Here is a 230,686-nt window from a genome sequence, read left to right as displayed (position 1 = left end):
CCGGATAATTAGGCGGCGTATTAAAGTACTGCGTCATATCTATCGGCATGGACTTATCTTTGGTAGAGGTATAATTACCGGAGAAAGTAATATTGAATCTGCCATCTTTTGAGCTATGGTCCAGGTTAAAGTGTAAAGCCCCTCTACTAAGACCCAGGCTGCCTGGCAATACGGTCGTTTCTTTGTGATAAGAACCGCTTAACAGGAAGCGGGTGGTTTCATTACCACCGGAAACAGATAATTGCGCATCCGTCATCTTAGCGGTATTTCCGATAAACGCTTTCTGCCAGTCGATTGTACGGGTACTATCCCAGAGGAACAGGTCCGGCGCGGTTTCAGGAGTAGGTACCACTTCATCTGCTGCAAAAGCATGTTTACGCATCTGGCGGTATTGTGCTGTATTCATCATATCAATGGTATTGGTCACTTTGCCCGCACCACTGTATACGTTCACGTCAATTTTTGTTTTCCCTCCTTTGCCTTTTTTGGTAGTGATCAGCACTACTCCATTGGCACCACGGGAGCCGTAGATGGCGGTAGCATCCGCATCTTTCAGTACATCTACACTTTCTATATCATTAGGATTGATACTTGCCAGCGGGCTTTGGTTGCCGTTGGCACCCGGAAACTGGTTTAATGGTTCGCTGGCCACGGGTACTCCGTCTACAATGTATAAAGGATCTGTACCAGCACCGATGGAGTTGATTCCTCTTAACTGCACTTTAAAATTGGACCCTGGCAAACCGCTGGAGGAGGCGATAAACAGGCCTGATATCCTGCCTTGCAAAGCACCTACCGGATCAGTCACCGGTTGTTCACTGATGCTTTTGCTGCTCACCCTCGAAACAGAGCCGGTGCTGGTGCGGCGGGTAGTAGTACCATAACCGATCACCACGATCTCGTTCAGCTTGCTGGGAGCTGATTCCTGAAGTATGATGGAAACAGCGGTACGGCCAGACAGCGGCACTTCCTGGGTATCAAAGCCAATGATGCTGAAGACCAGTATAGCATCGGGCGTTACATTGCGCAGTTGATAAATACCATCTCCATCGGTAACGGTACCGTTGGTAGTACCTTTTATCGCTACCGTAACGCCGGGTAGTCCGGCGCCGCTTTCATCCGTAACCTTGCCGGTGATGGTGCCGGCTGCCACCTGCGATGGTGATGCCGGTCTGGTTAGCTGTGTATGATCGGGCGTGTCTGTATGTTCCTTTTTGAACAGGATCACACTGTTGCTTACCTGTTTATAGTCAAGGCCGGTAGCTTCCAGCAGCATGTCGAGTGTAGAACTTACGGAACGGGTACCTTTTTTCAGGGAGATATTCCTGAATTTCACCACCTGTTCGGTAGGGTAGGTCATCCGGAAACCGGAGAGTGTTTCCACGTTTTTCAGGGCTTCCCGGAGGGTAGCATCCTTTAGTTCCAGTGTAATTTTCTTCTCTGCAATTCCCTGTGCATTACCATGTTCGGCCCATAGTAGCTGGGCAGACATTGCAATGATCACCATGAAGCACGCACTCATCTTCATAATAAAAGATACATTAATGTTAATCGGATAGGGGAAAAAAGATCCATTCTCCCGTCGGTAGACAGCAGCATTTTTTTGCATAACTTGCAATAGTTTTAAATAGTTAGCCGATAATTGTTTAAAATTTATACCCCTCTTTACTTGCAGGTTGGAGGGGTATTCCTTTTTACTCCTTTGTTAGTTGCATATTGGTTGACAGTTCATTTTTAATGATCGTTACAGCCTTTTCCATGAATGGTGACTGTTCCGTTGCTGATGGTATAAGTAGCATTACGCGCAGTACACACTACGGTAAGCATTTCGTCCAATGATTCTGTACCGCTGAAAGACGCTGTGATCAGGCAGTTTTTCAATGCTTCGTTATCAAATTTTACCGGTACCTGGTAGCGGAGGCTGATTTTTCCGGCGATAAATTCAAATGTTTTTGCTTCATAGATCACGTCCTGCCTCACCCAATCCAGTGTTTTTCCGGCAGCAACGCCCTCCTGATAAGCCGTAGCCGTTTGTATATCGTACACCATGCGTTTGTCGGGCAGTACTATTCCCAGTACTTTCCGTTCGTCTTCCACCTTTACTTTGCCTTGGGTAACTGTAACCGTTATATGTTTATCGTTTTCAAAAGCTTTGATATTAAAGGCCGTACCCAGTACAGTTGTTTTTAATTTATGACTAAGGATAATAAATGGGCGGCTCAGATCGGGTTTGATATCAAAATAGGCTTCTCCGTCCAGGCTTATTTCCCGGTTATTTCCGGACAGGCCGGGTTGATATTGCAGGGTACTTCCTTTGTGCAGGATGACGGTACTACCATCCGGCAGTACCAGGTGCTGGGTATGATCTGCGTATTCCTTTACCGGCGCTGTTGTTTGCTGCGCTACCGGAGGAGGTGTTTTTTCAGACCTGGTGAGCCAATAGCCGCCTATGGCCAGTATAGCCAGGGCTATACCAGCTGCAACCATCCTCCAGGCCCTGCCACGGGTATCCAGCCGGGTGTGGCTTTGTGGCAGGACCGGTATTTCCTTGCTGGCATTCCGGGTAGCTGCAGGAGCCACGTATTCCTTTGGGCCTGTTTGAGACCGGTGCACAATACTGCTGAACATATCATCCCAGTTGACCGAAGGGAATTCGGTATTCGGCGCCGTTTGTTGCCAGAGGCCGAGCATATACGCCCTTAAAGGCGCATCATCATCGGCCATACGAATCCATCCGAACAGTTCCCTGGTTTCTTCCGGGGAAGCCGAACCGGCAGTATATTGTTGCAGCAGGAACTGGATCCTGCTTTGATCTGGCATCATAGCAATAGTTTGACAGGTGAACGATGGATGATGAAAGGCCGGGTAAGCTATAGGGGGAATAAAAGCCCCCTCTATAACAGTAGAGTATTGTAAAAGGCAAAAGGACTATCCGGCGGGAAAAAATATTTTCAGGGGGATTAATCCATGAGGAACCAGAGCAGGAAAAGCGCTCCTTTTTGCAGGCATACCCGGATATAGCGCAGTGCCTGTACCAGTTGATTTTTGACGGTATTGCGGGAGATATTGAGCTGATGGGCAATTTCTTCATGACTTAGTCCATCCTGCCTGCTGAGGCGGTAGATCGTTTGCCGCTGGGGAGGGAGCTGCTGTACCGCTTTATCAATGATCCAGCGGCTTTCATTCACGGCTACTGTTTCTTCGGTGCTGTTCACCTCCTGATTCATCGTGGCAATGATGGTTTCGAGCAGTACGGCTTCCCGGGAAACTTTTTTAAGGTAATAGAACACTTTATGGTAGGCCATAGAGAAGATATAGGCCGAAGTATCCTTTACATCTTCAAATTTTTCTTTGTTCAGCCAGATGGACAGGAACACTTCCTGTACAATTTCTTCCGCTACCGGGGCTGATTTGGTGAGTTTAAAAGCAATGGCGTAGATCCTGGTGCGGTAGCGGTCAAACAGTACCCTGAAAGCCGCTTCATCACCCAATGCAATATGGGCAAATAATCGTTTTTCATCATATAATTCATACACTGTCATAACTACTTTCTGGTACTAAACACGGTATAAATCTACAAAAAAGCTGGAAAGGAAGAAAGAGAAAGCCGGAAGCCGTATCCATTTGCCTTTTCAGAGCTTAGTAGGTGTACCATTCTGGCAAACAGGAAACAGTGTTTATCATTTCCATATTTTAGCCGGGTAGGTAGCAGATTCGTAATACCGTGGTTGTAGATCAGTTTGCAAAGGTAATACAAGCGGCCCAGTTAGTGCACTATTTTTATAGACTATTAACTGCGGCCCTAAAAGCTATATGGAAATAATAGGATTACAGAGGTTTGGAAAAATTTCTATGTTCATCCGTATATAGTGCCGGATTAAAATAACTCAGGCTCATTCTGATATTTTCCGGCAGGTTGTTTACTCTTGACATCCATTTCTGTGCTACACGTTTCCAGTTGGAGATAGGTTTGGCACCTGCCAGTTTCCAGCCTTCTTTATCATAGTGGTAATGAAATTTTTTTCCTTCGAGTTCCGAAAACAGATGCATTTTAAAGAAAGTGATCACCTCTTCCAATGTGGGGTAATAATGCTCCACAGGGGCCGGTGTGTGTTGCTGTATTTTTTCCTGATTCAAAAAAAATGATTGGTTATCTGTGTGTGAGTGCCCACGTTTAAAAACGTTTACACACTCACTTTTAAAATCTTTAATTTTTTTCTGTTTAATTAAAGAGTGAGGTAAAACTGCCTCACATATAGGGTCATTATTACTATCCCCAGGTAGTATATTGTCCACCTGGAGGGTGGTATATATACTACCTATCGGTGGTATATTGTTCACCTTTGAGTTAGTACAGTCCTGCTCTACACCCGTAGCACTATGTGTATCCATATTACTACACGTGTCAGTTATTGCTGGTGCTTCCTCCTTTAAGCCGGGCAGCTCCTCCAGGTTTTCTTCCCACGCCAGGGAAAGTCCAAGGTCTTCATGCCCATTGTTGCAGAAGATAGCGGGTTGTTTTTCTGTTTCATTTTCCTGTAATACTATCATACTTATTTTTGCCCGTGCATATTTACCTGTGGCCGGATAATATTTGATATACCCACCAGCCTGCAGTTCCTTCAAACATTTATAGTACGTTTTAGCAGAGCCAATTTTACTCAGCAGCAATGTTGTTTCTCTTCTGATGGCAAATACGGGTGCGAACCGCTGGTAGTTCCACTGCTGGAACAATGCATGGTAGAGGGCCAGATGGTTAGGGTTTATCTTTTCGTCACCTGCCATTTTCTTTGTAAAAGCATTTAGTTGTTTGATGTAATTCATGTTCAAAAAAGTTGGTGGTTAAACAAACCATTGAGTAATAAATTATCAGTTTGCAAAAGAAAGTTTAATTGCAAAAAAAATGAGTTAACCAGAGGTTAACAGCAAGTTCTTTTTATTCACATTATTGAAATAGAAAACCGGAGCACTACCTCATCAGTGTCAGTGGCGCCATTATACTGTGTGGTATAATTGCTCCACATCACCTCAGCGGATTTACGATGCTCCGGTTTCCGGTTGATGGCAAAACGTACCGTTATTGTCCTGATACCATTACCAGTTGAAACGCATTATAGGCGCCATTATTCAGCGGGTATGCCGCACCATTGACATCCTGGAAAAAGGCGATGCCCAGTGCCAGGAACAAAGGATGCGTACTTGCCGCTGTTACCTGTGTATGTAGCTGGATGGCCGGCACCAGTGCATCTGTAACAGACAGCATACCACTATCTGCTATGGTGCTGACAAATCTGCCACTTTCAAAGTCAACTTCTGCCCCTGCAATGGAGATCACAAAATGTGTAGCTTCCGTGGGGTATACGATATCCGTACCTGGTACAATAGCAGGTACATCCACCTGTAGTGTGCCGGTAGCACGGTCTATCGTATTGACAGTGTTAAGTTTCAGCGCAGTGCTTAGCGGGCTGTGCTGGTTAAACTCAAAGCCTTGCAGCAATGCCGTTTCACCATCCATTACATTTCTGGCCCCTCTGATGTTGATAGCATCTGCCTTGACCACTTTAACCATTTCGCGGATAAGCCGTCTCATAATCTGCTTATCAGCCACCTGCTTTATCAGGGAAGCGTAAGCATTACGCAACAGCTTACCTGCTTTTCCTGCGCGGCCAAATTCGGCCCAGTTTTCCCGTGTTCTTTCAAAAGCGGGATCTGTCTTCATGCGGGTTTTGCTAATCCCCCCTTTTTGACGGGCCTTAAAGCCGTCATTTGTTTTAAAAAAGGTAATATTTCCTATAGTACCTTCAAACTGAACTAATCCACTTTGCTTAGCCATAGTCATTAATTTATTTTTTTTAGTAATAAGGCGTTTATTTAAAGCCATGCCCGTTTCTGGCTGCCGCACAAAATCTTTTTTCTTCTTCCGCTGCAGTCGGTCAATTCGCTAAAATTCTGTACTTTCAGTACTGATAGAACGAAAGTAGTTCAGCCTGTTTTTCACACAAAACGAAAAGGCCAAATAGGCCAAAAGCGGTCTAAAACGGAAAAAATGGTACAAAATGAACATCAAACGTGCAGTAGTATATAGCAAAGACGTTGAAATATTAACCGGCTACAAAGGCCGTACAGCAAGGAGATTACTCCAAAAGATCCGCGAAAAGCATGGTAAAAAAAGAGGCGGCTTTGTAACCGTAGCAGAATTTTGTGAGTATACAGGTTTTGATGCAAACCTTCTGTATGAAATCATGGTATAGCCTTTTATGCTCTATTCATACTCTATCCATGCTCTATCTATGCTTTAACTATGCTCTAACTATGCTTTAACTATGCTTTAAGCATACTTCAATGCACGCCCCGCCCACTTCACATACGATACCGGGTACCTGTGTGGCATAATTGCCCCACGTTGCCTGATTGCTGACATATGGTACCTCATGAGTATTTTCTGATTTAAAGACAACAAAGTCATTAATGCCAATTTGCAATTTTAATATGCTCGTTTACGTTATAATACGATCATGTTATTAAAAAAATATTTTTCAAAAATTTGTATATATCAAAAAAATAATCACATCTTTGCACCGTTAAAAAAATCACAAAACAGTAAACATGCAACGTATACAATTACATACTATTCTCACCAACCGGATTTGCTTTACAGAAAGCTATCCTGATTGCGGGGGCATGTTATGCTGCAGAATAAGTTGATATAACTAATTCGATATAACACAGGCCCCGCAAGAGATTGCGGGGCTTTTTTGTGCTGTAAAACATTTATACCAGACATCTTTTTAATACTAAAAACAATGTACTAAGTGACATTAAGATATATACGCTTTACAATCAGGCATGATCAACAGGTATCCATAAAATGCTACCAGCATTTTATGCAGTATCGCGATGATGATCAACCGGGGCATGTCCTAACATAAGCACTGCTTATGTTGCAGGAATAAAAAATCCCGGTTGCATCATACAACCGGGATTTTTTGTGCATATCAATTAGCGTTTAGTCAATACTGTTAACACCGTTTGTCCTGTAGCGCAATGGTTAGCGCAACTGCCTTATACGCAGTGGGTTGCTGGTTCAATTCCAGCCAGGACAACTATTTACAACTTGCAGTTTAAAAATCAGAACCAGTGTGATTGAACAGTTGTAAAATCAATGTGAGTGCGGCGAAGCTGGCGTGTCGCAATGGTCTGTAAAACCATCGTCTAAGGACATAGTAAGTTCGAATCTTACCACTCACACCAGGTTAATGCATGCATTAACGCAAGAGCTTCCTTAACGGGAAGATGGGCACATACCTGTTGTTGCAAACCAGGCATGGGTTTCTGTATAGCCCTGCAGTGCAGTAATGATCATTAGCTGTATGCTATTGCAGCAATGGAGGCGTGCCCACCACGATTCTGTGCGTCGAAGGTTCGAATCCTTCCGGGTGAAAGCCTGTAGCTCAGGGGTAGAGCAACGGATAACATATGCAGGTTCGAATCCTGCCTCTTCAAAGCAAGAGATGCATAACGGTTATGCTCCGGAAGTATGCGCTACTTCCTTAAAAATGGCGCTCACTTTAAAAGCCGGCGTTAGCTGCCGAGATGAAACAATGTCCGTATTGTTTATATCAATTTGGCAAGCACTCCGCAAGCAGGTGTAAAAATGATCATGGCAGGTAGTACTGACCAGCTGTTTTAACAGTGGATAGCACTGTAAAAGTAATATCACTGCTACACTTCCCGTCATTGAAATCTGTTTCCGTGTATACTAAATGGCAATGGCACCGGCTTTTATAATTTGAAATTTTAAAAACTAAAACAATGAAAAGAGTTCTGGTCAACGCTTATCAGGTTGGCCTGGTATTTAAGCGGGGTGTTTACCACCATGCAGTCAAAGCAGGCAGGTATTGGTTAATGCCTGGTGAAAAAATGGAAGTGTATGATACTACCAAACCTTTCTATGCCCCCTGCGAACTGAACATCCTCTTAGCAGATGCCGCCTTAACCGGGTTGTTGCATGTAGTAGAGGTAGCAGATACTGAAATTGTACTGCAATATGAAAATGGGTTACTGAAGCAGGTATTAACTGCCGGTCGTTATCCCTATTGGGAAAGCGTGATCAGGTATACATTTGTCCGCGCAGATATCAGCAAAGCTGATATTACCGAAGACATAGACCGGGCTACCCTGTCTCATAAAATGCTGGCACCTTACGTGCGCAGCTATGTTGTGGAAAACCACGAAATGGCATTGCTGTTCGTAGATGGTAAATATGTACAGGTATTGCCCGGAGGGGTATACTACTGGTGGAAAAACAATATCCCTGTTTATGTAGGTAAGGTAGATATCCGCCAGTTGCAGGTAGAAATCAACGGGCAGGAAATACTGACCAGGGATAAAGCAGCATTGCGTATTAATGCCTGGGCACAGTATAAAGTGGCCGATATTGAAAAAGCATTGTTGCAGAACAAGGACTATGAGCGCCAGTTATATATCCTCTTCCAGTTAGCACTGCGGGAATATATTGCAGGACTTGGATTTGATGAATTACTGGAAAAGAAAGACACCTTAAGCCCTTATATCCTGGAAGCGGTGAGTGTTGCTGCCGCACAGCTGGGTGTAACCATTACCGGTTTCGGTATCCGTGATATTATTTTGCCCGGTGAAATGAAAGAAATCATGAACCAGGTATTGATCGCCGAAAAAAAGGCACAGTCCAATATCATCATGCGAAGGGAAGAAACGGCCAGCACCCGTAGTTTGTTAAATACCGCCAAATTGATGGAGGATAATCCTATGCTGTTCAAACTGAAGGAGATGGAATATGTGGAGAAGATCGCAGAAAAGATTACCAACATCAGTGTAAATGGTAATGGTGTATTAATAGACCAGTTACGTCAGATATTTGTTCCCCAGAAATAGCAAATACCAGGAGCTGTCTACTTCGTGTAGCCAGCTCCTTTTTTCTTGCGTTAGCTCCGTTATCAGGGTTACATATTTTTCACCTGTTGCCATATTGTTTCATTCACCGGTATACCTTCCGCCTCGTTTTTAAGACGGGTTTGCAGGGTGCGCTCTCCGGGATAGGTTACTTGCCCGCCCGGCTCAGCAGGTGTACTGCTTTTTGTAAAATTTATAATCTCTTCTATCAACCCTTCGTGCATATCCGGCTGGTGCAGGCAGATAAAACATTGTGATAATCCCACTTCATCTACTCCACTGGTGATCTGTGCTGTAGAGCGGCCTCCGCTGAGTGCTACCACCATCACATCCAGGATCATAGACAGTCCGGAACCTTTCCAGAAACCAACAGGCAGGGTACGTTTTGTATTGCGGATAGCAACCGGGTCTGTGCTCAGGTTTCCCTGTTCATCATATCCTCCCGGAAGCGGTAATGGTGCTTTCTTCAATTCATACTCCTGCAACTTCCCATAAGAAAACTGCGACATCGCCATATCCAGCACTACATGCCCTCCGGCACGCGGTACCGCAATTACCAGCGGATTATTACCCAATACCGGATTCATACCACCCCAGGCGGGCATATTGGCCAATGTATTCGTAAAACAAATACCAATACAACCTGCCTCTGCAGCCTGCCAGCCGTATGTACCACCACGCATCCAGTGATTGGTATTTTTTACCGCCACACAACCAATCCCATGTGTTTTTGCCAATGCTATCGCCCGGTCCATGCACAAGGAGGCGTTATACATCCCAGGGGCATACTGCCCATCCCATCGCTCTATAGCCCCAATCGTTTCTATTAATACCGGCTCCGCATCTCCATGAATCAATCCTTTTTGCACGTACTCCACAAAAACAGGGAAACGGTTCAGCCCGTGAGAGTACACACCGTCCCTGCTATTGGCAGCAAAGATACGGGCACAGGCTTCCGCCTTTTCTTGCGGAAAAGACAACTTTAACAATACTCTCTTAAACTCCTGTTTAAGCTGTTCAAATGGGATACGCATGAGGAGGAAATATTTTGTTCTGCTGTTCAAAGTACAAATTCCTGACGGAAAGATCAGCAGGGAGCTTTTCAAAAAGTGAGACACTATTCCGCAAATTAACCTGATCACCTATAAAATCCAGGGTTCAGTAAAATCTGCTACCGGTAGTATTACTATAAAGTGCTATTCTATAAAAGACATAAACATCCTTTATTATTCATAAATGTAGTAACTTTGTTCCTGTAAAAGCGCGCATCGCCTTTATCTTAAACCTATAAGACTATGGCAACTAAACCACTCAAGCGGCATGAGAGCATCCTTACCTTCTCCAGAGAACATCATTTCAGCCTGCTTTTCTGCTGGAAAATAAGACAGGGAATTAAGAAGAATGTAGCGGGGGAACGTATCCGGCAGTATGTGGAATACTTCTGGACGCATTGTTTGCAATCGCATTTCCGGCAGGAGGAAGCGGTATTATTTGCGCCGCTATCCGACAAGATGGTACAACGGGCTATCCTGGACCATCAATATATCAGCAAGCAGATAGCTGCCTTAGCGGGCAGCAGTGCCAAAGATCTTCCGAAGGACCTGGCGATACTGGCCGATTCGGTGGACAATCATGTGAGATATGAAGAGCGGGAGTTGTTCCCTTACCTGGAAAGGAAGCTCAGCCAGGAACAATTGGAAGCCATAGGAGAACAGCTGACAGATGAACCATTGAAAGACGACTACCGGGATGAGTTCTGGAACTGGCCCGCTACCTTGTAAAAGGAGGTAGCCGGTTATGATTGGCAGGACGAGTGTATCAAGCCCTTACTAATATTATAATATTTACTTAACTTACACTCGTCCAATCTCATTCATATAATGACATTTGAAATTTTTCTAACTATATTCCTTGTTTTTCTGAATGGTTTTTTTGTAGCTGCCGAGTTTGCCATCGTAAAAGTCCGGAGCACCCAACTGAGCAATTTAAGTGGCTTATCCAAGAATGTAACGGCTGCGGCCAAAAAAGTGACCAGCAACCTGGACGGTTATTTGGCTGCTACCCAGCTGGGTATTACCCTGGCATCCCTGGGGCTGGGATGGGTAGGTGAGGAGATGATGACCAAAATCATCCTGACTACCTTCGACGCTTTACATATTTCCATACCTGCCTCTACCGCACATAAAATAGCTATCCCGGTAGCCTTCTTCTGTATTACTGTACTGCATATCGTATTTGGAGAGCTGGCCCCTAAATCCATCGCTATCCGTAAACCGGCTTCGACTACCTTGCTGGTAGCGATCCCTCTGCAGATCTTCTATATCGTTTTCCGTCCGTTCATCTGGCTCCTCAATGGACTAGCCAACTTCCTGCTACGTATGATAGGTATTCCGCCGGCAAAGGAGCAGGATATCCACTCTGAAGAGGAACTGAAGCTGATCATCGCAGAAAGCCAGGAAGGCGGGGCTATTGAAGAAACAGAAAGGGAACTCATCCACAACGTATTTGATTTTGACGACCGCCGCGTAAAAGGCATCCTTACCCACCGTAAGGATATCATTGCACTGGATGCTGCCATGCCTTTTGATGAACTGGTGGATAAAGTGATCATGGAAGGCTACTCCCGCTACCCGGTATATAACAATAGCATCGATGAACTGATTGGGGTGATCTATACCAAAGACCTCGTAAAGGGCATCCATGAAAAGACAGTAAAGGCTGTAAAAGATATCCTGCGCCCGGTATTTTATATTCCGGACAGCATGAAGATCAAGGTACTGTTGCGCAACTTCCAGCTGAACCGGCAACAGCTGGCCATTGTAACGGATGAATTTGGTGACACGGAAGGACTGGTAACCATGGAAGATGTACTGGAGCAACTGGTAGGAGATATACAGGATGAACACGACCAGGAACAACCTATCGTACAACAGGTAAACGATCAGACATTTATTGTAGATGCCCACCAGAATATAGAAGAAATCAACGAATACCTGCCCAAACCATTGCCGGCAAGTGACCATTATGATACTTTATCCGGCCTTATTGCCTACTATCACGGCAGTATCCCTACGGAAGGCGAAGTACTGCAGGTAGAAGGTTATCAGCTCACCATTCTCAAAATGTTCAAACGCTCTGCCGAAAGAGTGCAGGTAGTATTATCCTAATAGCGATGCTTAAAACCTGATCTCAAACCGGGTATTGCCGGGCGCCACTGTTTTCAGGGAGAAGTACAGCTGGTGGTTGAGGAGGATTTCACGCACCAGGGTAAGGCCAATACCTTGTCCGTCTCTTTTGCTGCTGAAAAAAGGAGAGAAGATGTATTCATTATGTTCGTCCGGGATGCCCTTCCCATTATCCGTAATTACCAGCTGACGGGTACGCGGATCAGTGATAAAGGTGACTGTTCCCGTATCTTCAATCGCTTCAATTGCATTTTTCACAATATTGATACAAGCCTGTTCCATTTGCTGTTCGTCTATCAGTACGGGGAATGAAACGTCAGGCATTTCAAATTTAAACTGTACCTGCTTTTCTGTTGCTTTCATCTGCATCAACCGGGTTACATTATGGATCAGCTGATGCAGGTTTACCGGCTTTCTGTCTGGCACAGGCAACTTCACCAGGTCGGCAAAGTTGCGCATAAACATATTGAGGTTCTGATTTCTGGCCACCGCTACTTCCAGGGCTTCCTTTAATACCTGCTGCCGGCCATCCGCCCAAAGCGCTCCGGCACCCAGCGTAGAATGTATAATAGAGTTGACCGGCCCGATCGTATTATTCACCTCGTGTGCCATCATACGGATCACTTTCCCGTATACATTCTTCTCTGCCGCGAGGATGGCAGTGGTCAGTTCTTCTATCATGATAAAATGCCGGGGAAATCCCCGGTCAATAAAATGGGATTTCTGCAGTTTATAAGTAGCCATCCCCGTAAGAGATACTGTACCCGACTTACCGGACTCCAATAATGCTATCTGCTGTAAAACAGGATGCGACAGCTCATGTACCCGCCGCCCCTGCAGCGCATGCGCCGTCATTCCCAGCAATGCCAGCGCAGCAGGGTTTACCTGTTGTATATGATCATTAAAATCGAGGATGATAATACCGGTAGGAGAGGTATGTATCAGTTTTTCCAGGAAAAAATGCTGCTGCTCCTGTTTTACCCGCTCTTCTCTCAGCTGATCTATCATGTTGTTGTACACCTCTATCAGCTGGTCCATTTCGTACTTGCCGGTGGGCAGGAACTTCACATTAAAATCCCGGTCTTTGATCGCTTCCACACCTTGCGTAAGCATTTGCAATGGCTGGATGAGTTGCTGGTACAAGCGCCAGGAAATCCATACTGATATCAGGATAAATACTTCTGCTACGAGGAACAACAGTTTGTTTTCCTTAAAAATAACAAACGTAAGCCCCAGGGTAACCAGGTGCAGGATAATTACAAAGAGGATATATTTAGTCCGAAGTTTCATCGTATGGAATATTGTATTTATCCAGCCGCCGGTATAAGGCACTGCGGGTGATTCCCAGTGAAACTGCTGCTTTTGCAATTTTGTTATGATGAAACATCATGGCCTTTCTGATCATACCCACTTCCAGTTCTTCCAGGGTGATAGTGCCTACACCGGGCAACTGGATATTACCGGTTTTTACCGGCGACAGCTCCAGTTGTGACCGGAAAGCAGCTGTATCCAGCTGGTCAGTTTTACTAACCAGTATAGCCCGTTCCACCAGATTTTTCAACTGGCGGATATTACCAGGCAATGGCAGTTGCTGCAGCCATTTCATGGCATCGGATGTAACGTTGAGGGCCGGACGGCTATACATTTCCCGGAGGTTATGGATAAACCCGTTTACCAGTAGTGGGATATCTTTAGGACGTTCCCGCAATGCCGGCAGCCGGATTGTGATCAGATTAATGCGGTACAACAGGTCTTCGCGGAAAGTACCCAACGCCACCATTTCATGCAGGTTTTTATTAGTAGCACATACTACGCGGGTATCTACCACTTTGGTACGGCTGCTGCCCAGCACTTCGTAGGTCCTGTCCTGCAGCACCCGTAATAGCTTTACCTGGCTGCTGCTGTCCAGGTCGCCTATTTCATCCAGAAAGATGGTACCCTTGTGCGCCATTTCAAAACGGCCGGTACGGTCGTACCGGGCATCAGTAAAAGCACCTCTTACATGACCAAACATTTCACTTTCAAATAAGGAAGTGGAGATCCCGCCGAGGTTTACCTTGATGAAAGGTTTATTGCGGCGGGTACTATTCTGATGGATGGCCTCTGCAATCAGTTCCTTTCCTGTACCACTTTCCCCCATGATAAGAATGGAAGCATCTGTAGCGGCCACACGCCCGATCGTTTCCAGAATGTCCATCATTTTAGGATCTTCTCCTATGATGTGCTGAAAATTATACAAGCCATCCAGTTGCTTACGGGTATGATGTGTGGTTTTATGCTGTAACTGCAGCAGGGTCTTTACTGATTGCAGGATATTATCATTATTCCAGGGTTTGCTGATAAAATCATTAGCCCCGAGCTTCATGCCCTGCACTGCCAGGGCGATACTTCCCCATCCGGTAATCAGGATTACGGGCAGGGCAGCCTGCTGCTGCCTGATCTGTTTTAATAAAGTCATGCCTTCCTTACCGGAAGTATCGATAGAGAAATTAAGGTCCAGCAATACCAGTGCAGGCGGATTGGCCCGGATACTGAGCAGCGCCTCTTCCGGCGTGCTTACACCCGCCGCTTCGTATCCCGCCTGCTGCAACAGCAGCAATAAAGAAGTTCTTACCGCAATGTCATCATCAATAATCAGTATCATACCTGAAGTAAAAGTAAGGTTATTTATTCTTCGTGTAATGCCACTGCCGGATAAATATTAGCCGCCTGCCGGCCCGGATAAAAGGCACAGATGATGACTAACAGGTAGATAAAAATAACGGATAAGGCAATGCCTTTAAAGTACACATTGGCCGGCAGGTCAAAAACATTCAGCAAGGGAAACTGGATTGCAAAAAATACACCAACCAGCACTGCCAGTGTAGATAATACCAGTGCTTCACTTACCATTTGCAGAGATATAGCCGGACCAGTGGCTCCCAGCGCCCTCCGCAGTCCTATTTCACTTTTCCTTTTGCTGATATTATACCATAGCACCCCAAACAGGCCCAATGCCACATTGATGAGCAGAAAACAGGCAATGATGAGCATCACCAGCAGCGGCACCAGTGTCAGATTATTCCTGGCTATCCGCTTATCTGTGAGATGTTCTATTTCCACATTACTATCTTTCAGGCTGCCGGCAAATACTTTGGCAAAACGGCTTTCAAAGGTAGCATTGTTGGCATCCGGGCGAACTTTGACCATCATCCGGTGCAGCCAGTTGTAAGAAGTGCTGTCCGGCCTTCTGTAGATCCCCATTTCAGGGGCGGCATAGTCGCCTTTCTCCTTCAATGTCTTTACCACCCCTATCACCCTTAACTGTTCCTGTTCATTCCCTATTATTTTTCCAATAGCATTCTCCTGTCCAAAATATCTTTCATTCATGGTAGTATTGATGATCACCGGCATTATTTTACTACCGGCATCTGCTTTTGAGAACCAGCGGCCTGCCTGCATAGTTACGCCCATGACTTTATCGAAATCATCATCCGTGAAATATTGGTTTATCAGCAGGTTTATCTTTCCGTACCGGATATTAGCACTGGAGTTACTCATGGAAAAAGGGCTGTTACTCGACATAATACTTACTGCTTCTACTTCCGGCATGGCAGTAAGCGTATTCCGTAATGTTTCATAAATCATCACCAGGGAGTCTTTATTATTTACCCCCTGGGGCTTTTCATATGTCACGGCCCAAACATTCTTATACTCAAAGTTCATAGGTGCTTTATAATGCTGATAATAATTTACCAGTAAAGTAAAAACAGCAAACATGACCAGGAATGATGCCAGCATTTCAATGATCAGCAGGAAATTATGTTTCTTTTTGTTCCAGATAAGTTTGAATAAATGCGTCAACATATCATGCGGTTTTAATTTTATCAATACAATGGATGCTAAGCTTTGAGGGCAGTTACAATCTGCATTCTCGACATCCTCCAGGCAGGATATACCCCCGAAAGCAGCCCAAACAGGATACAGACCAGCAGGCTGATAAACAATACAGATAAATTGATGGTGAGATAGGCATTCGGGATCAATTGATAACTATTAATTACCTGCAGGATAATCCAGGACAATCCCACTCCTATCACTCCTCCCAGGAAAGTAAGGATAAGGTTTTCTACAATGAATTGTATGGTGAGTGTACCGGAAGATGCGCCAAAAGCCTTGCGTACCCCTATTTCCGAAGAACGTTCCATAATCCTGCTGATATTGATATTAACAAGATTAAGTGTGGGCAATAACATAAAGGTGAAAACAAATAAACTCATGATCAGCACAAATTTTCCTACCCCGTTGTTCGATTCATCCCCAAAGATGATACGTGTAAAAACTTCCAGGTAACTATCTGTATTCCCATTTATCTTGTCAAAATTTTCTCCTTTCAAGGGTATTTTTCTGATCAGCTGGTTAAATTCTTCTTTTATCGCAGGCAGGTCTGCCGCTGACCTGGCCAGCAGGATAGCCGTGTATTTACCTCCAAATGACCTGTCCTCCAGATCCCGTTGTGAAAGGGTGTAAGGAACATATATATCACTGTATACAAATGGTAATGTAACAGGCACATTTTTCACTACACCTATTACCCGGTATTGCTCGTTATTGGTTTCCAGGTATTTTCCTACCACATGAGGGACCTCTCCGAAATAATTCCGTTTAGTCTCTTCCGATATTACCGCCACTCTTTCTCCATTGTTGAGTTGCTGTTGGGTATAAGGTTTCCCTTCCAGGAAAGTATAATCCAATACATTCCAGAAATCTGCGTTGGTATATTTCAGATCGATGGTCAGTTTTTTATTATTGATATAGGTATTGGTAGGACCGAACATGGAAGAGAAGGCTATATCAACAGGTGTTTTCATTTTACAGACATAGGTATTCAGAAAATGGAGGCTGACAGGGCCTGAATTCATATATCCATTTTTACTTCCCCGTAATGTCATATTAACAATATACAGTGACCGGTCTCTTTTAGTGTCAGGGTATCTGGCACTGGTAGTATGGTCCCAGAAGGCCGTTATTACGATCAGGATCGTAAGGGTGAAGCTGATACCAAACAAGCTGATGAAAGTAAAGAACTTCCGTCTTTTCAATACTGCAATCGCTATTTTGAAATAGTTCTTAAGCATAGCATTTAAATTAAACAGGGAATATTACTGTACCTGAGCACCATCAAAAAGACGTACCAGGCGGTGGGTTTGTTTAGCCATATGCTCATCATGCGTAACCATGATGATGGTAGTACCTTCTGTGCGGTTGAGCTGCATCAGGATTTCCATGATCTCATTGCCCATGGCGCTGTCCAGGTTGCCCGTAGGTTCATCCGCCAGGATAATTTCCGGCTTGCCCACGATAGCCCTGGCAATGGCGACCCGTTGTTTCTGACCACCGGAGAGCTGGGTAGGAAAATGTTTCATACGGTTGCTCAGTCCTACTTTTTCCAGCGCCTCACCCGCCAGTTTTTTCCGTTCTCCTGCAGATGCTTTCCGGTATAATAAGGGCAGCTCTACATTATCCAACACCTTAAGATCATTGATCAGGTGATAACTTTGAAAGATGAAGCCGATCTTCCTGTTCCTGAAGTGTGCCATTTCCTTGTCGGACAAATGATTGGTAGCACTATCCGCAATACGTATATCTCCTTTGGTAGGTATATCCAGCAGTCCCATAATATTGAGCAGGGTACTCTTCCCACAGCCAGACGGACCCATGATGGAAAGAAATTCCCCTTTGGCAATATCCAGGCTGATACTGTTCAGCGCCAGTGTTTCCACCGTGTCTGTGCGGTATACTTTTTCTATGTTTTGCAAACGTATCATATGGTTGTTTTAAAATGGATTATCGATAAGTGATCTTTTGGTTGTGTTCAAAATCGTATAATGATAAATAGCGTAGCTGATAATATGCCCCCCAGAAATCGCGCAATGCTGCTACATAATCTCTTTTGGCCTGGTCTTTTTCCTGGAAGGCAATACTCAGATCGGTGATACTTAAATTACCCAGTACATACCTGTCCTGCGCAATCTGGTATTTTTCTGAAGCAATACTATCTGCCACTGCACTCAGGCTTACCTGGTCTTTCATCATATCAAACAGGGTTACCTGTGTAATAACTTCCTGCGAGAAGTTTTGTTTATCCTGTTCCACTGCATATTCGGCAAACTGCAGGTTTGCTTCTGCTGTTTTGACTCTCGATTTAGATCGTCCCCAGTCCAATATAGGAATACTGAACTCCAGTTTCAAGAGTTGCTGATTTTGCGGCGATTCATATACTTTAGGGATGCTGGGTGCACTTTTGGAGAAACCCAGGTTGGCCGTTAGTGCAGCATTCAGCCCATTCTTTCCCCTTGCCTGTGCCACATCTCTTTTAGCTTCCAGTACCTTCCGGACAAAAGCAATTGCGTTGGTATTATTCTGATAGGCCTGTTCCAGCACCTTGTCGGCCGTTACCTCCATCTCAATGCTGGCTGGCGGGAGGGTTAATGCTATCTTATCAGCGTGCTGCAGTCCGGTAAAAGCGCGCAGGTTGAGCGTAGCGATTTCCATATCGCGTTTGGCAGTGCCCACCGACTTCTGCGCTTTTAGTTTTTCCAGCTGCAACTGCAGTATTTCATTCCTGGCAATTTTTCCCAGGGCAAACTTCTCTGCTGCGATCTGCTGTATCTGGTTAGTATTGTTAAGATTAGCAGTAGCAATCTGCAGGTTTACCTGTGCCAGGAGCAGGTCAAAGAAATAACCGCTTACCTTGATAGCAATCTGCTCCATAGCAGCAATATATTCCTGTTTGCTTTCATTATACTTCAATGGTTCAATTTTCCTGTCCCATTTCAGGCTGTTGAATTGAAACAAGGGCTGGCTATATCCAATCGTGTAAGGTACCCCGTTATAGATCGTATTCTTTCTGTCAAAGTCATCAAAACGTTGTAGCTGAGTGGCACCATATACATATCCTCCCGTTTGCGCAATGCTTTGGCTGAAAGAAAGGTCGAGAGAAGAATTGTTATTGTGCACCGGTTCAAAGGCAATAGTACCATTGGGTTGCTGTACCTGCTGATAGGTTTTACTATACCCTGGCAGCACCCCATTCAGAGCCAGCTGTGGCTGATAGTTAGAGCGGTAGGTACGCCATTCCCAATACCGGGTGGTTTTAACCGTAGCAGCCTGTTTAGAGGCAATAGACCGCGCTTTGGCCATTTCCACTACCTGTGGCAGGGATAAGGTCATGGTATCACCTGTAGCCTGGCTATGCACCATCCCCGTTGCCAGTACTGATATCAGCAGTAAAAAGATCCTGTTTTTCATACCAGCCGGGTTAGTTGTTAATCGTTATTTCTTTGGCGTGTTTATAGGCGCTCATATCACTTATGATCACCACATCGCCCGGATTAATCTGGTCTTTTAATTCCACATAGTCGAAGTTGCTCATTCCTATCTGTACAGTTCTGCGGATAGCTTTATTATCTTTCACTACAAAAACGTCTTGTACAGGGGTGCCTTTAAATCCATTACCATTTGCCACCCGGACCACATTATTACGGGCAGCAGTAACCAGGAATACTTCCACTTTCATATTTGGCCGCAACAGCTTATGTGATTGTTCATTGAGTTTGATATCAAAGGTGGCGATGCCATTCTGTACGGCAGGATAGATATTGGTAATGGTGCCACGGAGGCTGGTTTCATTGATACGTATAATAGCGGGCATCCCATTGTGCAGCTGGTCCATATAAGTATCCGAAATGCTACCTGTTACTTTATAGCTCCCCAGGTCTGCAATACGTGCCAGCGCATCACCTTCGCGGATGGTAGCGCCAATATTCTTATTTACCCAGGTTACTACTCCTTCCCGGCTGGACACCACGCTGGCCTGCTGCAGTTTCCTTTCCAGGGCATGTAGTTCGTTGGCCTGTATAGCTGCCGTAATCTCGGATTCCCGCATTTCCACCTGCATGGATTGCTGCTTGCTTTTAAGCTGGTTTTCCAATTGTTTCTTTTCCAGCTGTGCCACTTTCAATTCCAGTTCTGCTTTTTCTATATCCTCCCTGGTACCTCCACCAGCTTTGAATAATCGTTTTGCGTTTTCCACATCTGCCAGCAAACTGTTGATACGCAACTGCTTTACCTCATTGCTGGATTGCAGGTCAAAATAACTTTTATCCAGCTCCAGCCTGAGCTTCTTAATATCGTTATGTTTTGATTCCAGCTGAAATTTTCCTCTGTCGTACTCCGTTTGTGTAGCCGCTTTATCCAGTTTCAGGATAGATTGTCCGGCAGTTACTTTACTGCCGGCATCCATCACCACCTGCTGAATAGCAGCGTTAATAGGACTGGTGATCACCTCTTCAAATTCAGGCAATACTTCTCCGGAGGCGTTAATCGTATTTTCCACGTCACCTTTCTCTGCCACTGCAGTGATGATATTAGCCCGTTTTAAGGCAGGGGACAGCACATAACGCATGGTATAGATAGCAGCAACCAGCAAGAGCATCACCAGCACTAAAATGCCCAGTAGCTTTCTTCTTTTCTGTGATACCATTGCCGCTGGTAATTCCTTGTCCATGTTTTCATTTTAGACCAGGAATGTTCCAATAGCAATGCCAAACACAATTACCTGCCTATCAAGAATTTACAGGAAAACAGCTTTCTGTTTTTGTTCGGTTCCGGACAAAATTTCCGGAAATGGGATGAGGTATGAGCTGCTAGCTTAAATGCAGCGAATGATGGATAGCGGAGAAGAATGTTGCTTTTTCGCTGCAATTTGCTCATGGCTCAAAGCTTTTATTTGAAGGCTGGATACTCTCAGGCAAAGCCCTGGCAAAAGGCAGGATAAGGGCACTAACGTTATGTTAAGTAGGATAATTTACCACACAGCGATTAAGGTCTGTATCTTACAAACTGCTGCTACATATGTGAGAAAATTTAACGAAATTAGTTTTTAATAGTGCAAGATACCTGATCTTGATACCAGGCATAATATTTTTTAGCCCACAATATGAATGTTTTTTAACCCTATTTTTCTACATGATGGCAGAGCACCAAAACATTGAGTACAAACAAAGTTGGCATGACGATTACCTGAAATGGATAGTTGGTTTTGCCAATAGTCAAGGTGGTACTATTTATATTGGAAAAGACGACAATGGTAAAGTTGTAGGTATTTCCGATTATAAAAAACTGATGGAAGATTTACCTAATAAAATCCGTGATATTTTAGGCATTATAGTGGAAGTGAATCTTCATGAAAGGAGAGGATTATACTACCTTGAAGTAATTACCCCACCTTATGTTGTTCCTATTTCATTAAGGGGCATTTATTATACCCGTAGTGGCAGCACTAAACAAGAATTAAAAGGTAATGCTTTAGTAGAATTTTTGCTACAAAAAACGGGTAAAAGCTGGGATGATGTGGTTGAGTCTTCTGCGACTATTAATGATATTGATCCTCATGCAGTTGACCTCTACCTTAAAGCGGTCGAAAAAAGCGGACGCTTACGTAATCTGGAAGGGCTTACAATAGCTGAATTATTAGAAAAACTACGGCTTACCAAAGAAGGAAAAATAAAACGTGCCGCTATTATTCTGTTTGGAAAAGATCCTGGACGCTTCTATCCTAATATGGTACTAAAAATGGGGCGCTTTGGTACTTCTCATGATGATCTGAAATTTCAGGAAACAACTGAAGGATGCTTAATACATATTTTACATGAGGTTGAGGATATACTGAATAAGAAATTTTTCATAAAGGCCGTAAATTTCGAAGGTTTATTACGCATTGAGAAAGGGGAGTACCCCGTGGCGGCCTTACGGGAAATGTTGTTAAATGCACTGGTTCACCGAAACTATACAGGTGGTGCCATTCAAATCAGAATGTATGACAACCGTTTTAGTAGCTGGAACGAGGGATTATTACCTCAAGGTTTATCACTCGATGCACTTAAACGGCAGCATCCTTCCCGTCCACGGAATCCTTTAATTGCAGACGCATGTTTTAAAGGCGGCTATATTGATGCGTGGGGGCGTGGCACGCTTAAGATTTTACAATCCTGTAAAGAAGCAGGGTTACCTGAGCCTGAAATTATCGAGCAGGATGGCGGCATTCAAGTAACACTTTTCAAAAATCATTATAATGAACCAGGCCTAAAAAAAATGGGATTGAATGAACGTCAGGTGAAAGCTGTTCTTTATGTAATGCAAAATGAAAAGGTCACCAATAAGAAGTACCAGGAGCTATTTAATGTTTCGAGGAATACGGCAAGTGCTGACCTAAGGGAATTAACCCAATTAAACATCTTAAAGTCAAGTGGTGCTAAAGGCGTAGGAGCTTTCTATATAATTGGGTAAGCATTGCACAATAATTGCACACATTGCACAATAATTGCACATTTATTGCACCCTGATAATGCTATAATCAACTTTCCTCTAAATATCAGATAAGGTTTTAGATCATTACTTCTTACGTATTCTACTCAATACATAACAAAACTCCCAATATTTTCCCTTCAATAGTCAAAGAACAGGAAAACATTGGGAGTACTTGCTGCTATTTTCTAATACCCTTCGTTCTGGATTAATACTCCATTGGCAATATCCACTTCCTGTTGCGGGATGGGTAATCTGCCACGTTTAGATACATCCCAGTCCATGGTGAAGCGGCTTTGATCGCCATCATAGTCCGGACCTCTTTTACTGGAAGCATCTATCTGCTGTTTAGCATATGGTAGTCCATAGCGCAGCAAATCCCAGTAGCGGATACCTTCACCTGCCAGTTCTACACGGCGTTCGTGACGGATGCTTTCGGTAGTAGCAGTAGCCACCGGCATCTTCACACGATCTCTTACTTCTTTCAGGTAACCATTCGCTTTGCCCTGGTCATCGCCCAGCCAGAGTTCAGCCGCCATAAGCAGTACATCTGAATAACGGATGGAGCGGTAGTTATTACCCCAGTTAGCATCACTATTGGCACCAGCTTTATATTCCTGGTGAGTGCTGTACTTTTTATTGAAATAACCGGTATACTGCCAGCTTTTAGCAATAGAAGAGAAGGCGCTGCCATACAGGATCGTTTCATCCCTGCGGGGATCGTCCACTTCAAATTCTTCATACAGCGACTGGGTAATAGTGCCATAGCTCCAGCCAGCTGTAAATACCGGATCATTAATCCCTCTTGGAGCAAACATGTGCACACTGAAGTTACCCTGGCCAGCACGCTGATCATTTACATTGCTCACGGTAATCAACCCACTGAAATCAATTTCAAATACCGACTCGGTATTAAATTCATAGGCTTTTCTCCAGATGTCAGCAAAGTTGTCTACCAGTTTAAAGCCACCGTTATTGATCACATCTTCCAGGTAAGCACGGGCTATTGTTTTATTGATCACCTTTTCACCTGCCTGCAGATCGCGGTTGTATACACCCTTGTTAAACAGGTATACCCTGGCCATCAAAGCTTTGGCACCCCAATGGGTAACATGTCCCCCGGTTTGACGCTGGCTTTTCTTAGGCAAGTCTGCCATTGCATCTTCCAGGTCTTTAGCGATCTGATTGAATACCGCTTCCGGTTTTGCCTGTGGCTGGTTGTACTGGCTAGCATCTACCAATGGTGCTGTAACCAACGGTACGTTTTCATACCAGCGTACCAGCTCAAAGTAAAAATAGGCCCGTAAAAACTTAGCTTCCGCAGTAGTGATCTTTTTGAATTCGTCTGATGCACTTACACTGTTAATTTTATCCAGGTATACATTCGCACGTGCAATACCGGCGTAATAGATAGACCATAACCCACGATAGGTCTGGTCACCAATGGTTACGATACGGAACTGGTCCAATGCTTTGATACCTACCCCATCACTCTGACTACCACCACCGGAATAGGCATCATCAGAAGCAGCTTCACTCCAGCAATGGCTGGGGTGAAAACCCATCCACTGGCCCCATTGCAACACATGATATACACCGGCCAATGCCTGATTAGCTTCCTTTTCATTACGGAAAAAGTTGCTCTCAACAATCTGCGATGGTGGATCCAGCTCAAGGAAAGACTTGCTACACCCGGCCGTAACCAGTAATAGCGATACACATACGTGTTTTATATAGCGATATCTCTTGTTCATACTTTAAACGTTTACTGTGACCAATGATTATAAGTTAACATTTACACCTACCCGGAAAGCTCTTGCCTGCGGATATACCCCGTGGTCTATCCCTAAATTGAGCGCATCACGTGCACCAATTTCAGGATCAAAACCAGTGTATTTGGTAAAGGTGAAAGGATTATCTGCCGCTACATATACGCGCAGGTTATTCAGCTTTGCTTTCTTTACCAGTGCTTCCGGAAACGTATAACCGATCTGGATATTCTTGATACGCACATAGCTGGCATTCTCTATATATACATCAGATACATTGTTGTGGTTGCCATTGTTATCCGCAAACGTAAAGCGGGGGAACTTAGCATCAGAACCTTCTTCTGTCCACCTGTCGAGGAACTGGCGTGGCATATTAGCCATTTTGATATCGTAGCGGTATAGTCCGTTCAGCAACTGATGACCAAACATTCCCACAGCAAACATGCTGAAGTCAAATTGTTTGTACGTCACATTCAGGTTGATACCAGCGGTTACATCCGGGTTAGGATCACCAATGATGGTTTTATCGTTATTATCCAGTTTACCATCCCCATTCAGGTCTACAAATTTCAGGTCACCAGGTACAGCCTTAGGCTGTATCTTTTTACCGTCTTTGGTATACTCATCTATTTCCTGCTGATTCTGGAAGATACCATCTGTTTTGTATCCCCATAAGTAACCGATAGGATTACCGATCTGCATTCTGGTTACCGCACCGGCACCGATATATCCGGCACCAGCTACTGCCTTGGCAGCATTGTTAATATCTATTACGTTGTTCTTATTGTAAGCGCCATTCACCGTTACATTAAAGCTCAGGTCATTATTTACCTGGTTCTTATAGGTAATACCTAATTCTACTCCTTTATTAGAAACAGATCCACCATTTACATAAGGGGAAGGGTTACCTACGATAGCCATAATAGGAGGGTTGAACAACAGGCCGATTGTCTTTTTGTTATAATAATCTGCTGTAAATGCGAGTTTTCCTTTCCACAGTTCCACGTCTACCCCGAAGTTTGTTTGTTCGGAAGTTTCCCATTTCAGGTTAGGGTTAGGTACTGCCCCGGAGGCTACTCCGTTTAAATAGTATTCTTCACCGGTAGGCTGGATAAACGTATATCCGTTGCCCAGCACCATGCCTGCAGCCCAGGGGAAGGAGTTATCACCGATATTTTCGTTACCATTCTGCCCCCAGGAGCCACGCAGCTTCAGGAAAGTCACGGTATTGGACTCAAAGAAACCTTCTCTGGATACTACCCAGCCTGCAGATACAGAAGGGAAAGTAGCGAAGGGGTTATTACGGCCAAAGCGGGAAGATCCATCGCGGCGTAATGTTCCGGACAGCAGGTATTTGCCGTCATAATCATAGGCGATCCTGCCAAAATAAGACAGCAGTGATCTTACATCTGCACCACCATTTACCTTATTCAGGGTTTCGTTGGTAGCCAGGTCAATATAAGCCATATTAGGATCGCTGGTGATCAGGTCAGGACGGGAACCACCCAGGTTCTCGAAAGAAGACTTCAAAGCGGTATGTCCTAATAAGGCCTGTACATTATGTTTGTCGAAAGTGCGGTTGTAAGACAATACATTTTCCACCTGCCAGGTATAGCGGCGGGAAAAACCTTTTCCTACCAGGCTGATATCTGTTTTGGTAGCACTGTTCAGGTAGTGCCCTGGAGTAAAGCTGCTACTGCTGTAATTGTTTACTTCAATACCCAGCGATGAACGGAATTTTAATCCCTTCCAGATATCTACTTCGCCATAGGCATTACCCAATATTTTATCGTTTTTGTTCTTGCTGTTGGCAAGTGCCATTGCTGCCAGCGGGTTGGTAGGACCATCCGTGATGATAGAAGAAATACCATATATCTGGTTACCATTTCTTACCGCATTAGCAGGGTACAGCACCGGGTTATTTAATTTATCAGGATCGGTTTCATATACCGGTGTAAGCGGGTCCAGGTTGATACTGTTATTCAGTACGCCACCATAGTCGGCATTACTGTTGATCCCCCTGCTGGAAGTGTTCATGTAACTTAAACTTACGCCTATACGTAAGAAATCCTTTACTTTCTGGTCCCCGTTCAGGCGGATGGTATAACGTTCAAACTGTGATCTGTCGCCACCCACGATACCCTGTTGTCCAAAATAAGAGAAGGATGTAAAGTAGGTGGAGTTTTCATTACCACCGCTTACTGCAACATTATGACTGGTGATAGGCGCATTTTTCTGAAAAGTAGCATCCTGCCAGTTGGTGCCTTTGCCATACTGTGACGGGTTGGTAAAAGGTTCGGCCTGATTGGCATTTCTCGCACCTTCATTCATCATCTCTGCATATTCCGTACCATTCAATACGGGTACTTTGCGCCAGGCATTCTGTATACCATAATATCCATCGTAGCTGATTCTTGCAGGGCCTTTTTTACCGCTTTTAGTAGTGATCAATACCACACCGTTAGCACCTCTGGCACCATAAATAGCCGCAGAAGCCGCATCTTTCAGTACATCCATCCGTTCAATATCATTCGGATTGAGATATTCAATATCATTCACCGGAAATCCATCTACGATGTATAACGGGTCCGGGTTTTTATTGGTACCAGTACCACGGATACGGATCATCGGCTTTTCACCTGGCTGTCCGGAAGGGCTCAATACGAGTACGCCAGGCGCGCTACCCTGTAAAGCCTGTTCTACCCGCAGGATCGATTGTTTACCAATAAATTCACTTCCTACTGTAGCAATAGAGGTAGACACATTACTTTTCTTTTGTGTACCATAACCAATCACCACCAGCTGGTTCAGTTCTGTAGCAGATTCTTTCAGTCTGATCAGGAGGGATACTTTTTCACCTGCTGCCAGGCGGTAATCTTTCAATTGGTGTTTATTATACCCAATAGAGGTAAAGGAAATAGTGTAAGGACCACCTGCCGGAATATCAGTGATCAGGAAAACGCCCTGACCGTCTGTTACCTGTCCTTTACGAAAAGTAGAATCTGCATTAATAATACCCACCGTTACCCCCGGTAAGGTTTCGCCCTTCTCATTTTTCACTACACCAGTAATCGTTCCTCCGGTGTTTTGTGCATTGGCCGTTAGCGACAGTAGCCATAAGGCGGCAAAAAGCCAGCTACAGCGACTCAGCAGCTGTTTTGAAAATCTAATCATAACGTTTGTTTTGCGACAAAGCATTGCCATGCTATTCACCTTTGCATGAATAACTGTTGTCCGTTGGTGCCTGTAAAAATTGGATTACTTACTTATATGATAGCCGGTTTCATCCTGCATAACCGCTAACTGATTTAATGTTGCAATGGTTTCGATGATATCATTTACTTCGCCCGGGCCGGAAAGTGCTCCACTAAAGAAACAACCTTTCAGGTCCGCAGCGTTGGCTGTAATAGTGATCCCGTATTCTTTCCGCAGCACACTGAATACCTCTTCTACCGGACATTTCACAAATTCTATATGCCCATCTGTAATATGTACTGTAGTGCCGGCCACTGTTGCTTTTACAACAGGCAGCTTTGGTTTTTGTCCATATACATATACGTTCATATCCTGCTGTTCCTCATTCCAGGCCAGCTCCTGACCCGGCCGCAGATAGGTACTCCGCTGCCCGTTTGTTTTTACCACTACCTTTCCGCTCATCAGCCGCACCTTTACCTGATGTGTATGCTTCCAGGCACTCACCATAAACACTGTACCCAAAGCGGTAGTACTTACCTGCCCGCTGTATACCGTAAAGGGCAATGCAGCCCGCTTTACAACATCAAATACTGCTTCCCCCTGTAAATGCAGGGCACGATTACCTCTGTCAAAAGCAGTATCATAGCGGATCACGGTATTCCTGCGTAAAGTAGCCCGGGAGCCATCCGGCAATAATACTACGCTATCCGCCTGCTGGAACACGCCTACCTCATTAAACGCAGGGCGCTGCTGAATTACAGGCACCTGCGCCACTGGTAATGCAGCAGGCGGTACTTCCCTTTCATAAGTATACCAGCCTAATGCAAGAGCCCCAGCTATAGCTGCAGCAGCCACACTTGTCCATATAATGCCCTTTCTTATTTTGCCTGTCTTTCGTTGAATACCTGCCAGCATACGAAGGGATTGCTCCTCCGGTATTGTCATTTCCGCTCCCCATCCCTGCTCATCCAGGAATTGCTCCAGCTCCTCCGGATGTTGCTGCAGGTGGGCAGCTATCCGCTGGTGTTCTTCCTCCTGGCAATTACCTGCCAGATAACGTGCTATCTGTTCTTTTAAAATGGGCATATGTTATAGTTATACGTACAGGAATCAAAACACCCTTGCTCCGGTGAAAATATTTTATAAATAGTTGGAAAAGAAGGGTACGGCAGGAAAAAGAGGGAGTGAACGGCCCTCTCAAAGCGATCAGTACAGCAATAGCAGGAACACCTGCATCAGTCCTCCCAGACGGTGACGCAGGAATTTCAGGGCTTTAGACATATGCCCCTCCACTGTTTTTGGGGAAATAGAAAGCTGTCGCGCTATTTCAGGGTAGGAGAGTCCCTGTATTTTACCCAGGCGGAATACCTCCCGGCATACAGGCGGCAGGCGGTCGATGGCTGAAGAAATATGCTGCATCAGCGCTATATCTCTCACTCCTGGCTGTACTACCGGTTCTTCCGGAATAGTGGCGCTCATATCTACATACCGGATACGCCGGCTGCTACGCCGGTGATAATCGATAAAAACAGTTTTAGCTACCTGGAACAACTGGGTGGTAAAAGGGATATACTCATTTAAGTGCTGGCGGCTGGCCCATAGTTTTACAAATACTTCCTGTACCAGCTCCTCACATTGCGCTGCATCCCGCACATAACGCCACATAAAGGAATATACCCGGGCATGGTACTCCCAGTATACTTCCTCGAATGCGGCCTTATTTCCAGACTGTAATTGTAAAATGTCAGGCATTCCCCCTAGCTTGATCAAATGGCAAATTAATAAAAATGCCCGGTTTAAAAATGTGTATCCAAACTTGGTAACATTTTATTAAAAAGCAGACAGCACCCTTTCTACATTAAAATCCGCTGATACCCTGTGCAGACGTACAGGATATCTTTATAGCTACTTTTTACATGGATGGAACCGCCTTTTAAGATAATTGTATTATTTTATCGCCCTTATGAGATGGATTTATAATATTTTGACGATGTTGGTCTGGTGTGTTTCGGGATCAGCTTTGCAGGCACAAACATTATTCGACGCTTTTAAGCCACATTTTACACTTCCCAGGAATTACATATGTTATCAAACAACAGATAGCTTAACCATAGATGGAAAATTAACGGAAAAAGCCTGGCAACTGGCTCAATGGAGTGAGGACTTTGTGGATATTGAAGGAGATCTGCAGCCCCGGCCCACGCATGCCACCCGCGTAAAAATGCTATGGAATACACAATACCTCTACATTGCCGCTGAACTGGAAGAACCGCATGTATGGGCCACCCTCCATCAGCATGATACCATTATTTTCCAGGATAATGACTTTGAAGTATTTCTTGATCCTGACGGAGATGCCCATGAATATTTTGAAATAGAGATCAATGCACATAATACCGTAATGGACCTGTTTATGCCCAAACCCTACCGGGATGGGGGCAGGGCATTGCTCACCTGGGATACCAAAGGGCTCCGCACGGCAGTGCATGTAACGGGTACACTGAACCAACCTAACGACAAAGATCAGCGATGGACGGTAGAAATGGCGATCCCTATTCATGCCGTTCGCTTTTTTAACGGCCCTGGTATACCACAAAACAACAGCATCTGGCGCATCAATTTTTCACGGGTACAATGGGATACCGATATCAAAAACGGCACGTACGTAAAGCGCCGGCATGCAAACGGGCGGCCATTACCAGAGCACAACTGGGTATGGTCTCCCCAGGGCACTATCAATATGCATGCACCTGAAAGATGGGGCTACCTGCAGTTTTCCACACAGCCTCCGGGGAGCGCACCAGCAGCGTTTCAACTACCGGAATCTGCCACGGCAAAAAACTACTTATGGCTGATCTATTACAAACAACGGGAGTACCGGCAAAAAAACAAACACTATGCTACCACACTTGCCGCACTGGGTATTCCGGAAAAAGTGACCGCTGAAAATGGAAAGGTATATTCCCTTGAGCTGGAAAGTATTTCTACACAATTCAAAGCAGCTGTTAACGGAGGATCCTTAAAAAACATATGGCAAATAAACCAGGAAGGCAAGGTATTTCCCGGCAAACCATCACTATAAAATAACCTTATGAATAAACGCAACTTTCTAAAAACATTGGGAGTAGGCAGTCTGGCGTTACTGAAACCCACCCTGCCTGCTATGGCCATGCCACCACTGCTGCCCCGGCAAACAGGAGGTAAGCACCGTGTGTGGATCAATCCTGATCCGAAAGATACCCCTGCTGCCCTGCAAAAACTTTATGCCAGCTATAAAAAAGCAGGTATTGGCGGAATCTTCTTTGAAGCCGATAGCGAAAAACATTTTCGTGCAGCCAAACAAAACGGGCTGGAAGCCCACCGCTGGATGTGGACGATGAATCGTGGTGAGAAAGAACTATTACAAAGCCACCCGGAATGGTATGCCAAAAACAGGAAAGGTGAATCCTGCGCTGATCATCCGCCCTATGTCAACTATTACCGCTGGCTTTGCCCCAGCAAACCGGAAGTACTGGAATACCTGAAAGCACAGGTGCAGCAGATCCTGGCCAAAGACTATGTAGATGGGATCCACCTTGACTATGTAAGGTATTGTGATGTGATACTGCCCGTGAATTTATGGAGCAACTATGGAATTGATCAGTCCCAGGAATTGCCACAATATGATTTCTGTTATTGTGAAACCTGCCGTAAGGACTATAAAGCGCTTAAAGGTGTAGACCCACTGGAAATAGAACATCCAGACCAAAGCCCTTCCTGGCGTAAATTCCGCTATGACCGTATTACCCATGTAGTAAATACGCTTGCCCAAGTAGCACAGCAACATCAAAAAGCAATTACCGCAGCGGTATTCCCGACCCCTGAAATTGCCAAACGGATTGTACGGCAGGACTGGACCAACTGGAACCTGAGTGCGGTATGTCCGATGATCTACCATGGCTTTTACCGGGAAAATGTAAGCTGGATAGGAGATGCAGTAGCAGAAGGCGTGAAAGGATTGCATGGCAGCTTCCCGCTATATGCAGGGCTTTATCTGCCCGACTTTCATGGCAGCGAAGCTGATCTGAAGGAAGGTATACAACTGGCATTAAAGAATGGTGCCGCAGGTGTATCCCTGTTTGGCAAGGTAACACCTGAAGTATTGAATATCTTAGCCAGCAGCTAACGGCTGTTGGCATTATCTTCTCCAAAGGGCAATTGCGGTAACAGGTGATTGCCCTTTTCTGCTGTTACTGCCGGGGCCGGAACAGGTAACATAAAATAGAACCGGACACCACCCGCCTGCTCATTTTTTATTAATAAATAACTGCCCATCCTCCGCAGGAACTCTTTACATAGCTGTAAACCTAAACCTGTACTATGCTCGCTCTCAGCATCCGTTTCCACCTTATTACTATGTAGTATCTGGTCTATCTTTTCCTGCGATAGCTGCGTGCCTGAATTGCGGAGGTATAACAGGTACATTCCATTCACTACATAGCACCCCATTTCCATTACTCCTCCCTGAGGAGTGAATTTAATCGCATTGTCTATCAGGTTACGGTATACTACAGATAAGTAATTGGGGTCTGAATAAACTACTATTTCTTCATCACATGCCATCCTGATGTCAATCTTTTTCACGGTAGCCAGGTACTTGTACATGTCCATCTGTGCTTCAAAAAACTGGCGCAACGGTACTATTTCCGGTCTGAACACCGCATTGGTAATTTGCCCCGAAGCCCATCTTAGCAAGTTGGTAAGATTATTCAGCAAGCCCGCTGTATCTTCTTTTATTACCGGTAGTAATTCACTGAACTCTTCCTTCGACATCACCTTGCTCTCCACCATACTGATCATATTGTACAGATTACCTACCGGGCTTCTCACATCGTGGGTAACCATACTGAACAGCTTATCTTTGATGGCATTGCTGGCCCTTAATTCAGTCAGGGTATCATTCAATTCTCCGGTACGTAACGCCACTGTTTTTTCAAGCGTTGCTTTTTGCTCACTCACCAGTATCAGGTTTTTCTCTATCGCTTTTTGTTTTTCATCTTTCAGTTGCCGGATCCGGTCGGCCAGTGCAAACGACAGGAAGAACAACTCTACCGTAGAACCATATGGAATCGCCACAAAGGTGGTATCCGTCATCGGGAAAATATCCTGGAAACATAAAATGGTATAAGCCAGGGATATCAGGACTACGCTCCATGCCGGAATATAAAACCTGGCAGGCCAGAAGCCCTTCCGGTAGATAACCACGCTCATATAAAGCAACAACAGCGGAAAAATAATGCCGATCATCTGTACCAGCTGCACGGCGATAGCCCTAAGACCTATCATACTACAAATGGCACCTACCCCACAGAGGGCCAATACCACATAAATCACAGGCATCATCCTGGGCATATATCGGTGAGCCACCAAAAAGGAAAGTGCAAAACAAATAGCAAAAATGTAACCTGTTAAGGCGAAAGCATGTGCAAATCTTACTATAAAATACCTTACTGTATCCCCTAACAGGTGGCTATAGCCCATAAGGTATAGTATTACATATATCCCCAAGAACAATACATACCCTCCGTAAAAAAAGTAGGTGATATCTTTTAAGATAAAATAGATTGTAATGGTAAACAGGAGCAAGGCGATAATAATGCCGATGTAGATCGCCTCCATTGTGTATTTTTTGACCAGCTCTTCACTCAGCTGGCTGGCCTCCATCAGCTTCACCGGTACCACCAGGATATTACCGGAACGTGCGCGGATATATACCGTCTGGATAGTATCTGGTATAACCGGCAATGCAAAAACATAGCTGGTAGTATTAAAAGTTTTGGTAGCATCTGGTCTGGCATTTCCGGAAACAATACGATGAAATTTATCTGCTGCAAGCTGTGCATATATTTCCAGGCTATCTATGTTGGGCTGGTCTATCACCAATTCTACATGCTGCTGCTGCTCTGCCCGGTATTGCAATTTTATCCAATAGGCGCTTTTAGAAATACCCCAATTGTATACCTCCTGTTTGCCCTGAGCAAAATCCTGGTCATACTTTCCCCCCGCGATATCCCTGATCGTAAGTGCGGTAGTTTTATCTTCCAGATAAACGGTAGACTTACCAATATTTACATAGGGGGATTTATTGATATCAATAATTGTCTGTGCAAACAGGGAAGTTGTTGTACTGAGGAGAAATATCAACAATATGGCTCTGAGCATCATTAAAAAAGGGTAAAAGTGCGACAGAAAAAACTTTTTTTACTTATATTGCAATAACCCAAATGGTTAATCGTTACTATCCTGTGACCCAAGGTGTTATTTATTTGTTAATCATTATAATACCTTCCGGGAGCTTATCATTAGTGGAACGTCTGATAACTATAGACTAATACCCAGTTTTACCCGGCACTGCAAGGTACGAAACCATACACATATAGTAAAATAACTCATTTATCGTAATACTTTACGACAATAATTTAAATAATTCTTGCAACTTTTGTTGTGCCAATACAGAGTCATTATGTCAAAATGCTAACAAACAAGAACCAGGTTGTACTAAAAGCACTTGGAGAAAAACTACATCAGCAACGGAAAGCAAAAAAACTATCCTTACGTCAATTGGCCAGCATTGCAGATGTTGACTATAGCCAGATAGATAAGATTGAAAAGGGAAGATTAAACATTACAATTATTACGCTTATATCCATTGCAGATGCTTTAGAGATGTCTCCAGGAGAATTACTGGATTATAATCCGGAAGAAAGGCCATAACCTATTATTAACGAACCGTATCACCGAAATGGAAATGATGGAAACCGAAGCCACACCTATTGCTACAAGTGGGAAACAGCACCGTATCTGTCCTAAATGTAAAAAGGGAAGCTTAACAGAAAGAGTACGCCGGCCAATTTTAGTTAAAATATTATTAGGTTGGTTACCGCTGAAAAGATACCGATGCTATCAATGTTATAAAAAAACATATGTGCTGGGGTAAGAAGAAAACCTGCTATCACAGTTGTTAATTTCCTTTTTGCGTAAATATATTTTCCGAATGGAGTATAGGCCTTCTATGCTTGAGGATACTTTTGTGCCGCAGCAATCCGCTGTTCATTGCAAAACTATCATATATGAAATACAGGCTTACACTCATTATCGCGCTGTTGGTATTTGCTATCTCCAATACCTTTGCGCATGCTTTCTGGATGGAAACCAGCCCTTCCGGAAAAAAAGGACAGGCACAGGAAGTACGCATCTATTTCGGCGAATATGCTGATAAAGACATCACCCCGGTGGCCGACTGGTTTTCTGACACCAAAAACTTTACCCTGGTGCTGGTAACGCCGGACAAAAAGGAAGTAAAACTGACCGTTACGCCTGCCAAAGATCATTACAAAGCCTATTTTACACCTGATCAGGAAGGTGTTTATACAGTGGTCATGCAGCATACCGTGAAGGATGTATACCACGGTAAATTACTGGATTACAACTCCAGCGCTACTGTACAGGTAGGTAATGCCAGCACTGGCAACGATCCTGCACATAACACCAACACTATTGGTATTCATACACCCGCCCAAAGTGCTTATCAAAAGAACAAGGCCATCACGCTCCAGACCTTACTGGACCAGCAACCAGCCGGATCAAAAGAAGTGGAAGTGGTAGCACCCAATGGGTGGGGCAGGAAATTATATACTGATTCTACCGGCAAAGCCAGCTTTACCCCTATCTGGCCAGGCAGATATATGGTGGAAGTGACTAATACCGACAAGAAAGCGGGAGAGCTTCATGGAAAAAAATATGAGGCCATCTGGAAATGCGCCACCTACTGTGTGGAAGTAAAGTAATATCCTCCCTATATAAAAGATAATCCCTGCTGAAGCGTTATTCGGCAGGGATTATCTTTGAATCCTATAGAGACAACAAAATGATATCGCCTGAGATATCCCCCTTTTCATTATCGGGCCAGTACTTACCTGATACGCAATGATTATTACAGAACATTACATAAGGTTACGCGATAGGGAAACCCATTGATCTAAAGCAGCATATCATTGAGAATAAAACCGGCTTTAACGGACAGATCCGGCTACTATTCCTTCCGTCTTCCATGTTTTCAATAACCCCGCAGCTAGTTTATCATAGACTTTTTCTGCTGCCAGATTAATTGAAAGATCCACATTAGCCGTCCAGTAAGGGTTAGCATAATCCGCATCATCAAATAAACTAAAGGTGGAAGTTTGATAGGAGACATCTATAGCCCGGCCAGTTGTTTGTACTGATTGGAGTTCATTAGTCCTGAAATCGGTGCTTGCATGGTTATAAACCGGTATCATCACTGCATTGGCAACACTAAGAGGGGTAATAACAAAAACGGCATCATGCGGATATTTTCCTGCTGCAATCTTTACATTTTCTGGTGTACAGAACTCTGCATTACCCAGGTGCTCATAAGCAGTAGTCACTCCAATTTTTCTGAAGCTTTTATCCAACGCATATTTGAGGTCCTGCGCTACCTTTCTGTTGGCCATAGAACCAGCAGATACAATTAATAATTGTTTGAATTGATGGTTGGCAGTGTTGGCCTTTGTAACATGATACCGGTATGTATCTTTCCTTGGAGCACAGCTGAATAATACAGTGGTCATCAGGACAACAAGAGATAATCTATTCATAGCAAGGTAAAAAGGTGTAAATATATATTATGGAAATGAGGAAAAGAATAGGAGTGTGTACCTGATGAACAGTTTACCTGTACATATTAGTTTCCCGGCAAATAGGCAGCCACCACATCTGTTCCGGTGGCTGATAATACCTGGTATGTAACTACTAGTGCCTGATTACTTTAAACGCTCCGTTTTTTATCCGGATCAATTTTCATTCATCTCATCAGAAAATATATACAAGTAAAAACAATCACTGTTTTTAAGGAGTCTTTTTTTTCATGAAAAATGAAGATATTTATGGATTAGTAATCCAAAGACAACAATCCTTAGGTAGTAAATCTTGAAAAGATGATGTAAATAATTAGCAATCTATGGTTACAAATTTCTAATATTTAAATTAACGGTTTATCATCAGGTGATTGCCCTATTCAATTATGGAAAAAGATCCTCTTTTTAATTTCAGACAACCTCTCGTAACAGCTGGAGGTATTATATTAGGGTTTGTTTTAAACTTCGCAACCTCTTTAGTCAAACGTAATAATAGAAGTGATATTCTTGCTTTACTTATTTTAGTGTTCACACTTATTGGAATTTCTCTTTTAATTATTTCTTTATATCGTATACTCAACCGTGAATACGATAGGGATAATGCAAAAAAATATTACAGAAAAACACTAAACTATTTTTTGACAGGAGTTATTCTTTCTTTTGTTGGAGGTGTTTTAAAAATGTTGCACACTTTTTTGTCTTAAGAGAAGGGGATGCCAGTGAGGTGGAACGATATTTTAGGGGGCAGGTGTAAATTTCGTGCTATTGTTTGAAAGGAGTTTATTATTTTCTGTTGTTCTTTCGGTAGGTTCTTAAAATATTCTTCGGCCTGGGCATAACGCTTTGGGCGGGGTCCAATTAATGAAATTTTTTAGCCATTTCATGGGGTACTTTAATTAGTGCCTGGGCTAAAAATCCGAAAACAATCCGAAAACATTTGGCGAAAATCAATGGTTTTTAACGGATTCTCAAAAATACCTAAAATGACAAAACCCGCTACTAGCGCGTTTTTTTTAGTTCGTTAACGTTTTTGCTCCCCTGCTGGGGATAATAAAATAGTGGTAATCAACTATTTAAAACAAATCAGTAAATATTCCGCATTCCCCCCAGTAGCTGATCACTTCATTACGTAATATCAGTTACATTGATTTATTCTTCAAAATCACTATCTGCTGATACATCATGCCATTTCTCAAATTCTGCGTAGCGGTTTTTATAATACGTATCTACTGCTGGTATGGCGGGCTTACTAATCAGCAGACGTACAGGGGCATCTTCTGAATTTACTACCTTGATAAGACCTTTGGCCAATTTAGTCGGATCTCCGGTTTGCGTTCCGTTCATGGTGCAGAACACATTTTATTGCTGCACCCATGCCTTTATTGGCTCCTGTAATGAACCATACTTTTTTATTTAAATTCATAGCTTGTTGCTTTTAAATGTTCTTTAAAAAACGTTTCCAGCTTGGTAAAAGGGATTACATCTACTTTGTCATATAGATCCACGTGTACGGCATTTGGAATAATAACTAACTCTTTTGGTTCGGCGGCTGCTTTATAGGCATCTTCGCTGAAATAGCGCGAATGGGCTTTTTCTCCGGCAATCAAAAGCATTGGCCTCGGTGAAATCTCTTTGATATAGGTTAAAATCGGCATGTTCATAAACGATAAGGCATTAGTAGCGTTCCAGGCGCCTGTTGAGTTAAGGGAACGTTGATGAAACCCACGCGGTGTGCGGTAATAGTCGTAATATTCTTTAACAAATTGCGGCTCATCACCTTTCAGTTTTTCAGCATTTAATATTGTTCCCGCTGCAAATGTCCCTGTTTCGGCATCTTTCCAGCGCTGCTCACCTAATTGTTCTAATGTTTTGGTACGTTGTTCCCGGGTAACAGCATCATTATAGCCTTTAGACATTACTCTGGTCATATCGTACATGCTTGTGGTAGCAACGGCTTTTACACGCTTATCAATTGCGGTGGCGTTCAAGGCAAAACCCGCCCAGCCACATATGCCTATGATACCGATTTTGTTGCGGTCAATGTTCTTCTGAATGCCAAGAAAGTCAACGGCTGCACTGAAATCCTCTGTATTGATGTCAGGAGAGGCCACTGCACGAGGTTCACCCCCGCTTTCGCCCGTATAAGACGGGTCAAAGGCCAGTGCTGCAAAACCACGTTCTGCCATTTGGGTGGCGTACAATCCCGATGATTGTTCTTTTACAGCCCCGAAAGGTCCACTAATGGCAAGAGCCGCCAAAGGTTCGCTACCCTGATCTTTCGGAAGATATAGATCGCCTGTAAGGGTAATGCCATAACGGTTTTTAAAATATACTTTTTGACGGATCACTTTATCACTTAATGTAAATGTGTAATGTTCTGTGTTATCTGCAGTGTTTATTTGATCTGAATTTTGTTCGTCCGGATTCTGTTTTTGTGTGCAGGCTTGCCCTAAGAGCATAAGTGTTGCCATTACTATTATTGTTAATCTTTTCATGCCATTTATTTTACCAATTCAAATTTTGCGGTAATAGAGCCTTTAACTGCAAAAGCTTCTATTCCGCTTGTTATTTTTCCAATGGAGATCAGTCCGCTTGAGTAACCGAAATCTTTATAGAATAAGGCAATGTTCCCCCAGGGCGCATACAGGGTTATATCGCCAACAGAAGGATCAAAGCCTGCCGGTGCATCTTTGACAGAGACTTTACGGGAAGGATAAAAGATTTTCTCTGTGTTTGAATAGTCATCCATCTTAACCGTAACAGGTAACATGGCCGCAAAATCCCTGCTCGTAGGGTTATCGTATAAAATGGCGGTTGCCGTTTTATCGCCTATGGTTATCTTTAATTTCATGGTATCTTTTTTTGAAGTATCATCTTGCTGTATTGAAGCATCCAGACCTTTGTCTGCACTACAGGCATATACCTGGGTGCAGCCGACCAAGAGCAGGGTTGTAATTATTAACCTGTTCATATCATTCAATGCTTTTAATCATTTTGGCCGGAATGCCGCCTACTATAGTATTATCAGGTACGTCTTTAGTAACTACAGCACCGGAGGCCACCACGGCATTTTCGCCAATGGTTACTCCCGGAAGTATGGTAGCGTTAGCGCCGATCCACGCATTCTTTTTAATATGGATAGGCCCAACCATTAAAGATTGTCTCTCTTCGGGCGATACAGGATGCCCCTCTGATAACAAATTTACTTTTGGTGCTATCTGCACATTATCTTCAATGGTAATACCACCCAAATCCAAAAAAGTACAATCAAAATTGATAAATACGTTTCTGCCTATTTGGGTATGCTTTCCGTAGTTGATGTATAAAGGCGTAAATACGGCAACGCTTTCGTCAATTTCGCTATTTGTAATTTGGCTTAGTATTGTTCTGATTTCTGCGGGGTCTGCTGAATTGTTCATCTGAACAAGCAATTTTTTCGTGGCATAGGAAGCCTCTCTCAATTTGTAACCATGTGGGTCATTTGACGGTATAGTTTCCCCATTTCTTAGCCGTTCAAAAATATCTTTTTCATTTGCCATAATTAATTTATTGATTGCTAGTTTATTTGTAGACAGAGTATTGTAAACTCACTTCTGCAAATTTCGATAGAATTAGTGGTAGGTTATTTATACAGGATACTGTTCTTTTTACCAGTTTTACGGATTTTACTTTAGATGTATTGAAGACGGGTTAAGGTTTTCTAAATTTGTAGGGTAATAGTAGGATTATGGAACAATTTGAGCGAATAGATACTGTAAAGAATTATAATGATTACGCCGGTGTAGATACTTTGCATCCATTGGTAAGTGTTGTCAAATTCAGCGACCTTCCATTTGTCAGGAATTTTAGGCGATACATGAATATTTATGCCGTGTTTTTGAAAGATGCTAAATGCGGAGATATACTATATGGCGGCAAGCCTTATGACTATCAGGATGGAACACTTGTTTTTGTTGCTCCTGGGCAGGTTTATGGTATCGACAATCATAGTGTGAATGAAAACCCGTCTGGATATGGCTTGCTGTTTCACCCGGATTTAATTGCTGGTACTCATTTGGTAAAAACAATCAAAGAGTATTCGTTTTTTTCTTATGAAGTAAACGAGGCATTGCACCTGTCGAAAAAGGAACGAAAGACGATTGTAGAATGCCTCGAAAAAATTGCTTCGGAAATGGCGCAGAATATTGACAAGCATAGTAAAACGCTCATTGTATCAAACATAGAATTACTGTTGAACTATTGTATGCGTTTCTACGACCGCCAGTTTATTACCCGGAGCCATGCCAATAGAGATATTTTGGTACAGTTTGAAAATCTACTTAGCGATTATTTCAAATTGGGAAAGGCACCTCTACTGGGCTTACCCTCTGTAGCCTGGTGTGCAGAACAATTGCATCTTTCCCCCAATTATTTTGGCGACTTGATTAAAAAGGAAACAGGCACAACTGCGTTGGATTACATACAATCGAAGCTGGTTGACGAAGCAAAAACAAAGATGTTTGATACCACTAAAACTATCAATGATATTGCCACAGAATTGGGGTTTAAATACCAGCAGCATTTTACCCGTCTTTTCAAACAAAAAACAGGCAGAACGCCCAACGAGTACAGGAACTTGAATTAAAGAGTGGAGCAGGGTCGCTTTCAACGCCACTGTTGTGCCATATAGGTATAATATCCCTAAATCACAACCAGTAAAATGTTTTGCTTTTACAGTTGAATGTTTCGTTTATAGCCTATCCATTTTTTTAATTTTGGAGTGTAAATCATAAATTGGGGAAATGGCTAATTCATATAACATACCGGCGTTTTTGAAGTACATTAACGTAAATGGCAAAAATGACGACGGGGTTCAGGTAATCCATTACGATGAACACAAAAGTATGTTGCTGAAATCGCCACCTGTACAGCTTGAATTTTACCTGATCGCAATTAAGAAAAATATTGATGTACACCCGCCTATTGAAGAAATGTCAAGCTCCTACCTTTTCCTGGACAAGCCTGGGAATATTATGGAGTGGGATTTGTCAGCCCCTTTTATCGGCTATGGCATCTTCGTTAATGCTAAGCTATTGGATAAGTTCGCAAAGGATTATACGTTCACAGGCTACACCCGCCATGAAGCCCTTTTCCTGACTGACAGGGAAAGCAAACTCTTGTACGATCTTTTTATCAAGGCTTATGAGGAACACCAGCAAGATGACTTTTCGCAGGATGTACTCATCTCTTATGCAACCTTAATCCTTTCCTATACACAGATTTTCTATGAACGTCAGTTTGAAGCCCGAAGCAAAATCTACAATAAGGCTGTGGCTGATTTCTATAAGCAATTAGACCAATACTTTGAAAGTGAAAGAAAAGAGGAATTTCCCACGGTCAATTACTTTGCATCCAAAGCCAACCTTTCCGTAAATTATTTTGGGGATGTCATCAAGCACTTTACAGGGCAATCGCCGATAGAGCACATCCATCAGTACATCATACAGATAGCCAAGAAAAAGCTGCGTGAGACCAAACTTACCGTCAATGAGATTGCGTACAGCCTGGGCTTTGAATATCCTACCTATTTTACACGTTTCTTCCGTCAGAAAACAGGTATTTCACCCAAAGTTTTCAGAAATCAGTAAAACGTTTCGCTTTTAAAGTGTTTTGTTTTCAAACCCAATCTAAAGGTCCGTTTACCTTTGTTCTATCAAAATAATTGAATGTTTAACAGCAATTAAAAAGAGAAGAACAAGCAACAGTCAGTAATATTCAAGAACGGAGCAATCGATATGGCTGGAATCTATTCTTTCCTGACGATTTAAAGTGGAGGGAGCCAACCACTTCGACCTCTATTATATTCCACTGTATATAGATCAAAGTATTGACAAGATCACCCAATTCTTCAGAGACAATCTTAAAAAAGTAGATAAACATTAATTTAAAAAATTAGAAAAATGAAAACGCCAGTAAAATTCAAAGCGCTTTATTGGGACATCGCAGCAGATTTGCTTTTCCCACCAAATTTTGATGAAAACAAAAAGTATCCGGCTATCATCAGTACGCACCCCATCGGGAGCTGTAAAGAGCAGACTTCTGGAAATGTTTACGGACAAGCATTTGCCGATGCCGGATTTGTGGTATTGGTTCCTGATGCTTCTTTCCAGGGCGAAAGTGGCGGTGAACCACGATTTTTGGAAGATCCTTCGTTCCGTGTGGAAGATTACAGCTATGCTTGTGATTACCTGGTAACACTTCCTTTCGTTGACGAAAACCGGATCGGTGCACTAGGGATGTGTGGTGCAGGTGGATATGTTATCAACGCAACGATGAAAGAACGCCGTATCAAAGCCGTTGCAACACTTACCGGTGCAAACTACGGCCGTGTAATGCGTGAGTTTGGCGACCCGATTGCAAATCTTGAAGCTATCGCAGCACAAAGAACTGCCGAGGCAAGAGGTGCAGCGTTAAGAGTTGACCAGGGCCTTTACCCAACCTATGAAATGGCAAAAGAAGCCAATACAGATATTGACCTATTAGAAGCAACAGAATATTACCGTACTTCCCGTGGTGAAAAACCCAATGGTGTAAACAAAACCTTGTTCTCGCACAATGCGGCAGCAATGACTTGGGATGCTTACAACTTAGCAGAGAAATTATTAACGCAGCCATTGTTGGTTATTGTAGGTAGGAAACCGGGAGCCTTTGGAGCGTACAGAGACGGTTACGAAATCATCCGCCGTGCAGCTTCTACAAAGAAAGAACTGGTAGTGGTAGATGGATGGTCGCATTATGACCTGTACGATAAACCGGAACCTGTGAAAATAGCATTGGATAAATTAATCCCATTCTATCAGGAAAACCTGTAAGCGTAAAGTTTAAGGATAAGCCCTGTGGTCTTATCTCTAAAGTAAGATTATTGGGCTTTCCATATTGTATCAATAAAGAATATACTAAATGAGCACGAAAGTTTTAGTCCTGGGAGCTGGTGGTGCGATCGCACAGCACGTGATAGGCTTCCTTCAGGAAAATAAAGACATTGATTTAACACTGTTTGCAAGAGATACACAGCAATTGGCATTTCTCGGTTCTATGTCTAAGATCATCAGCGGTGATGTACTGAACCGTGAGGAACTGACCAATGCTATCAATGGCCAGGACATTGTGTACGCCAATCTTGCAGGAGATGTAGATAAAATGGCGAAAGTCATTTCGGAAACAATGACACAGCAAGGTGTAAAACGTTTGTTATTTGTCACCTGTCTTGGGGTGTATGATGAGGTTGCGGGTAAATTCGGGGAATGGAACAACCGAATGATAGGTTCTGAATTGGAACGTTACGGCAAAGCGACACGCATCATAGAAAAATCAGGTCTGGATTATACGGTGGTACGACCATCGTGGTTAACGGACAAGGATGAAACAGACTACGAGACCACACAGAAAGGCGAACCGTTCATTGGTACGGAAGTAGCCAGAAAAGCAGTGGGTGCCTACATTGCCGATGTTATTCTGCATCCTGAAAAAGACGTAAAAGCAAGTGTGGGTGTCAACAAACCGGGTGTTTACGGGGACAAGCCTGCTTTTTATTAGTAGAAACAGTAAGGAAAAGCCGAAAACAGCTTTATTGATAAATACGCACCTGAATTATCCAACCAGGCCTGACGGAAAGCTGTATGCATCTTTTCAAAGCGTGGCAAAAGACTAGTGGAAATTCCTGGTCATAAAGTTTCTGCATACCATAATCCTTGAGTTTCAAAAGGGTAAGAATTGATCAAAAACAGGCATAAAATCCGTAAACAATCCGAAAATTTTCCGAAAATAAATGGCGAAAATCAGCGGTTTTTAACGGATTTTCAAAAATGCCTAAAATGACAAAACCCGCGACTAGCGCGGGTTTTGTAGTTCGTTAGTGTTCGTTAAGAACGCTTTAGCTCCCCCTGCTGGACTTGAACCAGCGACCCTCTGATTAACAGTCTTTTTTTGCATCTTTCTTAATATTTACCCTTACTTAACAATATCTAACAGAACTCTTTACTGCAAAGGGTTTCATGAAAAAACAAATTCTCTTACATACATTTACAATCACGATTTTGAGTACATTTGTATGCAAATTGTATGCAAATCCCAAAGACGAAAACATGAAAGCATTAACTGCAATAATCCACGATACCCGTCGAGAAAAAAAGGATTTAAAATACCCTGTAAAAATCCGTATTACATATCAGCGCAAACAGGTATACTACCCGACGAGGTTTGATTTATCTATTGAAGAATTTAATAAACTATTTACAGCTAAGCCCCGGGAAGAATATAAAAAGATACTCCTGGAACTAACCGGACTACAGACTAAAGCCCAAGAAATCATAGACGACCTAAAAGGCGGCTTTAACTGGAAAGGTTTTGATGCCAAGTTTTTAAAAAAGAAGTCTGATTGGAATAGTGTACTTTCTATCTATACCGATTATAGCAAAGCATTGAGGGCAGAGGAACGAATTGGTACAGCCCTTAGCTATGAATGTAGTATGAATAGTGTAAAGAAATTTACAGAGAACATGAGAAAAGTGAGTTTTGATGACATAACCCCTGAATTTCTTAATAAGTATGAAAACTGGATGTTAGGTAATGGTCGATCAATTACTACTGTAGGTATTTACTTACGAGCATTACGGACAGTATTTAACATTGCCATAAGTGATAAGATTATTTCCAGAGATTTTTATCCTTTTGGCAAAGGAAAATATGAAATCCCAACTGGCAAAAATGTTAAAAAAGCACTTAAACTGTCAGAAGTAGGAGAAATATATCATTATGACCCTAATCCAGCCATTGCCGGTGAGGAACAATCAAAAGCGTTTTGGTTATTATCCTATTTGAGTAATGGTATTAATCCAAAAGATATAGCACTTTTAAAGTTTAAAGACATTCAAGGTGATTTCATTATTTATGAACGGGCTAAAACCAAACGAAGCCGCCGAGGAAACCCTACAATTATTACCATACCGTTTACAGATGATATAAAAAGCATCATCGAAAGATGGGGAAACAAAGACACCCTTCCGGACAATTACATTTTCCCTATACTGGAAAGGGGAATTACCCCCGAACGGCAACATGCCTTAATACACCAATTTGTAAAGGTTACTAACAAAGGTATGAGGGGAATTGCTAAGAACCTGAAACTTAATAAAGACGTAACTACATACACAGCTAGGCATTCTTATGCTACAGTCTTAAAGCGATCGGGAGCTAGTACAGAATTTATATCTGAAACACTCGGCCATGCTGATGCTAAAACGACAAAAAACTACCTGGATAGTTTTGAAGATGAAAAGAAATTAGAAATGGCTAAAGTTTTAACTGCGTTTAAAAATAGTTAACCTAAAGTAGTTTACATACCACCTCAACTATCTACCGCTAATTTTTCAATTACATGTTTCATCAATATTTTTAACTAAATAATTTAGCATTTTATAATAATAAAAAATAACTTATATTAAATAATAAATCAATTACTTATATCAATACCGTATGCTCTGCATTTTTTTTACTCACATAATGTGTAAAATGCTAATTTTTTTTGCATACCGGAACAAGCAAAACTTAATACATTCGTGATGTTTATTATTTTTTATTGTTTGTTAGATATTAACCAAAAAAAATGGAGATTGGGCTAAGTACAGATTATAAACGGTTTGTTACCTGTGATGCGATATATGAATATTACGAACTACTTACCACCGGCGATTTAAAAGGGTTATTTGATGTAGAGAAAATCTTCCTCAAATACCAGGAGCTATACACTATTATACTTTCTCACAGAGAAAATCCAATAATTGCTTTAGAGGCAGTAAAAGTACGACTTACTGAATTTGATGAGGATGAATGCTTTTTGATTTATCGCATATTGGCAGCAAAACTCAATAGCGATTTACAAGGTATTTTCATTTTTGCCAATGATAAACTTAAACTGTGTTTAAGCCTAGTTAATAAAGAGGTTGAAGTTTATTGCCCCTGCCCTACAGAGGAAGCCGAAGAAGGCCCTGCTTTTGATTGGCGAGCAACTAAAGTACATTTAAATTCTCTTTCTGATGACCATGAAAGGCTTGCCCACTTAATTGATATTATAGCCTTATATCAGCAGGAAGTCATAGCGAATGATTTACCATCATCCGGGTTTGATATTAAGTGTAAATCAGAAATGGAAAGGATTAAGCAACAACAGGAACTAAAGAAAATGCAAAATGCATATGGTGGTAACTTATTATTATCATCTACCAAAGGAGTACGGATTGATTTTATACGGATCATCAATGCAATGTATGAAATGCGCTTTTTCCAGGATACCAACGGACAAATACCAAGTAAAGAAACCGTAATGACCTCCATAGGAGGGACACTTGGTGTTAACCTGGCTAAGTATGATGTGGATTTAAGCCAAGCCCTTAATAATGGTAGCGCTGAAAGTAATGTAGCTATATTTGAAGCAATGAGCAAGACAACTACCAAAGCGGTAACCAATCGAATCTGCAAATAACCCAGAGTTTCTTGGGTCCTTCTTTTACTAATCCCTTTGCGGTTATCAGGAACTGTGAAAAGGGGCTAATCATAGCCATTTTTTAAGTACGCATTCTGGTACGCACCCTTAATAGCCGTAATATTATCCCAATTAAGTACACTGGTGATATAATTACTTACCTGTTTCTGGAATTGAATTGTTAAAAAAGTTTCTCACCAAACAGGCATTTTTGCCCTTAATTGACGTATTATAAAAGGAAAGGCAACATGATTTTTCAGACTTTCATAATGGGTGGTTTACAAACGCTTATCCATATTCCAATATTAACCTGATATCAGGTATATAACTAGTCAGGATTAATCATTACAATTTTGCCAATAACAAAATGATTATAAGATGATTATTCTACAACTAGACAGCGAACAACTACAAGCAATTATGCAAAATGCTATCCGTACTGTTATTACAGAACAAGTAAAACCGTCTGATAGCACCTGCAAAGAAAATAAGGACCTGCTAAACATTAGTGAGGCTGCTAATTACTTAAATCTTGCAAAAGCAAGCATTTATAACCTGGTGTGTCAATCAAAAATACCCTGCATGAAAAAGGGTAAAAAACTTTATTTCTCCCGCCAGGAATTAACAGACTGGTTAAAACAGGGTAAAAAGAAAACTATTGCAGAAATGCAGGAAGAAGCGGATAACTTCTTAACCAGCAAAAAGAAGCGTTAAAGCTCGGCAATAACCCGGCAATCAATGTCATTAGTCATATAGGCGGCATTGCGCAAAATCTATTGTTTTTTCGGCAATAATTGGGCAATTAATGCCTAAAAAAGCACAAGCTATGCAGGAACAAAACAGGAATGAACAGTGTAAAGATAGCAGGCAACATGAATACACCAGCGCTATAAACAATAATACTATAGCCAATGAGATCCTAACACTTTGTGATAGAATAAAAGAGAAAATCACTCCTACCATTGATTTTAATACGGACAATCTTATACATATCCTGGAGCAATGTAAAATTGATGTTGCTACCAATATTCCTCCTCCTCCGGTTTGCCTGGAAATCATACAGGATAAAGAAGAACCGGTAGCCCTGGGAACGTTAGGTAACTTCTCTGCTGTGATTGGGAAGGCCAAAAGCCGTAAAACGTTTTTAATTACCACTGCATTAGCAGCAGCAGTAAAGAACGCATTAGTATTGGATTGTATTAATAGCAAACTGGAATCTGGTACAACCGTATTATATTTTGATACGGAACAAAGTAAATACCATGTTCAAAAGGTAGTTAAAAGGGTCTGCGAGTTATCCGGCATTCAGGAGCCTTTAAACTTTCATGCTTATGGATTAAGGCCCTACCGACCGGCTGAACGCCTGCAACTTATTGAATACGCCATTTACAATACCGAAGGGGTGGGCCTTGTGGTAATTGATGGAATACGTGACCTGGTAACCTCTATTAATGATGAAGAACAGGCAACCAACATAACATCGTTACTGCTCAAATGGACTGAACAATTCAACATCCATATCATTGTCGTTATTCATCAAAACAAGGGTAATACAGACGCTCGGGGGCATTTAGGCACAGAGGTAATAAACAAGGCGGAAAGCGTCTTATCTGTCACTAAAGACACTTCAAACCCTGATATTTCAATAGTTGAAGCAGAGTACTGCCGGGATAAGGGTTTTAAACCCTTTGCTTTCGGGATAGACAAAACCGGGTTACCCTACCTGGTGGAAGATTGGCAGGTATCAGGATCTACAAACAGAAAGCCTGGTATTATTCCCCTGGACATACCGGAGGAAACACACAATAAGGTGCTAAAGGAAATATTTGCATTTAATCCATCCCCCCAGTATGGAGAGTTACAAACGCAATTGATCATATACTTTCAAAAGTATGGTGTAAAGTGTGGGCAAACTAAAGCAAAGGAGTTTATACAATATTATCAAAATAAAAAGCTGGTTGAAAAAGTAAAAGGTAACGGCTTCCCTAAGTACCAATTATTGCTTAAAGTGGGTTAAACCAAGTCGGTTAAAAAAGTGGGTTGGTTAGTGCCTATATATATAGGCACGTAACCCACTTAACCCAGTTAAAATAACCCGGTTAACCCACTTAACCGACTATCTAAATGTAAGTACAATTTACCTGGACAAACTGGGTTACAGTAACCCGGTTAACCCAGTTAACCCACTTTGATATGAATAATCACAGATTCATTTTGCAATCATACTCCGGCCCAGCTTCCCGTTATCGATGTCCGGCCTGTAATAAACAAAGAGAGTTTACCCGCTACATTGATACTGAAACAGGGGAGCTATTACCGGAATATGTAGGGAGATGCAACCGGGAAAGCAATTGCGGGTTTCATTATACCCCCAAACAGTACTTTGATGATAACAAAGAGGTATTACAGCAATTCCAGCAACCGATATCTAAAGTACGACCCGTTAAACAGCATAGGACTATTGACTATTTGCCTGATATGCTATTAAGCCAAACGTTAACCGCTTATGACAGTAATAACTTCCTGCTGTTTTTACGTAGCCTGTTTTGTAATGAGTTATCAAATAAACTGGTAGCACTTTATAAGGTAGGCACCTCCCGACATTGGCCCGGTGCAAATGTGTTCTGGCAAATTGACATTGTAGGCAAACTGAGGCAAGCTAAAGTAATGTGTTATGATGCTGGTACAGGAAGGAGAAACAAGGAAAAGGGAGCATTCTTTGCCGGTAAAAAACTACTGAGCAATTATGATGCAAACCTACAGCAATGCTTTTTTGGTGAGCATCTTTTACCAGGCAATGATTACCCTGTGGCAATTGTGGAGAGCGAAAAAACCGCCATCATCGCTAAAGCATATTTCTCCGGGGTTACCTGGTTAGCTACCGGTGGTATAAATGGCTGTAAATGGACTGATCCAAATGTATATAAGGTTTTGAAAGGTAGAACTGTGATATTATTCCCTGATCTGGGATGTTTTGATAAATGGCAATTTAAGGCAAGGGAAGTAGCGAAGAGTACGGGTTGTAAAGTAGTTGTATCTGATCTGCTGGAAAAAAATGCAACAGATGCACAACATACTAACGGATGGGATTTAGCAGATTACCTGTTATTAAACCGGGATAGTACAGGAGTAGCTTTAACAGTGGAAGGTTACCCCACATTTTGGGATAATCCATTAAAATAACCCTTAAATAAAGGCTTTTTAAGGGTTATTGCTGATCCGCCAAGCGGAACCGAGCCTTAAATAACGGTTATTTAAGGTTAAATGCCGGGTGCAATAAGGCAAGTTAAGTAATACAGGCTTTTCCCACTTTTTATATGACATAATATGACACTAAATAGGGGGATATCTTGTACCAGGTGCTAACAAATGCTAACATCTAACGTTCGTATGATGAAGATAAATAGCACATTCCCTAATAATTTCGGTTTGAAAATAATAACATGGCACGAATAGGTAATTACCCAACGACATTTGAAGAAAGAAAGAATATTTCTATTACTGATCTTCGTAAATGGAAGTACCTGGAGCCTAACACTTGGAAAACTGGTACTTTAACCTGGAGCCGTAATGGTAACCCCAATGGTTGTATAGGTATAATAGTCGTGATTAATGATAAGGAAGCGTATTTGACTCTATCATACACGGTTAACAAAGAGAAAGCTATTAATTACCAGGTTCCTCTTATAAAGGCAGCCAGCAATCTAGGTAAGGGCTATGTATGGTATTTCCATTGTCCATTTACAAATAAACTTTGCCGTAAGCTGTACCAATATAATGATTACTTTCTCCACAGATCAGCGATAAATGGTTACTACGAAAAACAAATACAGTCTAAAAAGTACCGGGATTTAGAAAAGGTATATGGCCCAGCTTTCCGCGTTGATAAATTATATGAGGAATTGTACAGCAGGCACTTTAGAATGTTTTATAAGGGTAAACCAACAAAGCGGTATCTAAAGATTATGGTACAGTTAAAAGCAGCGGAAGGGGTGAGCGAAAAGGATTTCATTAATGCAATGTGCAAAAGGAAATAGAATAGTACTTTTACTTACTTTAATTAAGCCCTGAAGGAATAGAAATACATTTATTACGGGTAGAAATCAGACCATTTCCGAGTTTTAATTGTACCCTAGGGAATAGAAAGTTATCCGGTGAGGAGATTAATGTACTGAATTACAGGCTTTAATTGCACCCAATGGGAACTAAATCTATCACAACATGAGTATTAACCAGTTAAATCGGAAACTGTTACCCCAAGTGCTGCCGCTAAAGATTTCAATATAACCAACCCAGGTTCTGATTTTCCATTTTCCAATTTTGAAATATAATTAGGGTAACTGTCTACTTTCACAGCTAAATCCATCTGCGTGATTTTTTTAGCTTCCCGTAGCTTTAACAACCTTTTGCCAAAATCGGATAATATTTGTTCTTTAGATTTCATTATTAAGAACAAACGTATAAATAATATACACAATAGCATAGTCACGATAGAACATCTACTATAACACATACACTATAGTGTATTTTAATTAATAATTGCTTATATTTACATCATGAATTACTAAAAAATCATAAAGCTCGATTGATTCAAATATTGTAGTTTGCGTGCTTCTTAAATAGAATAGTCGCAAATACGCAAAAGCCTTGGTCCGTTCAAATACCGCAAATATTCAAGACCACAGGGCAACTGCGAAGCTCAACGTTATGGCGTATGGGCTCGCGTTGTTTGGTCTAAGGGTTCTTTGCGGTTCCCGAACGGCGGCAACGATGAGTACCGCGCCTTTTTTTACTTTAAAGTCAGGTACTCGGCTTTTGTAAAAGACTTAAATCTCTTAAATCCTTTACTGCATGAGTACTAATCCCCTTACTGAAGCAAACATCCTCAAAGATTCTCACGAACAGTTTGCCGAACTACCAATTTTATTTCGCGATGCCGTTTGTGAAGAATGTAATTGGAGTATTCCAACATTTTATAGAAAGATGCGGGCTGTTGATAAGCCAAGCGTTACCAGGAAAAACAAGGTTATCAGTGCCATCAGTAATGCAGACAAAGAAAAAATCTCACAATTAAACGACAAACTGCTAAAAGAACTTTGGAACTATTTTGGCCGTTATAGAAAAGGTGGGGATAATAAAGGAATTGATACTAAAAAAGAATAGCCTAACCTTTTGAGTTTATTTGTATGCAAATTGTATGCAAATAAAAAAAGGGTTTCAGTGCTAATCCGCTGAAACCCTTTACTATCTTGCTCCCCCTGCTGGGGAGTTAAATATTGTTGATTATCAAATACTTATGTTTGATTCGTAAATTATCCGAAAACTTTAACGCGTTGATACTAAATGAATTAGTAACGTGCATTAACGAACCAAATATCCAACTTTTCGTCGAATGTCCAAAATTTCATTACATCTTCTAGCACGCAATTAGGAAAATGCACTGTGTCCGTAATATCATGATTGTCGATCAGGGATTAGTTCATTTTCCTAGGTTCAAGTCCAAACACTCCCCAGGTTGTTACTTTAAAGCATCGTTTTCAATAATTAGAGAGATTATCTATTATAATAAACATTTTTGTTTATTAATTTTTGTTTAAATGAATTTTCTTACCTTTACTATATGAACATTCAAGAAATCCAAGCTTTAAAAGGGATCCATCCAGGCATCTTTCTGGAAAGGGAGCTTCAAAAGAGAAAGCTCGCTAAGGGACCTTTTGCGATTTCAATTGGAGAATATCCTCAAACCCTTGGTGCTATTACTAAAGGGAAACGGGATATGAACACTCCACTTGCCTTAAAGATCGAGCATGAACTGGGTATGGAAGAAGGTTTTTTTATGATTCTCCAGACTTATTTTGATATAAAGGAAATAAAGCGAAAAGAATCCCTTAAGCTCCATCCCGGTTTAAAGAAATTCCGGAAAGCAATTTTTTTTGGACACCCGGTTTGAAAGTATTGACTGGATAAAGCAAGAAAAGACCATCATTAAGAGGGTTTTCGAACGGGGTAATGAGCTGGAAAAAAAAGAAATCATTCGATTTTATGGCAAGCAAGTCGTTGACCAGGTATTAGCGGATTCGTCAATTAATTAATCATGCTCTATTGGAATACTGTTGCTGGAAGATGTGCTCAAGGATTTGATGCAACACGAGGAGTTTAAAAACTTTCGGCTAGTAGGCGGCACAGCACTCAGCCTGCATCTAGGTCACCGAATGTCTATTGATATTGATTTGTTTACGGATCAAGAGTATAAAATAGTTGACTTTGCGGTACTGGAAAACTATTTGTCAAAACTTCAATAGATCTACTCGTGGACTAATCAGTATGGGATGTTTATATCTCTTTGGGATGCGTTTTAATTCTCGAACAGTGACAATGGAGACTACTTCCTCCAAATTCATATTACGAATACTGTTATATTGACAAAAAATAAATATATTTATTATGGTTGTGAATGCTAAGTAAGCTTCAAATAAGCTTTTTATTATATTGCTTTCTATTAAAAATGTTTTTATAAATTATTTGATATCCTAATAATCTAATTTAAAATGTCCTCAAGAAAGCCTCCATCTAAGTCAGTTTTAACCAAAGCGACTGTAACAATCTCCAAAGAAGAGTACAAGCTTTCAGAAGAAGAAAAAGATTTTTTGAGCAAAGAACTCAATAAAATTAGAGAAGAGGCTCTTGATAGTCCTTATATAGAAGAAACATTAAGATCGCTATCTGCTGGTGCTTTCAGAGGAGCGATTGGTTCATATTGGAATGCAGTTGTTGACGACCTAAGGAAGAAAATCGAACATCGCAGTCTGGATTTGTTTAATAAAGAGATGAGTTTCAAGAAGACAATAAAGACGTATGAAGATTTTCAGGATCATGTTACTGATCATGATCTCATTGAAGGTGCTTATAAAATAGGAGTTATCGGTTGGGAGGCAAAAAAGCTCTTACACCAAGCAAGAGAAACCAGAAATATATTTGATGGCCACCCTAAGAGCTCAAAGCCGAATATATTTAAAGTACTGAATATGATTTCTGATTGTAATAAATATGTTCTTTCGGAAGAGTATATGCCAGAAATTATTGATATTAATACATATATGCTGACAATGGATACCTCTTCTTTTTCGAAGAATGAAGCAGCTATTGAACAAGCATTTAGCGACTTGCCGGACGTTTACAAGACAGAGTTGATTAATAAATTTTATAGTACCTATATTCATGACAGTACATCGCTAGAGTTACGATCTAATGTTGAGTTTTGCGCTCCAATATTATGGTCATATCTTTCTAAGGAGCAAAAGAGCCAATTAGGTAAGAGATTGGATAAAGAGATTATTTCTGGTGATAAAATTAAAATTGATAAAGGAACCGAATTTCTAATTCTCGTAAGGGGATTGAGATATGTTTCAACAGCGACAAGAAAATCAATTTATACTCCTGCTATAGACAATCTTGAAGGTGCTATTGAAAATTGGGCTGCCGAAACAAACGCAGTTCGTTATTTAAGACGATTAGGAACAACTATACCTGCTGATCTTATAGGAAGATATGTTGCTGGTTTAACTCTTATATATGTCGGAACAAGAGGGTATAGCATGAGATTTAATAGGACTGACTTTTATTCAGATACGGCTGTAGTTATTGTAAAAGAAATGTTTGAAAAATTTGATGTAACAGCCGCTGAAGAATTCATAAAGTTCATAAAGAAAAATCAAAAGCTAAAGGACAGAATTAAATATCCGGAAAAACTTACCAGGCTAAGGGATTTGGGAAACGTTTTGCTAGAGAATGTGGCATTATCAGAAGATCAAGAGGATTTTTTGAATTTATTGGTTGATAAATCAAAATTTTCAGAATTTGCTAGGTATATTAAATGAAGTAAAAGATCCAATATTTAACTTTGTTGATTCTGATTTATTATTATTTACATTAAGCAATTAGGTCAGCACCACCGTTAACAATGAACGCTTACCACTGCCAAATTCAGATTTTACAAGGCGTTGCTAAGATAAATGTATCCCCACCGGGATCACAGACAACTTACAAATCTCGCGCTAGTCACGGGATTTTATTTTTTAGTTGAGCATTTAGTCGAGGTCCTTTGTATAGTCCCGATTTCTTTCCTATAATTTATACAGGTTAATCAGCTTTTACTAAAGGTACAAAATATACAATTTTATTTTGTTAATTTGCTATCCTCTCGATTATGTGAGGACTTTACTATTTCGGACATACATGGTAACAATGAGCTATTTCGCGAAGGAAATCAGCGCTAGTTTATAGTAAGACTGTTTTTTTACATTCCGTAAACTTGTTACCCAGGAATTATCGGACTACTAAATCTTATCCCACTATGCAAATTCACTACATGTGGATTAATAATTTTCCGCCACTCACAAAAACCGGCATCACATTTTCTTCCCGTCTTATCGTTGATTTGAAAGCTTTAGAAGATCAGTCCACAATCCGTTATCAGTTAACAATAAAAGATAACCCAGATTTTATTGAAAATTTTTTTAACGATAAGGGATTAAACGAGAAAAACGAAGAAGATATTCAGTACGGGAAAATCACCAATGTAACGACTATTATAGGTAAGAACGGTGCAGGAAAAACGAGTATATTAAAGTATATGAAAAAATCGCTTCCACAAGGTTTGGAGGCGCGGGTCCAATTTGATTTGTTTATCTATTCCCGTGTTGAGTCTGGGATCGAACAATACTATATCGTACGACCAGAGCATTTAGAAATTGATTTCGACATTCAAACTTCATTGCAATTTAATCGTGTAACATACGGTAATGATGTTGGAAATACGATGAGGCTTACAAAACATCTTGGAGGCGCTGAGTATATCTACTATTCCTATTTGCTGGACTTTAATGAAGATCTGGAACCATGGAAAGGCCTGACAAATATTTCCAGTGCTTGTTTAATGATGGAGGAAAGAAGACGGATCACCGAAGAATATTGAGACCCCAAAAGACAAGAAAGTCTTTTAGCACAATGCAATGATCTGGATAGCTTCTATATTTCCGAGGTGGCACGGGCTATAGAATTGACTACCTCTGATTTCGACTTTGCAGACCTTCCATTTTCTAAACCTGAATTCTTGACCATTGAAATAGATCATAGCGACCAGATCTATTTTGAGGACAATTCAATAGAAAAAAACATTGATATCGCCCCCCTAATTAAGGCTTTATACACTGATGTGTCAAACAAAAAGAATAGGTCGAGTATCGATATTTTATTGGATAATCTGCTATTGGGGATATTTGTAAATTACCAAATTCAGGTGTACAAGTATACTTTTGGCAGCCAATATATTCATGATCGCCCCTTGACGGAAGGCCAATCCGCCCGCCACTATATTCTGGATTTCTTTTCAAGCATGAAGAATATTCAATTTGAGTATGAGGGCCATTCGGTTGAATTACCCAGACAAGAACAATTGGCCAATTTGGTTCCGCAGCTATTTCAATTCGTTGAAAAGCTTTTTCAGGATAAGATATTCGTTCCGGTTAGTGCAACTACCATGAACCTGGTAGTTAATGATGAGACCGAGAGTGTTTTTAAGCAATTCAGCCGATATTATCTTCAGATCAAAGGTATCAGCGCGTTTTTGAAATTCAAGTGGCGTTCGCTGAGTGGTGGTGAGCAATCTTATCTTTCGTTAATGTCCCGATTTTATCACGTGAAGCATCATCGTCATGGTGATTTGCCCAATAACCTGATCATTATGATCGATGAAGGTGATATTGGCTATCATCCGGAATGGCAAAGACGATTTTTAAATACCACGATTGGTTTTTTAAAAAGGCTTTTCGTTGGACATACGGTTCAAGTTATCTTCACCGCCAACTCGCCGTTCATTTCCTCTGATTTGCCTAAATCTAACGTGATATTCATTGAGAAGGTCAATAAGGAACTTTCGATCTTTCATGGAAAGGATAATAATCGTCAAAGTACATTCGCAGCGAATGTACACACACTTTTTGCCGATTCGTTTTATCTGAATGGTGTACTAATGGACGATTTTGCGAAAGAGCGCATAAACGACATTATAAAATTCATCAACGACAAGCGTAAAAAAAAGCCCAACTCAGGATATAAAAAGACGATAGACATGATTGGTGAGCCTGCATTACGTATAAAGCTACAAGACATGTGGTCTGAAAAGTTTGGGCTGGCTGAAGAACGCGAGCAGTTATTGAAACGATTGGAAGAGATAGACCGTCAAACAAATATTAATTCAGATGATCAGAAACCCTCATAGCATCGCGGATCTCGACGCGATGGCTCTCATCTTTTACAGGGAAATTGAACAAGATTTGCAGTTGAATGCCAGGATTGCGGCCAATACCGTGCCTCAATTGACGCCCTTAATGATTCATTTTGCAGGAAACATTCAGCGAATAATTACAGCTCAACCTGACGAGCTAGAAAGGGAACATTTGACTATTGATGCTATCTTTCAGCAAGCAATAACCAATCATTTGGCCACGAATCCTATTTTAAGGAATAGCAACGGTAATGTGATTAGGCATAGGCAACAAAAGATCAATTATTTGCGAAAAATTTGGAAGTTGGAGATCAATCGGATATTCGACTATGACACAACGGATAACAGCTTCGTTAAAATCAGTAATGGTAAATTGGCTTATCGGCATGCAACGCGATTGCAGATTAATACCTGTCCATATTGCAATGCGAACTTTACTTACACTATCCGGACCAAAAGAATGAGCAGCCGACCGCAGTTTGATCACTTTCTCAAAAAAAGCAGCTATCCTTACTTCGCACTGTCATTTTATAATCTAGTACCTTCTTGTTCACTCTGCAACTCGGGCGCGTTAAAGGGACAAAAAACATTCTCGCGGGCCAAATATCTGCATCCGTTTGTCGATGATATCGAGGGTCTGTTTCAATTTCGTACGAAAGTAGATGCAGTCGATTTTCTAGTGAATAGTGAGGACTTTGAATTGAAGTGTCGTCCTTGTAGAGGAACGACGAACGACCAGCGAAAACGTGCCTCAGAAAGCATCGACCTTTTTTGCATTGACGACCGCTATAAATTTCATAAAGACATCGCCGGCGACGTGATCAAGAAGGCATACGTCTATAATAAAACGGCGATTGAGAATATTTTTAAAGCCTTTAATTTTGGTGGCCATTCTATTTTTACATCTACGAGTGAGATCAAAGAACTAGTTATGGGTAATTATTTACATGCAGACCATTTCCATAAACGCATTTTATCAAAAATGACAGCGGACATAGCTGAGGAGTTTGGTTTGATGATCTAAGGATCAGATAATCAGTGAGTCACTATAATATCCTTCTAACTGGCTGTATATTGTTTGCTTAATATTCCTGATTTCTTTCCCGTACTTTGTACAGGTTAATCACCTTTGCCAAATATACTATATAGATAGAGTATAACTGCTGTTCACATCTGATATTTAAACTGAATGACTAAGGCATATTTGCAAGTCTTTAAAAACTAGATGTTATGATAAAACGGTACAATAGTTTTGATGAGGTTGCGGTGGAAATTAGAGATAATACCCCGCCCATTTTGTATAACTTTGGGACATGGGGAAATGGCAAACACCAAAGGATTATTAAAGAAAAGGAGGTTTGGAAATGCGTCTTTAAGACTACTATCTACTGAAAATTAACAGCAGAATCTATATCTTAATAAAAACTAATATTCGGGGAGTTCCAACCAATACATCGAATGGTTTTTACAGTAAAACGGTCTGTTTGGAGCTCTAATAATGTAAGTATTGCAATAGATAATAGTTTCCAGTCTCATCGTGCGATAAATGTGTTAGTCATCGAGGGAAATATTTACAAAAGAAACATCTTGTTAAACCTTTTCGAAACATCAATTTTCATTCCTAATGTAAAGACACTTTTTTCTTTTGCCCCAATAGCGGTTTTTCCAGCTGATAATCGTTGTTCACTATATATCTGAACGAACTTAAGAGGCTGGTATGAAATGCCAACAATAAAATCGTCTCTTCTGAATCCGCTGTGGACCGGAGACTGCCCGAAAATTGATGAAATGTGCCCTATGGCAGGAGCATAGAGATTATATCCGGTAAGGATAGACAGTTTATTGAACTTATATCTTCCGAAGATTTCAATTCCCTTTGCGTCAAAAACAACAGTAGGCCTCTGTGCTCCAGTTTGAGGGTCTATATAAAAGCCTTGTGTGAAATCTCCGTTTTTCTGTAATACACACGTTATGCTTAAATCCAATCTTTTACCCGTATACTTAGTACCCAAAGAGACATAAGTTGGGTGACCCGAAAGCCCTAATATTTTCCCGCTGCCTATAATATTTTCACTAAGAAAAGCTCTGTTGAACGCCATTCCAATGAAAAAATCCTGCATAATTTCCAACTGAGTGGATAAACCAAATCCATCTATAAATTGGCTGTTGTTTCCTCCTCTTGCCTGGACCTGCGCGCCAAAACGAAAAGGGCCTATTTGATTTCGATAAATTATGGATTGATCTGCTCGTCCGGTCCCATTTTCACCACCATCTGTCCCGCCAACGAAAGTTGCGGACGCTCTTGCTCCAAAAACATTAAACCTATCTGTATAAGACGTGATATCACGATAAACGCTCCATTGCTTTCCAATGGTAAGGGTACCATATTTGTCCAAAGATATTCCCAAATACCCTAAACGGTTTCCAAAAACCTGTTGGGTCTGCTCGGCTTGAATGTTCAGAAATCCACCAGACAAATTACCATCAGCATTAAAGGAGGAACTTCCTCTAAACATGTTCACCTGTATTTCTACTCCTGCAATAAATCCCGTTTTCCCTTTTTTAATACCTAGTTCTGCCCCAATTCTGGATGCATTTTCCTGAAGTTCCATTTGGTTATCAAAAACAGCTGTATGTCCTCGAAGACCTGCATACGGTCTAATCAATATTTCAACGGAGTCAGTACTATCCTGACCGTATACAGCGTGGAAGCAAAGACATGTAGTTAAACACATCATTAGATGGAATGTACCTCGCATATCTGGCTACTTGTTATTCTTGTTATTAATAAAAACCAGCTCTTAAGAGCCGGCTTTTATTAATAACATTTTTAATTGTTTTGACTTTTTATTACTTAGATACCCTGAAATATAAATGGTTTTGTTTCTACAAATTGCTTTGAAGTTTCCCCTGCGTAAATCTGGTTTTTATCTAATGCAAGTTTTTTCACTTTTCCATCTTTACTAAAGTCCAATTTTTTTAAATCAACCCAGATTGCATTGGGGCTTAGGGCATCCTCAAAATAATACACCAGATTTTTTTGGTCCGAAACAGTTCTCCATCTTGTAGTGGATAGATTAGGAAAGCCTTCCGTAGAGATCCCATATGGAACCGAACACTGCCTGATAACACTGAATGCACCGGCTACCGCAATTCTGGTATTGTCTGTTTGCGGAATGGCTTTAATATAGTAGGAAGCCCGAACATATCTATCTGCTGCCCTGTTGGTACCAGGAAGAAATATATTACCCGGAATACCTTTCCAATATTCGTTTATCGCTAATTGTTCTTCAAATATCGGGTCATTCGTCATTACAGTATAGGAAGGGTTATGATGGATAACTAACTTTCCATTAATGTATTCAAGGATAGCATTGTCGCCGGTGGCATCTGACATAGAAAGATGTACTGTCGTAAATTTATCTGTTCCTGGAATAAAATCTGTAACGACAACAAATTCTTCTTTCTTAAACTCCTCCACAGCTTCGGCTACTGTAGCAAAGTTATCCAATGCATATTGCGCCCACAGAGAAACTGCTAAGCCCTTTTTACCCTTTCCTTCTTTCGAAAATTCTGGATACTTTGAACTTACCAACCAAAGCATATTGGCAACAAGTCCTTTTTCGTTCATACCGTCCGAGATCGCAATGTCCCATGAACTAGTAGTCATACTACCATATTTAGAAGTCCATTTTACAGTATTTTGCCCAGTGCTTCCATCACGTTCCATTCCTCTGGGGAATAGCCATAAGTTTGAGGGGATAGGGATGGAGAAGTCCATGCTCCTGGCAGTAATGATTGTGTTGTTTGGCCCTTTATAAACTACTCTGGTACAAGCATCTGTTTTTTTAGTTATGCCAAATAAAACGGCCGCAGTAAAAGCAATCGCTGTTTTCAGGAATCTGTTTTTTTTCATAAAAATAAAGATATTTATAGGTTAGTAATCCAAAGACAACAATCCTTACAGTAGTAAATCTAGAGAAAATGATATAAATAATTAGAAATATTAACTATAGTTACAAATTTCTAATATTTTATTTAATGGTTTATTGTTTTATTATCGCGTGATTGCCTAATTTAATTATGGGCTAAAAACAACCTGGCAAGATTGTTAGGGTCGTCGGTGATCTTTTATCCGCAACATCTTTGATGTGGAGTAGAAGTAGGTTGTCCGTCAGAAGACGCGACAACGGAAGGATGGTTAGTTTTCTGCATGGTGAGATATTACAGGAAGATAGTCGGGAAATGAATTTGCGAATACCTCCAACGGTAAAGCCAGGGAAATGAATACCTACTATGACTAAATGCCCATCAATGCTCTAAATTGGTCAAGGCTTAATATCTTATTTTGAAAACCGCAGCTGTCAAAGGATGAATGAATATTATTCTCCTCTGTTACTAATCGTCTATCTACATTTTTAGGATTATATAACGCTCCGAATATTAATGATATATCTATAATTGTATTCCATCGTCCATCTGCAACATCTTTGATTGCCTCAACTCCGTGTCCGACATTTTCGAGTAAGAGTTCATTCATAACTAATGCAGGGCAAAAGTCTTGCATGAATTTTATTACTTTGTCATAGTACTCCTGGTCTTTTACAATTGGATGTCCAATTATATTATGTGCTCTATCAACGAAGCTTTGCGCTACTAAAAAAGAAAGCCTACCAATCTTTAGTTTATGAAAATAGTCCCTACGAAGCTGTTTTTTGTTTTTAAAATATTCCCAATCCGCTTCCCCATTATTCATTGACTTTAAATAATCTTCATAGTTATCCCTGATTTCTCTTTTTTCAAATTCAATCTGACCTCTGACGGTCTGGATATATTTATCCATGTCAGCTTGTTCTTCAGCTTCAATATTACCAACTAGCATTTGAGCTAATGTTATTACTTTGGCATATATTTTTGCATGTTTATCCTCGGTTCCGAAGAAATGTCGCTCCAAAATAGCGTTAAGAGGCGGTATAAAATCCACATGAATATGTGCTGACGAATGCTTTGTTGATAAATCAACAAGTAGTTTTAAGGCTCTTCTACATTCTAGTTTTTCTATTTCTGATTCGTCATTGAAATGACTAATTAACTCCATTGCTGAATTAATCGGAAATAACAACGTAATATTATCTTGTCTACATTTTTGTTTTATCTTGTTAGAAATGTCAAACACTTGGTTATCGGTAAGGTTTCTGACTAAGTTCCTGTAAATATTAGTGTCAAGTATAAGATCCACTTTTCAAAATTTAAGGGTTTAAAATATTGCAACCATTTAAAACTTATGCCACTCAGGGTGCTTCTGGAACTTTTCGAAATATTTCTTGCTCAATTTTGCTTCGACATCCGTGGGAAAATCCGAATTAATATCGTCGTATGTCACCCACCAATAAAATTTAAGTTCTGTAATGTTTGCAGCTTGCATTTGTTGGGGAAATGCTTCATGTCTTTTTATTCTTTTGATTTCTCCAAACCTATGAGGGTGATAACCATTGACTAAACGATCTTTCATTCCGCCTTTCCTAATTTTAAGGGTTCCATCTTTATTTCTTTGGCCACTTGAACCTATGTAAATCAGTACCTCTTTATCCCCTACTATTTTATAAATTAAATAAACGCCACCTTTATCAATCGGTGCATTACATTTTTCTTTCAATGATTCTGAAGTTTTGAAATTGAATGCTCCGGTGTTCTTATATTTTTTAAGTTCGTCGAACATAATATGAGTTTATTAAAACTATCGAACGAAGACAATCGGTAGTTTAATACCTTTTTCGGTTTAAAGAAATTCTCTTATTGCCTCAATGCCTGCTTTCCCTGTTTCTTGAAATACTAATGTCGCAATCTGAAATCCATTGATTGAGACAAAATGATTCTTAATAATTTCAGCCTTCGCAGAAGGAATGAAATCAGAAGTCGTACAAAAGACAAATAGCTGTGCTGGATATGTGTTATCCCTTTTTTGTCTATTAGCAAATGCTGTAAAAGCATCCACATCCCCCCTTCCTACATTTCCCAGATATTTTTTTGCCTGTCCATATAACTCTATATACGTAAAAGGAGAAGTTGAAAGGCGGCCTTTAAAGGGGATAAACCCTTTAAAATCTAAACCCATGTCGGCTGTTCTTTGGGTTATATCAACAGAAGAAGCCCCGAAGCACTTTTTCATGAGTGCAGCACAAAAGTCTTCAAAAACTTGCCATGATAATTTTTTTAATTCTGAATGAATTTCCTTAACTATGAAGTAATTAAGGTTAATGTTAGCAACAGAATTGCTTATTGAATTATACAAGCATGCGACGTTTTCTTTTGTAGAATAATTTATCAAATTCTGAACGTCTTCACAAAAGAAGCGGAGATTAGATTCTGCCTTCGCAGATGCCTGCATAATATTATGACCTTGTTTTGTGTAATATTGAACCAATAAGGCCATTGTCTCATAACGAGACTTAGGTGTTATGAAGATTATCTCCTCAATAATTTCATGCATCACCTTCTTTTAATTTTTTTATTCTTTTAATCTGCTTTTTCATCTCATCAATATTATTTTCAACTTCTTCAACATCTTCCTTTGTCATTTCATTTTCAAGTCCTTCTCCAATTATATTTTTAAAGGCATCTATTGCAGATAAAATACGACTCATACATTCGGGTAGTGTTGTTTTTTGTGCATTAAGATTCTTTTGTTCAAAAAAATTAATGGCCTTTTGGAAGTTTTTATCATCCAGATAATTCAGTGCTTTGGGCTCATCAATAAAATTTACCAAAGTTCTTATCTGGTGAACATCTGTAATTGCGGATGCACCACTTTCATCTGGAATTATCCAATCATAAAATCTTCTATATTCAGCCATGTTGTTAAACCTATAGTGTTCATCATCCCAACCAAAATATTCTCTTAGCACCGGGCGCCTCAATACTTCATCAAAATGACTGAAATAAGAATGTTTCCATTTTGAGCCATATTCTTCATCAGCTCTAAATTGAGCCATTGCACTATAGGTTTTGTAATATCGGTTAATATCTCTCACAGACATTCCAATCATTTTTGATATTGTGCCTGGATCTTTCCCCTTATCTATCATTTCGCTAATGAATTGTGCTTTCTGGTAGGCGTCCCATTCTTTAATTCCGGCTACATTCCTTATTCCTTGAATAATTTTACCTATACTTTCTTGATCATCCTCTACATTATCAACTATCAAAATATCTATAACAGAAATTGCATCTATTTGAGCTTGTTCTAGTAAATTTTGGCCTAAGGCAAATTGCTTAACAATATACTTCAGAGCTGTAGTTCTTCTGTTTCCTTCAATTACAACATACTTACTATTATCAAGCTCTTTAGCTACTATATTATCCACAGGAAGAAACCCTACAGTTTCAATTGAGTTTGCTAAGGATAAAACGTCGAATTTAGAGTTCATCATTTTTTCATAAGCATGTTTCTGTACCTCATCTTCTGTGAATCGAGAATTAGGTATATTTAGACTTTCATCTGATATATCTGCAAATCGTGGATTGTTGGGGTCTAACAATAAGTCTACCAGACTAACAGTTGCTTTTTTTAATTTCATTTTTTAAATTTTCGCCAGTTTAATATCATATAAAAGCCATCTCAATTTTAGTACGGCTCATTAACATTTTTTATTTGTCTGTCTTATGTTCCATGTTATGCAGTTCAGTATTCCTCCGTCATTGGCAATTTCGTTACTGTTAATAGTAACGATGGTCTGTCCTGCAAATATTGATTCAAATTGCTTTACCACTATTTCATCTTCCTTGACACCAAAAGTCGGGACGATTACAGAATTTTCCATTTGCAAATAATTGATATAATCTCCATTTGCTTGGTCGTTACTCTTGTTGTCATATACGTGGTAAGGAATTTTGATATAATCAAGTCCTGTATTGTGAATGGCAATTTCAAAAGCCCGGCAAAACCATTCTTTCTCTTGGTGGTAGTCGTTAATAACAACTGTATTCTCGCCTATAAACCGAACCATTCCATCTGCATGGCCTGTAAAGTCGCCTGGCTGTTCGGGAACGAAATAAATTTCATTAACCTGTAAAAGCTCGTAAAGCTGCTTAATTAATTGTTTGCGTTCGTAGTTCGGATTGTCAATAAAAACACGGTCGGTCATAATAACCTTGTTGGTTGTTCTTGTTACGTTCCCTCCGTCAAGAATAATATCTGTTTTAATTGTGTCAATTCCGATATTGCGGCAAATTGCATCAACGTCCGAAATAGTTTTTGAATATTTCTTTGCCTGCAAGTATGAAGGGTTATAAACAAACTGAACAAATTTATCGAGTTCAGTTTGTATTGGCATATAGTCAACTGCCCAAACGTCTTTGGTGTTGGGAAGTAAGGCAAATTCAACATTATATTCAGCTAATACAATTTCAAACCGTTTGTAAAAGTCTGGGTATTTTTGAGGTAACGTATCCGCTAAGTATAGAAAATTCGTTTGGCAATCAGTTATCATTTCGGAAAAAATTTGTCCATTCTGTTTGTTTTGCTTGTCCGTAAAACCTTGCTGGCGTTGTTAAAAATTGAAAAGAAATTTTTCTTTCGTTACAATAGTTTTTGATTTCATCAATTCTCGATTTCATATTTGGAATATCGCCAAACGATTTTCTTGTTAGGCAAACTCGTTTTAAATTGGGAAGTTTGTTGATTTTGGAGATGACATTTATCCATTCAGTTACTTTATTGTCAAGATAACCGTCATCATAATTAGCGACTTCGTCAACTTCAACTTCTGAAATTAGGTCTATAAAATCAATCCTATATTTTTCAATGAATTTCAGTTTTTCGTCTTTCGGTTTGGTTTTAAGAGAACTTTCATTAAATGCAGTGGGAATAAGTGTCCAAAGAAAATTTCTCTGTCTGCCATAAAAGAAGTCTGCCTTGTTTTCTTCTGTGTCTGGATTAAATGTCCCAATAACCAAAGTTTCTGTCTTTGGGTTAATAGTATGATTTAAGAACCGATGTCTAATTTTTGTCATAATAGTAATACTTAGGCTATATTTCTCTGTTTTCCATACAGTTAGAACTAAAATAAGAATAAAATCAATACCCAGCTTAAACTTGTTTAAGCCACAAATAAAGTCGCGCCAACAAAAAAGCATCCGCTGGAGCGGATACCAATAGGCGCACTTTATTTTCCGCGTTAGGGATTGCTGCAAAGTACCTTGCTACTGCGAAAAGCCCTACCCGAAGGGGAACGCCCAAATATTCCTCATCATAACATTCAGATAAAGGTTAAATAAAAATACAAAATAAATAAACCAGTCAGAGGACTCGTAATTATGTGAAGAGAAGCATCCCGTATTAGAGAATGCAAGGTTGGAAACTAATGACGATACGCTGAAAAATTCGGCTATGATCTGATAACGATCTGCTATTATATCATGAACTAGCCGAGGTTGCTAAATGATCGGGTTGTTCTCTTTCTTCTTTCATATAACGTTAATTTCGGTTCACTACAAAGTAAACACCTTTAAGCCGTAACCTACCGCCAAACAGACGTAGATTACAATATACAACTACTATCGACAAAGAACTTCTTCTTCTGTGGCACTGCTATTATCAGCAATTTGGACCATCGCTATAATACAGACCGCATAATATAAAAGTTTATAATAAGAGTACAAAATAAATGAACCGATCAGAGGACTCGTAATTATGGGGTATGACTCAGGGTGACGTAGCTGCTGATATGGAGGTCGTATTACATAGACCTGTTAGCCAGCAATTCATTTCGGATTTAGAGAATAAGGAGAATATTGAGGACGACGAACTACTCCGGCAAATTGCAGAAATATTAAAGGTTGACGAAGAAGTATTAAAAAGTTTAGATTGGGATGTGGCTATTACTGTAATGGGGAATACCTATACCAACAATAACCATGAACACTCTGGCGCTATTAACCAGCCCATTAATCTCACAATCAACCAGACATTTAACCAGTTTGATAAACCGATAGAATTATTTGCAAGCGAAAAGGCGGAATTAAAGAAAGAAAATCAAGAGCTAAAAAAAAGAGGTTGAAGCGCTAAAAAATGAGAAAAAATAACGCCCGGAGCTGTGCCCTATTTGAACGCCCGCATGGAAAATCGGACCAATATTGAATGGAACAAAGACGACATAGATGTATTAGGTTTTTTAAAAATTGATGTATTGGCGCTTGGTATGCTTACCTACATACGTAAAGCATTCGACCTGGCAAAGAAGCACTATAACCTTGATCTAACGCTCGCTAACATTCCCCAGGATGATCCTGCTGTTTATGAAATGATCTGTCGAGCTGATACCATTGGTGTATTTCAAATTGAAAGTAGAGCGCAACAGTCAATGTTACCGAGGTTAAAGCCCAAAGTATTTTATGACCTGGTAATTGAAGTTGCCATCGTTCGCCCTGGTCCAATAGTAGGGAACATGGTTCACCCTTACTTGCGCCGACGCAATGGAGAGGAACCCGTAACCTACCCGTCAAAAGAACTGGAGGAAATTCTTGGGCGCACGATGGGTGTTCCGCTATTCCAGGAGCAGGTAATGAAAATTGCGATTGTCGCTGCGGGATTTTCACCCGCCGAGGCGGATCAGTTACGGCGGAGCATGGCAACTTTTAAAGTCAGCGGTAAAGTGAGTCAATTTGAAAAAAAGCTGACTGAAGGCATGATGAGCAGAGGCTACACTGAGGAATTTGCAAAGCAAATATTCGAGCAACTCAAAGGTTTTGGTAGTTATGGGTTTCCAGAAAGTCATGCCGCTAGTTTTGCCCAACTGGTATATGTTTCAAGCTGGATAAAATGTTATTATCCGGAAATATTTGCCTGTGCGCTGCTTAACAGTATGCCGATGGGGTTCTACCAACCCGCCCAAATTGTAATCGATGCCCGCAGGCATGCAGTTGAGGTACGACCAGTTGAAGTGAATCTCTCAGACTGGGATAATAAGTTAGAAGAGCCAGTTGGCAAATATCGTGCACTACGGTTAGGCCTTCGCCAAGTGTCCGGGCTCCGAGAAGATGAGATGAAACTGCTGGTAACGTTACGACAGCAACCTTATACCAGTGTTCAGGAAATTCGGGATTTAGGTATTTCTATCACTTCACTTGACAAATTGGCCAACGCAGATGCCTTTCGCTCTATGGAGTTGGATCGGCGGAACGCTTTATGGGAAATTTCTGCGTTGAAGGACTTGCCAGAGGGTGTATTCAAAGGCCAGAAAACACCAGAAGAATCAGTAACGCTGCCCACTATGGGCGAAGGTGAGCAGGTCATTCAGGGCTATGTGGCTACATCTTTATCTCTGAAAGCACATCCAGTGAGCTTTGCTCGGGAAAAGCTGCAGATGTTATATGTCTCTACGGCAAAGGATTTGGATACCATTGGGAATGGCAGCCAAGTAAGGGTAGCTGGCCTACCTATTGTGCGGCAACGTCCCAGTACAGCAAAGGGAGTATGTTTTATTACATTAGAAGATGAAACTAATACCATTAACCTGATTGCATTTGAAACCATTTTTGAGAAGTATCGCAAGCAAATATTACAATCAAAATTGCTCATGGTCGCAGGTCGCCTTCAGCATGAAAGTGGAGTGACGCACGTAATTGTTGAGGAGTGTTTTGATTTCACTAAACTTTTAATACAAACTCTCGCGAAAGGTCAAACAAATAAAGGGAAATCAACAAATGCGAATGAAATATTTCCTGAAGCCCGTAATTTTCGGTAGCCCCGAGCTAATTCCGCAAAAAAGCCTTCCCCAATTAGCAGCCATTTATCATCCCTACAGTTTTGGCCTTCTATTTTTTTCAATTTGTTTTATCTCTTTAAAAGCCATTTCACTATCTATCCATTCAAATTCTCTGACATGCACTAAATGGCAAGCCTCAATCAGCTTATTAAGGTGCATGCTTACATTTAATAAATCAACTTCCCCTCCGTCCATCTTACACTTTGATAAAGCAAGATGCAAAAGTGAATGTATATCTCGTTTCCATTCGGCTAGACCCTGATACCGAAAGAATTTTGATAGCGCGATGTACGGATTAATGTATTCCTTCCACTTTAGTGTTCTAGGAAAGTCGTCCCAGTGATTTTTCCTGAAGCGATGGCTACAATAAAAATCGCTCTGGCACAGTTCTGCTACTCCCAAATTTAGCGGTGAAAGGTCTGCCAGCCTTTCGGCGCTGTCTATTTGCTGAATGATCCAGGATGCCTCAATAATCCCGCATATCTGCTCATAGTAGGAGAGAAGAAAAGAGGGTGATGTCTCGCGCCATTGCTGCTTTCTATTTGAGAATTTAATCCATTTATTAATGAGATCCTTTGCCTCGTCCATATAATGATCTGAAAAAAAATCGTTAATCACCTTGAACGGGTTGGAAAGTTCTTCCTTTCTCAGATGCTGAGGGTAAGGTTGAAATAGTAACGGTAAGGCCATGCATTCAAGTTTTAATTTCCAATATTGGCGGAGCAAATCGTCTCGCCACAAAATCAAAACATTTGCAGCGTGCTTCGCAATCAGGGGAGCAAGATAATGGAGAACATTTTATGAACTAGAAAAGCATACAACGAGTATGTAAATACTGATGATCTGTATGCAAATACTTACAGAATGTATCTTTTAGAGGACGTTACAAGCAAATTTTAAAAATCTCCGGCACTGAATCGACGGCAAAAATAAAAGCCCTTCTTACCAGGAAGGGCTAAGTAACCGAACCACCAGTTCGTTCTAATTTTATTAGAACTCGGAAGATACAACCTTGTTGAATTTCAAAATAAAAAATCCAGAGAAAATTGGCTATTCAAGTGATTTTGGTGATAGCCGCAGCGGCACCTGTTTGCAAAAGGTGATTTAGCGGTTATTCAATACCGTGAAAACCCCCAATAAAATCGGGTGAAAAAACGCTTGTCTTGTATAGGCCATAATCTACACATTTGCTGGCCGGATTCGAGCACTTCTGCTTGTCGAAAAGTCACATGCCATAGTTGCTATTCATTGTTTGTGAAAAACTGGAAGTCTCCGCATCCCAATACCATCTGAAACCGCCAAACATGCTGAACCACCGCAGTGTACTCCTTCTTATTGGGATACTCCTATCCCTGCATATGCAGGCGCAGGGGTACGATACAGCTTCAGTATCTTCTCCCATCAGTAGTAACTACCTGGAGACGGTAAATAAAAGAGCCGGTCAGTTAGAGCAAAAGCTGGATAAGCAATCGGAAAAAATCATCACTCAACTTTTAAAGCAGGAAAATAAACTAAAGCGGAAACTGGCACGAAAGGACTCTACAGCAGCTACAGCGGTGTTTGGTGATGCAAAGCAACGCTATGATCAATTGCAGCAAAAACTGGCAGGAACTCCAAAACTCAAACAATACATTCCTTCTTTAGATACCTTAAGCACTTCCCTCAAATTCCTGGAACAAAACCCGCAATGGATCGCCTTTGCCAAAGATGGCCCCGCTAAACTGAAAGAAGCCATGAGCAAGGTGAATGGCCTGCAAACCCGCTTCCAGCAAGCCGAAGAGATAAAGAAATTCATCCGGGAAAGAAAGCAATACCTCAAAGAGCAGTTAGGCAAACTAGGACTGGCCAAAGAGCTGAAGCAACTGAACAAACAGGCTTATTACTACAGTGCACAGGTCAATGAATACAAACAAGTATTGAAAGACCATAAGAAAGCAGAACAGAAAGCCATCGAGCTATTAAGCAAGACCAAACTGTTCAAAGACTTTTTACGGAAGAACAGCCAGCTGGCTTCGTTGTTCCGATTGCCGGGCGATCCGAATGATCCAACTGCTGTTGCCAGCCTGGCAGGGCTGCAAACAAGGGCACAGGTGAATGGGCTGATCCAGCAGCAGATCACTGCCGGAGGACCGAATGCGCAGGCACAGTTCAGCCAGAACATGCAGCAGGCACAAAGCCAGTTGAACGAACTTAAAAACAAGCTCAGCAAACTGGGTGGTGGCAGTGGCGAAGAACTGGACATGCCGGATGGTTTTAAACCCAATGGACAAAGAACGAAGAGTTTTTTTCAGCGTATTGAACTGGGAGCAAACATTCAATCACAAAGGTCCAGTGGTTATTTCCCGGTAACGAGTGATATCGCTTTAACGGCAGCTTACAAGCTGAATGAAAACAGTATGATCGGTGTGGGAGCCAGTTATAAAATGGGTTGGGGGCAAAACATTCAAAATATTAAGATCACGCATCAGGGGATCGGTTTGCGGTCGTTCATCGAATGGAAGCTGAAAGGCTCCTTTTGGATGGCTGGCGGTTATGAGATGAACTACCGGAGCGGGTTTCAACGGATCGCAGAGTTAAGGGACAGGAGTGGATGGCAGGAGAGTGGTCTGATCGGGTTGAGTAAGGTGGTGGACCTGAGATCGAAGATCCTAAAGAAGACGAAGGTGCAGTTGTTATGGGATTTTCTAAGTTATAGAGAACGCCCTCGACCATCCTCAATTTTGTTCAGAGTAGGATATACTTTTTAAAAAAGCAAATTTTCAGTTATGGCGTTTAACAGGAAAATGTATGCCGTCCTAACCTTTTTGGGTTTGATGGGCATTTTAAATGCTCAGCAGGTTTTTCCGCACAGTACATTATTGGACTACACCGTACCAAGCCCCAATGCTGCTTCTTTGGGCAAATTTGGCGATATTCCAGTGAACTATAATGTAGGATTACCTTCTATTACAGTCCCCATTTACTCTTACAGTACGCCAAATGACGCACTGGCACTAAATGTATCGCTTGATTATTTCGGAGGCGGGATCAGGGTGCAAGAAAAATCATCGAATGTTGGCATCGGTTGGTCATTGAATGCGGGAGGAGTAATTACCAGGCAAATGCGTGGTGGCCCAGATGAAGGAGGTATGGGATATACGGGATACTGGGCGGGGCCAGCGTTGCCCAATGTTGCGGATTACCAGTTGGATGAAAATATGTATGGCACTACTGTTACTCCAACTAACCCATATTTTCGTTACAATGCCGGTATAGAAGACTCAGAACCAGATATATTCTCCTTTACCTTCGGTGGCAAGTCTGGAAAGTTCATTATTGGAAAGAATGGGGATGTCTTAATTTACCCCAGTCAGCGATTGAAAATTACAAAACTTCCTGGAAGTCCAACTTTCGGGTTTACAATAGTCACTGAAGAGGGTGTCAAGTACATATTTGATCAGCAGGAAAATTCAGGTACCTATGTAGGGAATGTCAAGTATTATAATGCAAGCGCCTGGTATGTAAGCAAGATCGTCGCACCTTTTAGCACTGAAGAGATTAATTTTTCTTACGAATCTTATATTTCCTATTATCAAAGGCTGTTTTCGCAAACGGCTTATAAAAACATGATGGGTGGGTCGTCGGGGACACTGAGTGGGCTTCAATCCTACGGAAACTTTATGAGTTTTGAGGCCAAGCGGCTGACCAGTATTAGTTTTCCCAGAGGAATTACCTTAAACTTTTCGTATTCTACTGTTGATCGTTGCGATGTAATTGGGGACAAGACGCTCAATGAGATTCTCATTACAGATGGACAAAATACTCGGGGATTCCGATTGAACTCCAACTATTCCTTTTCCTCTTCGGCACCGCCTCCTTCAAATTGCACCGGCTACAATGAAGAAACAACCAGGTTGGTCTTGCATGATGTGACCGAATTTTCAGGAAATGTAGAGAAGGCTCCTTATGTTTTTGAGTATAATTCGAGTGTTGCATTACCGGGCACCAATTCATATGCTGTGGACCATTGGGGATTCTATAACGGAGCCACCAGTAATTCAACGCTGCTGCCATATAACGGTACCGGGATGGGAATACCGCCATCGGGGGCGTTAGATAATGCCAATAGAGATGCTAATCCTGCGTATGCTCAGGCTGGCATTATCAAGGCAATTCATTACCCAACAGGCGGCCACTCGGAATTTGAATTTGAATCGAACACGGTGCCAGCTACAGGAGGTAGTCAAACTGTCAATCAGAACATGACTGCATCCATCAACGGTATGTTGCCAGATAGAAGTACTACGTTTACTCTGGAGAAACCCGGCACGTCTGCTTCCCCTACTGATTTTCACTTTGAATTCGGTGGATTTTCTCCTGCTAATGCCAATTGCCGCATTATTGCAAGTATTGTTAGTCTTGATGGGGCCACTACTTACACAGATGTTACGTTGGGGCCAGGTGTTGGATACAGCAAGACAGTCTCAGTAAGCATTCCTCCTGGTACTTATAAATACAAATATGCCTTTGAGTTGCCAACCTCGCCGTGTGTAACAGAGTTGTTTGTGGTCGCACTCGATTGGATCAATATCATCACTGTTCCTGCAAACACTGGCTGGCCAGTCGGCGGCCTTCGAATTAAAACAATTAAAGAATTCGATGGGGTAAGCTCCAATGCCCTAAAGTCTCGGAGTTACAGCTATACGATTGAAAATAGCGAAGTATCTTCCGGTGTCTTGGCTGTTAAGCCGTATTACACGTATAACTACAATGATGAGTGTCTTGGCGGAATAGATTGTAGCAATGAAGAAACACTCCAATGTATGGCACAAACGGGCGCATACTTTGTTATATTCAGTTCACCTTTATTCACCTTATCATCAGCTTTGGGGAACACGGTGCTATATAGCAGAGTGGTCGAAACATTTACCGGTGATGGCACGCAAACCAATGGTAGCATAGTAAGGACGTATACAACAACATCCACAATGCCAGAGCATGGATTTCCATATGATGCATTCAATCCATCTTTTATGACTGCTCCGTTTGTCACGCCACAGTCGCTGGACTGGATTTATGGGGCATTGTTAAGCGAAAAAGTATACGACAACAACACCGCGCTTAAAAAAAGTGTTGAGAATACTTATGCGCTAAAAGCCGATGCCTTACCATCCAACATTAAGAACAATTTTAAAGGGATCAAAGTATTTAGGCGACGCTCAGTATGGGTTGGATGTACTGGTGGCGCCTTACAAACTTTAAACTTCCAATTGAACGAATATTTCCCCGTAGTTGGAGTATCGCAACTGGTAAGTTCAGTAGAAAACGATTATAAAGACAACGCCATAGTCAATACCATAGTCAAAGCCTATGAATACGATCCTGATTATTTTACAGTTTCAAAAATAGCTACGACCGATAGCAAAGGTAAAATCATTGATCAACGCTTCTATTACCCTTTCAGCTATACAGGTAACGCAGCCTTGACTGCGCTTACCAATACGCACCATATCCTCTCCCCACTCGTGAGCACAGAAATCTGGCAGGAACAACCTGGCGACCCATCATCCAGAAAATTAATTGGAGGGCAGATATCGGAATATGCCACATTTAACGGGTCGATCATAAAGCCTGCAACGATGTACGACTTTCAGGCTTTTGGTCCAGTGCCTGAATCAACGATTGGTGTCTTTAATCCTTCACAGGTGGTGAGAAACTCCACTTACTATCGCACCGCAGTCCAATTCACAGCTTATAATAACAATGCATATGTTATAGGACAAAAGAAATACCAGGACGTCCCGGTGTCTTACATGTGGGGCTCAAAGGGAAGTGGGCCAATTGCCGAAGCGACCAATGCATTATCGAGTGAGATCTATTTTGAGAGTTTTGAGGAGCAACCTGGCTGGACAACTGGTTGGCTTAGCTATGACCAATCGAAAGCACATGCAGGACGCTGGTCTGCGAAACTGACGGCCTCGGTGGGCTCTCCAGCGGTTAATCTTTCGCCAAAGTGGTTGACTGTATCGCACGCGGCCCCTAGAAAATATCATTATTCGGGTTGGATTTATAGTGATGGTCCAACCAGTGGCATATATCTATTTATGAAGACTGCTACAGAAACCGGTTATTATACTTACGTGGATAATATCGGGACAACCGAGACAAACAAATGGGTTTACCTCGAAAAAGATTTTTCAGTGCCTGCCAATATCACTTTGCTCAACCTTCGCATTGACAATAATGGAGGTGGGAATGTCTGGTTTGACGACTTAAGGCTGCACCCATCCGATGCGAGAATGACTTCGTATACATACAGCCCACTTGCGGGTATGACCAGCCGGGCAAATGCAAATAACCGATTCACATTCTTTGAACATGATAATCTGGGAAGGCTGGTTTTAACAAGGGATCATGACAACAATATCTTACAGAAATTCTGTTATACTTATACTGGTCAGACTGAGGAATGTTCCTTTGGTACAGCTCCTGACTGGCGTAATACTTCTACCGCATTGCGCTGTAAAACCTTTGACGGGATTAGGACCGGTGAGCAAGAGCAGGAACAACAGGATATGAACCCCTATAGCCAATCAACCGGTACTACAAGATGGGTAGTTGTTGGCCAGAATTGCAGTGTATGTGCCAGACCTGCAACATGGGAGGCCACTGGCCTTACTAGATGCCAACTAGATGGTAATGGAAACAATACAGGCTACCGTGAGATGAAATTTATAAACAGGGAATCCTGCAGCGCGAATTACTTAGCAGAGAAATGGGAGGTGTATACTCAAGACCTTACCAATTGCCCACCACCACCGCCCCAATGCAATGAAAATAACTGTACAGGTAATGATAAAAAGTGTATTGGCGGAGTTTGTGAGACAGGGGTTTGGACTTGCGTAAGTGCAACCCGGCTTGGGCCAACCGTTTGGCGGGTGACCTATCGGTATAAATTCAGTGACGGATCTTATAGTACCTATTACGAAGAAATTGACCAAAGCAGTATGTGCGTCGCCGGAGATCCTATTGAACCTTAAACATATTTTTATGACAAGAATAATCTTATTTCTTTTTGCATTCCCTGCCTTTGTAAATATTTATGGTTTTAGTTTCAATGACGCAAAAGGGAACCTTGTACCACTAAGAAAATACGAAGGGCGAAAAATACTAATGGTAAATATTTCCACCGGTAACCCTAAAAGCTATCAATTAAGAGGTCTGCAGGAGTTGTATAGGCTATACAAAGATAGTTTGGTGATTATTGGGGTGCCATCGAATTCCTTTGGGAATGAGCCGCATACTCCGACAGAGATCGACAAGATCTGCAAGGAAGACTATGGCGTGCAATTCCTGATTACGCAGCCGGAAAATGTTATAGGAACGACGCGCCATCCTATCTATCAATGGTTGTTGGATTCAGCAGCTAATGGTGTCGGTCCTATCCACATCCGGGAAGATTTTCAGAAGATATTGTTCGATAAAACAGGGAACGTAATGGGTGTTTATTCGGCACAGGTTGACCCACTTGATTCAAGTGTCCAAAAAGCGATACTTGGCATTTATTGAGCACTTTATTATTTATTCTTTTGACTATTTAACAATCCGATATGAACAATATTTTCAAGCGCACCTCGAGATTTGTTTTGGGAAGTATATTCTGCTTAAGCATACTGCACTGCAACTCACAGTACCTTCCTTCCCGTTACTCATCAGGAATACCAATAAATTATATTCGCGCTTGGGAAGCCTTGAAGCCAGAGAGTAATTCGAATAACATTACCATCACTGCTGCGGCAAAAGATTTTCGAATGACAACGCAATATATGGATGGTTTAGGCAGGCCTATTGAGGCTGTCATTAAACAAGGCTCTTTGACAATGGGTAATCCGCTCAGAGATAAGATCAGGATGAATACCTATGATGAGTTTGGCCGGATGGTGTATCAATTTTTGGAATCTCCCGCCAACAGTGCAGGTGGAAACACCTCCGTCGATGACGGGATGTTCAAGTATAATCCTTTTGAACAACAGGCCAACGCATATAATTCCGGAAACGCGCTATCCCCAATTGCTGGTCAAGGAGAGAACTATTTTTATGGTCAGACTAAATTTGAGGCATCACCACTAAACCGGGTTACAGAAACTTTTGCACCAGGCGACAACTGGGTTGGAACAATGAGCCAGGCATTGGAGGCCAACCGTAGGTCGATAAAAATCAAATATTTTGCAAATACAGCTATTGATGCAGTAAGGATCTGGACAGTGACAGGACCAACATCGCTGGGAAATTGGGGAACTTATGCTACCAGTTCAACATATCCGGCTGGGGAGCTACATAAAACGATCACCATCGATGAGCAAAATAAACAAGTGATCGAGTTCAAGGATAAACAAGGCCTGATGATATTAAAAAAAGTGCAAGTAGGTGGTACAGGAGATGACGGTAGTGGTGCTGATCATGGTAATAACTGGCTCTGCACCTATTATGTCTATGATGATCTGAGGCGTCTTCGTTGTGTAATCCAACCACAAGGCGTGCGACAGATCAATAGTAGTTGGCTTCCCAACGCCGCCACACTGAATGAGCATTGCTTCCGGTATGAATACGATGAGCGAGGCCGGATGATCATGAAGCGCCTGCCGGGCGTTGCGCTGGGAGAAATTTACATGGTTTATGATGCGCGAGACAGGCTGGTGATGATGCAGGATGGCAATATGCGGGTAGACAATAAATGGATGGTCACCAAGTACGACTGGTTGAACCGACCAATTGAAACTGGTCTTTGGACCAGCTACACTGTTTTTTCCATTCATCGCACCAACGCTGGTCCATCTACCAATTATCCGACTCCCTCAGCAGGTTATGACCAATTATCTATCATCCACTATGATGATTATGCGAACCTTCCAGGCGGAATGACCGCCTCCTTTGACAATGCAGGTTCATCTGAGTTCTTTACCACCTATAACAGTACACCCGTTTATGCGCAACCGCTAACAGTAAGCCAACAGACGATGGGGATGGTTACCTGGATGGGCACCAAAATACTCGGCACAACCAGCGATTTTATTTATTCTGTCAACCTTTATGATGCGAAAGGGCAACTAATCCAGACTAAAACCAAAAACAGTACTGGCGGAACGGATATTTCTACCACCCAATATGACTGGTCAGGTAAACCCATTATTACTGTCAGCAAAACCGAGAAGGCCGGTACCAACCCCCAAACCATTACTGTGGTCAATCGACTTATCTATGATGACCTAGAAAGGCTGACCAAGGTGGAAAAAAAGATAGGACACAGCGCGATCAGCAGTGGTGCGCTGTCTGCCAATTGGGTCACTATACTGGAGCAGGGGTATGATGCCGTTGGTCAGCTCAATAAGAAGACGATCGGAAATAAAAAAGATGCAAATGGGGCATACTACACTCCCCGTCAGCCTTTGCAGGACCTTCTTTATGACTACAATATCCGTGGTTGGGTGCTAGGAATGAACCGTGATTACCTGATGGAGGAGGATCAAACTGATGACGGCAAGTTGTTTGGTTTTGAGCTGGGGTATGAAAAACAGATCAGTAAGACCGGTAATGATTTTACAGCAAAGCAGTACAATGGTAATATTACTGGCTTGACGTGGAAAAGCGATGGTGATGATCGGCGCAGAAGATATGATTTTAGCTATGACGCGGCCAACCGGCTACTAAAAGCCGAGTTTAAACAAAATAATAGCGGCACAACCTGGGACAAAACCCTGGCGGACTTTACTGTACAGATGGGCAACAGTGGGGCCGATGACGGCAGTGCGTATGATGCGAACGGTAATATCCAAAAAATGAAGCAATGGGGCTTAAAATTAACAGGTCCTGCACAGATAGACAACCTTACGTATACTTACCATGCGGGTGGCAACCGACTGAAAGCAGTAACAGAAGCCGGCACAGGCACAACTGATCATGGGCTGGGCGATTTTACAGATAAAAATACATCGAGCGTCGACTATGGTTACGACCGCAATGGCAACATGATCATTGACCTGAATAAGCGATTGACGGGGACCATCGCTCCAAATACGGATATGCTCAGTGGTGGGGCCATCCTTTATAATCACCTGAACCTGCCCAGGCAGATCACGGTACGGAATGACGCGAACACTGCCGACAAGGGAACAATTACATATGTTTACGATGCAGTTGGAACCAAGCTGCAAAAAATCACAGTTGAAAATGGTGTGAGTGTGACTTATGGCGGGTCGCCGGTTACTACCACTATTACCACTACGACTACTTACCTCAATGGTGCTGTGTTCGAGAGCAAACAATACTCGGATGCGATGGTGAATTCCGGCATGGGCTATACCGACCGACTCCAGTTTCTTGGTCAGGAGGAAGGAAGAATTCGTGCCGTCAATGATCCGGCCAATCCCAATAGCTTGACAGGGCTGGAGTATGATTATATGATCAAGGATCACCTGGGCAATGTACGCATGGTATTGACTGAGCAAATAAGAATCGACGCGTATCCAGAAGCAAGTATGGAGACAGCTCAAGCCGCAACCGAAAGTACATTTTATAGTAATCTGGATGCAACCAGGGTCGATAAGCAATCTAACTATCCTACCAATTTTTACACTGAGCCTGATCCTGACAACAATCATAAATTGGCATTAGTAAGAGGAGATGGCAATAAAATCGGCCCTGCTATCTTATTAAAGGTAATGGCAGGAGACAAGTTTAATCTAAGAGTTAGAAGTTGGTATATAAATAAGACTAAGCTCCTATGGCCAATTGTTACCCCTGGAACTCCTGTTAGCCCGCTTACAGACCTGATTGCTCTATTGAATGCAGGTATACCTGGGGTGGCAGGAGGTAAAATAACCTCTTCAGACATAACTCAAAGCGGAGGGATTACCACGGGTGATATTCAACAGTTTTTATCAAGTCAAGACGGTTACGAAGTTGATCGTCCAAAAGCATTTGTTAACTGGATATTATTTGACGAACAGCTTAAATTTGTCGCGAACAGTAGCAGTTTTGAGCAAGTGCCACATGATGACGTGTATATGAATTGGACATTGGAAGCCCAAACATATAATCATATAAAAACGGATCTACCCATTACAAAAAATGGATATTTGTATATTTATGTGAGCAATGAAACACCCAATATTGATGTGTATTTCGACAATCTGCAGGTAACACATATAAGGGGGAGCCTTTTGGAAGAAACGCATTATTATCCGTTCGGGTTGACAATGGCGGGAATATCTGCAAAGGCTTTTACTTTCGGTGAACCCCAAAATAGGTTTCGATTTAATGGGAAAGAAGAACAAAAAGAAGAATTCAGTGATGGATCTGGATTGGAATGGTATGATTATGGCGCACGAATGTATGACGCGCAAATTGGGCGTTGGCTGGCAGTAGATCCATTGGCAGATAAATACAGTGGCGTATCTCCATATGTTTTCTCATTAAATAACCCGCTGATTTTTTATGATGCTGACGGGCGAGACATAAAGCCTAAGAATCTCAATACCAGTCAAACAAAATCATTAAATGGCTTGATGACAAAATTGGACGGTTTCACCAATACTAGTCCGATGATCAAAAAAATACTCGGAAGCGTAAACGGAAGCAGCATAACTATCAATCTCTATGTCATGTCAAAAAACGTATCAGAGAATAAGACATCGACAAAAAGTGAATTCAAACCAGAGGGCCTCACCATTGAAGAAAAATGGGCTAACGCCCTTAAAAAATGGCCTGGTGCCGAAGCCATCACAACGACATTTGACAAAACTGATGCTCCTAAAAAGCGAGTAGAAATTGTTGTAGGCACAGAAATGGTTGATGATGAAGCGGGCTTTGCTAGGGATTATGCTATGTTGGCCTTGTTAGACGAATTGTGGCATGCATCAAATGGAATTGATCCTTCAAAATCAATGGACACAGAACATTTTGAACTGTACAAAGCCCTATATGAAGAGAATCAAGCCATAGAAAAGCAGGCTGTGGAGCTAGAAACAAAAGCTGATAACATGGGAAATTCTGCAAAGGATAAGGAAGAGAAAGAAAAACTCTACGACCAGGCACAACAAATTCGCAGCACTCAATTTCTAAGCGCTTTAGTTGAGGCGAAGTATAAACTTTTTACCAATGCAACGCAAAATAAATAGTAGAATGAAAATCAATTCGTCAGTAAGGTTTTTTGCCGTTTTATTCCTAGTATGCTTTATGCATACGTCATATGGTCAAAAGAAGATCTATAATAATCCAGTTTCAGGATCACTGGAATCGGGAGAAATGCCATCATACAGTGATTCCATTCTTTCATATTTTCAGGAGAAAAATGAGAGTGCGGCCATTTTATATCACCTCATGATTGATACATCAGGATACGTGAGGGAATGCAAAAGGTTTCCGTTATATGGCTTAGGAAATGACCTCGATTCGTCATCTGAAGTCTGGGCCAATATTGAGAAAGAAATCAATCAAAAGGTGTGCAAATGGAAATTTAAGCCAAACTTGTGGGCCCTAAGTGATAAGAAGCTTCAAAACGATTTGAACAGTACAGCTAAAACTCGTCCCAATGGAGGATACCAGACATATCTAGTTATATTTCATATTAATAGTGATTTAGAACATAGGCCATTGTATACTGACATTTTTAATTCTCTTCGATAAATTTCAAAATGTTCTGTGTCTTTTTGACTTTGAAAAGTCTGTGCCTACATCTGATTCCTTTGGGGCAATTTTTATTCAAATATTAAAATTTATAAAATAAATAAGAGAGGCCGGGGTAAAAACCCCGGCCTTTATAATGTGTCAAAAATCAACCCTCGGGCGTTACTGGCCCCTATGATTGTTTAAACCCTGATAGGTGGCACTGTCTACAAAGACCTAACCACATATTTACACAGTTACAAAATGAATACTTTTAAAATGGAATAGTAGGCACATTTAAGTTGTAGCTGTCATCCTCTCCATAAAATAAATGGTTTAAGGGCGAAAGGATAAGAGCAGTAATGTTTTGGTGCCAACTAAGCCTATATTCTTTACGCCCTCGCAATTGCCCTATGATTTTCAAGCGATCCATTTTAGTTGGTTTAAGTAATAGTTTTAAAAACCACCCAGGTGGATACCTGGCTGGATATAGGATTCATAGAATACACCTAAGTAAAGGTTGGTTTTCCCACGTTAGAATAATTGAAATCTAGTTATAATAAGGAAACGCGTTGCTATTCAAACCAAATCTCGTGCGGTTTTCCTCGCGTTGCTTTTCGATCAAGCCTTTTGTCATATTTTGAACTTCAATCGTTCGCTGTATGTCCTCTATCTCCCTGCGCAGCCTGGATGATTCCAACGATGACCGGTAGATTAAAATACTTGTTGCAAAGAGACAACCAACAAGAAAGCTCCCAATGCTGATAAATGCATGTACTTCATACTTTCTAAAACGTGTCCAACAGATCAGTAATATTTTCATAACTCAATAGTTAATTCGAATATCTGATGGAGTGAAGCGACGGCTAAGTACATTATAGGGGAGGGTAAAATGCATTTAGCGTAGACTCCACAATGCGGCCGGGAGCCTCTAGGAAGGCGGTGCACGCAAAGAGAGCCTACGCTACATGCGTAGGCCACTCCTCATTCTTTGCTCCAAATGCCTGTAAAATTTCCTAGATTTTCCCGGCAAGCAAGAAGAAAGCTACAAATATCTTTGTAGCAATATTATATTGTTATTACGAAAATAAGAAATTATCTAATAGAATCCTCTTATAAGTGGGATTTTATAAAAGGGAGCATTTAAGTTGTAGTATTTTAACGGGGATTGTATTAATGGGATTGTATAGTGGGGAATATAATAGAAGGACATCACCTATTTTTACAAGCGTTTCATAATGACAATTTTCTACTAAATGGCAAAAGCGATAAAAAGGGCATCAGAATCATCTCAGTCACCACCTTCGAGTTTAAAGAATTTGGTTGCTAAGAGGATTAAAGATTTGAGGAAAAAGCAAGGTTTTGAAAACCAAGAGCACTTTGCTTGGGAAAAAAACTTATCGAGGAGCCTATACGGAAAGTATGAAAAGGGAGCCAATATGACCTTAGATAGTTTAGAAAAGCTAATTAACGCTTTCAATATATCAGTGAAGGATTTCTTTTCTAAAGGCTTTGACACCATACCAGATGACAATAAGAAGCCGAAATAGGATATTTGGCACCATGCGTCTGGAGTAGGGGATGGATACCCCCCCCGATCCAGAAGACACGAGTTTAATGTCATTTTTTTGTTCGCGCAAGGAAAGAATACAGATTTCCATCAGTTTTTATCATGTTTATGCGTGTGCATAAATAATCATTAGAATAATTTGCCCTGATACTCATTTTTTGATAAGGGGTAGTTTGCTGTAAGGACCTCAATCTTCTTTTTCTCCTTCCCGCTTTTCACATTGACTGTTACCATCTGCTCGAACTGTATGCTGACCCAATTAAATTGTTCCGTATAGTGAGCGAGCAATTTAGATGGGTAGGAGGATAGCAGAAACTTTCCTTTTATTTTAGCCAACGCATTTAGTAAATCTTCAAAATCTCTTTTTGTATATCCTTTGTAGTGCCCCATATCGCTGTTAAAGTAGGGCGGATCACAATAGAAGAAAGTCTCAGCACTATCTCTGCTGTTGATAATGTAAAGAGCATCCCGGCATTCGAGTTGCACTTTCTCCAAGCGTTGTGAATACGCTGATGTGAAATCTTGTTTATTGAAATATATCTTTCGGGATGTACTATCTGCGGTGATATCATACCCCCAGGTACCCGCAAGTTGCCCGGCAAAGCCTTGCGATGAAAGTACCCATACAGCCCAGGCACGTTTAATAGGGGAGAATAATTCTGGATAATTGTAGACGATCCAGGCGTGCTGATGTAGCATCCTGCTATGAAGGGACGTGGTAATCTCCTGTTGTAGCAGATAAAAGTCGTCTTTAATGACCTTGTAGAAATTTACCAACTCGCCATTCATATCATTTAGCACCTCAACGGATGAAGGCCTCTTGGCAAAAAATACTGCTGCCCCGCCTGCAAAAACTTCTGCATATAGCGTGTGGGGCGGTATCAGCTCAAGGATTATCGGAGCGAGTTTCTGTTTTCCCCCGTAATATGTCAAAGGAGTTTTCATTCTCACAAATTCTTTTCACATTCGTCGTCCTTTCAATGTCCTGGCAATCTTCGGGGCTGGTGGCTCTGTTTAATTGGTTGGGGCTGCCCAAAGCCTTGTCGCGCCAGTTGCCGTACTGCTTCTTTGAAGTCTCCACCGCATTCCAGCATGGCATAAACTGCGTATGGTCGATATCCCCGGCCTGGCTCAAATTCGGTACTGGTGGTGAACACACTGAACAGCCCCAATTCGTGATTATAATCTCCCGACCTATACTTATCCGTTTCCCCGGGACGTTTCAACAGTGTCCGGTTGTTCTTATGATCAACTACGGACCAACCGTGTTTAACCAGCAGGCCAATAATATCACCGCGTTGATTATAGTCATCCAAAGGAGATAGGCCTGGTGGCCGGGGACGTGGCTGTGAACCTGGGGTAAGTATTACAGGCTGATATTGGTTAAATGCACGGGCGGTGTCTAATATAATTGACCGCTGGCTGGTAGTAATAGTCGGAATAGTAAGAAGATCTTTCTGAAGGAACCAGTAGCCCTGCGTAGGAGCGATAACAGCATAACCTCCGTTGCCCCTGGTTTCAACAAGGACTTTGGCCTTTTCTTTTGGATTAACCACTCTTTCCGCATCAGTCGTCGGACGTCGTGCAAGTATTTCATTCCTGCCAATTGAAGCACATCGATACAGCAAATGAAATCCTCCGGATCGAGTTTGGGCAATAACAAAGTTGTCGGACAGCTTGGGATCTCTTTTTTGAATGGCTGCGACAAAGTCCTGAAATAGCCTGCCTGTCGTATCATTCTTTACATCGACATCGATTACCTCCAGGTTGCCGCTTACAGCACCGCATATAACCGCTATGCCATTGACCCTGGGATTATTAAATAACGATTCAAGCACCGATTTGGTAGCTATTTCAGTAGTGAATTGCCGCCACTCACCGATACTACGCTTGTGGTCATCCACAGCAATAATTGAATACCCATGCGCTTTTAGCTCTAACGCTGACTTCAATAAATTGGTCTCCATCCCTTCATGATTCAAATTCACAATCCAAGTTTTCCTTCAGAGCTCCTATTCTCAATCTTTCGAGCGGCGATGTTGGTAGGACCGGTGGCGCTGTCTGCAACATCCTTCAGGCTAAACTCCATTTGAGAAGTGCTGACTTGTTCAGATTTTGCCATATATGGATATAATTCCCTGATCAAATCAACTGTTACTGTATGTAAGTCAATTTTATACCTTAAATCTGGAGGCAATGAAAGGTCCTCTTGTGCATTGAATTTTGTAAGTATTGGTGTTGCATTCTGATAGATGGTAGCCTCTTTTAAATACCCAGATTCTTGCATTTTGATTGCGTGACGCACGTCAAACAACCGGGAGTTAATAGCCTGTAATTCTTCAAAAGCACCGGCAACGGTTTCATGTTTTGTGAGGGCCACTTGTCGGTAAAAGTTCGGTTGAATAGGAACATCTGTAAGGCTATCCCATTCGTATTTAATTTCATAGTGTCCCTTTTCAAGTGACGGCTGTATCTTTTCTACCGGTTGAAGTGTTTCCTTCAATTTATTAAATCCTTCTGTAGGGACTATTTCAGAGAAGGTATCGTCGTAATGATGCAGCAATTGATATCGGCTACCTTTTGCGTAATCCCGCAATCCGCTTACGTCAATATCAAATTCAGATTCAAAATGCCCTAGACCTTCAGGAAAATTTAAGTAGATACCGGGCTCAGCAGCATTTTTATCAATTGGGAGGTTTTTCACGTTTTTCAGTTCAACCAGGGGGTGTCCCTTTACACTATATATTCCGATCTCTTTTATATATGTATCGAAATTCCGATCATCGCTGATCCTGGAATCTAACTGCTGCATGTTTGTGGATAAAAGGGCGGCAAATGCGGCTTTGGGGCTATCAAAATGATATTGAGTATTTTTTTCCCCTTGTAACACGTCAAGATAGCATTCCTTGACGTTGAGAATGAATAGAGACTTTTCTCTGGAAAGAAATATATCCTTTGAAAAGAGCTGCAAATCTTTCAGTCCCTTCTGAGGAATCAACCCAAGACCTTTCTCATCATACTTATACCTTGCAAGAAGAAAAAATGGAACATCCGGATCATAGTCTCCGAACCTGGACAGATCAATATTTGCGATACTTTGGAAACCTTCAAATCCCAATTCATCAGCAATTCCGAGATATATGCCTGCAGGAGGTGAGGCATCTGGCACATCGTCTATAGATATAATGTTGACTTCCGTCAATTTAGCACCTGTCCGCGTGTCATTGATGACGGCTGTGTCATAACATACAGGATGCGCAACCGGACTTTCTAACCGCTTATCGAATTGATGAAATTCTTCTCTTACCAATGATTGAAAGGCTTCTTCTGCAGAACCAAAATACCGAAGTTCGATAATTGGTTTACTTAGATACTTTCCCTCATAAAGCTTCCCTTGCGCGTAATGCCCTTCAATAATCAGGGCATAAGGCCACATACCATTTTCCATCTTCACAGTTTTAAACAGATTCAGCTAAATCTTGTTTCCCTTTCCTTTCCCAATTGGTTTGATTCTCCTGATATTGTTGGTAAGAATGCGACGGGCCTCTTCCCCTTTTCCTGCAATCAAAAAATATGTGTCGGCTTGAGGCCACCCCTTACTTATGTGGGGCACAAGTACCTTCAGCATGTCTAAGGAGAGATGTTCCGGGTTAACCTCAATAAAAACGCCGTTGGATAGGGGAGTTTTTTCACCCTCTGGTTTGAGCAATCGCATGATCTCTTTGCCATCCTTATATAAAACTGCATTCTCAATATTTATTTGAAAATCAGTAGTGGATATCTGCTCAACTAAATATGACAATGCTTCTACTGGCGTAGAAAAAGCCATATTAGAAATGAGGTCGGGCGGGGCTGTTATCTCATTAGCGACTTGAGAAGTGTTAACCTTCCATTCTATTTGCAGCGTGACAGGCGATTCGGCGTCAAGATTTGCCTGTGATTCTGCTCCTGCCAGCGTACGTTGTAGCTGTTTAAACGCAACAGTTGGAATAAGGCTATCGTAACTGCCTGTATAGTTGGCCAGCAAAAGAAAATTGTCATTCTGTCCATAGTTACCTAATGCGGAGAGGTCTACATTGTATTTTTTCTCGAATTCTTCAACTGTCTGATAACACTGTAAATGTATGCCAGGCTCTGACACATTAGACGGATTACTTTCATAATTTGCAGTGATTAAACCTACAAGAGTCGCTCCTTCTCGCTCAGTAATGACCGCTTCATTGATCCATATCTCTGTATTTTCCGTTTCAACAATGTTGTCATCCAGCAGATGTAAATTCACCTGTAGCAAATCATTTAGCGCAGGCTTTAGCTCTGGGTAATGGTAGGATGTTTTATATATGTGATCTAAATGTTCACCAACCTGCTGAGTCAACTTGATCTGATATTTCCATTCTTCCTCCGAAAAGATCCGTTGGCTTTCGTGCGTTCTCGCTTTTTCAACCATCTTGTCGTATGCATGGTCTATATTAATAACCAATCCGTCTGCAAATGAATAGTTGTAAGAAGCAATCAGCAGACAATTGGAGTCTCCTTCATAGAACCGAAACTCACTTAGATCAAGGTTGGCACTTTCTTCGAAGCTACTAATTTGATCAGACACACTGAAGTATATACCAGCGGGTATATCCATAGCCAGCACATCCTGAATAGGGACAATGTTCACTTCCAAGATCAATGCCTCATTATCTGCCGAGATTATTCTGGCAGATTCATAGTGTCTCCCAGTTGAAAATACGGTGTCTGAATATTTCTCGAAAGCTTTAATGTCAACCAGTAGCAGGGAACTGAAGGCGTCACTTAAGGTATGATGATGCTCTCGCGTATAAACCGGCAATCCTCGGTATGGATCATCAGGTCTGATAAAGCTTTGCTTGTTCCACATCTTCAATTCCAGGATATATTTATGATCTGTGTCTAACCGTTCCATTTCCATCAGGTATTAAGTTTCAATTACAACACGATTTTGTCTTAATCAACATTGCAATAACAAGGAAAATCATCATCTTGATAGTCAAACAGGGTAGGCGATTTCTGAATTAGGTTAAGTAACTGCTGATACGAATAACTCTTATGAAAGGTTCCCCCTGCTTTTCTTTCCTGATTAATCCACCAGCTTGCTTTCTCGGGATTCTCAGTTAAAATGCGCTTAAGTTTATGCTTGCCTTTCAGGAAGCATAGATCGCAGTTCCCCTGGTAGTCCTTTAGCTGTAGATCAAAAGGCATGCGACGCCAGTACTCAAGGACCATTTCCTTAGTAATTTTCCAGTCCACCAGTGGTAACCAGACATCCCAGCACTCCTTTTCTGCGATACCTCTGACCTTAGCCCACCGCCTCGGTTCATCATACCGTATTCCGATTACACTTGTCCAGTGGCGATAACCAAGAGACTGCATATACCGTTTAATGACTCGGACTTTGAGCTCCTGCGTACAAAAACGTGCAACCACGTTCGGAACGTAATTCCTTTTCGCAATAATTGCGGAAAACGGTTCTCCATTGCGGCTTGCAGTCTCATAACTGACAATTTTGAACCTATCAACGGGGCAATACTCCAGCCATACAACATTTTCTCTCCATAGCTGATCACATTGATTCACGAAATCTAAAGTTGCGTGTTCTTCCTTTCCCGTATTGGCGAACACAATGATTACTTTTTCTTTCGGAAATTCCTTTAACAACCTATCAGTCATATAAGCTGAAGTCCTCCCCCCACTAAAACTCAGCACAAACACATCTCCTTCCAACATCACTGGCCTCCATTCAAATTCAAAAAACCCTCTTTCCTGCAGATCTAAGTGAGCTACCCCATCACATTACAGATGTCTGCCCTTTTTCTCTGCCGCAGGTTTCACTGTCCTGCTATTTTTTTTTACTTCGTTCGTTGGCGACGTGCCAATTTCCGGCTGCTGTACTTGACCCGCATCCTTCGATTCGGAAGGGCCATTTTGGGCGACAAAGCGAACATTGGACTGACGGATCCCGCGAGGTTCCTTCTGTTCTTGCTCTACACGGCGCTGTTCGCGAGCCGCTAATGTGCGGAATTGATCATGTTCGAGGATATCACCACTCTTGTCCATAATGGTGAGTGTGGAATGTGTAGGATTGAGAATGATAAAAACAGTCTCATATTTTTCCCGGTTAACTGGAACCAATTCAATCCCTCCGCCACTGCTGAGTACGCGACTGGCGCTCTTATACTGTCCCTTCATTCCTTCAAAGTCATACTCCCGAAGTTTGCTCATTAAATCAAAGTCCGGGTAATGCCTGAGAAAATAGTTATCATTCTTCGTTTTCTGACTGAAGTCAAGCTGCACATAGGCTTTATATGGGCGGTTATCCTCTCCAAGATATTCCTTCAGGATAGCTCTGGGATGTTTTGTATCTGACATCAAACGATAAGCCTCATCGACGTTAATCCGGTCTGTGGACTTAAACCACTGTCTGATGGGGGTCTCTCCCTCTCTCTCAAGGACCGCTAGGTAGCCATTGTAATACATCTTGTTCTCATCACTAATCGTGATATCAGGAGTGGCCTTTAAAATCCCCGCCTGAATCTTGTTTGGGTCAAACAGGGAAGCGTCCTGGATTGCAAATTCTGTGGATGGATTAATTCTCGGCGTTCCAGCCGCGGCTGCCTGATCAATCTCATTATGAAACATAGTCCCAAACCCTGCGTAGTAGACGCGTTTCTTTACTTTCTCGACGTTTTCAATTTCCTGGTTCATGATTATTTGTTTTAAAATGAATGATGATTGATTATCTCCTTACTCCCTTAGATTTTGCCGGTCGCGGCACTATCCTCGGTTTGTGTGGCAGCTTCCTGACAACTGCAGAATTATCCTGAGTCAGCGGCTTGCCAACTTGCGGACCGCGAGTCTGCCTGTTCGAAGCGGGAGGTGTTTGCCTTGCGGCTGTGTACTGTTTGGAAGGTGCAGGCTTTCGTTGTTGTCCCGTCAGTACCGCAACGGCACCTCTGACTGCCCCGATAGTCATTCGCCCTGCGAGGCGGACTAAATTCACATTCAATGCAAGTATATTTCTAAGCAAACGAACCAACGGGTTCGGATACATTTGACGGAGGAGCTTGCGCTGTTGACTCCGAAGTACTCTCATTTCTGCTTTCTCATAGGCATTGGGGCGCTTTCCAATGTATTTTTGCATGATGTGTTTATACATCTCCCGTTTTGCAGCCAGGAAACCTCGGTCTTTCAAAACGTCCTTCCCATAACGCTCGACCTGGCGGGCCTGTATGCGATCCCAGACTGCCAGGTCGCGTTCCAGGCGATTCTCAATTGTCGATTGATTATTATTCATACTTGTACATTTAAAAATTGAATGATTGGTTGGAATACTCGTCTGACAGGTAAGGAAGCAGCGGGCGAACGCGAAGGATTTGCTTTCCTTTTATTTTGATTCGCATATTGCGGTCACCACCTCTTTCAAAAAATTCTACTGAGAAGTGTTTGTTATTAGCGATGGTAAACTTGTCAAATGCGAAGACTATCTGTGCCTGACTCTGTGGTGATATGGTGTTGCCCTCGACCTGGTGAACATAGAGTGGTTTAATTTCCTTCTCCAAGTCTGAGCTGCGCAGTGAGCTTCGGTTGTCCCTGATGTAGCACCGCGCAAAATCTAGCTCATACGGTAGTTGAGATTGATTTTCCACTGTAAACTGGAAGAAGAGTATACCCTGCTGATAGTATTTTCCGCTTACCTGCGCACGCATGCTACCAATCCTGTTGGAGTGCGGTGTTCGCTGAAATGGAGGTAGGCCGGCAACAATATCACTGAATTGCTGAACTTCCACTTCATTCATTCCATACTTTGAAACGTTCACCGGATGCCAATCATCGGATTGTTTCGGGTCAGTAAAATCCAAAGTGAGTAGGTCAGGGATTTGCTGATACCGCACAGAAAAGGGGAATAGTGTACCATCGGCGACGAACACATTAAGATTAGTAGCTACAAGGGAGTCGTTCGCCGCTTTAATCTTTAATACATTCGGAGCTTCCTTGACAGTTTTGCACAACAAGGCTGCGCTGCCCCTATCCACACTTTTAATGTTTGATGGAAAAATCAGCACGGAGGTTTGTTCGGTTGTAATCGAAAGTGGGAATGACGCTATTCGCTTAGCGACGGGCGCTTCAATTGTTTGAATAATCGGAACGACTGGCTGGGCGGATACATAGTGATGTCCCACGAGCAGTAATAGACTGGTAATGCTTACCATCGTCACACTTTTTCTAACACACATAGCATTATTTTTTTATTATTTAAAGAATGTTCATCGCTGGTCGCTGGCAAGCAGGACTGGATAATCTGCCTTCAGATGCACCTTGACTAATTTTATTTTACGCTTCAACAAATTTTTGGCCGCGTCAATACCCGCGGCAGTCGCCTGAGCGCCAAGCGAGGGGTCCAGACTCCCAAGACTCAGCGCCTGCATTGCTTGTTCGGAGCTCTCCTTACCGGCTTCTTGTTTGATGCTACCAGGTATCCTAATTCCTGGAAGTCCGTCCAGATCATACACGGTCAGGGAAACAGAAAAGAGGGCGTTATTCGATAGGCGGACGGAGGGTATTTCAATTTGTAATCGTTCCCCACTTAAATTGCAAGGACCGTAAACGAAGCTGCCTTTCGGAAACAGTTGGCCTTGTATATATGCGTCCTGTAACAATCGCAGCTTGACTGTGGCACCGGAAGTGATGGTCTGGTCCTGATGGATCACTGCGGCAAGTGTATTGCCTTGCGAAAGTCCTTCGTGTTCGTCAAGTTCATAGAATCCATCGATAGACGTGGCTACTGGTGATTTGATACCGTGTTTGGCGAGCAGCATTTCCATTCTCCCTGTATCTTTTATTGTAGGGGAAGGTGACATCAGATCCAACGTGGCGGACTCAGGAGCTGTCGTTAAAGGAAATACTTTGCCTTTATTATCGGCCGACTGCTGTTTGATCCGCTCTGTTACACGAGAGGGGTGCTGGATGTCCAGGATTGTCTCCAGCATGTTACTCATCTGCTTCATTTCCCCGTCCTCTTGGTAAGCGGCAGCGCCATCTTGATTCATTTGACCCATCAATTCCTCTAGCTGCCGGATCGCCGCAGCCGCGGATGTGTCGGGTAGCTGAGACTGGGCAACTACTGGACTGTCCCCCCCTGTGGTTGACAAAAGTTTTTCGATTTCTGCGAGCTTAGTCTCTACTTTGGCTTCCGGGGCAGGGGAGGAGACGATGGGGCGAATCCCCCCACCTGATGTTGCTGCCTGCTGCGAAGACCTTTCACTGCCTGCCGACATCTTCATCTTCTGACTATCGACGGTCCGATGTCCTGTGCCGAACCATTGGGCAAGCGGGTCGTACCGATCAGCATTTTCTCTTTTTGCTGAATCCAGATCTGCTTCTTGGTAAAGGCTCAGCTTATCCATTCGCTTGTCATTGAGCAGAGGAGAAGGCAGGTTAGGGTTTAAACCCGTGGGTTTATTGCTTTCTTGCTTCTTGCCACCCAATGCCAGATAAAATAGCACACCAAGCAATGGAATTATAACCAATGGGGCCAAAATCAAAATTTTGGTTTTACGCTGACTCACTTTTTCTTTCTCACTATCCATTTTGAAAATTTTAGAATGGTTGACGAATATGTTGCTCTATATAGGCGAGGCTATCGAGAAATCCTGGTCTTTCTCTTGCAAAATCCTCGTATACTTTTCTTCCCTCCGGTGTAGCTCGAAGACTGTCAATTGCTTTGCGGAACTCATAAATTGCCAGCGTGTCAATGACCTCCTGCCGAGGGAATTCGCGATGGTGTTGCATAAAAAGCACCGGCATGGGGCTACTTCGAATTTCTTCTCCCGTATTGGTCCGATTGCTGAATACATCGAGCAGAATACAAACATTTATGATAGAAAATACTCCGGTGATAATGACGAGGAATATAATTTTCTCCTTTCTGGACCACTGCATCGTTTTGCTGTGCATGAAATCGGCCCATCCATATTGGATTCGCAAAATCGTCCGGGCAATGCGCGTCACAAATGGGATTCTTTCCCTGCGGCCTTTGTTTATTCTGATCATCGCTTTATAGTTTCTAAGTCATAGTTCGATAGTGTCGCCCACCGCTCTATCAAAAAGCCGTGAGGATTGTTATCACTTCGTTCTTTGAGGTCACGCAAAAAGCCCTCGGTGACCAGGTTTCTGACAAGAATGGCAGTCGGGCGTATGATCTGCTGTTTTCCATAATACCGGAAATAGATAGGTTGCTTTTCCACATCCAGCACTATACTGTCACAGTGAACCTGTTGACTGACGTTTCCACTTATTACGCTTCTGTAGTAACCCTTTTCTTTCAGGTCATTGTATTGTGTTTTTGCGCTGGCGTCGGCTAAATACAAGGCCTGGAGCATATTGCTCTCTATTGTTTTTTCATCAGGAGACAACGTAAAAAACCGCTCATGAAAGACTTTTACATGGTCGCGTGCCTCGACCTGAATATTATCTTTTCTATTGGCCGCAAATGCTTCAATTGCCTTCCCATTAGTAATCAGGTAGATTTTCTGTTGGGTTTTATTTACAACTTCAAGGCAGGTGTAGATTGAATAGATACATGTTACACAACATGCAACGATTACAACTGCACTGAAAAGTCGAATATGTTTAAATGCTGTATCAATATTTTTAAGTTGCTCCATCATCTTCCAATCCCCTCGTGTTTACCAATCAACTTTTCCCTGAAAGTTTGTCATTAAAATAGCCACCAGCCGCGCCTGTGCCGCTCATGCCCTTATTCATGGTCAAATTCATGTTACCGAGTGCATCTGCCCCCATGCCAACCGCGCCGCTACTTACCGCGAGCGCGCTACTCTTTCCAAAGCTGACGAGCGCGTTCACTCTGTTCGTAATCATGTTCACGCCTCCGGCGTTGACGATCATGTTAGCAATGCTCGGGACAGTGAAGTAGCACACAATTCCGATAATCATAAATATTATATACCCAACGTCACTGGTCGAAAAAAAACTGTCTCCGAACTCCTGCATTTGCGCTATATCTAATTTGATCATGTCTTCCTGAATCTTCCCCAGCAGTAGGCCTAAAATGTTGGCAATGGGCAGCCACAAGTAAACGTTGACGTAGCGGGCAAGGTAGACCGTCAGGGTATGCTGAAATCCATCGTAGATTGCTAATCCAAATACAATGGGTCCAAGAAGCGCAAATATGAGTAGCTTAAATATTCTGATAGTATTAATACAGAGTGCAGCCGCCTCATACAACAGTTGCAACAAAAAAGAGATGAGCTCTCGAAACCAGTTTTTCAGATTATAGTATGCCTTGCTCATGGCAAACTCGATGTTGTATCCAAGCCGTCCAAAGAGGCCTTCTCTTTTGATATCACTGTGGGTGTACTGCATCCACAACGCGCGATTTCCAGCGCCATCGTTGACCCCAAACATTTTGTAAGATTTCGTTTCCTTTCGCTCCTCTTCTCGCTTATCGAGTAGGCGCTTGATGGCCTCGTTGGTGTTGTCTACCAATTTGGCTGTCTCTGTTTCTGTGGGCCTTAGGATTCCGTTCATCAGACCGATTACTTGTGGAAATATGGTAATGCAGAAGGCAAGGACAAACGGCCTGAACAAAGGAAAGAAGTCGATGGACTCTGCATTGGCAATGTGGCGCCACACTCGGTATGCTATATAAGCTAGCGCACCCGTTCCCGCAATGGCGCGACCGACATTAATAAGATCAGCGCATTTTGGCAGTACCTCATCATAGATCCTGTTCAAAACGCTGTGAAGGCCACGAATATCTTCGGGAAGCCCTTGCCCAAATACCACACTCGGGAATATTGCCGCGATTGCGGTCACAAACCATACTTTCTGCCTCATATTCACTCACACATTTAAAATCTTCAGAACTACTTCAATTCATATATCTTCTTAATCGTCTCTTGCTCCGCTTTTTCTCTCAGAGACTGAATGGCGATCAGAGCGTGTTCATCGTTAAACTCGCGTAGGAACGCTAGTTTGCTTTTCAGGGAATTGTGGATTCTGTCAATTGCAGTCAAACGTTCGGCATCATTCATACGTAGTTGCCCTGCTGTTATTATCATTACCAGTTCCTCTAGATTGCGGAGACTGTCATCGAATATTCGTTTGTATACTTCATCGAGGTAATCAAGCTGGCCCTGATCAAAGACATTGCTGAGCTGAAACGTCCTAAACGCGTCCTTATACTCCTTAATAATTGCGATTTGATTATTTACAATGTCTTTAATGCGTGGATAGTCCCGCACTCCAGGACTAACCTGGAAAAGCGCATCCAGAAAAACCTGATGGAGTTTAAAGTTGCCTGAGGTGATATCCTTGACTTTATCATATCCCGCACTGATAATTTTATAGGCATCGTACATCTTTTGGAGAATCTGCCGGAATTGATTGAGTTTTTCAATGTTTAGTGCCAACTGGGCGAGCTCAGCCGCCTGCGTATATCCTCGAATCGGCGTACTAAGTCCCATCCACATTATCAAGATCACAATTACCTTCTTCATAACCGTCACTGTCATTTTAGTCCATAAAAATTCCTAATTGTTTGCGCCTCTCTGTTATCCATTTCGGTTGCCCAGGTGAGTGCATATACATTGCTGCAGAGGTCTTTAACAAGGACGGTCTGCTGTAAACTATACTCATAAATTTGCTGCACCCTGGCGATGCGTTCGTCATCGGTTAGTTGTAGCGATCTGTCGGTAAGAACCGCTAACAATGCGTCAGCTACCTGCGCCGCATCTTTTCTTATGGCGGGACATGCTATATTGATCAGCGTCGATTGAGACTCGTTGAGCAGCGCAGTTGTTTCAACTACTTTGATCAGATCGTCCGTTGCCCGAAAGATGTATTGAGTATTTTCCACAACGGACGCCGCTTGTGGCAGTTTTCGTATTTCGGGGTTAACACGCTTCAACGAGGCGTAATAGAGATCGTGCAGGGAAAATTCACCATTTTTTATGTCCCGTACGGTGTTAATCCCTGATTCAACAATCTGATACCCTTTCTGTAAATAAGAAAGGTAAATCCTCAACTCAGCAATCTGTTTAAGGAGGTATTCCTTCTGCGTTTTCTTTTGCCGAAACCACTCCTTAAAAAGCTGTGCTTGGGCGGTACGTTGAAGTGCCAACGTAAAGACCACAACTATCAACATCTTCATTTTCATACTTCACCATTATGATCCTACCAAATAAATTTCTTTCGAACTATGGAATTACGGATGTTTAAAACGTCTTTTGCTGTTTTTAAACATTTTAGATACACGCTTAGCATCTGGTACTTCCACGTTACGATCAAACTGCTGTGTCATTCTGTTGTAAGGCGGCCAAGAGGGGCTGAATAACGCTGTGTGAACCCGAAAGCCTTTCTCAGCGCTGAACTGTAAGGAGAAAGTGCATTGGACTGTTCCGCCGCCTGGGCACGGCACGGTCGTTTTCAGACCTATGGGTGGTTGCCTGCCAGTTTCTTTATAGTAGCTAGCTACCAATTTCAAACATTCCTCCAATGTCACTACCAATGCAGCAGTTTTGCTTCCCAGTCGCAACGAGAAATTCTCCAGGTACCCTTTCTCTTGCAATTCGTCCAATAATTGACGAATATGCTCATCTATATTTTTAGTTTGATATGCCATAGTATGCCTTTAATGAAAGTATCTCTTGTTGGTCGCGTGCTTTGTCAATGCGCATCATGATATTCTCATCAGTAAACCGTCGCAGATGCGAGAGGTTCTCTTCAATTCGATCTGAGGCGCCATTGATGATCTCGAGCCTACTGGCGTCGCTCATTTGTGTTTTAAATGAATTGATAACAAGTACTATTTCATCGAGATTCTTCACGCTCTCTTCCAAAATGCCGGAATAGACATCATAGATATAAAGGAGTTGCTCAGGTGTAAAGAATTTATCTTGCTGAAACAATTTAAATGCGTCTTTATATTCCTGGACGAGCTGAAACTGCTTATTGGTTATTTCCCTTATGCGGCGGTAATAGGTAATGGCGGCGCGAACACGCCATAGTTCATCATAATAGGTTTGGAAGATTTTGCGCTGCTTCTCGCTCCATTCTGAGATTTCTTTTAGTTTCAACTTGGCCATTGCATTTTCAATGGCTTTCTGAGCATTTTGTAATTTGATTGTTTGATTTTGGAGACGTTGTATCGCTAGGTCCATTGCCTTTATAACCTTTTTGACAGCGGCTTGGATTGCTACCCATACAACAGCATGGCTCCTTTGAGTTGGGATCGTAGTAAATAGTACCACCCACAAAATTAGTATCCAGCTCTTCCTTTTCATATAACACATTTTTCAAATCTCACGGGAAGCTAAGGCCATACGCTGCCCTGGCAGTCTCTGACCATCTTTAAATCTTATCCAATTCTTACTAATTTATCTTTTCATACACACTCTTGTCAAGCACAAGGGTGTTGCCGTCGACGCTATACACAATACCTGGATCTTCTGTTCGCAGTATATTATTTGTAGCATCAAATGTTGCGTTTATCCTCTCTCTATTTGCCTTACTAAATTGCTCATCCTCCGCTTTCTTGAATACAACACGCGATCTTTTAACAATCTCATATGCGTCGGTGGCTTGTGGATGAATTTTTCGGACGTCAAGTGTGTCGTATACAGTTCTTAGACTGTCTGTTTCGATATTTACATAGGTACCGGTAATATCTTCTCTTCCCGACTTGGTACCGCTGCAAGCGGATAATACGGCAAACACAATAAATAGAATAGTGTATTTCATAAGCGTTGTTTTATATATAATGTAACTCTTTTAATTTGGAATACATATAAACTACTGCTTACTCTCAGTGACTAACGCAGTTATACCGCGGGCAATATTGCCGTTGAATTTGGCTGCGTATTGCTGCACTTTAATTTTTTCTTTTTCTTCCGTCGTATACGCATAGTATTCCTCCAGGCATGGCTCAAATGCAAATACTTGCTGTACAACGCCCCCCAAATCAAAATAGATTTCCCGGTATCGGCGTTTCGGGTCATTCCCCCTGTTTACGGAAAATAGGATGTCTCGTCCTTTATCCGTAAGTCCAAGGACAGTTTGAATCTGCGCGAATTTGTGCTGAAACTTACGCATATCCATTAAGATCTTGCAGTCGGCATTGTTAATGATGGCCTCTTTGATGATGGGCGAGCTGATAACATCATCCAGCTCTTGCGTTACAACAATTGCCTCACCAAAGTGCTTCCTCACAGTTTTATACAAGTACTTGATAAAGTCTGCCATCCCAGCTTTCGCGATGGCTTTCCATGCCTCTTCAATTACTATCACCTTCCGTGTCCCCTTGAGCTTTCTCATCTTCGAGACGAAGAGCTCCATGATGATTAAAGTCACGACAGGAAAGAGTATCGGGTGATCTTTTATATTATCCAGCTCGAACACTATGAACGGCTGCTGGAGCAGTGAAAGGTTCTCTGTAGCATTTAGCAAGAAATCGAACTCACCATTCTTGTAATACGGCCTTAAGACGTAAAGAAAGTTGTTTATGTCAAAATCCTTTAATTGTACGTTTTCCTTACTAAGTATCTCAGCGTAGTCGTCGCGCAGAAACTCATAAAAGCTGTTAAATCCCGGGAAGATGTCTTTGTTTGCTTCGAGTTTATCGAAGTATAAGGAAAGGGCGTTAGATAAGGCCACGTATTCCGCACGGGTGAATACTTCAGTATCCTTCTTCCAGAGTGCTAACAGCAAACTTTTAATCGATTCCTTCTTCTCCGTATCAAGGGTATCTCCCTCACCAATAAAAAATGGATTAAAACGGAATGGGTTGTTCTGTTCATAGGTAAAGTAATAACCATTTACAAGTTTGCAGAGACCGATATAACTGTGCCCCACGTCGACGATCACACAATGTGCACCCTGGACGAAGTAGCTATGCATAAAATGCGCCATGCATAGGCTTTTCCCGGTACCTGATCCACCGATCAATAGTTTATTTCTGTTGCTGATGACTCCAGTGGACATGAAGTAGTCGGACGGATCGAAATGGATTGGTTGTCCGGTAAGGCGGTCACCTAATCGGATTCCGAAGGTGCTTGGGCTATGGCGGTAGTTTGTTTCTTGTGTAAAAAAACATGATCCCTGTTCTGCAAAGGTGTCAAAACATTCATTCAGCGGTAGGTCGGCGCCGTTGCCTGGAAGCCCCGCCCAATACAATTGGGGAGCGCCACTTTGTTCCTGACGTGGGTTGGCATCTATTGCAGCCAAAGCCGCCGACGTTTTGTTTCGAAGTTCCTTAAGTTGTTCAGGATGGCTTGTCCAGGTCAATACGTGAAAGTGCGCTTTGACGGGAAGACGATGCTGGCTAATGGCTTCGTTCAAAAATGCGTTTGTCGCGTCTTTTGAGATGGCGTTTTCACGAGAGTATGCCGAAAGCGATTGCAGCCGCCGCCGTTTTGCCTCCAGTTTCTTAAACGTTTTTTGGGAATCCTCCACCACCAAAAACTGGTTATATATGTGGTTACAATTAAGTAATTGACCAAGGGGGGCAGCAAAACCAATTGAGAACTTTGAAATATCCGTGCTGTACTTGTCATATGTAATACGGCTACCGCATAAGCCGGGTAGGTCCTCAACATCCGATAAGGAATACATTTGACAGTAGTTTTCGCCAACCTTCCATTCCGGCTTAAACTCAATATCCCTTACGACCGGCTGCTGATCAGGGGCAGCCAAGAAGCAATAGCGTTCAATAAGCCCCTGCTTTTCGTTAGTCCCAACAAGGTCCTCGCTAGTCAATCTGTGCGCACGAATGAATCCACCCTCTTGTAAAAGCCTTTGTACTTGGCTTACCTTGTCCATGAAGTCCTGAAACGGTTGTTCCTGTATTGTGTTTTGAGGAACTAGCGAACTCCTTAACAAATTTGAAAAAACAGAGCTCGCGGGTTTGCGATTATCTGCCTTTCGGGTAATCATCAGGTAGCACTGGTGATTCAGATATGGGCGTGAATGGAAAAAGCGCTCGCTGCTGCGTTGCAAAAAACTTTGATCCGGTGAAAAATTGGACTGATATGCGGCATCGGTATACCAGTCTTGCTTATGGATCACCGTCCCTGGCGGCAATAATCTAATAGCTCTAACCCAAATATGATGTATTGTCTCATAATCAGCGGCTGAGAGTGTAAAAATTTCAGGCAAATCCAGCGTGAACGCGACTGTTACGTCTCCTTGCTTGGAGATGATACAATCCCGTTCTACTTTGTAGATCGGAAGAATTTTTTCCAGCGCCCGGCTATTTTTCCGATTGCTTTTTAGCTGCAATTGAATTGCCGCTACCACTAACATCAGGACGATTATGCTCACTATTTCCATACACCTCTTTTACTAAACCCTCCAAAAAAACCTTTCTCGACCTACAAATAATGGCGGAAGGCACCTGCCGATACGCCGCCTTTTTCATTAGGCCATGCGTACCATATTTATGGCTTAACTTGTACATCCAACTCACTAGCCCGAATCCACTCAATCCGATTACAAGCAATACCACAATGACAGGCACCCCCGCCATGTAGCCCACCGCAAACAACACCAACAAAAACACCAAACCAACAGCTAGGTATGTTATATACTGTGCCTTTAACCCCTTAAACTCTATGGGCTTGTTTATTCCTTTGTTGATTTCGTAGACGCTACTCATGTGGGCCTTTATATCTTTCTTCCATGTCCGTTAACTGCTGAATGCACGATCCGACTACTCTTCTCTGGCATTTCTGAACGTTTCAGAATACCCGCTGGCACGCCCGTAGCTCTCTGAAAACCGATAGGGTCTAATTTGTCAAGCATTGGTGTAATGATCAATAGATTATCTTCCACTGCTTCCTTGATAGGTTTGTCTACGAGTCTTACGTTTCCATCTATTGTAAAACACATTACATCCAAGGATTTGATACTGGCGACATTGCCGAAATCTATTTTGTTAGTAAAGTCTGAAACATGATAGATTTCTTGTCTTGCGGTATCAACAAGAAAATCATTTTCATATATGTTTATGTGTGGTATCTCATGCGCAAGATGGAACCAGCTTTTTAGGTGCTTCTGCGGCAAGTCTGAAATATCCGCTCCACCCATCAATAGCTGGCCAACGGGATCTAAAAATACCTCTGTAAACACCTCCATGTAGCTTACCCCTGTTGGGAGCTTTTCACAACCAATAGGGGGTGGAGCTATTTCCTTTTTGGTCGAATCATAGAAGAAACGTTTGAGGGGTATTTCCCCGATTTCTTCGAATTTGACGATAGCTCCTTGTTGGTCGATCATATCAGCAAAGCGGAGAGTATTAAATGGATACTCCGTATTCCGTAGTCCACCAGCCTCCAAATCAACAATGAAGATGTCTCCTTTAACATCAATTCGCGGTAGGTCTCTATTGTTCATAGTTCATAGTTTAGTAGCCTCTGAATAGGAAGCTGAGATGCTTTCAAATAGTGGCGGAAGGTACCTGTCTGAACGCCGCTGTTTATCGGAACGTACCATAATTGCAATTCACTTAGCTGTCCAACTCATGCGCCCTAAGCCTATCAATCTCACTAGCAAGCACTTTCGCAACGACAGATACCCCCGCCATAAAATAGTTTGTCATACTCTGTCCACATCACCATGCCGGCTATCAACAACCAATAATTTATTTACTGAGTTTCTATCCGAATAGACCAGCATGTCACAAGCATTTATATTTTCATTCCATTCGTTTTATCCTGGTCAGAGACAATGCGCTGTCGCTGTGGAATTCGATCGATATGTTTAAAAAAAAGTACTGGCTCTCCCATGTTCCGCCGATATCCAATGGGATCGAGAAGCTGCATCTGTTTGAGTACTACTAACCTGTCCTCATTATCGCAATCCATGCCAGGAACATTTCTGACTCTTCCGTTTTTGTCTACGTGTATTGCCAGCATCTCATCAATTGGCAATACTTCAACAAAATCGAATGATACCTTATTTGAAAAATCCGTTACTTGATACAGAGACATTTTTGCGCAATCAACAAAGAATTGTTGCCCCAATACTTCCACCGTTGGAATCTCTCTACTGAAGTGTAGCTTGTCTCCCAATAATGTCTGGGGAATCTGTTCGATCGCGTGCCCCTTCATTAGTTCAACTCCTACTGGGTCAAGGAAATGTTCATTCAATATTTCCAGGTAGACCACATTCGGAGGTAACCCATTTCCTTCTACCGGTGCAGAGACAATTTCTTTTTTGACACTATTATAGAAGAAACGCATTGCGTGATAGCCATGTCGGGGAAAATCCTCCGGTTGAGGCTCTAGGATAACATCATAGTGACGCTCCATATCCTTAAATTCAAGTACATTGAAAGGACCCTCGCTGTTGCGAAGCCCGCCCATTCGTACATCAACAAAAAAAATCGAGCCTTCTATTTCTATAGTCGGTAAACGCCTTTCCATTGTTGCCAACATTTTTTAAACTCCAAAAAAGCCTTCTAGAATTGTTGCCACCACTACCAGGAAAATGCAACTCCCAAACCACGCACTCGCGACTTTCCCGGTGTCCTGATCTCCCGAATTCCACTTATTATACACCTTTACGGCGCCCACGATCCCAACCAGCGCACCAATCGCGTACATTAAGGTGGTAGCAACTCCAAAATATTGCTTGACCTGATCCGTGGCGTTTCTGATACCGGTTTCTCCACTCTGTGCTAATGCTGTTACGGCGACAAGCATACACACACTAATTAATAATAGTCCCTTTAAAGGGCAGGACATGAACCCCTTCCGCACTGTATCCATACTTCACACATTTAATCATCTCACAATTCCTCACTTATTAGGTAATCGGAAAGAGATTACCCATTAATAACCATTGTGCTATTGCATTTCTTTAAAAATGCGACCACAATGCATCAGCTTCGGTCTGGCTGACCACTAGGCTGCAATCCTCTTTGGCTGCCCGGATGATAAGGTTAGAAATCGCTGCCCGAAAAGCTGGTTTGTTAAGGACCGGATAACGGGATATCTCTTGTTGTAGTCTGTACATCAGACCTTCCTTATCTCCGGACTGATGTTCGCTAATGATTGTTTGAAGATCATCCGCAAGTTGTTCCAGCGCATTCAATTGATTGACCTCTTCCGCATCAGGAGTATCGGGCACATCATTAGACTCGTTATCTCCATGATCAGGTGGTTCATCCTCCATTTCCTGGGACTCAGCGACACTCCAGGTGCGCTTTGTCCGGCTGTCACGGGTACCGGCAATACCAGCCTGACGGCGTTGATGTCCGAACCTACCTGTAAATAACAGGTACCCGTAATAAACTCCGCATCCAATACCTGCCACAATGAGAAACCCCTTCCAGGCTCCGGCGTCCAACATAAAAAAGTGATTTAGATGAAAAATCCGTTTCTCAACGGCTGACAATGCAAAAATGCGCTTAGCGGAAAGCGATTTTTGTCCGTTTTTGTCAGGTGGATAGAAATTTTTTAAAGTGCGTATTCATCGTCATGATCCATTCTGCGAAGCAGACCGTTGATCAGGGCTTGCAAGAAAGGGGTTCGGCTCTTTTTCCGCAGACGAATATTTTCCCAGATTTTATAGATATTCACCAGAGGTATATTGAACACTTTGGAAAACAGCGTCGCGATTCTTTTGATGCCGACCTTTGTGTTGTTAAAAACACCGTGTTCATCCAATGCATAGATTAACTCCACAAGAGCTGTAACGTTGGCAGTCCAGGTCAAATCATCATCTTTTGTCGAGACGGTGGCTGATGGTTGTTTGAAGGCACGTAGTAACTTGAGCCTGGATTTTAATTCGGATATAAGGAGATTGTTGCCTACAAACTCAGCAATTGCCCAGCTCATTGGTGCATGAAACTGTTGATCATAGAAAAATTGGATGCCTTCATACCGCAGTGGAGATGCTTTACCATTTCGCAAAAAATACGCATCATCCAGATTAGTTAGCTCCAAATTCATATAAAAGACGAATTCCGAGTGGTGGATGGAAAAAGATTCAAGCTCCTGGATTCTTCTACGATAATATTGTTTTTGTGACCGACGGCATACCTGGGGAAGTTCTTGTTCTATTGTCAAAAGTTTGGTATAGTAGATTAGTTTGCCATCAAATTGAGGTTTGATTTCTTTAAAAAACTGTATCTCTTCATTTTTCCCTTCAAACGAGGCTGTAGTGATATAGCTCTTTAGTTGCTGGATGGACTGTTGAACGAGTTGGATACACTGCGTTAAATAATGCAAGTGATTGTCTTGCTCAGCGGGTAACGCGGCGAGCCGATCGGAGAGATCAGCCAGCCATTGTTTGGGTTGCTGGTTCATAGTTTCTCAGATTTGGGTTATACATTGGGCCTTTTCGGCCGCTATCAATCTGAAGATAACTCCAACCAACTGCCTTTACTATAGGACCTGGGTGGTACCACCCAGTAAAATATTTATGATTACAGCCACTTTCGAATGTTCTTGATGCATTCATCGAGAAAATACTTTACGGATAGAGCTGTGGACGATCGGGGATTAAACCATTTATTGTAGATACTTTCATAGCTCGGTTCTTCCGCTCCTTCGGTCGTATAATGTTGCGCAATAAAACGCATAATATCGGTATTGTGATCCTTTAATTTGCTGCTGTCCTTAAACAGTCGGGCAAGTAGTGCGAGCTCTCTGACATCAAAAGAAGTATTTAATTTATTAACGATCTTCTTCTTCGCGGTGGTTACATTATTTCCATTATAAAATTCATTAGTAGCCGACGTAGCAGTGCCGTTATTGTTTTCCATCTGAACAAACTCTAGCTCTCCTTCGATGAAATCCAAAACCTGCCGGTTGACCCGATGTTCCTCCGGCTCTAATCTGCTATGAGGCTTTACCCTTAGCAGCCTCATCAACTTGGAATAAATCCTTAGTAGTAAAATTTTGGAGTTGATATCTGGCATTGCGTCTACCTTTTGCTGTAGCGCGGTGATACAGAAATTGACATATTCCCGGCTATTGTGATTTATGTAGATCAAAAGCATGTGAAGATGGACATTTATCGCGGGTTCAATTAGTCCAACCTTTGAGAGATCCCGCATAACGGAGAGATATTCAAAATTGCTGCTATCCTCTTCAGTAGAAACTTTATTTAATACCGAAGCGATCTGCTCCGTCAAATCCCGCAGATAGCTGAGGCGCTGATAAGTAATTCTCTGACGGGGGTCTTTTAAGAAATCCTCAAGCGGCTTCGAGGCAATATCTAACAGAGTCCCGTCCAGCTCCTCCAAGTCTAGTAACGCGCTGCGAGTAACTTCCCATTGTTCTGAAAGCTCCTGATGTGCAAGTACTGCATAACTGGTAGGAACGGGAAGCGTTACATCAAAAAAATTATTGAGCAGCTTTATTATTAGCATTAACAGCCCATCAAGCTCAGTGCAAATCTTTTTGTATAGGAACACTAGCAGCCGACAATGGTTGCGGGTGGCGACCACGATATAAGACAGCAGGGTGTCCAATAGATTTATCAGTCCCTTTTGATGTGCCTGTACGTAGCCCTCATTTAACTTACTGTTACGAGTGTTGAGCACTTCATCAATCATACTGCTCCGAATGGTTATCACCTGGTCGTGCACGAATCTCAGCCAATCCCGTATTTGACCTTTATTGGATTCTTTCTGTGCAGTGGACGGATGCAGCGTCGTTATGAAGGCATCAAGGCGGGATAATTCGTATCGCATACCAGTCAGATTTTTGTGATAGACTTACTGCTAAAGAGATATTTATTACTTTTTTACAAAGTCTACTAATAAATCTTTTAACATTACAACTGGCAGCTTAGTGAATTCCCATAGGCTATTTTACTCTCTAAACAGTAATGTCCGCACCTTAATTTAATGAAATTTTATTTAATTGTGCTTAGTCGGTTTAAAAACGAATATGAAGTATCTATGTTTTAGGACGCTGGTCATCACAAACACATAGCAAAACATAATATAGATTTGCCGGAATATGCAAGCTGTAGCTCACCAAAAATGTACCCGTGAAAACACCCATTATATCTTGGGTGATTACACGGAATTTGAAATCAAAAGATTTCATTTTAACGGGAAAGGCGACGATCAGGCAATCCCTTCCACTTTTCGGGTATTGCTGAATAGGAAATTAGTTCCTATCTTATCTGATTCTGAAATAAAAAAATTAATCCAGTCCTGAGTGTAATTGCCAAATGAGAAAGTGATGAATACCGAAGGCTCTATTAATATGCTAATTGAAAAGCTGGCCAGCATAAACCCAGTCTCCCCTGGTTTGAGCCAGTTCTTAACCGAGAAAGCAAGCATCGGTCGCTGGCCTAAAAATCGTATACTTCATACTGAAGGAAGCGTACCAAAAAATGTCTGGTTCATTGCATCAGGAACTGTTCGGACCTCAATATATAATAATCAGAAGGCAGAGTTCCAAACCAGTTGGTATTGGTTTGAGGGGGAGATTGTCTGCATGTTTCAGAGTTTCTTTCGACAAATTCCATGTGAGGACCTTCTGGAAACAATTGAGGAAAGCGTACTAATAGAGTACAGTTATGCGGACATCATGCAAATGTTCTCACTCTTTCCTGCAGAGGCTTCACACCTGGCACGCATTATCACTGAAGATTATATTGACCGCGTTGCATCATTCCAGAGAGACCTGCAACGCCTCAACGCCAAGCAACGGTATGAAAAGCTGTTTGAAAAATATCCTGGCTTGTTTCAGAAAACCAGCTTAAAAGATATTGCCTCCTATCTAATTATTTCCCAAGAAAGTCTTTCACGCGTAAGAAGGGGATAAGTGTTTCTATTTAATTCCTCTACCGACAAACATTTATGTCAATTTCAAAATTGATCTATGTCAAGTTGGAAATTTGTAGAGGTCAATTCACTTTTTGACTTTTCGGCTTGGAATCGACATTCCACTCCTTGTACCTTCAGGTGGTGACCAAAAGATGTAGCATGCCTACAAAAAATGTCGGTCACGTTCACTCTGCTGAGAAATGAAAAGAAGAGCCATTATAGAGATCATCTGTTCGCTGCTTGCTATCCTGTTCGTTTATACCGGACTAACCAAGTTGTTTAACTACAGTGAATTCAGATTTCAGTTAGGGAGGTCACCCTTTGTTCAGCCAATTGCTGGTTTAATATCTGATACGCTGCCAGCATTTGAATTGATAGTTGTCTTATTGCTCACCATCAGGTATACAAGATTAGTGGGATTGTATGCATCGTTCTTTTTAATGGTGCTCTTTACCGGATATATATGGGCAATGTTGCATTACAGTTATTACGTTCCATGCAGTTGCGGTGGAATCTTGGAAGAACTAACCTGGAATGATCATCTGCTGCTGAACTCAGCATATACTGTTCTTTCCTTTATTGGAATAGTCCTGCAAGCTAAGGAGAATTCAGTACGGTCGGAGGTGGGAGTGAATGTAAATACAACTACATATGGTACAAACTCTTTGTTGCAATAGACAGTTACTCTTTCTGTAAAAAGGGACTAAATCGATTCTATTAACCACAAAAACAAAGATTATGCGTAAATCAAGATTCGGCATCACATTAGTTGTTGCCCTGCTGGCTGCATGTTTGACATTTGCTGCAACTGATAAAAAGGATCCGGTGGCAGATTGCTATACCAGCGCTACAGTAACTCCGCCGTTACCGCCTGCAGGAGCTCACACCAGGCCGATAGATCCTGCAATCAATTCAACTCCGGCTGGAAACGTACCGAACGATTGCACTGGAACGGCCAAATTCTGCTGCTACCAATTTAATGCGGCGCATACGCAGATTGTCGCAGTTGTCTTCCAGAATTGAATCTTAAGGGGCATTATTTATCAAGTGCCCCTTTTTCATTATACACAGTTAATTCTTGAAAGATGAGGAGGAAACATTGGTTTTTTTTGTTGTCGACATTTTTCGCGGCCTTACTCATATTATTTACAATAATTTCATTTGCGCCGTCTGCAAATGAAAGGAATAACGGGTTTTCGAGGAATTGGATTGACATACGGCTTAAAAATCTGAATACCATGAAATTGGGCTTTTCGCCTGAAGCAATATGCGGAATTAGTGATGCATCCGTAATACTCTCAGGACGAAATAATGCTGAATATACCTTGTTTGGTGTCCGCGAGCAAAAGCTAACTAGAATTGATATAGATGATCAACTACAACAGTCTCTTAAGCCGCCGGTAAATATTGTGGTTAATGACAGTGATATCCTTTTTCTCATTAATAATTCCGCCACACTAATGCGAGGTAGGATTAATAATGATAGAATTTCAGGGTTTGAAAAGATCAAATTAGATGCGCCGTTGTTCACGAGAGTATCTCCATTTACACCAGGCGCTCTTATTCTAAGAGCATTTGACTCAACATCAAAATATCAGCATTTGCAAAAGGTCGACCTAAAGACGGGCACTATGCTGGCCGTTGCTGATATTTTTGGCCATTCAAGAGGTGAAATGTTTTTGACTGATGGGATGTTAGATTTTGATTCCGTCAATAGCTCGGCAATTTACATTCAGTATTATTCTAACAAAATATACTGCCTAGATAGCAACCTTAACCTGAAGTATATAAGCAAAACAATAGATACTGTTGGTACTGGAGATATTACTGCGGCGTCCCGCACTGTAAGTGTTGGTACTCGAGAAACATTTGTGCCACCAATTACAATAAACGAGCGCAGTAGTACTGACGAAGGTTATCTATTTGTACTATCCAATTTAAAGGCTGACAATGAAACTGATAGAAATTTTATCAACAATTCTACATTTGATGTGTATCAAACAGGAAACGGAAGATATATTGGAAGTTTTCATCTTCCAACTTTGAACGGTCACAAGGTTGACGAATTCATGATCAGAAATAGAACTTTATACGTTTTATGCAAAAACTTCTATGCTACTTATAAAATCTTCATTGAACCTTAATGACCGCCGCGACGCTCGGTGAGTTTCAATTGGCAGCAAGGGCCTCCTCAATCATTTTTATTAGGCCTTTTCCATTGTCATAACGGGGATCTGAAGCACGTGTGGTTAGAACTTTTCCATCTTTACCTATAAGTACAAGTGTGGGATATCCTGTGATGTTATAGTATTTACACATGGCGCTGTTATCTCCTTGACGAAGATTGAGTTGAAGGGAACTTGCTACGGAGAATTTTCCAATACCTGTCTTCCAGCCGAACTGCCCGTCTACTTCAGTATCTATGGATACCGAGATAAATGAAACTGCCTTATTGTTTCTAAAGTGTTCTTCCACAATTGTCAGTGTTGGTACCATAGCTCTACAACCGCCACATCCATTGAACATAAAATCAAGCAATACTACTTTGCCAATAAAATCCTTTTGGCTGTGCAGTTTCCCAGTTGTGTCGGGCAGTTCGAATGGAAAGGCTTTTGCGCCCTTTAGACTTTCAAATTCCATACTCAACCCTTTAATACCTGAATAAAATGAGCTTTTACTATCAGTAGAAGCCAGATATTCGGACACCATTTTCCTTACTTCGGCGTCTACTCCAGTTTTATTGATAACATAAACAATAAAATCTGACAATACCCTGTTTTTTAGGCTGCCACTTGGCATACGCCTCGCAATCTCGTGATAATATTCTGCTTTATAGTTTTGTGGCCCTTCGCTAGTTCTCAACTCGTGCGTCCCAAATTGTGTCAAAGGATAGTCGATATTTTTACTTATTGAATAATCTAATAGAGCTCTTTGAACAATTGGATTCGTGACGTAGGAACTTCCATAGATCAGGTTGTTATCATTTGTATGGAAGAGTGCTTCGCGACTGGCAAGTTCCCGGCGATATAAGAGCTTAACATTATTCTTCTTTAGGTCAAATCCTGACCGAATAAATATGTCGGACACGTCTTCTGACAAGGAGTTTATATAGTGTACTTTGATTAATGAAAATACTGCGGGCGATAGCTTATGCTTGAATATATCAGCGGTTTTGGATATCATGTTTGCAACAGAATCTGAAAGAGCCAACTCTTCGCGTGGTGATGCACCATAATATCTGATAGCGAGAGGACACCTATATAAATCAGTGTTTCGAATGATCTCTTGAATACACCAATGTTTTTCAGCACCTCGTCCGGAAAAAGTTACGCTTGGGTATCCTGTTTGCGCCTTAAGGGACACTCTTGCATCAAAATGAATGCTATCCCCAGGCTCTATTAGTAGACCGTTTGTATCAAATGACGCACTTCCCATCCCATTAAAGGCACTAAAATTAGCCGGTACACAGTCAAATAGTAAATAGATAGGGTGATCTATTTGAAACTTGTAGGTAAACCTACCGTTCTTAACGGGAACTTCAAAGCGTGAAGTATTTCTTGATGACATACTCAAACCTCTGTACTGGTTGTAGTCATATTTTACAACACCTACAATCTTAAATGTATCGGGCAATTCCCCGACTATAACGGTGTTGTATGGGCTTTTGTGGCTATCATTTTGTCCGTGAAGGTTATTAGAAGCCACGACTAATAAAGTGAGGGTTGAGATAGTCGTTATGACATGGCGGAACACTCTCATAAAGCGTAAATTCATGGGCTTTTCTTATTGAAGAATTAGGTAAGTCAAATATCATTTGATTTAGGATTACCAACCTGGATTCTGTTCTATCCTGGACAATTGAAAGACATCATCGGGTATTGGGAACGTATATTTGTAGCTACCTGGTTCTAGACTGTATTTGTTCTGAGCAATCGCTCTCTGTATGGTTGTCGCAAGCCGGGGGTCCTTATTTAATCTCCTCAGATCAGACCATCGCAATCCTCGGCATAGTAGCTCCTTTCTCCTCTCAGTTAGAACTAGGTCTAAAGCCTGATTTGGAGTCGAGGCCGTCAGAGGCGTGAAATTGCTGTTATGTCTTTTTAGTAGTAGTTTATTCAAATAGTCGATCGCCGTTGCAACTTTTCCTAGTCTCGCGCTACATTCTGCCATTATTAGGTACACTTCGTCAACTGCCAGGCCGTTAAAAAATGTATAGCGGCCATCATAGGATCCCTTGTAGCGTATTTCTCCATTGAGATTCTTAGTGAAAAAGATATCCCGTCGCAAGTCGGTTGTATCATATAGTTTGTATAATGCTGGGTCTATCAAGAAATTTATGGACGTACCCCACGTGGTTAAAATGCTGTGAAATAGAATCTCATTATTATTGGTTGGGGATATCGGATATGACTGCTCCGCATTGATTGAGTTGTAGTCGACTAGCTGGCTATTGAGTCGCAAACATGAATCGGCGTATTTTTCCGCATTCGCATAATCTTCTTGACTTATGTATATTCTTGCAAGTAGCGCAAATGCGGCTGATTTTGATGCCCGCGTAACATACGTTTGATTAAGAGGTAAAAGACCTTTTGCTTCTGACAAGTCGTTGATTATTTGATTTAGCACCTCATATGCTGTTGCTCTTACCGTTACATCATTGATATCTGACTTTAGTTTAAGTGGAATGCTTAAAACCGTTTTTGAAGTATGCGGATCATACGGCGGAGCCCAAATCTCGGTAAGTTCATATAAAGCCTTTGCCCGTTGGAATAGTGCTTGACCTTTGATGTTATCTTTGTCATATTCACCGTCTTCTTTTTTTTCGCTTTTTTCCAGTCCTTCAAGTATAACATTGCAATAGAATATACGGGCGTACGGAGTAGTCCAGTCAGTTACTTCCCGATAAACAAATTCATGCGACCACGTGTAAGCGTTTTTCAATATATTACTTGCTGTTTGAAATGTATTATCTGTTAAATAGTGACCATCCGAAGCGTATTCTCCTAATCCTGGACAACTTCCATTCATTATTGATGCGTTATCTAACAATGACTGGAAATCCTTCAGCGTAGTGGGCGTTGCCAACTTGGTGTCCGGCTTCACCTCTAACCATCCTGTCGCGCAGAAGTAAGAAATAATGGAGAGTGAAAAAAAGAATTTTATGTAAAACGGCGTTACCTTATTTGTATACATGAGTGGCTTAGTTTGAGACTCTTAAAAATTTGCATTAAAGCCCACTGAAATAGTACGGCCTGGTGGAACTGTATAATACACAGGGGACACGAAGTCTGGATCTATTTTATATTTATTTGCCCGCCAAAGTATGCCTACATTATTGAGATAGAGGTACAACTGCACATTTGACAGATGGGGCTTCTTCGATAGATTTTGGAAATTATAACTTACTCTTACATCCTGCAACCTGACATGATCTCCCTTCTCAACTAGGTTACTGGAATTTAGTTGAACGAAATCTCTATTATAGTCGCTGATGCTAGGTAATGAAGGAATCATCGTTTTGCCTTCATCGCCAGGCGATTTCCATCGTAGTAGATAGTCGGTGTTGCCGCCCCACCCTGAAAGTAGGTTGGAGTAGTTGATAGAATTTCGTCTAAAGTAGTAACCAAATTTATAGGTAATGTTCGCTGATAGAGAAAAGCGTTTATAGTGGAATGTATTTTTAATCGACCCAAATATTGTCGGATTCTGTGAGCCACTAAAACGGAGGTCGGTTGGGCTTGCGTCATAGCCTACAGTATTATAGTCAGCAATTGTATCCGCAAGGTAGGCTCTCGGATCCCCGTTTTTGGGATTAAGACTTGCCGCTCTATAGCTCAGTACTGAATAAAGTGGCCTGCCAATCATCGGTGCCCCACTAATGTACGACGAAGCTGAACTATAGTCATAAAAGTAGGATGAAACTTTATTCTTATTGAAGCTAAATAGAACGCTGGTCAACCATTTAAGCTCCTGGTTAATGTTGGTACTATTAAAGACTAGATCAACCCCTTTGGTTATAAGATTCGCTCGATTTCCGGAAAATTCACTGACGCCAGTTGTGGGGTCGGTTTTTATAGGTCCGATCAGATCAAGTCCTGTTTTTCGGTAAAAGTCTAATGATCCACTGAAACGATCTCTTTTCGAATTGAAATCTAATCCAAGATTGACTACCCGAACTTTCTCCCACCTTAATTCAGGGTTGGGGGGTGACACGATCGTGGCGAAATTTGGATTGTCAAAGGAGAAAATTCTTGGATAACTGACATAGGAAATTGTAGTATAGGCAGTAGCACTGTTGTTCGTATTTCCATTGTATCCATAGGTGCCTCTTATTTTCAGATAAGGCAGCCAAGCTATTTTATAAAATGGCTCCTCTGAAATATTCCAAGCGATACCGGTTGACCATAGAGGAACTTTGCGCTGGTTCGCTCGTATTCCGAAGAAGTTACTGTGGTCAATTCTTCCGCTTGCGGATAAAATGTATTTTTCCTTAAAAGTGTATGCGCCGTTACCGTAGTAGCTCACATAACGGTTCACGGTTCCAGTAATCGCTTCGAAGTCATTCCAAACAGTAGAGGTGCCGGCATATGGTGTCGGATTTAAATTGTAATTAGTACTGTAGTCAACTGTTCTTGCGAAGCTATTTGTTTCAAGATTAAAGCCATATTTTTGACTACTATTTCCATTGCTCGTTGCCTGTTTAGTTTCAATTCCTGCAATCGCGATAACGTTGTGATTTTTCCAGGAATGGTTAAAGTTCAATTGCGATCTAAAATTCCAGGTTGTGCGTATATTTTCTCCCTGTTGCAAAATCCCGCCCAACGGAACGGGATAGATTGTCTTTCCCGTTGGATCATTATACATAAACTTATTGATAATGTTTCGTGTATAATACGCATCCCGATCGTTGTATATTCTGTTAATTGTTAGATTTTTTTCGTATTGATACTTTGCATTAACGCTCAGCCCAGGGATAAAGGTGTAGGTAAGCTCAGCGCCAAGTCTGTTATCAAATTGAGTGGACTTATTGTCTTTCAGTTTTATTTCGTCCAATGGGCGAAAATGCCAATCAAGTAAAGCAGGATAAGATGCAGTATCAAGATAGGCTGATCTCAGTCCGAAAGGAATGGATAAAGAATTCCCTGAATTGCCTGCCAGCATACTGTAGGCTGCCACACCTGTACCAACGGGCAGAAATTGGTTAATGCTCAGGCCGTTATTTATATTTTGGCTTTGCGTATAAACTATATACCCGTTTATTTCGAGATTTTTTATTGGACGATAAGTGTTGTCAAATCTTATCGTGAGTCTGTTGTAAGTATTTCCGACCGTGTTTGACAGATTTTTGTCATACCCGACGGAGCCATAGTAGTTAAATTTTTCTGAGCCTCCTGAAACGTTTAGTGCATATTGCTGATTTATGCTAGTTTGTAGCAAATATTTATTAATATCACTGCGTACATCGTTATTACTTAGTTTGCTTAGCCGTGAATTAAGCTCGTCTGAACTTATTTTACCGTCCCTGTTTTGGATCATTAGTTCAACAGCATCCGGTAGCAGCAATGAAAAGTACCCTATTGTTGCGTAACTTTCGATATTCTGGTAGTAGCCATTTTTAAATATAGTCTGTTCCAAATCTATCTCATCTTTAGAGGATATGACAGGGACAGTTTTATTTGATATGTCGGGCCTTTGACCAAATGTAATATTTGAGTTGAACTGAATTTTCGTTTTTTGCCTATACGTTCCCCTTTTTGTTGTAATGACGATGACACCGTTTCCTGCGCGGACTCCCCATATACTGGATGCGGCCGCATCTTTTAGTATTGTAATGCTTTGAATATCGTTTGGATTGATGTTGTTCAGAATATTTTGACTTCCAGTTAATGTTTCTTCGTAAGGAAAACCATCTACCACGATAAGTGGTTGGGAGTTTGCATTAATCGTACTAATGCCGCGAATGGTAATGGTTGATTGATTTCCACCTGGTGGAATATTCTTTGTAAAGTTCACGCCACTTGCCACACCATCTAGCCTATCCAATACATTTGTCGAAACCGATCTGTTAAAGAGCGCATTGTCAATTTGTGTGAACGATCCCGTTGCCCTTTCCTTTGGAATGCTCTGGTAGCCGGTGCTCATCACCGAAATTTCTTTTATGCTGCTAATTGAAGGACTTAAGGTGATATCCAGACTGGTCCTTTTACCGATTAAGATCTCCTGTGTTTCATATCCGATGTTTCTGATTTGCAAAAGAGTTTTTGGCCCAGAAACACTCTTAAACGTAAAATGCCCTTGCTGATCAGTCACCGCTCCATTTTGCGTTCCTTTCACAAGTACAGTTACTCCTTGCAGGGGCTGGCCAGTTTTTTCATCACTTACAGTACCTGTGACAGTAATAGTGGTATCGATTATTGCTTGTACCGGTAGCTTTTGAGGATTACTGTTTTTGGGTGTCAGAACGATTCGTTTTCCTTTGAGTTCGTAGTCAAAGGGCTGACCATCAGTGATGATATTTAATACCGTCTGTAGGGAGACGTTTTTTACAGATATGGTAACGGTGTGTGCGGTTTTTAGAACATTCGTATAATAAAGCACGCGATAGCTGCTTTGCCGCTCAATTTCCTTAAATGCCTTTTCGACAGGGGCCTGATTCATCTCCAAAGTAAATACAGGCTCTTTTATTGACTTTGCGGTACTCGGTTCATATATGCATATGGCAAATATGAGTACCAAGAAGTGACGGCGTACGATATAGTCAATACTTGACCATACCTGCTTTCGTGCAAGTAAAAAGTACTTCATAAATAGTGATGCTATTTTTGGCTGATTTAAGTGTTAATTCCTGTGCGTTCTCGTTTTTTAACTGGGAGTCAGTATGGTGAGGCGGTAATGACTCTGTCTTTTATTGTAAACTTTGCAATTCCTGTCATTTCGATCAATTCCAACACCTGGGAAATCGGTACATTTCGTTCTACCTCACCTTTGAAGAATTTAGCGGATTCCCCAACGCCATCTGTAAATCGTATCTCAACGTCATACCACCGGCTTAACTCTGATGCCACATCTTTAAGGCTTGAGTTATTAAATATAAACAGCCCATTCTTCCATGCGGTAACAGCGAGCAAATCTGCCACAACAACCCTAGTTTTTCCGTCGGTTGTGATAACTGCTGCTTTCCCTGGGTTAAGAATGTAGTTTTTATCATCTGTTTCCACCTTTACTGCCCCTTCCACAAGCGACGTTTGCCAGACCTCCTCGGGGTAGGACCGAATATTGAATGAAGTACCTAATACGATGATCCGTCTGTTTCCTTCGTGAACGATGAATGGCTTGTCGGCATTTTTCGCGACTTCAAAGTAAACCTCTCCTGTTACGGAGACCTCGCGACTACCTGTAAAGTGGGTGGGAAAACGTATGGAGGAGGAAGAATTCAACCATACGTTCGTCCCATCATCAAGAGTGACGTGATAGTTCCCACCTTTGGGGGTTTTGAGGAAAACGTTCGAATGAATATTTTGAGCGTCTTTATATGATAAAGTACCTTGTTGTACCTTGAACTGCAGCTGGTTCATGGCAAAGGAAGAATCTTTGTTTGCAGCCAGTTCAACTTCTTCTCCATTGTCCAGTATTAGTTTCGCTTTCTGTGTTGCTGGTGCCACGTCCTTTTGAATCCGGTTAGCGAGATCAGGTGCTTTCGGTCGCGGTAGACGCACTAATAGTAATGCTGAAATAATTGCCGCCGCGGCGGCCAGGTATAACCACCTTCTTGAAGTACTCAGCTTGCGCTTACTCTTTTCAATTTTGGTATATACATTCTGCAAATGAACCGAAACGGGGACCTCCTGTCTCCTTGCTATCAGCTCGTGCAGGCTTTCTTTACGGGCCAGTTGATTGAAGGCTTGCTCGTGCTCTTGGCTCTGATTCCTCCAGTCATCTAAATCACGCTGCTGATCTGAAGAAAGATCATTGTTCAGATGCCCGATTATGAGTTCGCTGATATAGTCCTCTCGATCTATGAGTTCAAATTTCATCATCGCCGATTTTACAATGATCTGATGGAATTTTTACGGTAGCCAGATATGCAGTCACTTGACGCCGTAGTTGGTTCCATTCAGTCCAGTATAAAAACGGTCGAACATTCAAAATGTCACAGAAAATCACTACGTTTTCTAAAATCGTGCTGAAGGTTCAAGAAAGTGACGCAAACACATGACTAGAAATAGGGAAGGGAATGGCGACATTATCAGTCTATAACCAAGTATCCAGGATAAGTAACGCCAGTAAATATTCTTTATTTGATAGCTGCTTCCGTAGCAAGTTCAAGCCACGAGCCTTTTGGGTGCTGACCGCGCTTTCCGTAATGTTGAGTTGTTTGGCAATTTCCTTATTCTTTAACCCTTCGTAGGTCATCGTCATAACCTGCCGATACGGGTCTGGTAGCTGATCCATTGCGACAGCAATTTTTCTCAAAACTTCCTCTCGGATAATAGCCGTGCTAGATTCATCCTCTCTTTCAGACACCTCGTACTTGTACTCTTGTAGTTGCTTCTTCTTGTATGCCTGGCTGTCCAGATGGTCAAAGCAGCTATTCTTTGTTGCGATATACAGAAATGCTTTAACATTCTGCAACTTTTCAAACTTGGAATGCCGTTGCCAAAGTTTTACAAAGACATCTTCGGCAATTTCCTCCGCAACCTGCTTATCTTCAACTAGGCTTTGTGCAAAAAAGCACAGGTGGGGATAAAACTTATTGAATAGTATTGAAAATGCCGCTGGGTCCCCATTCTTCAATGCATCAATTGAAAAGCCCGGGAGTATGATATCCGTGGTGGCCATGTAGAAAACTTGTTATGACAAATGAAATAATCTGCTCACTGCGTTCACTATTGTTCACTCTTTCAACAAATCTGTGGTTCTGACAATCAAGAGGTATTTCGAGGGAATTGCTAGTTAGCCTTTCCGCAAACATAAATAAAAGGATCATTCAAAAGTAAATTTATTACACTCAGAATTTGAATATAACACGTTCGTGTTATGCCCTAACTTAATCAAATTGGGTACCTTAAACTTACCGAGTACTATAATAGCAGTACTATTAAGTCTGTTGATTGTTTAACCAAAATCTGAGTAGCCCTATGAACCGCGACATCCCACTGCTATCATTTTACGACCAGGATGATCAGCCTCTACGTTTTGAAAAAGGTTTGCCCGCGCGGCTGCAGCATTACAGTGTGTTGGGAGCCACGCAGCATTATGTAAATAGAAATGAGGGCGGGCATCTGCTTCTGCATTTACTCCACAGCGATGTTGAGGAGGCGTGGATGATTCAATACGTAATAAGCAAATACACGCGATTGAAGGTTTCTAGTCAGCGGACAGCACCAATACTTTACTATGTTATAAAGGGTGAGCTCAATTGTGAGCTGGATGAAGTGTCCGATACTATTGTCGCCGGCCAGATTAATGCTATTACGCCACCCTTTGCAAATAGCGGGTTAACGTTTCAAAAGCCTGGCCTTTATCAGGTGTTATGTATTTCTGTACCCCCTGATCGTTTGCGTATTTACGCAACTGCGTTTCCAATAGTGAGTGGAATAATAAGTGGGGGCGTTTCTGGTACCATACTCAGGCATAACGTAGGCGTCTATGACCGAATAAATGAATTAGTTGAACAACTCGTTTTACTTGGGCCAAATGCTTTGCCTAGGTCGATTGATCGCTCTCAGCTTGTAAATGAGATTGTTATCTTCATACTCCAGTCTTTATCAAAGGCCATGCAGGCGACGCAACCGGCGTATAGCACTGATATTGAAAAGGTGGACTGGATCAAGGATTTCCTGGCTGGACATATCCATCAGCCGAGTCCACCCCGCATTTCGCAATTGGCCGAAATTGTTGGACTTACAGAGAAGAAACTGGAGCAGTTATTCAAAACTCATTGTGATAATACTGTAAGAGGTTATTTCAAGCAAGTTCAGTTTGATTCAATGTATCGGGATATAGTTCAAGCAAACCGGCCACTATCATCAATTGCAGAGGCGTATGGCTACAGGGACTATTCAACTTTCTCTGCTGCGATAAAACTGAGATTTGGCGAAAGCCCGACCAAACTTAGAATGGGAGGTAGGGATGGCTTGGGCAATTTCTCCAAAGAAGATTGACCTTTCCTCCTAACTGATGTTTGTTTTTGTGAATCTATCTTTACAACAGAATAAAGGGCTATTGCCGGTCAAAATAACCAAAGAAATGTATCTCGGAGAACTACCTATGCTGAGGATAAACCACAAGTATTAGACAGGAAGACACGGCCCACAATCCCAACAATTGATGACAATGAAGCTAAAAGCAATTCTAACTGAAGTTGCTGCAGTCGTTCTATGCATTGTGTATTCCTACACCGCTTATCAGAAGATATTTGGCCATACGGGTTTTGTAATGCATTTTAGACAGGTGCCAGTATTCAGGAACTTTCCGACGCTGTCAGCAATTACGATTCCGGCATTGGAAATACTTATCGTACTACTGCTATTATTGCAGCATAGTCGACTGAAGACACTCGGATTTGGTTTATCTATGATGCTACTAATATTGTTTACAGGTTACTTAAGCATGATGAAATTATTCGCTTCAAAACTGCCATGCAGTTGTGGTGGGTTTATCAGCAGTCTGACCTTTGGAGAACACATAGTTTTCAATTTGTTTTTACTGACATTATCAATAGTTGGATTCATTTTGAATTCAGGGTTAAGCTCAATTCAAATTTCTAAATTATTCAAATCATCAGCAACAATCAAAGCCATATTTTAACCTTAAAATAATAAACCATGAAAAAGTTAAAAATTTCAGCGTTTGCAGCTATTGCAGTTGCCATTGTTCTTGGCTTAAGTGCCTTTACTACTGTAAAGAAAAGCCAGCGGTTGCTTCAACAGTATCCCTACTGGTATGAAACCACTGACGGGTCACACGTTGCCGCAATCAAATACTCTAACACCGCACAGCCGTTGGCCCAAGATGAACTGATCCCCAACAACGTGGATGTTCCATGCGACTTTTCCGGGGAAACGCTTTGCATGCGTGGCTCAACTGTTGCTCGCACAATTGGGCAAAACCTTCCTTCGGCAGCACCCGATAGTGACATCAATAAGCAGAACTAGCCGAAACCGAAATCATCCATGCTAGAATAGGCGTGGATGATTTCTACTAGGGTGGGAGGAAAAAGCTCCTACAATCGGAATGGAATAATTTGTTGGGCAGATTATGTTTTAACCTATTATGCTTTGTTAAAGGCGTATTACAAACTCACACAATGAAAAGGATAAAGATCTCAGTCTTCACTACGATAATGATTGCGATTGTTTTGTGCTTAAATGGCTTTGCCGATGTAAGAAAAAATAATAGAGTACTTTCAAGCTATTCGTACTGGTATGAAACCACTGACGGTGTGCATATTTCCTCTATTCAGTATTCCAATACCGCAGTACCGCTGGCGCAGGACCAATTGGTGCCAAATGCCGTACCAGTTCCATGTGACTTCTCGGGGAATCTACTTTGTATGAGGGGCTCAAATATTGTACGTTCAATTGGACAGCCCCTACCATCGGCTGGGGTGGATAGCGACATTTATAGAGAGAACTAAGTGAAGAGTAAAAAGCCATCCATGCAGGACGCATTGATGGCTTCGAATATTTGTACTCAAAATTATCTGTCAGTCAATTCTAGGATTTTAATTGGACATACCTTTTCCTCCAATAGAATCCCATACTTCTTCAATTCGGATTGTAGCAAGCGGAGGTTTTCAGTGTCAATTGCTTCAGGTGTAAGTGCAATATCAATGTTTCCTTTAAATCCAGTAGAGTCGACTACCGGCATTTGGTAAATAGTTTCAAGAGTACCACTCATTATTCCAGAGAACTCACTGTATGGTACATTCTGAAGTTCCTTTTTGTTGTACTCTTCAACTGCCTTTAAGCCAAGGTAAACAAAGTTGCGTTTGGGTTGTCCACCTTTTGTTCTAAGTCGGTCAATATTTGGAAGTCTTCCCAGTACCAGGCACTTAACCCGACGGGTGACAGGTTGAGCCGTGACAGGAAACACACGATTTAGGTCTTCTCTCATTATCTGAAATCGCCGATTACCGAGTTCTTTTGGGACTAATTGGTGATAATTATACCCGTTTGATGCGAGCCATTCTGGAATCACTGACCTGTCTGAGGGAAGAACATAGCGGGATGAGTCTCGAAACATATAGCGCACTCTGCCAGGTCGATCAAATTTAAACTTTCCACCTTCATTATATGCCTTAACATAAAGACTCGCAACGGATTGGCAGGAGTAATACAGCTCGTTCGGCCCTCCCCTTAAACTTGTCAAGTGCAGATTACCGATACAGCGGGACAAATACGAGAAATAAGTGAGGTCCTCCTTATATGAGGTATCAAATAATGAGGGTTTAAAATAGACGGGTTCATACTCTGCTATCCTCAACTTACCACCATTTATGACCGAGGCTAAGTTTTCCCTTGTTGTGCTGAACCCACCTGTTTTATGCAGTACTTTGCCATTTTTATCTATCCATACATGAAAAGGCACACTATTGTACGGGAATAGTTTGGGCATTACTGCTGTGTCATGAATCATCGGCAGGTCGGGTCGAAAAATTCTTTTTCGTTTCTGAAAGAAGGAGTCTGTGGAAGCCGCCGAATGACGGTCGACCATAATAATCTGCACGTTTTCGCCAAACTCCCTTTGAAGGGAATCTATTTTTGGGAATGACTTAAAACAGTTGACACATATATACGACCAAAATACAAGTAGGGTGGTTTTCCCTTTAAATTCGGCCAGATCAATATAATCTTTTTTATAATTGCTTGCAGGCAACCTTGTGTGCGGGACAGTGTCACCAATTCGAAGTGCCTGGGCTTCGGCTTGATTGTATATTGAAAATATGCAGATGCAAATTGCAAAGAATGTTTGTTTCATAAGTTTAAATTAAAATCCTGGATTCTGTACTAAATAGGGATTGTAAAGAAGCTCCTTTTCGGGTACGGGGAAGTTCACATCGTAGGATTGCCATTTGCTTTTCAGTGGGGCGAGGACGATATCACTCATTCCTGTCCTTTTTAGATCAATCCATCTGTGTCCCCATTCGCAAAAGAACTCATGTCTTCTTTCTTCGGCAATGGCTGCAAGCAGCAATTCTTTGTTATCTGCTGCCGATTCGGTAAGTCCGGCCCGCTCCCTGATCTTGTTGATATCAGCTTGTGCTTGTAGGATTTCAACCATATTGGCTCTTGCTTCAGCCCGAAGCAAATATGCTTCAGCTAACCTAAACACAACCTTATACTCTGTAGGGCTCGTGTTTACTATTAGTGTTCGTTGCCCGTATTTCCGGGGATAGACGTACTCGATTGCATTTACAATGTTTTTGCCGACCCAAGTGCCCACCTGACCTCGGCGGTCATTTGGCTCAAAGCTGTTAAGCAAGCCAGGCGACAAGGTGTATGCTGGCCGTACCGTTGGTGACACAGGGACAAAGATGGTCGCGTCACCCACTAACTGCGTCTCATTCGGGCTGGCCAGCTCCCATACGGTCTCAGAGGAGTTTTTTGCAAATACGTTTTGTAATGAGCTGCCTGGAACCAAACTATAAGCGCCTGATCTAAGAATATTTGTAGTCACATCTTCCAGTAAATCCCATTTTTTCTCCTGCTGATACAACCTAGCAAGTAACATTAAGGCCGCCCATCGATTTGGGCGAACCTTTCCAGGACTGGGGTACTCGGGCTGTAAAAGCGAAACTGACTGTTTAAGTTCAACTTCCATCCACTCAAAGATTTTCGTCATTGGAGTTCGTGCCAATGTTGCATTCACCTGGTAGTCGGAAGTTGTGACCAGTGGAACATCATCCCACAGATTTACTAAATAGTAGTATTGTAGAGCGCGAACAAACTTCATCTCACCAATTAATTGGTCTTTTAGGCCTGGAGTCAACGAATGGCTCCCTTCCAGTCCTTCCAATGCCGCGTTACACCGATAAATCACCTGGTATAAAAGAGCATAAAATCCAGTTACTGTCGTATTATTTGCCACCAAGTCAGCTTCAAAAAAAGCCCGAGTATCCGAATTGGGATTGCTGGGTATTATTTCATCAGAAATCAAGCCGCCATAAAGAGTCATTCCAGCATTATAAAAGAGCGTCGGTCCTACACGCATAGCAATATAAACGCCGGACGCTGCGGAAAGTGCTGTCTTATCGGAGGTAAATATTCTCTCCGTTTTAATCAGCGATGGCGCTGGTTCAATTGTCACGAATTTCTTGCAAGCGCCCGCAGATAAAAGTGTAAGAAGGACTACTATTCTAACTGATATGTTATTTTGCATACTGCTGTTTTAAAGGGTTAATTGAATACCGACCGTTATGGTTCTGAGCGGAGGCATAGCATACATGTTTTGCGTTTCAGGATCGGCCCCGATGTAGTCGGTTATCGTAAAAATGTTTTGCCCTTGAACATAAAGCCGTGCTTGTTCGACTTTCAATTTCCTCAGAACGTGAGGAGGCACATTATAGGATATCGCTATGTTTTTGAGACGAACAAATGATGCATTAGAAAACACTATATCTGACGATTGCAACAAGAAGAACTTACTGTCAGGAGTAGTGGTATATTTTTGTATATCTGTATTGTCCTGTTCTTTCTGCCAACGATTAAGGGCAATCTGTGGCTGATTTGTAAAGGCTATCCCTGGAGGATAGCCTCCAATTGTCCCCAAGTAGTTTCGACCCTTTTGATGGGTAAACTGCAAGAGAAAATCTGCTTGAAAGCTTCCGATGCGTACAGTATTCTGTAGTCCCCCATAGCATTTGGGATCGGTATTCATAAATACGACCTTGTCTGCACCATTTAGAATCCCATCACCATTTACATCCACAAATGCGTACAAACCTGTTGTTTGATCTATTCCAGCAAACTGATACAATGCTTTCGTCGATAGCGATTGTCCAACAAACAAAGTATTAGCATAACTTGACTTTTCGATAGCTGGAAATGCGATGAGTTTGTTTCGAATAAAAGAGATATTTAGCCTTGATGTCCATTCGAACGCGTGTGTTTTGATATTGGCACTTTCCAATGCAAGCTCGAACCCGGTGTTTTGAACTGTTGCCTTTCTATTGGCCAGAACAGAGGAAAAGCCAGTTTGGATTGGCAAACTGTAATTTACCAGTTGATTGCTTGATCGGTTCCTGAAGTATTCAACAGAGAATTGGAATCGTTGGGCGAGAACAGCAATATCGATACCCAGGTTAATCTTCTTATTCAGTTCCCAAGCAAGGAGCGGGTTAAAAAGAGTTGATGGATTTAGACTCGGAATACCTTGATAGGTACTTCCGCTGCTGCTCCATGTATCTAAAAACGCATAGTTGCCGATCCCGTCATTTCCTGTTACCCCGTAGCTAGCCTTAAGTTTGCCGAAGTTTAGCCAGGGGAGATGCTTTGAGAAAAATTCCTCTTTAGAAAAAATCCACCCTGCGCCAACAGCGCCGAAATTTGCAAACTGATTTGCATACCCAAATCTACTCGAGCCGTCCCTGCGGCCCGACAGATTAAGCAGATATTTATCGTTGAAATTATAGCTAATCCTCCCGAAAACCGCTGCATAGCGATACTGAGAATAGGCATTACTGGCAAATACTTTTCCCGCACCGCTAATAGATCCCAGTAGAGCGTCATCTTGGTAATCTGAACCAAACACAGTTAATCCGGCATTGGATTGCTTCTGTATTGTGCTGCCAAGAACCGCATCAAATCGCCCAAATGGGAATGCTCGTTTAAAAATAACCTGCGGTTCAACTATCCAGTTTGCGTTACTACCGCGTGCAAAACTTGCACTCGGAGTATTATTAAGATTATCAAATGGATCAAGGCTTTTTGATGGGTTCAGTGACCGTTCCTCGCTTGTCACAGAATTATACCCAGCATTAATCTTAAATCCTATCCCTCCATATACGTCGTAATTAAGTCGAATAGAACTGTTCAGGTTGCTATAATTTCCTAAGTATTGAGCATAAAGTGCCGCTAAGGGATTGCTGTACTGTATGCCATATGTGGCTTCGTAAAAGCTGACGCCACCCTCTTCCCAATTCAAATTTCCAATCGAGTCATACAGCTTAATATTTGGCGGCCTGTTAATAAACTGACTCACTTCCATATTGGGTACGGAATTACGTGTGTAGGAATAGGAGGTGGAGAGTGTTATGGAAAACCTCTTATTTCTCGACGCTTGCGAGATGGAACTGTGCCCTGATATCCGATGATCTGCAAGGTTCGTTGGTAGCACCGTAGTTGTTCTAACATAGTTACCACTGATTATAAAATGAGTGTTCTCCGAACCTCCGCTGAGGCTAATATTGGCATTTGTCATACCGGCGGTACCACCGAGGAATAGTTTTTTCATATCAGTATATCTGGTAGTGTCCCATAGCAAAATATCTGCAGCGTCAAACTCCGTGGGCACAAGTCCATCATTTGAAAATGCCTCTCTCCGCATTTGTACATACTCAGAAGTGTTCATCATGTCCATCGTCCTTGTGACGCGACTCCATCCAGAATAGATGTTGGCATCGATTTTTAGCTTGCCTTGTTTCCCTTTTTTCGTCGTTATCAATACCACGCCGTTAGCACCCCTGCTACCGTAAATTGCAGTTGCATCTGCGTCTTTAAGTACCTCTATGCTTTCAATGTCCTGTGGATTGATCGTGTATAGCGGACTCACTCCCGACATCGATGCATTTGAGAGCAGATTAATTCTATCATTCTGCGGAGACAGGGGAACGCCGTCCACGATAATAAATGGATCAGAATTCTGGAGTATTGAATTCTTGCCCCGCACTTGAATAGAAATGCTTCCGCTACCATAGCCATTTGTTTGGGTGACGATCAAGCCAGGAACTCTTCCCTGTAGGGCCAGTAGTGGGTTGGTAACAGGCTGTTGCGCTATTTCCTTTGAAGTGACCCGGGCAATGCTGCCGGTGGAAAGTCGTTTTGTAGTGGTGCCATATCCTTGTACCAACACTTGATCCAATTCACCTACTTTCGTGCTAACGCGGATAGGGAGGAAGGTTCTATTTGCAACTTTGACCTCCGTGGTTTCAATCTCTGCACCACTTACCACGAGAACTTCATCGCCCGAGATGCTAGAAAATGAGTATTCTCCCGAAGCTGTTGTGCTTATTGCTTTGGCGGTTCCTTTTACTAAAACAGTCGCGCCTACTACCGGCTCTCCATTGCTATTTACAATGGTGCCAGTTACGTTAAAAAGCGGCTTTCCAGCACTTTCATTGATACTTTGGCGTTTTTCATCCTCAGCGATTGAGATCGATTTGTCCTTAATGGAGTAAGTCAACGGCTGATCTTTAAAGATCGACTCCAAAACAGTAGCCAGCGGTGCATCCTTTACGTTAATTGTAACGGGTTTTGCTTTTTGTAGCATCGATTCCTTGAAAAGAAAATTGTACCCTGTCTGTTGCTGGATGTCAAAAAGGACCGTTTTCAGTGATGCTTCCTTTTTTGATAGAGTTACCTGCTGGCCCGTCGCGTATTGTCCGATGTGCAGGCATAGCATGATCAACAGCGCGATGGGCCATTTAGTCAGGTAGCGTGTTTTTCCTTCGTTCCGTCGTAGCGCCCGCGCAGGGTGATCCGACGCTTTGCAGTGAGAAGTTAATTGCATAGATTTGATTTGAGGTTATTCAATGCCCTATCCCGTCCAATGGATAGGTGACAGTCTTGCAAGATTGAATCAAAGGGTACCTCAATTTTGCCGGTCGCGGTCCAACGCTTCCGGCATTTCTGTTATTGGATATTCATAAGTAGGTTTAATATAAGGGGAGTGTAGAAACACCCCCCGCTTTGGGCCATTACTAGTAGGCACATGAGAAAACGAATGCTACTAATCACCCCCAATGCTAAACATGGCTGAGGGAGGTGGTGCGTCATCGATTAATAATTATTGTATCCCTTTTCATTTCGAACTTGATCCCTGCGCTATGAAGCAGTTCCAGTACAGTCGATAGATTCGTGTTACGGCTGATCCTTCCTGTAAGGTTTTCAATTGGTGCAGTTCCTTTATAGGTAACTTCTATATTATACCAACGTCCGATTTGTCGCATAACTGACTCCACAGGAGTGTTGTCAAAGTGAAATAAGCCATCTTTCCATGCAACCGTGGACGAAACGTCAGGAACATTGATAACCGTAATACTGCTGTTTGCCGATGTCGCTTGTTGTCCCGGCCGTATGAGCTTACTCTGTCCGTTGACACTAACCTTTACGGAGCCTTCCAGAAGAGTAGTAGTAATTCCTCCTTCGTCATCGTAGGCATTGATATCGAAATGCGTACCCAATACTTCCACTTCCGTCTGATCGCGTAACATAACTTTAAATGGCATGCCGCTTTTCTTTGCTACTTCCAGATAAACCTCACCCGTTACTTCAACATTTCGTTCATTGCCTATAAATGCAGTTGGATATCGAATGGAGGACCCTGCATTTAACCATGCCTGGCTTCCATCGGGTAGGATAATTTGATATTGTCCTCCCAGGGGTGTTGACACCATATTATATAGTACAGCCTGATGTTGCCCCGGTGCCGCTTTGTATTCAATGCGTCCACTGTCAACTTTCCTTATTTCTGATCCACCTTGTTTTGCAATTATCCCTCCGGTTGTATTGTCCAGACGAATACGTTCTCCACCTGCCAGTGTCAGAAAAGCCTTGCTTTCGCCAGGAACAATATCATAACTACTGGAAGCGGGGGGCACATCTGCAATCTGCCGAGACTGTTTATTGTACCATATTAAGAAATACAGACTGGTAAAAAGTGCTAATCCGGCTGCAACCTGCACCCATCGAATATTCCAAATACGTTGTGGAGAGTTTGCCTCAAAGGATGATCCTTCAACCAATCGCTGAAAATTTCGATACTTTTCGTCGACAAAATCTTCCTCATTTATTTCAGCCAAAGAGGAATTGCTCTTTTTATATGTCGAAAGATTATCATACCATTGCTCTAATTCCGCCATTTCTTCTTTGGTACATCGTCCTTCGGCAAATTTGTCCAACAATTCCTGTAACCTTTGTTGATCCATAGATTTTGCTTTGCTTATAATAAATACGCAAAAGTTTTTCCCAACCCCAGCTCCAATTTGCCATTTTTTTAAAATAGAGCTAAAAAGCCCGACAGGCAAGGGTTTCCCCTTTTAATTGTTTAAATTTGTCTCTATTGCATGGCACAGTCTCCTGATTATATGGCCCTTGATGATGGTCAGCTCGTCGGTTTTTGGCAAACGGGGGACGAGGAGGCGTTCAAGGCGCTCTACAAAAAGTATTTCCCCAGGCTGTATGATCTGGCAATTCAAAAGGTGGATGATATACTCGAAGTTGAAGAGCTTGTCCAGGACGTTTTTGTTTCGTTCTGGAAGCAAAGGGATGCGTTAATTAAAACAGATATATCTGGCTATCTGTTTATTTCGTTGCGTAATAGAATATTCAGCCACTACCGGAAGCGACTTAGTGCAAAGCACAGAATTAAGCTCGTAGATGTGGGCTTTCATGAGCCAATTGTTCACGACGATGGTCTAAAATTAGAGTCAAAGGAACTATCGGCTGTCTTGAACAACTATATTGAAAAACTTCCGCCGCAATGTAAGACGGTGTTCACACTCAGCCGCAAACAACAATTGACAAATAAGGAAATAGCTGACCAATTAAATATTTCGGTTAGATCAGTTGAGCAACATATCACAAAGGCATTGAGAGTTCTTCGGGAAGCAGTGAACGAACACAAGTTAACACTTACCATTTCTGCGATGGCTGTCACGCAATTATTAGGTACTTATATTTAGTCCCATACTTGTTCGACCAAAATACAAAAAGCGAACAAATACCCGTACTACGTGGCTCATATCTCATCCACCCTCATTGCCGGGGTGGACAAAGAGCAAGTGTGCCAGGGTAGGGTCTTTTCGAATTCGTTCGATCTCACTTGCAACCAGTTCTGCTATTTCATTTTTCACCCGCATATACTCATTCTGAATCTCCTGGGACGATATCTTACCTTCCGGTAGTTTCTTATATTTCGCTTCTTCTGCGTTGATGGCATCGGGGTCATTGACAATTGTGCAATGAAACGCCTTTAGTTTGATCTTTTGATCGGGATTATCTGCCAGTATCCCGACAAATTCTCCCGATGAAAGTCCCGCAATTCTCGATGCAGGAACGGCATAATCCAGTTGCGTATTTCGACTAACACTGGTATCTGTCCTATTTATAGATACACTTTCCCGCTCCTGCACAATTTTCCCAATTGCTTCGGACACGGCCTTCGCCGTATCTCCTGTCGCTTGTCCACAAATGATATTACCGGCCAGATTGAAGATAACATCTGCCTGTTCTCGCCCATAGGACTTGCGGAGTTGCGCTATATTTTGGATTGCAAGGAAAGTTGCAATTCGATATCCGCGTGAAATTGCCAGAAAATTCTCGATGCCGTTTGCGAAAATGCTACTGAACTCGTCGGCTACTATTGCTGTTTTCTGCCTAGCTTTTTTAGGAAGAATACGAAAGAGCCTATTCAGGTATAAGGATATCACAGCTCCATATACCTGTGTCTTCTCTGGATTGTTGGCAAATGCAACTAGCTTGGGGGCTTCCGGATTGTTTACATCCAGTGAGAAGTCGTTTCCCGATAACACGTAGTATAATAATGGTGACGACAATCGCGCAAGCGCGATCTTTGCGGAGGCAACTTGTCCTTCCAGTTGCTCCATAGCGCGATTCATGTACGCGCTAACGAACGGATTAATTCCAAGGGGTAGCGCCCATCCACCAGGATGGGCGCTACCCTATCAAGACTTCAATTTCCGGCTCAGTAGAGAGTATCGGAAAGAGGTCGTCGTAGTTGGATTGCATCAGTTCGATTGCATGTGGCAATGTGCAATACAACCCGCCCTTATATTTTTTTAAGAACCAGATGATAGCAGTGAAGAAATTTATTGGTGATTCGACAAAGAAATCCCCAGTTTTCTGGATCCATTGAAAATTTAACCCCAGCAGAATGGTACGGGAACTTTCTGTAGCGTCGGTGATATCAAGCAGAGTAGATGGCTCCAACGGATTGCATCGGTTAATCGGCGTGTCAAAGTTGATCACATAAAATTTCGGGGGAACCGGATAAAGATGTTTATACTTTAGCCATGCATTGTAAGCAATAATCGAAAGATCATCATACTTGAAATCATATAATATGATGCAATATGAACGTCTGATGCATTGTATGATTACTTCTCGAATAATAAAGAAGGTCTTGCCTGCCCCTGGACTTCCTGCGACAAGCACAAGTCTGAAGCAGTTAATCAGGTTGAGCCACATAGACCTGGTTTTCCCCTTCAGTCGATATGTCCCAGGCAGATTAACGGAAAACTCATTTTCCAACAGGCGCTCTTCCTGTGGAAATGTTTCGTTTTCTTCATTGAAAATGTCCTTAGTGAGTTTAATTTGGATCAATCGCGATAGTCTGGCACCACCTGCCATAAAAAGCATAAAGCCAGCGATTGTGGTCGCGATATAGGAAATGGCAACCCATTGAGTAGACCAGTTGAGGTAAAAAACGAGAAAGCTGCCCCAATACAACAGCGCCCCAATTGATAAATACTTACTAATTGTCCCAACTTTGATCTTTTCATCTTTCTTCCCTTTGCTCCCAAATAGCGAGATACAGAGTAGTAAGAATGAAAACGACTTTGTGTAGTGCAGGCTGTTAAAGATGCCGGTCTCTCCAAAATTCTGTAAGATGCGTTTTATAATATCCCAGGTTAATCCCCACTGGTCAAACGCGGCATAACAAAAGACATAAAAATTGAGGGCGAGTAAAATAAAGCTTGCCTTTCGGGTAAGGTCTGCTATTGCCCTTAGCCCTTGTGTATTCTCTCCAGTATCCATTACTTCACATTTTCAATTACACAATCTGTCGCAAGTCCTTACTGCGACTTTTTCCTTTTCCTTTTTTTTCTTGCTTCTTTCAGTAGTTCTATTGGAAGGGAGTTGCCTGCATAGGCTGGTTCAAATAGCTGGTCTATAAACCGGGAGAGCTGATCCGTCACTTTTGTCGCAACCACTGCGGTTTGTTGTTCAAGTGGAAATATGTCGGGTAGTCTGATCTGATCCATTACCAGTTGGCGTATCCTTGCTGCTTTGGATTCGTTGAACCCATTATTTTGTAGGTACCAGGTAATGTTCTTGTCCGCAACGAGAAAGGAATCGCTTGACGTGAAAATATTTCCTAGCCGGTAGACGGTCTCGTCACCTGAAGAGGCATCGATTCGTATCATCAGGCCGGCTTTCGTCCAGTCCCTGAGGACGCCCCGAATACCTTGCTCGAAGTCCGTCTGCTCAACAATACGTTTTACAAATTGACGATTCAGTTCCAGTTCATCCATATTTTGGGACTGCAATTTGCCCAGAATTGCCTTTGCGCTGTATCCCGTTCTTAGGTCACTGCCCTTGAATACGCAATAAGTCAGATTATCTACGTAGGTGACACCATATATATAGGATTCCTTGTTTTTATAGAAAGCGACATGGATTCCTTCGCCCTTCATAGCTTGAACGAAAGTAGGAATATCTCGCACCTTCTTTAGGACATTGTCAATGGTTCGCATCACTCTTCCTTGATAGGCCTGGCGGTCTTTACTGTTTCTCTCAAACTTTGCGACGATATTCTTTAGGGTTGGTTTTTCATGGATTGAACTTGCTTTTATTGGTGGACTGTCAGCAATCTCACCTTGCTCATCTATCACTTTATAAACAAGGCCTCCACTTCTGTACATCCGGGTGTCGGGGGCGCCCATATCTGCATAGACATTAAACTGGCCAAGAATCACATTAAGTTCCGGCATACTTGCAAATTTGTAGGATTCAACTACCGTTCTGACAATATTGGAAATGCTGGATTTCACTTCCACTTCTCCCAATCTGATCTTGGTGAGATCAGCAGGTTTTAGGCTTAAGTTTCCGGTTTGCCCTCTGCCATCGGCTTTGATTAAACCAAACTCTTGTTCTATCTCACGGCGGGCACGGGAGGATTGGTTCTTGCCGATGTAGTGCATATTGATCTGCGTTCCATCTTCCCGTATGTTAATCGTGGCAATATGAAGATGTGATTGGTGGGTGTCGAAATGCTGATAAACCAGATACGGCTGCTCACCGAAGCCAAGCCTTTCCATATAGGTATCGACAATCTGACAAAGCGTATCCCGGTCGATCTGCTCAGATGGGGCGAAGCTTAAAATGATATGGACTGCATTCTTTTTGGCAATCGCGTTCCTGGCGTTCTGGTTGGTAAAGCGAGACAACTTAGAAGAAAACGACAAATCACCGGCCTCGCATCCAAATCCTGCTGAATGTATACAAAGGGCTTTCCCACCATCCACTTTGTTTTCATTGTAGTTGAGTATCCCCCTGATCGTTTTCCCTGGTTTCACTTTCGCAACCATTTTTTTGATAATTCAGCGACAATTAATAATAACGGCTGCATGCTATCTTTCACTTCTTTGAGCATCGTGGTGGCCTGCAGAGTGAGTGTGACTTTTAGTACGTGCTTGTCTGAGCTGTTGATCTGCCGGGAAATCTGATTGATATTGATGCCGATAGAGTTTAGCTCCTTGCGGAGACGAACCAGTTCGGTCATTACAATGTCCAAAGATTCATCATGGCAATAGGTTACAACCTGCCGGTTACATACGATGTCGCGCAGTAGTTCGCTCATGTTACGATATCGGGAGGCGGACATTAACTTGTTCAGTCTGTCGTAATGGTGCTGGTTAACCCGTAGCTTAATATCATATTTTAGGGCGTCTCGCTCCTTCACTTTCTTTCTCATCGGTCACCCTTAAAGGTTTGAAATAATAAAAAAGCCGACACCGAAGGCTTTTTTCCCTGCCGACGCTGGAGGCAGGGGGAAATTTAGAGTTGTGCACAACTCTACATCTTGCTGCCCAAGCGAAGCGTTGGGCGACATTTCCACCGGTGTACTAAAAACACCGGAAATTGGCCAAATTGCTGTGGTTTTTGCGCTGCCAGTTCAGGGCTCACTTTGCCGAATCCCTGGCGAATATCCGGGCATCCTTGAGACCGTATTTACGGATGCTCTCTTTAAGTTGCAGCCAAAGCGACATCATATAGTCGGCCAGTTCCATGATTTCAGCTTCCGTGAGTCCATACGGATTGTTTACCGTAGGGGGAGCTTCTTCGCCGGAGATTCCCGTACTACTAGATAAGATATTGGGCGCGTACCCCTCACCAAGCTCCAATGTTTTCCCGATGCCAACGCTGTTTCCAAAAAGTTTAATTTGTTTACCAGTGGTAAGCGAGAGGATTCTTCTTTTTATTTCGGCCATCTTTTTTTTGTTTATTTAGTTTCCAATTCCCATTTCATTCGTTCGGTTTTGCACCAGCTTATTTGCATCGGCCTACTACAAGCCCTTTCCTTTTTTCTTTCTGTCAGGGGAGCTCGACTTTATAATCCGCTGCCGGGGTGACTGCAATGCCTTTATTTTCTCCAGATTTTTTTTTACTAATTCCACTAACGGACTCTTCTTGATGGGAATAACCTTGGCTACGTTATACATTTTCAATGGGTATTCATTCAAATACCTTCGCGGGTCCTCGTCCCATCTTTTTGCCATCATCACAGGGTCGAGTGCAAGTAAACTGGGTATTTCAATCAGCACTACATTCTTGGGTAGTTCAATAATATCTTTTCTTATAACCGCTTCGGTCATTCTATTAGTATCATAATAGAATCTATAGGTGCCAGGTGAGAACTCACACATGTCGTTTAGATTAATACCTTTACTTAGAAAGTTGCCTTTGGGAGTGAGCAATCCCCAGCGTGCTTCGATAAAAAATGGATGCCCATGAATCTCGATTACAGGCTGACGCCCTTTCATTCGCTCGGTAAAGGCTTTCTCCTTGCTATTCATACCCTTTTTCATACAGTCAAAATTTTTGTGAGTTAATCGCCGCAGGCTTGTTGCTACTGTGTTTTACTTTCGCCTTTCTACGCTTTGAATTGCCTGGAACAACTGAAATGCAACTTGTGGAACTATGGCATTGCCGAAGGCCCTGATGCAGTTGTTTCTCCATTTTTGAAAGGTAGTGTCAACCAAGTGGGGGGAAACCCCATCATTTCGCCGACAAATAGGGGATTCAACTGGGAAGTTTTGCCAGGCGTTCCGATAATCCCATGAATCATGTGCGATAGAGAACTTCCCTGGTATTGGGGATTCTGCCGGGTGCATCCTCCTTTGTAATCGCTCGAAGTAGGAGTCGGTAAAAGCCCTGCTTTCGCCAACTGCTCCAACCCCACGCCGTAACTCGTTCCCTTGCGGCTCACCGACCGGCCGTTCGCATTGAGTGGTCGGTTGCTCAAACCGGCTGTTGGAGTTGGTAACAATCTCTCCGGCTGCCAGGCTACCACATCTCGAAGATTCGCCAGTTGTTTCCTGCCAGGTCTGACCACCGTCAATTCTCTGACAATTGATTGGTGTGACTTGGGGGACATTTGATCCGATGCTGTTGGCGTAGGCAACAATCCAGACCCTGTCTCGGCGGTGAGGAGCTCCGACGGAGCAAGCTGGAATACACATAACGACTGGTGTGCCGTCGATAAGTTGGGGGAATAGATATCCTGCAGCGCTGATTTGAGAAACAATTGTTCCGATAACTCGTCGTTGGACTCGGAGAATGGTGGTATCCCTTTCTTGATGTGCACCCGTACTGAAAAGCTCAATCGCTTGGACCTCCACTTGAGACAAAGTTTCGGGTTCCAGAATGGAGAAGAGGCCAGCAACGTTTTCAAGCACAATCCAGCGGGGTTTGATTTCTGTAATAAGTCGGAGAGCTTCTGGCCAGAGATAGCGATCATCGTTCTTACCCCTTCGCTTTCCGGCCAAACTGAATGGCTGGCATGGAAACCCTCCTGAAATAATATCAATTGTCCCATAGTACTGTTCTCCTTTCATCTTTTTTATATCCTCAAAGAGTTTCGCCTTCGGGAAGTGACATGCTAAAACCTTTCTGCAGAAAGGATCAATCTCGCACTGAAACACGTTTTCCCATTCCATCCACTTTGAGGCGAGGTCAAACCCGCCCACTCCCGAAAACAAACTTCCATGACGCATGGCCGCAATACTTTTTCTCACAATGTTTTCTAATCACACATGTCTGCGTTGACGGTAGGACCACTGAACTGACTAGGTTAATTTTGGAGGATTTCCCCTACGAGAATCGGGGTGTATTTTTCGTTCTTGTTGTTGTCCCTCTTTTTTGTAGTTGGAAAGATCTAGTAAGTCCGACGGGATGTTCGTATTCAGGATTTGTTCCCCAGGCTTTAAAAACTGTACTACCACATGCTTGATTTCATTGGACAGCGATTGTTGTCCTGTTTCAAGACTGAGCATTTCTGCAACCGGCGCAATAGTCGGGTAGGACCTAAATTCAGAGGCACCAGGCACACCAAATACAATATGATCAAACATAGACAGCTCCATTTCCCTTTGGAATCTTTTCAGTTCTTCCTTATTGGCGTACTCAGCAACTTTCATCTCAATGAAAACTCTAAGATTCATTGGAACAGATAGTTTATCATCCAGTTGCCAGGAGGGAAAGGTCCTACAGTAATCATCCACTTCCTTAAGTAATTGCATGTCATCAGGATGATCAGGATGATAAAGAGTGTTCCCGCCCATTCCATTATTGAACGCGGCCCCCACGTTCCGCCCATCGATGTAAAGGCTTGCAAAGAAGGCCAGTGATTCCTCAGAGGCTTGGTCGAATATGTGTATGTTTCTCAGTTCGATTTCCATAATATTTCCATGTTAAAGGATTAAATAAGATTATTATGTTCACCAGGGTAAAATCGCCTTCACGGTTTTCGTGATGGAAATGCTTGACAGGTCGTGGGCTTATTGCTGCGAATTTGTTTGTAACCCAACTAAGTCTAACTTCTAAAAAAATTCTCAGGTACTAACTAGGTTAATTTTGGTGGATTCCCCTTTCGTTGCTGCGGGTGTATTTTCCGTTCTTGCTGCTGTCCTTCTTTTTTGTAAATCGAAAGGTCACGTAATTCTGACGGGATATTAGTGTTTAGTATTTGTTCACCAGGTTTTATAAACGCTGTTACTACCTGCTGGATTTCATTGGATAATAATTGCTGTCCTGACTCGCTACTAAGCAGTGCTACAATTGGAGCACTGGTTGGATAGGACTTAAATTCATCGGCACCGGGTATACCGAAAACAATATGGGCGGCCATTGACTTTTCCATTTTTCGTTGGAATCTTTTCCGTTCTTCCATATTGGCATATTCATCTATCTTCCTGTCAATGAAGTGCTCAAGATTCATCGGTATCGATGTTGTGTCATCCAGCTTCCAGGGAGGCAATGTCTTACAATATTCCTCTGCCGCGCGAAGTGTGTCTCTGTCGTCCGGATGATCAGGCTCATAATTAGTGCAGCCGCCCTTTCCATCATTGCTGGCGTACCCAACCTTGCGACCATCGATCCAGAGATTGGCAGTGAAAGCCACCGTTTCCTCAGAGAATTGACGGCTTATGTAGATCTTTCGCAGTTCAATTTCCATATTGAGCTCATGTTTAAGTTTTAAAAAATGCATGTTGTTTTCATAAGACTAAAGACCCATTCTCGGCTTCCGTGGTGGGAGTACTTGCCGGGGCGTTGGTGTTCTCTGTGAGGTTGCTTGAAATGAAAGCAATTGCAAAAGGTCTTTGGAATGGGGTAGATAGCCATTCTCCCCGACGAGGACAGCAACTTTCTCAACTCCCATTCTGCTTTCAACCTTTGTGACGAAAAGATTCTTTTTCTTTGAATCAAAATGAAAGTGCAAATCATAATTAGCGACACCCTTATTTGAGTCAACTCTTCCGACGGCATGAATTACGAAGTCTGTAGGTGAGTTGTCATAGTGCATGTCTTTAAATGCCTTTGTAACATGAATCATCAACTCGTCCTTCAGCCAACCATCACGATAGGGACTCCTCAATGTGTGTTCATCAAACCCTTGTTGTTGTAGCAACTCGACTTGTTCATTTACGATTTTTCTTATTAGCTTTGTCATGTCCAACGGTATTAGTTCTATCATCCCTTTCATTTCCAGTTCTGTTAGCAGCAGAAAACTTTGACAGCTCAGCAACCTTGCCTACCTGGCGCCTTAATCGCAAAGGATTGAGATATTTCTTAAAGGCTTTGCTTTTCGAAAGGAGCAAACCCAATTAAATGCAAGTGATTTCCAATTCCTTACTGTTCTTCCTCTCACATCCCATTTTTTCTGTTCCTGGTAATAGAAAAATGCCTCCGCGTGTTGAATACCAAGACCCATTTTGAAAAAATAGAATACTACATCTGTCAAACCGGGTTTTGTTTTAATCTTTTCCATAATGATGGTTTTAGTGATTTTACATTGGTTATTGGAATGCGGGATCATTGAAATACCGGCTCACTTCAGACGCGAGTACATATACCTTTCTTCTTTTTTTTAATGTTCTGATCTTATTGCCAGTGATCAGCTCGTAAAATTTGGTTCGTTTGATATTGACCGCTTTCATGAAAGCGGCTGCCGGGATATACTCTGGTTCAATCGAACAATTGCTCATTTTGGCGGCGGTTGCATTAATTGCTGTTAAGATCTCCTGAAGCAGATACCTAATCTGAAGCAAGTCTGCTTCAGGCATCATTATAAAAGTCGTCGTTCGTTCACTGTTCATTTCACACCTTTTGTGAAGCGAAAATCACTAATGGGCAAAAACGAAATTGTCAGCTTTTGTCAGGAGAAGGGAAAAGAATAATTTTATGAGCACAATGCCTTGTTTGTCGACACACCTATAATTATATAAGAAACGATGACACTTGCGGAGTATCAGACCTGTATAAAAGCAAATGGCTTTATTGAGGAGCCTATTGCTGTTTGGGGAGGGATGGTTAAGCTGGAGGAATTTGTAAATTATGAAGCAGCAGAGGTCGATTTGAAGATTTACCTTACCGAAATGGTGTTAAAGCGAAATTTTTCACCGGTGGATGGGCACATGGTATTGACGGAGCAATTTTGGTTATTAGAGCAATTTTTAGAATTTTATAAAGAGGATCATATTCGTCCCTGGCTCACAGATACCATCCGGGAGGCGATGTCGCTGATTGGCAGCAAAGAGATTTTCACCAAATGTATTTTCGGAACAACGTTTATGTTTGGCGTGATTGAATTTCATGCAAAATATCTATTGGGATGGCGGCCATTGGAGCAGGATGTATTTAATAACAAGTATCACGGTCTTTATCGGGGGATGCCTATTGGGCAAGCGATAAATAAATTGAAGAAAACAAAGTTGCAAGTCGCAGGGAATCTTATAAGAATTGACAAATACGCTACAGCGTATGTTAAGAATGCGAACCATAGGAGAAGTGAGCTTGGCCAAAAAGAAATAAAGTTGGAGAGATGGACGATGCCGAAGATTGCGGAACGGCTAACTTTTTATAGAAATGCCATGCTACACGGGGAAAGCCACGGGCACTATTCAGTGGGTGTTTACCTTTGCATGCTGTACATCCTTTTTCACTTATGTGATGAAAAGGAGAGGGGAGCGAAGGGCGAGTCGGAAACTGCTCAAAGAACGCCCCCTGCCGGTTAACATGGTAGCTCAAGAAGATCGGTAACGGGCACGTTCAAAAAAATTGCGATTGCATACAGTTGTGGAATGGAAGGCTGGCTCTGATTGGTACACCATTTGGAAACGGTCTGCGGGCTGATGCGCAGTTGCTCAGCGAGTTTCTTATTCTTTACCTGGTGTAGCGCCAGGTTCGCCTTAATTCGATTGTAGACTTTATTTTTTTTCACTTCATGAAAATAGTAAGACAACCATGCAAAAGCAGTGGTTAAGGCACAACTTGGCCTATTGACTGCATAAATACAAGCAATGCTCGCGCAGCCATCAATTTTTCCAACCGCAGACTGGCTATATTATTGAAATAAAATGAGAGGGAGTGGACACTCCCTCCGGGAACCACACTAGGTGGGAACGAAAAATTTGATATTAAGTTACGCATGTTTGATGACTCTTACTCCTGCAAGGAACAGGTGCACTTTTTTGCACCGGAATGAGCATCTTTGACTGAAAATCTTTCTTGGTGTAACATGACGGTAATTTTGCTTTCCAATTCTTTGCGGTATTTGTCACTGAATGAAAACCTGATGTCTTTTAATACCACCTCATCTTTGTCGAACGACATGATCCGATTAAGCGCAACAAGCGTGCCTCTGTTTACCCGTGAGAAAGATTCCGCGGGAAGAAAAGTTTCCAGTTGCTTCAAGCTCAGATGTGGAATGAATGTCCCCTGATCTGCGCATATCTTTACATGGTGAGCTACTGCTAACGCATATTTAATATCCTTTACGTTAATACGTACAAATTTTCCTTTCAAATGAATAAAGAAAAAAGATTGCATAGAGATTAGAGCTATTTGACTGGGCGGGCCAGTGACATTCTGAAATACTAAGCAGTTTTCAACAACTCAAGACATTCCGTTTAAATAGATATTGAACTGGATGGTTTATTATAATAAACGTAGGAATAGACGAATTTGACTATCCGGTCAAATTCCAAGTCGATCAAACTGCGCTAATTCCGTAGCGTCGATGATTTCCCGTATACCCATCTTTATGTAAGCCCTACCGATATCTCGTATTTTTTGGCCAGCAATCTTTTTTAACGCAGGATACGCTACGCCTAACCTTGCCATTAATGTCATGCCTGTATGGCGGGCTGTCTTATTGGTGACATCTCGGTAAACACCAGCCATATCTGCGAGTACCTTGAGATTTCGGTTGTAAGCCTGCGATTCAACAAAAATGTCTCTTCGAAACCAGAAAGTTGACTTTGGGTCTGGATCTTCAAATTCCTTCATAATCGCTTCTGCGCCGGGGAACTTCCAGAGCGGTACAAGGCGAGGCTGGTCATTTTTACTTCGTGCTCCGGCTACATACATGCCAAACTCATGATCTTTATGAACATCCCACCGGCTCATATAGAAAAGATCGCGGTAGTACCAACTACCATAAATTTGCAATAGAAAGAGTTTCCTGTCTCTAATCTGTGACGGAAGCAAGGCCGATGCAGGAATTTTTTTGAGATTTTGTATCTCGACTACATCCCAATGAAGGCCGTCCTGTCTGTCAGGGACTACTATGGTTACTTTCTTAATAATGCTTTCCACAACATCTCTGTCAATTAATTTATCGATAGTCGCGGCATGTTGAAGTACCACCATGAACTTGTCAAAAAGGGACTTGATCGAGCTTGGTGCCAGTTTAGTCCCTGGTTTGCTACCAGGTTGCCGCGTTAGAAAGTTGCGAATACGTGCAGCCATCTCCACGTCAATTTCATCGAAACGCAAATTCGGATTAAAGTTGTCCAGGTGACCTATGAAGCTCCGATACTTTTCCCAAGTGCCAGGCTCAAGAACAACCTCTTCGGGAGGTTTTGTGACATAGTTTTTGAAATAGTCATTGAAACTTTTACGGTTTCCTTTGAAGTTCAACTCCTTATTGAGATGGAAAAAGGTCAGCTTCTTTCCTTGCACATAGAGCCTGGTTTGGAGATCGGCAATTTGCTGGAGTCTTTTAAGGATGCTGTCATTGATCGCAAAGGAAAAAGGGTTACTATTCTTCACCCAGGTAGGTGCTATTCCACTCCAATCACGGCTTGGTACTTTCTGTGGCACCTCCACCTTGTAATACTGCGGTATTGAGTTAATGGTGACGCGGATGTCAATTTGATAGCAATCGCTTTTGTTTATCTCTTTGCGCCAATTGTATTTGACGGCCACACTTATACCCATAGGAACTGCGTTTTTTTACGCGCGTTCCTATGCTTGCAAATAGGCTATTTCTGAGGACTTAATCAAAAAAAATTGGGGTAAAATCCGTAAATTTTTCGAAATTAATCCGAAAATAAATAGCGGAAATCAGCGGTTTTTAACGGTATTTCGAGAGTAGCCAGAGATTCTTCCAAAACGACAAAACCCGCTATAGCAGCGGATTTCATCGTTCGTTAGCGTTCGTTTCGATGGCCGTTTGCTCCTGCTGCTGGGGAGCAGAACGTATTGATATTAAACTATTTGTAATCAATGCGTAAATAATCCGAAAACTATGCTTGCATTTTCAATTCCTCACCTGAAGCAATAATAGGTTCACGTCTACAGATAAAAAATTGTTTTTTTTCGTGAACAAACCAAAAGCGAATATCTGCAGGGTAGGTGCATCGAGAGACTATGTCGTTTAGCATTTCAAGATACGACTGCTTTTGAAGGTTGAGGAGCCCAGGGGACCAGCTCCCCCTTAACTCGCCATCCAGTTAATTCAGAACGATTGGCATAGTTTCCATTGTATCCCAAAATATATAATAATACAAGTTCAGAATACCATAACCCCAACTGAAGTGCCTCGAATTTTACCATATCGCTCAGTTTTGCCAGCTCATTCCGTTTATTTTTTTGGCCGTGAACTAGGCAGTTTCTGATCCACACGAGAACTTCTGGAGCATCATTTTCTTCGACCATGTTGCTTAAATGAGTAAACTTTGCTGGCACTGCCGGTGATATCCCAATTTGTGAAATCATAAGGCGAATCTTATTGGAGGCACTTATGTTTGTCGCATCACTTCCGGTAATAATTTTCTTTTGTTCTACCACAAGCCAGTTATATAATAGCTCCAGACAAGTTTGAACCATTATAATAGAACTGTCTACAACTGAGGTAGAATTACTTTCTAAATACCAGTGAACGGCAAGAAGTAAGAATTGCTTATTGTCAGGTTCGGACCAAATTTCTGAGAACTTATTCCAGATACCATTTAGATCATCAATAGCGAGGGCATTTGCCCATGATTGACTCGGCTTATAAGAATCACAACTGTAGCCAGCATAATCGGTCCATAGGGTTGCACCAGCATGCACGCCTTTAAGGAAGAGCAGGCTTATTCTCGCTCCATTAACGAAGGAAAGGAAATTATTGAATTTGAAAAGGTAATCTCTGAGTTCTGGTAGCGAGATTGTTCCTTTGTGTTTTATAATTTTACCGCCGTATAGAATTTGATATCCTCCGGTTTGACCTAGTTCTTGCCAAAGCTCTTTATAGCTTTGGTGCTTATCCAATATGATCTTGTACTCACTGTCATCGAATTCCAGACGCGCCCTATGACTAGAATAAGTGCCAGGATCTCTTACTAGTTTACCCAGGAAATCACGAAAGTTTGGGACGGAAAAGAAAACTTCACTAACAGCAACACTGCGATCCCCAATTATTGATCCTGTACAAATGCCAGAAATAATTTGGTTTTTTCCGACGATTCTTCGTGTTATATGAGCGGCGCCAACCAGAAGACCATCTACGTACAAAGAAAGACCTGTCTCCATTGAATTATGTAATATCAGCGAAGGGTCTGCTTTTACTTCTCCAGTAAAGGAAGTGTCGGTGGAAGGATGCCAGCGGAAACTTATAGTTCCGTTTAGGGTTGCTCTGTTTGGGCCTGACGCAAGTTCAAATATGCCCGTGAATATATCCAGCTCCTGGTTCGGCTGGTTCATGGAAATGGAAGGTTCGATTCGATCAGGAATATCTGCAAAACTTTCGTCCAGCAATTCTTTTGGAGTCTGCATACAAGAAGGAGATTGTAAGAATGTGAAATAATGTAATATAAAAAATCACTACGCTTTTCAATCGGACCGAAGCCGTTCACCTCAATTGTTCAGTATGTGTCCTTCGTGCGGTATTTTCAAAGGGTTTTAGGTAGGAAAGGGTCTAAAATCCGAAAATAATCCGAAAATTTTCCGAAAATAAATGGCGAAAATAAACGGTTTTTAACGGCATTTCGGATGTACCACAAATTTCCCTAAAACGTTGAAACCCGCGACTGGCGCGGGTTTCAACGTTCGTTAGCGTTCGTTACGATTGCTATTAGCTCCCCCTGCTGGACTTGAACCAGCGACCCTCTGATTAACAGTCAGATGCTCTAACCAACTGAGCTAAGGAGGAATCTCCCGTTTGATTTGGGATTGCAAAAATAGACAATTTTTGTTTTTTGCAAAATCTATTGTCAACTTTTTTTGAAAAATCTTTATCGCTGCTGTGCTAAAAAGGTTTCCCCCGATTGCACCGTAATCAGCAAACGCTTTTCCAGCGCGGACTCCCGCGTTGCTTTTCTAACAAAAGGCAAATCTAATTTGCTGATATAAAAATGCGGAAAACTTTTAAGTACCACACATTTATACCCGCTTTTCTCCAGATCCGCCATTTGCGCAGGACCGGTAAACAGCAGGAGAGGGGTGCCTGATATAACACCGGCAAGGGCGGTACTATCGTATCTCATGACACCAGCATCCAGATAAAATTCCAATGCGTAGGAATTAGTGCCATAAAACACAACCGGCATATGCGGAACAGCATGATTAGCATACCGGGCAGCCTCACTACCGCTTTGATACTGCATCATATCAGGATATAGAATCATATTAAGATACAAATTCAGTAAAATACCAGCCAGACAAGTACGGTAAAAAATGCCGCTGATAGATTTACGCCCCAGGCGGGCGGTAAGCATATATACGGCTATCACCAATCCTGCCAGCAACAGCCAGGCGTAATCCATCACCGGCTTGTACAACAGGTCTATTACAATTACGCCAATGGCCAGCAGGATGATAATGGTATATTGGGTAATCCGGTAAAACTTTATCCCCTTGGGGGTGTGCAGCGATAAAATATACTGTGCGGTTAATATGGCAAAAAACGGGAAAATGATGTTCAGGTAATGCGGTAACTGGAACTTCGACAGGGAAAACAACGCAAACGTCAGCAAAGCCCCGCTGATACAGTAATATTCCTGGGCAGTACGCCCTTTCCGGATAAAGGCAATCAAAGCTGCATATAACAGGATACTCCACGGCAGAAAAGCCCATAACAACGTATGAAAGAAAAAGAACAGATCACCTTCCCCTTTTATTGGCCCCGTATTCATAAAGCGACCAAACTGACTATCCCAGAAGAAAAAGCGGATGCCCGATACTCCAGTACGTCCAAACACCACCTTCTCCGGGTGCTGGTCAAATTGTAAGTACAAGGCATACAACTCCGGTAAAATGAAAATAAGGATAAATAAGACGGCCAACAGCCAGCGGGGATGTAATACCTGGCGCCATTCCTTTTGGAGCAATAGATGCCCTCCAATAGCGCCTGCAATGGGTACCAGGGCAAACAAACCCTTCGTCATAATAGCACATGCGGCCAAAACAGCTCCCAGGAGCAAATGATAACTGAACCAATATGCCCTGCTCCTGTAAAAATGGTATACACTGGCAATAATCAACCCGGTCAGATAAGGCTCTGCCCGTACGTCATTATTGGAAATCACCAGATGCTCTGCAGTTAATAATATACAAACAGCCCACCTGGCTACCCGCTCATCATAAAGCGCTGCGGCAAACTTATAGGTATACCAGGCACCCATTAAAAGAAAGAGGATAGCAGGTAGTTTATATGCCCAGGTCGTAAACCCGAAGAGATTAAAGCTGATGCACATCATCCAGAAAGGAAAGTGTGGCTTGTCCAGCCAGTCATGCCCATCTGCAATAAGATTCCAGTAATCATGACGCTGTACCATACTTTTGGCAATACCGGCATATAATGCCCCGTCCGGTTCCAGAATGGTTACCGGCAGGGCACTGAATTGCAGTAATACCACCATAATAAGGAGGAGAATGCAGAGCTGCTTTTCCGTAATAGCAGCAAATAATTTTTTTGCGGAAAAATAGGCACGCTTGGATAACATGCCCAAAAGTTACTCGTATATAGCTATTTCCGTGCCCGGAACAGTTACTGTTAACGTAAAAATAACTGCCTACCAGCCAAAGATCCCTGTTTTTTCCAGACCAATATACATACCATCTTCCCGCTGCTCTGTAGGATAAGTTTTAAGATAATACCCTTCCCCACTACAGTTATAACCGTTCTTTACACTGAACTTATACCGGTGCAACGGGCATACCACATTACCGGAAGCATCTATCACACCATCCGCCATCATTCCTCCTGCATGCGGGCATTTATGGGCAAAGGCGTATACCTGCCCCTGGTAACGGGTAAAACAAATCTTCTTATTGCTTACTTCCAGTACATTGATTTCATGTTCACGAATCAGCTCCTCATCTGTGATCTTATGCCAGGTATATTGTTTCGCCATTACTTATCTGATTACTGTACAGGTGCTCAAATCAATAGAAAAACTCCGTCTTATACGGATATTTTTTTTTATACAATTCTACCACCTTGTCCATAATGGTGCTGCGTAACTCTTCCACATTCTTCTTTTCCAATGCAGAGATAAACACACTGTTACCATGCGTACGCTGATCCCAGTCCTGCTTCAACTGACGCAACATATCCTGTTTCACATCCTCTTCCAGCCATTTGTCAAAGGTTTGTTCCTCATACAGGTCCATCTTGTTAAAAATAAGGATAGTAGGCTTTTCCTGGGATTTCAACTCCTGTAAAGTGCGGTTTACTACCTCTACCTGATCTTCATACTGTGGATGGGAAATATCCACTACATGTAGCAGAATATCACTTTCCCGTACCTCATCCAAGGTAGATTTAAAACTCTCTACCAGGTGGTGGGGCAGTTTACGTATAAACCCTACGGTATCACTCAGCAGGAAAGGGGTCTGATCAAATACTACTTTCCGGGTAGTAGTGTCCAGTGTGGCAAACAGCTTGTTTTCTGCAAATACCTCGCTTTTGCTTAGCAGGTTCATAATGGTACTCTTACCTACGTTGGTATAACCTACCAGTGCCACGCGGATGTATTCTCCCCGGTCTTTACGCTGGGTAAGGGCTTGTTTGTCAATTTCCAGTAAACGCTTGCGCAACAGGGAAATCTTGTCTTTGATAATACGGCGGTCTGTTTCTATTTCCGTTTCCCCCGGTCCCCTGCTACCAATACCTCCTCCCTGGCGTTCCAGGTGACTCCACATCCCTTTCAGCCTGGGCAGGATATATTGATACTGTGCCAGTTCTACCTGTACCTTGGCTTGTGCGGTACGGGCCCTGCGGGCAAAAATATCCAGGATCAGGTCGCTCCGGTCAATCACCTTTACATTCAGTATTTTCTCAATATTAGCAATCTGCGACCCTGTCAGCTCGTCATCAAAAATAACCAGTGTTATGTTTCTGCCTGTAATAAACTGCTTGATTTCTTCCAGCTTTCCTTTTCCTACAAAGGTGGCCCTGTCGGGGTGTGTAAGCTTTTGGGTAAACCGTTTTATAGTTTCAGCGCCTGCTGTTTCTGCCAGAAATACCAATTCATCCAGATATTCCTGCACCTGCCTTTCTGTTTGTGATTGGGTAACCACCCCCACTATTACCGCCCGCTCTTCTTTTTGAATTACTTGTTTTTTCTCGATCAATGTGCGTTAAAATTTCAGCAAAATTAGTGAATTATTACCGGTCTGGGGTGCAAAGCCTTTTGTCTGTGGCAGCCGGGCCTGCAACTACCCTGCAGCCTTCCATATTGCCTTCCTGCCATTGCTCCCATAGCGGGCACTGTCGCCCATTTTTCCTACATTTAGCCATCCAAAACAACTTATCACGCATGTTTAAACCTTTTTTACTGACAGGATTATTGATAACAACTATGGCAACGGCCCAGGACAAAATGACTCCGGAGCTGCTATGGCAGCTGGGAAGAGTAAGCGGTGAAGCGGTAACAGCAGATGGCAAAACTGTGATTTACGGCGTATCCCAATACAATATTGCAGATAACAAAAGCGAAAAAAACCTTTTTGCGATCCCATTGTCCGGCGGTACCGCCCGCCAGATTACCCAGGCGCCTGGCGCAGAAGGGGATGTAGCGGTATTGCCAGGAAAAAAAATCGGCTATTCCTATAAACAGCAATGGTGGGAAATGAACGAAGATGGCTCCGGGGCAGTACAAAAAACCAATGTGGAAGGTGGTTTGCAAAATATCCGCCGCTCACCTGATGGGAAATATATCCTCTTCTCAAAAGAAGTAAAGATCAAAAAAGTAGCTGGCGCTGATTTTTATCCCGATCTGCCAAAATCCAATGTGCAGATCTACGACAACCTCAATTACCGCCACTGGGATACCTGGGAAGATGGTAATTTTCAGCATGTATTTTATGCCACTTATGATAACGGACAAGTAGGCACGCCGGTGGATATTATGGAAGGCGAAGCCTTTGATAGTCCCCAAATGCCGTTTGGTGGTGCAGAAGATATGATCTGGAGCCCGGATGGCAAGCGCATCATCTACGTAAGCAAAAAAAAATACGGCAAGGAGTATGCCCTCAGTACCAACACGGATATCTATGAGTACGATCTCTCTTCCCGTACTACCCGCAACCTTTCTGAAGGCATGATGGGTTATGATGTAGCGCCTGCCTTCAGCGCCGATGGCAAATACCTGGCCTGGCTGAGTATGGCCAGGGATGGTTTTGAAGCCGATAAAAACGATGTTGTTATACTCAACCTGGCTACCGGCGCAAAAACCAATATCACCAAGGGCTGGGATGGCACAGCCTCAGCTATCAGCTGGAGTAATGACGGTAAAAGAATATTCTTCCTGGCTGTCATCAAAGGAACGGAACAACTGCTGGAAATAACCCTGCAAAAAGATCCATTACAAACTACGGCCAAGCACATACGCCAGATTACGAACGGTGATTTTGATATTACCGGTATCGTAGCGCAGGCAGGCAATACCCTGGTGGTAACCCGTACGGATATGAACCATGCGGCAGAACTGTTTACCATAAATCTGCCCAAAGGCAACCTGCAGGAACTTACCACTGTCAACAAAGCCACCTACGATAAAATAGGCATGTGCAAAGTGGAAAAACGATGGGTGAAAACTACGGATGGCAAGGATATGCTTACCTGGGTGATCTTTCCACCAGACTTTGATCCCAATAAAAAATATCCTACCCTGCTGTATTGCCAGGGGGGCCCACAATCTGCCCTGTCACAATTCTATTCCTATCGCTGGAATTTCCAGCTGATGGCTTCACAGGGATATATTGTAGTAGCTCCTAACCGCCGCGGTATGCCGGGTCATGGAGTAGAGTGGAATGCAGCTATCAGTAAAGACTGGGGAGGACAGCCTATCCGTGACTATCTGAGTGCAATAGACGATGTAAGCAAAGAAAACTATGTGGATAAAAGCCGGCTGGGTGCAGTAGGCGCCAGCTATGGCGGATACTCTGTATATATGCTGGCTGGTGTGCATGAAAACCGCTTTAAAACCTTTATTGCACACGATGGACTCTTTGATCTGAAAAGCTGGTATGGTACTACCGAAGAACTGTGGTTTGCCAACTGGGATATTGGGGCATACTGGGATCCGGCTAATGCCAATGCATATAAACAATTTAATCCCAGCGAACTGGTGGCCAAATGGAACACCCCTATCCTGATCATACAGGGAGGAATCGATTTCCGGGTAGGAATAGAACAAGGCCTACAGGCCTTCCAGCTGGCACAGCTGAAAGGGATCAAAAGCAAACTGCTCTACTTTCCGGAAGAAAACCACTGGGTACTGAAAGCACAGAATGCACAAGTATGGCAGCGGGAGTTCTTTAACTGGCTTAAAGAAACCCTTTAAAATAACTGGCAACGGGTGAACCCGGACCACTGGCAAATACCAGGAGTACCGGGTTCACCATCTCAAAAACTCTTATTCACCAATCATCTGCGTTATGTTTCAATCCCTTTTATTGGAAATCCAGGATGGGGTAGCTACCATCACCCTCAACCGGCCGGAAGTGTATAATGCTTTTAATGATCCACTGAGCTATGAACTGCAGAATGCCCTCAAACAGGTAGAAAAGGATAAAGAGGTAAGGGCAGTTGTACTCACTGGGGCAGGCAAGGCATTCAGCAGCGGACAGGATTTAAAGGCTGCTGCGGAAGCAGGTCAGCGTAATCTCAGCGATTCTCTCCATAAACGTTATAATCCTATTATCAGGGCCATTCGCAATATGCCCAAACCTGTTATCTGTAAACTCAACGGGGTAGCGGCAGGTGCCGGTTGTTCTCTGGCGCTGGCCTGCGATGTTATTATCGCCAGCGAAGCTGCTACCATGATAGAAATATTTGTAAATATTGCGCTCGTACTGGACTCCGGTTCTTCCTACTTCTTACCCCGCACCATAGGCTACCACCGCGCTTTTGAACTGGCTACCAAAGCCACTAAACTCACCGCTACGGAAGCCCTGCAAATGGGGCTGATCAATAAGGTAGTGCCTGCGGCTGAACTGGATACAGCAGTACAGACAGAGGCGGCATTTTATGCCAATGCGCCTACAAAAGCCATTGCGCTGATGAAAAAAATGCTCACCAAAGGGATGACAGACAACCTGGATGCTGCCCTGGAATATGAGGCCTACTGCCAGGAAATAGCGGGCAACTCCCACGATAATGCAGAAGGAATAAAAGCTTTTCTCGAAAAAAGAAAACCCGTATTTAAAGGGGAATAACCGGCAACAATATCAATAAAAAAGCGGGCTGCCAATAACAGCCCGCTTTCCATATAAGCTAAAATACATTATCAAACTTTCATATCCTTCTTACAGCCCACTCAAACAGATACCGATAGAGTAAGGTCTGATATCCCCCTGACCGGTGTTTTCTTTAAATATTGGGCTGAGGTTATAACTACCAAACAGGGAGAAATTACCATAACCCACTCTGGCTGTAGCCGCAAAACGCCAGCTGTTAAAAAACCGCTTGTTCTGTACCTTATCCAGGTTTTTCTCTCCGCCTACACTATTTTTCCCCTTCGTATGTGCATTGGCCAGTAATCCTGCCTTTACTCCCAAAGAGGCCTTAAAACCTTTATTGGCATTATCTGCCACCTCACGGTACCGGAACTCAATAGGTATTTCCAGGTAAGTAGTGGCTACTTTAAACTTGCTGTAATAACCGTCTTTTATAAAATTTATCTTTTCGGAAGTACCTGCTGCCTTTGACATATCTATCCGGTGATCTTTCAGAAAAACCCCGCTGGTACTGATTCCTAAACCCGCTGCCAGACTGAAATGCGATTGCTTAATAGGAAAATCGTACATCAGTGCTATATTAAACCCCCGGTTAAAGCCGGTTTTGATACTATCCGGTGCTCCGGCCCAGGCATCATACGAGTATTGTATCATTAAAAAGTCCCTCGAATGACTCGCAGAATTTATCGCCTTATTCACTGTAGATCCGCCACTCTGCGCGAATCCACTTATTGAAGCCGCAATAAAACCAAGGGTAAAAAGTATTTTTTTCATAAAAATATAAAAGCTTAGGAAATAGAATATTAGGCAAATTTAATGTAATGAAGCTAAAATAAAGGGTTAAAATATTCCCAAAAAACATTTTCTGCCAATAGCCCAATTATATCGATACTCATAAAAATTACCTAAATTGATCCCTACTAACCACCAGCTGTGATCCGGAAAGCCTTCATATAATGCGATTTATCAAGTATATCCCCTTCTTATTCTTCCTGATTGCTGCGGCAATCCTGGTATGGTTTACCGTCAAAGCCTATACAACCAACAGCAGAATAACAGAAAGCAACTACTGGCAAAACCATAGCTATGAAGTAATCCGGAACCTCCAGGCTTCCCTGCTCATCATCTCCAACCTGGAAACAGGGGTACACGAATTTATCATTACCGACAACGCGGATTTCCTGCAGCATAACCTGGCTCAAACCGGGGACCTGTACGAAACCCTGGGCAGCATTAAATACCTTGTACAAGATAACCCGGCACAGCAACAACGGCTGAGTAGCCTCCGGAATAAGCTCGATACACAGTTAACTATCCATCGCCAACTTATTCAGCTAAAAAAACAGGCGCCGCTATCACCGGCATCACTTGATATTTACCATAGCAAACTGGGCATGGACAGTATTCGTATACTTACCAACCAGATGCTGCAGGCAGAAGATCAACTCCTCACCGGCCGAAAGGAACAACATGCGCTGGATACCGCTGCTCCTTTTACCAAACCCCTTACCGGAATTATCCTTGCCATGCTGGCCGTTTTTGCCAGCTTTTTATGGCTATACAAACGCAGCAGTAAAAATGAAAATACATTCCGCGGAATGGTGGATGATGTACAGGTAATCATATTTACCACCGACCTGGCAGGCTTCTTTACGTTTACCAATAAAAAAATGTCAGAGCTCACCGGCTTCAGCAGAAATGAACTGTTGGGACAGCATTGCACCATCTTACTGGAAGATGCTACTGCAGAACATCTGAGGAAAGTATACAGCGAACAGCAATACTTTAATAAACCTACTACTACTGAAATATTCCAGACCAAAACAAAATCAGGAGAAAAAATATGGGTGGAACAAATTGCTACTCTCCGCTTTCATAATAATACACTCATTGGCTTCCAATGTATCGTAAAGGATATTGATAAAGAGATCAAGCTGAAAGAAACGAATCAACATCTTGAACAAAAAAGTAAAGATGTAGCCTTACAGTTGCAATCCATCATCGACAATACCCCGGCTTTTATATTTATAAAAAATAAAGAAGGCAGGTACATACTGGTCAATAAAAGCTTTGAAGAAATATACGGGATCAGCAACGAGGAGATAATTGGAAAAACAGATGAAAGCTTCTGCCCCGAAGGCAAAGCATGGGATCATCAGTTGGAAGATACCCAGGTCATTACACAAGGCACCTTTGTAACAACAGAAGAAACGATAGAAAAAGACGGGGCCTTTTATCATTATCTGATCACTAAATTCCCCTTGCTGAATGATGACCTGCATGTTACCGGGCTATGTGGCATCGGCACAGATATTACAGAACAGAAAAAACAGGAAAAGGTATTAAAAGACGCTAAACAAACAGCAGAGGATGCACAGAAAGCCCAGGAAATATTCCTGGCAAACATGAGCCACGAAATACGTACGCCCATGAATGGCATTATTGGCCTGAGCAATCAGTTAATTAAAACACCTATGTTGCAAACCCAGGCACATTATGTAAATAATATACTGGCTGCTGCTAATAACCTGCTCGCGATTATCAATGACATCCTGGATTTCTCAAAACTACGCTCAGAAAGTGTTGCGCTGGAACACATTCCCTTTAACATGAAACAACTGGTAGAGAAAATGGCCCTTTCCTTCCAGGTTAAAGTAAAGGAGAAAGGGCTTAAGTTTTACCTGGATATTGATGATAGTATTCCTTCCACGCTTATTGGAGATCCTGTACGGCTCAATCAGATATTGATCAACCTCATAGGCAATGCTGTAAAGTTCACAACAGCAGGTACTATCTATGTAGCAATTACGCTGGTCATACAACATGATGATAATGTCCGCGTTTCCTTTGTTGTAAAAGATACCGGTATTGGCATTCCGGAGAATAAACAAGCCATGATATTCGACAGCTTCACACAAACCCGTAGTGATAACGCCCGTAAGTATGGCGGCACCGGGCTAGGGTTGGCTATTACCAAACAACTGATTACCCTCCTGAAGGGATTCATCACCGTAGAAAGTAAACCTGGAGATGGCTCCACATTTTATGTAGAAATCCCTTTTGATAAAACACTCCTTACACCTGATACCAACGAATCTACCGAACAGGAAATATTCCCGGAAGATGTACTGAAAGGAAAAAAGATCCTGGTGGTAGAAGATAACCCTATCAACCAGGAGGTAGCGCTGGCTACATTGCAAAGTGCGGCGGCAGAAGTGGATATCGCTATCAATGGTATTGAAGCAGTAAAGAAGGTGATGAACGGCACCTATCACTGCATTATCATGGATATACAAATGCCGGAAATGGACGGCTACCAAACTACGGTGGTATTACGTAATATGGGTATTAATACCCCCATTATCGCCATGACGGCATCCGTTATTAAAGGCGAACGGGAAAAATGCCTGGAGGCGGGTATGAATGACTATACGTCAAAACCATTTATACCAGAACATTTATATTGCCAGATCCTTAAGAGCATGGGAGAGGAGGTACCTGTTACCAATATTGCCATGCTCCCTTCCTCCTTTGCTGATACCAACCTGGTAGACCTGAGCTACCTTCACCAGATGATGAAATACAATGCAGACATCAAGTATACATTGGATGAATTCCTCTTGCTAACGCCTGATACCCTGGATAAATTACTGGTGGCAAGTAATCAGAAAGATTGGGAAAATGTGTTCATGCTGATCCACCGGCTTAATTCCAGTTTGAGCTTTGTTCCTGTGCCACCTGCAAAAGACCTGATTGATGAACTGGAGATAGATGCGCATGATAAAACCAATACCGATACTATTCCTGAAAGGGTACACCAGGTAGTACAAATACTGAATGAGGCTATCGTTTTTGTACGGGAAAGAAGGAATGACTATGAAGACAACTAAGCCACCGGCAGGGTAAAATAAAAGGTACTCCCTTTCCCTTCTTCACTGCTTACCCCAATTGCACCTCCCTGTGCTTCAATAAATTCTTTGGAAATAGCCAGCCCTAAACCGCTGCCTTTGTGCCCTTTGACGCCGGGTACCTGGAAAAACCGTTCAAAGATCTTTTCCCGGAAGGCTGGTGCAATTCCTTTACCATAATCACGCACACTAAAAGAAAGGGTCTTGTTTTCAGTAGCATTTACTGTCAGGGTGATTTCAGATTTAGGAGAAGAATAGCGGATCGCGTTGGTCAGCAGATTTACTAATACCCAGGCCGTTTTTTCAACATCTGCCAATACCAGCTCCGGTGTTTCCGGCATCACCATTTTTATATTTACTTCCCTTTGAGCGGCCTGCTTCTGTACCGTATCCATGGCATACTGTACAATCTGCTGCGGAGATACCGGCTGTGGCTGTAATTGAATATTACCACTTTCTACCTGGGATAGGTCCAGCAACTCACTCACAATTTTGATCATACGGCGGTTATCCTGCTTCAAACTTTCTACCAGCTCTTTTTGTTCGGCCGACAAATGCCCTACACGTTCATCTTCCAGTAATTTAAGACTGAAATCAGAAGCTGCCAATGGCGTTTTCAATTCGTGGGAGATAGTGGCAATGAAATGCGTTTTGGCAAGATCCTGCTCCTTAAAGGAAGTAATATTTTTCAAAGTAATCACATAGCCTATCCTCGCATCCTCATGGTGAATATCCACCACTTCCCGTGTAAAAAAGCTCTCCTTACCACCTACTACGATCTTAAGCGGACCACTTTCCTGATTGCTTACCAAAAAACGTAACAGGTCATTATGCTTTGCAGCTACAGAGGCGGCATATCCTATCAGTTCCTTTTCCGGTATATTTAGCAGTTGCAGGGCGGGAGCATTGGCAAACAAAATGGTGTCTTTGTTGTCCAATCCTATGGCAGCATCTTTTAAACTGCCAATTACGGCTTCTGCCCGTTTCTTTTCAAACATGATCTTGGCCAGATTACTATGCTCATAATCATCCAGCCGCTGGGCCATAGTATTAAATGCAGCCGCCAGTTCTCCAAACTCATCTCCTGATTTAAAATACAGGCGTTGGCTGTATTTCTTTTCAGCAATCCCTTTGATCCCCACGGTAAGCTCATGAATAGGATTGGCTATATAACCCGGAAAATTATACACAAAGGTGAAGCCCAGTAAAAAGCAGATACCACTGATAATGGCAATATACAGCAATGCATTGTCTGCAGTCTTCTTTACCCGCTCATTCTTGCCAACAATAGCCCCCATGTTGAGATCCATGATCCTATAAATTCCCTTTTTTATTGCGGCAATATCTGCTGCATTGTAAACGGAATCTTTGCTGATCTTATCAAATCCGGTACGAACGGCCAGCGTGGCCTGCATCTCTCCGCTTTCTGTTACATTCTCTTCCTGCCTGTGCAAATTGGTGGCAAACTGCTGCAACGCTACGGCTCTTGCTACCGGCAATTCTTCCAATGCTACCAGCATGTCCTTGGAATATTCCAGGGACTCATAATTATCCTTCAGGATAATCTTCGCTTTTTCATTTATACTGCTGAGATAGTAGTAGCCCAATACGCTTACTATCAGTAGCATGATGTAGAGGAATAATACCCCCAATGTTATTTTTGTCTTTAGCCTGAACCTGCTCATGATAAAATAATGAGGTCTATATCATTGGATGTCAGTGTTTTCAACAACTGGTTAAAGATGTTCGTTCTCAAAATTATGCGAAACAGACTAATATGCGGCTTTCCTATGCAAATAGTAGTTACCTCCTTTGCCAGGGCTGTATCTATAATAACCTGTGCTACATTAACATCCTGCGCCTGTATCACTTCTCCTCCCAGCTCCGTAGCCAGTTTAAGATTATTGATCAGATGACGCTGCGTGGCCAGATTAATTTTAGATACACTCTCACTGGGGGTTTGTACATATAAAACATACCAGGTGGCATGATAATAGGCAGCCAGCCTGGCTGTTTTACGGATTACCTTCCTGGCTATTTCATCATTGGTGGAAATACAAGCCAGGAAACTTTCATGCCGCAGCTGCAGGCTGCGCGGTATCTCCGTTACCACTTTACGTTCTACCTGTGTCGTTACCTCTTTCAATGCCAGCTCCCGCAACTGCAATATCTTGTCTGCCTGAAAAAAATTCTTAAGCGCAGTTTCTACTTTTGACTTATCATAAATCTTTCCTTCCTTCAAACGGGTAATCAACTCATCTGCGGTCAGGTCAATATTCACTACCTCATCTGCCATCAACAATACGCTATCAGGTATCCGCTCCGTTACTTCTATTCCGGTGATGGATTTCACCTCCTGGTTGATACTCTCTATATGCTGGATATTGATAGCTGATATTACATTAATGCCTGCGTACAAAAGGGCAGTTACATCCTGCCATCTTTTTTCATTCTTCGATCCTGGTATATTGGTATGGGCCAGTTCATCCACAATTACCCAATCCGGGTTCAGCAGGAGAATCGCCGAAAGATCCATTTCCTCCAACATTTTCCCCTTGTAAAACACCTGCTTACGGGGAATGAAAGGCACCCCTTCTACCAGGGCCTGCGTTTCTGCACGGTTGTGGGTTTCTATATATCCTATCTGAACATTGATACCATTCCGCAGCATCGCATGTGCCTCTTGCAACATGCGGTAAGTTTTGCCTACGCCGGCACTCATCCCTATGTAGATCTTAAACTTTCCCCTGCCATCACGATTGGCAAGATCCAGAAAATGCTGTACCGATTGTGCTTTGTCTGTCATGGTATTGATTGCTGAAGGGCTGACCTGTTTCCCCACAGGTCAGCCCCGGGAAATAGTATCGCTTAAAACCAGAGGGCCAGAGAAGTAGTTAAAGCAGTATTACTGCCTTTCCATGCTGCACCTTTCATAAATATATCATCCTGGCTGTCATATAGCTTACCTTCCATACGGAACATCAGATTGTTATAAGGGGTGAAATCCAGGTTCAGTGAATAACCGGTAGTCTGAAACCCGTTTTTTGTACCTGTGCTGATGATCACTTCCTGCTTATCGTTATAATGTTCTACCCGGCCGGCCATGGCAAACTTATCAGTAAATGCATAACGGGCTATTATTATAGGACTGTACCACTGATTCATCCCGCTTTTTCCCTTTTCCTGTTGTTCAATCCCATAATCAATACCAGCAATAAAACTAAATTGATCTGTTATATTAAAGGTACCATAAAGGTCGTTAAAGTAACGCATGCGGCGCACGCTGTCCGGTTTATCATTCCCTATAAAAGTGCTGTAGTTCAAGGTGATCTTATCACTGGGCTTAAATACCACCTGTGTGCCAAATGCCGGCGTCTGATTACCATCCGGTCTTTTAACTCTTTGCCACCCATTCAGATACATGGCCGAAAGTGTCCACTTATCATTGGGGTTCCACGTGATCTTTGCGCCGGTTTCGAAATAGGGGGTATTTTCTGCCATAATACTACGGGTAAGCGTATAACAATCCTTACCTACTGCACTTTCAAATCCAATATGTGATGGCATAATACCAGCATCTACCCATAGGTTTTTACCAATACGTATGCCCACATTGGCCTCGTACACATGCCGCATCAACTCAGATTCTGCTGCCATGTTATACTGTGCATAGGTGCCCGCCATGATAGCTATATTACCTCTTACCCTGTCTGAAGAATAATTTCCTTTCAGATAAGCCAGGTTTACATTCAGCTCATTATGCCGGTTAAAATTATACAGGAACCCCGGCTTTAAATGATCCGCCGGTTCATTAAAATCATAGCTGTAATAAGCTTCTGCGTAACCGGAAAACGTAATCTTTGCAGGCTCCCTGTCCGTTTTTTCCTGGGCAAATACATGCATGGTTATCATCGATCCTGCAATCAAAAAAAATCTTTTCATCTGTTCTTGTTATGTTTTTATATAGGCTGGTATTATTATTTCAAATCGTCTAATGCCATATTCAGCTGTAAAACATTTACAGTAGCTGGTCCGAACAAACCAAATAAAGGGACTTTGGTATTGGCAGCTACCAGTTGCTGTACCTGCGCTGCCGGAATACCTCTTGTTTTAGCTACTCTGGCTACCTGTGCATAAGCCCCGGCAGGAGAGAGGTGTGGGTCCAGCCCGCTACCGGAAGCAGTAACCAACTCTGCTGGTATATCCTCCCGTTTTATAGCAGGGTTATGTACTAAAAAAGTGTCAATCCTTTCCTCCACAATTTTCAGGTAATCAGGGTTAGAAGGACCTTTATTGGAACCACCAGATCCGGTGGCATTATAATCTACCGCAGAAGGACGGCCCCAGAAGTATTTGTCCTCTGTAAATTTTTGCCCCACATTGGCAAATCCTACTACTTTGCCATGATGCATCACCGTTACACCATCCCCTTTTCCGGGAGCCATTTTGGCTACAGCAGCAATAAACAAAGGATAAATACCCGCCAGCAACACGATCAGCAGTGCAGTCAGTTTTATAGATGGCAAAAGATACTTTTTCATGATATTGTTAATTAAATGATTCAAATCAATATTGACTTACATAAACAGGCTGATAATTATATCAATCAGCTTGATGCCTATAAAAGGTACTATAAGGCCGCCTACACCATATATAAACAGGTTCCTTCTCAGCAAAGCACTTGCACCAATAGGTTTATAGGCTACACCTTTTAATGCCAGCGGTATCAGCAGGGGAATAATAATGGCATTAAAGATCACGGCACTCAGGATGGCTGTTTCCGGACTGTGCAAGCGCATGATATTGATCCCCTGTAAAGTGGGAATGGAAGCAATAAACAAGGCTGGTACAATCGCAAAATATTTAGCCACATCATTGGCAATAGAAAAAGTGGTGAGTGTACCTCGTGTCATCAGCAATTGTTTGCCTATTTCCACTATCTCAATCAGCTTGGTCGGATCATTATCCAGGTCTACCATGTTACCTGCTTCCTTTGCTGCCTGGGTACCACTATTCATAGCTACTCCTACGTCTGCCTGCGCCAGTGCCGGCGCATCATTGGTACCATCACCCATCATCGCTACCAGGCGTCCGGAAGTTTGTTCCTTCCTGATATAGGTCATCTTATCTTCCGGTTTTGCTTCGGCAATAAAATCATCTACTCCTGCTTTGGTAGCAATGTATTTGGCAGTGAGCGGATTGTCTCCTGTTACCATCACTGTTTTTACACCCATTTTACGCAAGCGTTCAAAACGTTCCTGGATACCTGGTTTGATAATATCCTGTAGTTCTATTACGCCCTGTACCTTATCATTATATGCTACTACCAGCGGGGTACCGCCATCTTTTGAGATCGTTTCTACCTTTGCCAGTGTTTCAGCAGGAAAGGTATGACCCGACTTTTCGGTCATTCGCTTAATGGCATCATAAGCTCCTTTACGGATCCGTGTCCCATCTGGCAAATCGATCCCGCTGCTTCTGGTTTCTGCGGTAAACTTTACCATCGTGGCGCCCTGTACCGACAATCCATTCAAGGCTTCTTTACCGGCCAGTTCAACGATTGATTTACCTTCCGGTGTTTCATCTGATAAAGAGCTGAGGGCACACAGCTTCACAAACGCTTCGTTTGTTATGCCATTGGTAGCATAAAAATTAGTGGCTTTACGGTTGCCAATAGTAATAGTACCCGTTTTATCCAGCAGTAATACATCCACATCGCCGGCAGTTTCTACGGCCTTACCTGATTTTGTGATCACATTGGCACGCAATGCCCGGTCCATTCCCGCTATACCAATGGCGGATAATAAACCGCCAATGGTAGTGGGGATGAGGCATACAAACAAGGAGATGAAAGCTGCGATGGTAATGGGTGTTTGTGCATAATCTGCAAATGGTTTCAGCGTTACACACACAATAATGAATACCAGGGTAAAGCTGGCCAGCAAAATTGTTAACGCAATTTCATTAGGTGTTTTCTGACGGCTTGCTCCTTCTACCAATGCAATCATCTTGTCCAGGAATGATTCACCGGCTTCTGTACTTACCCTTACTTTGATATGGTCTGATAATACTTTAGTACCTCCTACTACGCTGGTTTTATCTCCTCCGGCCTCCCGGATCACCGGTGCACTTTCTCCGGTAATCGCAGACTCGTCAATACTGGCAAGCCCTTCCACAATTTCACCATCGGCGGGAATAATATCACCTGCTTCACATACAAAGATGTCGCCTTTACGGAGGGAAGCAGAAGATACTACCTTGATCTCATTGGTAAATATTTCTCCAATCAGTTCCACTTTTTTGGCAGGGGTATCTTCACGGGTTTTGCGCAAACTTTCTGCCTGTGCTTTACCCCGCGCTTCTGCTATCGCTTCGGCAAAATTGGCGAACAGTACCGTGAGCAGCAGCACGATAAATACTGCCAGGTTATAGCCCTTGCTGCCCTGCGATAGGTCACCTGTTATCATGGTATACAGCGTTACGATCAACATCACTGCTGTACCAATTTCCACGGTAAACATGACCGGGTTTTTAATCATCAGCCTGGGATGAAGCTTAATAAATGATTGTTTTAAGCTCTCCGTCACCAATGCTTTCGGAAACAATTTATTATCTCTTGGTTTCATTTTGTTATACGCTTTACTTTAGCATTAGTACATGGAAAAATATTCTGCTACGGGTCCTAATACCAGGGAAGGGAAGAAGGAAAGTGCGGCCAGGATGGCTATTACGGCAAAGGTCATCATGCCAAAAGTAGCCGTATCCGTTTTTAATGTACCTGCTGATTCCGGAATGTATTTTTTACTACTCAATAACCCTGCTATCGCTACAGGTCCTATAATAGGGAGGTAACGGCCAAGGATCAATACAAATCCCGTGGTTACATTCCAGAATATATTATTATCTCCCAACCCTTCAAATCCGGATCCGTTATTGGCCGCTGAAGAAGTATATTCATACAGCATCTCTGAAAATCCATGATACCCGGGGTTATTCAGCCATGCCGAAGGCTTCACGGCCCAGTCCATATCCGGATGATGCGCTAATACCCAGGACGACAAGGCAGTGCCTGTCAGTATGATAAAGGGATGCAGCAAGGCAATCAGCGCAGCTATTTTAACTTCCCTGGCTTCCACCTTATGCCCCATAAATTCCGGTGTACGGCCTACCATTAATCCTGATATAAAAACTGCGATAATGATAAAAATGAAGTAATTGAGAATACCTACGCCACAACCGCCGTAGAAACAGTTAATCATCATAGCCGCCAGCTGCATCATACCTGTAAGCGGCATGGTACTGTCGTGCATCGAGTTGACAGACCCGGTGGAAATAATAGTGGTTACGGTACTCCAATATCCTGAGGCTGCCGGGCCAAACCGGACTTCCTTCCCTTCCATGGCACCGGTAGGCTGTGCGATGCCCATATGTGCAATGGCGGGATTACCACTTATTTCACTATATAGTGTAGGAATCAACAGTAACAACATACCTGCTGTCATCACAACAAATATGACATTGGCAAACTTCCGGCGATTAATAAAAATACCCAGGGCAAATATGACAGCGATAGGTATAATTACCTGTGCTACCATCTCTGTGATATAAGTAACATAATTAGGGTTCTCCAGCGGATGGGCCGAGTTGGTACCAAACCAGCCACCACCGTTAGTACCCAGATGCTTAATGGCAATCATCCCTGCTGCGGGTCCACGGGCTACATTTACCGTATCGCCCTGCAGGGTTACAATCGTGTCTTTGCCGGCATAGCTGGCAGGGGTGCCATTGAACGCCAGGATAATTGCAATGACTACACATAATGGCAATAACAAACGGGTATTTGTTTTCACGAAAATATCCCAGAAGTTGCCCAACCTGGTGGTCGTCTTTTCTTTTAATGCTTTAAATAATACTACTAATGCGGCAATGCCGGTGGCAGCACTTACAAACTGTAAAAAGGTAATCACAAATAATTGGGTAAAATAGGTCACGCCACTTTCTCCGGAATAGTGCTGCAGGTTACAGTTTACAAGGAAACTGATCGTAGTATTAAACGCCAGGTCGGCCGACTGCGCCGGGTTGCCATCCGGGTTCAAAGGCAGCTTATCCTGAATCAGTAACATCACAAATGCATATACAAACCATACCATATTGATGGTGAGCAATGCTTTCAGATGCTGCTTCCAGTTCATTTCCTCCAATGGATTTATCCCGGATATTCTGTAAAACAACCGTTCCAGTGGTGCCATAAAATCTGACCATGTTTTTTCTCCTTTGAATACTTTGGCGATGTATTTTCCCAAAGGCCAGGCCAGTAGTAGTGTTAGTAAATAGGTGAGTATTACACCTAAAATTTCTGTTGTCATTGCTAAATAGTTAAAGAGCCTTTTGAGTGAGGCACCGGTGTGCCTGCCAGTTTACAATTGCTGCGATGAAGCAGCAACTGTATTAAAACTTTTCAGGTTTCAGTAATACATATACCATGTATATAAAAACCAAAATGGATAAGATAAAGAGTGCAATCATTGCCATAGCTTTAAGCTGCCAGCTGGCAGCAATGAGTTATATTTTTTCGAAGTAATCCACAGATTTAAAAAACAAATAGAAGCAAGCCAGCCCCGCCAGCATTAATAAAACAGTTAGCATTGTTGATAGATTTATGTTAAAGATTAAAGTGTGCCACGCTGAATATGCTGTATGCGGATGTTCTTCAATGATAAAGGCAGCAGCTCCTTCACCGGCTGATTGCTAAACTGCGTATACAGGAAGGGGGATAAAGCATACAAATACACGCTCTCTATCGCATTACGGAGTGCTGTACTGCCATTACGGTATAATACTCCCGCCATGGTAAAGCACTTTTTAACCTCCGGTATCTGCCCGCCCCGGATCATATTACTGGTATAATCCGCAAAGGCATGTACTACTTTACATACCGTTCCGTTTTTAACCAGCTGCTGCATAGGAAAAGAAAGTCCGGGGATTTGTAAACTGATCAACTGAGAAATTTTCGAATCGGGTAGCATAACTTAATTATTGATGATACTACCTCTTAACCAGCGGAATGCCAGTAAACACAACCAGGCCACATTACAGAACTAACAGCCTGTAAATCAATTAAATAAAAGAGAGTCAGGAGAAAAGGCGCAAGATGCCAGCTATGAAAACCATGCAGAAATGGAAGGGTATTTACAAAAAATGAAAGGAGGTAAACGGCACCTCAGGTAGGTACCTGCATAAAAAAGGGGCCCAAAGTTGAGCCCCTTTTTTTAACTAAAGAGATATAATACATCCTCTTTGGTAAGTTTCTTCACAAAGCCGGTATCATCGGCAATGATCTCTTTTACCAGGGATTTTTTGCGTTCCTGTAGTTCAAGGATTTTTTCTTCTACCGTATCCTTACAGATCATCCGGTAAGCAAAGATATTCTTGGTTTGCCCGATACGGTGGGTACGATCAATCGCCTGCTGTTCTACAGCCGGGTTCCACCAGGGGTCTACTATATATACATAGTCGGCAGCGGTAAGGTTCAGACCCACACCACCTGCTTTCAGTGAAATCAGGAACACCCGGCATTCATCATTGTTCTGGAAATTCTGAATAGCTTTTTCACGATCCATAGTAGAGGTGCTGCCATCAAAATACTCGTAAGGTATTTTCATATGCGCCAATCTTTCCCGGATAAGTCCCAGCATACCCAGGAACTGGGAAAATACCAGCACCTTATGATGACCAATATTCTCCGCTATCTCACGGGTTAGCTCATGCAACTTCACCGAGTGATTGGGGTAATGCTCCGTTTCATTCAATATAGCCGGCGAATCACAGATCTGCCGCAATTTCATCAGGCCCTGCAAAATGGTAAGCTGCGACCGCTGCATACCCTGATCTTCAATAACACCCAATATCTTGGAACGGTACGTATTGCGGTAAGCATCATAAATATGCCGCTGTTCCGCATCCATTTCACAGAAGATCACTGTTTCGATCTTATCCGGTAAATCTTTCGCTACCTGCTCTTTCGTGCGGCGTAAAATAAACGGATAGATCAGCTTGCGTAAATGATCTTTTCTTTCTTCATCCTGGAACTTGTCGATGGGGGTAGCAAACTCATTACGGAAAAAGTCCACACTTCCCAGCATGCCCGGATTCAGGAAGTTCATCTGCGCATAGATATCAAAGGTATTGTTCTGCATGGGTGTACCACTCAGCGCCAGCCTGTTTTTAGTATTCAGTAGCTGTGCTGCTTTAGTTACCTTGGATTGCGGGTTTTTAATTGCCTGTGACTCATCCAGTATCACATAATCAAAGGCCACCTTCATCAGCAATTGAATATCGCTGCGAAGGGTACCATAAGTGGTGATGATCACATCATACCCCTGCAGCTCTTCCATACTTTTCAAGCGGGCAGGTCCATGGTGAATATGATGGCGGATGCCCGGCGTAAATTTCCGGATCTCATTTTCCCAGTTATAGATCAGGGTAGTAGGACATACCACCAGGGCCATACACTGGTCATCATTTTTGTTCTTATAATTTTGCAGGAACGTAAGTGCCTGGATCGTTTTACCCAAACCCATATCGTCCGCCAGTATACCTCCCCACTTCACCTCATCCAGGTAGTTGAGCCATTGGAAACCACTTTCCTGGTAAGGACGTAAAGTAGCATGTACATTGGAAGGCAATGCTATACTCCGGATCTCGTCAAATTGCAATAACTTTTTACGTTTTTGCTCCAGTTCTGCTACAACCGCTTCATCATCAATGAATTCGTATAACTCATCAATAACGCTGAAGTTGTATTTACTCAGCTTCAACCCCTTATCCTTTTCTTCCCCTACTTTAAACAGCAGGGAATATTTCTTCAGCCACTCTTCCGGCAATAAGCCCAAAGAGCCATCTGCAAGCTGTACATAGTTTTGTTTGTTGGCCAGCGCATTTTTGATATCCTTAATGCTCACTTTCTGATCGCCGTACAACACTTCTATCTGTGCATCAAACCAATCAATACCGGAACTGATCTGCAGGTTGGTAACCGGCTTATGGGAGCTGAATTTAAAGTTCCTCAATGCATCAAAACCAAACACCCGCACATCCATTTCCTTCAGGGCATCAAAAAACAGGAAGAACCAGTTGTTCTTCAGGGCTTCCTTAGCACGCAGGAAAAAGTAGTTATGGGTATCTATCTGCGGGAAATTGGTATGCAGTGCCCGTATCTGGTTCACAAACTGCATTTCCGCTTCCTTATTCCGGTGTATGATCAGCACTTTATTGCCTTCCTGCACCGTAATACGGGTTTCATCATTCCAATCCACTTCCTGCCCGTGATAGGCAAATCCCGGCTGGATGATAAAGGTTTCGCCCACTTCTTTCAGGTACACACGGCATTCCGGTAATATATCATCCACTTCTGCCAGTAAGGAAGTATCAAATTGAATTTCATACTGTTTACTCAGTGGCAGCAGATAATCTTTAAGATATACCGGCCAGTCTGCTGATGGAATACGTACCAGCCCGTTTTGCCGGAACAATTCCACATGCAATGCATCCTGCGGATTCTCAAAAACATGCATTACATTATTATGCAGGAAAAGTAACGGACTGTCCCATTCATTGGCCGACACATTGATCAGCTCTCCTTCAATGGAAACAAAACAGGTGAGCTCTACATAACTATCCGTAGTATTTGTTTTAAATACCAGCGATAGCTTATCAGCACCTACCTGTATGGGTAGGATATTCTTTGTTTTAAATGGCTGCCGGTTAGGCAGCAGGAAAAGTAATCCATGCTCTGCCAGTACCGGGAATAACTTCACCAATTTGGGATGCAGGTATTCCAGCATCAGCTCCTTGGTTTCTGTGGGCAGCTCCTCTTCATTCTCATGGGTAATATTTTCCCATATCCCGGCAAAGGGGGAGTTCTTGCTCAGGAATTTGCTCACTTCTGTGCCCTGTACTTTACGCACAGGAGCGATCATTTCCCGGTCTCTTTCTTTGTACTGATAAAAATCAACGTACTTGGTAAGATCCAGTTTATTTACCAGCGATATAAATTCCGTTTGTTCCTCATTTACCTCCCCGCTAACCAGATCTAACCGGAAGTAAGGATAAAGGGGTTCATTGGCGTTAAATACCGCACCTAATCTTTGTGTAATGACAATTGTTTCTGCCGGTGGTGGCGCTGCCTGCTGCTTACCGGAAATAGGCGCTTCCACCCGCTTGATACTGGTATCCAGCACCCTTAAAAACGGTTTCCCCTCCATATAGGAAAAAGTAAATTTTCCTTCCAGGTCATCCGACAGGGAATAGCCATAAATGGCCAGCAGTTTATTCTTTTCTTTATCCCAGTTGCGTAAGGTATCAAAATAAAAAGCACCGTGCTTGGTCAGCAAATGCAAAAACAGGGCTGTTTTGTGTTTGCATAACGCATGCTCCGTTTCATCACAGGTACAATGTGTATCAAAAAGACGTTCCTCATTCCGCTGAATAATAAGCGGATATTCAACACCGTCCTGTTTCAGCACAGCTTCTACCTTTTCATCCTTCGCCTGTTTGATCTTTACCAGACGCTGCATTTTTTCTGCTTCTTCAAAAATGTGATTGGAAGTGAGCAGTTTCAGCGTTTTAAGATCTATGGATTTCATTTTAATCAGCGTATGCTGCTGATTATAATGTGTTTCAAAGCTCTCAAAATGGTTCTTGTCCAGCATTTCCTGTAGCTGGAATAACGCAGCTGCTTCATGCCGGCAGATATCTCCCAGGTTGTACGGGCATTGACAACGGATAGACATCGCTGCCGTTTCGTTGTATTTGCTGATGGAAACGCGGTAATAATTGGCGTGCGTATCACTTTTAACCCGGAAAGTAGCCGACTTTAATATCGGGTCCGCATCCAGCAATTCTACGCCGCCAGTAGAATATATACGCTTCCCCCTGCGGATCACCTCATCAGTGCCGTTATTATAAACATACTTTAGTAAGTGGGGTAGCGACATACCTAAAACTTGTTGCCAGCTTTTATCTACAGCCAAGGGTTAAAAAAACTAAATTATTTAGCAGCCGTAGCAAAGGCAATCCACAAAAATAAGCAGAAAATTCTTAAAACAGACCAGCAGGTACATTAAACTTTTGTGTCATACCCGGAAAGTGAAGCAGGGAGAGAGCTATGAGCCTCGAGCCATGAGCTTCGAGCTACATACAGCGAATGGCTTAACGGGCTATCAGCCATCAACTTTCCCCTAGTTTATATTGATACTCGCAACGGGCAGCTGATTATTTCCCAACATAACACAGGCAGCTCGCAGCTAACTATTCATATATCCTCAGGTACCGCTTTACAGAAAAATCCATGGTCTTTTTGGCATCCTGCCGGAGATAACGCCCAAAAGCACCATACATCACATCATAGCTGAGGGGAGCCACCGCTTCCTGAATCCCTAACACCTCACTTTTACGCATAGGGATATAATTGGGGAAACTATACATAAAGGATACGGATTTCAGATCCGGGGATACCTGTATCACATCTCCTACGAGTAATACACCATTATTTTGCGGGGTATATAATACATTGGCGCCGGGAAAATGCCCGGCGCAAAGCACCAGCTTCATACCGTCCCACAGCGCCTGCTCCTTTCCCTCCCACAACCAGATCACCGCATCTGTACGGCCCAGCCATTGTGTGTCCAGCCGGTGTACATATACCGGTATATTTCCAAAAGCATGACTCCATTCCACCATCGTTGAAAAGTAATGGGGGTGTGATAATGCGATCGCTTTAATACCTCCCATCCGCTGGATAATATCAATGGTAGAGGCATCCAGGTTGGTGATACAATCCCACAAAATATTACCGCCAGGGCTAATTACCAGGTGGGCACGCTGCCCAATGGCAAAGGAAGGGGTGGTATAAATGGCATACACATCCGGCCCTGCTTTTTCAATAATATTTTTGTGCTGACGGGCCACCTGCTCCAGTGTAGTCCATGATTGTCCGTTGGGATTAACGTACTGCCGGTCGTCTTCGCAGATAGGGCAGTGGGCAGGAGCTGTAGCAGACAGGTCATATTGTACGCCACAGGTAGTGCAGATGTAATGTTTCATATGCTCCTTTGTTTGGTCTTCAAATTTGGGTAAAAAATCCGGTTTATGAAACGGCGCAGCGGTATAGATTTTACTGGATAATTACGGTACCCTGAAAAGAATACACTACAACAGGTGTACTAACAGCAGAAGGCGATGCCCCCGGGAGCGCATCGCCTTCTTTATAATATAATTAATATCTCCCTTTAAACCTTATCCTACAATCAACTCCCCATTCTTCAACAATGGCAATACATTGGCGCCATCCGGGGTAAGACAGTAACGGATATCTTTTTCCAGCCCAAACTTAGCCAGGCGCTGGAAATGCGATGCGCCCTGCATAAACTTGTATACATCCGGTTTTGCCGTATTGTACAAAGTTTCTGCCGCCAGGGCAGAATCACAGTTCATATGAAAATGCGACTTGATACGGCTTACCACCGCTCCTGCAAACAAAGTATCTTCCATGTTCACCCGGTCTTTCCAGGCAGCACAGCCCAAGATCACATTCTGTTGCTGCGCTACCAGGTAATCACATACAGCAGAGATATTAGGAAAAGATCCGGTAATAATCTGTATGGCGTCTTTGGCCATATGCAGCAGCTTGGTGCCATTAGTGGTAGTGAGCACAATTGTTTTGTTCTCTATAAAATCACGCGGATACTCAAACGGAGAGTTGCCATGCAGCAACCCTTCTGCTATCTTCCCATCCCGCTCACCTGCCGTAATGGCCCCCAGTTGCCGCCCTATGCTCACACATTCTTCTACTGATGCTACCGGGATAATCTTGGCCGCCCCATTATACAAGGCAGTACAAATTGTAGAAGTGGCACGCAGGACATCTATAATGACTACAATACTATTCTTTACATCATACAGGTGTAATAACGCCGGTGATAAACATACTTCCAGCGTGGGTTTGTTATGCTCTGTCATTCAAACTTGTTTAATAAATCATGTCACTAATCCAGTATCACCCGCCACTTTTCACTCTCTGCATATTCTTTTATACTCCTGTTACGCTGCTCCAGCAACCTGGTCATATACCTGGTCAGAAATAGCCGTTCTAGCATCCGGCCCCACCGTCCATAAGGTGCTTCATACTCCATAATGTCAATAGCTACTGTACCATTACCGATTTCCTTAAAATGATGCTCATGCTTCATGGACTTAAAATCACCTTCAATCATTTCATCACAAAAATAATCCGGTTTGCGCATCGCCGTTATCCTGGTAGTCAGCTCCCGCATCTTACCCAAATGGCGCGCCCGCCAGGTAACTGTTTCATCATAGGATATCAATCCGCTGGTACGGCCTTTAATGGCCTCTTCTTTTAAATGCTCCATACTGCGCTTGTGCAGCGTAATACTCCGGCTCAGGTCAAAAACCCGGTCCAACGGAGCATGGATAACAGTGGTTAAATGAATAATAGGCATAGATATGGTTATAAATGACTGTTATGCCAAAAAGGGCACTTTTACCACCCTGGCCTTCAGCAACTTATCTCTTACTTCAATAAAGATCTCTGCATCCTGCGCGGCAAAAGCCGTTTTCACATAGCCTAATCCGATCGCTTTTTGCAGAGAAGGGGATTGTGTGCCGGAAGTTACCCGTCCTATTACCTCACCTTGTGCATTTTTAATCACATAATCATGACGGGGAATTCCCTTATCTACCATTTCAAAACCTACCAGCTTCTGGGTTACACCCGCTGCTTTCTGTTTTTCCAGGATATCCTTTGCCGTAAAATCCTTGGTGAATTTGGTAATCCATCCCAGTCCGCCTTCCAGGGGAGAGGTGCGGTCATCTATGTCATTGCCATACAGGCAGAAACCCATCTCCAGGCGCAACGTATCCCTTGCTCCCAGGCCAATTGGTTTTAATCCCTGTGGTCCGCCAATTTCAAAAATCGCATGCCAGATCTTGTCGGCAGCGCCATCTTTATCTTCAAAATAGATCTCTACTCCACCTGCTCCGGTATACCCGGTAGCACTGATCAGCACATTTGGTACGCCTGCAAAAGTACTTTTCTCAAAAGTGTAGTACTTCAGGTTCACCAGGTTCACTTCTGTCAGAGGTTGCAGTATACTAGCGGCATTAGGGCCCTGTATGGCCAGTAAACAGGTTTTATCGGAAATATTATGCATTTCCACCCCTTTGGTATTATGCTGGCTGATCCAGTTCCAGTCTTTATCGATATTACCGGCATTTACCACCAGCATATATACCTGGTTCTCTTCAATGCAATACACCAGCAAATCATCTACTATCCCTCCTTCAGGATTAGGCAAACAGCTATACTGCGCTTTCCCCGGTGTCAGCTTGGAGGCATCATTGCTGGTTACCCGCTGGATCAGATCCAGGGCGTTTTCCCCTTTTAATATAAACTCACCCATGTGACTTACATCAAAGACCCCTGCATTTTTACGAACAGCACTGTGTTCATCATTAATACCAGTGTAGGAGATGGGCATGTTAAATCCTGCAAATGCAGCCATCTTGGCGCCTAGCGCAATGTGTTTTTCTGTAAACGGCGTATTTTTCATACTTATTGTTATATGCTTTGTTTTGGGTATGAACCGGATCAGGGATGTTGCCCCTTTTTAAACCGGGCAAAAATAACATTTAAAACCTAAAGGGGAAAAGGCCTGGGCCCAAAACCTTTTTTTTGGTGCAATAATTGCATTTTAATCTCACTTTCATACAGAGCACCTAATTTCGCACTGTAAATAAGCCGTATTTACCCTAAAAAGAAGAACCGTGAACAAGATCATCTGGTTGTTTCCCTTCGTATTGAGTACACTTTATGTAAGTGCTCAAAAGAAAACGGACCGTAAAACACTGAGTAACCTGCAAATGCATGTGGCCTACCTGGCAAGTGATAAACTGGAAGGACGCCGCACAGGAACTCCCGGAGAACAACTCGCTGCGGCATATATTGCCGGTCAGATGAAAGATATCGGGCTTACGCCCATGGGAGAGGAGGGCTTTTTACAAACCTTTACTGTAAAGGAAGGACGGGAACCTGCGGCAGATACTAAAATGAGTATCGGCGATCAGATACTGACGCCCGGTACCCAATTCATTCCACTGCCTTTCAGTGCCGCCAGTTCTGCTAAAGGAGAAGTAATCCCCAACGTAAATGAACCGGACAATATCTGGCTGGTAAATGTATCCGAAATGGATATCACCAATCCGCATGAAAGCATGGCCAACCAATACCTGAAAGAAGCCAAAGAGGCACAACAGGCAGGGGCCACCGCGGTAGTGTTCTATAACAGCAAGGAAACAGCTGCCGAGGTTGCGGAATGGCTGGATCAAAATCCGGCGCCCATTCCTGTTCCGGCGGTATGGGTCAATGATGCGGTCAGCAAAAAACTGATGGCAGACGATGCGGAAGGATTCAAAATCAACCTGCAGGTGGCTTTCAAACCTACCAAACGCACTGGTACTAACGTTATTGGTTATATAGACAACAAAGCGGAAAAAACAATCATCCTGGGGGCTCATTATGACCACCTGGGCTATGGGGAAGATCATAACGGACTGGGTACTGCTACCAAAGAGATCTACAATGGTGCGGATGATAATGCCAGCGGTACTGCCGCACTCCTGGAAATAGCCCGCTTGCTGAAAGCGTCTAAACTGCGGGGCAACAACTACGCGATTGTCGCCTTTTCCGGGGAAGAACTGGGATTGTTTGGTTCTAAATACTTTACAGAACACAGCCAGATAGCGCTGTCACAGGCCAATTTCATGATCAATATGGATATGGTAGGCCGGCTTACTGCCGAAAAAGGTTTACAGATCGGCGGTATCGGTACCTCTCCTGCCTGGAACACGATCCTGCCGGCAGTGGCGCCTAAAGAACTGAAACTATCATACGACTCTGCTGGTGTAGGTCCCTCAGATCATACCTCCTTTTACCGCAAAAATATCCCGGTACTCTTCTTCTTTACCGGCACACACAGCGATTATCATAAGCCTACCGATGATGCCGGCAAGCTCAACTATGACGGCGCACTGTCTGTTGTAAAACTGGTATACGATATCATTGACAAGGCCAACGGGATGGACAAACTAACATTTTCCAAAACCCGGGAACCTCAAATGGGTACCAACGCACGTTTTTCTGTAACCCTCGGCATTATGCCGGACTACACCTTTGATAAAGGGGGCGTACGTATCGATGGGGTTACCGATGGCCGCCCGGCTTCAAAGGCGGGGATGGCTGCCGGGGACGTGATTGTACAAATGGGCAGCCTCCCGGTTACCAACCTGGAGGCCTACATGCAGGCATTGGGGACTTTTAAAAAAGGCGACCAAACCGATGTGAAAGTGAAAAGAGGTAATGCTGAAAAGGTATTCCAGGTACAATTCTGATGCCCGATACCCCCTTCCCCATATCTTCTTCTCTGACAGGCATAGGGCATTTGCCCGCAATTTGATAACTTGCACTTCACAGGATGGGGGCTGCAGGTAAAGTATTCCTTTGCTACAACCGGACAACAGGCCACTTTAGGCCATTTCCCCGCCCAACAGGCGGCCTGCTCCTATAATCTTAATGCTGTAACATGATGAGGAGGTTTTTATTTATACTATCTGCTGCTACTGTACTTTTTGCGTGTAACCAAACCCGTAACAGCGGCATCGATAAATCTGCCTACGATGTAATTACCGAAAAAAGCTACGTGATCCGCCAGGTAAAACCCCTGGCAGGCGACTCTCTCCAGGAAGCTGTCATGGCTAAACAACAGGAGCTGATCACCTACCTGGAAAAACACCAGTTCATCCGCCACATCGCCGGAAAAGACAGCCTGCTGTTTCGCCGGGCAAACGGGCTGGAAGTATTAATTGAACTGCCTGTACCGCAGGATGCCTGGGAATCCCATACCATCATTGCTTTTGATCCTCAGAAAAACCCGCTGTTTGTAAATTTGCATAAAGACACCTCACAAATAGCACATTATATTAAAAAGTAAATTACGGTCCTTCAGCCTTGGCTATACAACAGAACATACGATTAAGCGTAGATGCAGTAGTGTTTGGATACACTGCCCGGGAAAGTATCTCCGTACTGCTCATTAAACGTACCATAGAACCTTTCCTCCACAGCTGGGCACTCCCCGGCGGATTTGTAAGAGATCATGAATCACTGGAAGAAGCAGTAACCCGCGAACTGCAAACCGAATCCGGTGTCCATATCAATTACCTGGAACAACTATACACCTTTGGCTTGCCTTCCCGTGATCCCAGAGGCAGGGTAGTATCTGTTGCCCACTTTGCACTGGTAAACCCAACCAACTTCAAACTGGCAGCCAGCTCCGATGCGGAAGATGCGGGATGGTTCAATATCAAGGAACTGCCCGACCTGGCTTTTGATCATGCCGGTATTATTGCCGAAGCCGTGAAAAGACTACGGGGAAAAATCAGGTACCAACCCATCGGATTCGAACTCCTGGACAAAAAATTTCCGATTGCCGACCTGGAAAAATTATATGAAACCCTCCTGGACCGCCCCATAGACCGGCGCAACTTCCAGAAAAAAATGAACCACCTGGGTATCCTCATCGCACATAACGAAACACAAAAACAACTGTCCCAGGGCAGACCCGCCAAACTCTTTAGCTTCAACGAAAAACGATACTTCCAACTCATGAAAGATGGTATCGCTTTTGAAGTGTAAACCTATTTTGTGTAAAAAATACCAAAAATATTTTGCCAATATGTTTGGCAGATGTATATTTGTGTAACAATTACACAAAACACTAACCACATGCAGAACATCAAACCCACTGGTGTGATCATTGCCAGGTTCCAGACACCTTCTCTCCACCCCGGACACCTCAACCTGATCAACCAGGTAAAACAAAAGCATAACCGGTTAATCATCGTGTTGGGTGTTTCTCCTGTAAAAGGCAGCCGCAAAAACCCGCTGGACTACTTCACCAGGGAAAGAATGATCAAACAAGCATTCCCGGATATTGTTATTCTTCCATTAAGTGATCAGCCGGACGATAAACAATGGTCTAAAATGCTGGACGAATTATTACTGCATACCTTCCCACACGAAACATTTGCCCTCTACGGCAGCCGGGATAGCTTTATTGCTACTTACTCCGGACGTTACGCTACCGAAGCGTTACCTCCTGTACAGGACTACAACGCTACTGCTATGCGGGAAGATATCTCTGACAAGGTTTTTGCTACGGAAGAGTTCCGTGCAGGGATTATCTATAATACCTACAACCAGTTCCCGAAAGCATACCCCACCGTAGATATCGCTTTATTCAAAGACAATCAGCAATATTTACTGCTGGGACGTAAACCCAACGAAACTGCCTGGCGCCTCCCCGGTGGATTTACTGATCCTACGGATGCCTGCTATGAAGCGGCAGCGCTCCGGGAATTACAGGAAGAATGCGGCCCCCTCACGACTACTCCGTTGCAATATGAAATGTCTTTATTGGTAGACGACTGGCGCTACCGGTCCGAAACAGATAAGATCATGACCTCCCTTTTCAGCACCAGCCTGATATCAGGTGAACCGGCCCCAGGCGATGACCTCGCCGCGGTAAAGTGGGTGCCCGTAAAAGATATCATACCACTTATTGCAGCAAAGGAAATCGTCAGTACACATATTCCCCTGCTGGAAAAATTAGCCCAAAAATATTCTGAGAACGATTAAAACGAACGAACCATGACAAAGGAAAATCTCATTCTCTTAGCCGACGCTTACAAATACTCCCACCACAAATTATACTTACCAGGCACCCAATACATCTACTCCTACCTGGAAAGCCGGGGCGGCAAGTTTAACGAAACAGTATTCTACGGCCTGCAATATTTTCTGAAAGAATACCTGCAGGGGGTAGTGATCACCAAAGAAAAAATAGACGAAGCGGAAACGCTGCTGCCACAAGTGTTTGGCCGTAATGATGTGTTTGATCGTAGCAAGTTTGATTATATCATTGAAAAGCATGGCGGGAAATTACCGGTACGTATCAAAGCCGTGGCAGAAGGCACCTCCGTACCTGTACAAAATGTGCTGATGACCATCGAGAATACCGACCCTGCCTGCTACTGGCTCACCAACTTTCTAGAAACACTACTGATGCAGGTATGGTACCCCTGCACCGTGGCCAGCGTATCCCGGGAAATTAAAAAGGTAGTACGCCAGTACTACGAAGCTACTGCCAGCGAAGCGGCTTTTGCCGGGATAGATTTTGTGCTCAACGACTTTGGCTTCCGTGGTGCCAGCTCCGTAGAAAGTGCCGGCCTGGGGGGCAGCGCTCACCTGGTTAACTTTGCAGGCAGCGATACCCTGGCGGCGTCCGTTTTTGCCAAACGGTATTACCACGCTACACAGGCAGTAGGTTTATCCATCCCGGCTACAGAACACTCTATCTGTACCCTGCTGGGGGAAGAAGGGGAACTGGAAATTTTCAGACACGTACTAAACACTTTCCCTACCGGTACCATTGCCTGTGTGTCTGATTCCTACAATATTTTCCGCGCCTGCGAAACATACTGGGGCACTGAGCTCAAAGAACAGATCCTGAACAGGAAAGGTACTTTGGTCATCCGCCCTGATAGTGGGGATGCGGTGCAAACACTGCTCCGGGTGTTCGATATCCTGATGAATAAATTTGGCTTTACCATCAATGAAAAGGGGTATAAAGTACTCCCTCCACAGGTACGGGTAATACAAGGTGATGGCATCAGCTATTCTTCTATTCCTCCCATCTATGCAGCATTGCAAAAAGCCGGTATCAGCGCTGAAAACCTGGTATTGGGAATGGGTGGGGCCCTGCTGCAACGGGTCAACCGCGATACCCAGGAATTTGCGCTCAAATGCTCCTATGCCCAGGTAAATGGTGCACACATAGATGTCCAAAAGATGCCCGTAGAGATGGATGCCAATGGACAACTCCGTACTTCCTTCAAAAAATCCAAAGCAGGTAAACTAAAACTGGTAAAGGAAAACAACACGTACAAAACCATCCGCCAGAATGATATGCCCGCACTGCAGGATGAGTTACACACCGTATTTGAAAACGGGGAAATTACCCATGAATATACTTTTGAAGCTATTAGAAAACAGGCGACCTTATAGATTTGATCCATATTGTTAATGACTATCTTCACACCATGTATTTACTTATTCCGGGCAGACACCATCTATTAACCGACTTTCAGTTCAAATACCTGAACCGCCTTATCCAGTGCAAACTGGAAGGGGAGGCGGATGTACACGGCACGCCGCAAAAAGCACAGGAAATTACAGCGATCATATTTGCTGTAACTTCTGCCAATCACTTAGGTACCAAACGCAACCCCATCCCTTTCTATCTCCGCTCCATGATCATTCAGGAGTTCTCTAATTACCTGGAACTGCCGGTATACGTATATGGGATTGATGATGTAGGTGTAATCAACGATTTTGCAGAATATACGGTAAAGACCATACGCCACTCAAGTGAAGGCCTGCATGCGCTTACGCCTGAAAATACAATTGTGATCTGCTCCACACCGGTAAAAGACATGTACCTGCAACATGGCTTCACCGTATTGCCGGCAGAATGGGATACTGCTTCGGGGCAATATAACCGGCAGCTGCCCTGGGACATTGTACAGCTGATCGTGCATGCGGATGAATGGCGGAAAGACAAGCAGGTACTGGAACTGATGCATCCGGCTTCCTTTAAAATATGGAACCTTTATAAACTGGGCGAAAAAGTACGGCACATCCTCAAAGATCCTATCATTGGGGCGGATGGTGATCTTACTGCTACGCGCGATTATAACGTATATGTGCGCCAGATGGATGAAATAGCTACCCTTAAATACCGCGAAACAGCTCCCTACATCCAGCCGGGAAAAATAGGGGATATCGGCTGCGCAGTAGGCTCCTGGATAAAAATGGCTTGTGCAGATGAACGCCTGCATGAATGCGATTGTTATGGTATTGAAGTGTCACGCCACCTGTTCGATATCTGCCTGCAACGCAAGCATAACGGAGAATTTGCCAACCCGTCCGTTTTTTTCTCCCAGAAAAACGCAGTGACTAGTCTCGTGTTTGAACAGGATAGCATGAATACCATTCACACTTCTTCTTTAACCCACGAAATAGAATCTTACGGCAACCGCCATGACCTGCTGGAGTTTATCCATAACCGTTACCGGGAACTGGTACCCGGCGGAGTATGGATCAACCGGGATGTGGTAGGTCCGGACAACAAGCACGAAACAGTATTACTCTGGCTGAACGAAGAAGACGGCAGTAATACCACCGAAGCGCCTGCTACTACAGATACCCACCAGCTGGCCCAATGGGGGCCAGCTTTCTACGCTTGCACTGTTCAAACGTTTTGCACAGGATTTCCGCAGGCAGGAAGGCTACCAATTACAGCATACCTGGGTAAATATCGGTAATACCACCTACTGCCAGCTATCCATGCAGGATGCCTGCGAGTTTATGTACAAAAAGGATTACCATGATAACTGGCTGAGTGAAATGCACGAAACCTTCTGTTTCTGGAACTTGGCCGACTGGAAAAATGCACTGGAAAATACCGGCTTCCGGCTGGATCCATTATCCAATGCCTATCGGAACGACTGGATCGTACAAAACCGCCTGGAAGGGAAAGTGCAGTTATTCAGGTTAAACGAAGCGGGCACTTTGGTACCGGTTGATTTCCCGGTATCACATATGCTGCTACTGGCAAGGAAGTAATGCGCCACCTGCACAAATACGCATACTTTACACTCCCTTTTCCAATGCCGGCATCAACTCAAAAGACTGCTGGCAATGAGGGCACGCCACGATGCCAAATAATTGGGGCAATAAGATAATATAGTCTGCCATGTCATACCGCTGCGCCATATCCGTCAGCCAGTATTGCGCAGTGGCCCGGTTATAGCTGCCGTCCCAGTCGTCCGGATTGACCGCAACAGGGATTACTGCATACTTTTCCTGCTCCTTTTCAAAAACAGGGTCATTGGCATATACCTTCAGGATGCCTTCTTCATTCCATACAAATACTTCACTATTGCAATGCGGGCACACGCATACATATTCATCCTGATGGTAAATAAGCAACGCCCTGGCAATAGCTTTACTTCCCGTTACAGCTGCCAGGGTAGTCAATACTTCTTTTTTATCGGACTCATTTTCCAATACCTGTTTGGATAACAGGTACAGGCAATACTGCTCTACATCTTCTGCGGTACGTTTATAAGCTGTTTGTATATTCAGTAGGGTAGTAGTATCCAGCTCCCGGTTTTTACGCAGGGGCTCGTACAACAGGGGAGAAGCCACCGCCGCAACATGGTCTTCGTAATCAAATGCATATACGCCCCCGCAAAAATTCAGTATCTCCATGATGGCCGGAATATCTTCCTGTTCTTCCAGCAGCCGGAAAACAGCCGGCATGGCCGCAAAGGTGGCATCATATACGGTATACTGATGACAAAGCATCCCATAAAACAAGTCGTCTTTATCCTCATCATTTCCCTCCTGCAGTTGCTGAAGTATTCCCGGTACATCATTGGCAGGACCGTATGCGTGATGTAGTTGCTCCCAGCGGGTATCTGTAAGTGATAACATCTCTGAAAATATTGGCTCTATAAATATACTGTTTTTTGAGGGGCCGTACGCCCTCTCCCGGAAGGTGCCCGGACAAGCCTTATTGACTGATCTCCAGGTGTTTGATACCGCCTGCGGTGGCATTACAGAACCGCCTCTCCCGCATAGGCATAAAAAAGCCGGAATAAGATTATTCCGGCTATTTACCTAAACCTACAACTGTTACACTGTCAGTAACAATATCTTCAAATATGTTAGTTCATGTGCGCATGGCTCAGCACTTCTTCATAAGGCGCTACCATCCGCTGACGGATCAGGCGCTTCTGGGAAGGCTTGTTCATACCAAAACGCTGCATCACACTGTCTACTATTTTATATACCACTGGTACTACTATCAGCGTCAGGAACATGGAACTGATCAAACCACCGATGATTACCCAGGCCAGACCATTCTTGGTAGAGGCCACCCCACCTGTTGCTAACGCAATAGGCAACATACCTATCACCATCGCAATCGTGGTCATCAGGATAGGACGTAAACGGGCATTGTTGGCATGTATCAATGCTTCCATCGTTGTTTGTCCCTGCTCCTTCATCTGATTGGTAAAGTCTACCAGGATGATCGCATTCTTCGCTACCAGCCCGATCAGCATGATCATACCCAGGATGGTAAAGATGTTCAGCGTATTATTGGTCAGCGCCAGTGCCAGCAAGGCACCTATGATAGCCAGCGGGATAGAGAACAATACCACAAACGGGTAAATGTAGTTATCATACAAGGCCACCATGATCAGGTATACCATTACAATGGAGATCAGCAATGCTGCTCCCAGCGTACCAAAGGAATCACCCTGGTTTTCTGCATCCCCACCAAACAGGTAGGAGATACCGGCAGGCTTAGGCAATTCTGCCAGCTTAGCTGCAAACTCCTGGTTTACGGTACCGGAAGGACGACCCATTACCTGCGACTGTACAGACACAGAGGTATTTTTATCCCTTCTTTCCAGGTGGCTTGGCCCGGAACCTTCTGTTACAGTAGCAAACTGCGACAGACGTACCAATGCGCCCTTGTTGTTCAGGAACGTAATGTTGGACACATCCTGCAGGTTCTTACGGTTAAAGTCGTCAAAGCGGATGTTGATATCATATTCATAATCTCCCTGGCGGAACTTCACTTTGGAATCATCCGCAGTACCACTAAAGGCGGTCTGCATAGTTCCACCCACTGTTTCCAGTGTCAGGCCCAGTGCCGACATCTTATCACGGTCTACCTGTACGTTGATCTCCGGGTTACCTTCTTCTACAGAAAGTTTTACCTCACTCGCACCGGGCACTGTTTTCAGTGTGGCCATCGCTTTTTGTGCAAAGGCCATTACACTATCCAGCTCAGTCCCCATTACCACCAGCTCTATCGGCGCTCTTTCTGCAGTACCCAGGATACTTACGGAGGTAGTTTTCACTTTCACACCAGGCAGGATCGCTTTTAATTCTGCTTTCACTCTTGCTCCATATATATCAGAGGGCTCCCGGTGTTCCGGTTCTACCAGCATTACGGTGATCTCTGATTTATAAGCGGTAGACTGGGAGTTACCAAAACCATCTTCACTGGTTTGACCCACTGTAGTGATCAAACGGGTTACTTCCGGTTTCTTGGATAAGTATTGTTCTGCTTTACGGGTAGCCTGGTTAGACTGCTCCACAGAAGCATCTTTAGGCATTTCCAGCATCACGATAAACTGTCCGCGGTCACCCTTAGGAATAAACTCTCCACCTATATACCCTTTACCTATCAGCATAAAGGAAGCCACCAGCAATACCAGGGAACCAATAATAGTGATGGTTTTGTGTACCAGCGCCCATTTCAGGATACCGGTCATCCAGTCTGTAAATCGTTGCAGTTGTTTTTCAAACCACAGGATAAACTTCTCAAAGATGTTTTTACCAGTGATATGTTCCAGCTTTCCGAAACGGGACGACAGCAGCGGCACAATCATAAAGGACGACAGCAAACTGAGCATCGTGGAAATCATTACCACCACACAAAACTCCCGGAGGATCTTTGATACCAGTTCATTGGTCAGCGAGATAGGCAGGAACACCACCACAATTACCAGAGTAATAGAGGTAACGGTAAAGCCTATTTCTTTTACCCCGTCAAATGCCGCACGTACTTTGTTTTTTCCCATCTCCATGTGACGGTAGATATTTTCCAGCACCACAATCGCATCATCCACCAGGATACCTACCACCAGTGACAGCCCCAGCAAAGACATCAGGTTGAGCGAGAAGCCCATCAGCTCCATACCAATGAAGGTAGCTATCAGTGATGCGGGGATAGAGATCATTACGAATATCGCGTTACGGATACTGTGCAGGAACAGCAGCATTACAAATGCCACCAGCACTACCGCAATGATCAGGTCATGTATTACCGAATCGGCAGACTCCAGCGTAAACACCGAAGAGTCATTGGCCACCAGGATTTTTACATCATTGGCAGCATAGTCTTTTTCAATCTTCGCAATGGCTTTCTGCATCTCCTCACTCACCTGTACAGCATTGGCATCTGTTTGTTTCTGCACCTGCAGAGCTATCGCACTTACACCATCCACACGGGCAATACGTTCTGCATCTTTTTGTGAATCCTGTACGTCTGCCACATCTTTCAAACGGATCTGCGCGCCGTTATCAGTGGTAGTCAGTACCAGGTTACGTAATTGATCTACGTCCTTATATTTACCTGCCAGGCGGATCAGGATCTGCTGGTCAGCAGTTTTCACCTTACCGGTAGGGAAGTCCATGTTTGCATTGGTAATGGTTTGTCTTACCTGCAGGATGGACATATTGTATGCTTCCAGTTTCTTGGGATCAATGTTCACCTTTACTTCACGCTCCTGTCCACCAATCAGGGTTACCTGTGCCACACCCGGCAAACGGGATAATAAAGGCTGCAGTTTTTTATCTACCAGGTCATAAAACACTTTGTCGTCCATTTTGGCAGTGGCAGACAAGGTCATGATCGGCAAGTCATCTATTGAAAACTTGTTCAGGGAAGGTGGTTTGGCATCCCCCGGCAAATCAGCCAGGATAGCGTTCACCTTACGTTGTGCATCCTGCAGCGCAATATCCACATTCGCATCATTGTTTAACTCTACGGTTACAATGGATAAACTCTCGGAAGATTTGGAAGTGATCTTCTTGATCTTTTCCATAGAGGCAATCGCATCCTCTATCTTTTTTGTAATGGTACTTTCTACCTCATTGGGGGAGGCACCCGGATAAATGGTAGCAATCGTTACTACCGGAGAAGAGAACTTGGGCAACAGCTCATAGTTCAGTGATTTATAGCTCATGATCCCCAGCAGCGTAAGGATGGTAAATACTACCACTACGATGGTAGGCCGCTTTATGGATACTTCTGTAATTTTCATGTTTGAATAATTTGTTGTGTCACCAGATGCTGTATGCTGTTTAGCCGGATACCAGATTAGCTGTTCGGTATATAATTCATCCTTCCTTGTTAATACCTGAATTTATCGGAAACCTTAAACCTGTCCATTGTATCTGAATACCTTTCAGCTTCCGGTATCCAGCTGCAGCAATATTTTCGCGTACGCTTTATTTGGTGGCAACATCCTGCTGCACTACCACTTTGGTTCCATCTACCAGGTTGATCTGGCCGCTGGTGATGACTACATCACCTTCGTTCAATCCTTCCCGTATTTCTACCTGGTCGCCCATAATACGGCCGGCAATTACCTTCCGTAATTTGGCGGTATTGTTGTCCATCACATACACCTGGTTACTGTTTACACCACCCACAAAAGCGGTACGTGGTATAATGATAGCCGGTGCCACATTAGGAATATCGAAGTGGGCAGTGCCATACATGCCTGCTTTCAGTGATTTACTGTCTATATTGGTGACTTCCATCTGTACGGGGTAGTTAAGGGTGTTATCACCTTTGGCAGCAATAAAAGTGATGCGGCCTTCATAACTTGCTTCCGGGAATACATTGGAAGTTACTTTCACTTTATCGCCTTTGCTCAGGTGAATCACCTGTGCTTCCGGAACAGTTACCTCCAGTTTCAGACGGGCTACGTCTACGATGTCAAACATCTTGGTACCTAACGACAGGTATGCTCCTTGTTCTACATATTTTTTATTGATAGTACCCTGGATAGGCGCTTTTACATTTGTATCACGGATACGGCGGCTCGCAGCATTGTATCTGGTAGCAGCCAGGTCGTATTGCAAACGGGCATCATCCACCTGTTTCTGGGTAACCCCACCGGTTTTAAAGGCACTCTCATATCTTTCCTTATCTACTTTCAGCTGCTCCAGGTTTACCTTAGCAGATTCCAGATCAGTACCCAGGATTTCGCCATCTATCAGCGCAATCACCTGGCCTTGTTTTACATAACTGCCTTCATCTACCAGCAGTTTGGTAATACGGCCGGATACTTCTGCCATATAGGTCAGCTCGCGGATAGGTTCAAAATTACCGTTGGCCATAAAGCCCTGTGAGTAATCCACCTTAGATACTTTGCTTACCAGCACGGGTACATCCCCGCTATTACTTTGTTTTACAAATTCTGTTTTTGCTTCGTTAGCTTTTTTATTCGCGTTCAGCTTCCACATGATCAATACCAAGGCACCTATCGTTACAGCACTCCAGATAATAATTTTCTTCATTTGAAAATAGTTTGTGTGTTTTATTGCTTTCGCTTACCCGTTTACCTGGAACAGCAGCGGGTATGCTGTGTTTTCGTTTATAATTAGTTTAAAAGGGTTTTAAGACCACCATTGGATTTGATAATGTCCAGCTCGGCCAGCTTGTATTGCAGCAGGGCCTCATTGTAATTATTCTGTGCAGCTGTAAGTGATGTTTCAGCATCCAGCAGGTCGGTCAGATTAGCTAAACCCAGGTTGTAATTATTTTGGGTAGAGCTGTATACCTCATTGGCCAGGTCTACGTTTTCCTGCTGTGCCCGTATAGTGGTCAGGTTGTTCTGTACCTGGAGCTTGGCATTGGCGTAAGCGGTGTTCAGGGCCAGGGAAGTTTCTTCGATCTGTTTGTTCAGCTGGCGCAGTGTAACATTAGCCTGACTTACTTTGGAGCGGCGGGCAAAACCATCAAAGATGGGGATCTTCAGGGTTACCCCTACTGCCGCCATACTATACATATTGGCAGTGGAGTTAGCGCCGGATTTTAAGAAATCGAACTTATTACTTAATCCATTGTAAGAGTAGTTGGCAAAAGCAGAAAGGGAAGGGTAGTACTCTGCGATATATGCTTTCTTTTGCATACCCTGCAGCTCTTCCTGTTTCTTTAATAATTTATACTCTGTTCTGTTGTCCAGATTCAACCCACCAAAGTCTACAGCAGTAGCTGTTTTCTTTTCAATCTCTGCAAAAGAAGTTCTGGGTAATGATATCTCTGTTTCTATAGCCATGCCCATGCTTTGTTTCAGCTGGTTAGCCTGTACCTGCAATTGATTCATCAATTGGGTACGTTGCGTTTTATAGTTGGTCAGGTTTACCTTCATACGGTCCTCATCAATTTTCTTGGCAAGGCCGTTCTTAACCTGGGAAGCGGTCGTTTCGAGTAGCTTGGAGATCTTGTCAATATTAGCATCCAGCACATTCATTTTTTCGCGGGTAACGAGTGTCTGGTAATACAGTTGTGTGACGTTGTAGATCACCGTTTCTTCAGAAAGTGCCGTTTGCATTTTGTAATATTCTTCGCCCGACTTTGCTGCTTTCAGTCCTGTAAATACGGATTGGTTGAAGATCTGTTGACTCAGATCAGCGCCCGCAGTTACGTTGTGTTGCAATCCCATGGGCAACAATTCAGTAGTACCTGCTGGTTTGCCTACCATTTCGCCGGGTACGGGGATCACGGCATTCTTGATGTTGTTGGTATACTTGGCGTTACCATTGATCTGCGGTAAAGCCTGTGCCCTGATTTCGCTGGTTTTCAGACGCCCCATGTCTTCTTCCATCCTGGTGCGGGACAGCTGCTGATTATTTGACAGTGCATATTGCAGGGCCTGCTGTAGTGTAAGCTCCGTTTGTGCATACCCATTTAACACGCCTACGCCTAATAGCAGTATAAGTGATAATTTTAACCTTTTCATCTTTTTATAACTTCAGTTTTTGTGTGTGTTTACAGCTATCTTTTGCCATGACTGCCGTACGTTTCAGACAAGGCATCCGCCAGGCGGCATACCTGTTATGGCTGCCGGCCCAAGGAGATAGTTATAAAATGTGTGTGTGTATGCTTCGTTAATCCGTTTCGTTAATCTGCAGATATTGGTTCACCAGTTTATGCCCTTTTAAGGTGGCAATCCCCAGGATGTAATGTGCAGATACCTGGTACATTACTTCATGCAGATTAAACTGATCGGCCGGGTACTGTGCCGGATCAAAAGCTGATTCCAGCTGCAATTGCCGCATCCGTGCCACAATATCTATTTTCAGGTCGTTGCGGTATAGGCCTTCCGCAATGCCCCTTTTCAGATTCTCTTTAATGTTTCTTAATACGCCATCCTGCTTAAACTCCTGCACGGCTTTCCAGGTTTCGGGGTGATACTTCTCTACTTCATACAGCATCACCGGATTCACTGTTTTAGCCAGCCACTCTATACTCTTCAATCCATTTATTAATTCTTCAATCGCATTTTGTGCAGACTCCTGGCAAACGCGGTAGGTTTCCAGTTGCTCATCCAGCATAAACTGCATACTCTCTTTCACTAATCCCTGCTTATCGGTAAAATGCTCGTATACCGTTTTTTTGGAGATACCACAGTCGCGGGCAATATCAAACATCGTCACACTTTTCATCCCGTACGTACGGAACATTTTTAATGCGGCGTCTAATATTCTTTCCTTCACTTCCATGATATAGTTATGGTTGTTTTAATCCTTTAATAAAAATGGTGGCTAGCAACTGCTGCTTTTTAATAACCAGCTCAAACTCCTCATCTGTAAAACTGGAATCGGAACGCACATGGTCCAGTACGGAATACCGTAATCCCATCAATGCCTCTGCTAATAACCTCGCTGTTTCATTGGGGTCTGCTACATGAAATTCTCCACGCTCAATCCCTGCATTTATAATAGCAGCATGTATGGCTACTTCCCTTTCTTTGGCTTTTACCAGCTCATCATGGAAAGCCAGGGAAGCGTCCTGTAATATTTTAAATAACTCCAGCCTGCAAAATTTCTGTACAAAATTCTGGCGGATGGCAATAATATTCATCAATGCCTCGGCAGCTGTTGTGATCTGCCTGGTTTCTTTTTCCATTTCCTGGAAATACACTTCACCTATCTTTTGCAACACGGCAAAGTGCATGGCATTTTTATCCGGGAAATAATAATATAAAGATGCCTTTGAACAGTGCAGATCATCTGCAATCTCGTTCATGGTGGTTTTAGAAGCGCCGTAATGAGTAAAACGCTTCAGAGCCGCCTCCAGGATCTTTTCCCTCATTCCATCTTTGGTCTCTGTTTGCATTAACTTTCTGACTTTTTAAGTTTATAAGTCAAAAGTACAACGTTTTATTGAATTAGTAACACTAGTTGACCATTTAACAGTTATTTAACTTTTCGATGACAAAAGTCAGAAAGTCAGAATCTATATCTAATACATTGAAAATGAAACAAATAAATACTGAACAGCAGGAATTACCAGGAAAGGAGGAGGAAGTGGGCTACGCCTACCTTGAAGCATAGTTAAAGCATGGTTAAAGCATAGTTAAAGCATAGATAGAGTATGAATAGAGCATAAAAGGCTATGAAATGGGTATAACAAAAACATCCTGTGGGGCAAAATTACCACACAGGCAACAGATCATTAGCATATAACTATCATTGAACCTTCCGCTGCATTCAGCTAAAAGCTAAAGGCTAAAAGCTAACAGCTCTTTCCCGCTGCATTCAGCTAAAAGCTGATAGCTAACTGCTAAAAGCTAAAAAAATCCCCGGATGACAGATATAACTGCCGTCCGGGGTGTAATTTATTATGCAACTGTTAAAAACAGGTGTATTATTTCAGTTTTTCCAGTGCTGCCTGTAATTTATCCAGCATAGCAGGAATTTCTTCTTTTACGCAGGTACCTACGCTAAGGCGGTACCAGGGTGAGTTTTTAGCCGCACCAAAAGCATAGAAAGGCACTACTGCCAGTTTAGCTTCATCCAGGATGTAGGAAGTAACCGCAGCCTGATCGTTCAGGACTTTACCATCCGCAGTTTGTTTGCCTGCCAGATCCAGTTTGATGGTCAGGTAGATAGCTGCCTGTGGGGCAATTGCTTCTACTTGATGGCCTGCAGCTTTCAGACGGTCAAAACCTTCATAGATCTTTTGCAGTCTTTCTTCTACTTCACCTTTAAAGTGAACCAGGTATTTATCTACATTTTCTTTCTGCACCAGGTAGCGGGCGGCCGCTTTCTGCTCTGCCATAGGGCTCCAGGCACCTACGTGAGAAAGAATGGATTTCATTTTACCGATCACGTGTGCAGGTCCTAAAGCCCAGCCTACTCTTACGCCGGTAGCAGCAAATGCCTTACTCATACCATCGATAAAAATAGTATAGTTCTTCATTTCCGGACGGAGTGACACCGGGTTGTAGTGGTGTGTCTGGCCAAAAGTAAGTACCCAATACATCTGGTCAAACATAACGTATAAAGGCTTTTCACCTTCGCCACGGCTTTTATTCTCTGCCAGTACCAGGTCGCATATTTCTTCCAGCTGTTGCTTGCCGAAGGCGGTACCGGTAGGGTTCTGCGGAGAACATAATGCCAGCAGGGTAGCACCTTTCAATAAAGGCTTCAGCTCTGCAGCGGTAGGCATAAAGTCATTTTCCGGAGTGGTTTCCAGCACTACGTGCTCTGCTTCGAGGAAGTGGGTGTAGTGGTTATTGTTCCAGGAAGGGGTTGCATATACAATCTTTTCCCCCCTGTCTACAATCGTTCTGTAGGTAGCGTAGATGATAGGACGGCCACCGCAGGAAATCACAATTTCCTTGGCAGGATCATAAGCCAGCCCTTCGCGCTCATCGATAAAATCACCTACTGCTTTTCTTAATTCGGCAATACCATCCGCAGGGGGATAATTGGTATAATGCTCCTTATAGGCAGTTATGATTTCCTGTTCAAATTCAACCGGAATGGGAAATACCTTTGGATCAAAATCTCCAATCGTAAAATTATATATCTTTTCTCCCTTCGCCTGCTTCTCCTTAATCTCACCGGCCAATTTAATAATTTCGGATCCAATCAGAGTTTCGGCTAAATGAGACAGTTTCATAACCAGCAATTTTAAGTTTGAAATAAAATTTTTTCAGCGCCGCAAAAGTAACCGATCTGAACATAAATTAAAAGATATTGGCCATTCTTTTCGTAATATTCAATATTATACTTCTTATTTTAGAATAATCTCAATAAAAGAAAGAAAACTTGTCAGTCCGTCTAACATACCACTTTGGAATAATACCACTACCCGCCACTATTACACGCTAAAAGCCATCCGTTTGATAACAGATGAAATTAGGGGGAATGACAAAACTTTCTATCTTTGTTTGCATTACATTTACAGCAATTTTGTGGGAACCAGGTAGGCCAGCAAGCTTCCATACTTGCGGTTACACTTGATATAAAAATTAAATAACAGCCGTAAACCATACGACAGTGGCTGTTTTCAACGGACTATTGAAAAGACAAATTATATACACATGAAATTTATTGTTTCTTCCTCTACTTTGTTAAAACAATTGCAACAGATCAGCGGTGTTATTAACTCCAATACAGTTTTACCCATATTGGAAGATTTCCTTTTTCTGATTGACAAAAACGAATTGACAGTAGTAGCTACTGACCTGGAAACTGTCATGAGGGTAAAGATGGAGGTAGAAGCCAAAGAAAACGGACGTATCTGTATCCCCGCCAAGATTTTGATGGACTCCCTGAAAAACCTGCCGGATCAGCCGTTGACATTCCACATCGACCTGAATTCGTATGCTGTTGAAATCACTTCCGACAACGGTAAGTACAAAGTAATGGGCGAAAACCCTGAGAATTTCCCCAAAGAACCTACTGCGGATGATACTACTTCCTTCACCATGAAGTCTACCGCACTGGTAACCGCTATTAATAAAACCCTGTTTGCCGTAAGTAACGACGACTTACGCCCTTCTATGACAGGTGTATTTTTCGAAATAGGTCAAAACAGCCTCACCTTCGTAGCTACCGACGCACATCGCCTGGTAAAATACGTAAGACTGGATGTATTATGCCCGCAGGCAGATAGCTTTATCGTACCTAAAAAGCCATTGAGCTTGCTGAAAACAGCCCTGCCGGATAACGACTCTGAAATAAAAGTATCCTACAGCCAGAACCACTTCTTTGTGGCCCATGATGGTGCGCAGATGATCTGCCGTCTTATCGACGCCCGGTTCCCTGACTATAAAGTGGTGATACCAAAAGATAATCCTTACCGCCTCACTGTGGCTAAAAGCGACTTCCAGAACGCGCTGAAAAGAGTAGGCGTGTTTGCCAATAAGAGCACCAACCAGGTAGCTTTAAATATCACCGGCAGCGAACTCCAGCTTTCTGCCCAGGATGTGGACTTCTCCTTTGAAGGTAATGAACGCATGAACTGCCAGTATACCGGTGATGATATGCAAATCGCTTTTAATGCCAAGTTCCTCATCGAAATGCTCAACGCGGCAGAAGGGGACGAAGTAAGCATCGAACTCGCTACCTCCACAAAAGCAGGTATCCTCAGACCTTCCGAAAAAGAAGAAAACGAAGACCTGTTAATGCTGGTGATGCCGTTGATGCTGAATAACTAAACTAGCTGTTAGCCTTTAGCAGTTAGCTTTTAGCTGATTAAAGCGAAGAGAAGCAGCTGTTGGCTGATTGAAGCGATGTTATTAGTTATTATTAAGTTATCCACTGCTTATTTATTATATATTGTCAGCCATTCACCGGGAGTTACCGGAACCAAGGCTAAAAGCCTTTAGCTAATAACTCCTTTAATATATTTAAAAGATAAATTATTCTTTTTATACATAAAGCAATCTCTCCCAAAGAGGTTGCTTTTTTCTTTACCAGTAAGGGAAAGAGGGCTTTTTTTATTGCCTGAAAAGACGTAATTTTTCAAAAGAAAGACAAAGATAGCCTTCCTGAAAAAAGGAATGAATATTAGAAAATCCAGGTTTGTAACTCAAAATAACAAGCAAGTAATAGGACAGTAACATACAGCAAGAAAGGACAGTACATTTAGTTAAGTAATATTCAGCTCATAGCGCATGGCTATCAGCTCACAGCCCGTTAATCATCTTCCTAAGACAAAACACAATCAGCTAATAGCTAACTGCTAAAGACTAATAGCTGTTTTAATAACACAATCAGCTAATAGCTAACTGCTAAAAGCTAATAGCTATTTTAATAACACAATCAGCTCGAAGCTAGTCGCTCGGAGCTCGCAGCTAGTTAAATCAGCTAATAGCATGTATATATATGGTTGAATTTTTCGAACATATTCCCTCGTATTACCGCACGATCATTTTAGTGGCGGGATTGCTCCTGTTATGGATCATAGAAGGCGTTATTCCCAGGTTCCGCTTTAAAGGTAATCGTTACCATCATGCAGGTACCAACCTGTTTTTTACGTTCACTACGGCGGCAGTCAACCTGGGCTTTGCCTTTCTGATCGTAAAAGCAAGTGAGTGGACTACGGAGCAGCATTTCGGGTTATTGTACCTGGTAACGCTGCCGCTATGGCTCCATGCTATCCTCGCTATCCTGATGCTGGATTTTATCGGGGCTTACCTCATCCATCTGGTGCAGCATAAAATAGCATGGCTATGGCATTATCATAAGATCCATCATATTGATACTGCTATAGATGCTACCACCGCATTACGTCATCATCCGGTGGAAAGTGTTTTCCGGGTAATTGCATTATTTGTAGCGATTATAACCATGGGAGTGCCTATCTGGATGGTCATGATTTATCAAACGATATCTGCACTTATGTCGCAGTTCAATCATGCCAATATCAAACTACCGGGATGGCTGGACCAGGCGCTGAGCTGGGTAATCGTTTCGCCCGATATGCACAAGGTACATCACAGCAGGTATCAGCCGGAAACGGACTCCAACTATGCGAATATCTTTTCCATCTGGGACCGCCTATGTAGTACATTCAGGAAAGTGCCGGATACTACCCGTATCCAATATGGACTGGATGAATACCAGGCCCCCCGTTATCAGGAAATAGGTCCCTTACTGAAAGTGCCCTGGGAAAAGCTGGAAGACTGGCAGCCGGAACAAACGGTGGCTTCCAAGGAATCCTGAATGAAGTATCCCTGTATAAAACATGAAAGTTTATTTCCTTAAACCTATAAATCAACAAATATGCAACAACAAACAACATTAGCACGAGTAGCCTGCATAGCATCCCTGTGTGTAGGAATACTGGCTGCTATTTTCTCTTTCGTGGCAAAATCCGCCGCTGCCATTACCGTTTTTGGTGCGCTGGCACTTGGACTGGGTATTGTTTCCCTGATTATGGGACGTAAAAGCATTGATGATATGCAAATGGCCACTGCAGGGATTTTCATGGCTATTGTGGCCTGCCTGATGGGAATATGGCACTTGTATAATTAAGGGACACGCGGATTTATCTGCCACCCTTTTTGTCTGGCTGCCTGGTATATTTTTCACGGTAACCCTCAGCAGCATTTACCGGAAACAATACCAGCGTGCTGTCTGTTAATTCCTTTATTAATGCGGTATCAATAATGGTGGTCGTATCTTTTACACCTTCCGAATGGTTCCACAATAATAAGGTATCGTGCTGCAAGGCCCATTTCTCATACACCAGTGTATACATGTTAATGGAGCGGGCTGTGCCATCCTTTCTCAGGTGAAACCCCTGCATTTCCTTATCCACACCCGGTACGGGTTGTATCCATCTCCCTATGATCTTATCTGCACTGAATAACAGTGTATCTGCAGTAGCGGTAGTGCTGTCTGTTATAGCAACACTACTGCTATCTGCTGCTTTTATCAGACTGCTGTCTGCCAACTCCTCCGTATCCGTTTTGGGCGAACGGTTACCTTCCTGACATGCCATCATACCTGCTAGCATGACGAATATAACAATGCGGTTAATCATGAATGTAATGTGCAAATTAATAATGTGCAAACAAGCATACCTGCTTTAGTAAAAATCATGGATATGCTATTTTGTTTATTTCCTTTGGCTAATGACCAATCGCTATTCTCTGCTGTGAAGATATACAAATATGCTGATTGATGACAGTCCCTCCTGTACTGTACCTGATACTACACGTAAATATCAACAGCATCCTCACTATACTAACATAAATGCCCGTTTGCACTACACCCAATACCACACGCCAATATCAACAGCATCCACGCAATGCTGATTTGCCAACGAATGAAGCCCCCCCGATACCGCTGCTCATCCTCATTCCCACAATTCTAATTTGAACATTAAAAATTAGTATGTACTTTTACAACTTCACTTTAGGGGTGTTTCCCGGTGCAAGCCGCGAAGCTGAGATGATACCCTCAGTACCTGAAGCAGTTCATACTGCCGTAGGGAAAAGTAACTGAACGCTCTCATCTATTCACATCCTTAAAGTTTATTGTTTCACTTAAAACTCCTGTAATCATGGAAGTGCTTGTAAACAATAAACTTTATGCGGTGCAGCCAGGTATAACCATTGCTGCCCTCTTACAGTTTATTCAACTATCTGCCCAAAAAGGCATTGCAGTGGCTGTTAACAGCCAGGTGGTGCCCAAAACCTACTGGGAACAACAATCCTTACATCCGGCAGACAACATCACCATTATCCGCGCTACACAAGGCGGATAATCCAATGATGCCGGTTTTCAACTATTCATTATTCCTGTCTGGTATAGATCATCCAGTGCTGTAGCTGTGCCCTGTTGTGGTGCATGCCTGGTATAATAGCTTTCCACAGGAATACTGAAAACATATTCACGTGTATGCTATCGCGTTACAAACGCGGTAATCGTCGCCGTGCGCATATGGATGAATGCCGCCAGAACCAGCGCCTGCTTCATTATTATTTATTTAATCTTTTCAAACAACCATCTCTCATGAATAATAAGCTCCCAACCGAAAGTTCTATCAGCCGCACACCTTTTCCGGCTTCCAATAAGATTTATGTAAGAGGACACCTGCATCCCGTAAACGTAGCTATGCGGGAAGTAACGCTAAGCCACACACGTATACATGGTAAAAATGGGGAAGAGGTGCCCAATCCGGCAGTAGTACTCTACGATACCAGCGGGCCTTATACAGATCCCCAGGTCAATATCGATGTTACCAAAGGCTTGCCCAGACTGCGGGAAAACTGGATCCTTGAACGGGGAGATGTGGAACGCCTCCCGGACTTTTCAAGTGAATTTGTTCGTGACCTGACACAACAGGAGGATGCTTTATCCTTTAAATATGGTGGCCATACCCCCCTCTGTGCAAAAAAAGGTAGCAACGTATCGCAAATGTATTATGCCAAAAGAGGGATCATCACTCCCGAAATGGAATACATCGCCATCCGGGAAAACCAATGCGCAGAAAAATACTTTGAGGCCAATAACCCGCTATGGCACCAGCATAAAGGCAATAGCTTTGGAGCCAACACACCGGTAAAATTCATTACACCGGAATTTGTACGCCAGGAGGTAGCTGCTGGCAGGGCTATCATCCCTGCTAATATCAATCACCCCGAAAGTGAACCCATGATCATTGGCCGCAACTTCCTCGTAAAAATAAATGCCAACATCGGTAACTCTGCGGTAAGCTCCGGTATTGAAGAAGAAGTGGAAAAAGCCGTATGGTCATGCCGATGGGGCGCTGATACCATCATGGACCTCAGCACCGGAAAAAATATTCATGCTACCCGCGAATGGATCATCCGCAATTCTCCTGTTCCCATCGGCACTGTACCTATCTACCAGGCACTGGAAAAAGTAAATGGTAAAGCGGAAAACCTCACCTGGGAAATCTTCCGGGATACGCTGATAGAACAGGCCGAACAAGGGGTAGATTATTTTACCATCCATGCGGGCGTACTGCTCCGGTATATTCCGCTTACGGCTAAACGTACCACCGGGATTGTTTCCCGAGGGGGCTCCATCATGGCCAAATGGTGCCTGGCACATCACCGGGAAAATTTCCTGTATACCCACTTCGAAGAAATCTGTGAGATCATGAAAGCCTATGACGTTTCCTTCTCCCTGGGTGATGGCCTCCGCCCTGGTTGTATTGCTGATGCCAATGATGCGGCACAGTTTGCCGAACTGGAAACCCTTGGCGAACTCACCAAAATAGCCTGGAAACATGATGTACAGGTGATGATAGAAGGCCCCGGACACGTGCCCATGCAACTGATTAAGGAAAATATGGTGAAGCAACTGGAACATTGCGATGAAGCGCCTTTCTATACCCTCGGTCCTTTAACTACCGACATCGCCCCCGGCTATGATCATATCACTTCTGCTATCGGCGCCGCCATGATCGGCTGGTTTGGTACGGCTATGCTTTGTTATGTAACGCCGAAGGAACACCTGGGCCTGCCCAATAAAGAAGATGTACGCCAAGGGGTAATCACTTACAAGATCGCCGCCCATGCTGCCGATCTGGCTAAAGGCCACCCAGGTGCCCAACACCGCGACAACGCACTCAGCAAAGCCCGGTTCGAATTCCGCTGGCAGGATCAGTTCAACCTCTCCCTGGACCCGGAAACAGCATTGACCTATCATGATGAAACATTGCCGGCGGAAGGGGCCAAGATTGCCCACTTCTGCTCTATGTGCGGACCACACTTCTGTTCCATGAAAATCACCCAGGAAGTGCGCGACTTTGCTGCACAACAAGGGCTACAGGAAGAAGAGGCATTCGCTGCAGGCATGCAGGAAAAATCTAACACTTTCGCCCAGCAGGGAGGGGAAATATATTTATAGCTGTTAGCTGTTGGCTATTAGCTTTTAGCTGATCCAAGCGGATAACATATTATTTGCTAATAGCTAACCACTCTTTATTCAACAGCTAAAAAATCTTTATTCATTCGCTCCAATAGCTAAAAGCTAATAGCTAACAGCTCAAAAAAAATGGTTTCCATCATCACATCTCCGGAACGTATACACGAAGAACCAAAAATCCTTCGTGAACTGCTACAGGCTGGTGCCGGTAGCATCCTGCTGCGTAAACCAGGATGGTCCGTGCAGGAATATGCTGCTCTGCTCGATAGTATAGACCCGGACTGTTATCCAGGAATCCGCATCAGCCAGTATCCGGAGCTGTGCAGCAAATATGGGCTGGGTGGCGTGCATGTTGGTGAAACGGTCAGAGCAACACTTACCTCCCGGCAAATGGAATATTTTAACCGGCAGCACTGGCATACCAGCACCAGCATACACACCCCTGCTATGATACCGGTACTGGGAAATATCTGGGATACATTATTACTGGGACCGGTGTTTAACAGCATTTCAAAACCCGGCTATAGCAGCCGAATAAAGGCAGATACCCGGCTGGATAAAACAGGGAGTACTGCCAGGATCATTGCACTGGGAGGAGTAGACCATACCAACGTTCACCTGCTCCGGCAAATGCATTTTGATGGGGCAGCATTACTGGGCGCTATCTGGCAACAACCAGCCAGGGCTATTATTAACTATCACCGCATTCAGGCAATATGGAATCACTACGCGCTTGTACCTTAACACTGGCAGGACTGGACCCCAGCGGGGGAGCCGGTTTGCTGGCAGATATCAAAACTTTTGAAGCCCATAAAGTGTACGGACTCAGCGTTTGTACTGCGCTTACCGTACAAACAGATCAGCGCTTTTTATCTGCCGAGTGGACCTCCGTAGCCCAAATAAAAGCACAGGTCACACCATTGCTGGAACGATTCCCTGTTCAGGTTTGCAAAATAGGAATCATGCCCGGCGTATCTGCCCTGCTGGAAATCATTGAGCACCTGCAACAACTGACACCAGATATCCGTATTGTGCTGGACCCGGTACTGAAAGCCTCTGCAGGTTATACCTTCCATCAGGAGATCGAACAGCAAACCTGGCAACAGGTGCTGGAAAATATATACCTGCTCACCCCCAATTATCACGAAGCACTATTGCTGAGCGGAGAAACAAACGGGGCCACGGCGGCAGAAAAATTATCCCGCCACTGTGCCGTATTGATGAAAGGAGGGCATCACCCGGATAAAAACGGTTGGGATACGCTCTATGCCAATGGCAGCCAACAAGACATTCCGCCTATCACGCCAGCGGTATATCCCAAACATGGGTCGGGATGTGTATTATCTGCTGCTATTACGGCACAGCTGGCCCTGGGCCAACCACTCTTTGAGGCATGTGTGCAGGGGAAAGCATACACAGAGAAATTTCTATCAAGTCATTCATCATTAATAGGCTATCACTCATGATCAGTACACTGCATTATATATCACAATCTTCCCCCGCAGCTTCACACGCGGAGAACATACAGGCAGCATGTGATGCGGGATGTAACTGGATACAGCTGCGCATAAAACAAACTACAGAAACAGCCATCCTGCCCATTGCCTTCCGCGTAAAAAAAATATGCGAACAATATGACGCCACGCTTATTATTAATGACTACCCCTCCGTAGCAGTAGCCGTAGGGGCGGCGGGTGTTCACGTAGGCAAAAATGATATGACAGTGGCGGAGGCTCGCCGCATCACCGGACCAGACATGATCATTGGTGGCACTGCCAACACCACTGCCGACATCTTACAGCATGTACAGGATGGGGCCAGCTACGTAGGTCTGGGGCCCTTCCGCTTTACAACTACCAAACAAAATCTCAGTCCTATACTCGGCCTGGGGGGATACCTGGCTATTATGGAGCAATTACGGCAACAGGAAATCGCTGTTCCGGTCATCGCCATTGGCGGTATCCTCCTGCCCGACATTGCCACGATTAAACAAACAGGTGTACATGGTATAGCCGCAAGCGGACTGGTAACCCACGCCACTGATAAAACACTGACCGTAAAACAGATTTTTGAACAACTAAATCAACCTGCCATATGCAACCATTAATGATAGCCGGGCGGCAATTCAATTCCCGCCTGTTTACCGGTACCGGCAAATTTGCTGCTGCCAGCATCATGGAAGCTGCCCTGCTGGCTTCCGGTAGCGAGCTGGTAACTGTAGCCCTGAAAAGGGTAGATATGCATAATAAAGCGGATGATATGCTGCAACACCTGGCACATCCACAGCTGCACCTGCTACCCAATACCTCCGGGGTGCGCACGGCAAAAGAAGCAGTATATGCTGCCCAACTGGCAAGAGAAGCCCTGGAAACCAACTGGATAAAACTAGAAATCCATCCTGATCCCCGCTACCTGATGCCCGATCCGGTAGAAACCCTCCTGGCTGCGGAACAATTAGTGAAACTGGGCTTTGTGGTATTACCCTATATACATGCTGACCCTGTGCTGTGCAAACGCCTGGAGCAGGTAGGTACGGCGGCGGTAATGCCCCTGGGTGCTCCCATTGGCAGCAACAAAGGATTAAAAACATTCGATTTCCTGGAAATCATTATTGAACAAAGCAATATACCGGTAGTCATAGATGCGGGTATCGGCAGCCCCTCAGATGCGGCAAAAGCTATGGAGATGGGCGCAGATGCCGTGCTGGTGAATACTGCCATCGCAGTATCCAGCGACCCCGTAAATATGGCTATTGCTTTTAAACAAGGGGTAGAGGCAGGCCGTCGGGCCTATGAGGCCGGACTGGGAAAAATAAGCACCCAGGCGGCTGCATCCAGTCCGTTAGTGGCATTTTTAGAGGAGCTATGAGTAGAACTTCAAGCTGCTAGCTACTAGCTTCGAGCGATTGAAGCGGAGCAAAAAAGCCACAACGAATTACCATCCCTTGCTAAAATTAGCTGGCAGCTCGTAACTCATCACCCACAATTATAAACATCCGCTCCGGACAGCTCATAGCTCATAGCTAGCAGCTCGAAGCTCTAAAAAAAACACATGTCCTACAAACACATATTTGAGCAATACAACTGGGAAGACGTAAAGTCATCCATCTATGCTAAAACAGCCAAAGAGGTAGAACTGGCATTGGGCAACAGCAAGCGTACCCTGGAGGATTTCAAAGCATTGATTTCCCCGGCTGCTGCTCCTTACCTGGAACAGATGGCACAGCTCAGCCGGCAATTAACATTACAGCGATTTGGTAATACCATCCAGCTGTATATACCGCTGTACCTGTCCAATGAATGCCAGAACATATGCACCTACTGCGGATTTAGCCTGGATAATAAAATTCCCCGGAGAACGCTGAATGGGGCAGAGATCCTGCAGGAAATACACGTGATCAAACAAATGGGATATGACCATGTATTGCTGGTTACGGGAGAAGCTGCCCAAACAGTAGGGGTGGATTATCTTGAAAAGGCCATGGCACTGATAAAACCGCATTTTTCCAACATCTCTATGGAGGTACAGCCCCTGGATGAGGCAGATTATCGCCGCTTGATTCCCCATGGACTACATACCGTACTGGTATACCAGGAAACCTATCACCGGGAGGATTATAAAAAACATCATCCCAAAGGCAGGAAGTCCAACTTTGAATACCGCCTGGAAACGCCCGACCGGCTGGGCAGTGCAGGTATCCATAAAATTGGACTGGGGGTGTTGATCGGACTGGAAGACTGGCGGACGGATAGTTTTTTCACGGCTCATCACCTGGAATACCTGGAAAAAAGGTATTGGCAAACACGCTATAGTATTTCTTTTCCCCGGTTACGTCCCTTTTCGGGAGGTCTTGCTCCCAAGGTGGAAATGAACAACCGGGAACTGGTACAGCTGATCTGCGCTTACCGTTTGCTAAATGGAGAAATAGAACTCAGCATCTCTACGCGCGAACAGGAAAAATTCCGGGACCATATTGTGCAACTGGGTATTACCTCTATGAGTGCAGGCTCCAGAACTAATCCGGGTGGTTATGCTGCGGCGCCCCAATCATTGGAACAGTTTGAGATCTCAGATGAAAGAAGCCCCGCTGCCATTGCTGCCATGATACGCCGGCAAGGATATGAACCGGTATGGAAAGATTGGGATCATGCATTTATATCTTCATAAAAAAAGGTTGTTTCCCTGTAAGTGGAAACAACCCCTTTGTACCAAAATCCAATAATTTAGCTGCTTATAGAAATAAACCGCGCTATAAACCATATGAAAAAATCCGTTGAGTAAACGAATATAAGCAGGGCAACTGTCAACAGTAGCATCTGCTACTAATATGAACAAAAAGAACAGCCTCACCATACCTGCACAAAACGTATAAAATAAGATGCCCTACCCGGTCAACGAGTAGGACACCACTTTTATAATCTCTCCATGGCTGCGTAAGGATACTACCTGTAGTATTACCCTAGTGGCTCACCTTTTCCACATCCCGGTAAGTTTTGATCGTATCATGCGAATTTTTAAGCGTGCTTTGCTGCGTAGCGATCAATTCCCGGATACCATACGGCATAGGAGTATCGCTCTTCAATGCTTCCCGGTATGCCTGTTGCGCTGCATCTTCTCCATATTCACAGGCAGATAAAATAGACTGCCGGTCACTACCCGTAAAAGTAGCCTTCACATCCATCCAGGTACGGTACAGTTTTCCGGAAACAGTTGTACCTGTTTCTCCTGTTCCACCCAATTGACCAATCTGTGCATTCAACTGGCTCGCAAACGCCTGACTATCGTCTATCATACGATTAAACAACGCCTTGAGATCGGCATCCTTCGTCTGATCTACTGCCTTACGGTAACCTTCAATACGGTCATTATTAATTTGTACCAGATCACCTAATAGTTCAATGATTTTTTCTTGCTGATTTTCCATGGTTTCAATTTTTTTATGTGATTAAATAAGATGGGTGTAACGATATATTTACTTTTCCAACCTGCCTGATTTCGCGTTATAAATATTACTTCAAAAATGCGACCATCTGCCCAAACGGCTGTTATCACTGCATTTCCACAACATGGGTATCCTTTTTTCCTGTCCTGTTTTTTCACATATAGGGGAATAGCTTCCCCAAAAAACCTGCTCTGTTCAACCATAATAGCTGTAAACAAATGCTTTGAAAATTGGCACAGATTTTTTACGGGTATTATCAAACAAATTATTCGGATATGAACAGTTTATTGTATTTAATCGCGGTAATCCTCATCATCGGATGGGTACTTGGTTTCTTTGTTTATTCTGCCGGTGGCCTGATACATGCCTTGCTTGTATTAGCTATCATTGCTATACTTGTAAACATTATAAGAGGCAGATCTCCGCTTTAACTGAGATCATAGTCATCCAACATTGCATGATATATAACAAAACAGTACCTCCGCCCGCCAGATATTACCTGGCACTCTACTATCTATTGATGGCGGCAACGCATCCATAAAACCTGCCGGCAGATAAAGAGGCACTGGCAGCGTTGCCGCCAATAAGCTACCCTCCATTAAAATGCTTTCTGTTATCTGCTCATATTGCGTTTATGTAAACACTGCTATCCACACCCTTCCGGCACAAACAATTTAATTATCTTTGAGCGCCTGAAACAATTGCAGCATTATCATGAGAATTTATTGGTTTCTGCCCGCCATATTGTGTATTATCAGCTGTTCTGCAACCCGCAAAGCATCGCAGCAGCAAACAGCTGCTCCCACTCAGCTCAGATACATCGGACAATACATTGTACCACATAATATGCCCTATCAGGGTACCCTAGTGGGTGGGCTCTCCGGTATCGATTATGATGAAAAACAAGAACAATATTATCTCATCTGTGATGACCGCTCTGAACGTAACCCCGCCAGATATTACACTGCAAAACTCCATTTCTCTGCTACCCGCTTCGATAGCGTTCAGTTTACTGCAGTTACCACTTTAAGGCAATCCAACGGGCAACCTTTTCCAAGTAATAAAATCAATCCCATGCTGGCACCTGATCCAGAAGCGATGCGCATCAATCCGAAAACAGGTACCCTGGTATGGAGCAGCGAAGGCGAACGCATCGTCAATGAAAAAGATACCATCCTGCATAATCCTGCCGTTTATGAAATCAGCCAATCCGGTGCAATAAAAGATTCCTTTGCACTACCTCCTGTATTCCGCATGCAGGCATCCGCAAAAGGGGCACGCCGCAACGGTGCTTTTGAAGGCTTAGGATTTACTCCTGATGCCAGATATCTGTACGTAAGTATGGAAGAACCACTGTATGAGGATGGCCCCAGGGCTGACCTTACAGATAATAACGCCTTTGTCCGTATCATTAAGTTTGATGCAACTACCCGGCAACCAGTTGGCCAATACGCTTATAAACTGGCTCCGGTGGCCCAGCCTGCTACTCCTCCAGATGGCTTTAAAATAAACGGTATCTCTGATATTCTGGTGCTGTCAGCGAAGCAACTATTAACCCTCGAAAGATCTTTCTCCACCGGTGCCAGGAATTGTACTATCCGGCTGTTCCTTACTAACCTGGAAAATGCTACCGATATCAGCCAGTTTACTGCCCTTCAAACGCAAACAGCTTTCACACCTGCCAGCAAAACACTGCTTTTTAATTTTGACAGTCTGAACAAATACATTGACAATATAGAAGGTGTTACTTTTGGCCCCTCTCTGCCTAACGGGCACCGCACCCTGATATTTGTTGCAGATAATAACTTTTCTGATAAAGAAGAATCCCAGTTCTTTTTGTTTGAGGTAATACCTTAACAATATTAATTTTATAAGTAATCCTCAAAATCTCATAACTTTTAGGGCGGGTCAGGTGTTGTATAACTAACCATAGTTGCACTACAAAGAAAAGCCATCATTTTTCACAACATCTAAAAGTTTGATCATGTACCCCTTATGTCAGTTGTTGATACTTTTTGTTCTGTTATTCAGCATTACTTCCTGCCAGCAAAAATTAGCGAATACAACCACCACTGAAGACAGTACACATACCGCTTCCAATACAGCAGATAAAAGCTGGGTAAGCTATAGCGGCACTTTACCCTGTGCAGATTGTAATGGTATAGTAACTGTACTGTCGTTATATCAGCCTGCTGGCCCAAACGCAGACTTACTCTTCAAACTGGAAGAAACATATAAGGGTATGCAGTCAGGTAAGGATGTTACCCTTCATAGTGAAGGGAGTTATGGTATTTTACAAGGTATCACTGCCACACCCAATATCTCCATTATTCAACTCAACCCGGAAAAAGACAAAGCCCTGCAACGTTTCTTTCAACGTATCAACAACAATGAACTCAAAATGCTGGACAAAGATGGGAAAGCATTTGCAGGCGACCTCAATTACAGTTTATTTCACAAGTAGTAAAATCATTAAAACAGTAAAACTTCGCGATACGCAATTTTATTGCGTAGCTGACTGCTACCTTTCATTGGCAACATTGCAATGATATCGAAATTACTTTATGTAAGGTAAAGCAAGATCATCTGCATCGGATAACAAGTGGCTATCCGATGCAAATGATTTATGCTTATGCCGGCTTACCGGCACCGGTTACTTCAGTGAGCTTAGCTAACACATAAGCACTGATAGCCATTACCAGGTCACGTACTGCCACATCAAGATGGCTACCTCCCAGAATCAGGCTGAGTGCAATTAAAACCAGCCAGGCAGATACTATATATGCTCCAATCTTTGTTTGGGTAAGTACCATAATACCCGCAATAATCTCTACCACGCCCACAATCATCATAAATATACTGGCATCAAAAGGAAGAGCATTGGCAACCGTCGGATTCAAATAATCTTTCCACTGGGTAAGCAAATTCAAGAACTTGTCCGCCCCGGCAACAATAGGTACTAATCCAAATGTGTACTTAAGGATCTGCCAAAGTCGCTGGATTTCAGGTTGTTGATTCAATGTGGTCATAATTGATTTGTTTAGGTGATGCCTATTTGATGCCAAATACACCATTTGGTTACAAAAACCTGTAACTTTCTATGCCAATATGTATCTAATGACTAAAACAGGTACTAAATGGAAGCTTTAAAGACCAAAAGCGACGAGTCCTCTAAGATGCCAGACAATACGGTCGTAAAACGTATCCTGAGCGGTGAAAAAGAACTATTCGAGATTTTACTCCGGCGCTATAATCAAACATTATACAGAGCCATCAGAAGTTATCTGAAAGAGGAGGAGGATATCAATGATGTCATGCAGGATACCTACCTTAAAGCCTATGAGAAACTACAACAATACCAGGGCGCTGCTGCATTCTCTACCTGGCTGATCAGAATAGGTATTAATGAAGCCCTGTTACGTATCAGAAACTCCAGGAAGCATCAGATGCTTTATACTGAACCTACCAGTCATACTTCCGAAAAGATTTTTCAGCTCTCAGATTATCATCAGATGAATCCCGAAAAACAAGCCATCCAGCAGGAAATACGCCGGTTAATTGAAAGGTCCATTGACCAGTTATCAGACAAATACCGGGTGATCTATGTTTTAAAGGAAGTAGAAGGTATGGAAAACAGTGACATTGCCGCCTGCCTGGGTATCAGCGACAGCAATGTCAAAGTTCGTCTCCACCGGGCTAAAAACCTGTTGAAGGATGCCCTTTACAAACAAGCTGCCAGTAAGGATATTTTTGAATTTGGTAACCAGCGTTGCGATCTCCTGGTAGATAATGTAATGAAACGTATATAACAGGGATAACTTAAAATGGTACTTCTACATCCAGCCCATCCCAGCCGTCTTCCAGGCTTACCTTAAATGAAAGATTAGGATTTGAGAAAGCAGTCTCAAATATCTTTCCTGTGAGCACCGTTTTCTTGTTGGGATAACACCGGATATTATTGATTGCTTTTTCTTTCTGCAATATATTAGCAGCATCATAACACCGTATCGTAACATTAAATGGCGTGGTAGTGTTTAAAATAAACGCTTCATATTTCTTACTGCTTACCTTGGCCGCTTCCAAGCCCTCCTGGCCGGGACCTGTATTATCATTGTCAATATTATAATAGACCGGCTGATTACTCACGGTTACCTCCAGCTTATGAGCAGTGGTAGCATCTGCAATATTCACCTCCAGCTTCCCCACATTACGTACCAGGGTCACATCTGATATCACACTATCCTTATTCAGATTAAATTTCAGCTTACGGATAAAGGTTTCCGGGCAATAAGGAATACCGGCTGCTCCCTGCCGGTACCGGATGATGGTTGCAGTCAGCGGCTTCTTAGGCCAGTCATTCAGCCCTTTATGTTCTTCATTAAATTGCAGGCTCTTGGGAGTGCCCAGTATAAATGCAGTATACGATCCCGGCAAAAGAGAATCTGTAATAAGTCCAAAATCTAGCTCCTGGGTTTTATATTGTACCCTTCTGCTCACCTCTTCGCCGGAAGCATTGAATACAAGATAGTACAGATAGGAAATGTAATCCTTTAGAGAGTCTGTAGCACTTACTTTAGCCTGACTGTTTTTCAAATTCATTACCTCCTGGTTAAAGCCGCTGATATTCAGTTGAAGATGCTTCTTGTCAACTTGGTTTCCGGGGGCTTTGTCAGTGGTCAGGTCTTTTTTACAGGAGAGGAGGGTTAACGTACATAGCATGTACCTAAAGAATGATCTTTGCATGAGGGGGTTATTTTTGTTAAACAATAGATAACCGGAAATTAGGGAAAAAATAAAATAGGAAACGCAATGAACCAACTCCATTAACTTCCAATTAACGGTCTTTTTAACAATCATTAAAAACCGGAAAAGCCATTCATCCTGCGTTCACCCCGTCATACTGGCTCACTTTTTATCATCAAAATACTGTAGCTTATAATATTAGGTAAGTAGTTACATTACTATAACGCCATTCATCCAAAACCATTTACAGAAAATCACCTATGTACCTACATTTATACCATTAAACACCCCTTTATGAAAAAGACATGGAGCTATACCCTTATCTTCATTATTTATGTTACTACTTACGTAAATAAATCCTACTCACAAGAAAAGATGGCTTATTCCAATATCAAAGGAAAGTTATCCAGTACGCAAAATAAAAACCTGGATGAGGTACTCATACAGTTGGTAAATGATGCGGATAAAAAGTTGGTTAAAATGGAATATGCCGACCAACAGGGCAACTTCCTCTTTGAGCAAATTCCACCCGGAACTTACATCCTCGTCACCCAGAGTATGGCATTTGCCAGATATCAGTCGGCCCCGATTGTGCATACTAAAAATACAGATGCGGGCATTATACTGCTAAGTACTGCCAGTACTACGCTGAAAGAAGCAGCCGTGGTGGCTACCAAACCTTTTATACAGCAACAGTACGACAAAACGGTGGTGAATGTAGCGGCTTCCATCTCAGCAGCCGGAAGTACCGCATTGGAAGTACTGGAAAAAGCACCCGGTATCACCATAGACCAGAATGATAATATTGCCATGCGTGGCAGGCAGGGCGTGCTGGTAATGATAGATGGAAAACAGGTGCCTATGTCCGGCCAGGATCTTGCCAATATGCTCAGGAACATGTCGGCCAACCAGATCGATAAAATTGACCTGATCACCAACCCTTCTGCCAAGTATGATGCAGCCGGCAACGCAGGCATCATCGATATCCGGCTAAAAAAAGGTAAAACTACCGGTACTAATGGTAACATCTCCCTGAGCTATGGACAGGGGATATATGCTAAATTAAATCCTTCCCTGAATTTCAATAGCAAACATAAAAACCTGAATGTCTTTGGTGCTTATAATTATGCCTACCGGGAAGACTTCAACGACCTCCTCATATTCAGAAACTTTTATGATGACAATAATGCGGTAACCGGCGGCAACAACTATGATAATTTCTTCCGGTATCATTTTAATAGCCACAACGCCCGTATCGGCGCTGATTATAACCTCCGTTCAAATATTGTAGTAGGATTTGCTGCCAATGGCATTTTCAGTGATGGCAATATCTCTTCCAACAGTGTGGCACAGTCATTCAATGCACAACAACAAAAAACAGGGGCTTTCACCACCATAGGTGATAATAATCCCCAACGGAACAACGGGAGCATTAACCTGAACTACAAACATACTTTAGACACTGCCGGCAGGGAGTTGACGGCCGACCTTGACTATGCCCGCTTCACTTCCGATGAAACACAAAACTACCACACTACCTATTTTGATAACGATCAGAACCCCAGTAAAGCTCCCTATCTGCTTTTTGGAGATCTTAATGGAAATCTCAGCATCAGATCCTTTAAAATGGATTACACACAGCCCTTAAAATCCATAGGTGCTAAATTGGATGCGGGTATAAAAAGCAGCTGGGTAAAATCTGACAATGATGTAAAATTCTTTGATAGAAGTAATGGTGGCAATGTTTTGGATGAAGGAAAAAGTAACCGCTTTATCTATGAAGAAAATATCAATGCTGCTTATTTAAATGTTTCCGGGAAATGGAAAAAGCTAAGCATCCAGTTGGGCCTCAGGACGGAAAACACCAATGCAAAAGGAGTGCAGGTCACTAACAAAGATAACTTCGACAGGAACTACACCCAATTTTTCCCAAGTGGATATGCCGGTTATGCATTCAATGACAAGCATGACCTGGGGCTTTCCATGAGCCGCAGGATCAACCGGCCATCCTATCGCCAGCTAAATCCATTTAAAGTGTTTCTGGATCCGCTGACCTCTTCTGCCGGAAACCCATTTTTAAACCCGGAAATTACCAACTCATTTGAACTCACCCATACTTTCAAACAACAATATACCACCAAGATCGGCTATAGTAGAACAACAGATAACATCCTGATAGTGTTGTCGCCTGATACCGATCCTAACAGCGTACTGCAAACGGGCAGGAATCTGGCTAAATTTGACTATTATAATCTTAGCTTCGGATTTCCGCTAACGATAGGCAAGTGGCTCAACAGCACCAATAATGCACTGTTGTATTATGGCAAGTACAAAGGAGATCTGGTAAACACGCACCTGGACGTAAGCCGGGTATCCTTCAGCTTTAACTCCAGTAATTCAATCAATATCAATCCAAACACGTCGCTGGAAGTGGTAGGCAGTTATGAGAGCAGGTCTTACTATGGGTTCCTGGATGTGGGGAGTTACTGGTTTGTCAATATAGGTGCGCAAAGACAATTGTGGGAGAAGAAGGCGTCAATCAAATTAAACGTGAGTGATGTATTTTTCACGAATCAAACCAATGCAGTGACCAAACTAACGGGTTATGGAGAAACTTTTATCCAAAAAAGAGATACCAGGGTGATAACTTTAAGTTTCAATTATAAATTTGGGGGAAGTTTGTCCAATGGTGCAAAAAGAAAAACAGGAGGTGCAGAAGAAGAGAAGCGCAGGGCTGGTTAACAATGATAAATTTATGGTATGAGCCTAATTAATGAGTTGGAAGAACTGGCGCTGGCTACCCGCTTAAAGCGGTTAGGCGAGCGCTTGTCGCAGGACGTTAGTAAAATATACAAAGAATCTGCACTTGATTTTGAAGCGAAGTGGTACCTGGTATTGGAGCTATTAAGCCGGGAAAAAGTAATGGGTATTACTGAAATATCTGAATCATTGCAAATCAGCCATCCCGCAGTAGTACAATTTGTAGATCAGCTGCTGGCCAATGGTCTGATCAAAACTGCTGTAGATAACAAAGATGCCAGAAGGAGGCTGATTTCCCTTACCCCCGCCGGCAAACAGATGCATAAGCGGATAGGCCCTATCCTGACAGTTATAAAAGAAGAGAACAAAAAGTGGCTGGCAGAAGCCAGCGCCGACCTGTTACAGATACTATCTGAACTGGAAAAGTCGCTCGATGAAAGAAGCATGTTTAAGCGTATCAAGATCGGTCTGCTGGAAAGATCGGATTCATGAGAGCCTGAAGAAATGATCTAAAGATCATCTAAACAACCTATTATGAAAGTTTTATGGTGCTGGCGATGCAGAAAAGAAATGCCAATGCTTGATGAAGAAGAATATCACATAGCTGATGAGCTGATTAGAAAAGCATTCCAAACAAAAGGTACAATAAAGGAACGTTTTCAGCCTCTACTGGATTATTATAAAACAGTGACCGGCTACGAGGAAACCATCCCCAATGCCATCATGCATCATCGCATCTCTCAATACGGCGCCCCCTGTGAAAAGTGTGGCAAACCCTATAGAACACCACAAGCCTCATTTTGTGCCGCCTGTGGTAATAAGAAGCTGTCTCCCAGGTAAAAGCACTCTATAAGCATAGCTAAAGCATGGTTGAGCTATGGCAAAAGCATAGTAAAGGCGTTCTAAAGGTATAGTTCCCCCCGCCTTAAAGCATAGCTAAAGCATGGTTAAGCTATGGCAAAAGCATAGTAAAAGCGTTCTAAAAGTATAGATCCCCTCTTCTTCCGGGAAGTTTAGATAATCATTTGGGAATTATGGCTATTCCCAGGGCCTCCTAACCTTGATATATTTGTTTCATACAAACCGGTGAGTGATCTGTTCATTAAAAATTGAATGCATATGAGTTATCCAAAGATAATAACCCCTTGGTCTGCCCTGATGATACTACCACTCATTTTTTCTTCATGCCACCATAAAGACGATGACCCCGTCATACCTTCAGAAGAAGTGACTATCTCGGTAGAAAACGTACTAAATTCCAGACCACTTGTTGAATCTGGTACATTCCAGGGCCCCGGAACACCCCCGGTAATCTTCCCTGGTCAGTCGGTAAGCATCCACTTTGCCGCTGCCAAAGGCGAGGCGCTCAGTTTTGCTACAATGTATGGCTGGTCAAATGACTTGTTCTTTGCCCCTGACAATCCGGGCATTTCGGTGTACGATGCCAGCGGCAATCCTATACAGGGTGATGTTTCTTCCCAAATCAAACTATGGGACAATGGAACCAGGATCAATCAGCCTCCGGGAGCTGCGGTAAATCATCCTGGTACTGCTGATAATAAGAAAATAACTGAAGTAATGGGTACCGATGCGCAGGGAAATAAGTACCTGCCTGCTTCACAACTGATAAAAGCAACCTTGGTATACGATGGCAATTCTTATTTCACCCTTACTATAAAGAATACTTCGGGCGGTACGGCTAATGAAACGCCTCTGAGTCCTGGCGTTTGGGCAGTATCTTATATTGCTGGTGGTAACTTGCTTAATCCGGCGCCATTATACACTAAAGACCAGTTTACTGCCAATGGGCTTACATCCATTGCAGAAGCAGGTAATAATGTCCCGCTAAGTACCTATATCAGCAGCATCACAGGCGTTTTCACGCCCTTATCACCAGTACTGGTAGTAGTGTATAATGGGATCGATAACCCTGTCTACAAAGTAGGGGAAAAAGATCGGGGAGAAGGGCTAAAACAATTGGCACAACAAGGAAATGCGACAATCCTGGCAGCATCTTTAAAAAACAAAGCAGGGGTGAAAGCTGTATATGTACTGCCTGCTCCTGGTACTACTGTTTTGCTTCCTGTTATAAATGAAAATGCCGGAGGTAAGGTTTCCCAGGCAATCAGGGTAGTAAAGGGAGATCGTCTGGCCATAGCAACGATGTATGGATTTTCGAACGACTGGTTTTTTGCTACTGCTGATAATGGCGTGGACCCAACAGTAAAGGCTGATATCTCATCCAGTGTGGCGCTTTATGATAATGGTACCGCTATAGATCAGTTTCCCGGGGCAGGTGTCACACAATTTAACCTGGCAGGCACTCCTCTTACCGAAAGCAAACCGATTATGGCCGTGCCCGATCCTAATCCTTTCATAACCTTGCCAGCTATAAATAACATTATCCGGGTTACCATTAAATGATTGTCTGCAGAACCAGATAAACAACTACTTTTTCTCCACCAGGTGTAACCCATAAAAAGAGGCTGCATCCCCCTGATACAGTCTCTTTTTAATTTATAAAATAATAAAACAGGGAAAATGTAAATTCGAATAACGTAAAAACAGCAAGTTGTAATCCTAAGATATGAAATGGCAGTTTGAAGACAGGAATACAAACGGACGGTTTTCAGTCATAAAGCAGGACACTTTTTTAAAGGGGGCCGGTATTCTTAATCAATACAAAGAAACGACCAATACTATCGTATGCAACCTGCAACAAGATCAAACCGTAGTGATCGATCAGGTACCTTATTTATTAGCCACCAATACTATACTTCCCCTTGTTGCCAATCAGCATTTTGTATTCGAACATCCGGAAACCCTGGTGGCCTGGCAGTTTAACCGTGACTTCTACTGTATTGCCGATCATGATGCAGAAGTAGGTTGTGTAGGTTTCCTTTTTTATGGCATCCGGCATCCTATGTTCATTCCACTGTCAAGCGAAGAAAGAGAACAGATCGAGCTTATCCTGAAATTAAGTATGGAAGAAATGCAGATAAAGGATAAAATGCAGGGAGAAATGCTCCGCCTGCTGTTGAAACGGCTTATCATTTACATTACACGCATCGCAAAAAAACAAACAGAAAACTACTGCCTGTTCGGAGAGGATAAAATGGATCTGGTTCGAATGTTCAACCTGTTACTGGAAATTAACTTCCGGAGTCAGCATGAAGTTCACTTTTATGCCAATGCACTGAACAAATCGCCTAAAACCCTGGCCAACCTTTTTGCTACATTCAAATATCCTTCTCCATCAAGGCTCATACAACAACGGATTATACTGGAAGCAAAACGTCAATTGAATTTTACTTCCCTGTCGGCCAAAGAAATTGCTTATGCACTGGGCTTTATCAGCCCCCAGCATTTTAGCAGGTTTTTTAAACAACATACTGGCAGTAATACATCTGCATTTAGAGGTAGTAAAGCTTAATTTCTCTTTTAGTGGATACCCATCTTGTGTCTCAAATCAAAAAAGGCTCTCAACGTTTTACCGCTAAAAGCCTTTTCTGTCTTGTGGTCCCACCAGGGCATGATCCTGGGACCCCCTGATTATGAGTCAGGTGCTCTAACCAACTGAGCTATAGGACCTGCTTTATTCAAGCATCCCCTTTTTCAAGGGATGGCAAAATTAATTATTTTTTATCCTATTTTCCAAGAATTTCATTTATTTCTTTTAAAATCATGTAGGAGTAAAGGTTTCAACAGAATAAGCCTGTTTCTGAAATAACCGCTTTACCTTTGCCTTTCTATCAATAAGCGTATCACCATGCAAGGGATTAAGCACATCATTTTTGATCTGGGAGGTGTAATTCTTAACATCAACTACCAGCTCACTCAGCAGGCTTTTGTAAACCTGGGTGTTACTAATTTTAATGAGCTGTACTCGCAGTTTCATACCTCCAGTCTGTTTGATGACCTGGAAACCGGACGCGTGAGTCCGACAGAGTTTCTGGCGGCCATGCATAAGCATACACCACAGTCTGTTACGGATGAGCAGCTGGTAAGCGCCTGGAATGCGATGTTACTGGATTTCCCTTTACAGCGCCTGCAGTTACTCCAGCAATTAAGACAGCATTACAACCTGTATCTGCTCAGTAATACCAATGCCATTCATATGGAGGCATTCAATCAGTTATTGCAGGAAAGCAGGGGTATCCCTTCGCTGGGCGGCTTTTTTGAGCGGTCTTATTATTCTCATCTTATCGGTTACCGTAAGCCTGAAAAGGAATCTTATCAGATCATCATAGATGAAAACAGATTGGACCCTGCGGCAACTTTATTCATTGACGATACCCTGCCTAATATTGAAGGTGCTAAAGTAGTAGGTTTACAAACCATTCACTTGCAGGCACCCAAAACCATTATGGATATCTTCAAACCAGTAAATAGCTGAAAAAAGGAAGAGAAAGACGGCAGTTAAAGTGATTATTTGATTTCTTCAAAATCAATATAATCTCCCTTGTCCGCTACTTTTTGGGCAGGAGCAGGGCGTTGGGCAGATTGCTGTTGGGCCTGTTGCTGTTGCTGATATTGGTTACGCATATGCTGCTGTATATCATTCATTTGCCGGCGCACCTGCTTGGTAGACCTGTAAACCGGGATGATAAAATCAAATACCAGTTTATATAATAGCCATCCTATAAATAGGTAGAATAAAAGTTTAAACATAGTGCTGTAAAGGTAGCGGAATATCTTTTCCCATGCCAGTTAAATACAGATACTTTAAGGATTCTTTAACGCTTACCCCGGAAAAATCAGCGGGATCCCAGCAGGGAAGCGGCTTCAACAGATGCCCGCTTGTTAAATTCCCAGGCCAGCTTACGATAATTGATAGCATCCACTATAGAGCCTACAAAACAAAAGCCCAGGGTAAACAGGTAGAGGATTCCCATGGCAATCTGATTCAGCAAAAAACGCTGTATGCCAGCAATAGCCACCAGCCCAAACAGGCTGCAGATAAGCACGGCCTCCGGATCCCGGCGCTTCAGCTGATATAAGGCAATGAATTGTTCCAGCTTTTCAGGCGGGTAGTGCTTGGTCAGCTCCTGCAGCCACAATAACTCCTCCTGTTCAATACCGGGTAGTATCGTAAAAGAAAACTTATTCATATGTCCCTCGTTTTATGCCGGCAAATTGCTGCCAGCTCAATTGCAGGATCCGGTAAATCAGAGCACTCAAAACAAATGGTCCCAAAATATGATGGTGTAAGGCTGCCTTCCAATCTCCATGTAATAAAGCACTGATAGCGTGCCCCAGCCCGCATCCCGGGCACCAGGAAATTCCCATGGCTTTTAATAAGCATAGACTGGGAGCTTGTTCGTTAATATCCATGAAACCCAGCACCAGCAAAGCTATCACCCATACAATTAATTCTATATTTATTTTTAACAGAGAATGCATGCGCTGTATTACTTTAGCGGTTATATGCATTAAAACAAATCACAATCTGTACTATTGAGGATTCCGGGGCATTAAATATTTACATACAAGTTAAAGAAATAGTTTTTGTATTGAAATAAAATGCTAATTTTGCGTAGGTAAAAAGATTCAAACGAAGGGGACGAACTATTGTCCCCTTCGTGTATTTAGTATGGCAAACGAACAAGTGATAACAGCAATCCGGGAACTGGCAGAAGGTCTGCTGGCAAATGATCCGGATAATTTTCTGGTAGAAATCAGGATAAAGCCCACCAATAACGTAAAGCTCTTTATAGATGGAGACAAAGGTGTGCCGGTAGAGAGATTAGTTGCATTTAACCGTGCAATGTATCCCTTACTGGAAGGCTCCGGCTTGTTTCCTGATAACGACTTTTCCCTGGAAGTGTCCTCTCCCGGGCTGGATGAGCCGCTCAAGCTGCACCGGCAATACCTCAAAAATATTGGCCGCAAAGTGGAAGTAACTTTCCTGGACGCCAGCGTTAAGGAAGGAACGTTATTGGCCGTTACAGATGACCTCATCACCATTGAAGAGCTCATCGGCAAAAAGAAAGAAAAGAAACAAACAGATATACATTTTACTGAAATAAAGCACATAAAGGTGTGCATCGTGTTTTAAAATATAATAACAGAACATGGCTAGTATTAACCTGATAGAGTCATTCACCGAGTTTAAAGAGGCGGAAAATATTGACCGCCCTACGTTGATGAAGGTATTGGAAGATGTGTTTAAAACACTACTGCGGAAGAAGTATGGCTCAGATGAGAACTTTGATGTGATCGTAAATACAGAAAAGGGCGATTTGGAAATATTACGTCGCCGGACCATTGTAGCCGATGGCGAAGTAGAAGACGATAATGCGCAGATTGCTTACTCCGAAGCTATTAAAGTAGAACCTGATTACCAGGTAGGAGAAGATTTGTATGAAGAAGTAGAAATTATGGACTTTGGCCGCCGGGCTATTCTCGCTGCCAAACAAACCCTTTCTGCCCGTATCGGCGATCTCAAAAAGAATATACTGGTTAAAAAATATGCCGATAAAGCAGGCGAAATCGTAAACGGCGAAGTATATCAGGTATGGAAAAAAGAAGTTTTATTGTTGGATGATGAAGGGAATGAGTTAATATTGCCTAAATCCGAACAAATTCCTACCGATTATTTCAAAAAAGGTGAAAACGTAAGGGCAGTAGTGAAAAAAGTGGAGATGAAAAATAATGCGCCACTCATCATTCTTTCCCGCACCCACCCTTCCTTCCTTGCTAAATTGCTGGAAATTGAAGTACCGGAAATCTTTGACGGGCTTATCGTAATCAAGAAAATTGTACGGGAACCTGGTGAAAGAGCCAAAGTGGCGGTAGAGTCCTATGATGACCGCATAGACCCGGTAGGAGCCTGCGTAGGGATGAAAGGAAGCCGTATTCATGGTATCGTGCGCGAACTGAGAAATGAAAATATTGATATCATTAACTATACCGCCAACATCCAGTTGCTCATACAGCGTTCCTTAACGCCTGCCAAGATCAGCCGGATGGATATGGATAATGAAAATAAATATGCTTCCGTTTACCTGAAACCAGACCAGGTATCCCTGGCGATCGGTAAAAAAGGTGTAAATATAAAATTGGCCTGCGAATTGACAGGATATGAAATAGATGTATTCCGTGACGAAGAACAGGAACAAACCGAATTCGATATTGACTTGGAAGAATTCTCCGATGAAATTGAAGAATGGATTATAGACGAACTGAAACGTATAGGTTGCGATACTGCACGCAGCGTATTAGAACTCACTGCAGATGAACTGGTTCGCCGTTCCGATCTGGAGGAAGAAACAGTGCAGGAAGTAAGACGAATATTACAGGAAGAATTTGACAAAGAATAACGCCCGACCGGAACCCTTCCCAGGAAAAGGGCTTATTAGAAGGGGAATTGATTTTTTTGAGTTATTGTTTAAACGTAAAAACCCCCCCGCCAAAAACGGGGGAAGGGGAGGCCCAGAATACGATATGCCTGAAACAACAAACAACACACCACGATTGCTGGCTGCAGCCAAAGAGTTCAACATTGGTAAGGAAACGCTGATCGACTTCCTTACTAACAAGGGCTTTGATATGGACGGCTTTGGATCTCCCAATGCCCGTCTTAACGCTGTCATGTACTCAGCTTTGCAGTCGGAATTCCAACAGGACAAGGCTAACAAGAAGAAAAGCGACCAGATAGCCCTGCCCAAAGGAAGCGTGTTAGAAACAGCGAAGAAAAAGGAGAAGGAAGAAGCAGAAGCGGCAGCGAAAAAGAAAGATGCTGCAAAAGATAAGGAAGAAGTTGTTCCCGTTGCCGAAGTACCGAAAGTGGAGTCCAAACCCGAGCCTAAGCCGGAACCGAAAGCGGAAGCCCCTAAACCTGAACCCAAAGAGGAACCTAAACAGGAACCCGTGGCGGCGAAGGAAGCGCCGAAAGCTCAACCGGAACCAGCTCCTGCTGCAGCTCCCCCTGTTGCAGAGGCGCCTAAACAACAACACGCTGAACCGGCGGCGGCTCCCGAAGTTACCAAAACGGAAGCTCCCCGGATCAATAGCCCTAAAGTAGTAGCTACTATAGACCTCGACGCTTTAAATAACCCTAACCGCAAAAAGGCAGGGGTGAAAAAGAACGAAGACAAGGCGCCACAGGAAGAGAAAACAGCAACTGCCCAACCGGAAGAAAAACCCGCTAAAGCAGCTCCTGTTGCTGAAGTAGCCCCGGCTACCCCAGCTCCTGAAAAAACTACACCGCCGCCAGCTCAAACCGTGCAGTCCGAAAAAACAGAAACACCTGCACCTGTTGCTCCGGCAGAAAAAGAAAAACCAGCGACACCTGTTGCACAGGCCGAAAAGCTGGATAAAGCGGACAAACCCACACCGGTTGAAGATAAACCTGTAGAAAAACAAGTGGAAGACGTAATAGAAATAGAAAAACCGGCTGCTAAAGCGCCTGTTAAAATAGTCGCCAGCACCCCTCCGCCCGCTAAACAGGATGAGGTTCCTGCCGCTGCTGATCATGCCGGCAATGCCGACTCTTCTGCAAATCCCCAACAGGACGACGCAGCTGCCAATGTCATCGAAAATATTCAGGCGGAAAAATTAACCGGCCCTAAAGTGATCGGTAAAATTAACCTGCCGGTACAATCCGACAGACGCGATAATAACAAGAACTCTTTCAATAACCGCGACGAAAAACGCAAACGCAAACGTATCGTAGTGGAAAAGAAACCAGAACCTATTCAACCCAAGGAATTCTCCAAGGATGATAATAGAAGAGGTCCTGGTAGTGGCGACAACCGCCCGCATACCGACAACCGGAATGCAACTCCTTCAGCTCCAGGTACCGGCCCTAACCGTCCTTTTGTTGAAAGGAACCCAGGCGGCAACCGCCCTCATCATGATCGGAATGCTCCAGGTGGCAACCGTGGTCCGGGCGGACCGGGTGGTAACCGCGGACCAGGAGGTCCGGGTGGTCCAAGACCAGCTGGCGGGCCGGGTGGCAACCGTGGCCCTGGTGGTCCGGGCGGCCCAAGACGCTTTGAAAACCGCCCAGGTGGTGCCGGAACAGGATACAACCGTGGACCTGCGCATGGCAGAGATGATAAACGTCCGGAAGAAAAAGAAATCGACAAGAACGAAATCCAGAATAAGATTAAAGAAACCATGGCCAAATTAGGCGGTGGTGGACGCGGAAAAGGCGTAAAAGCCAAACACCGCAGGGAAAAACGTGAAGAACGTGCCAACCAGGCAGCCAAACAAGGGGAAGACGGCAGCAAACTGCAGGTAACAGAATTTGTATCTGTAAGTGAACTGGCTAACCTCATGGATGTAAGCTTCGCAGAAGTAATCTCCAAATGTATGGGCCTCGGTATCATGGTATCCATTAACCAACGCCTGGATGCGGAAGTAATTGAACTGGTAGCCGGCGAGTTTGGCTATGAAGTGGAATTCATCGGCGTGGATGACGCGGAAGATATGGATGAAGAAGAAGAAGTGGATGCGCCGGAAGATCTGGTGCCCAGAGCGCCGATCGTTACCATCATGGGGCACGTTGACCATGGTAAAACATCCCTGCTGGATTATATCCGTAATGCAAATGTGGTGGCCGGTGAGGCCGGGGGTATTACCCAACACATCGGTGCTTACCAGGTAACTACCGCCAGTGGCAAAAAGGTAACCTTCCTGGATACACCTGGTCACGAAGCGTTTACTGCGATGCGTGCCCGTGGTGCCAAAGCTGCGGATATCGCCATTATCGTAATCGCTGCAGATGATGCAATCATGCCACAAACCAGGGAAGCCATTTCCCACTCCCAGGCGGCCGGTCTGCCGATGATATTTGCCATTAACAAGGTAGATAAAGAAGGCGCCAACCCTGAAAGAATCAAAGAACAACTGGCAGGCCTCAACCTGTTGGTGGAAGACTGGGGCGGTAAATACCAAAGCCAGGAAATTTCTGCCAAAAGCGGCCTGAACATAGATATCTTACTGGAAAAAATATTGCTGGAAGCTGAATTGCTGGAACTGAAAGCTAATCCCGACAGAGAGGCTTCCGGTAGCATCGTGGAAGCTTCACTGGATAAAGGCCGTGGTTACATAGCTTCCCTGCTGGTACAAAATGGTACCCTCCGTCAGGGCGATACCATCGTTTCCGGTTCCTTCTATGGCAAGATCAAAGCCATGTTTAACGAACGTGGAGTGAAAATGGAATTTGCCGGCCCATCCATGCCAGTACAGGTACTGGGCTTGAACGGTGCGCCGCAGGCGGGTGAGAAATTCAAGATGTACGCTGAAGAATCTGAAGCGAAAGAAGTGGCCAACCGCAGAGCACAAATTGTTCGTGAACAGGGTATCCGTACCAAGAAACATATTACCCTGGATGAAATCGGCCGTCGTCTGGCACTGGGCAACTTTAAACAGTTGAACCTGATCATCAAGGGTGACTTTGACGGTTCCGTAGAAGCATTGAGCGACTCCCTGCAGAAACTGTCTACTGAAGAAATCGTGGTGAGCGTAGTACACAAAGCAGTAGGTCAGATCACCGAATCAGACGTATTGCTCGCTACTGCATCAGATGCGATCATCGTAGGCTTCCAGGTACGTCCGTCCGCTCAGGCAGCAAAACTGGCTGAAAAAGAAAACATCGAAATCCGTAACTACTCCATCATTTACGATGCCATAGATGAGCTGAAAAGCGCTATGGAAGGTATGCTGGAACCGAAGATCGAGAAGAAGGTAGTAGCCAACGTAGAAGTACGTGAAACCTACCGCTTCGAAAAGGTTACCGTGGCCGGCTGTATTGTACTGGATGGTAAGATTGCCCGTAATACCCGCATCAATGTGGTACGTGGCGGTATAGTGGTACACACCGGCGAACTCGGATCCCTGAAACGTTATAAAGATGACGTGAAAGAAGTATCTGCAGGTATCGAGTGCGGTTTGAGTATCAAGAACTATAACGGTATCGAAGTGGGCGATATAGTGGAAGGATTCGAAGAAGTAGAAGTAAAACGCACATTATAATCCAACAGCCTGAGGCTGAAGGCAAAAGCTGAAAGCAATTAATACCTGCTTTCAGCTTTTTGCTTTTAACATTTTTCCGGCCCTCCGGATAACAGGGCATCAGCCCAGACCGGCTACCCGCTTGTAAATACAAGGGAAGAACGGCATAAACTTTTGTTAAATCAGCCCGCTATCTTAGTGGAGCTTATTTTATTGGTTATTTTTGGAATTCACTGCATTTGTATGAAAAAAATTCTGGTTTTCTCCGCTGGCGCTTTACTACTTTGGCAGGCCTCAACGGCCCAGCAAAAATTAGTGGCAGATAAGATTGTAGCCATTGTGGGAGATAAAATAGTACTGAAATCCGATATTGACGGGGAGCTATCCCAGGCGCAACACAATGCCATCAACAACTCCCTTCCTCCGGATGCAGCCTGTAATATCATGGAACAGATCATTGCCCAGAAAGTAATGGTACTCCAGGCCGAAAGAGATAGCTTACCGGTAAGTGATGCTGACGTAGAAGGACAAATCGAAAACCGTATCCGCTACTTTGAGGAAGTATACGGCTCCAAAGAAAAAATGCGGGAAATTACCGGCTATTCTATTTACCAAATGCGTGAACGCTTTCGTCAGCCCATCCGGGAAAATATCCTGGCCACCGCGATGCGCAATAAAGTGACAGACGCTATCAAAGTAACACCTACTGAGGTGAAAAAATACTTTGACGGCATTCCTACGGATAGCTTACACTTCTACGAATCTGAAATGGAAATTGGTCAGTTAATCGTACTGCCCAAAGCTACCCAGGAAATGGAAAAATATGCTACAGACCGCCTGATGGACTTCAGAAAACGGGTGGAAAACAAAGAGTCCGACTTCGGCTCTCTGGCACTCCTCTACTCAGAAGATCCGGGCGCGAAGGATAATAAAGGGATATATGTACTCAACCGCAATGATAAAAACTGGGACCCCGACTTCCTGGCGGCTTCTTTCCGCCTGAAAGAAGGTGAAATATCCACTCCGGTAAAGAGCCAGTTCGGTTATCACCTGATCCAAATGGTAAAACGTCAGGGGGATAATGTTACGGTACAACATATCCTGCTTAAGCCAAACATCACCAAATCGGATATTACACTGGCCATGAAAAAACTGGATACTATCCGTACCAACATTGTAGATGGTAAATACTCTTTTGCAGAGGCGGTTACCAAATACAGTGATGCACAGATGGCCAAATTTGATGGTGGTATGATACAAGCCAACCCCCAGAGTGGTGGTGGTACATTGATCACCATTGATCAGCTGGACCAGCCTTCTGAAAGAGATATCGTGCTGATGCTCGATACCCTGAAAGCAGGACAGGTTTCTGCACCTGTACAGTTTGTGGATGAGCAGGGCCGTACTGCCTGCCGCCTGGTATACCTGAAAACACGTACACAGCCTCACCGCGAAAATATGACGGACGACTACGCCCGTATCCAACAGCGTACACTCCAGATCAAACAAATGGAAGCGATCAACAAATGGCTGAGAGAAAAAATACCCAGTTATTATATTCATGTAGACGATGAATTTAAAAACTGTACCAATATCCAGCAATGGATGAGCACATTAGCAAAACAATAAACAGAAAGCCAGGCTTATCAAGAGCTGAAGCGGAAATCATAGAAAGCATCCCGGAGCACAGGTCACACCTGGTTCCGGGATTTTTCATTTAACCAGGGCAACATACTGCTATCCCAACCCGTCTAACTTATTGCTAAAAAGCTAATAGCTAACAGTCAAAAGCTAATAGCTTTCCCCCATTCAACCCTTCATTTTTGGCATTTGTAATTTATCAGCGTAACTTTGCGACTTCAATTTTTACGGGCATGAGTGACGCGATAAAGCATGAATGCGGATTAGCATTTATAAGATTAAGAAAACCTTTTTCTTATTATCAGCAACAATACGGTACTGTTTTCTACGGCCTTAACAAGTTATACCTGCTCATGGAAAAGCAGCATAACAGAGGACAGGATGGAGCAGGGGTGGCCACTGTAAAATTGGACACCGAACCCGGAATCCCCTTCATGCACCGTGTTCGCAGCGCTGCTCCTCAGGCCATCGGCGACGTATTCGGGAAAATCCGTGACGAAATCAGTGAAATAGAAAAATACCAACCGGAAATCACCAAATACCCCGGCCTGATGAAAGGCCACGTCCGTTTCCTCGGCGAATTATTATTGGGGCATCTCCGCTACGCTACCCAGGGCAAAAGCAATGTGGAACTTTGCCACCCTTTTGTACGCTACAACACCATTCCCGCCCGTAACCTGGCCATGGCCGGTAACTTTAACCTGATCAATGCAGATGAACTGTTCAAGTTCACCCAGGCAGAACCAGGTGAAACATACCGCAACAGCGACCTTGCCGCCATGCTGGAAACCGTACACCACTTCCTCGCCAAGGAAGATGAAGTACGCCGTAACGGATTGGATATCAAACATATTCTCAAACAGGCATTCTCCATGTTCGATGGTGGTTACCACGCAGGTGGCCTCATCGGCTCCGGCGACGCTTTTGTGATCCGTGACCCTCACGGTATCCGCCCGGCCTACTATTATATTAATGATGATGTCATCGTGGCCGCTTCCGAAAGGGCAGCGATCCGTACTACCTTTAATGTGGGCGAAAATGAAGTGCATGAACTGATGCCGGGTAATGCGCTGATCGTTAAAAATAACGGAGAATATGCCATCGAACAGATCCTGGAACCTAAAGAACGTAAAGCCTGTAGCTTTGAAAGGATCTACTTCTCCCGCGGTAATGATGAAAAAATCTACAAGGAACGCTCCAACCTGGGCTATAACTTGTCCGAAACAGTGCTGAAAGCGATTGATAATGACCTTCGCCATACCATCTTCTCCTTTATACCCAACACCGCAGAAGTTGCCTTTTATGGCATGCTGAAAGGACTGGAAGATTACCTCAACAAGATCAAGGTAGAGCGTATCCTTTCCTGGGGTAAGGACTTTGATGAGGCCAAGCTCAGCGAAATGGTGAACCGCCGCATCCGCATCGACAAAATTGCTATCAAAGATGTGAAAATGCGCACCTTCATTACCGCCGATGCCGGCCGTAATGAAATGGTACAACACGTTTACGATATTACCTATGGTACAGTATTACCCGGTGTAGACACCCTGGTAGTAATCGATGACTCCATTGTTCGTGGTACCACCCTGAAAGAAAGCATCATTAAAATGCTGGACAGACTGGGACCAAAAAGAATCATTATTGTATCCTCTGCTCCACAAATCCGGTATCCCGACTGCTATGGTATCGATATGAGCAAAATGGGCGATTTCGTAGCCTTCCAGGCGGCTATCGCACTGCTGAAAGACCATAACAAGGAATACATATTACAGGAGGCCTATGGCTTGTGTATGGAACTGCAAAGGACCAATACCCTCCATGCGCAGAACGTGGTTCGCAATATCTATAAGCCTTTTACTACGGAAGAAATCTCTGCTAAAATTGCACAGATCATTACACCTGCCGGTATTAATGCACAGGTGGATGTTATTTACCAATCCATAGAAAGCCTGCATAAAGCCTGCCCTAATAACCTGGGTGATTGGTACTTTACTGGTAATTATCCCACTCCGGGAGGTAACCGCGTGGTAAACAAGGCTTTCATGAACTATATGGAAGGTAAAAACGAACGTGGATACTAACCACACTACCTGACTGGTTAACAATTACTTAGCGCTGGTAAATCATTATAAAGTCCGTTTGCAAGCCTGCCACTTAAAACAGTTTTAAGTGGCAGGCTTGCTGCTTTTACCCTTTCATGTTAATTTTATCTTAATTCAACGGGCTTGGAGCCATCGTATAGGCGTAACGCGTTAACTTCCAATAAAATCCGTAATTTCGTATAGCTAACTAACTGTTTTCTTCCCATGAAAACATTACTTCTCATTCGCCACGCAAAGTCCAACTGGAACAATCCTGATATGGACGATTTTGACAGACCGCTCAATAAACGAGGTAAACAAAATGCGCCTGAAATGGCTTCCCGGCTATTGATGCGGGGTATGGTGCCCGAACTGATTATTTCCAGTCCTGCCAAACGCACCCGTACCACAGCAAAAATTATGGCCAAAGAATGGAAATACCCCAAACAGGCTATCCTCCTGGAAGAAGAGCTGTATTTATGCTATGCGTCCACCTTTTTGAAGGTTATTACTAAGATTGATGATGATTTTGAGGCGGTAGCCATCTTTGCGCACAATCCGGGGATTACCGATTTTGCTAACTACCTGACCCAGGAAATACGTATTGATAATGTGCCTACTACCGGCATCTTTGCAGTACAGGCCGATACCAACTCCTGGAAAGATTTTGACCGCGCAGCAAAAAAATTCCTGTTCTTCGATTACCCCAAACATGAAATAGGCTAAACAAACGGCTATTGATCTCCGGCAACCGGTACCTGCTTCCGCCAGGTGAGCGCAATCCCAAGCATCAGCAACACCAACATAAAGAGCTGCTCAAAATGTATGGGCGTTTCTATGATAGCTAATGAATAATTACTGACTGCATGCAGAAAGGTAACGATGAATACATTGCGTACCAGCAGGTAGATCAACGCAAAATTAATCCCTGACATAAACAGTGTTTTCAGGGCGGCAAAGATATAGGTCATGTTATAATCATGCCGGAAAACCAGCATAGGGATATGCACAATGGCAAATACAGCCTGCGAACAGATCAATACCACCAACAGTCTAAGGCCGGAGGAAGCAATCCTGTGCTTTAAAAGCAGATATAACTGCGCTATCAGATATACCCTGAAAACCAACTCCTCTATAAAGGCTCCCGGCAAAGTATTCAGGTTGAAAATAACAGCGGTTCTTAATACCTCCGCATAAGCATTAAAATGCTCCGTCCGGATAAGCGGGCGCTTATTGATCAGGGAAGAAATGATCAACACCATATTGACGATTACAAACACATATAGGGAGATCCTCGCACCTTTAACCGCTTTATCCTTTGTAATCCCCAGCTCTGCCAGCGTAAACCCGTCGCGTTTTAACAGGTACAAGACAGTACCTATCCATACACTGTATACTATCACCCCGATTCCTAATAAAAGCAGCTTGTTGCCTGCTATCTCTTTAAAAGCAGGTATCAGGAACAACAGGTTAAAAAGCAACCCGATCACCAGAGAAAACAATATCACTGTTCCTAAGGTCCCCGGGTGCCCTTTTCTGCTTTTTTCAAGAAATAACAGTATCCTTCCCATGAAATGCTGGTACTATCCTTTTACAATCTTGTTATAGGAAACAGTGATCCCCTTGATCAGAGAAGAGCTGAAACCCTGATGCTCCATTTCATTGAGGCCGGCGATAGTGCAACCCTTGGGGGTGGTTACTTTATCTATCTCTTCTTCCGGATGACGCTTTTCACGGATCAACAGCTCGGCAGCTCCTTTTACAGTTTGCGCGGCAATAAGATTGGCAGTGCGTACATCAAATCCTATTTCAATGCCGCCCTGTATATTAGCCCTGATAAAACGAAGGGCATAGGCAATACCACAAGCTCCCAATACTGTAGCGGCATCCATCAGCTTCTCGTCTATACTTACGGTAGCTCCCAACTGGTCAAACATCTTCATGATCCAGGTCACCTGCTCTTCCGACACATTCTTATGACAAATACAGGTCATCGATTCCTGAATAGCAATGGCGGTATTAGGCATCGCACGAACTACTGCCATACCTTCCCCTACTATTTGCTCCAGCTCATTCATACTTACCCCGGTTACTACGCTGATAAGTACATGCCGCTTGGGATCAAAAGCACTTTTTAACCCCTGCAATACTTCTTTTACATTGTAGGGCTTTAGTGCTACTAATATAATCTCCGACTGAGTAATCGCTTTGGCATTATCTTTTTCTATGGTAACGCCCAGCTCTTGTAAATGGGACAATGTACCGGTATTACGTTTGGTGATAATAATATCCTGAGCCTGTGTAAAACCACTTTTCAATAACCCCTGCGCTATGGCCGAACCAAGGTTACCTCCGCCAATAATGGCTATCTTTTTTGTAGACATAAATTGCTTGCTTTAAATGATGCGGAAGGTATAACAAAAGCAGCATTGATGCAAGTTAACTGCTATGCCTGTAGATACTTCTGCGTAAATTGCACCCCCATGTCAGACAGATAGGAAAAATAACCAATACAAAAACAACTTTTGTGTATGAGACAGGCGCTTCACAACAGCTCATTTTTAATTATTCTGCTATTACTTATCCATGTCAACGCCTGGTGTCTTCATAAAGATCCTGTAAAAGTGAAAGGTAAAGTAGTAAAGGTCATTGATGGGGACACCTTTGAATTACTGACTGCCCGGAAAGTATCCTACCGTATACGTATGAGTGCTATTGATGCACCGGAAAGAGGACAGGATTTCTATAAGGTGAGTAAAGATGCATTGGGCCGCCAATGCTTTAATAAAACGGTTACAGTAATACTGCTCAATAAGGACCAATACCAACGCTGGGTAGGGGAGCTCTATGACGACTCCGGCAAGAACATCAACCTATGGATGGTAGAACAGGGCCATGCCTGGCACTATAAACAATATGTTAACCCTGCCCTGGCTGCGGCAGAACAAAAAGCCCGTATACATAAGCGCGGCCTGTGGGCACATCCTGCTCCCATAGCACCCTGGGAATACCGCAAAGCAAAAAGGAATAAGCCTGCTAAAAAATTAACCCGTAAATTCATCCAATAATAGTTAACCCGGATACCAGCCATTTAAAAGTTGCACCACCATGAGCAAAACCCATATCGGAGACGCATTTTTCATGCGCATTCAGGAAGCACATCAGGCAAGTGACCCTTTAACTGCTATACGCAGTATACAATTGATTCTTGAAAACCTGTTCCGGGCACTCACTGCTGGTGAACTGCGCGGGTTTGGCAACCTGTTTGCCCGCATGCAGTTTTATTTTGATAAGTACCAGGTAGCCACCGAAATCAGGGAGCAGCTGTCTGTGTTGCGCATCCTTACCTCCAAGGCTGCTAATCGTGAAATAATCCTGACAACAGAACAATACCTCTTATGCATAAAAACACTTTCCCTGGCCGTACATCATTTTTATGCCCTGCAGGTACCTGATGCGTTGGCTACGCTTTATACTGCGGTAATGAATAAGCAGCTCACCCGGCCAGTTTTTCATCATCCGGAATTAGTACCTGTGCTGAAATGCCTGGTAATGAACACAGGGCCGCTGGAATCAGATGTCAATGGCAAACATCATTTTATGATCCAATGCAAAAATGAAGAACTGGGCACGTTTCATTTGCAATTAACGGAAACCTCTCAGCCTCATTTAATAGCCTTGCATCCGCAGCTACGGCCATATGATACCATTCATATCCTGCACTGCCGTAAAACTGGAGAAGAGCAGCACTATACCACGGTGCCGGAAAGCCAGATAATACTGGAACCTGACCTACTGATAGATATCAGCGACCTGGCAGAGTGCTTTGGCCATCGGGGGGTAAATCCGCTCCTTTACCTCGTTAAGAAATTAGTACCCCAGCAGTATAATGAAGCGGCCTTTAAAGGAAATCTGGTGAATGCCCTGCTGGATGCTGTATTAAGGAACCGGGAAATGGACTTTAAAACGTCCTTTGTAGAGGCTGTTTCTGAAAATGTATTACAGGCGGCGGCTTGTGGCAGGGAAAAGCTGAACGAAATGTTTCATGAAATCCGCACCCGCCATTGGGCTAACCTGCAAAAGGCCAGTGCCGAATTGGAGAACCGCCCGGTTAGGATAGAACCTACCTTCTTTTCTTCCCGCTACGGCCTCCAGGGAAGGCTGGATATCCTGGCAGAAGATCAGCATGACCCTAACAGGAAAGAAATCTTTGAACTAAAAAGCGGACGTGCTCCGGATTTTAATACCTGGAAGAATCACGAAATGCAGGTAATAGGCTATAACCTGCTGCTTAAATCTGCCTTCGGGCCTGAGCGCACCGGCAGCTCTGCCATTCTTTATTCTGTAGCTGCTAATACGCCTTTGCGCAATGTTACCTCTACCAGCTTAGGGGAAAATAACCTGCTCACACTTCGTAATGAAGTAGTATCCCAACTACTACGCCTGGCAGCAGAAGATTATACCATACTGGATACCATTACCGGCCAGGCAGCAGAGGGGCTGCCCTCCTTCAGCGCCAGGAACTTTACCTGGTTCCAGCAGGTATATCAAACAGCTAATCCCGTATTCAGGGAATATTATCAACACTACCTTTCCTTTGTATTGCGGGAACTTTTACTGGCTAAATGCGGCATGTATGCCGAAGTAAACCGGGAAGATGATGCCAATGGCTTTGCAGCGCTATGGTTACAACAGGAAAATGAAAAACAGGCACATTTTAATATCATTAATGGGTTGCGGTTTGATGAATTTGATACCGAAACCAGTACGGTAGTTTGTACTATCTCTCACCCCATCAATCATAATTTCCGCATAGGCGATACCGCTATCATTTATCCCCGTTCTGCTGATGGTTTGGCTCCACTGCAACACCAGCTGCTGAAAGGCCGGATAGATGATCTCAAAAAGGACCGGCTTGTTTTTTCGCTTAACAACCGGCAAATCACCCACGACTTTTTTACCCAGTATGAAGAATGGGTCGTTGAGCATGACATTTATGAATCCAACTACTGGGCTTCCACTACTGCCTTATTCCATATGCTCGACCCGCTGAATGCTACCCGCATGGAACTGCTGCTGGGGCAACGGGCGCCGGTTGCTGCTCCGCTCAGGCAGCCAGCTCCAGCCATGTACACGCCCAACCAGGAAAATATCCTCCGGGCAGCGCTGGAAGCACAGGACTATTACCTCATCCAGGGCCCTCCAGGTACTGGCAAAACATCGTCCTTACTTACTGCACTGGTTGCTGCAATCGTGCAGCAGCATACCCAGGTGGTAATCGTAGCTTTTACCAATCGCGCAGTAGATGAAATCTGTAAAAAACTGGAAGATAAAGGCATTACCCATTTACGCATGGGTAGCCGCCGTGCTGCATCAGAAGTAAAACTGCGCCAATACTGCCTGAACGGCGAGATCGCACAGGCCCGGCAATTCATTTCACAGCAACGTGTATTTGTGGCTACTGTTGCTACCATGGCGGTAAGGCTCCAGCTCCTGGCTATGCTGGGAGTACACCTGCATACCCTGATCGTAGATGAAGCCTCCCAGCTTACAGAACCGCAGCTGTTGGGCATGCTGGTGCCCTTTAAAAAATTTGTGCTGATTGGCGACCAAAACCAGCTGCCCCCGGTAGTGGCACAGCAGGAACACTTTTGCCAGGTAAAGGCTGCTCCTTTACAGGAACTGGGTATTACGGATCTCCGCTGCTCCATCTTCGAACGCCTGATGCTTCGCTGTAAAGCCAATGGCTGGCACCATGCCTGGGGTATGCTAAGTACCCATTTCCGTATGCATGATGAGATTGCAGCATTGGTGAATCACTTTTACGCAGGACAATTGGCTTCGGGCACCTCCCAGCAACAGCTTCCTTTTCTGAACAAATTAACAACCGGATCTGACGAAGCAGGGTGGGAGGGCATCCTCTCCCAGGGAAGAAAACTCTTTATTCCCAGCCCCAGAGAGGCTACTTCTAAAATGAACCGCACAGAGGCGCAGTGGGTAGTATCGCTGTTACACTTTCTGAAAGATAAATACGGGCACCGGTTTACACCATCCCTGGTGGGTGTAGTAACGCCCTGGCGCACACAAATCAGCCTTATCCGGGAACTGATAGGGGATGACCCGGTACTGCAACAGGTAAATATCGATACGGTAGAACGCTTCCAGGGATCGGAAAACGACATAATCATTGTATCGCTGGCCATTTACCATCCGGCACAGCTGAGCACCCTGGAGTGTGTAGGGCATTTTAACTGGCAAGCTGCCAATATTGAAGTAGACCGTAAACTGCTGGTCACCTTATCCCGCGCCAAAGAGCAGGTGATCCTGATGGGGTACGAACCGGTACTGAAATCCAGCAAACATTACACCAGCGTATTAGCTGGCATGCGTAAAATAACTAAGGCCATACTTGGTGGTATGGCCGTTGGTCAGGAACATCAGATATAATTATCCCGGATAGCAGGGCGTTACTCCAGCGCTAAGTAACGCTGGCCTTCCACTACTGATAGGGTATTTGTTTCAGATCCAGGAAACCCAGGTACTAATCCAGTGTAACGTGGCTCCAGTTTTCCCCGCTCTTAATACGGTATAACTGCATTTCACTGATATCAAACTGCTCCGCTATCTGCTTCATGGTTTTCTTACCAGGTTTCAGCAACAGGCGTTTAATGCTTTTTACTTTGGTAATATTCAGCTTCAGCCCCTTTACACGGTTACGCTGCTTTTCCTTGTAAGCCAGTTTGGCCGGACTATGTTGCTGGTGCTCTTCCATCTCTGTTTTAGTAGCCCAGCGAAGGTTGGTGGCCTTATTGTTCTTTTTATCGTAGTCGAGATGAATCACAAATTTGTGCGCACGACCCGGCTTTTTATTGAATAACTTGGCAACCTCACGGTGCAGATATAGTGACTGGTAACTATCAGCCGGCTTTACATTCAGCACGGTGTACCCTTCTACGGTAGAGCCTGATAATAACTTACCGTCTGCTGTCTCCTCATAATAACTGATCACTCTCCCCATATTAGACACAGCATATTTTTTACGCAGGGCAGATTTGTTTTTAATCTGCAAGTCTTTCCAGACTTCATTTCTAAGATTTTTAATCGTGGCCATGTGAAAGCAATTTATTTATTTTTTGTTTTTGGGGTTTATACGTAAACGTTACAACCTGTCATTTCATTATCTGCCGGCAAATAATCGTGTGCTGCCATTTGGAGGGAAGTCCTTTCAAATATATGATCTTTATACTGTAATACGATCGTATCCAATACCTCTTCTATTGCGCTTTGTTCCTTGCAGGTTACCAGTTGTTGTCTGAAATCCTTAATGTGTGGCATGCCTTTCAGGTAGTTGGTGTAATGACGCCTCATTTCAAGGATCCCTACTACCGCTCCCTTCCAGGCTATGGCATGTTGTAAATGTTGCTTACAAACCCGTACTCTTTCCAAAACAGTTGGAGGTGGTAAATGTTCACCCGTTTGTATAAAATGCTTGATCTCGTTAAAGATCCACGGGTATCTTATTGCTGCCCGTCCTATCATAACACCATCTACGCCATACTTGTTCCGCGCTGCCACTGCCTGCTCCGGCGTACAGATATCCCCGTTTCCGAATATGGGAATGTGAATACGGGGGTTGTTCTTCACCTTACCTATCAATGTCCAGTCGGCATGCCCTTTATACATCTGCGTACGGGTACGACCGTGAATGGTAAGCGCCTGTATACCAACATCCTGCAACCGTTCTGCTACTTCCTCAATATTCCTGGAGTGATCATCCCAACCCAGCCGGGTTTTAACCGTTACCGGCAACCTGGTGGCTTTTACTACCGCTGCCGTAAGCTTTACCATCTTAGGTACATCTTTTAATATACCTGCCCCGGCACCTTTACAGGCTACCTTTTTTACCGGGCACCCAAAGTTGATATCCAGCAGGTCGGGGTTGGTGGCTTCCACTATTTGGGCAGCCATCGCCAAAGGCTCCTCATCCCCTCCGAATATCTGTATCCCTACCGGGCGCTCGTAATCAAAAATGTCCAGCTTCTGCCGGCTTTTAATTGCATCACGTATAAGACCCTCCGAAGAGATAAACTCCGTATACATCAGGTCCGCACCATTCTCCTTGCATACCGCACGAAAAGGCGGGTCACTTACGTCCTCCATAGGAGCCAATAACAAGGGGAAGTTCCCCAGGTCTATATTTCCGATCTTCGCCATATTTTTAATTTGCCCATCGCATGGCAGCCTGGTAGTTTGTCCGTTACTGTCCAATATAGCTACATGCCCTATGATCCACTGTATTAAGCTTCAGTGCAGTTCTACAATTTCCGTATATCCGCCTTATCCGGATAAGAATAAATCAAGCTGTTCTGTCTGTCCCAGCTAAACTTCGATAAATTTGCCGGCTGTCAACTCAGTTTCGCGATGTAAATTTACACAAAAATAATACAGTAATATTTATGATCGGCTATCTTAAGCAGTATCCGCCCTTATTGCAGTTCGTAACCTTTGTTGGTTTCTTTATCGGCTTTATGTTATTGTATATCCTGTTCTTAAATACCGTATTCCCGGCTTTCAGTGGTTATACTGCCCTGGAATTGTATAATACCGCCAACCAGAAAGACCCTAAAGTTATCGGCTATCTGAAATTAACACAATTTTTATACACTTTAACAGTTTATTTAGCCCCCTCCGCCATTTTTGCTTACTTATGGCAATCCAGGCCACTGGCGGGCGTTGGAATGCATAAAGCGCCTGCTCCCATACTCATAATATTATCCATTTTGATTATGTTTTGCTCCCTCGCAATGGTAGGCACACTGGCAGAATGGAACCAATCCTGGCCCCTTCCCCAGAGTATCCGGGATGCCCAGGCCCAACTGGAAAAAATTACGGGGGTGATGCTCCGTATGCCCCATATTTCAGACCTGTTCATTAACCTCCTGCTGATTGCCCTGATCCCGGCTATCGGGGAAGAACTGTTTTTCAGAGGGGTGCTGCAACCTGTTATGATAGACATGATGCGGATGAAATGGCTGGGGGTCATATTTACTGCTATTATCTTCAGCGCTATCCATGGCGATATGCTGGGATTTATGCCCCGGATTCTCCTGGGCTTCCTCCTGGGTGCCATTTACCAGATCAGTGGCAACCTCTGGTTGAGTATCATCGCCCATTTCTTCAATAATGGCATGCAGGTAATGGCCATGTTCCTTTTTCAGGCAGGCTATGTAAAAACAGACCCCTCCAAAGAAGAACATATTGCCTGGTATCTGGCAGTAGCCAGTTTCCTGATCACTACAGGACTGCTGTGGGCACTATATAAGAAAACCCCGGTTCCCCAGGTGGAAGCAACTGATACCGAGGAAGATTAGCGCAAATGTTGTAATTTGATTGCGGATGCAGTAAAACAGGTCATAAGTTTTTGCACCACGCACTGCTCCGGGAAAAGCGTATTGCTATTGATCATCCTTAAATTTATTGTAAGATGGAAAAAGATTGGGTAAAGGTGTTCT

The 230,686-nt window shown here is 43.2% G+C and carries 203 protein-coding genes, 4 tRNA genes and 1 riboswitch (2 of these 208 only partly in view); of the genes, 87 read left to right on the top strand and 120 right to left on the bottom strand.

What is annotated here, in order from left to right; translation table 11 throughout:
• From ABR189_RS19100 to ABR189_RS19080, 5 genes are all read right to left on the bottom strand, one after another.
• Positions 1-1,609, bottom strand: partial view of a TonB-dependent receptor gene (locus tag ABR189_RS19100; RefSeq protein ID WP_354662067.1) — the start only. 1,754 nt of this gene lie to the left of the window's left edge; the window shows 1,609 of its 3,363 coding nt (coding positions 1-1,609); it begins with the start codon at positions 1,607-1,609; its stop codon lies beyond the left edge, outside the window.
• A 125-nt stretch (positions 1,610-1,734) separates the two neighbouring features.
• Entirely contained in the window at positions 1,735-2,823 is a 1,089-nt protein-coding gene (locus ABR189_RS19095) for a FecR family protein (RefSeq protein ID WP_354662066.1), read from the bottom strand.
• 137 nt (positions 2,824-2,960) lie between these two features.
• The gene (locus tag ABR189_RS19090) at positions 2,961-3,542 is read right to left on the bottom strand and encodes an RNA polymerase sigma factor (protein ID WP_354662065.1); all 582 of its coding nucleotides are present in this window, start codon (positions 3,540-3,542) and stop codon (positions 2,961-2,963) included.
• Between the two features lie 286 nt (positions 3,543-3,828).
• Positions 3,829-4,824, bottom strand: coding sequence for a hypothetical protein (locus ABR189_RS19085; protein WP_354662064.1), 996 nt, complete (start codon positions 4,822-4,824; stop codon positions 3,829-3,831).
• Positions 4,825-5,077: 253 nt separating this feature from the next.
• Positions 5,078-5,833, bottom strand: a complete 756-nt coding sequence (locus ABR189_RS19080) for a hypothetical protein (protein WP_354662063.1) — start codon at positions 5,831-5,833, stop codon at positions 5,078-5,080.
• Between the two features lie 223 nt (positions 5,834-6,056).
• Between ABR189_RS19080 and ABR189_RS19075 the strand changes: the two genes are divergently transcribed.
• The 4 genes from ABR189_RS19075 to ABR189_RS19060 all read left to right on the top strand — a co-directional run bounded on the left by ABR189_RS19075 (position 6,057) and on the right by ABR189_RS19060 (position 8,913).
• Positions 6,057-6,251: a hypothetical protein gene (locus ABR189_RS19075; protein WP_354662062.1), complete on the top strand. Its 195-nt coding sequence runs from the start codon at positions 6,057-6,059 to the stop codon at positions 6,249-6,251.
• Between the two features lie 779 nt (positions 6,252-7,030).
• Positions 7,031-7,103: transfer RNA gene (locus ABR189_RS19070), tRNA-Ile, on the top strand.
• A 61-nt stretch (positions 7,104-7,164) separates the two neighbouring features.
• A tRNA-Tyr gene (locus tag ABR189_RS19065) sits at positions 7,165-7,251 on the top strand.
• A 561-nt stretch (positions 7,252-7,812) separates the two neighbouring features.
• The gene (locus ABR189_RS19060) at positions 7,813-8,913 is read left to right on the top strand and encodes a slipin family protein (RefSeq protein ID WP_354662061.1); all 1,101 of its coding nucleotides are present in this window, start codon (positions 7,813-7,815) and stop codon (positions 8,911-8,913) included.
• A gap of 68 nt (positions 8,914-8,981) precedes the next feature.
• Here ABR189_RS19060 and yiaK read toward each other — a convergent pair whose 3' ends face one another.
• Positions 8,982-9,965, bottom strand: a complete 984-nt coding sequence (yiaK, locus tag ABR189_RS19055; protein WP_354662060.1) for a 3-dehydro-L-gulonate 2-dehydrogenase — start codon at positions 9,963-9,965, stop codon at positions 8,982-8,984.
• Between the two features lie 261 nt (positions 9,966-10,226).
• Between yiaK and ABR189_RS19050 the strand changes: the two genes are divergently transcribed.
• The gene (locus ABR189_RS19050) at positions 10,227-10,712 is read left to right on the top strand and encodes a hemerythrin domain-containing protein (protein ID WP_354662059.1); all 486 of its coding nucleotides are present in this window, start codon (positions 10,227-10,229) and stop codon (positions 10,710-10,712) included.
• Between the two features lie 99 nt (positions 10,713-10,811).
• Positions 10,812-12,098: a hemolysin family protein gene (locus ABR189_RS19045; protein WP_354662058.1), complete on the top strand. Its 1,287-nt coding sequence runs from the start codon at positions 10,812-10,814 to the stop codon at positions 12,096-12,098.
• 9 nt (positions 12,099-12,107) lie between these two features.
• Here the strand turns inward: ABR189_RS19045 and ABR189_RS19040 are convergent, their stop codons facing one another.
• The 7 genes from ABR189_RS19040 to ABR189_RS19010 are packed head-to-tail and all read right to left on the bottom strand — an operon-like array spanning position 12,108 to position 20,664.
• Complete coding sequence (locus ABR189_RS19040) at positions 12,108-13,406, bottom strand: sensor histidine kinase (RefSeq protein ID WP_354662057.1); 1,299 nt, start codon at positions 13,404-13,406, stop codon at positions 12,108-12,110.
• Positions 13,390-14,760, bottom strand: a complete 1,371-nt coding sequence (locus tag ABR189_RS19035) for a sigma-54-dependent transcriptional regulator (protein WP_354662056.1) — start codon at positions 14,758-14,760, stop codon at positions 13,390-13,392. The genes ABR189_RS19040 and ABR189_RS19035 overlap by 17 nt, the downstream gene beginning before the upstream one ends.
• A 23-nt stretch (positions 14,761-14,783) precedes the next feature.
• Positions 14,784-15,962 carry an ABC transporter permease gene (locus ABR189_RS19030; RefSeq protein WP_354662055.1) on the bottom strand — a complete coding sequence of 393 codons (1,179 nt, stop codon included), beginning with the start codon at positions 15,960-15,962 and terminating at the stop codon, positions 14,784-14,786.
• A 35-nt stretch (positions 15,963-15,997) separates the two neighbouring features.
• Entirely contained in the window at positions 15,998-17,233 is a 1,236-nt protein-coding gene (locus ABR189_RS19025; RefSeq protein ID WP_354662054.1) for an ABC transporter permease, read from the bottom strand.
• A 24-nt stretch (positions 17,234-17,257) separates the two neighbouring features.
• A complete protein-coding gene (locus tag ABR189_RS19020) occupies positions 17,258-17,923 on the bottom strand; it encodes an ABC transporter ATP-binding protein (RefSeq protein WP_354662053.1) in 666 nt (221 codons plus the stop codon).
• Positions 17,924-17,942: 19 nt separating this feature from the next.
• A complete protein-coding gene (locus ABR189_RS19015; RefSeq protein ID WP_354662052.1) occupies positions 17,943-19,406 on the bottom strand; it encodes a TolC family protein in 1,464 nt (487 codons plus the stop codon).
• Between the two features lie 10 nt (positions 19,407-19,416).
• A complete protein-coding gene (locus ABR189_RS19010) occupies positions 19,417-20,664 on the bottom strand; it encodes an efflux RND transporter periplasmic adaptor subunit (protein ID WP_354662051.1) in 1,248 nt (415 codons plus the stop codon).
• A 461-nt stretch (positions 20,665-21,125) separates the two neighbouring features.
• Between ABR189_RS19010 and ABR189_RS19005 the strand changes: the two genes are divergently transcribed.
• Positions 21,126-22,445, top strand: coding sequence for an ATP-binding protein (locus ABR189_RS19005; RefSeq protein ID WP_354662049.1), 1,320 nt, complete (start codon positions 21,126-21,128; stop codon positions 22,443-22,445).
• A gap of 206 nt (positions 22,446-22,651) precedes the next feature.
• Here ABR189_RS19005 and ABR189_RS19000 read toward each other — a convergent pair whose 3' ends face one another.
• From ABR189_RS19000 to ABR189_RS18985, 4 genes are all read right to left on the bottom strand, one after another.
• A complete protein-coding gene (locus ABR189_RS19000) occupies positions 22,652-24,217 on the bottom strand; it encodes a RagB/SusD family nutrient uptake outer membrane protein (protein ID WP_354662048.1) in 1,566 nt (521 codons plus the stop codon).
• A gap of 27 nt (positions 24,218-24,244) precedes the next feature.
• A complete protein-coding gene (locus tag ABR189_RS18995) occupies positions 24,245-27,406 on the bottom strand; it encodes a SusC/RagA family TonB-linked outer membrane protein (protein ID WP_354662047.1) in 3,162 nt (1,053 codons plus the stop codon).
• Positions 27,407-27,490: 84 nt separating this feature from the next.
• Entirely contained in the window at positions 27,491-28,513 is a 1,023-nt protein-coding gene (locus ABR189_RS18990; protein WP_354662046.1) for a FecR family protein, read from the bottom strand.
• Between the two features lie 120 nt (positions 28,514-28,633).
• Positions 28,634-29,179 carry an RNA polymerase sigma factor gene (locus ABR189_RS18985; RefSeq protein ID WP_354662045.1) on the bottom strand — a complete coding sequence of 182 codons (546 nt, stop codon included), beginning with the start codon at positions 29,177-29,179 and terminating at the stop codon, positions 28,634-28,636.
• A 238-nt stretch (positions 29,180-29,417) separates the two neighbouring features.
• Between ABR189_RS18985 and ABR189_RS18980 the strand changes: the two genes are divergently transcribed.
• A complete protein-coding gene (locus ABR189_RS18980) occupies positions 29,418-30,509 on the top strand; it encodes a carbohydrate-binding family 9-like protein (protein ID WP_354662044.1) in 1,092 nt (363 codons plus the stop codon).
• 9 nt (positions 30,510-30,518) lie between these two features.
• Complete coding sequence (locus ABR189_RS18975) at positions 30,519-31,592, top strand: family 10 glycosylhydrolase (protein ID WP_354662043.1); 1,074 nt, start codon at positions 30,519-30,521, stop codon at positions 31,590-31,592.
• Here ABR189_RS18975 and ABR189_RS18970 read toward each other — a convergent pair.
• Entirely contained in the window at positions 31,589-33,631 is a 2,043-nt protein-coding gene (locus ABR189_RS18970; protein ID WP_354662042.1) for a sensor histidine kinase, read from the bottom strand. The genes ABR189_RS18975 and ABR189_RS18970 overlap by 4 nt on opposite strands.
• A 306-nt stretch (positions 33,632-33,937) precedes the next feature.
• Between ABR189_RS18970 and ABR189_RS18965 the strand changes: the two genes are divergently transcribed.
• Both ABR189_RS18965 and ABR189_RS18960 read left to right on the top strand, forming a co-directional pair.
• The gene (locus ABR189_RS18965) at positions 33,938-34,180 is read left to right on the top strand and encodes a helix-turn-helix domain-containing protein (protein WP_354662041.1); all 243 of its coding nucleotides are present in this window, start codon (positions 33,938-33,940) and stop codon (positions 34,178-34,180) included.
• Positions 34,181-34,536: 356 nt separating this feature from the next.
• Complete coding sequence (locus tag ABR189_RS18960) at positions 34,537-35,253, top strand: DUF4198 domain-containing protein (protein ID WP_354662040.1); 717 nt, start codon at positions 34,537-34,539, stop codon at positions 35,251-35,253.
• 225 nt (positions 35,254-35,478) lie between these two features.
• Here the strand turns inward: ABR189_RS18960 and ABR189_RS18955 are convergent, their stop codons facing one another.
• A complete protein-coding gene (locus tag ABR189_RS18955; protein ID WP_354662039.1) occupies positions 35,479-36,081 on the bottom strand; it encodes a hypothetical protein in 603 nt (200 codons plus the stop codon).
• Between the two features lie 425 nt (positions 36,082-36,506).
• On the opposite strand from ABR189_RS18955, the gene ABR189_RS18950 reads away from it, so the two are divergent.
• Entirely contained in the window at positions 36,507-36,824 is a 318-nt protein-coding gene (locus tag ABR189_RS18950; protein WP_354662037.1) for a hypothetical protein, read from the top strand.
• Positions 36,825-37,269: 445 nt separating this feature from the next.
• On the opposite strand, the gene ABR189_RS18945 is transcribed toward ABR189_RS18950, so the two are convergent.
• The 4 genes from ABR189_RS18945 to ABR189_RS18930 form a co-directional block, all read right to left on the bottom strand.
• Positions 37,270-37,464 (bottom strand): Rossmann-fold NAD(P)-binding domain-containing protein, encoded by a 195-nt coding sequence (locus ABR189_RS18945; protein WP_354662036.1) that lies wholly within the window; start codon positions 37,462-37,464, stop codon positions 37,270-37,272.
• Between the two features lie 65 nt (positions 37,465-37,529).
• A complete protein-coding gene (locus tag ABR189_RS18940; protein ID WP_354662035.1) occupies positions 37,530-38,615 on the bottom strand; it encodes an alpha/beta hydrolase in 1,086 nt (361 codons plus the stop codon).
• Between the two features lie 5 nt (positions 38,616-38,620).
• Positions 38,621-39,091: a cyclophilin-like fold protein gene (locus tag ABR189_RS18935; protein WP_354662034.1), complete on the bottom strand. Its 471-nt coding sequence runs from the start codon at positions 39,089-39,091 to the stop codon at positions 38,621-38,623.
• A 1-nt stretch (position 39,092) separates the two neighbouring features.
• Entirely contained in the window at positions 39,093-39,659 is a 567-nt protein-coding gene (locus ABR189_RS18930) for a sugar O-acetyltransferase (protein WP_354662033.1), read from the bottom strand.
• 188 nt (positions 39,660-39,847) lie between these two features.
• Between ABR189_RS18930 and ABR189_RS18925 the strand changes: the two genes are divergently transcribed.
• The 10 genes from ABR189_RS18925 (at position 39,848) to ABR189_RS18880 (ending at position 50,676) form a co-directional block, all read left to right on the top strand.
• Entirely contained in the window at positions 39,848-40,744 is an 897-nt protein-coding gene (locus ABR189_RS18925; RefSeq protein ID WP_354662032.1) for a helix-turn-helix domain-containing protein, read from the top strand.
• Positions 40,745-40,931: 187 nt separating this feature from the next.
• Positions 40,932-41,747 carry a helix-turn-helix domain-containing protein gene (locus ABR189_RS18920; RefSeq protein ID WP_354662031.1) on the top strand — a complete coding sequence of 272 codons (816 nt, stop codon included), beginning with the start codon at positions 40,932-40,934 and terminating at the stop codon, positions 41,745-41,747.
• A gap of 312 nt (positions 41,748-42,059) precedes the next feature.
• Positions 42,060-42,971, top strand: coding sequence for an alpha/beta hydrolase (locus ABR189_RS18915; RefSeq protein WP_354662030.1), 912 nt, complete (start codon positions 42,060-42,062; stop codon positions 42,969-42,971).
• Between the two features lie 88 nt (positions 42,972-43,059).
• On the top strand, positions 43,060-43,695 hold the full coding sequence (locus tag ABR189_RS18910) for an NAD(P)H-binding protein (protein ID WP_354662029.1): 636 nt from the start codon (positions 43,060-43,062) through the stop codon (positions 43,693-43,695).
• A gap of 548 nt (positions 43,696-44,243) precedes the next feature.
• Positions 44,244-45,482, top strand: a complete 1,239-nt coding sequence (locus ABR189_RS18905; protein ID WP_354662028.1) for a tyrosine-type recombinase/integrase — start codon at positions 44,244-44,246, stop codon at positions 45,480-45,482.
• A 281-nt stretch (positions 45,483-45,763) separates the two neighbouring features.
• Positions 45,764-46,639 carry a hypothetical protein gene (locus ABR189_RS18900; protein WP_354662027.1) on the top strand — a complete coding sequence of 292 codons (876 nt, stop codon included), beginning with the start codon at positions 45,764-45,766 and terminating at the stop codon, positions 46,637-46,639.
• A gap of 378 nt (positions 46,640-47,017) precedes the next feature.
• On the top strand, positions 47,018-47,353 hold the full coding sequence (locus ABR189_RS18895; protein WP_354662026.1) for a helix-turn-helix domain-containing protein: 336 nt from the start codon (positions 47,018-47,020) through the stop codon (positions 47,351-47,353).
• A 112-nt stretch (positions 47,354-47,465) separates the two neighbouring features.
• On the top strand, positions 47,466-48,656 hold the full coding sequence (locus ABR189_RS18890; protein WP_354662025.1) for an AAA family ATPase: 1,191 nt from the start codon (positions 47,466-47,468) through the stop codon (positions 48,654-48,656).
• A gap of 176 nt (positions 48,657-48,832) precedes the next feature.
• Positions 48,833-49,822 (top strand): DUF6371 domain-containing protein, encoded by a 990-nt coding sequence (locus ABR189_RS18885; protein ID WP_354662024.1) that lies wholly within the window; start codon positions 48,833-48,835, stop codon positions 49,820-49,822.
• Positions 49,823-50,082: 260 nt separating this feature from the next.
• Positions 50,083-50,676, top strand: coding sequence for a hypothetical protein (locus ABR189_RS18880; protein WP_354662023.1), 594 nt, complete (start codon positions 50,083-50,085; stop codon positions 50,674-50,676).
• Between the two features lie 191 nt (positions 50,677-50,867).
• Here ABR189_RS18880 and ABR189_RS18875 read toward each other — a convergent pair whose 3' ends face one another.
• Positions 50,868-51,083, bottom strand: coding sequence for a helix-turn-helix domain-containing protein (locus ABR189_RS18875; protein WP_354662022.1), 216 nt, complete (start codon positions 51,081-51,083; stop codon positions 50,868-50,870).
• 407 nt (positions 51,084-51,490) lie between these two features.
• Between ABR189_RS18875 and ABR189_RS18870 the strand changes: the two genes are divergently transcribed.
• The 8 genes from ABR189_RS18870 (at position 51,491) to ABR189_RS18840 (ending at position 57,948) form a co-directional block, all read left to right on the top strand.
• Complete coding sequence (locus tag ABR189_RS18870) at positions 51,491-51,802, top strand: hypothetical protein (protein WP_354662021.1); 312 nt, start codon at positions 51,491-51,493, stop codon at positions 51,800-51,802.
• A gap of 457 nt (positions 51,803-52,259) precedes the next feature.
• Entirely contained in the window at positions 52,260-52,589 is a 330-nt protein-coding gene (locus tag ABR189_RS18865) for a helix-turn-helix transcriptional regulator (protein ID WP_354662020.1), read from the top strand.
• Positions 52,573-52,731, top strand: coding sequence for a DUF6922 domain-containing protein (locus tag ABR189_RS30065; RefSeq protein WP_435575331.1), 159 nt, complete (start codon positions 52,573-52,575; stop codon positions 52,729-52,731). The genes ABR189_RS18865 and ABR189_RS30065 overlap by 17 nt, the downstream gene beginning before the upstream one ends.
• Before the next feature lie 33 nt (positions 52,732-52,764).
• Positions 52,765-52,941, top strand: a complete 177-nt coding sequence (locus ABR189_RS18860) for a nucleotidyl transferase AbiEii/AbiGii toxin family protein (RefSeq protein WP_354663605.1) — start codon at positions 52,765-52,767, stop codon at positions 52,939-52,941.
• A gap of 246 nt (positions 52,942-53,187) precedes the next feature.
• Complete coding sequence (locus ABR189_RS18855; protein ID WP_354662019.1) at positions 53,188-54,516, top strand: hypothetical protein; 1,329 nt, start codon at positions 53,188-53,190, stop codon at positions 54,514-54,516.
• Between the two features lie 476 nt (positions 54,517-54,992).
• Entirely contained in the window at positions 54,993-55,613 is a 621-nt protein-coding gene (locus tag ABR189_RS18850; RefSeq protein WP_354662018.1) for a hypothetical protein, read from the top strand.
• A 138-nt stretch (positions 55,614-55,751) separates the two neighbouring features.
• Complete coding sequence (locus ABR189_RS18845) at positions 55,752-56,918, top strand: hypothetical protein (protein WP_354662017.1); 1,167 nt, start codon at positions 55,752-55,754, stop codon at positions 56,916-56,918.
• A complete protein-coding gene (locus ABR189_RS18840) occupies positions 56,899-57,948 on the top strand; it encodes an HNH endonuclease family protein (RefSeq protein WP_354662016.1) in 1,050 nt (349 codons plus the stop codon). Before ABR189_RS18845 ends, ABR189_RS18840 begins: the two co-directional genes overlap by 20 nt.
• A 547-nt stretch (positions 57,949-58,495) precedes the next feature.
• Here ABR189_RS18840 and ABR189_RS18835 read toward each other — a convergent pair.
• The 8 genes from ABR189_RS18835 to ABR189_RS18800 form a co-directional block, all read right to left on the bottom strand.
• Positions 58,496-59,683 (bottom strand): porin, encoded by a 1,188-nt coding sequence (locus ABR189_RS18835; protein WP_354662015.1) that lies wholly within the window; start codon positions 59,681-59,683, stop codon positions 58,496-58,498.
• 95 nt (positions 59,684-59,778) lie between these two features.
• Entirely contained in the window at positions 59,779-60,840 is a 1,062-nt protein-coding gene (locus ABR189_RS18830; protein WP_354662014.1) for a linear amide C-N hydrolase, read from the bottom strand.
• Positions 60,841-61,224: 384 nt separating this feature from the next.
• Positions 61,225-62,163 carry a hypothetical protein gene (locus ABR189_RS18825; protein ID WP_354662013.1) on the bottom strand — a complete coding sequence of 313 codons (939 nt, stop codon included), beginning with the start codon at positions 62,161-62,163 and terminating at the stop codon, positions 61,225-61,227.
• A 36-nt stretch (positions 62,164-62,199) separates the two neighbouring features.
• The gene (locus ABR189_RS18820) at positions 62,200-62,643 is read right to left on the bottom strand and encodes a hypothetical protein (RefSeq protein ID WP_354662012.1); all 444 of its coding nucleotides are present in this window, start codon (positions 62,641-62,643) and stop codon (positions 62,200-62,202) included.
• Between the two features lie 60 nt (positions 62,644-62,703).
• Positions 62,704-63,414 (bottom strand): restriction endonuclease, encoded by a 711-nt coding sequence (locus ABR189_RS18815; protein ID WP_354662011.1) that lies wholly within the window; start codon positions 63,412-63,414, stop codon positions 62,704-62,706.
• Positions 63,407-64,501, bottom strand: coding sequence for a ParB/Srx family N-terminal domain-containing protein (locus tag ABR189_RS18810; RefSeq protein WP_354662010.1), 1,095 nt, complete (start codon positions 64,499-64,501; stop codon positions 63,407-63,409). The genes ABR189_RS18815 and ABR189_RS18810 overlap by 8 nt, the downstream gene beginning before the upstream one ends.
• A gap of 60 nt (positions 64,502-64,561) precedes the next feature.
• Entirely contained in the window at positions 64,562-65,413 is an 852-nt protein-coding gene (locus ABR189_RS18805) for an agmatine deiminase family protein (RefSeq protein ID WP_354662009.1), read from the bottom strand.
• On the bottom strand, positions 65,403-65,936 hold the full coding sequence (locus ABR189_RS18800; protein WP_354662008.1) for a hypothetical protein: 534 nt from the start codon (positions 65,934-65,936) through the stop codon (positions 65,403-65,405). Before ABR189_RS18800 ends, ABR189_RS18805 begins: the two co-directional genes overlap by 11 nt.
• 686 nt (positions 65,937-66,622) lie before the next feature.
• On the opposite strand from ABR189_RS18800, the gene ABR189_RS18795 reads away from it, so the two are divergent.
• Both ABR189_RS18795 and ABR189_RS18790 read left to right on the top strand, forming a co-directional pair.
• Positions 66,623-66,982, top strand: a complete 360-nt coding sequence (locus ABR189_RS18795; RefSeq protein ID WP_354662007.1) for a helix-turn-helix transcriptional regulator — start codon at positions 66,623-66,625, stop codon at positions 66,980-66,982.
• Positions 66,983-67,039: 57 nt separating this feature from the next.
• Complete coding sequence (locus ABR189_RS18790) at positions 67,040-68,668, top strand: helix-hairpin-helix domain-containing protein (RefSeq protein ID WP_354662006.1); 1,629 nt, start codon at positions 67,040-67,042, stop codon at positions 68,666-68,668.
• A 54-nt stretch (positions 68,669-68,722) separates the two neighbouring features.
• Here the strand turns inward: ABR189_RS18790 and ABR189_RS18785 are convergent, their stop codons facing one another.
• Positions 68,723-69,379: a hypothetical protein gene (locus ABR189_RS18785; protein WP_354662005.1), complete on the bottom strand. Its 657-nt coding sequence runs from the start codon at positions 69,377-69,379 to the stop codon at positions 68,723-68,725.
• Positions 69,380-69,993: 614 nt separating this feature from the next.
• Here ABR189_RS18785 and ABR189_RS18780 point away from each other — a divergent pair.
• From ABR189_RS18780 to ABR189_RS18760, 5 genes are all read left to right on the top strand, one after another.
• Positions 69,994-71,436: a hypothetical protein gene (locus tag ABR189_RS18780; RefSeq protein ID WP_354662004.1), complete on the top strand. Its 1,443-nt coding sequence runs from the start codon at positions 69,994-69,996 to the stop codon at positions 71,434-71,436.
• 18 nt (positions 71,437-71,454) lie between these two features.
• Positions 71,455-75,708, top strand: coding sequence for a hypothetical protein (locus ABR189_RS18775; RefSeq protein ID WP_354662003.1), 4,254 nt, complete (start codon positions 71,455-71,457; stop codon positions 75,706-75,708).
• Positions 75,709-75,718: 10 nt separating this feature from the next.
• Entirely contained in the window at positions 75,719-76,237 is a 519-nt protein-coding gene (locus ABR189_RS18770; RefSeq protein WP_354662002.1) for a hypothetical protein, read from the top strand.
• 41 nt (positions 76,238-76,278) lie between these two features.
• Positions 76,279-80,844, top strand: coding sequence for a DUF6443 domain-containing protein (locus tag ABR189_RS18765; RefSeq protein WP_354662001.1), 4,566 nt, complete (start codon positions 76,279-76,281; stop codon positions 80,842-80,844).
• Between the two features lie 1,743 nt (positions 80,845-82,587).
• Positions 82,588-82,881, top strand: coding sequence for a helix-turn-helix domain-containing protein (locus ABR189_RS18760; RefSeq protein WP_354662000.1), 294 nt, complete (start codon positions 82,588-82,590; stop codon positions 82,879-82,881).
• Between the two features lie 149 nt (positions 82,882-83,030).
• Here ABR189_RS18760 and ABR189_RS18755 read toward each other — a convergent pair whose 3' ends face one another.
• The 25 genes from ABR189_RS18755 to ABR189_RS18635 form a co-directional block, all read right to left on the bottom strand.
• Positions 83,031-83,846: a DNA adenine methylase gene (locus tag ABR189_RS18755; RefSeq protein ID WP_354661999.1), complete on the bottom strand. Its 816-nt coding sequence runs from the start codon at positions 83,844-83,846 to the stop codon at positions 83,031-83,033.
• Between the two features lie 32 nt (positions 83,847-83,878).
• A complete protein-coding gene (locus ABR189_RS18750; RefSeq protein WP_354663604.1) occupies positions 83,879-84,868 on the bottom strand; it encodes a bifunctional DNA primase/polymerase in 990 nt (329 codons plus the stop codon).
• 17 nt (positions 84,869-84,885) lie between these two features.
• The gene (locus ABR189_RS18745) at positions 84,886-86,349 is read right to left on the bottom strand and encodes a hypothetical protein (RefSeq protein ID WP_354661998.1); all 1,464 of its coding nucleotides are present in this window, start codon (positions 86,347-86,349) and stop codon (positions 84,886-84,888) included.
• 24 nt (positions 86,350-86,373) lie between these two features.
• Positions 86,374-87,831: a hypothetical protein gene (locus tag ABR189_RS18740; protein ID WP_354661997.1), complete on the bottom strand. Its 1,458-nt coding sequence runs from the start codon at positions 87,829-87,831 to the stop codon at positions 86,374-86,376.
• Positions 87,832-87,872: 41 nt separating this feature from the next.
• Entirely contained in the window at positions 87,873-88,652 is a 780-nt protein-coding gene (locus ABR189_RS18735; protein WP_354661996.1) for a phosphoadenosine phosphosulfate reductase domain-containing protein, read from the bottom strand.
• Between the two features lie 66 nt (positions 88,653-88,718).
• Entirely contained in the window at positions 88,719-89,630 is a 912-nt protein-coding gene (locus tag ABR189_RS18730) for a hypothetical protein (protein WP_354661995.1), read from the bottom strand.
• Positions 89,631-89,661: 31 nt separating this feature from the next.
• The gene (locus ABR189_RS18725; protein ID WP_354661994.1) at positions 89,662-90,219 is read right to left on the bottom strand and encodes a hypothetical protein; all 558 of its coding nucleotides are present in this window, start codon (positions 90,217-90,219) and stop codon (positions 89,662-89,664) included.
• Between the two features lie 10 nt (positions 90,220-90,229).
• Positions 90,230-91,159 carry a DUF4138 domain-containing protein gene (locus ABR189_RS18720; protein WP_354661993.1) on the bottom strand — a complete coding sequence of 310 codons (930 nt, stop codon included), beginning with the start codon at positions 91,157-91,159 and terminating at the stop codon, positions 90,230-90,232.
• A 30-nt stretch (positions 91,160-91,189) separates the two neighbouring features.
• On the bottom strand, positions 91,190-92,512 hold the full coding sequence (gene traM / locus ABR189_RS18715) for a conjugative transposon protein TraM (protein ID WP_354661992.1): 1,323 nt from the start codon (positions 92,510-92,512) through the stop codon (positions 91,190-91,192).
• A gap of 10 nt (positions 92,513-92,522) precedes the next feature.
• Positions 92,523-92,975 carry a hypothetical protein gene (locus ABR189_RS18710; protein WP_354661991.1) on the bottom strand — a complete coding sequence of 151 codons (453 nt, stop codon included), beginning with the start codon at positions 92,973-92,975 and terminating at the stop codon, positions 92,523-92,525.
• Positions 92,972-93,592, bottom strand: coding sequence for a conjugative transposon protein TraK (traK, locus tag ABR189_RS18705; RefSeq protein ID WP_354661990.1), 621 nt, complete (start codon positions 93,590-93,592; stop codon positions 92,972-92,974). The genes ABR189_RS18710 and traK overlap by 4 nt, the downstream gene beginning before the upstream one ends.
• Before the next feature lie 25 nt (positions 93,593-93,617).
• A complete protein-coding gene (gene traJ / locus ABR189_RS18700; RefSeq protein ID WP_354661989.1) occupies positions 93,618-94,781 on the bottom strand; it encodes a conjugative transposon protein TraJ in 1,164 nt (387 codons plus the stop codon).
• A 29-nt stretch (positions 94,782-94,810) separates the two neighbouring features.
• The gene (locus ABR189_RS18695; protein WP_354661988.1) at positions 94,811-95,443 is read right to left on the bottom strand and encodes a TerB family tellurite resistance protein; all 633 of its coding nucleotides are present in this window, start codon (positions 95,441-95,443) and stop codon (positions 94,811-94,813) included.
• A gap of 11 nt (positions 95,444-95,454) precedes the next feature.
• Positions 95,455-96,102 (bottom strand): hypothetical protein, encoded by a 648-nt coding sequence (locus ABR189_RS18690; RefSeq protein ID WP_354661987.1) that lies wholly within the window; start codon positions 96,100-96,102, stop codon positions 95,455-95,457.
• 48 nt (positions 96,103-96,150) lie between these two features.
• The gene (locus ABR189_RS18685; RefSeq protein WP_354661986.1) at positions 96,151-96,567 is read right to left on the bottom strand and encodes a hypothetical protein; all 417 of its coding nucleotides are present in this window, start codon (positions 96,565-96,567) and stop codon (positions 96,151-96,153) included.
• The gene (locus ABR189_RS18680) at positions 96,551-97,228 is read right to left on the bottom strand and encodes a conjugal transfer protein TraI (RefSeq protein WP_354661985.1); all 678 of its coding nucleotides are present in this window, start codon (positions 97,226-97,228) and stop codon (positions 96,551-96,553) included. The genes ABR189_RS18685 and ABR189_RS18680 overlap by 17 nt, the downstream gene beginning before the upstream one ends.
• 88 nt (positions 97,229-97,316) lie before the next feature.
• Positions 97,317-97,685, bottom strand: a complete 369-nt coding sequence (locus tag ABR189_RS18675; RefSeq protein ID WP_354661984.1) for a hypothetical protein — start codon at positions 97,683-97,685, stop codon at positions 97,317-97,319.
• Positions 97,686-97,736: 51 nt separating this feature from the next.
• Entirely contained in the window at positions 97,737-100,271 is a 2,535-nt protein-coding gene (locus tag ABR189_RS18670) for a TraG family conjugative transposon ATPase (RefSeq protein ID WP_354661983.1), read from the bottom strand.
• On the bottom strand, positions 100,192-100,596 hold the full coding sequence (locus ABR189_RS18665; RefSeq protein ID WP_354661982.1) for a DUF4133 domain-containing protein: 405 nt from the start codon (positions 100,594-100,596) through the stop codon (positions 100,192-100,194). Before ABR189_RS18665 ends, ABR189_RS18670 begins: the two co-directional genes overlap by 80 nt.
• 8 nt (positions 100,597-100,604) lie before the next feature.
• The gene (locus ABR189_RS18660; protein WP_354661981.1) at positions 100,605-101,333 is read right to left on the bottom strand and encodes a hypothetical protein; all 729 of its coding nucleotides are present in this window, start codon (positions 101,331-101,333) and stop codon (positions 100,605-100,607) included.
• Between the two features lie 293 nt (positions 101,334-101,626).
• Positions 101,627-102,364, bottom strand: coding sequence for a hypothetical protein (locus tag ABR189_RS18655; RefSeq protein WP_354661980.1), 738 nt, complete (start codon positions 102,362-102,364; stop codon positions 101,627-101,629).
• 15 nt (positions 102,365-102,379) lie between these two features.
• Positions 102,380-102,685 (bottom strand): DUF4134 domain-containing protein, encoded by a 306-nt coding sequence (locus ABR189_RS18650; RefSeq protein ID WP_354663603.1) that lies wholly within the window; start codon positions 102,683-102,685, stop codon positions 102,380-102,382.
• Between the two features lie 115 nt (positions 102,686-102,800).
• Positions 102,801-103,292 carry a hypothetical protein gene (locus tag ABR189_RS18645; protein WP_354661979.1) on the bottom strand — a complete coding sequence of 164 codons (492 nt, stop codon included), beginning with the start codon at positions 103,290-103,292 and terminating at the stop codon, positions 102,801-102,803.
• Positions 103,293-103,399: 107 nt separating this feature from the next.
• Positions 103,400-104,251: an RteC domain-containing protein gene (locus tag ABR189_RS18640; RefSeq protein WP_354661978.1), complete on the bottom strand. Its 852-nt coding sequence runs from the start codon at positions 104,249-104,251 to the stop codon at positions 103,400-103,402.
• Between the two features lie 119 nt (positions 104,252-104,370).
• Positions 104,371-105,642, bottom strand: coding sequence for a hypothetical protein (locus ABR189_RS18635; RefSeq protein ID WP_354661977.1), 1,272 nt, complete (start codon positions 105,640-105,642; stop codon positions 104,371-104,373).
• Between the two features lie 499 nt (positions 105,643-106,141).
• On the opposite strand from ABR189_RS18635, the gene ABR189_RS18630 reads away from it, so the two are divergent.
• The 4 genes from ABR189_RS18630 (at position 106,142) to ABR189_RS18615 (ending at position 108,875) form a co-directional block, all read left to right on the top strand.
• Positions 106,142-106,729, top strand: a complete 588-nt coding sequence (locus ABR189_RS18630) for a Crp/Fnr family transcriptional regulator (protein WP_354661976.1) — start codon at positions 106,142-106,144, stop codon at positions 106,727-106,729.
• Positions 106,730-106,931: 202 nt separating this feature from the next.
• Complete coding sequence (locus ABR189_RS18625; RefSeq protein WP_354661975.1) at positions 106,932-107,408, top strand: MauE/DoxX family redox-associated membrane protein; 477 nt, start codon at positions 106,932-106,934, stop codon at positions 107,406-107,408.
• Between the two features lie 61 nt (positions 107,409-107,469).
• Positions 107,470-107,754: a hypothetical protein gene (locus ABR189_RS18620; protein ID WP_354661974.1), complete on the top strand. Its 285-nt coding sequence runs from the start codon at positions 107,470-107,472 to the stop codon at positions 107,752-107,754.
• Positions 107,755-107,969: 215 nt separating this feature from the next.
• The gene (locus ABR189_RS18615) at positions 107,970-108,875 is read left to right on the top strand and encodes a hypothetical protein (protein WP_354661973.1); all 906 of its coding nucleotides are present in this window, start codon (positions 107,970-107,972) and stop codon (positions 108,873-108,875) included.
• Between the two features lie 25 nt (positions 108,876-108,900).
• Here the strand turns inward: ABR189_RS18615 and ABR189_RS18610 are convergent, their stop codons facing one another.
• From ABR189_RS18610 to ABR189_RS18590, 5 genes are all read right to left on the bottom strand, one after another.
• On the bottom strand, positions 108,901-110,505 hold the full coding sequence (locus ABR189_RS18610; protein ID WP_354661972.1) for a TlpA family protein disulfide reductase: 1,605 nt from the start codon (positions 110,503-110,505) through the stop codon (positions 108,901-108,903).
• Between the two features lie 51 nt (positions 110,506-110,556).
• Positions 110,557-111,924 carry a RagB/SusD family nutrient uptake outer membrane protein gene (locus ABR189_RS18605; protein ID WP_354661971.1) on the bottom strand — a complete coding sequence of 456 codons (1,368 nt, stop codon included), beginning with the start codon at positions 111,922-111,924 and terminating at the stop codon, positions 110,557-110,559.
• A gap of 21 nt (positions 111,925-111,945) precedes the next feature.
• Positions 111,946-115,536, bottom strand: coding sequence for a SusC/RagA family TonB-linked outer membrane protein (locus ABR189_RS18600; RefSeq protein WP_354661970.1), 3,591 nt, complete (start codon positions 115,534-115,536; stop codon positions 111,946-111,948).
• Between the two features lie 68 nt (positions 115,537-115,604).
• Positions 115,605-116,768 (bottom strand): FecR family protein, encoded by a 1,164-nt coding sequence (locus ABR189_RS18595; RefSeq protein ID WP_354661969.1) that lies wholly within the window; start codon positions 116,766-116,768, stop codon positions 115,605-115,607.
• Between the two features lie 214 nt (positions 116,769-116,982).
• Positions 116,983-117,570, bottom strand: a complete 588-nt coding sequence (locus ABR189_RS18590) for an RNA polymerase sigma factor (RefSeq protein ID WP_354661968.1) — start codon at positions 117,568-117,570, stop codon at positions 116,983-116,985.
• Between the two features lie 299 nt (positions 117,571-117,869).
• Between ABR189_RS18590 and ABR189_RS18585 the strand changes: the two genes are divergently transcribed.
• From ABR189_RS18585 to ABR189_RS18575, 3 genes are all read left to right on the top strand, one after another.
• Positions 117,870-118,895, top strand: a complete 1,026-nt coding sequence (locus ABR189_RS18585) for a helix-turn-helix domain-containing protein (RefSeq protein ID WP_354661967.1) — start codon at positions 117,870-117,872, stop codon at positions 118,893-118,895.
• 166 nt (positions 118,896-119,061) lie between these two features.
• Positions 119,062-119,541 carry a MauE/DoxX family redox-associated membrane protein gene (locus ABR189_RS18580; protein WP_354661966.1) on the top strand — a complete coding sequence of 160 codons (480 nt, stop codon included), beginning with the start codon at positions 119,062-119,064 and terminating at the stop codon, positions 119,539-119,541.
• A 17-nt stretch (positions 119,542-119,558) separates the two neighbouring features.
• Complete coding sequence (locus ABR189_RS18575; protein WP_354661965.1) at positions 119,559-119,888, top strand: hypothetical protein; 330 nt, start codon at positions 119,559-119,561, stop codon at positions 119,886-119,888.
• 544 nt (positions 119,889-120,432) lie between these two features.
• Here ABR189_RS18575 and ABR189_RS18570 read toward each other — a convergent pair.
• The 4 genes from ABR189_RS18570 to ABR189_RS18555 form a co-directional block, all read right to left on the bottom strand.
• The gene (locus ABR189_RS18570) at positions 120,433-121,713 is read right to left on the bottom strand and encodes a TlpA family protein disulfide reductase (protein WP_354661964.1); all 1,281 of its coding nucleotides are present in this window, start codon (positions 121,711-121,713) and stop codon (positions 120,433-120,435) included.
• 9 nt (positions 121,714-121,722) lie between these two features.
• The gene (locus ABR189_RS18565) at positions 121,723-123,114 is read right to left on the bottom strand and encodes a RagB/SusD family nutrient uptake outer membrane protein (RefSeq protein ID WP_354661963.1); all 1,392 of its coding nucleotides are present in this window, start codon (positions 123,112-123,114) and stop codon (positions 121,723-121,725) included.
• Positions 123,115-123,123: 9 nt separating this feature from the next.
• Positions 123,124-126,462, bottom strand: a complete 3,339-nt coding sequence (locus ABR189_RS18560; RefSeq protein WP_354661962.1) for a SusC/RagA family TonB-linked outer membrane protein — start codon at positions 126,460-126,462, stop codon at positions 123,124-123,126.
• A gap of 262 nt (positions 126,463-126,724) precedes the next feature.
• Positions 126,725-127,978 (bottom strand): FecR family protein, encoded by a 1,254-nt coding sequence (locus ABR189_RS18555; RefSeq protein ID WP_354661961.1) that lies wholly within the window; start codon positions 127,976-127,978, stop codon positions 126,725-126,727.
• 39 nt (positions 127,979-128,017) lie between these two features.
• On the opposite strand from ABR189_RS18555, the gene ABR189_RS18550 reads away from it, so the two are divergent.
• Positions 128,018-128,635 carry an RNA polymerase sigma-70 factor gene (locus ABR189_RS18550; protein WP_354661960.1) on the top strand — a complete coding sequence of 206 codons (618 nt, stop codon included), beginning with the start codon at positions 128,018-128,020 and terminating at the stop codon, positions 128,633-128,635.
• Between the two features lie 63 nt (positions 128,636-128,698).
• On the opposite strand, the gene ABR189_RS18545 is transcribed toward ABR189_RS18550, so the two are convergent.
• The 8 genes from ABR189_RS18545 to ABR189_RS18510 form a co-directional block, all read right to left on the bottom strand.
• Positions 128,699-129,559 carry a type IV secretory system conjugative DNA transfer family protein gene (locus tag ABR189_RS18545; protein ID WP_354661959.1) on the bottom strand — a complete coding sequence of 287 codons (861 nt, stop codon included), beginning with the start codon at positions 129,557-129,559 and terminating at the stop codon, positions 128,699-128,701.
• A gap of 70 nt (positions 129,560-129,629) precedes the next feature.
• Positions 129,630-130,730 carry a YWFCY domain-containing protein gene (locus tag ABR189_RS18540; protein WP_354661958.1) on the bottom strand — a complete coding sequence of 367 codons (1,101 nt, stop codon included), beginning with the start codon at positions 130,728-130,730 and terminating at the stop codon, positions 129,630-129,632.
• A gap of 38 nt (positions 130,731-130,768) precedes the next feature.
• Positions 130,769-132,283: a relaxase/mobilization nuclease domain-containing protein gene (locus ABR189_RS18535; protein WP_354661957.1), complete on the bottom strand. Its 1,515-nt coding sequence runs from the start codon at positions 132,281-132,283 to the stop codon at positions 130,769-130,771.
• Positions 132,268-132,669, bottom strand: coding sequence for a plasmid mobilization protein (locus tag ABR189_RS18530; RefSeq protein ID WP_354661956.1), 402 nt, complete (start codon positions 132,667-132,669; stop codon positions 132,268-132,270). Before ABR189_RS18530 ends, ABR189_RS18535 begins: the two co-directional genes overlap by 16 nt.
• Positions 132,670-132,877: 208 nt before the next feature.
• Positions 132,878-133,186: a hypothetical protein gene (locus ABR189_RS18525; protein ID WP_354661955.1), complete on the bottom strand. Its 309-nt coding sequence runs from the start codon at positions 133,184-133,186 to the stop codon at positions 132,878-132,880.
• 75 nt (positions 133,187-133,261) lie between these two features.
• Positions 133,262-133,783 (bottom strand): hypothetical protein, encoded by a 522-nt coding sequence (locus ABR189_RS18520; protein ID WP_354661954.1) that lies wholly within the window; start codon positions 133,781-133,783, stop codon positions 133,262-133,264.
• A 51-nt stretch (positions 133,784-133,834) separates the two neighbouring features.
• Positions 133,835-134,971 (bottom strand): DNA cytosine methyltransferase, encoded by a 1,137-nt coding sequence (locus ABR189_RS18515; RefSeq protein ID WP_354661953.1) that lies wholly within the window; start codon positions 134,969-134,971, stop codon positions 133,835-133,837.
• Between the two features lie 72 nt (positions 134,972-135,043).
• Positions 135,044-135,655, bottom strand: a complete 612-nt coding sequence (locus ABR189_RS18510) for a hypothetical protein (RefSeq protein WP_354661952.1) — start codon at positions 135,653-135,655, stop codon at positions 135,044-135,046.
• 73 nt (positions 135,656-135,728) lie between these two features.
• On the opposite strand from ABR189_RS18510, the gene ABR189_RS18505 reads away from it, so the two are divergent.
• A complete protein-coding gene (locus ABR189_RS18505; RefSeq protein ID WP_354663602.1) occupies positions 135,729-135,800 on the top strand; it encodes an ST-I family heat-stable enterotoxin in 72 nt (23 codons plus the stop codon).
• Positions 135,801-135,819: 19 nt separating this feature from the next.
• On the opposite strand, the gene ABR189_RS18500 is transcribed toward ABR189_RS18505, so the two are convergent.
• From ABR189_RS18500 to ABR189_RS18485, 4 genes are all read right to left on the bottom strand, one after another.
• The gene (locus ABR189_RS18500) at positions 135,820-136,431 is read right to left on the bottom strand and encodes a hypothetical protein (protein WP_354661951.1); all 612 of its coding nucleotides are present in this window, start codon (positions 136,429-136,431) and stop codon (positions 135,820-135,822) included.
• A 48-nt stretch (positions 136,432-136,479) separates the two neighbouring features.
• A complete protein-coding gene (locus tag ABR189_RS18495; protein WP_354661950.1) occupies positions 136,480-136,926 on the bottom strand; it encodes a hypothetical protein in 447 nt (148 codons plus the stop codon).
• Between the two features lie 93 nt (positions 136,927-137,019).
• Positions 137,020-137,244, bottom strand: coding sequence for a hypothetical protein (locus tag ABR189_RS18490; RefSeq protein WP_354661949.1), 225 nt, complete (start codon positions 137,242-137,244; stop codon positions 137,020-137,022).
• Positions 137,245-137,272: 28 nt separating this feature from the next.
• Positions 137,273-137,572 (bottom strand): hypothetical protein, encoded by a 300-nt coding sequence (locus ABR189_RS18485; RefSeq protein WP_354661948.1) that lies wholly within the window; start codon positions 137,570-137,572, stop codon positions 137,273-137,275.
• A 135-nt stretch (positions 137,573-137,707) separates the two neighbouring features.
• Between ABR189_RS18485 and ABR189_RS18480 the strand changes: the two genes are divergently transcribed.
• The gene (locus ABR189_RS18480) at positions 137,708-138,490 is read left to right on the top strand and encodes a hypothetical protein (RefSeq protein WP_354661947.1); all 783 of its coding nucleotides are present in this window, start codon (positions 137,708-137,710) and stop codon (positions 138,488-138,490) included.
• On the opposite strand, the gene ABR189_RS18475 is transcribed toward ABR189_RS18480, so the two are convergent.
• The 8 genes from ABR189_RS18475 to hflX form a co-directional block, all read right to left on the bottom strand.
• Positions 138,487-138,696, bottom strand: a complete 210-nt coding sequence (locus ABR189_RS18475) for a helix-turn-helix transcriptional regulator (protein WP_354661946.1) — start codon at positions 138,694-138,696, stop codon at positions 138,487-138,489. The genes ABR189_RS18480 and ABR189_RS18475 overlap by 4 nt on opposite strands.
• A 221-nt stretch (positions 138,697-138,917) precedes the next feature.
• Positions 138,918-139,304, bottom strand: a complete 387-nt coding sequence (locus tag ABR189_RS18470; protein ID WP_354661945.1) for a LytR/AlgR family response regulator transcription factor — start codon at positions 139,302-139,304, stop codon at positions 138,918-138,920.
• A gap of 147 nt (positions 139,305-139,451) precedes the next feature.
• Positions 139,452-140,696, bottom strand: coding sequence for a phage integrase SAM-like domain-containing protein (locus ABR189_RS18465; RefSeq protein WP_354661944.1), 1,245 nt, complete (start codon positions 140,694-140,696; stop codon positions 139,452-139,454).
• 447 nt (positions 140,697-141,143) lie between these two features.
• Positions 141,144-142,514, bottom strand: coding sequence for a YopA family protein (locus ABR189_RS18460; RefSeq protein WP_354661943.1), 1,371 nt, complete (start codon positions 142,512-142,514; stop codon positions 141,144-141,146).
• A gap of 302 nt (positions 142,515-142,816) precedes the next feature.
• Positions 142,817-142,890 (bottom strand) — tRNA-Asn (locus tag ABR189_RS18455).
• Between the two features lie 82 nt (positions 142,891-142,972).
• Positions 142,973-144,682 carry an ArnT family glycosyltransferase gene (locus ABR189_RS18450; RefSeq protein WP_354661942.1) on the bottom strand — a complete coding sequence of 570 codons (1,710 nt, stop codon included), beginning with the start codon at positions 144,680-144,682 and terminating at the stop codon, positions 142,973-142,975.
• 69 nt (positions 144,683-144,751) lie between these two features.
• Positions 144,752-145,093, bottom strand: a complete 342-nt coding sequence (locus ABR189_RS18445; protein WP_354661941.1) for a Rieske (2Fe-2S) protein — start codon at positions 145,091-145,093, stop codon at positions 144,752-144,754.
• A gap of 31 nt (positions 145,094-145,124) precedes the next feature.
• Positions 145,125-146,315, bottom strand: a complete 1,191-nt coding sequence (gene hflX, locus ABR189_RS18440; protein ID WP_354661940.1) for a GTPase HflX — start codon at positions 146,313-146,315, stop codon at positions 145,125-145,127.
• A gap of 185 nt (positions 146,316-146,500) precedes the next feature.
• Between hflX and ABR189_RS18435 the strand changes: the two genes are divergently transcribed.
• Both ABR189_RS18435 and ABR189_RS18430 read left to right on the top strand, forming a co-directional pair.
• A complete protein-coding gene (locus tag ABR189_RS18435) occupies positions 146,501-148,528 on the top strand; it encodes a prolyl oligopeptidase family serine peptidase (protein ID WP_354661939.1) in 2,028 nt (675 codons plus the stop codon).
• A gap of 94 nt (positions 148,529-148,622) precedes the next feature.
• Entirely contained in the window at positions 148,623-149,402 is a 780-nt protein-coding gene (locus ABR189_RS18430; protein ID WP_354661938.1) for an enoyl-CoA hydratase-related protein, read from the top strand.
• A 90-nt stretch (positions 149,403-149,492) separates the two neighbouring features.
• Here ABR189_RS18430 and ABR189_RS18425 read toward each other — a convergent pair whose 3' ends face one another.
• The gene (locus ABR189_RS18425) at positions 149,493-150,197 is read right to left on the bottom strand and encodes an outer membrane beta-barrel protein (protein ID WP_354661937.1); all 705 of its coding nucleotides are present in this window, start codon (positions 150,195-150,197) and stop codon (positions 149,493-149,495) included.
• 182 nt (positions 150,198-150,379) lie between these two features.
• Between ABR189_RS18425 and ABR189_RS18420 the strand changes: the two genes are divergently transcribed.
• Positions 150,380-153,313 carry a PAS domain S-box protein gene (locus tag ABR189_RS18420; protein WP_354661936.1) on the top strand — a complete coding sequence of 978 codons (2,934 nt, stop codon included), beginning with the start codon at positions 150,380-150,382 and terminating at the stop codon, positions 153,311-153,313.
• Here the strand turns inward: ABR189_RS18420 and ABR189_RS18415 are convergent.
• From ABR189_RS18415 to gcvT, 13 genes are all read right to left on the bottom strand, one after another.
• Entirely contained in the window at positions 153,310-155,016 is a 1,707-nt protein-coding gene (locus tag ABR189_RS18415) for a sensor histidine kinase (RefSeq protein ID WP_354661935.1), read from the bottom strand. The two genes, ABR189_RS18420 and ABR189_RS18415, sit on opposite strands and share 4 nt — an antisense overlap.
• Complete coding sequence (locus ABR189_RS18410) at positions 155,013-156,137, bottom strand: sensor protein KdpD (RefSeq protein WP_354661934.1); 1,125 nt, start codon at positions 156,135-156,137, stop codon at positions 155,013-155,015. Before ABR189_RS18410 ends, ABR189_RS18415 begins: the two co-directional genes overlap by 4 nt.
• A 62-nt stretch (positions 156,138-156,199) precedes the next feature.
• Entirely contained in the window at positions 156,200-157,273 is a 1,074-nt protein-coding gene (locus ABR189_RS18405; protein ID WP_354661933.1) for a porin, read from the bottom strand.
• A gap of 35 nt (positions 157,274-157,308) precedes the next feature.
• The gene (locus ABR189_RS18400; RefSeq protein ID WP_354661932.1) at positions 157,309-157,872 is read right to left on the bottom strand and encodes a K(+)-transporting ATPase subunit C; all 564 of its coding nucleotides are present in this window, start codon (positions 157,870-157,872) and stop codon (positions 157,309-157,311) included.
• A 36-nt stretch (positions 157,873-157,908) separates the two neighbouring features.
• Entirely contained in the window at positions 157,909-159,957 is a 2,049-nt protein-coding gene (gene kdpB / locus ABR189_RS18395; protein ID WP_354661931.1) for a potassium-transporting ATPase subunit KdpB, read from the bottom strand.
• A gap of 24 nt (positions 159,958-159,981) precedes the next feature.
• Positions 159,982-161,697: a potassium-transporting ATPase subunit KdpA gene (gene kdpA / locus ABR189_RS18390; protein ID WP_354661930.1), complete on the bottom strand. Its 1,716-nt coding sequence runs from the start codon at positions 161,695-161,697 to the stop codon at positions 159,982-159,984.
• An 82-nt stretch (positions 161,698-161,779) separates the two neighbouring features.
• On the bottom strand, positions 161,780-161,857 hold the full coding sequence (gene kdpF / locus ABR189_RS18385; RefSeq protein WP_354663601.1) for a K(+)-transporting ATPase subunit F: 78 nt from the start codon (positions 161,855-161,857) through the stop codon (positions 161,780-161,782).
• Between the two features lie 143 nt (positions 161,858-162,000).
• On the bottom strand, positions 162,001-162,330 hold the full coding sequence (locus tag ABR189_RS18380) for a DUF7674 family protein (protein ID WP_354661929.1): 330 nt from the start codon (positions 162,328-162,330) through the stop codon (positions 162,001-162,003).
• 270 nt (positions 162,331-162,600) lie between these two features.
• Positions 162,601-166,326 carry an SNF2-related protein gene (locus tag ABR189_RS18375; RefSeq protein ID WP_354661928.1) on the bottom strand — a complete coding sequence of 1,242 codons (3,726 nt, stop codon included), beginning with the start codon at positions 166,324-166,326 and terminating at the stop codon, positions 162,601-162,603.
• A 313-nt stretch (positions 166,327-166,639) separates the two neighbouring features.
• The gene (locus ABR189_RS18370; RefSeq protein ID WP_354661927.1) at positions 166,640-167,434 is read right to left on the bottom strand and encodes an MBL fold metallo-hydrolase; all 795 of its coding nucleotides are present in this window, start codon (positions 167,432-167,434) and stop codon (positions 166,640-166,642) included.
• A 192-nt stretch (positions 167,435-167,626) separates the two neighbouring features.
• Positions 167,627-168,349 (bottom strand): 2-phosphosulfolactate phosphatase, encoded by a 723-nt coding sequence (locus tag ABR189_RS18365; protein WP_354661926.1) that lies wholly within the window; start codon positions 168,347-168,349, stop codon positions 167,627-167,629.
• A gap of 26 nt (positions 168,350-168,375) precedes the next feature.
• Positions 168,376-168,849, bottom strand: a complete 474-nt coding sequence (locus ABR189_RS18360) for an SRPBCC family protein (RefSeq protein ID WP_354661925.1) — start codon at positions 168,847-168,849, stop codon at positions 168,376-168,378.
• A gap of 21 nt (positions 168,850-168,870) precedes the next feature.
• Positions 168,871-169,959: a glycine cleavage system aminomethyltransferase GcvT gene (gene gcvT, locus ABR189_RS18355; RefSeq protein WP_354661924.1), complete on the bottom strand. Its 1,089-nt coding sequence runs from the start codon at positions 169,957-169,959 to the stop codon at positions 168,871-168,873.
• 214 nt (positions 169,960-170,173) lie between these two features.
• Here gcvT and ABR189_RS18350 point away from each other — a divergent pair, with 214 nt between their 5' ends.
• From ABR189_RS18350 to ABR189_RS18320, 7 genes are all read left to right on the top strand, one after another.
• Positions 170,174-171,796, top strand: coding sequence for a M28 family peptidase (locus ABR189_RS18350; RefSeq protein ID WP_354661923.1), 1,623 nt, complete (start codon positions 170,174-170,176; stop codon positions 171,794-171,796).
• A gap of 191 nt (positions 171,797-171,987) precedes the next feature.
• Entirely contained in the window at positions 171,988-172,395 is a 408-nt protein-coding gene (locus ABR189_RS18345; protein WP_354661922.1) for a hypothetical protein, read from the top strand.
• 17 nt (positions 172,396-172,412) lie between these two features.
• The gene (locus ABR189_RS18340; RefSeq protein ID WP_354661921.1) at positions 172,413-173,099 is read left to right on the top strand and encodes an NUDIX hydrolase; all 687 of its coding nucleotides are present in this window, start codon (positions 172,413-172,415) and stop codon (positions 173,097-173,099) included.
• A gap of 90 nt (positions 173,100-173,189) precedes the next feature.
• Entirely contained in the window at positions 173,190-174,101 is a 912-nt protein-coding gene (locus ABR189_RS18335) for an NUDIX domain-containing protein (protein WP_354661920.1), read from the top strand.
• A 12-nt stretch (positions 174,102-174,113) separates the two neighbouring features.
• Positions 174,114-175,529, top strand: coding sequence for a nicotinate phosphoribosyltransferase (locus ABR189_RS18330; RefSeq protein WP_354661919.1), 1,416 nt, complete (start codon positions 174,114-174,116; stop codon positions 175,527-175,529).
• Positions 175,530-175,564: 35 nt separating this feature from the next.
• A complete protein-coding gene (locus ABR189_RS18325; protein WP_354661918.1) occupies positions 175,565-176,848 on the top strand; it encodes a class I SAM-dependent methyltransferase in 1,284 nt (427 codons plus the stop codon).
• A 22-nt stretch (positions 176,849-176,870) separates the two neighbouring features.
• Complete coding sequence (locus ABR189_RS18320) at positions 176,871-177,149, top strand: hypothetical protein (RefSeq protein WP_354661917.1); 279 nt, start codon at positions 176,871-176,873, stop codon at positions 177,147-177,149.
• Positions 177,150-177,176: 27 nt separating this feature from the next.
• Here the strand turns inward: ABR189_RS18320 and ABR189_RS18315 are convergent, their stop codons facing one another.
• The 7 genes from ABR189_RS18315 to ABR189_RS18285 form a co-directional block, all read right to left on the bottom strand.
• Positions 177,177-178,022, bottom strand: a complete 846-nt coding sequence (locus ABR189_RS18315) for a hypothetical protein (RefSeq protein ID WP_354661916.1) — start codon at positions 178,020-178,022, stop codon at positions 177,177-177,179.
• 233 nt (positions 178,023-178,255) lie between these two features.
• On the bottom strand, positions 178,256-181,432 hold the full coding sequence (locus tag ABR189_RS18310) for an efflux RND transporter permease subunit (RefSeq protein ID WP_354661915.1): 3,177 nt from the start codon (positions 181,430-181,432) through the stop codon (positions 178,256-178,258).
• A gap of 187 nt (positions 181,433-181,619) precedes the next feature.
• Positions 181,620-182,696 (bottom strand): efflux RND transporter periplasmic adaptor subunit, encoded by a 1,077-nt coding sequence (locus ABR189_RS18305; RefSeq protein ID WP_354661914.1) that lies wholly within the window; start codon positions 182,694-182,696, stop codon positions 181,620-181,622.
• A gap of 83 nt (positions 182,697-182,779) precedes the next feature.
• The gene (locus ABR189_RS18300) at positions 182,780-184,141 is read right to left on the bottom strand and encodes a TolC family protein (protein WP_354661913.1); all 1,362 of its coding nucleotides are present in this window, start codon (positions 184,139-184,141) and stop codon (positions 182,780-182,782) included.
• Positions 184,142-184,289: 148 nt separating this feature from the next.
• Positions 184,290-184,904 carry a TetR/AcrR family transcriptional regulator gene (locus ABR189_RS18295; RefSeq protein WP_354661912.1) on the bottom strand — a complete coding sequence of 205 codons (615 nt, stop codon included), beginning with the start codon at positions 184,902-184,904 and terminating at the stop codon, positions 184,290-184,292.
• 7 nt (positions 184,905-184,911) lie between these two features.
• A complete protein-coding gene (locus ABR189_RS18290; protein ID WP_354661911.1) occupies positions 184,912-185,520 on the bottom strand; it encodes a TetR/AcrR family transcriptional regulator in 609 nt (202 codons plus the stop codon).
• A 531-nt stretch (positions 185,521-186,051) separates the two neighbouring features.
• Positions 186,052-187,311: a pyridoxal phosphate-dependent aminotransferase gene (locus ABR189_RS18285; RefSeq protein WP_354661910.1), complete on the bottom strand. Its 1,260-nt coding sequence runs from the start codon at positions 187,309-187,311 to the stop codon at positions 186,052-186,054.
• A 424-nt stretch (positions 187,312-187,735) separates the two neighbouring features.
• On the opposite strand from ABR189_RS18285, the gene dnaN reads away from it, so the two are divergent.
• The 3 genes from dnaN (at position 187,736) to ABR189_RS18270 (ending at position 190,676) form a co-directional block, all read left to right on the top strand.
• Positions 187,736-188,854 carry a DNA polymerase III subunit beta gene (gene dnaN, locus ABR189_RS18280; protein WP_354661909.1) on the top strand — a complete coding sequence of 373 codons (1,119 nt, stop codon included), beginning with the start codon at positions 187,736-187,738 and terminating at the stop codon, positions 188,852-188,854.
• Between the two features lie 670 nt (positions 188,855-189,524).
• On the top strand, positions 189,525-190,364 hold the full coding sequence (locus ABR189_RS18275; RefSeq protein WP_354661908.1) for a sterol desaturase family protein: 840 nt from the start codon (positions 189,525-189,527) through the stop codon (positions 190,362-190,364).
• 60 nt (positions 190,365-190,424) lie between these two features.
• The gene (locus tag ABR189_RS18270) at positions 190,425-190,676 is read left to right on the top strand and encodes a hypothetical protein (protein ID WP_354661907.1); all 252 of its coding nucleotides are present in this window, start codon (positions 190,425-190,427) and stop codon (positions 190,674-190,676) included.
• A gap of 13 nt (positions 190,677-190,689) precedes the next feature.
• Here the strand turns inward: ABR189_RS18270 and ABR189_RS18265 are convergent, their stop codons facing one another.
• Entirely contained in the window at positions 190,690-191,148 is a 459-nt protein-coding gene (locus ABR189_RS18265; RefSeq protein WP_354661906.1) for a lipocalin-like domain-containing protein, read from the bottom strand.
• Between the two features lie 405 nt (positions 191,149-191,553).
• Positions 191,554-191,657, top strand: a riboswitch (TPP riboswitch).
• A 52-nt stretch (positions 191,658-191,709) separates the two neighbouring features.
• Here ABR189_RS18265 and thiS point away from each other — a divergent pair.
• The 7 genes from thiS (at position 191,710) to thiH (ending at position 198,212) form a co-directional block, all read left to right on the top strand.
• Positions 191,710-191,913 (top strand): sulfur carrier protein ThiS, encoded by a 204-nt coding sequence (thiS, locus tag ABR189_RS18260; RefSeq protein WP_354661905.1) that lies wholly within the window; start codon positions 191,710-191,712, stop codon positions 191,911-191,913.
• Between the two features lie 134 nt (positions 191,914-192,047).
• Positions 192,048-194,027 carry a phosphomethylpyrimidine synthase ThiC gene (gene thiC, locus ABR189_RS18255; protein WP_435575330.1) on the top strand — a complete coding sequence of 660 codons (1,980 nt, stop codon included), beginning with the start codon at positions 192,048-192,050 and terminating at the stop codon, positions 194,025-194,027.
• 147 nt (positions 194,028-194,174) lie between these two features.
• Positions 194,175-194,789, top strand: a complete 615-nt coding sequence (locus ABR189_RS18250; protein ID WP_354661904.1) for a thiamine phosphate synthase — start codon at positions 194,175-194,177, stop codon at positions 194,787-194,789.
• The gene (locus tag ABR189_RS18245) at positions 194,762-195,511 is read left to right on the top strand and encodes a hydroxymethylpyrimidine/phosphomethylpyrimidine kinase (protein ID WP_354661903.1); all 750 of its coding nucleotides are present in this window, start codon (positions 194,762-194,764) and stop codon (positions 195,509-195,511) included. The genes ABR189_RS18250 and ABR189_RS18245 overlap by 28 nt, the downstream gene beginning before the upstream one ends.
• On the top strand, positions 195,508-196,152 hold the full coding sequence (locus ABR189_RS18240; RefSeq protein ID WP_354661902.1) for a thiamine phosphate synthase: 645 nt from the start codon (positions 195,508-195,510) through the stop codon (positions 196,150-196,152). The genes ABR189_RS18245 and ABR189_RS18240 overlap by 4 nt, the downstream gene beginning before the upstream one ends.
• Positions 196,140-196,913: a thiazole synthase gene (locus ABR189_RS18235; protein WP_354661901.1), complete on the top strand. Its 774-nt coding sequence runs from the start codon at positions 196,140-196,142 to the stop codon at positions 196,911-196,913. Before ABR189_RS18240 ends, ABR189_RS18235 begins: the two co-directional genes overlap by 13 nt.
• 183 nt (positions 196,914-197,096) lie before the next feature.
• Positions 197,097-198,212 (top strand): 2-iminoacetate synthase ThiH, encoded by a 1,116-nt coding sequence (gene thiH / locus ABR189_RS18230; RefSeq protein ID WP_354661900.1) that lies wholly within the window; start codon positions 197,097-197,099, stop codon positions 198,210-198,212.
• 292 nt (positions 198,213-198,504) lie between these two features.
• Here the strand turns inward: thiH and ABR189_RS18225 are convergent, their stop codons facing one another.
• Positions 198,505-198,969 (bottom strand): ferritin-like domain-containing protein, encoded by a 465-nt coding sequence (locus tag ABR189_RS18225; protein ID WP_354661899.1) that lies wholly within the window; start codon positions 198,967-198,969, stop codon positions 198,505-198,507.
• Between the two features lie 293 nt (positions 198,970-199,262).
• Between ABR189_RS18225 and ABR189_RS18220 the strand changes: the two genes are divergently transcribed.
• The 3 genes from ABR189_RS18220 (at position 199,263) to ABR189_RS18210 (ending at position 201,451) form a co-directional block, all read left to right on the top strand.
• Entirely contained in the window at positions 199,263-199,418 is a 156-nt protein-coding gene (locus tag ABR189_RS18220; RefSeq protein ID WP_354661898.1) for a lmo0937 family membrane protein, read from the top strand.
• Between the two features lie 283 nt (positions 199,419-199,701).
• On the top strand, positions 199,702-200,844 hold the full coding sequence (locus tag ABR189_RS18215) for an esterase-like activity of phytase family protein (RefSeq protein WP_354661897.1): 1,143 nt from the start codon (positions 199,702-199,704) through the stop codon (positions 200,842-200,844).
• Between the two features lie 127 nt (positions 200,845-200,971).
• The gene (locus ABR189_RS18210; RefSeq protein ID WP_354661896.1) at positions 200,972-201,451 is read left to right on the top strand and encodes a copper resistance protein NlpE N-terminal domain-containing protein; all 480 of its coding nucleotides are present in this window, start codon (positions 200,972-200,974) and stop codon (positions 201,449-201,451) included.
• Positions 201,452-201,617: 166 nt separating this feature from the next.
• On the opposite strand, the gene ABR189_RS18205 is transcribed toward ABR189_RS18210, so the two are convergent.
• The gene (locus tag ABR189_RS18205) at positions 201,618-202,016 is read right to left on the bottom strand and encodes a hypothetical protein (protein WP_354661895.1); all 399 of its coding nucleotides are present in this window, start codon (positions 202,014-202,016) and stop codon (positions 201,618-201,620) included.
• A 108-nt stretch (positions 202,017-202,124) separates the two neighbouring features.
• Between ABR189_RS18205 and ABR189_RS18200 the strand changes: the two genes are divergently transcribed.
• Entirely contained in the window at positions 202,125-202,796 is a 672-nt protein-coding gene (locus ABR189_RS18200; RefSeq protein WP_354661894.1) for an RNA polymerase sigma factor, read from the top strand.
• A 10-nt stretch (positions 202,797-202,806) separates the two neighbouring features.
• Here ABR189_RS18200 and ABR189_RS18195 read toward each other — a convergent pair whose 3' ends face one another.
• Positions 202,807-203,706: a hypothetical protein gene (locus tag ABR189_RS18195; protein WP_354661893.1), complete on the bottom strand. Its 900-nt coding sequence runs from the start codon at positions 203,704-203,706 to the stop codon at positions 202,807-202,809.
• Between the two features lie 318 nt (positions 203,707-204,024).
• Here ABR189_RS18195 and ABR189_RS18190 point away from each other — a divergent pair, with 318 nt between their 5' ends.
• The 5 genes from ABR189_RS18190 (at position 204,025) to ABR189_RS18170 (ending at position 209,923) form a co-directional block, all read left to right on the top strand.
• Positions 204,025-206,472, top strand: coding sequence for a TonB-dependent receptor domain-containing protein (locus tag ABR189_RS18190; RefSeq protein WP_354661892.1), 2,448 nt, complete (start codon positions 204,025-204,027; stop codon positions 206,470-206,472).
• Positions 206,473-206,490: 18 nt separating this feature from the next.
• Positions 206,491-206,982, top strand: coding sequence for a MarR family winged helix-turn-helix transcriptional regulator (locus tag ABR189_RS18185; RefSeq protein ID WP_354661891.1), 492 nt, complete (start codon positions 206,491-206,493; stop codon positions 206,980-206,982).
• A gap of 42 nt (positions 206,983-207,024) precedes the next feature.
• Positions 207,025-207,330, top strand: coding sequence for a hypothetical protein (locus ABR189_RS18180; protein WP_354661890.1), 306 nt, complete (start codon positions 207,025-207,027; stop codon positions 207,328-207,330).
• Positions 207,331-207,609: 279 nt separating this feature from the next.
• On the top strand, positions 207,610-208,914 hold the full coding sequence (locus ABR189_RS18175) for a spondin domain-containing protein (RefSeq protein ID WP_354661889.1): 1,305 nt from the start codon (positions 207,610-207,612) through the stop codon (positions 208,912-208,914).
• Between the two features lie 163 nt (positions 208,915-209,077).
• Positions 209,078-209,923 carry an AraC family transcriptional regulator gene (locus tag ABR189_RS18170; protein ID WP_354661888.1) on the top strand — a complete coding sequence of 282 codons (846 nt, stop codon included), beginning with the start codon at positions 209,078-209,080 and terminating at the stop codon, positions 209,921-209,923.
• Between the two features lie 84 nt (positions 209,924-210,007).
• Here ABR189_RS18170 and ABR189_RS18165 read toward each other — a convergent pair.
• Positions 210,008-210,081: transfer RNA gene (locus ABR189_RS18165), tRNA-Ile, on the bottom strand.
• Positions 210,082-210,259: 178 nt separating this feature from the next.
• Here ABR189_RS18165 and ABR189_RS18160 point away from each other — a divergent pair.
• The gene (locus tag ABR189_RS18160) at positions 210,260-210,886 is read left to right on the top strand and encodes an HAD family hydrolase (protein ID WP_354661887.1); all 627 of its coding nucleotides are present in this window, start codon (positions 210,260-210,262) and stop codon (positions 210,884-210,886) included.
• A gap of 32 nt (positions 210,887-210,918) precedes the next feature.
• Here ABR189_RS18160 and ABR189_RS18155 read toward each other — a convergent pair whose 3' ends face one another.
• The 3 genes from ABR189_RS18155 to ABR189_RS18145 form a co-directional block, all read right to left on the bottom strand.
• Positions 210,919-211,161: a DUF4834 family protein gene (locus ABR189_RS18155; protein ID WP_354661886.1), complete on the bottom strand. Its 243-nt coding sequence runs from the start codon at positions 211,159-211,161 to the stop codon at positions 210,919-210,921.
• A gap of 86 nt (positions 211,162-211,247) precedes the next feature.
• The gene (locus ABR189_RS18150) at positions 211,248-211,601 is read right to left on the bottom strand and encodes a TM2 domain-containing protein (protein ID WP_354661885.1); all 354 of its coding nucleotides are present in this window, start codon (positions 211,599-211,601) and stop codon (positions 211,248-211,250) included.
• Positions 211,594-211,824: a DUF2752 domain-containing protein gene (locus tag ABR189_RS18145; RefSeq protein ID WP_354663599.1), complete on the bottom strand. Its 231-nt coding sequence runs from the start codon at positions 211,822-211,824 to the stop codon at positions 211,594-211,596. The genes ABR189_RS18150 and ABR189_RS18145 overlap by 8 nt, the downstream gene beginning before the upstream one ends.
• A 259-nt stretch (positions 211,825-212,083) precedes the next feature.
• Here ABR189_RS18145 and rimP point away from each other — a divergent pair, with 259 nt between their 5' ends.
• From rimP to ABR189_RS18115, 6 genes are all read left to right on the top strand, one after another.
• The gene (rimP, locus tag ABR189_RS18140; protein WP_354661884.1) at positions 212,084-212,548 is read left to right on the top strand and encodes a ribosome maturation factor RimP; all 465 of its coding nucleotides are present in this window, start codon (positions 212,084-212,086) and stop codon (positions 212,546-212,548) included.
• A gap of 16 nt (positions 212,549-212,564) precedes the next feature.
• Positions 212,565-213,812: a transcription termination factor NusA gene (gene nusA / locus ABR189_RS18135; RefSeq protein ID WP_354661883.1), complete on the top strand. Its 1,248-nt coding sequence runs from the start codon at positions 212,565-212,567 to the stop codon at positions 213,810-213,812.
• A gap of 124 nt (positions 213,813-213,936) precedes the next feature.
• The gene (gene infB, locus ABR189_RS18130; protein ID WP_354661882.1) at positions 213,937-217,473 is read left to right on the top strand and encodes a translation initiation factor IF-2; all 3,537 of its coding nucleotides are present in this window, start codon (positions 213,937-213,939) and stop codon (positions 217,471-217,473) included.
• A 222-nt stretch (positions 217,474-217,695) separates the two neighbouring features.
• Positions 217,696-219,081, top strand: coding sequence for a peptidylprolyl isomerase (locus tag ABR189_RS18125; RefSeq protein ID WP_354661881.1), 1,386 nt, complete (start codon positions 217,696-217,698; stop codon positions 219,079-219,081).
• 245 nt (positions 219,082-219,326) lie between these two features.
• The gene (locus ABR189_RS18120) at positions 219,327-221,174 is read left to right on the top strand and encodes an amidophosphoribosyltransferase (RefSeq protein ID WP_354661880.1); all 1,848 of its coding nucleotides are present in this window, start codon (positions 219,327-219,329) and stop codon (positions 221,172-221,174) included.
• Between the two features lie 225 nt (positions 221,175-221,399).
• Positions 221,400-221,900 (top strand): SixA phosphatase family protein, encoded by a 501-nt coding sequence (locus tag ABR189_RS18115; protein WP_354661879.1) that lies wholly within the window; start codon positions 221,400-221,402, stop codon positions 221,898-221,900.
• An 8-nt stretch (positions 221,901-221,908) separates the two neighbouring features.
• Here ABR189_RS18115 and ABR189_RS18110 read toward each other — a convergent pair whose 3' ends face one another.
• Together ABR189_RS18110 and proC are read right to left on the bottom strand one after the other, a co-directional pair.
• Positions 221,909-222,745: a CPBP family glutamic-type intramembrane protease gene (locus ABR189_RS18110; RefSeq protein ID WP_354661878.1), complete on the bottom strand. Its 837-nt coding sequence runs from the start codon at positions 222,743-222,745 to the stop codon at positions 221,909-221,911.
• A gap of 12 nt (positions 222,746-222,757) precedes the next feature.
• On the bottom strand, positions 222,758-223,558 hold the full coding sequence (proC, locus tag ABR189_RS18105; RefSeq protein WP_354661877.1) for a pyrroline-5-carboxylate reductase: 801 nt from the start codon (positions 223,556-223,558) through the stop codon (positions 222,758-222,760).
• A gap of 147 nt (positions 223,559-223,705) precedes the next feature.
• Here proC and ABR189_RS18100 point away from each other — a divergent pair, with 147 nt between their 5' ends.
• Both ABR189_RS18100 and ABR189_RS18095 read left to right on the top strand, forming a co-directional pair.
• Positions 223,706-224,242 (top strand): thermonuclease family protein, encoded by a 537-nt coding sequence (locus tag ABR189_RS18100; protein ID WP_354661876.1) that lies wholly within the window; start codon positions 223,706-223,708, stop codon positions 224,240-224,242.
• Between the two features lie 40 nt (positions 224,243-224,282).
• The gene (locus ABR189_RS18095; protein WP_354661875.1) at positions 224,283-227,621 is read left to right on the top strand and encodes a DEAD/DEAH box helicase; all 3,339 of its coding nucleotides are present in this window, start codon (positions 224,283-224,285) and stop codon (positions 227,619-227,621) included.
• A 94-nt stretch (positions 227,622-227,715) separates the two neighbouring features.
• On the opposite strand, the gene ABR189_RS18090 is transcribed toward ABR189_RS18095, so the two are convergent.
• Both ABR189_RS18090 and dusB read right to left on the bottom strand, forming a co-directional pair.
• Entirely contained in the window at positions 227,716-228,285 is a 570-nt protein-coding gene (locus ABR189_RS18090; protein ID WP_354661874.1) for an NUMOD4 domain-containing protein, read from the bottom strand.
• A 35-nt stretch (positions 228,286-228,320) separates the two neighbouring features.
• A complete protein-coding gene (gene dusB, locus ABR189_RS18085; protein ID WP_354661873.1) occupies positions 228,321-229,388 on the bottom strand; it encodes a tRNA dihydrouridine synthase DusB in 1,068 nt (355 codons plus the stop codon).
• 242 nt (positions 229,389-229,630) lie between these two features.
• Here dusB and ABR189_RS18080 point away from each other — a divergent pair, with 242 nt between their 5' ends.
• Both ABR189_RS18080 and ABR189_RS18075 read left to right on the top strand, forming a co-directional pair.
• Entirely contained in the window at positions 229,631-230,545 is a 915-nt protein-coding gene (locus ABR189_RS18080) for a CPBP family intramembrane glutamic endopeptidase (RefSeq protein ID WP_354661872.1), read from the top strand.
• Positions 230,546-230,658: 113 nt separating this feature from the next.
• A protein-coding gene (locus ABR189_RS18075) for a putative signal transducing protein (RefSeq protein ID WP_354661871.1) crosses the window boundary here: on the top strand, positions 230,659-230,686 show its start. Its footprint extends 221 nt past the window's final position; 28 of the gene's 249 nt are visible here — the first part of the coding sequence; the start codon lies at positions 230,659-230,661; its stop codon lies beyond the right edge, outside the window.

Origin of the sequence: Chitinophaga sp. H8, assembly GCF_040567655.1 — a bacterium.
Classification (GTDB): domain Bacteria; phylum Bacteroidota; class Bacteroidia; order Chitinophagales; family Chitinophagaceae; genus Chitinophaga; species Chitinophaga defluvii.
Note: the sequence above shows the minus strand (reverse complement) of the source record. Positions and strands in the feature narration are given on the sequence as shown.

Bases quoted from the DNA above. Each gene is read 5' to 3' on its own strand.
- ABR189_RS19095 (WP_354662066.1), bottom strand. From the start codon at position 2,823: ATGATGCCAGATCAAAGCAGGATCCAGTTCCTGCTGCAACAATATACT.
- ABR189_RS19090 (WP_354662065.1), bottom strand. From the start codon at position 3,542: ATGACAGTGTATGAATTATATGATGAAAAACGATTATTTGCCCATATT.
- ABR189_RS19085 (WP_354662064.1), bottom strand. From the start codon at position 4,824: ATGAATTACATCAAACAACTAAATGCTTTTACAAAGAAAATGGCAGGT.
- ABR189_RS19080 (WP_354662063.1), bottom strand. From the start codon at position 5,833: ATGGCTAAGCAAAGTGGATTAGTTCAGTTTGAAGGTACTATAGGAAAT.
- ABR189_RS19075 (WP_354662062.1), top strand. From the start codon at position 6,057: ATGAACATCAAACGTGCAGTAGTATATAGCAAAGACGTTGAAATATTA.
- ABR189_RS19060 (WP_354662061.1), top strand. From the start codon at position 7,813: ATGAAAAGAGTTCTGGTCAACGCTTATCAGGTTGGCCTGGTATTTAAG.
- yiaK (WP_354662060.1), bottom strand. From the start codon at position 9,965: ATGCGTATCCCATTTGAACAGCTTAAACAGGAGTTTAAGAGAGTATTG.
- ABR189_RS19050 (WP_354662059.1), top strand. From the start codon at position 10,227: ATGGCAACTAAACCACTCAAGCGGCATGAGAGCATCCTTACCTTCTCC.
- ABR189_RS19045 (WP_354662058.1), top strand. From the start codon at position 10,812: ATGACATTTGAAATTTTTCTAACTATATTCCTTGTTTTTCTGAATGGT.
- ABR189_RS19040 (WP_354662057.1), bottom strand. From the start codon at position 13,406: ATGAAACTTCGGACTAAATATATCCTCTTTGTAATTATCCTGCACCTG.
- ABR189_RS19035 (WP_354662056.1), bottom strand. From the start codon at position 14,760: ATGATACTGATTATTGATGATGACATTGCGGTAAGAACTTCTTTATTG.
- ABR189_RS19030 (WP_354662055.1), bottom strand. From the start codon at position 15,962: ATGTTGACGCATTTATTCAAACTTATCTGGAACAAAAAGAAACATAAT.
- ABR189_RS19025 (WP_354662054.1), bottom strand. From the start codon at position 17,233: ATGCTTAAGAACTATTTCAAAATAGCGATTGCAGTATTGAAAAGACGG.
- ABR189_RS19020 (WP_354662053.1), bottom strand. From the start codon at position 17,923: ATGATACGTTTGCAAAACATAGAAAAAGTATACCGCACAGACACGGTG.
- ABR189_RS19015 (WP_354662052.1), bottom strand. From the start codon at position 19,406: ATGAAAAACAGGATCTTTTTACTGCTGATATCAGTACTGGCAACGGGG.
- ABR189_RS19010 (WP_354662051.1), bottom strand. From the start codon at position 20,664: ATGGACAAGGAATTACCAGCGGCAATGGTATCACAGAAAAGAAGAAAG.
- ABR189_RS19005 (WP_354662049.1), top strand. From the start codon at position 21,126: ATGATGGCAGAGCACCAAAACATTGAGTACAAACAAAGTTGGCATGAC.
- ABR189_RS19000 (WP_354662048.1), bottom strand. From the start codon at position 24,217: ATGAACAAGAGATATCGCTATATAAAACACGTATGTGTATCGCTATTA.
- ABR189_RS18995 (WP_354662047.1), bottom strand. From the start codon at position 27,406: ATGATTAGATTTTCAAAACAGCTGCTGAGTCGCTGTAGCTGGCTTTTT.
- ABR189_RS18990 (WP_354662046.1), bottom strand. From the start codon at position 28,513: ATGCCCATTTTAAAAGAACAGATAGCACGTTATCTGGCAGGTAATTGC.
- ABR189_RS18985 (WP_354662045.1), bottom strand. From the start codon at position 29,179: ATGCCTGACATTTTACAATTACAGTCTGGAAATAAGGCCGCATTCGAG.
- ABR189_RS18980 (WP_354662044.1), top strand. From the start codon at position 29,418: ATGTTGGTCTGGTGTGTTTCGGGATCAGCTTTGCAGGCACAAACATTA.
- ABR189_RS18975 (WP_354662043.1), top strand. From the start codon at position 30,519: ATGAATAAACGCAACTTTCTAAAAACATTGGGAGTAGGCAGTCTGGCG.
- ABR189_RS18970 (WP_354662042.1), bottom strand. From the start codon at position 33,631: ATGATGCTCAGAGCCATATTGTTGATATTTCTCCTCAGTACAACAACT.
- ABR189_RS18965 (WP_354662041.1), top strand. From the start codon at position 33,938: ATGCTAACAAACAAGAACCAGGTTGTACTAAAAGCACTTGGAGAAAAA.
- ABR189_RS18960 (WP_354662040.1), top strand. From the start codon at position 34,537: ATGAAATACAGGCTTACACTCATTATCGCGCTGTTGGTATTTGCTATC.
- ABR189_RS18955 (WP_354662039.1), bottom strand. From the start codon at position 36,081: ATGAATAGATTATCTCTTGTTGTCCTGATGACCACTGTATTATTCAGC.
- ABR189_RS18950 (WP_354662037.1), top strand. From the start codon at position 36,507: ATGGAAAAAGATCCTCTTTTTAATTTCAGACAACCTCTCGTAACAGCT.
- ABR189_RS18945 (WP_354662036.1), bottom strand. From the start codon at position 37,464: ATGAACGGAACGCAAACCGGAGATCCGACTAAATTGGCCAAAGGTCTT.
- ABR189_RS18940 (WP_354662035.1), bottom strand. From the start codon at position 38,615: ATGAAAAGATTAACAATAATAGTAATGGCAACACTTATGCTCTTAGGG.
- ABR189_RS18935 (WP_354662034.1), bottom strand. From the start codon at position 39,091: ATGAACAGGTTAATAATTACAACCCTGCTCTTGGTCGGCTGCACCCAG.
- ABR189_RS18930 (WP_354662033.1), bottom strand. From the start codon at position 39,659: ATGGCAAATGAAAAAGATATTTTTGAACGGCTAAGAAATGGGGAAACT.
- ABR189_RS18925 (WP_354662032.1), top strand. From the start codon at position 39,848: ATGGAACAATTTGAGCGAATAGATACTGTAAAGAATTATAATGATTAC.
- ABR189_RS18915 (WP_354662030.1), top strand. From the start codon at position 42,060: ATGAAAACGCCAGTAAAATTCAAAGCGCTTTATTGGGACATCGCAGCA.
- ABR189_RS18910 (WP_354662029.1), top strand. From the start codon at position 43,060: ATGAGCACGAAAGTTTTAGTCCTGGGAGCTGGTGGTGCGATCGCACAG.
- ABR189_RS18905 (WP_354662028.1), top strand. From the start codon at position 44,244: ATGAAAGCATTAACTGCAATAATCCACGATACCCGTCGAGAAAAAAAG.
- ABR189_RS18900 (WP_354662027.1), top strand. From the start codon at position 45,764: ATGGAGATTGGGCTAAGTACAGATTATAAACGGTTTGTTACCTGTGAT.
- ABR189_RS18895 (WP_354662026.1), top strand. From the start codon at position 47,018: ATGATTATTCTACAACTAGACAGCGAACAACTACAAGCAATTATGCAA.
- ABR189_RS18890 (WP_354662025.1), top strand. From the start codon at position 47,466: ATGCAGGAACAAAACAGGAATGAACAGTGTAAAGATAGCAGGCAACAT.
- ABR189_RS18885 (WP_354662024.1), top strand. From the start codon at position 48,833: ATGAATAATCACAGATTCATTTTGCAATCATACTCCGGCCCAGCTTCC.
- ABR189_RS18880 (WP_354662023.1), top strand. From the start codon at position 50,083: ATGGCACGAATAGGTAATTACCCAACGACATTTGAAGAAAGAAAGAAT.
- ABR189_RS18875 (WP_354662022.1), bottom strand. From the start codon at position 51,083: ATGAAATCTAAAGAACAAATATTATCCGATTTTGGCAAAAGGTTGTTA.
- ABR189_RS18870 (WP_354662021.1), top strand. From the start codon at position 51,491: ATGAGTACTAATCCCCTTACTGAAGCAAACATCCTCAAAGATTCTCAC.
- ABR189_RS18865 (WP_354662020.1), top strand. From the start codon at position 52,260: ATGAACATTCAAGAAATCCAAGCTTTAAAAGGGATCCATCCAGGCATC.
- ABR189_RS18855 (WP_354662019.1), top strand. From the start codon at position 53,188: ATGTCCTCAAGAAAGCCTCCATCTAAGTCAGTTTTAACCAAAGCGACT.
- ABR189_RS18850 (WP_354662018.1), top strand. From the start codon at position 54,993: ATGCAAATTCACTACATGTGGATTAATAATTTTCCGCCACTCACAAAA.
- ABR189_RS18840 (WP_354662016.1), top strand. From the start codon at position 56,899: ATGATCAGAAACCCTCATAGCATCGCGGATCTCGACGCGATGGCTCTC.
- ABR189_RS18835 (WP_354662015.1), bottom strand. From the start codon at position 59,683: ATGCGAGGTACATTCCATCTAATGATGTGTTTAACTACATGTCTTTGC.
- ABR189_RS18830 (WP_354662014.1), bottom strand. From the start codon at position 60,840: ATGAAAAAAAACAGATTCCTGAAAACAGCGATTGCTTTTACTGCGGCC.
- ABR189_RS18820 (WP_354662012.1), bottom strand. From the start codon at position 62,643: ATGTTCGACGAACTTAAAAAATATAAGAACACCGGAGCATTCAATTTC.
- ABR189_RS18815 (WP_354662011.1), bottom strand. From the start codon at position 63,414: ATGCATGAAATTATTGAGGAGATAATCTTCATAACACCTAAGTCTCGT.
- ABR189_RS18810 (WP_354662010.1), bottom strand. From the start codon at position 64,501: ATGAAATTAAAAAAAGCAACTGTTAGTCTGGTAGACTTATTGTTAGAC.
- ABR189_RS18805 (WP_354662009.1), bottom strand. From the start codon at position 65,413: ATGATAACTGATTGCCAAACGAATTTTCTATACTTAGCGGATACGTTA.
- ABR189_RS18800 (WP_354662008.1), bottom strand. From the start codon at position 65,936: ATGACAAAAATTAGACATCGGTTCTTAAATCATACTATTAACCCAAAG.
- ABR189_RS18795 (WP_354662007.1), top strand. From the start codon at position 66,623: ATGACTCAGGGTGACGTAGCTGCTGATATGGAGGTCGTATTACATAGA.
- ABR189_RS18790 (WP_354662006.1), top strand. From the start codon at position 67,040: ATGGAAAATCGGACCAATATTGAATGGAACAAAGACGACATAGATGTA.
- ABR189_RS18785 (WP_354662005.1), bottom strand. From the start codon at position 69,379: ATGGCCTTACCGTTACTATTTCAACCTTACCCTCAGCATCTGAGAAAG.
- ABR189_RS18780 (WP_354662004.1), top strand. From the start codon at position 69,994: ATGCTGAACCACCGCAGTGTACTCCTTCTTATTGGGATACTCCTATCC.
- ABR189_RS18775 (WP_354662003.1), top strand. From the start codon at position 71,455: ATGGCGTTTAACAGGAAAATGTATGCCGTCCTAACCTTTTTGGGTTTG.
- ABR189_RS18770 (WP_354662002.1), top strand. From the start codon at position 75,719: ATGACAAGAATAATCTTATTTCTTTTTGCATTCCCTGCCTTTGTAAAT.
- ABR189_RS18765 (WP_354662001.1), top strand. From the start codon at position 76,279: ATGAACAATATTTTCAAGCGCACCTCGAGATTTGTTTTGGGAAGTATA.
- ABR189_RS18760 (WP_354662000.1), top strand. From the start codon at position 82,588: ATGGCAAAAGCGATAAAAAGGGCATCAGAATCATCTCAGTCACCACCT.
- ABR189_RS18755 (WP_354661999.1), bottom strand. From the start codon at position 83,846: ATGAAAACTCCTTTGACATATTACGGGGGAAAACAGAAACTCGCTCCG.
- ABR189_RS18750 (WP_354663604.1), bottom strand. From the start codon at position 84,868: ATGGAGACCAATTTATTGAAGTCAGCGTTAGAGCTAAAAGCGCATGGG.
- ABR189_RS18745 (WP_354661998.1), bottom strand. From the start codon at position 86,349: ATGGAAAATGGTATGTGGCCTTATGCCCTGATTATTGAAGGGCATTAC.
- ABR189_RS18740 (WP_354661997.1), bottom strand. From the start codon at position 87,831: ATGGAACGGTTAGACACAGATCATAAATATATCCTGGAATTGAAGATG.
- ABR189_RS18735 (WP_354661996.1), bottom strand. From the start codon at position 88,652: ATGTTGGAAGGAGATGTGTTTGTGCTGAGTTTTAGTGGGGGGAGGACT.
- ABR189_RS18730 (WP_354661995.1), bottom strand. From the start codon at position 89,630: ATGAACCAGGAAATTGAAAACGTCGAGAAAGTAAAGAAACGCGTCTAC.
- ABR189_RS18725 (WP_354661994.1), bottom strand. From the start codon at position 90,219: ATGAATAATAATCAATCGACAATTGAGAATCGCCTGGAACGCGACCTG.
- ABR189_RS18720 (WP_354661993.1), bottom strand. From the start codon at position 91,159: ATGTGTGTTAGAAAAAGTGTGACGATGGTAAGCATTACCAGTCTATTA.
- traM (WP_354661992.1), bottom strand. From the start codon at position 92,512: ATGGATAGTGAGAAAGAAAAAGTGAGTCAGCGTAAAACCAAAATTTTG.
- ABR189_RS18710 (WP_354661991.1), bottom strand. From the start codon at position 92,975: ATGATCAGAATAAACAAAGGCCGCAGGGAAAGAATCCCATTTGTGACG.
- traK (WP_354661990.1), bottom strand. From the start codon at position 93,592: ATGATGGAGCAACTTAAAAATATTGATACAGCATTTAAACATATTCGA.
- traJ (WP_354661989.1), bottom strand. From the start codon at position 94,781: ATGAGGCAGAAAGTATGGTTTGTGACCGCAATCGCGGCAATATTCCCG.
- ABR189_RS18695 (WP_354661988.1), bottom strand. From the start codon at position 95,443: ATGAAGAAGGTAATTGTGATCTTGATAATGTGGATGGGACTTAGTACG.
- ABR189_RS18690 (WP_354661987.1), bottom strand. From the start codon at position 96,102: ATGAAAATGAAGATGTTGATAGTTGTGGTCTTTACGTTGGCACTTCAA.
- ABR189_RS18685 (WP_354661986.1), bottom strand. From the start codon at position 96,567: ATGGCATATCAAACTAAAAATATAGATGAGCATATTCGTCAATTATTG.
- ABR189_RS18680 (WP_354661985.1), bottom strand. From the start codon at position 97,228: ATGAAAAGGAAGAGCTGGATACTAATTTTGTGGGTGGTACTATTTACT.
- ABR189_RS18675 (WP_354661984.1), bottom strand. From the start codon at position 97,685: ATGAAATACACTATTCTATTTATTGTGTTTGCCGTATTATCCGCTTGC.
- ABR189_RS18670 (WP_354661983.1), bottom strand. From the start codon at position 100,271: ATGGAAATAGTGAGCATAATCGTCCTGATGTTAGTGGTAGCGGCAATT.
- ABR189_RS18665 (WP_354661982.1), bottom strand. From the start codon at position 100,596: ATGAGTAGCGTCTACGAAATCAACAAAGGAATAAACAAGCCCATAGAG.
- ABR189_RS18660 (WP_354661981.1), bottom strand. From the start codon at position 101,333: ATGAACAATAGAGACCTACCGCGAATTGATGTTAAAGGAGACATCTTC.
- ABR189_RS18655 (WP_354661980.1), bottom strand. From the start codon at position 102,364: ATGGAAAGGCGTTTACCGACTATAGAAATAGAAGGCTCGATTTTTTTT.
- ABR189_RS18650 (WP_354663603.1), bottom strand. From the start codon at position 102,685: ATGTCCTGCCCTTTAAAGGGACTATTATTAATTAGTGTGTGTATGCTT.
- ABR189_RS18645 (WP_354661979.1), bottom strand. From the start codon at position 103,292: ATGTTGGACGCCGGAGCCTGGAAGGGGTTTCTCATTGTGGCAGGTATT.
- ABR189_RS18640 (WP_354661978.1), bottom strand. From the start codon at position 104,251: ATGAACCAGCAACCCAAACAATGGCTGGCTGATCTCTCCGATCGGCTC.
- ABR189_RS18635 (WP_354661977.1), bottom strand. From the start codon at position 105,642: ATGCGATACGAATTATCCCGCCTTGATGCCTTCATAACGACGCTGCAT.
- ABR189_RS18630 (WP_354661976.1), top strand. From the start codon at position 106,142: ATGAATACCGAAGGCTCTATTAATATGCTAATTGAAAAGCTGGCCAGC.
- ABR189_RS18625 (WP_354661975.1), top strand. From the start codon at position 106,932: ATGAAAAGAAGAGCCATTATAGAGATCATCTGTTCGCTGCTTGCTATC.
- ABR189_RS18620 (WP_354661974.1), top strand. From the start codon at position 107,470: ATGCGTAAATCAAGATTCGGCATCACATTAGTTGTTGCCCTGCTGGCT.
- ABR189_RS18615 (WP_354661973.1), top strand. From the start codon at position 107,970: ATGAAATTGGGCTTTTCGCCTGAAGCAATATGCGGAATTAGTGATGCA.
- ABR189_RS18610 (WP_354661972.1), bottom strand. From the start codon at position 110,505: ATGAATTTACGCTTTATGAGAGTGTTCCGCCATGTCATAACGACTATC.
- ABR189_RS18605 (WP_354661971.1), bottom strand. From the start codon at position 111,924: ATGTATACAAATAAGGTAACGCCGTTTTACATAAAATTCTTTTTTTCA.
- ABR189_RS18600 (WP_354661970.1), bottom strand. From the start codon at position 115,536: ATGAAGTACTTTTTACTTGCACGAAAGCAGGTATGGTCAAGTATTGAC.
- ABR189_RS18595 (WP_354661969.1), bottom strand. From the start codon at position 116,768: ATGATGAAATTTGAACTCATAGATCGAGAGGACTATATCAGCGAACTC.
- ABR189_RS18590 (WP_354661968.1), bottom strand. From the start codon at position 117,570: ATGGCCACCACGGATATCATACTCCCGGGCTTTTCAATTGATGCATTG.
- ABR189_RS18585 (WP_354661967.1), top strand. From the start codon at position 117,870: ATGAACCGCGACATCCCACTGCTATCATTTTACGACCAGGATGATCAG.
- ABR189_RS18580 (WP_354661966.1), top strand. From the start codon at position 119,062: ATGACAATGAAGCTAAAAGCAATTCTAACTGAAGTTGCTGCAGTCGTT.
- ABR189_RS18575 (WP_354661965.1), top strand. From the start codon at position 119,559: ATGAAAAAGTTAAAAATTTCAGCGTTTGCAGCTATTGCAGTTGCCATT.
- ABR189_RS18570 (WP_354661964.1), bottom strand. From the start codon at position 121,713: ATGAAACAAACATTCTTTGCAATTTGCATCTGCATATTTTCAATATAC.
- ABR189_RS18565 (WP_354661963.1), bottom strand. From the start codon at position 123,114: ATGCAAAATAACATATCAGTTAGAATAGTAGTCCTTCTTACACTTTTA.
- ABR189_RS18560 (WP_354661962.1), bottom strand. From the start codon at position 126,462: ATGCAATTAACTTCTCACTGCAAAGCGTCGGATCACCCTGCGCGGGCG.
- ABR189_RS18550 (WP_354661960.1), top strand. From the start codon at position 128,018: ATGGCACAGTCTCCTGATTATATGGCCCTTGATGATGGTCAGCTCGTC.
- ABR189_RS18545 (WP_354661959.1), bottom strand. From the start codon at position 129,559: ATGGAGCAACTGGAAGGACAAGTTGCCTCCGCAAAGATCGCGCTTGCG.
- ABR189_RS18540 (WP_354661958.1), bottom strand. From the start codon at position 130,730: ATGGATACTGGAGAGAATACACAAGGGCTAAGGGCAATAGCAGACCTT.
- ABR189_RS18535 (WP_354661957.1), bottom strand. From the start codon at position 132,283: ATGGTTGCGAAAGTGAAACCAGGGAAAACGATCAGGGGGATACTCAAC.
- ABR189_RS18530 (WP_354661956.1), bottom strand. From the start codon at position 132,669: ATGAGAAAGAAAGTGAAGGAGCGAGACGCCCTAAAATATGATATTAAG.
- ABR189_RS18525 (WP_354661955.1), bottom strand. From the start codon at position 133,186: ATGGCCGAAATAAAAAGAAGAATCCTCTCGCTTACCACTGGTAAACAA.
- ABR189_RS18520 (WP_354661954.1), bottom strand. From the start codon at position 133,783: ATGAAAAAGGGTATGAATAGCAAGGAGAAAGCCTTTACCGAGCGAATG.
- ABR189_RS18515 (WP_354661953.1), bottom strand. From the start codon at position 134,971: ATGCGTCATGGAAGTTTGTTTTCGGGAGTGGGCGGGTTTGACCTCGCC.
- ABR189_RS18510 (WP_354661952.1), bottom strand. From the start codon at position 135,655: ATGGAAATCGAACTGAGAAACATACACATATTCGACCAAGCCTCTGAG.
- ABR189_RS18500 (WP_354661951.1), bottom strand. From the start codon at position 136,431: ATGGAAATTGAACTGCGAAAGATCTACATAAGCCGTCAATTCTCTGAG.
- ABR189_RS18495 (WP_354661950.1), bottom strand. From the start codon at position 136,926: ATGACAAAGCTAATAAGAAAAATCGTAAATGAACAAGTCGAGTTGCTA.
- ABR189_RS18490 (WP_354661949.1), bottom strand. From the start codon at position 137,244: ATGGAAAAGATTAAAACAAAACCCGGTTTGACAGATGTAGTATTCTAT.
- ABR189_RS18485 (WP_354661948.1), bottom strand. From the start codon at position 137,572: ATGAACAGTGAACGAACGACGACTTTTATAATGATGCCTGAAGCAGAC.
- ABR189_RS18480 (WP_354661947.1), top strand. From the start codon at position 137,708: ATGACACTTGCGGAGTATCAGACCTGTATAAAAGCAAATGGCTTTATT.
- ABR189_RS18470 (WP_354661945.1), bottom strand. From the start codon at position 139,304: ATGCAATCTTTTTTCTTTATTCATTTGAAAGGAAAATTTGTACGTATT.
- ABR189_RS18465 (WP_354661944.1), bottom strand. From the start codon at position 140,696: ATGGGTATAAGTGTGGCCGTCAAATACAATTGGCGCAAAGAGATAAAC.
- ABR189_RS18460 (WP_354661943.1), bottom strand. From the start codon at position 142,514: ATGCAGACTCCAAAAGAATTGCTGGACGAAAGTTTTGCAGATATTCCT.
- ABR189_RS18450 (WP_354661942.1), bottom strand. From the start codon at position 144,682: ATGTTATCCAAGCGTGCCTATTTTTCCGCAAAAAAATTATTTGCTGCT.
- ABR189_RS18445 (WP_354661941.1), bottom strand. From the start codon at position 145,093: ATGGCGAAACAATATACCTGGCATAAGATCACAGATGAGGAGCTGATT.
- ABR189_RS18435 (WP_354661939.1), top strand. From the start codon at position 146,501: ATGTTTAAACCTTTTTTACTGACAGGATTATTGATAACAACTATGGCA.
- ABR189_RS18430 (WP_354661938.1), top strand. From the start codon at position 148,623: ATGTTTCAATCCCTTTTATTGGAAATCCAGGATGGGGTAGCTACCATC.
- ABR189_RS18425 (WP_354661937.1), bottom strand. From the start codon at position 150,197: ATGAAAAAAATACTTTTTACCCTTGGTTTTATTGCGGCTTCAATAAGT.
- ABR189_RS18420 (WP_354661936.1), top strand. From the start codon at position 150,380: ATGCGATTTATCAAGTATATCCCCTTCTTATTCTTCCTGATTGCTGCG.
- ABR189_RS18415 (WP_354661935.1), bottom strand. From the start codon at position 155,016: ATGAGCAGGTTCAGGCTAAAGACAAAAATAACATTGGGGGTATTATTC.
- ABR189_RS18410 (WP_354661934.1), bottom strand. From the start codon at position 156,137: ATGACAGACAAAGCACAATCGGTACAGCATTTTCTGGATCTTGCCAAT.
- ABR189_RS18405 (WP_354661933.1), bottom strand. From the start codon at position 157,273: ATGAAAAGATTTTTTTTGATTGCAGGATCGATGATAACCATGCATGTA.
- ABR189_RS18400 (WP_354661932.1), bottom strand. From the start codon at position 157,872: ATGAAAAAGTATCTTTTGCCATCTATAAAACTGACTGCACTGCTGATC.
- kdpB (WP_354661931.1), bottom strand. From the start codon at position 159,957: ATGAAACCAAGAGATAATAAATTGTTTCCGAAAGCATTGGTGACGGAG.
- kdpA (WP_354661930.1), bottom strand. From the start codon at position 161,697: ATGACAACAGAAATTTTAGGTGTAATACTCACCTATTTACTAACACTA.
- kdpF (WP_354663601.1), bottom strand. From the start codon at position 161,857: ATGATTGCACTCTTTATCTTATCCATTTTGGTTTTTATATACATGGTA.
- ABR189_RS18375 (WP_354661928.1), bottom strand. From the start codon at position 166,326: ATGTCGCTACCCCACTTACTAAAGTATGTTTATAATAACGGCACTGAT.
- ABR189_RS18370 (WP_354661927.1), bottom strand. From the start codon at position 167,434: ATGAAACATTACATCTGCACTACCTGTGGCGTACAATATGACCTGTCT.
- ABR189_RS18365 (WP_354661926.1), bottom strand. From the start codon at position 168,349: ATGACAGAGCATAACAAACCCACGCTGGAAGTATGTTTATCACCGGCG.
- ABR189_RS18360 (WP_354661925.1), bottom strand. From the start codon at position 168,849: ATGCCTATTATTCATTTAACCACTGTTATCCATGCTCCGTTGGACCGG.
- gcvT (WP_354661924.1), bottom strand. From the start codon at position 169,959: ATGAAAAATACGCCGTTTACAGAAAAACACATTGCGCTAGGCGCCAAG.
- ABR189_RS18345 (WP_354661922.1), top strand. From the start codon at position 171,988: ATGATGAGGAGGTTTTTATTTATACTATCTGCTGCTACTGTACTTTTT.
- ABR189_RS18335 (WP_354661920.1), top strand. From the start codon at position 173,190: ATGCAGAACATCAAACCCACTGGTGTGATCATTGCCAGGTTCCAGACA.
- ABR189_RS18330 (WP_354661919.1), top strand. From the start codon at position 174,114: ATGACAAAGGAAAATCTCATTCTCTTAGCCGACGCTTACAAATACTCC.
- ABR189_RS18325 (WP_354661918.1), top strand. From the start codon at position 175,565: ATGTATTTACTTATTCCGGGCAGACACCATCTATTAACCGACTTTCAG.
- ABR189_RS18320 (WP_354661917.1), top strand. From the start codon at position 176,871: ATGCAGGATGCCTGCGAGTTTATGTACAAAAAGGATTACCATGATAAC.
- ABR189_RS18315 (WP_354661916.1), bottom strand. From the start codon at position 178,022: ATGTTATCACTTACAGATACCCGCTGGGAGCAACTACATCACGCATAC.
- ABR189_RS18310 (WP_354661915.1), bottom strand. From the start codon at position 181,432: ATGAAAATTACAGAAGTATCCATAAAGCGGCCTACCATCGTAGTGGTA.
- ABR189_RS18305 (WP_354661914.1), bottom strand. From the start codon at position 182,696: ATGAAGAAAATTATTATCTGGAGTGCTGTAACGATAGGTGCCTTGGTA.
- ABR189_RS18300 (WP_354661913.1), bottom strand. From the start codon at position 184,141: ATGAAAAGGTTAAAATTATCACTTATACTGCTATTAGGCGTAGGCGTG.
- ABR189_RS18295 (WP_354661912.1), bottom strand. From the start codon at position 184,904: ATGGAAGTGAAGGAAAGAATATTAGACGCCGCATTAAAAATGTTCCGT.
- ABR189_RS18290 (WP_354661911.1), bottom strand. From the start codon at position 185,520: ATGCAAACAGAGACCAAAGATGGAATGAGGGAAAAGATCCTGGAGGCG.
- ABR189_RS18285 (WP_354661910.1), bottom strand. From the start codon at position 187,311: ATGAAACTGTCTCATTTAGCCGAAACTCTGATTGGATCCGAAATTATT.
- dnaN (WP_354661909.1), top strand. From the start codon at position 187,736: ATGAAATTTATTGTTTCTTCCTCTACTTTGTTAAAACAATTGCAACAG.
- ABR189_RS18275 (WP_354661908.1), top strand. From the start codon at position 189,525: ATGGTTGAATTTTTCGAACATATTCCCTCGTATTACCGCACGATCATT.
- ABR189_RS18270 (WP_354661907.1), top strand. From the start codon at position 190,425: ATGCAACAACAAACAACATTAGCACGAGTAGCCTGCATAGCATCCCTG.
- ABR189_RS18265 (WP_354661906.1), bottom strand. From the start codon at position 191,148: ATGATGGCATGTCAGGAAGGTAACCGTTCGCCCAAAACGGATACGGAG.
- thiS (WP_354661905.1), top strand. From the start codon at position 191,710: ATGGAAGTGCTTGTAAACAATAAACTTTATGCGGTGCAGCCAGGTATA.
- thiC (WP_435575330.1), top strand. From the start codon at position 192,048: ATGCTATCGCGTTACAAACGCGGTAATCGTCGCCGTGCGCATATGGAT.
- ABR189_RS18250 (WP_354661904.1), top strand. From the start codon at position 194,175: ATGGTTTCCATCATCACATCTCCGGAACGTATACACGAAGAACCAAAA.
- ABR189_RS18245 (WP_354661903.1), top strand. From the start codon at position 194,762: ATGGAATCACTACGCGCTTGTACCTTAACACTGGCAGGACTGGACCCC.
- ABR189_RS18240 (WP_354661902.1), top strand. From the start codon at position 195,508: ATGATCAGTACACTGCATTATATATCACAATCTTCCCCCGCAGCTTCA.
- ABR189_RS18235 (WP_354661901.1), top strand. From the start codon at position 196,140: ATGCAACCATTAATGATAGCCGGGCGGCAATTCAATTCCCGCCTGTTT.
- thiH (WP_354661900.1), top strand. From the start codon at position 197,097: ATGTCCTACAAACACATATTTGAGCAATACAACTGGGAAGACGTAAAG.
- ABR189_RS18225 (WP_354661899.1), bottom strand. From the start codon at position 198,969: ATGGAAAATCAGCAAGAAAAAATCATTGAACTATTAGGTGATCTGGTA.
- ABR189_RS18220 (WP_354661898.1), top strand. From the start codon at position 199,263: ATGAACAGTTTATTGTATTTAATCGCGGTAATCCTCATCATCGGATGG.
- ABR189_RS18215 (WP_354661897.1), top strand. From the start codon at position 199,702: ATGAGAATTTATTGGTTTCTGCCCGCCATATTGTGTATTATCAGCTGT.
- ABR189_RS18210 (WP_354661896.1), top strand. From the start codon at position 200,972: ATGTACCCCTTATGTCAGTTGTTGATACTTTTTGTTCTGTTATTCAGC.
- ABR189_RS18205 (WP_354661895.1), bottom strand. From the start codon at position 202,016: ATGACCACATTGAATCAACAACCTGAAATCCAGCGACTTTGGCAGATC.
- ABR189_RS18200 (WP_354661894.1), top strand. From the start codon at position 202,125: ATGGAAGCTTTAAAGACCAAAAGCGACGAGTCCTCTAAGATGCCAGAC.
- ABR189_RS18195 (WP_354661893.1), bottom strand. From the start codon at position 203,706: ATGCTATGTACGTTAACCCTCCTCTCCTGTAAAAAAGACCTGACCACT.
- ABR189_RS18190 (WP_354661892.1), top strand. From the start codon at position 204,025: ATGAAAAAGACATGGAGCTATACCCTTATCTTCATTATTTATGTTACT.
- ABR189_RS18185 (WP_354661891.1), top strand. From the start codon at position 206,491: ATGAGCCTAATTAATGAGTTGGAAGAACTGGCGCTGGCTACCCGCTTA.
- ABR189_RS18180 (WP_354661890.1), top strand. From the start codon at position 207,025: ATGAAAGTTTTATGGTGCTGGCGATGCAGAAAAGAAATGCCAATGCTT.
- ABR189_RS18175 (WP_354661889.1), top strand. From the start codon at position 207,610: ATGAGTTATCCAAAGATAATAACCCCTTGGTCTGCCCTGATGATACTA.
- ABR189_RS18170 (WP_354661888.1), top strand. From the start codon at position 209,078: ATGAAATGGCAGTTTGAAGACAGGAATACAAACGGACGGTTTTCAGTC.
- ABR189_RS18160 (WP_354661887.1), top strand. From the start codon at position 210,260: ATGCAAGGGATTAAGCACATCATTTTTGATCTGGGAGGTGTAATTCTT.
- ABR189_RS18155 (WP_354661886.1), bottom strand. From the start codon at position 211,161: ATGTTTAAACTTTTATTCTACCTATTTATAGGATGGCTATTATATAAA.
- ABR189_RS18150 (WP_354661885.1), bottom strand. From the start codon at position 211,601: ATGAATAAGTTTTCTTTTACGATACTACCCGGTATTGAACAGGAGGAG.
- ABR189_RS18145 (WP_354663599.1), bottom strand. From the start codon at position 211,824: ATGGATATTAACGAACAAGCTCCCAGTCTATGCTTATTAAAAGCCATG.
- rimP (WP_354661884.1), top strand. From the start codon at position 212,084: ATGGCAAACGAACAAGTGATAACAGCAATCCGGGAACTGGCAGAAGGT.
- nusA (WP_354661883.1), top strand. From the start codon at position 212,565: ATGGCTAGTATTAACCTGATAGAGTCATTCACCGAGTTTAAAGAGGCG.
- infB (WP_354661882.1), top strand. From the start codon at position 213,937: ATGCCTGAAACAACAAACAACACACCACGATTGCTGGCTGCAGCCAAA.
- ABR189_RS18125 (WP_354661881.1), top strand. From the start codon at position 217,696: ATGAAAAAAATTCTGGTTTTCTCCGCTGGCGCTTTACTACTTTGGCAG.
- ABR189_RS18120 (WP_354661880.1), top strand. From the start codon at position 219,327: ATGAGTGACGCGATAAAGCATGAATGCGGATTAGCATTTATAAGATTA.
- ABR189_RS18115 (WP_354661879.1), top strand. From the start codon at position 221,400: ATGAAAACATTACTTCTCATTCGCCACGCAAAGTCCAACTGGAACAAT.
- ABR189_RS18110 (WP_354661878.1), bottom strand. From the start codon at position 222,745: ATGGGAAGGATACTGTTATTTCTTGAAAAAAGCAGAAAAGGGCACCCG.
- proC (WP_354661877.1), bottom strand. From the start codon at position 223,558: ATGTCTACAAAAAAGATAGCCATTATTGGCGGAGGTAACCTTGGTTCG.
- ABR189_RS18100 (WP_354661876.1), top strand. From the start codon at position 223,706: ATGAGACAGGCGCTTCACAACAGCTCATTTTTAATTATTCTGCTATTA.
- ABR189_RS18095 (WP_354661875.1), top strand. From the start codon at position 224,283: ATGAGCAAAACCCATATCGGAGACGCATTTTTCATGCGCATTCAGGAA.
- ABR189_RS18090 (WP_354661874.1), bottom strand. From the start codon at position 228,285: ATGGCCACGATTAAAAATCTTAGAAATGAAGTCTGGAAAGACTTGCAG.
- dusB (WP_354661873.1), bottom strand. From the start codon at position 229,388: ATGGCGAAGATCGGAAATATAGACCTGGGGAACTTCCCCTTGTTATTG.
- ABR189_RS18080 (WP_354661872.1), top strand. From the start codon at position 229,631: ATGATCGGCTATCTTAAGCAGTATCCGCCCTTATTGCAGTTCGTAACC.